The 228233-nt window shown below is 71.8% G+C and carries 202 protein-coding genes and 3 pseudogenes (2 of these 205 cut by a window edge); 86 read left to right on the forward strand and 119 right to left on the reverse strand.

Annotated elements, in window-relative coordinates:
* A protein-coding gene (locus tag L3i22_RS43810) for an adenosine deaminase (RefSeq protein WP_221323329.1) crosses the window boundary here: on the reverse strand, positions 1–476 show its 5' end (the start). Its footprint begins 538 nt before the window's first position; the window shows 476 of its 1014 coding nt (coding positions 1–476); it begins with the start codon at positions 474–476; its stop codon lies beyond the left edge, outside the window.
* Between the two features lie 10 nt (positions 477–486).
* Complete coding sequence (locus L3i22_RS43815) at positions 487–1224, reverse strand: methyltransferase domain-containing protein (RefSeq protein ID WP_221323330.1); 738 nt, start codon at positions 1222–1224, stop codon at positions 487–489.
* Positions 1225–1290: 66 nt separating this feature from the next.
* On the opposite strand from L3i22_RS43815, the gene L3i22_RS43820 reads away from it, so the two are divergent.
* A complete protein-coding gene (locus L3i22_RS43820) occupies positions 1291–2268 on the forward strand; it encodes an aldo/keto reductase (protein ID WP_221323331.1) in 978 nt (325 codons plus the stop codon).
* Complete coding sequence (locus L3i22_RS43825) at positions 2262–2510, forward strand: hypothetical protein (protein WP_221323332.1); 249 nt, start codon at positions 2262–2264, stop codon at positions 2508–2510. The genes L3i22_RS43820 and L3i22_RS43825 overlap by 7 nt, the downstream gene beginning before the upstream one ends.
* A gap of 99 nt (positions 2511–2609) precedes the next feature.
* On the opposite strand, the gene L3i22_RS43830 is transcribed toward L3i22_RS43825, so the two are convergent.
* The 7 genes from L3i22_RS43830 to L3i22_RS43860 form a co-directional block, all read right to left on the reverse strand.
* Positions 2610–2813 (reverse strand): cold-shock protein, encoded by a 204-nt coding sequence (locus L3i22_RS43830; RefSeq protein WP_011905669.1) that lies wholly within the window; start codon positions 2811–2813, stop codon positions 2610–2612.
* Between the two features lie 356 nt (positions 2814–3169).
* Positions 3170–3442 carry a DUF4235 domain-containing protein gene (locus L3i22_RS43835; RefSeq protein ID WP_221323333.1) on the reverse strand — a complete coding sequence of 91 codons (273 nt, stop codon included), beginning with the start codon at positions 3440–3442 and terminating at the stop codon, positions 3170–3172.
* Positions 3442–3786, reverse strand: coding sequence for a DUF3618 domain-containing protein (locus L3i22_RS43840; protein WP_255657605.1), 345 nt, complete (start codon positions 3784–3786; stop codon positions 3442–3444). The genes L3i22_RS43835 and L3i22_RS43840 overlap by 1 nt, the downstream gene beginning before the upstream one ends.
* 98 nt (positions 3787–3884) lie before the next feature.
* Positions 3885–4316, reverse strand: a complete 432-nt coding sequence (locus L3i22_RS43845) for a phage holin family protein (protein WP_221323335.1) — start codon at positions 4314–4316, stop codon at positions 3885–3887.
* Positions 4317–4382: 66 nt separating this feature from the next.
* Positions 4383–5567, reverse strand: coding sequence for a mechanosensitive ion channel family protein (locus L3i22_RS43850; protein WP_255657606.1), 1185 nt, complete (start codon positions 5565–5567; stop codon positions 4383–4385).
* A gap of 175 nt (positions 5568–5742) precedes the next feature.
* Positions 5743–6567 carry a DUF1206 domain-containing protein gene (locus L3i22_RS43855; protein ID WP_221323336.1) on the reverse strand — a complete coding sequence of 275 codons (825 nt, stop codon included), beginning with the start codon at positions 6565–6567 and terminating at the stop codon, positions 5743–5745.
* Positions 6568–6611: 44 nt separating this feature from the next.
* On the reverse strand, positions 6612–6938 hold the full coding sequence (locus L3i22_RS43860; RefSeq protein ID WP_221323337.1) for a hypothetical protein: 327 nt from the start codon (positions 6936–6938) through the stop codon (positions 6612–6614).
* 63 nt (positions 6939–7001) lie between these two features.
* On the opposite strand from L3i22_RS43860, the gene L3i22_RS43865 reads away from it, so the two are divergent.
* Entirely contained in the window at positions 7002–7289 is a 288-nt protein-coding gene (locus L3i22_RS43865) for a GNAT family N-acetyltransferase (RefSeq protein ID WP_221323338.1), read from the forward strand.
* Positions 7290–7983: 694 nt separating this feature from the next.
* On the opposite strand, the gene L3i22_RS43870 is transcribed toward L3i22_RS43865, so the two are convergent.
* On the reverse strand, positions 7984–9516 hold the full coding sequence (locus tag L3i22_RS43870) for a glycoside hydrolase family 3 protein (protein ID WP_370644569.1): 1533 nt from the start codon (positions 9514–9516) through the stop codon (positions 7984–7986).
* Positions 9517–9654: 138 nt separating this feature from the next.
* Between L3i22_RS43870 and L3i22_RS54130 the strand changes: the two genes are divergently transcribed.
* Both L3i22_RS54130 and L3i22_RS43875 read left to right on the forward strand, forming a co-directional pair.
* Positions 9655–9783: a hypothetical protein gene (locus L3i22_RS54130; RefSeq protein ID WP_255657607.1), complete on the forward strand. Its 129-nt coding sequence runs from the start codon at positions 9655–9657 to the stop codon at positions 9781–9783.
* Positions 9784–9801: 18 nt separating this feature from the next.
* A complete protein-coding gene (locus L3i22_RS43875) occupies positions 9802–11469 on the forward strand; it encodes an ATP-dependent DNA helicase RecQ (RefSeq protein WP_221323340.1) in 1668 nt (555 codons plus the stop codon).
* On the opposite strand, the gene L3i22_RS54750 is transcribed toward L3i22_RS43875, so the two are convergent.
* From L3i22_RS54750 to L3i22_RS54760, 3 genes and pseudogenes are all read right to left on the reverse strand, one after another.
* Positions 11451–12014, reverse strand: a complete 564-nt coding sequence (locus L3i22_RS54750) for a trans-aconitate 2-methyltransferase (protein ID WP_370644571.1) — start codon at positions 12012–12014, stop codon at positions 11451–11453. The two genes, L3i22_RS43875 and L3i22_RS54750, sit on opposite strands and share 19 nt — an antisense overlap.
* On the reverse strand, positions 11942–12217 hold the full coding sequence (locus L3i22_RS54755; RefSeq protein WP_370644572.1) for a DUF2300 domain-containing protein: 276 nt from the start codon (positions 12215–12217) through the stop codon (positions 11942–11944). The genes L3i22_RS54750 and L3i22_RS54755 overlap by 73 nt, the downstream gene beginning before the upstream one ends.
* Before the next feature lie 19 nt (positions 12218–12236).
* Positions 12237–12500 (reverse strand): annotated as a pseudogene (locus tag L3i22_RS54760) (SAM-dependent methyltransferase); the annotation flags it as partial.
* A gap of 96 nt (positions 12501–12596) precedes the next feature.
* Here L3i22_RS54760 and L3i22_RS54495 point away from each other — a divergent pair.
* The 3 genes from L3i22_RS54495 to L3i22_RS43895 all read left to right on the forward strand — a co-directional run bounded on the left by L3i22_RS54495 (position 12597) and on the right by L3i22_RS43895 (position 16801).
* Complete coding sequence (locus L3i22_RS54495; protein ID WP_221323342.1) at positions 12597–15215, forward strand: AAA family ATPase; 2619 nt, start codon at positions 12597–12599, stop codon at positions 15213–15215.
* Between the two features lie 190 nt (positions 15216–15405).
* A complete protein-coding gene (locus L3i22_RS43890) occupies positions 15406–16071 on the forward strand; it encodes an MBL fold metallo-hydrolase (RefSeq protein WP_255657608.1) in 666 nt (221 codons plus the stop codon).
* A 226-nt stretch (positions 16072–16297) separates the two neighbouring features.
* On the forward strand, positions 16298–16801 hold the full coding sequence (locus L3i22_RS43895) for a hypothetical protein (RefSeq protein ID WP_221323344.1): 504 nt from the start codon (positions 16298–16300) through the stop codon (positions 16799–16801).
* 501 nt (positions 16802–17302) lie between these two features.
* On the opposite strand, the gene L3i22_RS43900 is transcribed toward L3i22_RS43895, so the two are convergent.
* The 7 genes from L3i22_RS43900 to L3i22_RS43930 all read right to left on the reverse strand — a co-directional run bounded on the left by L3i22_RS43900 (position 17303) and on the right by L3i22_RS43930 (position 23573).
* Positions 17303–17716: a VOC family protein gene (locus tag L3i22_RS43900; RefSeq protein ID WP_255657609.1), complete on the reverse strand. Its 414-nt coding sequence runs from the start codon at positions 17714–17716 to the stop codon at positions 17303–17305.
* Positions 17709–18566, reverse strand: coding sequence for a helix-turn-helix domain-containing protein (locus tag L3i22_RS43905; protein WP_221323346.1), 858 nt, complete (start codon positions 18564–18566; stop codon positions 17709–17711). Before L3i22_RS43905 ends, L3i22_RS43900 begins: the two co-directional genes overlap by 8 nt.
* 112 nt (positions 18567–18678) lie before the next feature.
* Positions 18679–19311, reverse strand: coding sequence for a response regulator transcription factor (locus L3i22_RS43910; protein WP_221323347.1), 633 nt, complete (start codon positions 19309–19311; stop codon positions 18679–18681).
* A 46-nt stretch (positions 19312–19357) separates the two neighbouring features.
* Complete coding sequence (locus L3i22_RS43915) at positions 19358–20605, reverse strand: sensor histidine kinase (protein ID WP_221323348.1); 1248 nt, start codon at positions 20603–20605, stop codon at positions 19358–19360.
* A 40-nt stretch (positions 20606–20645) separates the two neighbouring features.
* The gene (locus L3i22_RS43920) at positions 20646–21386 is read right to left on the reverse strand and encodes an ABC transporter permease (protein ID WP_221323349.1); all 741 of its coding nucleotides are present in this window, start codon (positions 21384–21386) and stop codon (positions 20646–20648) included.
* On the reverse strand, positions 21383–22300 hold the full coding sequence (locus L3i22_RS43925) for an ABC transporter ATP-binding protein (RefSeq protein ID WP_221323350.1): 918 nt from the start codon (positions 22298–22300) through the stop codon (positions 21383–21385). Before L3i22_RS43925 ends, L3i22_RS43920 begins: the two co-directional genes overlap by 4 nt.
* 85 nt (positions 22301–22385) lie before the next feature.
* Positions 22386–23573: a glycosyltransferase gene (locus L3i22_RS43930; protein ID WP_221323351.1), complete on the reverse strand. Its 1188-nt coding sequence runs from the start codon at positions 23571–23573 to the stop codon at positions 22386–22388.
* Positions 23574–23692: 119 nt separating this feature from the next.
* Between L3i22_RS43930 and L3i22_RS43935 the strand changes: the two genes are divergently transcribed.
* The gene (locus tag L3i22_RS43935) at positions 23693–24130 is read left to right on the forward strand and encodes an SRPBCC family protein (RefSeq protein ID WP_221323352.1); all 438 of its coding nucleotides are present in this window, start codon (positions 23693–23695) and stop codon (positions 24128–24130) included.
* Here L3i22_RS43935 and L3i22_RS43940 read toward each other — a convergent pair.
* Positions 24121–25710, reverse strand: a complete 1590-nt coding sequence (locus L3i22_RS43940; RefSeq protein WP_221323353.1) for an NAD(P)/FAD-dependent oxidoreductase — start codon at positions 25708–25710, stop codon at positions 24121–24123. The two genes, L3i22_RS43935 and L3i22_RS43940, sit on opposite strands and share 10 nt — an antisense overlap.
* A 175-nt stretch (positions 25711–25885) precedes the next feature.
* Between L3i22_RS43940 and L3i22_RS43945 the strand changes: the two genes are divergently transcribed.
* Positions 25886–26350, forward strand: coding sequence for an SRPBCC family protein (locus tag L3i22_RS43945; RefSeq protein WP_221323354.1), 465 nt, complete (start codon positions 25886–25888; stop codon positions 26348–26350).
* Positions 26351–26571: 221 nt separating this feature from the next.
* Here L3i22_RS43945 and L3i22_RS43950 read toward each other — a convergent pair whose 3' ends face one another.
* The gene (locus L3i22_RS43950) at positions 26572–27246 is read right to left on the reverse strand and encodes a hypothetical protein (protein WP_255657610.1); all 675 of its coding nucleotides are present in this window, start codon (positions 27244–27246) and stop codon (positions 26572–26574) included.
* Between the two features lie 43 nt (positions 27247–27289).
* Here L3i22_RS43950 and L3i22_RS43955 point away from each other — a divergent pair, with 43 nt between their 5' ends.
* Together L3i22_RS43955 and L3i22_RS43960 are read left to right on the forward strand one after the other, a co-directional pair.
* A complete protein-coding gene (locus L3i22_RS43955; RefSeq protein ID WP_255657611.1) occupies positions 27290–27607 on the forward strand; it encodes a hypothetical protein in 318 nt (105 codons plus the stop codon).
* A 493-nt stretch (positions 27608–28100) separates the two neighbouring features.
* A complete protein-coding gene (locus L3i22_RS43960) occupies positions 28101–28457 on the forward strand; it encodes a DUF6401 family natural product biosynthesis protein (protein WP_221323355.1) in 357 nt (118 codons plus the stop codon).
* A 1547-nt stretch (positions 28458–30004) separates the two neighbouring features.
* Here L3i22_RS43960 and L3i22_RS54765 read toward each other — a convergent pair.
* Both L3i22_RS54765 and L3i22_RS43970 read right to left on the reverse strand, forming a co-directional pair.
* A pseudogene (locus L3i22_RS54765) lies at positions 30005–30862 on the reverse strand (hypothetical protein); the annotation flags it as partial.
* 210 nt (positions 30863–31072) lie between these two features.
* Positions 31073–32011, reverse strand: coding sequence for a cellulose binding domain-containing protein (locus tag L3i22_RS43970; protein WP_221323356.1), 939 nt, complete (start codon positions 32009–32011; stop codon positions 31073–31075).
* A gap of 155 nt (positions 32012–32166) precedes the next feature.
* On the opposite strand from L3i22_RS43970, the gene L3i22_RS43975 reads away from it, so the two are divergent.
* Together L3i22_RS43975 and L3i22_RS43980 are read left to right on the forward strand one after the other, a co-directional pair.
* Positions 32167–34290 carry an ATP-binding SpoIIE family protein phosphatase gene (locus tag L3i22_RS43975; RefSeq protein WP_221323357.1) on the forward strand — a complete coding sequence of 708 codons (2124 nt, stop codon included), beginning with the start codon at positions 32167–32169 and terminating at the stop codon, positions 34288–34290.
* 219 nt (positions 34291–34509) lie between these two features.
* Positions 34510–35280, forward strand: a complete 771-nt coding sequence (locus L3i22_RS43980; protein ID WP_255657612.1) for a VOC family protein — start codon at positions 34510–34512, stop codon at positions 35278–35280.
* 256 nt (positions 35281–35536) lie between these two features.
* On the opposite strand, the gene L3i22_RS43985 is transcribed toward L3i22_RS43980, so the two are convergent.
* Together L3i22_RS43985 and L3i22_RS43990 are read right to left on the reverse strand one after the other, a co-directional pair.
* Positions 35537–36487: a pirin family protein gene (locus L3i22_RS43985; RefSeq protein ID WP_221323359.1), complete on the reverse strand. Its 951-nt coding sequence runs from the start codon at positions 36485–36487 to the stop codon at positions 35537–35539.
* Positions 36488–36776: 289 nt separating this feature from the next.
* Entirely contained in the window at positions 36777–37217 is a 441-nt protein-coding gene (locus L3i22_RS43990) for a MarR family winged helix-turn-helix transcriptional regulator (protein WP_221323360.1), read from the reverse strand.
* Positions 37218–37380: 163 nt separating this feature from the next.
* Between L3i22_RS43990 and L3i22_RS43995 the strand changes: the two genes are divergently transcribed.
* Positions 37381–37845 carry a GNAT family N-acetyltransferase gene (locus L3i22_RS43995; protein ID WP_221323361.1) on the forward strand — a complete coding sequence of 155 codons (465 nt, stop codon included), beginning with the start codon at positions 37381–37383 and terminating at the stop codon, positions 37843–37845.
* Here the strand turns inward: L3i22_RS43995 and L3i22_RS44000 are convergent.
* Positions 37838–38452, reverse strand: a complete 615-nt coding sequence (locus L3i22_RS44000) for a Clp protease N-terminal domain-containing protein (RefSeq protein WP_221323362.1) — start codon at positions 38450–38452, stop codon at positions 37838–37840. The two genes, L3i22_RS43995 and L3i22_RS44000, sit on opposite strands and share 8 nt — an antisense overlap.
* A 1-nt stretch (position 38453) precedes the next feature.
* Positions 38454–38690, reverse strand: a complete 237-nt coding sequence (locus L3i22_RS44005) for a helix-turn-helix domain-containing protein (protein WP_221323363.1) — start codon at positions 38688–38690, stop codon at positions 38454–38456.
* Positions 38691–38762: 72 nt separating this feature from the next.
* Between L3i22_RS44005 and L3i22_RS44010 the strand changes: the two genes are divergently transcribed.
* Positions 38763–39962 carry an aminopeptidase gene (locus L3i22_RS44010; RefSeq protein WP_221323364.1) on the forward strand — a complete coding sequence of 400 codons (1200 nt, stop codon included), beginning with the start codon at positions 38763–38765 and terminating at the stop codon, positions 39960–39962.
* A 30-nt stretch (positions 39963–39992) separates the two neighbouring features.
* Here the strand turns inward: L3i22_RS44010 and L3i22_RS54150 are convergent, their stop codons facing one another.
* The gene (locus tag L3i22_RS54150; RefSeq protein ID WP_255657613.1) at positions 39993–40118 is read right to left on the reverse strand and encodes a hypothetical protein; all 126 of its coding nucleotides are present in this window, start codon (positions 40116–40118) and stop codon (positions 39993–39995) included.
* A gap of 156 nt (positions 40119–40274) precedes the next feature.
* On the opposite strand from L3i22_RS54150, the gene L3i22_RS44015 reads away from it, so the two are divergent.
* The 3 genes from L3i22_RS44015 (at position 40275) to L3i22_RS44025 (ending at position 43856) form a co-directional block, all read left to right on the forward strand.
* Positions 40275–41858, forward strand: coding sequence for a phospholipase D-like domain-containing protein (locus L3i22_RS44015; protein ID WP_221323365.1), 1584 nt, complete (start codon positions 40275–40277; stop codon positions 41856–41858).
* A 76-nt stretch (positions 41859–41934) separates the two neighbouring features.
* Positions 41935–43212: a sensor domain-containing protein gene (locus L3i22_RS44020; protein ID WP_255657614.1), complete on the forward strand. Its 1278-nt coding sequence runs from the start codon at positions 41935–41937 to the stop codon at positions 43210–43212.
* Complete coding sequence (locus tag L3i22_RS44025; RefSeq protein ID WP_221323367.1) at positions 43209–43856, forward strand: response regulator transcription factor; 648 nt, start codon at positions 43209–43211, stop codon at positions 43854–43856. Before L3i22_RS44020 ends, L3i22_RS44025 begins: the two co-directional genes overlap by 4 nt.
* Here the strand turns inward: L3i22_RS44025 and L3i22_RS44030 are convergent.
* From L3i22_RS44030 to allB, 4 genes are read right to left on the reverse strand one after another with little or no spacing between them, the layout of a single operon-like run.
* On the reverse strand, positions 43835–44938 hold the full coding sequence (locus L3i22_RS44030) for a protein-L-isoaspartate O-methyltransferase (RefSeq protein WP_221323368.1): 1104 nt from the start codon (positions 44936–44938) through the stop codon (positions 43835–43837). The genes L3i22_RS44025 and L3i22_RS44030 overlap by 22 nt on opposite strands.
* Positions 44905–46413, reverse strand: coding sequence for a phosphotransferase family protein (locus L3i22_RS54505; protein WP_304523442.1), 1509 nt, complete (start codon positions 46411–46413; stop codon positions 44905–44907). Before L3i22_RS54505 ends, L3i22_RS44030 begins: the two co-directional genes overlap by 34 nt.
* Positions 46398–47384 (reverse strand): allantoicase, encoded by a 987-nt coding sequence (gene alc / locus L3i22_RS44040; protein ID WP_221323369.1) that lies wholly within the window; start codon positions 47382–47384, stop codon positions 46398–46400. Before alc ends, L3i22_RS54505 begins: the two co-directional genes overlap by 16 nt.
* Positions 47384–48703 carry an allantoinase AllB gene (gene allB, locus L3i22_RS44045; RefSeq protein WP_221323370.1) on the reverse strand — a complete coding sequence of 440 codons (1320 nt, stop codon included), beginning with the start codon at positions 48701–48703 and terminating at the stop codon, positions 47384–47386. The genes alc and allB overlap by 1 nt, the downstream gene beginning before the upstream one ends.
* Before the next feature lie 79 nt (positions 48704–48782).
* Here allB and L3i22_RS44050 point away from each other — a divergent pair, with 79 nt between their 5' ends.
* The gene (locus L3i22_RS44050) at positions 48783–49205 is read left to right on the forward strand and encodes a glutaredoxin domain-containing protein (protein ID WP_221323371.1); all 423 of its coding nucleotides are present in this window, start codon (positions 48783–48785) and stop codon (positions 49203–49205) included.
* Here L3i22_RS44050 and L3i22_RS44055 read toward each other — a convergent pair.
* Positions 49180–49635, reverse strand: a complete 456-nt coding sequence (locus tag L3i22_RS44055) for a hypothetical protein (protein WP_221323372.1) — start codon at positions 49633–49635, stop codon at positions 49180–49182. The genes L3i22_RS44050 and L3i22_RS44055 overlap by 26 nt on opposite strands.
* A gap of 93 nt (positions 49636–49728) precedes the next feature.
* Here L3i22_RS44055 and L3i22_RS44060 point away from each other — a divergent pair, with 93 nt between their 5' ends.
* Positions 49729–50259 carry a hypothetical protein gene (locus tag L3i22_RS44060; protein WP_221323373.1) on the forward strand — a complete coding sequence of 177 codons (531 nt, stop codon included), beginning with the start codon at positions 49729–49731 and terminating at the stop codon, positions 50257–50259.
* Here L3i22_RS44060 and L3i22_RS44065 read toward each other — a convergent pair.
* The 6 genes from L3i22_RS44065 to uraD form a co-directional block, all read right to left on the reverse strand.
* Positions 50256–51392, reverse strand: coding sequence for an aldolase/citrate lyase family protein (locus tag L3i22_RS44065; protein WP_221323374.1), 1137 nt, complete (start codon positions 51390–51392; stop codon positions 50256–50258). The two genes, L3i22_RS44060 and L3i22_RS44065, sit on opposite strands and share 4 nt — an antisense overlap.
* 12 nt (positions 51393–51404) lie before the next feature.
* Entirely contained in the window at positions 51405–52940 is a 1536-nt protein-coding gene (gene aceB / locus L3i22_RS44070) for a malate synthase A (RefSeq protein WP_221323375.1), read from the reverse strand.
* Between the two features lie 86 nt (positions 52941–53026).
* Complete coding sequence (locus L3i22_RS44075; RefSeq protein WP_221323376.1) at positions 53027–54382, reverse strand: 8-oxoguanine deaminase; 1356 nt, start codon at positions 54380–54382, stop codon at positions 53027–53029.
* The gene (gene pucL / locus L3i22_RS44080) at positions 54379–55230 is read right to left on the reverse strand and encodes a factor-independent urate hydroxylase (protein WP_255658772.1); all 852 of its coding nucleotides are present in this window, start codon (positions 55228–55230) and stop codon (positions 54379–54381) included. The genes L3i22_RS44075 and pucL overlap by 4 nt, the downstream gene beginning before the upstream one ends.
* 15 nt (positions 55231–55245) lie before the next feature.
* Complete coding sequence (gene uraH / locus L3i22_RS44085) at positions 55246–55605, reverse strand: hydroxyisourate hydrolase (protein ID WP_221323378.1); 360 nt, start codon at positions 55603–55605, stop codon at positions 55246–55248.
* A complete protein-coding gene (gene uraD, locus L3i22_RS44090) occupies positions 55595–56101 on the reverse strand; it encodes a 2-oxo-4-hydroxy-4-carboxy-5-ureidoimidazoline decarboxylase (RefSeq protein ID WP_221323379.1) in 507 nt (168 codons plus the stop codon). The genes uraH and uraD overlap by 11 nt, the downstream gene beginning before the upstream one ends.
* 191 nt (positions 56102–56292) lie before the next feature.
* On the opposite strand from uraD, the gene L3i22_RS44095 reads away from it, so the two are divergent.
* Positions 56293–59223 (forward strand): ATP-dependent RNA helicase, encoded by a 2931-nt coding sequence (locus L3i22_RS44095; RefSeq protein WP_255658773.1) that lies wholly within the window; start codon positions 56293–56295, stop codon positions 59221–59223.
* A gap of 412 nt (positions 59224–59635) precedes the next feature.
* Here L3i22_RS44095 and L3i22_RS44100 read toward each other — a convergent pair whose 3' ends face one another.
* The 8 genes from L3i22_RS44100 to glgX form a co-directional block, all read right to left on the reverse strand.
* Positions 59636–62368, reverse strand: coding sequence for a bifunctional diguanylate cyclase/phosphodiesterase (locus L3i22_RS44100; protein ID WP_255657615.1), 2733 nt, complete (start codon positions 62366–62368; stop codon positions 59636–59638).
* 69 nt (positions 62369–62437) lie between these two features.
* Positions 62438–63160 carry a PP2C family serine/threonine-protein phosphatase gene (locus L3i22_RS44105; RefSeq protein ID WP_221323381.1) on the reverse strand — a complete coding sequence of 241 codons (723 nt, stop codon included), beginning with the start codon at positions 63158–63160 and terminating at the stop codon, positions 62438–62440.
* A gap of 81 nt (positions 63161–63241) precedes the next feature.
* Positions 63242–64270, reverse strand: coding sequence for a hypothetical protein (locus L3i22_RS44110; RefSeq protein WP_221323382.1), 1029 nt, complete (start codon positions 64268–64270; stop codon positions 63242–63244).
* Positions 64267–65478 carry a transporter substrate-binding domain-containing protein gene (locus L3i22_RS44115; RefSeq protein WP_221323383.1) on the reverse strand — a complete coding sequence of 404 codons (1212 nt, stop codon included), beginning with the start codon at positions 65476–65478 and terminating at the stop codon, positions 64267–64269. Before L3i22_RS44115 ends, L3i22_RS44110 begins: the two co-directional genes overlap by 4 nt.
* Before the next feature lie 45 nt (positions 65479–65523).
* Entirely contained in the window at positions 65524–65772 is a 249-nt protein-coding gene (gene yidD / locus L3i22_RS54770; RefSeq protein ID WP_370644573.1) for a membrane protein insertion efficiency factor YidD, read from the reverse strand.
* Positions 65773–66163: 391 nt separating this feature from the next.
* The gene (treZ, locus tag L3i22_RS44125; protein ID WP_221323384.1) at positions 66164–67897 is read right to left on the reverse strand and encodes a malto-oligosyltrehalose trehalohydrolase; all 1734 of its coding nucleotides are present in this window, start codon (positions 67895–67897) and stop codon (positions 66164–66166) included.
* Entirely contained in the window at positions 67894–70161 is a 2268-nt protein-coding gene (gene treY, locus L3i22_RS44130) for a malto-oligosyltrehalose synthase (protein WP_221323385.1), read from the reverse strand. Before treY ends, treZ begins: the two co-directional genes overlap by 4 nt.
* Positions 70161–72272, reverse strand: coding sequence for a glycogen debranching protein GlgX (glgX, locus tag L3i22_RS44135; protein WP_221323386.1), 2112 nt, complete (start codon positions 72270–72272; stop codon positions 70161–70163). The genes treY and glgX overlap by 1 nt, the downstream gene beginning before the upstream one ends.
* A gap of 203 nt (positions 72273–72475) precedes the next feature.
* On the opposite strand from glgX, the gene L3i22_RS44140 reads away from it, so the two are divergent.
* Positions 72476–74281, forward strand: a complete 1806-nt coding sequence (locus L3i22_RS44140; protein ID WP_370644297.1) for a glycogen debranching enzyme N-terminal domain-containing protein — start codon at positions 72476–72478, stop codon at positions 74279–74281.
* Complete coding sequence (locus L3i22_RS44145; protein ID WP_221323387.1) at positions 74278–75516, forward strand: glycosyltransferase family 4 protein; 1239 nt, start codon at positions 74278–74280, stop codon at positions 75514–75516. Before L3i22_RS44140 ends, L3i22_RS44145 begins: the two co-directional genes overlap by 4 nt.
* 81 nt (positions 75517–75597) lie before the next feature.
* Here L3i22_RS44145 and L3i22_RS44150 read toward each other — a convergent pair whose 3' ends face one another.
* The 5 genes from L3i22_RS44150 to L3i22_RS44170 are packed head-to-tail and all read right to left on the reverse strand — an operon-like array spanning position 75598 to position 79639.
* The gene (locus L3i22_RS44150) at positions 75598–76509 is read right to left on the reverse strand and encodes a ketopantoate reductase family protein (protein ID WP_221323388.1); all 912 of its coding nucleotides are present in this window, start codon (positions 76507–76509) and stop codon (positions 75598–75600) included.
* Positions 76506–76769, reverse strand: a complete 264-nt coding sequence (locus L3i22_RS44155) for a UBP-type zinc finger domain-containing protein (protein WP_221323389.1) — start codon at positions 76767–76769, stop codon at positions 76506–76508. The genes L3i22_RS44150 and L3i22_RS44155 overlap by 4 nt, the downstream gene beginning before the upstream one ends.
* A complete protein-coding gene (locus L3i22_RS44160) occupies positions 76766–78340 on the reverse strand; it encodes a Na+/H+ antiporter (RefSeq protein WP_221323390.1) in 1575 nt (524 codons plus the stop codon). The genes L3i22_RS44155 and L3i22_RS44160 overlap by 4 nt, the downstream gene beginning before the upstream one ends.
* 16 nt (positions 78341–78356) lie before the next feature.
* Positions 78357–78947: a fibronectin type III domain-containing protein gene (locus tag L3i22_RS44165; protein WP_221323391.1), complete on the reverse strand. Its 591-nt coding sequence runs from the start codon at positions 78945–78947 to the stop codon at positions 78357–78359.
* Between the two features lie 32 nt (positions 78948–78979).
* The gene (locus tag L3i22_RS44170; protein ID WP_255657617.1) at positions 78980–79639 is read right to left on the reverse strand and encodes an EcsC family protein; all 660 of its coding nucleotides are present in this window, start codon (positions 79637–79639) and stop codon (positions 78980–78982) included.
* Positions 79640–79799: 160 nt separating this feature from the next.
* Here L3i22_RS44170 and L3i22_RS44175 point away from each other — a divergent pair, with 160 nt between their 5' ends.
* Positions 79800–80702, forward strand: a complete 903-nt coding sequence (locus L3i22_RS44175) for a proteasome assembly chaperone family protein (RefSeq protein WP_221323393.1) — start codon at positions 79800–79802, stop codon at positions 80700–80702.
* A 30-nt stretch (positions 80703–80732) separates the two neighbouring features.
* Here L3i22_RS44175 and L3i22_RS44180 read toward each other — a convergent pair whose 3' ends face one another.
* The gene (locus L3i22_RS44180; RefSeq protein WP_221323394.1) at positions 80733–81488 is read right to left on the reverse strand and encodes an alpha/beta hydrolase family protein; all 756 of its coding nucleotides are present in this window, start codon (positions 81486–81488) and stop codon (positions 80733–80735) included.
* Positions 81489–81776: 288 nt separating this feature from the next.
* Between L3i22_RS44180 and L3i22_RS44185 the strand changes: the two genes are divergently transcribed.
* Positions 81777–82382 (forward strand): hypothetical protein, encoded by a 606-nt coding sequence (locus L3i22_RS44185; protein WP_221330443.1) that lies wholly within the window; start codon positions 81777–81779, stop codon positions 82380–82382.
* Positions 82383–82890: 508 nt separating this feature from the next.
* Positions 82891–83853 (forward strand): DMT family transporter, encoded by a 963-nt coding sequence (locus L3i22_RS44190; protein ID WP_221323395.1) that lies wholly within the window; start codon positions 82891–82893, stop codon positions 83851–83853.
* Positions 83854–84359: 506 nt separating this feature from the next.
* Here L3i22_RS44190 and L3i22_RS44195 read toward each other — a convergent pair.
* From L3i22_RS44195 to L3i22_RS44215, 5 genes are all read right to left on the reverse strand, one after another.
* Positions 84360–86549 (reverse strand): ATP-binding protein, encoded by a 2190-nt coding sequence (locus L3i22_RS44195; RefSeq protein ID WP_221323396.1) that lies wholly within the window; start codon positions 86547–86549, stop codon positions 84360–84362.
* A gap of 280 nt (positions 86550–86829) precedes the next feature.
* Positions 86830–87507, reverse strand: coding sequence for a tRNA (guanosine(46)-N7)-methyltransferase TrmB (gene trmB, locus L3i22_RS44200; protein ID WP_221323397.1), 678 nt, complete (start codon positions 87505–87507; stop codon positions 86830–86832).
* 65 nt (positions 87508–87572) lie between these two features.
* Complete coding sequence (locus L3i22_RS44205; RefSeq protein WP_221323398.1) at positions 87573–88061, reverse strand: hypothetical protein; 489 nt, start codon at positions 88059–88061, stop codon at positions 87573–87575.
* A gap of 1006 nt (positions 88062–89067) precedes the next feature.
* Positions 89068–90852 carry a gamma-glutamyltransferase family protein gene (locus tag L3i22_RS44210; RefSeq protein WP_221323399.1) on the reverse strand — a complete coding sequence of 595 codons (1785 nt, stop codon included), beginning with the start codon at positions 90850–90852 and terminating at the stop codon, positions 89068–89070.
* A 78-nt stretch (positions 90853–90930) separates the two neighbouring features.
* Positions 90931–92385: an alpha/beta hydrolase gene (locus L3i22_RS44215; RefSeq protein WP_221323400.1), complete on the reverse strand. Its 1455-nt coding sequence runs from the start codon at positions 92383–92385 to the stop codon at positions 90931–90933.
* Positions 92386–92526: 141 nt separating this feature from the next.
* On the opposite strand from L3i22_RS44215, the gene L3i22_RS44220 reads away from it, so the two are divergent.
* Complete coding sequence (locus L3i22_RS44220; protein WP_221323401.1) at positions 92527–93624, forward strand: sorbosone dehydrogenase family protein; 1098 nt, start codon at positions 92527–92529, stop codon at positions 93622–93624.
* A 4-nt stretch (positions 93625–93628) separates the two neighbouring features.
* On the opposite strand, the gene L3i22_RS44225 is transcribed toward L3i22_RS44220, so the two are convergent.
* From L3i22_RS44225 to L3i22_RS44240, 4 genes are all read right to left on the reverse strand, one after another.
* On the reverse strand, positions 93629–93883 hold the full coding sequence (locus L3i22_RS44225; protein ID WP_221323402.1) for a hypothetical protein: 255 nt from the start codon (positions 93881–93883) through the stop codon (positions 93629–93631).
* An 89-nt stretch (positions 93884–93972) separates the two neighbouring features.
* Complete coding sequence (locus L3i22_RS44230) at positions 93973–94215, reverse strand: hypothetical protein (protein WP_221323403.1); 243 nt, start codon at positions 94213–94215, stop codon at positions 93973–93975.
* A gap of 7 nt (positions 94216–94222) precedes the next feature.
* A complete protein-coding gene (locus L3i22_RS44235) occupies positions 94223–95878 on the reverse strand; it encodes a sodium:solute symporter family protein (protein ID WP_255657618.1) in 1656 nt (551 codons plus the stop codon).
* Positions 95879–95926: 48 nt separating this feature from the next.
* Positions 95927–96571, reverse strand: coding sequence for a TetR/AcrR family transcriptional regulator (locus tag L3i22_RS44240; RefSeq protein WP_221323404.1), 645 nt, complete (start codon positions 96569–96571; stop codon positions 95927–95929).
* Positions 96572–96654: 83 nt separating this feature from the next.
* Here L3i22_RS44240 and L3i22_RS44245 point away from each other — a divergent pair, with 83 nt between their 5' ends.
* Both L3i22_RS44245 and L3i22_RS44250 read left to right on the forward strand, forming a co-directional pair.
* Positions 96655–97821 (forward strand): FAD-dependent monooxygenase, encoded by a 1167-nt coding sequence (locus tag L3i22_RS44245; protein ID WP_221323405.1) that lies wholly within the window; start codon positions 96655–96657, stop codon positions 97819–97821.
* 142 nt (positions 97822–97963) lie between these two features.
* On the forward strand, positions 97964–98992 hold the full coding sequence (locus L3i22_RS44250) for a class E sortase (RefSeq protein WP_221323406.1): 1029 nt from the start codon (positions 97964–97966) through the stop codon (positions 98990–98992).
* A gap of 64 nt (positions 98993–99056) precedes the next feature.
* Here L3i22_RS44250 and L3i22_RS44255 read toward each other — a convergent pair whose 3' ends face one another.
* From L3i22_RS44255 to L3i22_RS44270, 4 genes are read right to left on the reverse strand one after another with little or no spacing between them, the layout of a single operon-like run.
* Positions 99057–99377 (reverse strand): hypothetical protein, encoded by a 321-nt coding sequence (locus tag L3i22_RS44255; RefSeq protein ID WP_221323407.1) that lies wholly within the window; start codon positions 99375–99377, stop codon positions 99057–99059.
* The gene (locus L3i22_RS44260) at positions 99374–99649 is read right to left on the reverse strand and encodes a hypothetical protein (protein WP_221323408.1); all 276 of its coding nucleotides are present in this window, start codon (positions 99647–99649) and stop codon (positions 99374–99376) included. The genes L3i22_RS44255 and L3i22_RS44260 overlap by 4 nt, the downstream gene beginning before the upstream one ends.
* 53 nt (positions 99650–99702) lie before the next feature.
* Complete coding sequence (locus L3i22_RS44265; RefSeq protein ID WP_221323409.1) at positions 99703–100359, reverse strand: HAD family phosphatase; 657 nt, start codon at positions 100357–100359, stop codon at positions 99703–99705.
* Positions 100356–101222, reverse strand: a complete 867-nt coding sequence (locus tag L3i22_RS44270; RefSeq protein WP_221323410.1) for an LLM class F420-dependent oxidoreductase — start codon at positions 101220–101222, stop codon at positions 100356–100358. The genes L3i22_RS44265 and L3i22_RS44270 overlap by 4 nt, the downstream gene beginning before the upstream one ends.
* Before the next feature lie 200 nt (positions 101223–101422).
* Between L3i22_RS44270 and L3i22_RS44275 the strand changes: the two genes are divergently transcribed.
* On the forward strand, positions 101423–102556 hold the full coding sequence (locus L3i22_RS44275; RefSeq protein ID WP_221323411.1) for a glycosyltransferase: 1134 nt from the start codon (positions 101423–101425) through the stop codon (positions 102554–102556).
* A gap of 42 nt (positions 102557–102598) precedes the next feature.
* Here the strand turns inward: L3i22_RS44275 and fgd are convergent, their stop codons facing one another.
* Both fgd and L3i22_RS44285 read right to left on the reverse strand, forming a co-directional pair.
* On the reverse strand, positions 102599–103597 hold the full coding sequence (fgd, locus tag L3i22_RS44280; protein ID WP_221323412.1) for a glucose-6-phosphate dehydrogenase (coenzyme-F420): 999 nt from the start codon (positions 103595–103597) through the stop codon (positions 102599–102601).
* 10 nt (positions 103598–103607) lie between these two features.
* Positions 103608–105422, reverse strand: a complete 1815-nt coding sequence (locus L3i22_RS44285) for a sigma-70 family RNA polymerase sigma factor (RefSeq protein ID WP_221323413.1) — start codon at positions 105420–105422, stop codon at positions 103608–103610.
* 131 nt (positions 105423–105553) lie between these two features.
* Here L3i22_RS44285 and L3i22_RS44290 point away from each other — a divergent pair, with 131 nt between their 5' ends.
* The 4 genes from L3i22_RS44290 (at position 105554) to L3i22_RS44305 (ending at position 108697) form a co-directional block, all read left to right on the forward strand.
* Positions 105554–105946, forward strand: a complete 393-nt coding sequence (locus L3i22_RS44290; protein WP_221323414.1) for an ATP-binding protein — start codon at positions 105554–105556, stop codon at positions 105944–105946.
* A gap of 92 nt (positions 105947–106038) precedes the next feature.
* Positions 106039–107181, forward strand: a complete 1143-nt coding sequence (locus L3i22_RS44295; protein WP_221323415.1) for a PP2C family protein-serine/threonine phosphatase — start codon at positions 106039–106041, stop codon at positions 107179–107181.
* 76 nt (positions 107182–107257) lie between these two features.
* Positions 107258–107728 carry a MarR family transcriptional regulator gene (locus L3i22_RS44300; RefSeq protein ID WP_221330445.1) on the forward strand — a complete coding sequence of 157 codons (471 nt, stop codon included), beginning with the start codon at positions 107258–107260 and terminating at the stop codon, positions 107726–107728.
* 87 nt (positions 107729–107815) lie between these two features.
* A complete protein-coding gene (locus L3i22_RS44305; RefSeq protein ID WP_221323416.1) occupies positions 107816–108697 on the forward strand; it encodes an LLM class flavin-dependent oxidoreductase in 882 nt (293 codons plus the stop codon).
* Positions 108698–108740: 43 nt separating this feature from the next.
* Here the strand turns inward: L3i22_RS44305 and L3i22_RS44310 are convergent, their stop codons facing one another.
* Positions 108741–109091 carry an Lsr2 family protein gene (locus L3i22_RS44310; RefSeq protein ID WP_221323417.1) on the reverse strand — a complete coding sequence of 117 codons (351 nt, stop codon included), beginning with the start codon at positions 109089–109091 and terminating at the stop codon, positions 108741–108743.
* A gap of 198 nt (positions 109092–109289) precedes the next feature.
* On the opposite strand from L3i22_RS44310, the gene L3i22_RS44315 reads away from it, so the two are divergent.
* Positions 109290–109721: a hypothetical protein gene (locus tag L3i22_RS44315; protein WP_221323418.1), complete on the forward strand. Its 432-nt coding sequence runs from the start codon at positions 109290–109292 to the stop codon at positions 109719–109721.
* A gap of 32 nt (positions 109722–109753) precedes the next feature.
* Positions 109754–111025 carry a D-alanyl-D-alanine carboxypeptidase family protein gene (locus L3i22_RS44320; RefSeq protein ID WP_370644574.1) on the forward strand — a complete coding sequence of 424 codons (1272 nt, stop codon included), beginning with the start codon at positions 109754–109756 and terminating at the stop codon, positions 111023–111025.
* A gap of 159 nt (positions 111026–111184) precedes the next feature.
* Here L3i22_RS44320 and L3i22_RS44325 read toward each other — a convergent pair whose 3' ends face one another.
* A complete protein-coding gene (locus L3i22_RS44325) occupies positions 111185–111685 on the reverse strand; it encodes a DUF456 domain-containing protein (RefSeq protein ID WP_221323419.1) in 501 nt (166 codons plus the stop codon).
* Positions 111686–111888: 203 nt separating this feature from the next.
* On the opposite strand from L3i22_RS44325, the gene L3i22_RS44330 reads away from it, so the two are divergent.
* The gene (locus tag L3i22_RS44330; protein ID WP_221323420.1) at positions 111889–112815 is read left to right on the forward strand and encodes a sigma-70 family RNA polymerase sigma factor; all 927 of its coding nucleotides are present in this window, start codon (positions 111889–111891) and stop codon (positions 112813–112815) included.
* 135 nt (positions 112816–112950) lie between these two features.
* Entirely contained in the window at positions 112951–113670 is a 720-nt protein-coding gene (locus tag L3i22_RS44335) for a methyltransferase domain-containing protein (RefSeq protein ID WP_221323421.1), read from the forward strand.
* An 18-nt stretch (positions 113671–113688) separates the two neighbouring features.
* On the opposite strand, the gene L3i22_RS44340 is transcribed toward L3i22_RS44335, so the two are convergent.
* Entirely contained in the window at positions 113689–115989 is a 2301-nt protein-coding gene (locus L3i22_RS44340; RefSeq protein WP_221323422.1) for an ATP-binding domain-containing protein, read from the reverse strand.
* 165 nt (positions 115990–116154) lie between these two features.
* Between L3i22_RS44340 and L3i22_RS44345 the strand changes: the two genes are divergently transcribed.
* Entirely contained in the window at positions 116155–116673 is a 519-nt protein-coding gene (locus tag L3i22_RS44345) for a hypothetical protein (RefSeq protein ID WP_221323423.1), read from the forward strand.
* 95 nt (positions 116674–116768) lie between these two features.
* On the opposite strand, the gene L3i22_RS44350 is transcribed toward L3i22_RS44345, so the two are convergent.
* Positions 116769–117620 (reverse strand): sigma-70 family RNA polymerase sigma factor, encoded by an 852-nt coding sequence (locus L3i22_RS44350; protein WP_221323424.1) that lies wholly within the window; start codon positions 117618–117620, stop codon positions 116769–116771.
* 157 nt (positions 117621–117777) lie between these two features.
* Here L3i22_RS44350 and L3i22_RS44355 point away from each other — a divergent pair, with 157 nt between their 5' ends.
* Complete coding sequence (locus L3i22_RS44355; protein ID WP_221323425.1) at positions 117778–119319, forward strand: DEAD/DEAH box helicase; 1542 nt, start codon at positions 117778–117780, stop codon at positions 119317–119319.
* Positions 119320–119498: 179 nt separating this feature from the next.
* Here the strand turns inward: L3i22_RS44355 and L3i22_RS44360 are convergent, their stop codons facing one another.
* A complete protein-coding gene (locus tag L3i22_RS44360) occupies positions 119499–120170 on the reverse strand; it encodes a hypothetical protein (RefSeq protein WP_221323426.1) in 672 nt (223 codons plus the stop codon).
* An 18-nt stretch (positions 120171–120188) separates the two neighbouring features.
* Between L3i22_RS44360 and L3i22_RS44365 the strand changes: the two genes are divergently transcribed.
* Complete coding sequence (locus L3i22_RS44365; RefSeq protein WP_221323427.1) at positions 120189–120359, forward strand: hypothetical protein; 171 nt, start codon at positions 120189–120191, stop codon at positions 120357–120359.
* A gap of 4 nt (positions 120360–120363) precedes the next feature.
* On the opposite strand, the gene L3i22_RS44370 is transcribed toward L3i22_RS44365, so the two are convergent.
* From L3i22_RS44370 to L3i22_RS44380, 3 genes are all read right to left on the reverse strand, one after another.
* A complete protein-coding gene (locus L3i22_RS44370; protein WP_221323428.1) occupies positions 120364–121413 on the reverse strand; it encodes an App1 family protein in 1050 nt (349 codons plus the stop codon).
* Positions 121414–121511: 98 nt separating this feature from the next.
* Positions 121512–122216 (reverse strand): hypothetical protein, encoded by a 705-nt coding sequence (locus L3i22_RS44375; RefSeq protein WP_221323429.1) that lies wholly within the window; start codon positions 122214–122216, stop codon positions 121512–121514.
* A gap of 63 nt (positions 122217–122279) precedes the next feature.
* The gene (locus tag L3i22_RS44380; protein ID WP_221323430.1) at positions 122280–122600 is read right to left on the reverse strand and encodes a hypothetical protein; all 321 of its coding nucleotides are present in this window, start codon (positions 122598–122600) and stop codon (positions 122280–122282) included.
* Between the two features lie 96 nt (positions 122601–122696).
* Between L3i22_RS44380 and L3i22_RS44385 the strand changes: the two genes are divergently transcribed.
* The 9 genes from L3i22_RS44385 to L3i22_RS44425 all read left to right on the forward strand — a co-directional run bounded on the left by L3i22_RS44385 (position 122697) and on the right by L3i22_RS44425 (position 132960).
* The gene (locus L3i22_RS44385) at positions 122697–123560 is read left to right on the forward strand and encodes an NAD-dependent protein deacetylase (protein ID WP_221323431.1); all 864 of its coding nucleotides are present in this window, start codon (positions 122697–122699) and stop codon (positions 123558–123560) included.
* 157 nt (positions 123561–123717) lie between these two features.
* Positions 123718–124725 (forward strand): LacI family DNA-binding transcriptional regulator, encoded by a 1008-nt coding sequence (locus tag L3i22_RS44390; protein ID WP_221323432.1) that lies wholly within the window; start codon positions 123718–123720, stop codon positions 124723–124725.
* Between the two features lie 156 nt (positions 124726–124881).
* Positions 124882–126567 (forward strand): ABC transporter substrate-binding protein, encoded by a 1686-nt coding sequence (locus tag L3i22_RS44395; protein WP_221323433.1) that lies wholly within the window; start codon positions 124882–124884, stop codon positions 126565–126567.
* Between the two features lie 75 nt (positions 126568–126642).
* Complete coding sequence (locus L3i22_RS44400; RefSeq protein ID WP_221323434.1) at positions 126643–127698, forward strand: ABC transporter ATP-binding protein; 1056 nt, start codon at positions 126643–126645, stop codon at positions 127696–127698.
* Positions 127695–128675 (forward strand): ABC transporter permease, encoded by a 981-nt coding sequence (locus tag L3i22_RS44405; protein ID WP_221323435.1) that lies wholly within the window; start codon positions 127695–127697, stop codon positions 128673–128675. The genes L3i22_RS44400 and L3i22_RS44405 overlap by 4 nt, the downstream gene beginning before the upstream one ends.
* A gap of 3 nt (positions 128676–128678) precedes the next feature.
* Complete coding sequence (locus L3i22_RS44410) at positions 128679–129752, forward strand: ABC transporter permease (RefSeq protein WP_221323436.1); 1074 nt, start codon at positions 128679–128681, stop codon at positions 129750–129752.
* Positions 129749–130756: an ABC transporter ATP-binding protein gene (locus tag L3i22_RS44415; RefSeq protein WP_221323437.1), complete on the forward strand. Its 1008-nt coding sequence runs from the start codon at positions 129749–129751 to the stop codon at positions 130754–130756. The genes L3i22_RS44410 and L3i22_RS44415 overlap by 4 nt, the downstream gene beginning before the upstream one ends.
* Before the next feature lie 66 nt (positions 130757–130822).
* The gene (locus L3i22_RS44420; RefSeq protein WP_221323438.1) at positions 130823–132139 is read left to right on the forward strand and encodes a GH1 family beta-glucosidase; all 1317 of its coding nucleotides are present in this window, start codon (positions 130823–130825) and stop codon (positions 132137–132139) included.
* Complete coding sequence (locus L3i22_RS44425; RefSeq protein ID WP_221323439.1) at positions 132136–132960, forward strand: bifunctional 2-polyprenyl-6-hydroxyphenol methylase/3-demethylubiquinol 3-O-methyltransferase UbiG; 825 nt, start codon at positions 132136–132138, stop codon at positions 132958–132960. The genes L3i22_RS44420 and L3i22_RS44425 overlap by 4 nt, the downstream gene beginning before the upstream one ends.
* Positions 132961–133039: 79 nt before the next feature.
* Here L3i22_RS44425 and L3i22_RS44430 read toward each other — a convergent pair whose 3' ends face one another.
* Positions 133040–134521: a diguanylate cyclase gene (locus L3i22_RS44430; protein WP_221323440.1), complete on the reverse strand. Its 1482-nt coding sequence runs from the start codon at positions 134519–134521 to the stop codon at positions 133040–133042.
* A 98-nt stretch (positions 134522–134619) separates the two neighbouring features.
* On the opposite strand from L3i22_RS44430, the gene L3i22_RS44435 reads away from it, so the two are divergent.
* Together L3i22_RS44435 and L3i22_RS44440 are read left to right on the forward strand one after the other, a co-directional pair.
* A complete protein-coding gene (locus L3i22_RS44435) occupies positions 134620–134820 on the forward strand; it encodes a hypothetical protein (RefSeq protein ID WP_221323441.1) in 201 nt (66 codons plus the stop codon).
* A gap of 186 nt (positions 134821–135006) precedes the next feature.
* Positions 135007–135954 carry an aldo/keto reductase gene (locus tag L3i22_RS44440; protein WP_221323442.1) on the forward strand — a complete coding sequence of 316 codons (948 nt, stop codon included), beginning with the start codon at positions 135007–135009 and terminating at the stop codon, positions 135952–135954.
* A 91-nt stretch (positions 135955–136045) separates the two neighbouring features.
* Here L3i22_RS44440 and L3i22_RS44445 read toward each other — a convergent pair whose 3' ends face one another.
* On the reverse strand, positions 136046–136420 hold the full coding sequence (locus tag L3i22_RS44445; protein ID WP_221323443.1) for a cupin domain-containing protein: 375 nt from the start codon (positions 136418–136420) through the stop codon (positions 136046–136048).
* 74 nt (positions 136421–136494) lie between these two features.
* On the opposite strand from L3i22_RS44445, the gene L3i22_RS44450 reads away from it, so the two are divergent.
* The gene (locus L3i22_RS44450; protein ID WP_255657619.1) at positions 136495–136938 is read left to right on the forward strand and encodes a MarR family winged helix-turn-helix transcriptional regulator; all 444 of its coding nucleotides are present in this window, start codon (positions 136495–136497) and stop codon (positions 136936–136938) included.
* Between the two features lie 442 nt (positions 136939–137380).
* Here L3i22_RS44450 and L3i22_RS44455 read toward each other — a convergent pair whose 3' ends face one another.
* From L3i22_RS44455 to L3i22_RS44465, 3 genes are all read right to left on the reverse strand, one after another.
* Entirely contained in the window at positions 137381–139903 is a 2523-nt protein-coding gene (locus L3i22_RS44455; protein ID WP_221323444.1) for a DNA topoisomerase (ATP-hydrolyzing) subunit A, read from the reverse strand.
* A gap of 14 nt (positions 139904–139917) precedes the next feature.
* Positions 139918–141996 (reverse strand): type IIA DNA topoisomerase subunit B, encoded by a 2079-nt coding sequence (locus L3i22_RS44460; RefSeq protein ID WP_221323445.1) that lies wholly within the window; start codon positions 141994–141996, stop codon positions 139918–139920.
* A 111-nt stretch (positions 141997–142107) separates the two neighbouring features.
* Positions 142108–142719: an adenylate/guanylate cyclase domain-containing protein gene (locus L3i22_RS44465; RefSeq protein WP_221323446.1), complete on the reverse strand. Its 612-nt coding sequence runs from the start codon at positions 142717–142719 to the stop codon at positions 142108–142110.
* Positions 142720–142895: 176 nt separating this feature from the next.
* On the opposite strand from L3i22_RS44465, the gene L3i22_RS44470 reads away from it, so the two are divergent.
* Complete coding sequence (locus L3i22_RS44470) at positions 142896–145703, forward strand: AAA family ATPase (protein WP_221323447.1); 2808 nt, start codon at positions 142896–142898, stop codon at positions 145701–145703.
* Between the two features lie 173 nt (positions 145704–145876).
* Positions 145877–146647 carry a DUF5995 family protein gene (locus L3i22_RS44475; protein WP_221323448.1) on the forward strand — a complete coding sequence of 257 codons (771 nt, stop codon included), beginning with the start codon at positions 145877–145879 and terminating at the stop codon, positions 146645–146647.
* On the opposite strand, the gene L3i22_RS44480 is transcribed toward L3i22_RS44475, so the two are convergent.
* The 5 genes from L3i22_RS44480 to L3i22_RS44500 all read right to left on the reverse strand — a co-directional run bounded on the left by L3i22_RS44480 (position 146648) and on the right by L3i22_RS44500 (position 151872).
* Positions 146648–147151 carry a hypothetical protein gene (locus tag L3i22_RS44480; protein ID WP_221323449.1) on the reverse strand — a complete coding sequence of 168 codons (504 nt, stop codon included), beginning with the start codon at positions 147149–147151 and terminating at the stop codon, positions 146648–146650.
* 74 nt (positions 147152–147225) lie between these two features.
* Positions 147226–148572, reverse strand: coding sequence for a sensor histidine kinase KdpD (locus L3i22_RS44485; protein ID WP_221323450.1), 1347 nt, complete (start codon positions 148570–148572; stop codon positions 147226–147228).
* On the reverse strand, positions 148565–149251 hold the full coding sequence (locus tag L3i22_RS44490; protein ID WP_221323451.1) for a response regulator transcription factor: 687 nt from the start codon (positions 149249–149251) through the stop codon (positions 148565–148567). The genes L3i22_RS44485 and L3i22_RS44490 overlap by 8 nt, the downstream gene beginning before the upstream one ends.
* 700 nt (positions 149252–149951) lie before the next feature.
* Complete coding sequence (locus L3i22_RS44495; RefSeq protein ID WP_221323452.1) at positions 149952–151169, reverse strand: exonuclease domain-containing protein; 1218 nt, start codon at positions 151167–151169, stop codon at positions 149952–149954.
* Between the two features lie 49 nt (positions 151170–151218).
* A complete protein-coding gene (locus tag L3i22_RS44500) occupies positions 151219–151872 on the reverse strand; it encodes a TMEM175 family protein (RefSeq protein WP_221323453.1) in 654 nt (217 codons plus the stop codon).
* Between the two features lie 38 nt (positions 151873–151910).
* Here L3i22_RS44500 and L3i22_RS44505 point away from each other — a divergent pair, with 38 nt between their 5' ends.
* A complete protein-coding gene (locus L3i22_RS44505; RefSeq protein ID WP_370644298.1) occupies positions 151911–152873 on the forward strand; it encodes a glutathione S-transferase family protein in 963 nt (320 codons plus the stop codon).
* Positions 152874–153080: 207 nt separating this feature from the next.
* Here the strand turns inward: L3i22_RS44505 and L3i22_RS44510 are convergent, their stop codons facing one another.
* Both L3i22_RS44510 and L3i22_RS44515 read right to left on the reverse strand, forming a co-directional pair.
* Positions 153081–154427 carry an ATP/GTP-binding protein gene (locus L3i22_RS44510; RefSeq protein WP_221323455.1) on the reverse strand — a complete coding sequence of 449 codons (1347 nt, stop codon included), beginning with the start codon at positions 154425–154427 and terminating at the stop codon, positions 153081–153083.
* 47 nt (positions 154428–154474) lie between these two features.
* Positions 154475–155110, reverse strand: a complete 636-nt coding sequence (locus L3i22_RS44515) for a MarR family winged helix-turn-helix transcriptional regulator (protein ID WP_255657620.1) — start codon at positions 155108–155110, stop codon at positions 154475–154477.
* 74 nt (positions 155111–155184) lie between these two features.
* Between L3i22_RS44515 and L3i22_RS44520 the strand changes: the two genes are divergently transcribed.
* Positions 155185–156228 (forward strand): EamA family transporter, encoded by a 1044-nt coding sequence (locus L3i22_RS44520; RefSeq protein WP_255657621.1) that lies wholly within the window; start codon positions 155185–155187, stop codon positions 156226–156228.
* Here the strand turns inward: L3i22_RS44520 and L3i22_RS44525 are convergent.
* A complete protein-coding gene (locus L3i22_RS44525) occupies positions 156206–156850 on the reverse strand; it encodes an NAD-dependent epimerase/dehydratase family protein (RefSeq protein ID WP_221323456.1) in 645 nt (214 codons plus the stop codon). The genes L3i22_RS44520 and L3i22_RS44525 overlap by 23 nt on opposite strands.
* A gap of 129 nt (positions 156851–156979) precedes the next feature.
* Between L3i22_RS44525 and L3i22_RS44530 the strand changes: the two genes are divergently transcribed.
* The 4 genes from L3i22_RS44530 to L3i22_RS44545 all read left to right on the forward strand — a co-directional run bounded on the left by L3i22_RS44530 (position 156980) and on the right by L3i22_RS44545 (position 165014).
* On the forward strand, positions 156980–159871 hold the full coding sequence (locus L3i22_RS44530; protein ID WP_221323457.1) for an SWIM zinc finger family protein: 2892 nt from the start codon (positions 156980–156982) through the stop codon (positions 159869–159871).
* A gap of 51 nt (positions 159872–159922) precedes the next feature.
* Positions 159923–160984 (forward strand): AAA family ATPase, encoded by a 1062-nt coding sequence (locus tag L3i22_RS44535; RefSeq protein ID WP_221323458.1) that lies wholly within the window; start codon positions 159923–159925, stop codon positions 160982–160984.
* Positions 160977–163496 carry a DUF5682 family protein gene (locus L3i22_RS44540; RefSeq protein WP_221323459.1) on the forward strand — a complete coding sequence of 840 codons (2520 nt, stop codon included), beginning with the start codon at positions 160977–160979 and terminating at the stop codon, positions 163494–163496. Before L3i22_RS44535 ends, L3i22_RS44540 begins: the two co-directional genes overlap by 8 nt.
* 333 nt (positions 163497–163829) lie before the next feature.
* Positions 163830–165014: a VWA domain-containing protein gene (locus L3i22_RS44545; RefSeq protein WP_221323460.1), complete on the forward strand. Its 1185-nt coding sequence runs from the start codon at positions 163830–163832 to the stop codon at positions 165012–165014.
* A 91-nt stretch (positions 165015–165105) separates the two neighbouring features.
* Here L3i22_RS44545 and L3i22_RS44550 read toward each other — a convergent pair whose 3' ends face one another.
* Entirely contained in the window at positions 165106–165336 is a 231-nt protein-coding gene (locus tag L3i22_RS44550; RefSeq protein ID WP_221323461.1) for a TM2 domain-containing protein, read from the reverse strand.
* 212 nt (positions 165337–165548) lie between these two features.
* Between L3i22_RS44550 and L3i22_RS44555 the strand changes: the two genes are divergently transcribed.
* Positions 165549–166307 (forward strand): trans-aconitate 2-methyltransferase, encoded by a 759-nt coding sequence (locus tag L3i22_RS44555; protein WP_221323462.1) that lies wholly within the window; start codon positions 165549–165551, stop codon positions 166305–166307.
* Positions 166308–166482: 175 nt separating this feature from the next.
* On the opposite strand, the gene L3i22_RS44560 is transcribed toward L3i22_RS44555, so the two are convergent.
* Both L3i22_RS44560 and L3i22_RS44565 read right to left on the reverse strand, forming a co-directional pair.
* Positions 166483–167031 carry a DUF4142 domain-containing protein gene (locus L3i22_RS44560; protein ID WP_221323463.1) on the reverse strand — a complete coding sequence of 183 codons (549 nt, stop codon included), beginning with the start codon at positions 167029–167031 and terminating at the stop codon, positions 166483–166485.
* 61 nt (positions 167032–167092) lie between these two features.
* On the reverse strand, positions 167093–167314 hold the full coding sequence (locus L3i22_RS44565) for a hypothetical protein (RefSeq protein WP_221323464.1): 222 nt from the start codon (positions 167312–167314) through the stop codon (positions 167093–167095).
* 239 nt (positions 167315–167553) lie between these two features.
* Between L3i22_RS44565 and L3i22_RS44570 the strand changes: the two genes are divergently transcribed.
* Positions 167554–168279: a hypothetical protein gene (locus L3i22_RS44570; protein WP_221323465.1), complete on the forward strand. Its 726-nt coding sequence runs from the start codon at positions 167554–167556 to the stop codon at positions 168277–168279.
* A gap of 28 nt (positions 168280–168307) precedes the next feature.
* Here L3i22_RS44570 and L3i22_RS44575 read toward each other — a convergent pair whose 3' ends face one another.
* Together L3i22_RS44575 and L3i22_RS44580 are read right to left on the reverse strand one after the other, a co-directional pair.
* Positions 168308–170230, reverse strand: a complete 1923-nt coding sequence (locus L3i22_RS44575; protein ID WP_221323466.1) for a S8 family serine peptidase — start codon at positions 170228–170230, stop codon at positions 168308–168310.
* A 115-nt stretch (positions 170231–170345) separates the two neighbouring features.
* The gene (locus L3i22_RS44580; RefSeq protein WP_221323467.1) at positions 170346–171569 is read right to left on the reverse strand and encodes an IPT/TIG domain-containing protein; all 1224 of its coding nucleotides are present in this window, start codon (positions 171567–171569) and stop codon (positions 170346–170348) included.
* Positions 171570–171793: 224 nt separating this feature from the next.
* On the opposite strand from L3i22_RS44580, the gene L3i22_RS44585 reads away from it, so the two are divergent.
* The 3 genes from L3i22_RS44585 to L3i22_RS44595 all read left to right on the forward strand — a co-directional run bounded on the left by L3i22_RS44585 (position 171794) and on the right by L3i22_RS44595 (position 174870).
* The gene (locus tag L3i22_RS44585; protein ID WP_221323468.1) at positions 171794–172465 is read left to right on the forward strand and encodes a hypothetical protein; all 672 of its coding nucleotides are present in this window, start codon (positions 171794–171796) and stop codon (positions 172463–172465) included.
* Between the two features lie 258 nt (positions 172466–172723).
* Positions 172724–173929 carry an IPT/TIG domain-containing protein gene (locus L3i22_RS44590; protein WP_221323469.1) on the forward strand — a complete coding sequence of 402 codons (1206 nt, stop codon included), beginning with the start codon at positions 172724–172726 and terminating at the stop codon, positions 173927–173929.
* 215 nt (positions 173930–174144) lie between these two features.
* Positions 174145–174870 (forward strand): hypothetical protein, encoded by a 726-nt coding sequence (locus L3i22_RS44595; RefSeq protein WP_221323470.1) that lies wholly within the window; start codon positions 174145–174147, stop codon positions 174868–174870.
* A gap of 119 nt (positions 174871–174989) precedes the next feature.
* Here the strand turns inward: L3i22_RS44595 and L3i22_RS44600 are convergent, their stop codons facing one another.
* Both L3i22_RS44600 and L3i22_RS44605 read right to left on the reverse strand, forming a co-directional pair.
* Entirely contained in the window at positions 174990–177278 is a 2289-nt protein-coding gene (locus tag L3i22_RS44600; RefSeq protein ID WP_221323471.1) for an IPT/TIG domain-containing protein, read from the reverse strand.
* A 250-nt stretch (positions 177279–177528) separates the two neighbouring features.
* Complete coding sequence (locus L3i22_RS44605; RefSeq protein ID WP_221323472.1) at positions 177529–179823, reverse strand: IPT/TIG domain-containing protein; 2295 nt, start codon at positions 179821–179823, stop codon at positions 177529–177531.
* 414 nt (positions 179824–180237) lie between these two features.
* Between L3i22_RS44605 and L3i22_RS44610 the strand changes: the two genes are divergently transcribed.
* From L3i22_RS44610 to L3i22_RS44640, 7 genes are all read left to right on the forward strand, one after another.
* Positions 180238–180525, forward strand: a complete 288-nt coding sequence (locus L3i22_RS44610; RefSeq protein WP_221323473.1) for a DUF1540 domain-containing protein — start codon at positions 180238–180240, stop codon at positions 180523–180525.
* Between the two features lie 146 nt (positions 180526–180671).
* Entirely contained in the window at positions 180672–181421 is a 750-nt protein-coding gene (locus L3i22_RS44615) for an NUDIX domain-containing protein (protein WP_221323474.1), read from the forward strand.
* On the forward strand, positions 181418–182449 hold the full coding sequence (locus tag L3i22_RS44620) for a molecular chaperone DnaJ (RefSeq protein WP_221323475.1): 1032 nt from the start codon (positions 181418–181420) through the stop codon (positions 182447–182449). Before L3i22_RS44615 ends, L3i22_RS44620 begins: the two co-directional genes overlap by 4 nt.
* 43 nt (positions 182450–182492) lie before the next feature.
* Positions 182493–183413 (forward strand): hypothetical protein, encoded by a 921-nt coding sequence (locus L3i22_RS44625; RefSeq protein ID WP_221323476.1) that lies wholly within the window; start codon positions 182493–182495, stop codon positions 183411–183413.
* On the forward strand, positions 183413–184645 hold the full coding sequence (locus tag L3i22_RS44630; protein ID WP_221323477.1) for an adenylosuccinate synthetase: 1233 nt from the start codon (positions 183413–183415) through the stop codon (positions 184643–184645). The genes L3i22_RS44625 and L3i22_RS44630 overlap by 1 nt, the downstream gene beginning before the upstream one ends.
* A gap of 47 nt (positions 184646–184692) precedes the next feature.
* Positions 184693–185112: a DUF6220 domain-containing protein gene (locus L3i22_RS44635; RefSeq protein ID WP_221323478.1), complete on the forward strand. Its 420-nt coding sequence runs from the start codon at positions 184693–184695 to the stop codon at positions 185110–185112.
* On the forward strand, positions 185112–186494 hold the full coding sequence (locus tag L3i22_RS44640) for a multicopper oxidase family protein (protein WP_221323479.1): 1383 nt from the start codon (positions 185112–185114) through the stop codon (positions 186492–186494). Before L3i22_RS44635 ends, L3i22_RS44640 begins: the two co-directional genes overlap by 1 nt.
* Before the next feature lie 13 nt (positions 186495–186507).
* Here L3i22_RS44640 and L3i22_RS44645 read toward each other — a convergent pair whose 3' ends face one another.
* The 4 genes from L3i22_RS44645 to L3i22_RS44660 form a co-directional block, all read right to left on the reverse strand.
* On the reverse strand, positions 186508–187665 hold the full coding sequence (locus L3i22_RS44645; protein WP_221323480.1) for a hypothetical protein: 1158 nt from the start codon (positions 187663–187665) through the stop codon (positions 186508–186510).
* A gap of 4 nt (positions 187666–187669) precedes the next feature.
* Complete coding sequence (locus L3i22_RS44650) at positions 187670–188167, reverse strand: SigE family RNA polymerase sigma factor (RefSeq protein ID WP_221323481.1); 498 nt, start codon at positions 188165–188167, stop codon at positions 187670–187672.
* Between the two features lie 67 nt (positions 188168–188234).
* The gene (locus L3i22_RS44655; RefSeq protein ID WP_221323482.1) at positions 188235–189383 is read right to left on the reverse strand and encodes a DUF5925 domain-containing protein; all 1149 of its coding nucleotides are present in this window, start codon (positions 189381–189383) and stop codon (positions 188235–188237) included.
* A 158-nt stretch (positions 189384–189541) separates the two neighbouring features.
* Entirely contained in the window at positions 189542–189976 is a 435-nt protein-coding gene (locus tag L3i22_RS44660; RefSeq protein ID WP_221323483.1) for a nitroreductase family deazaflavin-dependent oxidoreductase, read from the reverse strand.
* Positions 189977–190094: 118 nt separating this feature from the next.
* On the opposite strand from L3i22_RS44660, the gene L3i22_RS44665 reads away from it, so the two are divergent.
* The 6 genes from L3i22_RS44665 (at position 190095) to L3i22_RS44690 (ending at position 195235) form a co-directional block, all read left to right on the forward strand.
* Positions 190095–191978 carry a S8 family peptidase gene (locus tag L3i22_RS44665; RefSeq protein ID WP_221323484.1) on the forward strand — a complete coding sequence of 628 codons (1884 nt, stop codon included), beginning with the start codon at positions 190095–190097 and terminating at the stop codon, positions 191976–191978.
* 26 nt (positions 191979–192004) lie between these two features.
* Positions 192005–192604 carry a sulfite oxidase-like oxidoreductase gene (locus L3i22_RS44670; RefSeq protein ID WP_221323485.1) on the forward strand — a complete coding sequence of 200 codons (600 nt, stop codon included), beginning with the start codon at positions 192005–192007 and terminating at the stop codon, positions 192602–192604.
* The gene (locus L3i22_RS44675; RefSeq protein ID WP_255657622.1) at positions 192574–193308 is read left to right on the forward strand and encodes a ferredoxin reductase; all 735 of its coding nucleotides are present in this window, start codon (positions 192574–192576) and stop codon (positions 193306–193308) included. Before L3i22_RS44670 ends, L3i22_RS44675 begins: the two co-directional genes overlap by 31 nt.
* Complete coding sequence (locus L3i22_RS44680) at positions 193305–193559, forward strand: DUF6510 family protein (protein ID WP_255657623.1); 255 nt, start codon at positions 193305–193307, stop codon at positions 193557–193559. The genes L3i22_RS44675 and L3i22_RS44680 overlap by 4 nt, the downstream gene beginning before the upstream one ends.
* Positions 193560–193569: 10 nt before the next feature.
* Positions 193570–194025 (forward strand): DUF1772 domain-containing protein, encoded by a 456-nt coding sequence (locus tag L3i22_RS44685; RefSeq protein ID WP_255657624.1) that lies wholly within the window; start codon positions 193570–193572, stop codon positions 194023–194025.
* Between the two features lie 616 nt (positions 194026–194641).
* Positions 194642–195235 (forward strand): suppressor of fused domain protein, encoded by a 594-nt coding sequence (locus L3i22_RS44690; protein ID WP_221323486.1) that lies wholly within the window; start codon positions 194642–194644, stop codon positions 195233–195235.
* Between the two features lie 7 nt (positions 195236–195242).
* Here the strand turns inward: L3i22_RS44690 and L3i22_RS44695 are convergent, their stop codons facing one another.
* From L3i22_RS44695 to L3i22_RS44720, 6 genes are all read right to left on the reverse strand, one after another.
* Entirely contained in the window at positions 195243–197840 is a 2598-nt protein-coding gene (locus tag L3i22_RS44695; RefSeq protein ID WP_221323487.1) for a S8 family serine peptidase, read from the reverse strand.
* A gap of 73 nt (positions 197841–197913) precedes the next feature.
* On the reverse strand, positions 197914–199974 hold the full coding sequence (locus L3i22_RS44700; protein ID WP_221323488.1) for an alpha-galactosidase: 2061 nt from the start codon (positions 199972–199974) through the stop codon (positions 197914–197916).
* Positions 199971–201302, reverse strand: a complete 1332-nt coding sequence (locus tag L3i22_RS44705) for an ABC transporter substrate-binding protein (protein ID WP_255657625.1) — start codon at positions 201300–201302, stop codon at positions 199971–199973. Before L3i22_RS44705 ends, L3i22_RS44700 begins: the two co-directional genes overlap by 4 nt.
* A 43-nt stretch (positions 201303–201345) precedes the next feature.
* Complete coding sequence (locus L3i22_RS44710; protein WP_255657626.1) at positions 201346–202173, reverse strand: carbohydrate ABC transporter permease; 828 nt, start codon at positions 202171–202173, stop codon at positions 201346–201348.
* Entirely contained in the window at positions 202170–203039 is an 870-nt protein-coding gene (locus L3i22_RS44715; protein WP_221323489.1) for a carbohydrate ABC transporter permease, read from the reverse strand. Before L3i22_RS44715 ends, L3i22_RS44710 begins: the two co-directional genes overlap by 4 nt.
* A complete protein-coding gene (locus L3i22_RS44720; RefSeq protein ID WP_221323490.1) occupies positions 203036–205015 on the reverse strand; it encodes a beta-galactosidase in 1980 nt (659 codons plus the stop codon). Before L3i22_RS44720 ends, L3i22_RS44715 begins: the two co-directional genes overlap by 4 nt.
* 138 nt (positions 205016–205153) lie before the next feature.
* On the opposite strand from L3i22_RS44720, the gene L3i22_RS44725 reads away from it, so the two are divergent.
* Positions 205154–206173: a LacI family DNA-binding transcriptional regulator gene (locus tag L3i22_RS44725; RefSeq protein ID WP_221323491.1), complete on the forward strand. Its 1020-nt coding sequence runs from the start codon at positions 205154–205156 to the stop codon at positions 206171–206173.
* A 401-nt stretch (positions 206174–206574) separates the two neighbouring features.
* Here L3i22_RS44725 and L3i22_RS44730 read toward each other — a convergent pair whose 3' ends face one another.
* Entirely contained in the window at positions 206575–206952 is a 378-nt protein-coding gene (locus tag L3i22_RS44730) for a hypothetical protein (RefSeq protein ID WP_221323492.1), read from the reverse strand.
* A 242-nt stretch (positions 206953–207194) separates the two neighbouring features.
* On the opposite strand from L3i22_RS44730, the gene L3i22_RS44735 reads away from it, so the two are divergent.
* Entirely contained in the window at positions 207195–207980 is a 786-nt protein-coding gene (locus L3i22_RS44735) for an SGNH/GDSL hydrolase family protein (RefSeq protein WP_221323493.1), read from the forward strand.
* A gap of 384 nt (positions 207981–208364) precedes the next feature.
* Positions 208365–208667 (forward strand): PLDc N-terminal domain-containing protein, encoded by a 303-nt coding sequence (locus tag L3i22_RS44740; RefSeq protein ID WP_221323494.1) that lies wholly within the window; start codon positions 208365–208367, stop codon positions 208665–208667.
* Positions 208668–208768: 101 nt separating this feature from the next.
* Here the strand turns inward: L3i22_RS44740 and L3i22_RS44745 are convergent, their stop codons facing one another.
* From L3i22_RS44745 to L3i22_RS44760, 4 genes are all read right to left on the reverse strand, one after another.
* Entirely contained in the window at positions 208769–209431 is a 663-nt protein-coding gene (locus L3i22_RS44745; RefSeq protein WP_221323495.1) for a hypothetical protein, read from the reverse strand.
* A gap of 46 nt (positions 209432–209477) precedes the next feature.
* The gene (locus L3i22_RS44750; protein ID WP_221323496.1) at positions 209478–211136 is read right to left on the reverse strand and encodes a serine/threonine-protein kinase; all 1659 of its coding nucleotides are present in this window, start codon (positions 211134–211136) and stop codon (positions 209478–209480) included.
* Positions 211137–211276: 140 nt separating this feature from the next.
* Complete coding sequence (locus L3i22_RS44755; RefSeq protein ID WP_255657627.1) at positions 211277–213292, reverse strand: response regulator; 2016 nt, start codon at positions 213290–213292, stop codon at positions 211277–211279.
* Between the two features lie 101 nt (positions 213293–213393).
* Positions 213394–214332 (reverse strand): ribose-phosphate pyrophosphokinase, encoded by a 939-nt coding sequence (locus tag L3i22_RS44760; protein ID WP_221323498.1) that lies wholly within the window; start codon positions 214330–214332, stop codon positions 213394–213396.
* 65 nt (positions 214333–214397) lie between these two features.
* Here L3i22_RS44760 and L3i22_RS44765 point away from each other — a divergent pair, with 65 nt between their 5' ends.
* Positions 214398–215246 (forward strand): ABC transporter ATP-binding protein, encoded by an 849-nt coding sequence (locus L3i22_RS44765; protein WP_221323499.1) that lies wholly within the window; start codon positions 214398–214400, stop codon positions 215244–215246.
* Between the two features lie 108 nt (positions 215247–215354).
* On the opposite strand, the gene L3i22_RS44770 is transcribed toward L3i22_RS44765, so the two are convergent.
* From L3i22_RS44770 to L3i22_RS44790, 5 genes are all read right to left on the reverse strand, one after another.
* On the reverse strand, positions 215355–216185 hold the full coding sequence (locus tag L3i22_RS44770) for a DUF4142 domain-containing protein (RefSeq protein WP_370644301.1): 831 nt from the start codon (positions 216183–216185) through the stop codon (positions 215355–215357).
* Between the two features lie 329 nt (positions 216186–216514).
* Positions 216515–219448: an FtsX-like permease family protein gene (locus L3i22_RS44775; RefSeq protein ID WP_221323500.1), complete on the reverse strand. Its 2934-nt coding sequence runs from the start codon at positions 219446–219448 to the stop codon at positions 216515–216517.
* On the reverse strand, positions 219445–222438 hold the full coding sequence (locus L3i22_RS44780; protein WP_221323501.1) for an FtsX-like permease family protein: 2994 nt from the start codon (positions 222436–222438) through the stop codon (positions 219445–219447). The genes L3i22_RS44775 and L3i22_RS44780 overlap by 4 nt, the downstream gene beginning before the upstream one ends.
* A gap of 102 nt (positions 222439–222540) precedes the next feature.
* On the reverse strand, positions 222541–223185 hold the full coding sequence (locus tag L3i22_RS44785) for an ABC transporter ATP-binding protein (protein WP_221323502.1): 645 nt from the start codon (positions 223183–223185) through the stop codon (positions 222541–222543).
* A 33-nt stretch (positions 223186–223218) separates the two neighbouring features.
* The gene (locus L3i22_RS44790; protein ID WP_221323503.1) at positions 223219–224214 is read right to left on the reverse strand and encodes a magnesium transporter CorA family protein; all 996 of its coding nucleotides are present in this window, start codon (positions 224212–224214) and stop codon (positions 223219–223221) included.
* A 58-nt stretch (positions 224215–224272) separates the two neighbouring features.
* Here L3i22_RS44790 and L3i22_RS44795 point away from each other — a divergent pair, with 58 nt between their 5' ends.
* The gene (locus L3i22_RS44795; RefSeq protein WP_255657628.1) at positions 224273–224989 is read left to right on the forward strand and encodes a nicotinamide mononucleotide transporter family protein; all 717 of its coding nucleotides are present in this window, start codon (positions 224273–224275) and stop codon (positions 224987–224989) included.
* A gap of 27 nt (positions 224990–225016) precedes the next feature.
* Here the strand turns inward: L3i22_RS44795 and L3i22_RS44800 are convergent.
* Together L3i22_RS44800 and L3i22_RS44805 are read right to left on the reverse strand one after the other, a co-directional pair.
* A pseudogene (locus tag L3i22_RS44800) lies at positions 225017–226087 on the reverse strand (benzoate/H(+) symporter BenE family transporter); the annotation flags it as partial.
* Between the two features lie 44 nt (positions 226088–226131).
* On the reverse strand, positions 226132–227562 hold the full coding sequence (locus L3i22_RS44805) for an MFS transporter (RefSeq protein ID WP_221323505.1): 1431 nt from the start codon (positions 227560–227562) through the stop codon (positions 226132–226134).
* Positions 227563–227650: 88 nt separating this feature from the next.
* Here L3i22_RS44805 and L3i22_RS44810 point away from each other — a divergent pair, with 88 nt between their 5' ends.
* On the forward strand, positions 227651–228233 hold the 5' portion of the coding sequence (locus L3i22_RS44810; protein WP_255657629.1) for a TetR family transcriptional regulator. The gene runs 83 nt beyond the window's last position; the window shows 583 of its 666 coding nt (coding positions 1–583); it begins with the start codon at positions 227651–227653; the stop codon falls past the right edge of the window.

Raw genomic sequence — 228233 nt, forward strand, 5'->3', positions numbered from 1 at the left:
TCGAGGGCGATCCGCAGCGTCTCCTCGGCCGCCGGCAGTCCGGCCTCGCCGGGGATGTCGAAGCACCACGCCAGGTCGACGCCGAAGTCCCGCCGCGCGCCGGCCCGGGCGTCCTCGATCGCCTCGCAGAACGCCGGCGCCGGGATGCCGCGGCGGACGCTGGAGTACGGCGTGACGGTCAGCTCCGCGTACCGCACCTGCTGGCGGCTCAGCTCCCGCCCGATCTCGTAGGTCAGCAGCCGCACGTCGGAGGCGTCCCGCACCAGGTCCACCACGCTCAGGTAGATCTCGATGAAGTGCGCGAAGTCGCGGAACTCGAAGTACTCCGCGAGCGCCGCCGGGTCGGCCGGCACCGGCGAGCTGCCCTCGTGCCGGGCGGCGAGCTCGGCGACGATCCGCGGCGAGGCCGAGCCGACGTGGTGCACGTGCAGTTCGGCCTTGGGCAGGCCGGCGATGAACGAGGTCAGGTCGCTCAAGAGGATCCCCCTAGATAGAAGCCACCACGAAGATACGGCGGAACGGAAACGCCACGTGGCCGTGTCCGGCGGGATACGCCTCGGCGAGCCGGCCGCCCAGCTCGGCCCGGAAGTCCGCCCAGGCCGCCGGGTCCAGCGCGGCCCGGACCGGCCGCAACGCGGTGCCCTCCATCCAGCGCAGCACCGGGTGGTCGGCGCCGTCCACCGGGAGCAGGTGCAGGTAGGTGGTCTCCCAGGCGTCCACCCTCGTGCCGGCGAGCAGCGCGGCGTAGTCGGCCGGGTCGTCCACCGGCGCCTCGCGCGCCACGTGACCGACGCCGAACTCGCCGGCCACCTCGCGCAGCAGCCGGTGCGACGGCGCCGCGAAGTTGCCCGGCACCTGCATGGCCAGCCACCCGCCCGGCGGCAGCGCGTCGGCCCAGCTCCGGAGCATCCGCTGGTGGCCCGGCACCCACTGCAGCGCCGCGTTGGTGATCACCACGTCGGTGTCCGGCCCGGGCTGCCAGTCGGCGATGTCGCCGACCCGGAAGTCCCCGGCACCGGCTTTGGCGATCATCTCGGGCGAGGAGTCGATGCCGCTCACCCGGGCCCGCGGCCAGCGCTCGGCGAGGGTGCCGGTCAGCTCGCCGGAGCCGCAGCCCAGGTCCACCACGGCGCGCGGCGACTCGGCGCCGACCCGCGCGACCAGGTCGAAGAACGGACGGGAGCGCTCGTTGCCGTAGCGCCGGTACACCGCCGGATCCCACATGACGTTGCCTCCAAACCGTACGTACGTTTTGCAAGCAAGGTATCAGCTGGGCGGTAGGGTCTCCACGTGGAAAAACGAAGCTTTCGCCGGATGGGCCGCGACGCGTCGGTGATCGGCCTGGGCGCCTGGCAGCTCGGCGCCGACTGGGGCGACGTCAGCGAGGCCGACGCGCACGCCACCCTGCAGGCCGCGGTCGACGCCGGGGTCACCTTCATCGACACCGCCGACGTCTACGGCGACGGCCGCAGCGAGCAGATCGTCGGCTCGTTCGTGAAGGACAAGCCCGGCCTGACGGTCGCCACCAAGATGGGCCGGCGCCTCCCCCAGACGCCGGAGAACTACTCGATCGACAACTTCCGCGCCTGGACCGACCGGTCGCGCGCCAACCTCGGGGTGGACACCCTCGACCTGGTCCAGCTGCACTGCCCGCCGACCCCGGTCTTCCACAGCGACCAGGTCTTCGAGGCGCTCGACACGCTGATTCAGGAAAACCGCATTTCGGCGTACGGCGTGAGCGTCGAGAAGGTCGACGAGGCGCTCGCCGCGATCGCCCGGCCCGGCGTGGCCAGCGTCCAGATCATCCTGAACGCGTTCCGGCTCAAGCCGCTGGAGCGGGTGCTGCCGGCCGCCGCCGAGGCCGGGGTCGGCATCATCGCGCGGGTCCCGCTCGCCAGTGGTCTGCTCTCCGGCCGCTATGACGAGAAGACCGAGTTCGCCGCGGACGACCACCGGAACTACAACCGTCACGGCGAGTCGTTCGACGTCGGGGAAACGTTCTCCGGAGTCGACTTCTCTACCGGATTGGAAGCAGTTCGCCGGTTGCGTTCACTCGTTCCGGATGACGCCACGATGGCGCAATTCGCACTACGCTGGATCGCCGATCAGCCGGCCGTCACCGTGGTGATCCCGGGTGCGCGTAATCCCGAGCAAGCGCGCGCAAACGCGCACGCCGCCGATCTGGCGCCGCTTTCGCCGGAAACTCTGGAAAAGATCACCGCGGTCTACGATGAGCTGATTCGCCCCCAGGTGCACGACAAATGGTGAACAATGAAACCACCACTCCCGCGGACGCGCCCCGGTTGCGCGGCTGGCTGAGCATGTCGCTCGGGCTGCTCGGCATCGTGCTGGGCGCGGTGTGGACTCTGCAGGGGCTCAACGTCTTCGAGCACGAGCTGATGAGCGACAAGCCGGTCTGGGCCGTGGTCGGCGGCGGGGTGGCCGGGGTCGGTCTGGCGCTCGTGGTGGTCGGCATGCGGCGCCGGAGCAACGCCAAGGCGCGGGCCTGACAAAAGAGGCCCCGCAACCTCGGCGAGGATGCGGGGCCACGGTCAGGCCGGCCTCCGCCAGGCGGCCGGCATGCCGGCCTCGCGGCCGGCGGATTGGTCTCAGAGCGGGCGAACCTGCTCCGCCTGCGGGCCCTTCTGGCCCTGGGCGATCTCGAACTCGACCCGCTGGTTCTCCTCCAGAGTGCGGTAGCCGCTCGTCTGGATGGCCGAGAAGTGGACGAACACGTCAGCACCCCCGCCGTCGACGGTGATGAAGCCGAAGCCCTTGTCTGCGTTGAACCACTTCACGGTTCCTTGCGCCATGCTGAACTCTCCTTCTGAAAATGCCGGCCCGCCCTACGCGGCAGCGGAGCGCGGGGCCGATGACCGTTTTCGAGCAGCGGCGCCGCGAGGCGGCCCTTTCAGAGGACGTCCCCTCCGTTCGGCTTTGCGGCACCGGTGACCCTCCCGGGATCGGGTCGGTGTCGCGCCGCCTGGCGGAAGCAGCGAACCACATACGCAAAAACTGGCCACACTGTACCCGAAAAACGGCCCGCAAAGCTGCCCCTCGAAGGAATCCAATAAAGCGTGGCAGATATGGAAAAGGCTCCCCACTTCGCGGTTACGAAGTGGGGAGCCGTCAAGACTCCTGTCTATACCGAAGATGATCTTCCAAGCGCCTAGTCCGGCCAGTGCCCGGTGACCCGTTTGGTCCCGATCGCGCCACCACGCTGCACGGCCGCTTTCACCACCGCGAAGATCGCGCCCTGCAGCGCCGCGGCGGCGAGCACCTCGCCCCAGCCGCGTTCCTCGTCACCGGCGTCCGGCGCGTCGTCCTCGCCGGCCGCCAGTTTCCAGACCTGTTTGAAGAGCATGCCGGCGACCGCACCGGCCGCGATGCCGAGCACCACGTTCACCGGTTTGAGCGCGACCTTCTCCACCAGCCGGGCCATCAGCGCCTCCCCCGGACGATCAGGATCACGCCGACCACCGCGGCCAGACCGGCCGCGATCAGGACCACCGGGAGCTGATTGCTCCGCACCCGGACGGCCGCGTCGTGCGCGACGTCGCCGGAGACCGCGGCGGTCTGGCCGGCCGCGTCCTTGACGTTCGCCGACGCGTGGCCGGCCACCTCGCGGAGCCGGCCGGTGGCGGAGGCGGCCTGGTCGAGCAGCCGCTGCTTGGTCTGGGTGACCTGCTCGCGGGCGCGGGCCTTGACATCCGCGCGCGCGGCCAGGGCCTGCACGGTCTCGCCCAGGTCGGAACGGGTCTGCTTGATCTCGGCCCGCAGCGCCACCAGATCCGGCTTCCCGGCAGTTCCGTTATTGCCACTATTACCGTTACTACCGCTATTGCCGTTACTACCGCTATTGGCGTTACTACCGTTATTCACGCTCATGCCCGGCCTCGTTCCTTGACCGCCTGCTTGACCTCGTCGACATCGGCTTTCAAGCCCTCGATCGCGGCCTTCGGCTCAGCGGGCATGGCGCGGCGGAGTTGCGACCGGCCGATCAGCACCAGCACACCGGCCACCAGGAAGATCGCCACGGTGACCACCAGGCTCGCCAGCCAGAGCGGCCAGACCAGGCTCAACGCGATGATCGCGGTCGCGATCGAGGCACCGACACCGTACATCGCCAGCACACCGGCGCCGCTGAACAGACCGACGCCGATCCCGGCGTGTTTGCCCTTCTCGGCCAGTTCGGCCTTGGCCAGAGTCAGTTCGTCCCGAACCAGCTTGCTCAGTTGCTCACTGGCGCGCTGGACGAGTTCCGCGGTGGATTGGTCGGATAACGGTCGGGCCCTGCCGTCGAGCACATCGGCCATCGTGTCCCCCTTTCGCTTGTCCGGGTGTATGCCCTGATCACATCTGCCTCAATCCTTCCGGACGGATCAGCGCCCGGCCGGTACCGCCTCGCCCGTGGCCGCGACGTTTCCGTCCACGCCGCCGAACGCCGCACCGCGCGCCTCGCCGTCGTCACCACCGCTGAACACCCGGGCGTCCGACGGCGCGTCCGCCTTACGAGCCTGGCGCACCGGCGCCACCCCGTCGTCGGACTCGTCCAACTGGGTCCGCATCCGGGGCAGGGCGCCGCGCTGGTTGTCCCACATCCAGGTGACCATCCGCTCCCGGACCAGGCAACGCAGATCCCACAGGGCGCCCGCGTCGGCGGCGCTGACCAGGGCCCGCAGCCGGATCATCCCGCCGGTCGCCTCGGTCACCTGGAGCACGCAGACCCGCTGGTCCCAGAGCTCCGAGCCCTCGCAGACCCGGCGCACCTCGGCCCGCAGCGGCTCGATCGGCGTCGACCAGTCCACGTCGATCTCCGCGGTGCCGAGCACCGCCGAGCTGCTCCGGGTCCAGTTCTGGAACGGCTTGGTGCTGAAGTACGAGGTGGGCAGGATCAGGCGCCGGTCGTCCCAGATCTGCACCGCCACATAGGTCAGGGTGATCTCCTCGATCCGGCCCCACTCGCCCTCGACGACGACCACGTCGTCGACCCGGATCGCGTCGCTGAACGCGAGCTGCAGCCCGGCGAAGACGTTGCCGAGCGTGCTCTGCGCGGCCAGCGCGGCGATCACCGAGATCAGGCCGGCCGAGGCGAGCACGCTGGCGCCCAGCGCGCGGATCCCCGGGAAGGTCATCAGCACCACGCCGATGGTCAGGATCACGATCCCCGCGACGGTCACCCGGCGCAGCATCACCACCTGGGTCTTCATCCGGCGGCGGCGCAGATTGTCCGGGACGTCGGTGGTCCACCGCGCCAGGGCCATGTCCTCGCAGACCAGCAGCAGGGCGGCCACCAGCCAGGCGAACGCCGCGATGGTGGCGATGACGAGCGTGTGCACCACGCCGCCACGGCCGGGGAAGTCCCCGGCGTAGACCCGGAGCGACTGCTGGATCGCGAACAGCGTCAGCGTCACCAGGAACGGATAGTGCATGGTCTTCGCCAGGTCGGCGGCGAATGCGGATCGGCGGCCGATCCGGGTCATCGCCCAGTGCGTCGCCTCGACAACCACGATGGCCGCTCCCGCGGCCCCCGTGACACCGAGCACGGCAGTCAAAACGCTGGACACGAACTTTCCTCTCCACGTCGAGTGCTGTGCCAGCGCTCCAACTTGCCCGCTCCGACCGCCGGCACACACCCCAATGGCGGATGTCGGATACACCTCACACCCGTGTCCCCCGGCGTGTCAGTCAGATCTTGCTGACGCCGTACGGGCAAATCGGGGTCTTGATCTTGAAGTTGATCTAGATCTTGCGGTACTTGGCCTGGGCGAAGCAGTAGACGCCGAACGCCGCGATGCCGACCGCGATCAGCGCGAGCAGCCAGACGCCCCACGGGTGCCCGGCCAGCGTCTTCAGCGCGCCGTCGAGGCCCCGCGCCTTGTCCGCGTCATAGGTGACCGCGGCGGTGACGAACAGGATGCCGGCGATGCTGTAGGCGACGCCCTTGGCCATGTAACCGGCCATCCCCAGCCGGGTGATCGGCTGCCGGGTGGCGGCCGGCATCTGACCGGTGTTGAGGTGCTTGGTGAACTTCTTCGACAGGCCGTAGACGAAGATCCCGATGCCGACGCCGAGCACCACCAGGCCGGCGAAACCGACCAGCCAGCGTCCCCCGGTCGAGTGCATCAGCCCGGCCGACGTGCTCTCCGAGTTGTCGCCCATCGACGCCTTCGCGCCCTGGACCACCTTGATCGCGACCCAGCCGAGGTAGACGTAGAGGCCGGCGCGGATGCCGGAGATGACGCGCTCGGCGACCGCGCCCTTGGTCTGCTCGCCGCTCTCCCCGACGATCGCCTCGAAGAGCTGCCACAGCGCCATCGCGAACAGGCCGATCACGATGATCACCAGCAGCGTCTTGCCGAACGGCTTGCTCGCCAGCTCGGTCAGGGCGCCGGACTGGTCGCTCTCCTTGCGCGAGCCGCCGAAGGCGACCTGCAGGGCGATCCAGGCGAAAAGCAGATGAATGATGCCGTACCCGACGAAGCCGCCCCGGGCCAGGAACTCCAGAGGCTTGCTGTCCGCCGCACGTGAAGCGTGGTGTTTGACGTTCGAGGCAGTGGAGGACATGCCCCTCAATGTGACCGAGCGCGCCGTTCGTCAAACTCCGGGTGTCATCGGGACACCTGCACCTGGATCGCGCTCTGGGTCACGCTGTCCAGCGACAGCTGCAGGCCACCGACCTGAACCGCCTGCTGGCCCTTGGTCAGCGTCACCTGCTGGCCGGCCACCTGAAGAGTGACCGAGTTGTCATCCGCGCTGACGAACTGGGCCTCCACCCCGAGCACCTCGACGCTGGCGTTGGTCTCCCGCGCGATGGTCACCGTGCACTGGTCGACACCGCAGTTCACCCCGTCACTGCTGCAACCGGTGAGCAGGGCGGCACCGAAGGCCGCGGAGAAGAGCAGGGCGGCGACACGAGGAGCTTTTGAGATCAACACCCTTATCAAGGTACGAGGTGGGAGCCACCCTAAGCTGTGGATCGATCCCCTAGGAGGCGGCTAGTGAGCGACCATCTGGTCCACGACAACGTGGCGGCACACCGGTTCGAGCTGCAGGTCGACGGGGCGGTCGGGGCCCTGGCGACGTATCGGATGCGCGGGGAGGACGTGGTCGTGGTGCTGCACACCGAGACCGACCCGGAGATGCGGGGGCGGGGGCTGGCCGGGGAGCTCGCCAAGCAGACGCTGGAGCAGCTGCGGGGGCGGGGGCAGCGGATTGTGCCGGCTTGTCCGTTCTTCGCCCACTACATCAGCGAACACCCGGAATACGCGGACATCGTCGCCCACTAATGGCAGCTGGACAGTCCCCGCCCACCACGGGGGCCTGCCCAATCACATTGTCGCGGCCCGGGCCATGATCACGCAGGCGGCCTGTGGACAACCGGCCAGTGTGGATAACCCTCACTGCGCCCGCCGAGCCCTCCACCCCTGGTCAAGGCCCGTTTTACTCGAACCGCCGGCGTTGATCACGGCTGCGGCCCACCCGCGATTGGCTTGCCAAGCGCCCGCCGCCCGCCGGTTGGTCACGGTTGCGGCCTGCTCGCTGTTTGCTTGCCAGGCACCGCCCGCTGTTGATCACTGCTGCGGCCGCCACTTGCGGGAGTTGCCGCTTGCGGTGGCTTCGGAGGTACGCCGTGGGCGCGCTCCGCCGACGCCGCAAGCCCCCGGCTGGCATTCAGGGGTGTCTCAGCACAGTCGAGTCATCCCTCATCACCAGCCGAAGCCTGCGAGCTGGCACCCAGACCTGTCCCAGCGCGGTTGAACAGCCCTCACTGCCAGCCGCGGTGGCGCGGCTAGTGGTCAGGGTCGTTTCAGGGCGACTGAACAGCCCTCACCGCCAGCCGGGGCGGCGCGGCTGGCGCCCAGGGTCGTCACAGCGCGACTGAACAACCCGCACCGCCAGCCGCGGCGGCACGGCTGGTGGTCAGGGTCGTTTCAGGGCGGTTGGACAGCCACGGCCGGCGGCCGGCGTGGGTGGTGGGTCTCAGGCGGGGACCGGCTGGGGGACGTTCGCGCCGGCGATCAGCTCGGCGGCGGCCTGGCCGCAGGCGCGGGTGGCGCCGAACGTGGCCACGTGGACGCCGCCGAGGACCTTGACCGGGATGCCCATCTCGACCACGATCGCGTCCGGCCGGACCTCGAGCACGCCGGCCAGGGTGTCCGCGATCCAGCGGTGCCGGTGCACGTCGCGGACCACCAGGACCAGCGGGCGGTCGGCCGCGCCGGCCAGGACCAGGCTCGCCGGGTCGGCCAGGTTCGCCAGGTCCTCCGCGGTCAGGCGGACCGACGTGGTGCCGGGGAGCAGGCCGGCGAGCGGCGCGCCGATCCCCCACGGGGTCTCCTCGCCGATCGCGATGTTCCGCGGCGGGGCGAACTCGACGACGTGCGGGACGCCGTTGATCGGCAGCTCCGGGCCGCCTTCGGCGCGGGTGACCCGGATCGCGCGGCGGGCGGCGTTGAAGCCGATCCCGGACTCCGGTTGCGGTCCGCGGACCACTCCGGCTTCTTTTTGCGTACGGGTGGTCCAGGTCCCCAGTGCCCGGACCCGCGCCACCGCGTCGCGCAGCCGCGCCTCGGGCAGCTCGCCGGTGAGCACCGCGGCCACGATCGCGTCCCGCAACCGGGTCGCGGTCTCCTCGTCGGCGTGGTCGCCGCCCACGCAGATCGCGTCGACGCCGGCGGCCAGCGCGCGGACGGTCGCACCTTCCAGGCCGTAGCGGCGGCGCACGCCCTGCATCTCGATGCCGTCGGTGACGATCAGCCCGTCGAAGCCGAGCTCCTCGCGCAGCAGTCCGGTGAGGATCCGGCGGCTGAGGGTGGCCGGCAGCTCCGCGTCGTAGGCGGGGACGAGCAGGTGGCCGGTCATCACGACCTTGGCGCCGGCGGCGATCGCCGCGCGGAACGGGACCAGCTCGTTGGCGGCCAGCTCCTCGGCAGTGCGGTCGATCAGCGGTACGTCGTGGTGCGAGTCCACCGCGGTGTCGCCGTGTCCGGGGAAGTGCTTGGCGCAGGCGGCCACGCCGTACGTCTGCAGTCCCCGCACGAAAGCGGCCGTGTGCCGCGCCACCAGCAGGGGTTCGGCGCCGAACGCGCGTACGCCGATGACCGGGTTGTCGGGGTTGTTGTTGACGTCCGCGTCCGGCGCGTAGTCGAGCGTGATGCCCGCCGCGGCCAGTTCGCAGCCGAGATCGCGGGCGACCGCCTCGGTCAGCAGCGGGTCGTCGATCGCGCCGAGCGCCAGGTTGCCGGGGCGGGAGCTGCCGAGCCGCGACTCGAAGCGGGTGACGTCCCCGGCCTCCTCGTCGATGGCCACGATCACGTCGGGGTTCTCGGCGCGCAGCTGGGCGGTCAGCGCCGCGACCTGGGCGGCCGACTCGACGTTGCGGGCGAAGAGCGCCACGCCGCCGAGGCCGTCGCCGAGCCAGCGCCGGATCCAGTCGGGAGCGGAGGTGCCGACGAAGCCCGGCTGGAGAACCGCGGCGGCAAGTTGCGGCAAATCGCCGTGCTTGGACATGATCCCCCGTACCTCCGAATGAATACACGAACGTCTATGTGAACGTTCTCTCCCGTTCGGGGACCTATGGTCACACCACGCACGGTCATTAGTCAACAAACCTTTCTATTAGCGGTGGCCGATACTCGGTAGAATGTCGGCGTGCCGCCTACCCCCCTCGCGGAAGCCACCGTCGACTGGTCCGAGGTCCATGCCGTCCGCCTGCTCGGCGTGGCGCTCGCCGTGCTCTTCCTGCTCTGGGCGATCCGCCGCATGTTCCGTGGGAAATAGGGGTACACAGGCGCCCCGATGAGACTCCCGATCTACGGCCCCCGCCTGCGTAAGGTGGCTCGCACCCACTTCGGCTGGCCGTCCCTGCGTCCTGGTCAGTTCAAACCGATGCGCGCCGTGCTGCGCCGCAAGGACGCGCTCGTCGTGCTCCCGACCGGCGCCGGCAAGTCGGCCATCTATCAGATCCCGGCGGTGCTGCTGCCCGGCCCGACCGTGGTCATCTCCCCGCTGCTGGCCCTGCAACAGGACCAGATCGCCGCGCTCAACGAGCGGAACGACCCGAAGATCCGCGCGGTCCGGGTCAGCTCCGCCGAGACCCCGCGCGAGCAGCAGGCGGCGATCGAGGAGCTGCGCACCGGCCGGGCCGAGTTCCTCTTCATCACCCCCGAGCAGCTCGCCAACCCGGAGCGGCTGGCCGAGGTCAAGGCGCTCAAGCCCGGGCTGGTCGCGATCGACGAGGCGCACTGCATCTCGGCGTGGGGCCCGGACTTCCGGCCGGACTTCCTGGCGCTCGGCGACATGATCAGGGAGCTGGGCCGGCCGCCGGTGCTGGCGCTGACCGCGACCGCGTCGCCGCCGGTCCGCGAGGACATCATCAACCGGCTGCAGCTGCGCAAGCCGGAGATCCACGTGTCCGGGCTGGACCGGAAGAACCTGTTCCTCGAGGTGGCGTACTGCCCGGACGAGGCGTACCGGTGGCGCCACCTGACGTCGATGCTCGACGAGGGGCAGCGGCCCGGCATCGTCTACGTCGCGACCCGGCGCGCCGCCGAGGAGCTCGCCGAGAAGCTCACCCAGGCGGGCTACTCCGCGGAGTACTACCACGGCGGGATGGCCGGCGGCCTGCGCGAGCAGCGGCACGAGGACTTCACCGACGACAAGGTCGACATCATGGTGGCGACCTCGGCGTTCGGCATGGGCATCGACAAGCCGAACATCCGCTGGGTCGCGCACATGGCGCTGCCCGACTCGCCGGACAGCTACTTCCAGGAGATCGGGCGGGCCGGCCGGGACGGCGAGCCCGGGCGCGTGCTGCTGCTCTGGCGGGCCGAGGACGAGGCGATCCAGCGCTTCTTCAACGGCGGCGGGCCGGACGAGGACGAGCTGCGGGAGCTGGCCGGCGCCCTTCACAAGGGGCCGACCACGAAGACCGCGCTGCAGAAGGACACTGGGCTCGGCCCGCGCCGCATCGCGCAGTACCTGGCGCTGCTGGAGCAGGCCGGCGCGGTCCGGACGGGCAAGGGCAACAAGCTCGAGGTCCCGCCCGGCGGACCGCTGCCGGTCCAGGCCGCCAAGGCCGCCGTCGCCGAGTTCGAGCGGCAACAGGCCGTGATCAACTCCCGGACCGACATGATGCGGGCCTTCGCGGAGAGCCGGCAGTGCCGTACCGAGACGCTGCTCGCCTACTTCGGCGAGGAGATCCGGCGGAACTGCGGGCACTGCGACAACTGCGCCGACGGCAGCGCCGAAGAGGTCAACGCGGTCGAGGAGGACGGCCCCTTCCCGGTCCACGCCCAGGTCCGCCACGGCGAGTGGGGCACCGGGATGGTGATGGGCTACGAGGAGGAGAAGATGACCGTCCTCTTCGACACGGTCGGCTACAAGACGCTCTCGGTGCCGGTGGTGGTCAACCAGAAGCTGCTGACCGCGGTCGGTAAGAAGAAGGCTCAGGGACGCGCCTCGTAGACGATGTTGAACGGGGTCTCGGCCGCCCGGCGGAAGCGGGTGAAGCCGGCATCCGCCGTCAGCCGGCGGATCGGCTCCTCGCCCGCCTGGGCGCCCAGGGAGTAACCACCCTCCTGGGACAGCGCGTTCGGCACGCACAGGAACGCGGAGAACGAGTAGTAGACCCGGCCGACCGGGTTCAGGTTCGCCGACACCGAGTCGCCGGCGGCCGGCTCGACGATCATCCAGGTGCCGTCCGGGGTGAGCTGCGAGCGCACGTGCCGGGCGGCGCCGAGCGGGTCGCCCATGTCGTGCAGCGCGTCGAACGTGGTGACCAGCTCGTACGGCCCGCCGCTGAAGCCCTGCGCCCCGGCCGCCTCGAACCGGACCCGGGAGTCCAGCCCGGCGTCGGCGACCCGCTTGCGGGCCTGGTCGATCGAGTCCGCGTGCAGGTCCGAGCCGGTGAAGACGGATTCCGGGTACGCCTTCGCCATCAGCACCGTGGACGCGCCGTGACCGCAGCCGATGTCGGCCACCCGTACGCCGCGGCGCAGTTTCTCCTCCACCCCGTCCAGCGCCGGCAGCCACGCCGCGACCAGGTTCGCGCTGTAACCGGGCCGGAAGAACCGCTCGACCCCGGCGAAGACGTCCTGGTCGTGCTCGGGCCAGGCCAGTCCCTCGCCGGAGCGGAACGCCGCCTCGATCCGCGGCCGGGCCTGCAGCGCGCCGAGCGCCAGCTGGAACGCCCCGGGCGCGAAGATCGGCCCATCCGGGTCGGTCAGCGCGAACGCCTGCTCCTCGGTGAGCGAGTACCGCCCGCTCGCCGGGTCGTAGGTGACATAACCACCGGCGGCCTGCCCGCGCAGCCACTCCTCGACGTACCGCGGGGCGGTCGAGGTCCGCTCGGCCAGTTCCTCCGGCAGCGATGGCCCGGCGGTCAGGCCCTTGTAGAGACCGAGCCGGTCCCCGATCACCACGCCACCGGCGCCGATCGTGGCACCCAGGTCGCCGACGAACTTGAAGACGAACTCCATCAACTTGTTCTCATCCATGCACCTGTTTCTACGGATCCGCCGACCGGGCCGAATCCGTGTCGGCTACCTAGCTCGGCGCCCGGCGCTACCCAATTTTGGTCCTAGACTCCGCGCATGGCGCTGCTGGAGCGCGACCACGAGCTGGCCGAACTGGCCACCGCCGCCCGGGCGGCGCGGGCCGGGCACGGCTGCGTCGTGCTGGTCACCGGCGAGGCCGGGATCGGCAAGTCGAGTGTGGTCGACGCGGCCCGGGCGATCCTGCCGGCCGAGGGGCGGCTGCTCACCGGCTGGTGCGACGACCTGGCCACGCCCCGGGTGCTCGGCCCGCTGCGCGACCTGACCGGCCGGGTCGGCACGGCGCTGACCGAGGCGCTCGCGTCCGGGGACCGCGGGCGGGTGCTGGAGACGTTCCGGGCCGAGCTGGAGTGGCCCGGGCATCCGACCGTGCTGGTCGTCGAGGACGTGCACTGGGCCGACGAGGCGACCCTGGACGTGCTGCTCTTCCTGGTCCGGCGGATCGCGGCGCTGCCGGTGGTGCTGGTCCTGACGTACCGGGACGACGAGGTCGCCGCCGGCCACCCGCTGCACCAGGTCCTCGCGCGGGCCACGCCGGTGCGCCGGCTGCCGCTGTCCCGGCTCTCCGCGGACGCGGTCCGGACCCTGGTCGGGGTCGGCGGCCTCGATCCCGAACGGGTCTTCTCGGTCACCGACGGTAACCCGTTCTTCGTCACCGAGGTGCTCGGCGCGGGCGACGCCGAAGGGGTGCCGGCCACCGTCACCGAGGCGGTGCACGCCCGCCTGCAAGCGCTGGACCAGCCAAGTCGGGCGGCGCTCGGGACGCTGGCCGTGGTGCCGCACGCGGTAGAGCGCTGGCTGGTCGAGGCGGTGGTGCCGGGCGGGCTGGCCACGCTGGCCGAGGCCGAGCGGCGAGGGATACTCAGCGTGACGCCCGCGCGGGTGTCGTTCCGGCATGAGCTGACCCGCCGGGCGGTCGGGGCGACGCTCACGGCGTACGAGCAGATCGTGGCGAACCAGAAGGTCGTCGCCGCCCTCCTGGACCGAGGCGGGGTTGATCTTTCCCGGCTGGTGCACCACGCGGCCGAGGCCGGCGACGACGAGCTGATCATCCGGTGGGCGCCGGCGGCGGCTGCCGAGGCCACCCGCGCCGGGGCGCATCGCGAGGCCGCGGCCCACTTCCGGCTCGCCCTCGACCGGGCGGAGGCATTCGCGCCTGCGGCGCGGGCAGACCTATTTGAGGGGTACGCCGAGGAGCTGTACCTCCTCGCGGATGCCGCCCAGGCGGTGTCCGCGCAGCGTGCGGCGCTCGCCCTGCGCCGGTGCCTGGGCGATCCGGCGCGTCTCGGGCTGGCGTTGCGGCGGTTGTCGCGGCTGCACTGGTGGGCCGGGGAGCGGCCGGACGCCGAGCGATGCGCGACCGAGGCGGTGGCCGTGCTGGCCGGAGCCGGGGATCCGGGGGCGCTCGCCTTCGGACTGAGCAACCAGGCTCAGCTGTACGTGCTCGACGGGCAGGCCCGGGAAGCGATCGAGGTCGGGGAGCGGGCGATCGCGCTGGCCCGGTCCTCGTCGGCGTTCGACGTGCTGTCGCACGCGCTGAACAACGTGGGGTTCGCGCGGTGGGAGGCGGGTGAGCCGGCGGCCGGGCGGGCTCTGCTGGCGGAGAGTCTGCGGGTGGCGCTGGCCGCCGGGGAGACCGATCACGCCTGCCGGGCGTACACGAATCTCTGCTGGTTGATGCTCGACTACCTGTGCCTCGACGAGGCCGACGCGATGCTGGACGAGGCGATCGAGTTCGCGGAGCGCAGTGAGGTGATCGGGTTCCTGCGGTACCTGCATGTCGCACGTGGACGGGTGCATCTCGCCCGTGGGGAATGGGCGGAGGCCGAGCGGGAGGCCGGGTGGGCGCTCGGGGCGCCGCCCAACATGCGGTGTCCGGCGCTGGTGGTTCAGGGGCTTTCCCGGGTGCGGTCCGGGCGTTCGGGTGGGGAGGTACTGATCGGGGAGGCTTGGGAGATCGCGCTGGGGATCGGGGAGGCGCAGCGGATCGGGCCGGCCGGGGCGGCGATGGCCGAGGTGATGTGGCTCGGGGCTTCTTCACCTTCGCCCGGCTCGGCTCTGTCCGGCTCGGCTCTGTCCGGCTCGGCTCTGTCCGGCTCGGCTCTGTCCGGCTCGGCTGGTGTTCGGGGGCTGCGGGCGGCTTATCGGCCGGTGTTTCGGGAAGAGGGCTTCGGCTATTGGTTGCGGCGGCTGGGTGAGCCGGTTGACCTGCCGGAAAAATCCCACTTTTACGGTGTTCAGCTGGATGGATCGGCGCGGGAGGCGGCACAAGGGTGGGCGAGCGCCGGCTTCCGCTACGAGGCGGCGCTCGCCCTCAGCCACAGTACTGACGCTGTCGACCTCCTCACCGCGATCACCGATCTGGACGCGATCGGCGCCGGTCCGCTGGCTCGCCGGCTCCGTCAGCAGCTTCGTGACCAGGGCGTCACCCGGATTCCGCGCGGGCCACGCCCGGCCACCCGCGACAATCCGGGCGGGCTGACCGGGCGACAGTTGGAGGTGCTGCGGCTGCTCGCGGCCGGCCGGAGCAACGCGGAGATCGCCGCCGAGCTGGTCGTCTCGGTCCGGACCGTGGACGCGCACGTCGGGGCGGTGCTGTCCAAACTCGGCGTCCACACCCGCAAGGACGCCGCCGTCCGCTACCTCGACCAGCCCTGACCCCAGCCAGCCCTGACCTCAGCCAGCCCTGCCCCTCGACCAGCCCTGCCCCTCGACCAGCCCCGGCTCGATCAGCCTGGTCCAACTGCCTGGTCCAACTGCCTGGTCCGAACGGCCTGGTCCGAACGGCCCGGCTCGGACGGGCCCCTCGATCGGGCGTGGCTCGGTCGGTGCTGAGAGAATGCGCGGCGTGCGGGAAGTGGTCGACGGAGTCTTCGAGCTCCGCCTCGGATACGTCAACGTCCACCTGGTCGTCACCGACGACGGGGTGGTCCTGGTCGACACCGGCCTGCCCGGGCAGGCCTCGGTGATCGAGCGGGCGCTGCGGCCGCTCGGCACCTTGCACGCGATCCTGCTCACCCACCACCACCCGGACCACGCCGGGAACGCGGCCGCCCTCCGGGAACGGACCGGCGCGCGGCTGATCGCGCACGCCGCCGAGGCGCCGTTCCTGACCGGGCACTTCCAGGCCGCCGAGCCGGAGGGCCGGCTGCGGAAGTTCCTCTTCCGGCGGATCGCCAAGGTCGAACCCACCAAGATCGACCAGTTGGCGGGCGACGGCGCGGAACCGCTCCCCGGGTTCATCGCGGTGCACACGCCCGGGCACACCCGGGGTCACCTGTCGTTCCAGCTCGACCGGGCCGGCGGCGTGCTGTTCGCCGGGGACGCTGTGACCAGCAAGGACGGCAAGGTCACCGGGCTCGACCCGCGGGTGGTCGCCGATCCTGAGCGGGCCGCCGAGAGCCTGGCCCGGCTGGCCGAGCGCGACTTCGAGCACGCCGTGTTCGGACACGGGCCGGCAATCTCGGGCGCGGCCGCGGATCGCTTCCGCATCGTCGGCAAAGACGGCGACTGACCGCCTTCACAAGCCGGCGGGCTCCTAACCACCCACCTCGACCGCCGCAGCCACCCACCCTCCATGCATCCACGGACACCGATCCCCTGGTCGGCAACACCTCCGTAACACGGAGGATGGGGTGAGGAAAGACATGATCGGGTAGTGGGGTGGTGAGGACGGCCCCGGCTCGGCGGTGCGTAAGAATGCGCTGTCGGCCGCCGACGGAAGCGAAAGGACACCCCGAGTGACGGACGAACCGCTCTACGCCCGGTTGGGCTTCACCGACGCCGAATGGGGGCTGCTGGTCGGCCTGCCGCACGCGGTGCTCACGGCAGCGAGTGCCGCCACCCATGACAGCGCCCGCAAGACCCGCGCCGAGAGCGCGGCCGGACTGGGCCGCATCTCGGACGCCCGCGCCTCGGCCAGCACCCTGGTCACCGCGGTGGCCACGGCCGCCGTGGCCGAGGCCGGCGACCCGGAACTCGGCGAGGAGCCGCCGGTGATCGAACCGGCCGACCCCGCCGCCTACGCCACGGACGTCCTGGGCCGCGCGGCCGAGGCCGCCACCCTGCTCGCGTCGAAGGCTTCGATCGCCGACGCCGAGACCTACCGCCACTGGCTGCTGGAGGTCGCGGACGCCGTGGTCGGCGCCGCCTCCACCGGCGGCCTCCTCGGCATCGGTGGCGACACCGTCACCGAGGACGAACGCACGTTCCGCGACCACCTGGCCAGTTCCCTGGCCGCGTAGCCGCCCGGCCCGGGGCGCCAGCCCCGGGCCACCCAATCCCCAGCCCAGCCCGGCGCCCCAGCCCGGCCCAGCCAGCCGGGCGGCCCAGCCAACCCCGCGGCCCAGCCCGGCCCGGCGGCCCAAGCGGCCCGGCGGCCCAGCCAACCCGGCGGCTCAAGCGGCCCAGCCCGGCCCAGCGCCCGGCACCGCAGCCAGATCAGCGACGCGATCGGCCCGCCGTTGAAGGCTCGGCCAGCGTCAAAACCCAGCCCGGCGTCACGGCCCCAGCCTGCGGCTCACGGCCGGCCCGCCGGCTCATCGCCCGCGAAGCGCAGCTCGCCGGGCGCGCCGGCGAAGTGCGACTCGCGCGGGCGAGCTGGCGAAATCCACCGAAGCGCGGGCGAGTCGGCGAAATCAGCCGAAGCGCAGGTGAGCCGGCGAAGTCCGGCAAAGCGCAGGTGAGCCGGCGAAATCCGGCAAAGCGCAGGTGAGCCGGCGAAGTGCGGGTGAGGTGCCGGACGATCAGCGTGGGGCGCCGCGGTAGGTGCCGAAGGCCCAGAGGTTGCCCTCCGGATCCCGAACGGTGAAGTCCCGCGAGCCGTAGTCCGTGTCGAACGGCTCCCTGACGATCACCGCCCCGCCGGCCCGCGCCCGCTCGAACAGCTTGTCCGGCTCGTCGGTAACGACATAAGCCCCGAACGTGCCCGGCTGCAGCGCCCACGGATCGTCCGCCGCCCGGCCGCGCGCCGACCCGAGCATGATCCCGCCGCCCGCCGGCCAGTCCAGCTGGGCATGATCGACCCGCTCGCCCTCGCCGTGGACCGCCGTCTCCTCGAACCCGAACGCCTCCACCAGGAAGCGGATCAGCGCCCGAGCATCGTTCGCCCGCAGCGTCGGCCACACCTGCGGGGCTGGTGGTGTCTTCTGATCAGTCATAGGCATCATCGTCGCCGCCGGCAGCCGCGGCCGCTTGGACGAAACCGAACTCGTCGGCCAGCCACCGGGACGGGGCACACCCGGCGAACGCCTGGAAGTCCCGCACCAGGTGGGACTGGTCGGCGTAGCCATGGTCGGCGGCGAGATCGGCGAGCCGGACGCCGGGCCGCAACGCCCGGCGGGCCCGGTCGAACCGGGCGATCCGGGCGGCCTCCTTCGGCCGGAGCCCCAGCTCGGCACGGAACCGGTCGGTGAGGTGCCGCCCGCTCCAGCCGACCTCGCCGGCCAGGCCGTTGATCGACCTGCTGCCGTGGCGCAGGCTCTCCCACACGTAGGCCACCCGCTCCGCCCCCGCCGCCGCCCGCGACGCCCCGGCCCCGGACGACAGGAGTGGGGCCAGCGCCGCGTCCAGGACCGCGAAGCGGGCCGCCCAGGACGGCGCCGCGCACAACCGCTCCCGGATCTCGTCGACGAACCGCGCGCCCAGCACGGCGGCCGGATCCACGTCGAGATCGGCCAGCGCACCGGCGGGCAGGCCGAGGAGCGCCCGGCACCCCAGCGGATGCAGCGCCACCTGCACCCCCGACTGGCGCCCGTCGTGCGTGATCATCGCCGGCTGCCGGTGCAGGCCGCCGAGCAGCGCGGCATAGGCCCCCGGCGCCTGCCCCGGATCGGGATGCGCGGTGATCGTCAGCGGCTCGTCCATCGTGAAGATCAGCGTCAGGTAGGGCGACGGCAACCCTCGGTGCACGCCGGGCGGCACCCCACGCTGCCGATAACCCGAGTAGAACGCCACGTGCCCGCGCAGCACCGGGGCCGGACGGGCCTGCTCGTACTCATCCACCACCATGCCGGCCGCCTCCTTCCACCCCGCGTGCGAACGAGTCAACCCGCCCGGCACGACCGGGGCAAGGCCGAGGGGCGGTAGGCGTCCCCAGATGTGCCGACAGCTGAAAACCAGGCTATTCGCGGCCCAGCAGGCCTCTCTCGAATGCCGCGGCGACGGCTGCGGCGCGGTCGCGGACCCCCAATTTGGCGTACGCATGGAGCAGGTGCGTCTTCACCGTCGCCTCACTGATGAACAGCTTCCCCGCGGTCTCCCGATTGCTGCAGCCGCGCGCGATCAGCGTCAGCACCTCGAGCTCCCGCTGGCTGAGCGGCTCCTTGTCGGTCGCCGGGGCCCGCAGCCGGCCCATCAACCGGCCGGCCACCGACGGCGACAGCACCGACTCGCCCCGGTGCGCGGAGACCACCGCGCGGAACAGCTCCTCCCGCGGCGCGTCCTTCAGCAGGTATCCGGTGGCCCCGGCCTTGATCGCCGGGAGCACGTCGCCGTCGGTGTCATAGGTGGTCAGGACCAGCACCCGGGCCGCCGATCCGCTCTCCTTGAGCGACCGGATCGTGCTCACCCCGTCCATCACCGGCATCCGCAGGTCCATCAGGATCACGTCCGGGTGGACCGCGGCGGCGACCGCGAGGGCCTCCCGCCCGTCCCCGGCCTCGCCGAGCACGGTGAACCGGTCGTCCCCGGCGAACATGCCGCGCAGCCCGTCCCGCACCACCGGATGATCATCAACGATCAGCAACCCGATCACGCGGCACCGCCGGGAAAACGATCACGCGGCATCCCGGGCAGCCCGATCATGCGGCACCGCCGAGCACGATTGCCGGGACGCAGGCCGACAGCGCGGTCCCGCCGCCCGGCTCGGACTCGACGGCCAGCGTCCCGGCGATGCGGGCCAGCCGCTCGCGCATCGCGCTGAGACCGAAGCCGCCGGTCGCGGTCACCTCACGGGGCCGGTCCGGCTCGAAGCCGTCGCCGTCGTCACGCACGTCCAGGGTCACCATGTCCTCCATGTAGGAGAGGGTCAGTCCGACCCGTCCCGCGTTGGCGTGCCGGGCCACGTTGGCGAGCGCCTCCTGCGCCGTACGCAGCAAGGTCGCCTCGATCTCGGGCAGCAGACGCCGCGCCGTACCGGTAAGAATGAGGTCTGCTCTGACCCCGTGCAGGCCCGCCCAGGTCTCCACCACCTCGTCCAGCGCGGCCGGCAGGCCCGCGCTGTCGAGTTGCTGCGGGCGCAGCGCCTGCACCGACCGGCGCGCCTCGGCGAGGCTCTCGCGGGCCAGGCGCTTCGCCGCGGACAGGTGCCGTTCGTGCTCACGGGGGTGCGCCTCGGCGGCTTCGAGCTGGGTGACGATGCCGGTCAGACCCTGCGCGAGCACGTCGTGGATCTCGCCGGCCATCCGCTGCCGTTCGTCGAGCACGCCGGCCTCGTGGGCCTGGACGAGGAGCTGCGCGTGCAGGCCGGCGTTCTCCTTGAGAGCCGCTTCGAGCTTCTGGTTCGCCTGGGCCAGCTCGTCGATCATCTCGATCCGTTTCTCGGTGGTCCGCATCTTGCCGATCTCGAGCCAGGTCATGGTGGTCGAGATGCCCGCGTTGACCAGGAACAGGACGGCGAAGAGGAGCTGCCCGCCGCCGGTCTGCAGGATCGCCCACCCGCCGGACTGGGAGCCCGCGGTGACCACGGCGACCAGCCCGGCGCCGACCACCCGCCACCGGCCGGGCAGGGCGTAGACGGTGAAGAGGTAGCCGGTCCAGACGAAGAAGCCGTAGAGCGGGCTGCACCAGACCAGCGCCACGCTGAGCAGGATCAGGAGCGCGAAGAGCACTTCCGACGGCCACCGCTGGTAGTACCTGGTCGGCAGGAGCCGGAAGGCCAGGATCCAGAGGCTGGTGATCGCGACCACGATCATGGTGTTCCGCACCGATTCCTGGTTCAGCCCGGAGTTCTGGGCGAGCCAGGCCATCAGGGTGGCGGCGAGCAGCAGGGCGAACGCGACTCCGGTCAGTTTCCGAGTGGTCCACTCGGCCCGGATGCTCTCCTCCATCGATGCTCGCCTCCCCGAAGAAATCGACGCGGCCAGTCTGTCAGGTCCAGCGGAACAGGCGCGCGGCGCCGAATCCGAAGACCACCAGGTAGCCGAGCAGGACCACCGACGAGAGCCCGTTCGGCCAGCCCCCGGTCATCGCGTCCTGCAGCGCCCGCTGGCCGGCCCCGAGCGGGGTGTAGTCGCCGACGGCCTGCACCCAGCCCGGCATGAACTCGCGCGGCGTCCACAGCCCGGCGAAGAACATCGACGGGAAGAACAGCAGCGTGCCGACGGCGTTGCCGGCCTTGCCGGTCGGCACCAGCGCGGCGACCAGCAGCCCGATCGCGAACACGCCGGCCGCGCAGAGCAGGAACGCCAGCACGAACCCGGCGAAGTTCTCGGCGAGCGGCACGTCGAAGACGAAGTACCCGACCGCGATGCTGAGCGCGGAGGAGAAGAGCGCCATCACCACCGCCGCGGTCATCTGCGCGCCGAGCAGGGTGATCGGCCGGACCGGGGTGGTCGCGATCCGGCGCAGCACACCCCGCTCGCGGTAGGTGGCCAGCACCATCGGCAGCACCTGGAGACCGACCATGGCCAGGGTCAGCGCGACCGCGATGCCGACGTAGACGTCGATCGTGCGCAGCCCGCCGAGCTCCGGGGACGGCTCGCGGAACACCGGGATGCTGCCCAGGATGACGACCAGGATCGTCGGGAACAGCAAGGCGAAGAACGCCCCGACCGGCTCGCGGAGGTGCAGCTTGAGTTCGGTGGCGGTGAGTTTGGCGAAGACGTTCACGACTGGCCCCCAGCGGGATCGGCGGTGTGGTCGGTCAGGCGGACGAAGGCGTCGTCGAGACTGGCCTGCTCGACGCGCAGGTCGTTGGCGACGATCTGCTGGACGGCGAGCACCGAGCTGACCGCGTACAGCAGGTTGCCGGTGCCGATCACCTCGACCAGGTCACCGCGGCGCTTCACCCGGTTCACCTCGGGCAGCGCGGTGAGCAGCGCGTCGTCCAGCGGCTTCGAGGGGCGGAAGCGGATGGTCTGCTCGGCGGCGGCGCGCGACACCAGCCCGGCCGGCGTGTCCAGCGCGACCACCGCGCCCTTGTCGATCACGGCGAGCCGGTCGCAGAGCCGCTCGGCCTCTTCCATGAAGTGGGTGACCAGCACGACCGTGACGCCGCGGTCGCGAACCGACTCGATCAGGTCCCAGGTGTCGCGGCGGGCGGCCGGGTCCAGTCCGGTGGTGAGCTCGTCCAGGATGGCGATCCGGGGGTTGCCGATCAGGGCCAGAGCGATCGAGAGACGCTGCTTCTGACCACCGGAGAGCTTTCCGTACGGCGTACGCAACTTGTCGTCGAGACCGAGTTCCCCGGCGAGCACCCGCCAGTCGGCCGGCTCGGAGTAGAAGGCGCTGTACAGGTCGAGTGCTTCCCGTACCGTCAATTTCTCCTGAAGCTGGGACTCCTGGAGCTGAACGCCGACCTCGGCCCGCAGCGAGGGGTCGCGCGGAGCGCGCCCGAGCACCGTGATCTCGCCGGAGTCCGGCGTCCGGAGCCCGGCGACGCACTCGACCGTGGTGGTCTTGCCGGCTCCGTTCGGGCCCAGGATCCCGAAGATCTCGCCGGCCTCGACAGCGAGCGACACGTCGCGCACCGCGACCGTGTCCCCGTACCGCTTGCTGAGGTTGCTGACCTCGATGACTGTCATACATCCAGCGTCACGGATCGACCCGGGTGCCCGAATCGACCAGCGAGCGCTCTCCTCCATCCACCAACCGGTGGATGGAGGTGTACTACGCGACCGCTTCCGGCTCCGCCTCGGCCGGCCGGCGCAGCCCGGTCACCACCGAGTAGACCGAGCCGACCTGCGCGGCGACCCGCTTCCAGGAGTACGCCTGGCGGGCCCGGTCGAGCGCGGCCGTCGCGTACGTGAACCGCCGCACCTTGTCGTTGATCAGCCGGCGCACCGCGCTGCCGAGCGCCCGCGGATCGCGCGCCGGCACCAGGTCGCCGGTCAGGCCGTCGACCACGGTCTCGGTCAGGCCGCCCACCGCGGTGCCGATCACCGGCACGCCGCAGGCCATCGCCTCCAGCGTGGACCGCTCGAACTGCTCCTGCCAGGGCGCGGCGACGAGCAGGTCGGCGGAGCGGTACCAGCTCGGCATGTCCCGGTGCGGGACCGAGCCGATCAGCCGGAACCGGTCGGCGACCTGGAACTTCTCGGCGAGCGCGCGCAGCGACTTGGCGCCCGGGTCGGCCCGGAGCTGGTCGGCCGGCGGGCCGCCGACGACGACCACCTCGGCGCCGGGCACGTACCGCATCGCCTCGATGACGTCGCCGTAGCCCTTGTGCTCGACCAGCCGGCCGACCGACAGGATCCGGGGACGGTCCAGGTCACGCGGGGCGACCGGACCCTCCGGGGTGAACCGCTCGCTGTCCACGCCGGCCGGGACGACGGTCAGCTGGGCCCGGGGGACACCGATCCGGACCAGGCCGAGCGCCTCGTCCTGGCTCTGTGCGACGACCCGGTCCACGGCGCGGCCGAGGGCACGTTCGTAACCGGTCCGGGAGGGGCCGCTCACGGCCGGCCCGAGCGCGCCGATCTCGTGGAACGACTGCACGACCGGGACGTTGATCTGCTTGGCGGCGGTGACCGCGGCCAGGCCGCTGGTCCAGAAGTGGGCGTGCACCACGTCCGGCGTCCAGCCCTGCCAGTGTTCGCCGAGCAGGCGGGCGAACTCCGCCATGTGCGGCAGGAGCTCCTCGTCGGGCAGCGACCGGGCCGGGCCGGCCAGCAGGTGGATGACGCGCACGCCGTCGGCGACCGGGACGACCTCGGCCTGTCCCGGGCTGGTCCGGCGGGTGTAGACCCGAACCTCGTGCCCCACCTCGGCGAGTGCCTTGGACAGGTCGGCGACGTGGGCGTGCTGATCGCCCATGCCGAGCGGACTGGCGTGCTCGGAGATCATCGCAATCCGCACGGGCTCTCCTCAGGGCGGCGAAACAACGGGTGACAACGGCAGGCTTCGTTGCCCGTCGGCCTTCAGCGTAAACATCGGGACACCCGTTACGAGGCAGGTACGCAGGGTAAAACGACCTCGTGGCCACCGTGACTCGCACCGTTCAGGCTTCACCCGCCCGCGTCTTCGCCGTCCTCGCCGACGGGTGGACCTACAGCGACTGGGTGGTCGGCACCTCGCACATCCGGGACGTCGAGGAGAGCTGGCCGGCGCCCGGGTCGAAACTGCATCACAAGGCCGGGCCGTGGCCGCTCTCGCTGCACGACTCGTCGACCGTGCTGGCGTGCGTGCCCGGCCGGGAGCTCAAGATCAGGGCGGGCCTGTGGCCGCTGGGCGAGGCGGTGGTGGACATCGTGCTGGAGCCGGAGTTCGACGGCGGCACCCGGGTGGTGATGCGGGAGGACTTCGAGGCCGGGCCGCTGCGCTGGGTCCGCAACAAGATCAACGATCTGGCGCTGCACCAGCGCAACGTCGAGGCCCTGCGCCGCCTCGCGGACATCGTCGAGGGTCACGCGTAGATCTGCTTCTGCAACCCCTCGATCGCCGCCCGGTAGACGTCGCCGACCAGCCCACGATCACGGGCCAGCGCCGCCCGCGCCGCGTTCGCCCCCGGCGCCCCGTGCACCCCGCCCCCGGGATGCGCCGACGAGCTGCCCAGGTACAACCGGTCCACCGGCGTGTCCGGCCGGCCCAGGCCCGGGATCGGCCGGAAGAACAGCTGCTGGAACGCCGCCGAGGTGCCACCCCCGAGCGCGCCGCCGACCAGCGACGGGTTCGCCTGCTCCAGGTCCCCGGGCGCGAACACGTGCCGCCCCACGATCAGGTCCCGGAACCCGGGCGCCTGCGCCTCGACGACCGCCTCGATCCGCTCCACGTGCGCCGCGATCACGTCCGCCGGCCAGTCCGCCCGGTGTGGGAGATGGGTGTACGCCCAGGCGCTCTCCGTCCCCTCCGGTGACCGGGACCGATCAGCCGTGGTCATCTGCCCGAAGAGCAGGAACGGGTCCGCCGGCACTGCCCCGGTGGCGAGTTCCCCGGAGTACCGCGTCAGCCCGTCCAGGTCCGCGCCGAGATGCACCGTCCCGGATCCCGAGACCTCCGCGTTCTTCCACGGGATCCGGCCGCGCAGCGCCCAGTCCACCTTCACCGTCGCGCCGTCCCACCGGAAGTGCGCCAGGTCCTCCACCATCCGCGACGGCAACCAGCGTTCACCGACGAGATTCAAGAACAACGACGGCGCCGGTACGTCGGCGACCACCGCCCGCCGAGCCCGCCAATCCCGCCCGTCCGCGGTCCGGACCCCCATCGCCCGCCCCCGCGCCACCAGCACCCGGGTCACCGGCGCCCGGTACTCGATCGCCCCGCCCCGCGCCCGCAACCGCGCCACCAGCGCGGCCGTCAGCTGACCGGCCCCGCCGACCGGCACCGGCCAGCCCACCTGCTGCCCGAGCATGGTCAGCAGCCAGCCGTAGACCCCGCCGCCCGCCTCCTCCGGCGACAGGTCGGTGTGCAGCGCGCACCCGGCCAGCAGCGCCCTGGCCCCCTCGCCGCGGAACAGCTCGGAGCCGAGCTCCCGCGCGGACAGCACCAGCCGGCGCCCCAGCCGCAGCGTGTCGCCCGGGCCCAGCTGCCGGACCAGCCCCAGGCCGGCCCGGACCGGCGGGAACGGCCGGGTGATCACGTCCAGCATGCGGGCGGACAGGGCGGCCCAGTCGTCGTACGCGTGCCGCCAGCGCTCCCCGTCCCCGGCCGCGAACGCCTCCACCGACGCCATCGTCCTCGGCAGGTCGCGGTGGACCGTCGCGGCCCGCCCGTCGGGCAGCAGGTGACTGAAAACGTTCGGCGCGTGCGTCCACCCGAGGCCGTGCTCGCCGAGTTCGAGGTCCCGCATCACCGGCGAGGCGTACCCGAGCGGGTAGAACGCGCTGAACAGGTCGGACAGGTACCCCGACGCGGTGATCTCGCCGGACCGCACCGCCCCGCCCGGATCGCCGGTGGCCTCCAGCACGCGCACCGTCCAGCCCGCGTCGGCGAGCAGATTCGCCGCCACCAATCCGTTGTGCCCCGCCCCGACGATCACCGCGTCAACCGTGTCCACGTTCGCACGTTAGCGGCGTTTAGCCCCGATCGGCGAGGGCACCCGTGAATCATGGAACGGGTGGGCCGGACGCTCGGCGCGGACGGTGACCGCCCCCGAGACCACGTGATGCGGCGGCTCGCGTCCGCGACGTTCGAGCACGCCGGCAAGGCAGGACGAGTGAAGGAGGAACCGCGTGAGCACGGTCACCGAGTTCGTTGACGTGAACGTCCCGGTCCGCACCTGCTACGACCAGTGGACGCAGTTCGAGGAGTTCCCGCGCTTCATGGAGGGCGTCGAGGAGATCCAGCAGCTGGACGACACCCACACCCATTGGAAGACCAGGATCGCCGGGATCGAGCGCGAGTTCGACGCGAAGATCACCGAGCAGCTGCCCGACGAGCGCGTCGCCTGGACCGCCACCGAGGGCGAGAAGCAGGCCGGCGTCGTCACCTTCCACCGCCTGGACGAGACGCACACCCGGGTCACCGTCCAGATCGACTTCGATCCGCAGGGCCTCGTGGAGATCGCCGGCGACAAGCTCGGCGTCGTCGACCGCCGGGTCAAGGGCGATCTGCACCGGTTCAAGGAGTTCATCGAGAGCCGCGGCGGCATCACCACCGGCGGGTGGCGCGGGCAGGTCGACCGGCCCGGCGCCTGACCTCGGTCTTTCCGGAACGGCCGCCCTTCGGGGCGGCCGCTCCGCTGTCCGCTTCTTTCTCGCGCTCCGCTGCGGTCCTTGTCACTGCTGCTTCGGTACGGCGTCAGCCCCGCGCCCGTACCCAAATCCGATTTTTCGGTTTTTGGGGTGGGGTCCGGTCGTTTCGTGGGGCGGGCAGCGGGTACGCGAACGTCATGACCGAGCAGACCGGACCGCGATGATCAGCGCGTTCGGGGCCGGGCCGGCCCGTTCCGGCGCAGGAGCACACTGCCCATCCCGGCCGCCGCGCGGACCTCGTACCGATCGGCGGCCCGGCGCCAGCCGCCCTCCTGGAGGACCGCGCCCGCAGGCGTCCCGTTGTTCACCACCCACGGTGTGACCACCGCCCCCGCGCCGCGATCCAGGCGGATCCGGAACGGCGCGGTCGTGCCCGCGGTCACCACCGCGGTGCCCACCCCACCCGCGAAGGTCACCGGAACCGTGCCGTCCGGCGCCGGCAACCACACCTCGGCCAGCCCGGACGCGCCCAGCTCGACCCGGCTCACCCGGCCGCCGCGCAGGTTCACCTGCTGCTCCCCGGCCCCGGCCGGCAGCCGGATGTCCCAGCGGACGTCCCGGTTGAGCACGATGACCACCTCGTCCAGCCCGTCACCGTCGGTAGCCCGCAGGCGCACGGCGACCCGGCCCCCACGCCGGGTCACGACCGGGGCGACCCCCGAGTCCGGCCCGGCACTCACCCGGTAGAGCAGGCCCGGCAGGCTCGCGGTCCGGACCCGGACCCGGCTGGCCGCGTCCCCCACGGTGAGCCAGGCGCCGGTCCGGTCCAGCAGTGGACCGGCCTGAACCTGATCGGTCACCACCGGTACCGGCACGGTCACCGGAGCGGAATCCCGCACCGACCCCACCAAAGCCGCTCCCACCAGCGCAGACACGCCGATCATGGCAGCTGTTGAGCGACTCGGACGCAATCCTGAGGGCACGATCGGACAACGGAGAATCGGCCGAACGGGTGACGGCGATCCGGACTTATCGCGCCAGAATTTCCGGGTGCGATCTGCCGGATTCCTGTCTGAACGTCAGCGCCGCCTCGCCTGGGTCGGGTTCTTCCTGGCCGCTTTCCAGGCGCCGCTGGCCGCGAAGCTCATCGATGACGCGTCATGGTTCTTCGCCGTGGTCGTCGCTCTCGTCGTCGCGACGGTCATCATCGCCGACGACGCCCAGCGTCGCCGCCCACAAACTGCCGACTACCCGGAGTAATCTGCCGGCGGTTTCACGCTCGGCCACCGCGGCCCGCAGCCGGTGGCCGAGCCGCTGGTTCACCAGGCCCCGCCTGGTGCCCCTCAGCCGTGCCCGCTCCGGCTCGTCCCCGCCGGCCGCACCCTGCGCGGCCCACCGCTTGCCTCACCCGGCTCGCCGCTCGCCCTGCCTGGCGCGCCCCGTTTGATGCGCCTCGCGCTCGCCCGCCCGGTGCTCCGCGTCGTCGCGCGGGCCGTGCGTCGCGGCAGCCGCTCGCCGCCCTGCGCCAGCCGCTCGCCGCGCCGCGTGGGCCGCCGGCCTCCGCGCTGTTCGGGCCGCCGCGCCCCGGCCGTCGCGCCCCTTCTCCTCGGGCTCGCTGTCCTACCCGCTTCCCGCTGCCGGACACCCCAATTCACCCGGCCGAGCGGAAAGCGAGCCGACGCCCGGCGGGTTCAACCGTCCTGCACCAGTACGGAGAACCGTTCGTCACCCTGGCGTCTCTAACTTTTCCCTCATGAATGGTCTGTTCAGCAACTCCGCCGCCCGCGCCGCCCTCCGCTCCGCGCACGCCTCGCTCGCCGACCTCACCGCGTCCGTCGGGGTCAGCGGCCTGGCCGCCGCCCAGTCGTCCCCCGGCCTGATGTCGGTCGTCGACCAGCACGCCGCCGGCGTCCGGGACAGCCTGAACGCCGACACCCGCCCGCTCACCCCGATCCTGCTGGCGGCCTACGCCGAGGGTGTCCGGGACGCCGCCTTCCAGCACGGCTGGGCCGCCCCGGACGGCGAGATCGACTGGTCCGAGAACGACTGGGTACTCCGCCGCCTGCTCGCCGTCTGCATGCTGGCCCGCACCCTCCCCGCCGCACGCTGACCCCGGACCGCCACCAGACCGTTCATCAGCCCGGCCGGGGCACCCTGGGCACCACACCCGCCGGGGCACCCCGGGCACCACACCCGCCGGGGCACCCCGGGCACCACGCCCGCCGGGGCACCCCCAGCACCACCCAGCCAGCCGACAGGGCCGGCGCCGCACCCGCGGCGCCGGCCCTGCGCATCTACCGCCAGGCCGTCAGCAGCGAACCGGAATCACTTACCTGAGTCGGACGGCTTGCTCGCCGGCCGCTCCGAGCCAGAGCCACCGTCCCGGGAACCCTCGCCGCCGCCCTCGCCACCGGAACCCTCGTCGCGCGAGCCCTCCCCGCCGGCGTCCTCGCCCACGGAGTCCCCACCCGCGGAGCCCTCGCCGCGCGAGCCCTCCCCCGCGGAGTCCCCGCTCGCGGAGCCCTCGCCGCGGGAGTTCTGCCCGCCCGTGTCCTCCCCGTCGGAGCTCTCGCCCGCGGAGTCGTCGCCTGCGGAGTCCTCGTCGCGGGAGTCGTCGGTGGGGAGCCGCACGACCTGGGTCCGATCGCCGTCCTGAGCGTCGATCACCAGGCTTTCCTCGGACTCGGGCGCCCGGATCACGGTCGTGGTCTCGTCCTCCGAGCCACGCGTGATCACCGTCGTCACCTCCTCCGGTTCACGGGTGATCACCGTCGTCTTCTCCTCGTCGTCGGCCGCATCACCCGCGCCCCGAGCTTCGGCCCCACCAACACCCGATTCTCCGGATTTATCCCGTGAAAGCTCGTTGGGCACCGTGGTCTCACTGTCACCCTCGACCTCAGCCACATCCGCAGTCGAGGTCGCATCCGCAGTCGAGGCCACATCCGACTTCGCAGTCGAGGCCACATCAGAGGTCGTATCAGCCGGAGCCGGCTCGTCGAACACGGTCGTGTCGTAGTCCGAGGAACCACCCCGAATCAGCGACCGCCCACCCCGCCCGGGCCCACTCAACTCAGTCGCATCGTGGATGATCACCGACTCGTCCGCAGGCGGGTCATCCTCAGCCGAAGCCCCACCCGAAGGCCGCACCCCGGGAGTAAGCACCGTGGTCTCCCCCGACCCGGAACCCGACCCGGAACCCGACCCGGACCCGGACCCGGACCGCATCCCCGGATCGGTCGGCTCGTCGTCGTGCCCCGAGGCACCACCATCCCGCCCGGCCCCGGGAACACCAGCTTCGCGCCCGGGAACAGCGCCATCCCGCCCGAACCCCGGAATGAAGTGCAGCGAGTCATCCTCCGGCGCGGCGATCACCTGAGTCTCGTCCGCTTCCGGCTCCGAAGCGCGCCGCCCCGAAGCCCCATGCTGGTTCGAAGCAGCCCACCGCTCCGCCGTAGCCCGGCGCTCCTGCTCGGCCCGGGCGCTCCGCTCCACCTCAGCCCGGCGTGCCTCGTCCGTCCGCCGAGCCTCCTCAGCCCGGCGCACCTCTTCCGCACGCCGCAGCTCGTCGACCCGTCGCGCCTCCGCCAGCCGCCGAGCCTCCTCGGCCTTCCGCGCCTCCTCGGCCTTGCGGCGCTCCTCGGCCTGCCGTTCCTCCGCTTGCCGGGCCTCCTCGGCGCGACGAGCCGCGGCCTGGCGTTCCGCTTCGGCCTTCCGCGCCTCCTCGGCCAGGCGCGCCTCTTCGGCGCGACGTTCCTCGTCGGCCCGGCGGGTCTCCTCCGCGAGGCGTTCCGCCTCGGCGCGAGCGGCCGCCTGCCGGGTCCGTTCCTCGGTGAACGCCCGGGCCTGTTCCCGGATCGTCGCCGACTCGACGGCCGCGCGGTCCAGCCAGCCGTCCCAGCGCTGCTGCATGGGCCGGATCAGCCCGCCGCCGACGCCCACGATGATCACCCCGGCGACGGTGACCAGCACCGTGATCAGCAGGGGCCGGGTGACCGAGGTGGCGATGCCGACCTGGTCCAGCCCGGCGATCACGCCGAGCGTCACGATCACCGCCGCGACCACCTTGGCGATCACCCGGGCGTAGCCGAGGTCGCCGAGCGCGTTCCGGATCAGATCGTGGGCGGCGCCCGCCACGGCCACCGCGACCACCACGATCACGATCGCGATGAACGCCTGGGGCAGCCAGGAGATGAGCGCGTTGAGCAGGGTGCTCACCTGGTTCGGCCCCCAGAGGCCGAACGCCAGTTGCAGGGCGATCAGCAGCACCGCCCAGTACGCCAGCCGGGCCAGCAGCGCGACCGGATCGGTGCCCCGCAGCAGGCGGCCGGCGAGGCCCCGCTCGACGGCCCGGTCCAGCCCGACGCGGCGCAACGCTTTCGCCGTGATCGTCCGGACCAGCCGGGCCAGCAGCCAGCCGATCAGCAGCACGGCCAGGAACGCCAGCGCCACTGGCACCTGGAGCACCAGGGACCGCCACATGTCGCTGAGTCCACGGCTCAACCCGTCACCGGTCATCCGCCATCCTCCGGTCTCGTCCCGTCAACGAAGGCCGCGTCGCGCCGAGCGGAGGTCGTCTCCCGCGAAGGCCACGCCGCTTCCCACGAACCTTAGGGCTCGGGTGTACCACCCGCCTCCGACAAAACATCCCGACGACGAACCCGGGACGACGAACCAGAGATCCACAACAAAGATCGACAACCAAGATCAAAAGCCGGCCGACGTACGTCAGGAACAGGCCACCCCGTCGATCGCGCACCCACCCGGCGGCGAGGTCGGCGCCCCGGCCAGCGAGAACCCGAAGCTCACCGATCCCCCGGCGGCCACCGCTCCCCCGGTCGGCCGGAACCGCACGGACGCCCCGGACTGGAACAGCTCCACCGCCCCCGACACCAGCGAGACCTTCTCCCCGCCGGGCACGCTGAGCGTCACGGTCCACTTCGCCGCCACCCCGTCCCCGCCGTTCACCACCTGCACCGACCCTTCGTTCCGGGCGTCGTCGTAGTGGTAGACCGCCGACAGCGCCGGCGCGGGCGAGTCGCCGCCGGTGTGCTCGTCGCCCGGCGTCGCGGTGTGCGGCCGGGTCCCGTGCCCGACCGTCAGCAGCGGAACGGCGGTGGCCGATGCCGACGACCTGGCCGACGGGCTGGGCGTCGGCGACGTCGGGACCTCGGTGGTGGCGGCGGTGGTCGGGTCGGCGTTCTTCACCGGGCGCTCGTCCGGCGCGGTGGTCACGGCCGTGGACAGCGCGGCCGGCGTGGTCGCGGCCGGCCCGCGGTCATCCTTTCCGGTCAGGGCGAACGCGCCACCGGCGAGCAGGAGCACGGCGAGGCCGGCCCCGGCGAGCAGGGCGGCACGGCGACGTACCGGACGGAGTGCCGACGTACCCGAAAGGTCGGAATGCTCTGGGGAAGCGGATGACGGCGAGTCGGAAACGACCCCGGAGGCCGCCACCACCAACCGGCGCTCGGGCACCGCCGGATAGAACTCGGCGGCCGGCACCGGATCGGCGGGCAGCGGCGGCATCATGATGGTCTCCGCCGATTTCGACCAGCCGTCCAGTTCCGCGTAGCGGCGCTGGGCGAGCACGTCCTCGACGGGAGCTTCCGCGCCGGGGCCGGGAACCCGGACGGGAAGCGGTTCTGCGTCTTGTGGCCGATCACTCACGGCCGCGACTATAAATGATCAATAAATACGCAGGTAGCAGCGCATGCTTACACACTGTCACGCAGTGTGGGGGCGGTACTTCGCACACCGTCAAGAATCGGACGGTCGGCCAGTGCGGCATCGTACAAACGGCCCACTCGGGATAGGCTTTCCGCATGGTCGGCTCGGGAGGTGCACGCCCGCCAGCGGTCTCCACGCTGCCCGTGCAGTCCGCGGGCGCGACGGGATGCGTTGCCCTGGTCCACGCCTTCGCATGGTCGGCCACGTCACTGGGCCCGATCGATGGGTGGGACGGGGCGGTGCGCGCCGCCGTCGATCTCCTGCTGGAGTCGCCGGTCCCGATGATGCTGCTCGCCGGCCCCGAGTTCGTGCTGATCTACAACGATGCCTATGCCGAGGTGCTGGGCGGCCGGCACCCGGCCGCGCTGGGCCGGCCCGCCGCGCAGGCGTTCGGCGAGGCCTGGGACCAGCCCGGGATGAGCGACGTGATCAGCCGGGTGTTCCGCACCGGCCGGCCGGTGCTGGAGCCGGAGAGCCAGGTCACGCTGCGGCCGGGCGAGGCAGACCCGGCCTTCTACACGCACGGGCACTCGGTGGTGCGCGACTCGCGGGGCGACATCGCCGGGGTGCTGACGGTGGCCGCCGAGACCACCCAGGTGGTGCACCGGCTGCAGAGTCTCGGTGAGCTGACCGCGCGGCTGGCCGGGGCGCTGACCATCGACGATGTCACGCGCGTCGTCCTGACGTACGCGATGGCGTCTTTTGATCTTGATCATTGTGTGCTCGCGGTCGACGACGGCAACTCCTACCGGTTCGTCCGCCGGATCCGCGGCGAGATGCTCGACGAGGCGGACGAACGCCTGCCCCCGGTCTGGCGGCGGGTCGGCCCCGATCCCAGCGCGCCCCTGGTCGCGGCGGCGGAGACCGGCCGGGCGACGTTCGTGGCCGACGGCGAGCCGCTGCGCGCGGTCGCGCAGGACCGGCACGAGAAACGGGTCCGTTCGCTGGCCGCCCTGCCGCTGCGCACCGCGTCCGTGCGGGGCGCCCTGACCATGGGCTTCCGCCGGGCGCACGTCTGGCTGCCGGCCGAGCGGGCGCTGCTGCGCGCCGCCGCCGAGCTGGTCGCGCAGGCCGCGGAGCGGGCCCGCCGGTTCGAGGCGCAGCACGGCACCGCCCAGTTGCTGCAGCGCAGCATGCTTCCGGAGCATCTGCCGGAACTGGACACGTTCCGCATCGCCGCGCGCTACGACGTGGGTGTCGACGGGAACGCGGCCGGCGGCGACTTCTACGACGCGTTCCGGCTCTCCGACGGGCGACTGGCCATGGTGCTCGGCGACGTGGCCGGGCACGACGTGCGGGCCGCCGCGGTGATGGGCCAGGTCCGGGCGGCGCTGCGGGCGCTCGCGCTGACCGATCCGGCCCCGCCGAGCGTGCTCGCCGGGCTGGACCGGCTGGTCGGCTCGCTGGGCGCCGAGTCGCGGAACGAGGAGATCTTCGTGACCGTGGTCTACGGCGTGCTCGACCCGACGGACGGGTCGATCACCCTGGCCAGCGCCGGTCATCCGCCGCCGGTGCTGCGCCGCGCCGGGCTGAACGGCGGTCCGGCCAGCGCCGAGCTGGTGAAGGTGCCGCCGGGCGCGCCGCTCGGGCTGGGCGGGCGCTGGCAGACCGGTTCGCTGGTGCTGGAGCCGGGCGACACGATCCTGATGTACAGCGACGGCGTGGTGGAGCGGCGCGGTCACCCGCTGAACGCGGGGCTGGACGCGCTGGTCGCCGCCGCGGCCGCGTCGGCCAGCGGCGATCCGCGGAACATGTGCTCGCTGGCCACCTCGGCCGTCGCCGGCACCACCGACGACGACGTGGCGGTGCTCGCGGTCGAGCACGCGTTCGCGATGAGCCGCTCCGCGACCATGCACGTGGCGGCCGAGCCGACCGGCCCGAGCCGGGTCCGGCAGTGGATGGGCGCCCGCCTGCGCGAGTGGCTGGTCCCCGAGCCGGTGATCGGCGCGGCGATCCTGTGCACCAGCGAGCTGACGACGAACGCGCTGCTGCACGCCGGCACCCCGGCGCAGGTGCACATCGACCTGAACGCGGAACGCCTGCTGGTCTCGGTCGCCGACACCGGCACCCGGGGCAGCGTGATCCGGGCGCGGGCCGAGACGCTCGCCAGCCGGGGCCGCGGCCTGGGTCTGATCGAGGAGCTGAGCGACTCGTGGGGCACCGACCCCACGGTCCGTGGCTCCACTGTCTGGTTCGAAATGCTGCTCAACAGAGAGTGACGATGCGCCTTCTCGAAGCGAGCCGGGAGCGCACCCAACATGAACGATCTTTCACATCTGCGCATATCGTCGCCCGAGGATCACGTGAGTCACTTGTCTACTCACTCTTAGTAATTTAATTCTGCTCTAAACCGGACAATGAACCGTGCGGTGGTGACGAAGCGTTATCAGTGCCGTAGAGTGCTCAAGCAACTGGGGACGTCCATACTGGAGCGGCACATGCGGATCAGAGGCTATGCACCACTGACACCCAACTGGGTGGAGCTGGCGAGCGCGGACCCTGCGCGAGCGGCTCAGTTCTACGGAGAGTTGTTCGGCTGGGAGTCAGCCGGTGATCGTTTCAAGCTGAACGGGCGGGCCGTGGCGGGGCTCACCCGCAGCCAGGCGGACCGGCCCGACGGGTGGCTGACCCACCTCAGCACGCCCGACCTCGACGAGACCCTGGAGCAGGTGGCGCTGGCCGGCGGCAGCTGCCTGAGCCACCCGGCCGAGGCGCACGGCGGGCGCCGCGCGATCATCACCGACCCGGCCGGGGCGGTGCTGGGTCTGTGGGAGCCGGCCGACTTCGCGGGGGCGCAGGCGGGCGGCGAGCCGGGCACCATGTCGTGGCCGGAACTGGTCACCGACGACCCGAACGCGGCCGCGCTGTTCTACGGCTCCGCGTTCGGCTGGCTGCTGCGTCACGACTTCGGCGTCGGCGAGTGGCTCAACCAGGCGCACGACGCGATGGCCGGGCTGACCCCGGGTTTCCGCGGCGCGTGGTGGCGGACGGCGTTCCAGGTCGAGGACATCACCGAGACCGCGGATCGCTGCGAGCGCATGGGCGGTGCGCTGATCTCCGAGCCGGCCGAGGCCGGCCTGACCGAATTCGCCGAGCTGCGCGACCCGTTCGGCGCCCGCTTCACGGTCGCCGCGCCGGTGCACCACCCGGTCGAGCTGACGGTGTCGCTGGGATCGCTGCCGGCTTTCGAGCGGTTCGGGTCCTTCTGAGGCCGTAGCCACAAAGGCCGATATCTGCGAAAAGGCCGGCCCTTCGGGGCCGGCCTTTCGCGTGCGGTCAGGTTCCGGCCGCGGGTGGTCCTTCTTCACCGATTGCTCGGGTACGGCGTCAGCCCACACCCCTGACATTGATCCTTTTGTCGGCCTTGACCCATGCCCCTGAGCGCCGCGCTTCAGCGGCCCGGAGCGGCCGCCCACCTCGCGACCGCCGTGCCAGGGACCGTGCCCACGCCCGTACCAAAGGGAATTAATCGGTGTGCGGAAGCCGGGTCGCCGGGACCGTCCCGAGACGCCCCTTCTGGAAGTCCTCGAAGGCCTGCTTCAGCTCGGCCTGCGTGTTCATCACGAACGGACCGTAGTGCGCCACCGGCTCGCGGATCGGCTGCCCGCCCATGATGAACAGATCCAGCTCGGTCTTGGCCTCGACCCGGATCGCGTCGCCCGCCCCGAACGTCGCCAGCTGACCGAGTTGGATCGGCCGCATGTCGGTGCCGACCGAGCCCTCGCCGGAGAGCGCGTAGACGAGCGCGTTGTACGACGGCTGCCACGGCAGGTCCAGCCGCGCCCCCGCCTGCATGGTCACGTGCGCCAGGTTGATCGGCGTGAACGTCGACCCCGGCCCCGAGAACCCGGCCACCTCACCGGCGATGATGCGGATCAGCGCACCCCCGTCCGGCGTCGTGAGCAGCGCGGACTCCTTGCCCCGGATGTCCTGGTACTTCGGGTCGATCATCTTGGCGGCGCGCGGCAGGTTCACCCAGAGCTGCAGGCCGTGGAACAGGCCACCGCTGGTGACCAGGTGCTCCGGCGGCGCCTCGATGTGCAGAATGCCGGAACCGGCGGTCATCCACTGGGTGTCGCTGTTGGTGATCGAGCCACCGCCACCGAGCGAGTCCTGGTGGTCCATGATCCCGTCGATCATGTAGGTGACCGTTTCGAATCCCCGGTGCGGGTGCCACGGGGTGCCCTTCGGCTCACCCGGCGCGTAGTCGATCTCACCCATCTGGTCCAGGTGGATGAAGGGATCAAGCTCGGACAGCGGCACCCCGGCGAAGGCCCGGCGGACCGGGAACCCCTCCCCCTCGAACCCCTTCGGCGCGGTCGTCAGACGGCGAACCGGCCGGAACTCCGTCGCGACCGGGTCCAGCTTCGGCAGGCGGGGCAGAACAAGGACGTCATCAACGGTGATCGCAGGCATCTCGAGCCCTCCAGACTTCGATGACACGAGCTTAGCTCTTTCAAATCTGAAACACCAGCACTTCTCTTCAAATCTGAAGAACCGTGACCGGCGTCATCCGGGGAACCACCGGCTCGCACGCACGGCCGAACCCGAGCCCGACAACAGCAGACTGGCACCCGCGACCGGACCCGGCAGCCCGAACAGCCCTCAGCGCCGGCGGGCGACCCGGCGCGACGGCGGACGGGTGGCGCGGCAGCGGGCGGTGGCCCGGCGGCGCGAGCGGGCGGGTCGGGCTTGCGGCGGTGGGTCAGTTCTTGCGGATTTTGGCGAAGGCCCGGCCGATGACGGCGAGCTCCTCCTCGTCGAGGTGGTTGATGAAACGCTCCCGCACCGTCGCCAAGTGCGCCGGAGCGGCCGCCCGCAGGGCTTCCAGGCCCGCCTCGGTGAGGACGGCCTCGAACCCGCGCTTGTCGTCCGGGCAGGTTTCCTTGGAGACCAGGCCGCGTTTGATCATCGAGGTGATCTGGTAGGTGATCCGGCTCGGGGAGAACACCAGCCGGTTGGCCAGCTCGCCCATCCGGATCCGGCGGCCGGGCGCGTCGGCGAGAGCGACCAGCACGTGGTAGTCGTTCATGCTCAGCCCGGTCGCGGCGCGCAGCTCGTCCTCGAGCGTGGTGTGCAGCGCCCACGAGCTCTCGATGAAGGTGCGCCAGTGCTGCAACTGGGTGTCGCTGAGCGGTTCGGCCATACCACGAACAGTACTACTTCAAACTTGAAACTTAAAATCTGAAGAGCTTTGCGATCCCACGGTACGGGGTTGCCACCGTACCCCCGAATCGGGAAGCCGGACCACGGCGGACCCGGCGGAAAATCGCGCGCCCGGCGGGCCGCCGCCCGGTTGGTTTTTCCGGATGCCGACACGCCGGGCGGTCCCCGCGGACGCCGCCGAACTCGTCCGCCTCCGCGAGGTCATGCTGCGCAGTCTCACGAAGGCGGACTGGAACGACGACTGGCGCGAGCCGGCCCGCGCAGCCCTGTCCGAGCTGCTCGCAGCGCCGGAGCCGAGCATCGCGGCCTTCGTCGTCGAACGATCCGGAGGCGGGCTCGCGGCCTGCGCGGTCGGCACCATCGATCAACGGCTGGGGAGTCCCCACAACCCGCAGGGCCGGGTCGGGTACGTCTACAACGTCGTCACCGACCCGGACATGCGGCGGCGTGGATACTCCCGGGCCTGCATGACCGCCCTGCTCGCCTGGTTCGGCGAGCGCGGCGTGCCGGCGGTCGACCTGCGAGCGTCGGCCGAGGGCGAGCCGCTCTACGCCTCCCTGGGGTTCCGGCGCAGTGCCGAGCCCGGCATGCGGCTGCGACTCACATGACCGCGCCGGCCGCCAGCGACCGGGTCAGCTCGCTCCGCAGGCGGTCGAAGTCGACGCCCTGATCGGCGAGGATCCGCATGGCCAGCCCCTCCCCCTCGCGGATCATGCCGAGCACGATGTGCTCCGGCGCGATGAACTTGTGCTTCAGCCGCAGCGCCTCCCGCAGCGCCAGCTCCAGCACCTTCTTGTTCCGCCGGGAGAACGGGATGTGCCCGCTGCCCGGCGCCGCGTAGAACTTGCCGAAGATCTCCCGCTTCTTCGGCGCGGGCCGCGGCAGCCGGAGCGCGCCGGCCCCGAAGTTCTCCTCGATCGCGGCGCGCACCGCGTCCAGGTCGATGCCGATGGACTTGAGGGCGGCGGCGTCCTCGGCATCCGGGTCCGGCGCGGTCGACGCCTCGTCGTGGGGCCCGGCGTAGCGCACGATCGCGTCGCGCACCGGCTCCCCTTCGACGCCGGCCTCGTGCAGCACCACCGCCGCGCCGTTCTCCCGGGTCAGCACGGCGAGCAGCACGTGCTCCGTGCCGATCACGGAATGGCCCAGGTCACGGGCCTCCTGCTGGGCGCCGGTCACGACGGCGCGGGCACCCTGGGTGAACCTCTCGAACATCTCAACCCTCCCGCGGGTCGGTCATCGGCATCAGATGAGCATGCTTCTTGTGTACGCCCTGGCGGGTCACGCCGAGCGCGTCGGCGATCTCCTGCCAGGACCAGCCCTTCTTACGGGCATTCGCCACCTGGAGGTGCTCGAGGCCCTCCAGCAGGCGGCGCAGCGCCACCACCGCGCGGAGGCCGACCCGTGGGTCGGCGCTGCTCGCGGCGGCGGCGAGGTCGGTTGCCTCGGTCATGTCGTCAACCTACGTTGACACCATCCACATGTCAACCCCGGTTGACGGAGGGGAAGGCCTAGGCTCATCGGTATGGATTGGATCGAGCGCTTCGCGGACGTCGTCGTCCGAGCCGGAGTCAACGTGCAGCCCGGGCAGGGTGTCGTGCTGAACACCGACACCGCCCACCTGGAGATCGCCCGCGCGGTCGTCGAGGCGGCCTATGCCGCCGGCGCCGCCTGGGTCGAGCCGATCTGGTCGGACGGCCCGATGCGCCGCTCCGAGGTCGACCACGCGACCCTCGACCAGCTGCGGTCGAGCCGGCCGTGGGCGCTGGCGCGCACCCGCGAGTGGGCCGAGCAGGGCGTCGCCTGGATCAGCCTGGTCGGCGACGCCGATCCGCACGTGCTGGACGGTGCCGACCCGGCCAAGGCCGCCGCGCGGCGGGCCGAGGAGTCGGCGGTCCGGCGCGACGCGGTGATCGGCAAGCTGCGCTGGACGGTGATCGGCGCGCCCAACCCCGGCTGGGCCCAGCAGATCTTCGGCGAGCCCGACGTGGACCGGCTCTGGCACGCGGTCGGCACCGCGATGCGGCTCGACCAGGACGATCCGGTGGAGGCCTGGCGGCAGCGCGCCGCGACGCTGGCCGCGCGCGGCGCCGCGCTCGACGCGCTGGAGCTGACCGAGGTCCGCTATCACGGCGACGGCACCGACCTGACCGTCGGCCTGATCCCGGGCTGCGTCTGGACCGGCGGCGGCATGATCGACGAGACCGGCGTGGCGTACATGCCGAACATCCCCACCGAAGAGGTGTTCACCAGCCCGGATCGGCGCCGCGCCGACGGCGTGCTGCGGGTCACCAAGCCGCTCGCGATGGCCGGTCGCCTGGTCACCGGGCTGCGGCTGACGTTCGAGGGCGGGCGGATCACCTCGGTCGCCGCCGACGAGGGCGCCGACATCGTCGAGGCGCAGCTGGCCACCGACGAGGGCGCGCGCTACCTGGGCGAGGTGTCGCTGGTCGACCGGGACAGCCGGATCGCGCAGGCCGGCATCGTCTTCCACAACACGCTCTTCGACGAGAACGCGGGCTGTCACGTGGCGTGGGGGCAGAGCTTCCCGTTCGCGGTCCCGGGCGGGGTCGCGATGAGCCACCAGGAGCGCAGCGCGCTCGGGCTGAACACGTCCGGCGTGCACACCGACATCGTGGTGGGCGGCGAGGGGATCACGGTGACCGGCACCGGTCCGAAGGGGACGGTCGACATCATCCGCGACGACGAGTGGGTGCTCGGCTGAGCGTGCCCAGCCGAGCCGGCGACCTCCCGGTCAGGACATCAACAGCAGCGCGGTGGTGCCCATCAGCACCAGCAACAGCACCGCGACGAGCAGGCCCGTCTCGGCTGATTCGGTGGTCTCCGGAACGGCTGTGGTGGTCATCGGCTCACTGCTCATGACGGTGTTCCTCCGCAGGTTGACGCACGACGATCGGGGGTAAACGCGACGATCGGCAGGGGTGGGCGCAACGATCGAGGGGTGATCGCGTTGGAAGTGCGCGGAGCGGTCAGTGGACATACGGTTGAGGGCGTCGTCGACCTCGGAGGGTTGCCCGTGCCATCGGAGGACTGGCTGCTGACCGCCGCCGAACGCGGCAACCCACACACTGATTTACCCGTCTGGTGTGCAGGAAACACAGTTGAATCACTTATTCACGGAAAAACGTACTTCTCCCGACTTACCACGGAAGTGGAGAAGCTCGACGCCGGTGATCATCTGTTCTTCACCGACTGGCGGGGCGATCCGGACGAGCTGACCACCGACGACGGGCCGACGATCGGCGAGCTGTTCGCGGCGGCGGCCCGGCGCGGGGTGATCGTCAAGGGCCTGCTCTGGCGCTCCCATCTGGACAAGATGGCGTACAGCGAGGAGGAGAACCGCAACCTCGGCGACCAGATCCGCGAGGCCGGCGGCGAGGTGCTGCTCGACCAGCGGGTCCGGCGCGGCGGCTCGCACCACCAGAAACTCGTGGTGCTGCGGCATCCCGGGCACCCCGAGCGGGACATCGCGTTCGCCGGCGGCATCGACCTGTGCCACAGCCGCCGGGACGACGCCGACCATCACGGCGATCCGCAAGCGGTGCGGATGGCGAAGGCGTACGGCCCCACCCCGCCCTGGCACGACATCCAGCTGGCGCTGCGCGGGCCGGTGGTCGGCGCGCTCGACCTGTCGTTCCGGGAGCGCTGGTGCGACCCGGCGCCGCTCGACCAGCACGGCCCGATCTCCACGCTCGCCGACAAGTTCAAGCACGCCGACCTGCACGCGGACCGGCTGCCCGAGCAGCCGCCGGACCCGCCGGAGTGCGGTCCGATGGCCGTGCAGGTGCTGCGGACATATCCGGCGATGCGCCCGAAATACTCGTTCGCCCCGCTCGGCGAGCAGACCGTGGCCCGCGGCTACACCAAGGCGATCAAGCGCGCCCGCCGGCTGATCTACCTGGAGGATCAGTACCTCTGGTCGGCCGAGGTGGCCGAGCTGTTCGCCCAGGCGCTGCGCGACAACCCCGAGCTGCACCTGATCGCGGTCGTGCCACGCCACCCGGACGTGGACGGCCGGTTCGCGCTGCCGCCCAACCAGGTCGGCCGGGAACAGGCCATCGACCTGTGCAAACATGCCGCGTCCGATCGAGTGCACGTCTTCGACCTGGAGAACCACGAGGGCACGCCGATCTACGTACACGCGAAGGTCTGTGTGATCGACGACGTGTGGTGCAGCGTGGGCAGCGACAACTTCAACCGTCGTTCGTGGACGCACGACAGCGAGCTGTCCAACGCGATCCTGGACGCGACGCGCGACGAACGGGAGCCGGTCGACCCGGCCGGGCTCGGCGACGGCGCCCGGCACTTCCCACGGGAGCTGCGGCTCGCGCTGACCCGCGAACACCTGGACCGCCAGGACGGCGACAATCAAGATCTTTTAGACCCGATTGCGATGGTACGAACGTTGGACGCCGCCGCCGAGGCCCTCCGCGACTGGCGCGACGGCGGCCGCCGTGGGCCACGCCCGCCGGGCCGGCTGATCCCGCACGAGACCGAGCGGCTGCCCTGGTTCCAGCGGCTCTGGGCGACCCCGGTCTACCGCCTGATGTATGACCCGGACGGCCGCCCGTGGCGCGATCGCCGGGCCGGCCGATGGTGACAGGTGTAGCTAGGCATACCCCGATTCGGCGGCCAACCGGATGGGCCGGAACCGCCCCGCTGCATACGGTGAACCGGTGTCCACCACCAGTTTGACCGCGTCCCTGCGGGACCGCCGCTACGTGCTCACGGCCTGGCCGTGGCGCTCGGTGACGTTCCTCGCCACCACGGCGGTCATCGTCGCGCCCCTGTCCTTCGGCCTCGCCGTGCTGCTGCTGCCGCTGCTGGTCTCGGCCCGGCGGCTGGTCCACGGCAACCTGCCCAGCCCGGCCATCCTGTTCCTGCTCGTGGTCTCCGCGGCGCTGCTGTTCGTCGGTTCCCCGCTGGTCGCGGTGCCGGTCGCCGCGCTGGAGCGCCGCCGCCTGCGCCTGGTCGACCCGCGCCCGCTGCGCGCCGGCCGCCGGCCCGGCGACCTCGGTGGCCTCTACCGGGACGAGGCGACCTGGCGGGCGGTGCTCTACACGGTGCTGCTGGCCGTGTTCGCCCCGCCGGTCTTCCTCGCCGCGTTCATCGCGCTGCTCGCCGACGCGCTGATGATCGCCAGCCCGTTCGGCCTCGGCACCTGGCAGTTCGGCGCCTACACCGTCGACGGCGGCCCGCGCAGCATCCCGCTCGCCCTGGTCGGGCTGGCGGTCGCGCCGGCCCTGCTCTACCTGGCCGGGGCGCTGGCCGCCGGGCACGCGATGCTGGCCCGCCGGCTGCTCGGCGGCGGCGATCCGCTGCGCGACCAGCTCGGCGAGGTGTCCCAGTCCCGGGCCCGGCTGGCCGACGCGTTCGACGCCGAGCGCCGCCGGATCGAACGGGACCTGCACGACGGTGCCCAGCACCGGCTCACCAGCCTCACCCTGCACCTGGGCATGGCCCGGCTCGACCTGCCGCCGGACTCCCCCGCCGCCGAGCCGCTCGGCCTCGCGCACACCCAGGCGAAGGAGCTGATGGTGGTGCTGCGCGACCTGGTACACGGCATCCGCCCGCAGGTGCTGACCGACCTCGGGCTGCCGGCCGCGCTGCGCGAGCTGGCGGCGAGCTCGCCGGTCCCGGTCGTCGTCGAGGCCACGATCACCACCCGGCCGCCGGAGAGCATCGAGACCACGGCGTACTTCGTGGCCGCCGAGGCGCTGACCAACATCGCCAAGCACGCCCGGGCCACCGCGGCCAGCGTGCGGGTCACCGGCGACGGCACCCGGGTCGACCTGGAGATCCAGGACAACGGCCGGGGCGGCGCGGATCCGCGGATGGGCACCGGGCTGACCGGCCTCGCCGACCGGGTGGCCGCCGCCGGGGGCCGGTTGCTGCTGGCCAGCCCGGCCGGCGGGCCGACGCTGATGCGGGTCGAGCTGCCGTGCCCGCGATGACCACGCGCGTGGTCCTGGCCGAGGACGGGGTGCTGCTGCGCGAGGGGCTGATCGGGGTGCTGGGACGGTTCGGCTTCACCGTGGTGGACGCGGTGGGCGACGCCGAGCACCTGATCGCCGCGGTCGGCGTGCACCAGCCGGACCTGGTGATCACCGACATCAAGATGCCGCCGGACTTCCGGGACGAGGGGCTGCGGGCCGCGGTGCGGTTGCGCGAGGAGCGACCCGGGCTGCCGGTGGTGGTGCTGAGCCAGTACGTGCAGGAGGAGTACGCGTCCGACCTGATCGGCACCGGCGACGGGGTCGGCTACCTGCTGAAGGACCGGGTCGCCGACATCGAGGACTTCGTGGCCGCGCTGCGTGACGTGCTGGCCGGCGGCACCGTCATCGACCCGGAGGTGGTGCGGCGGCTGCTGCACCGGCCCCGGGACCCGCTCGCCGGGCTCTCCCCGCGGGAACGGGAGGTGCTCGCGCTGATCGCCGAGGGCCGGTCGAACTCGTCGATCGCCGGCGCCCTGTTCGTCAGCGAGACCGCGGTCGGCAAGCACGTCGGCAACATCCTGGCCAAGCTCGGGCTGCCGCCGACCGACGACGCGAACCGCCGGGTGATGGCGGTGCTGACCTATCTCGGCGCCCGGCCCTGAACGATCTGCCAGGTGTGCGGGACCCAGATCGGGGCGGCCGGGTCACCGTCCAGGGCGAGGCCGACCTGCCACCCGCGCATCTCCGGGCGGCCCAGCTCCAGCCAGCGGTCGATCAGCGTGGTGGCCACGGCGGTGCAGCGGGCCGCCTCGGGGCCACCCGCGTGCACCGAACCGTCCGGCTGGATCGCCGCGCCACCGCTGCCCGCCTCGTCCAGCAGCACCAGCCGGGTCCGGTCCCAGTCGGCCGGCGTGGCCAGGGTGGCGCGCCGGTGCCAGGCGCCGACGGCATACCAGAGGTCGCGGTAGGCGACCGTCGTCAACGGCGGCGACCAGCGCGCCGGAGCGGTCTCGGCCAGCTCCGGAAGAGCACCGGCGGACGACGGATGACTGCCGGCGTGCCGGGCGCCGAGCGGGCCGGCGGCGGCCATGAAACCGGACGAGCAGACCACCGCGGCGGTCGCCGGGTCGCCCGGGCGCACAGACAGGACCGGGTGGTGGCCGGCGTGCTCGACCGGGGCGATCACCAGGCCGTCCGGCGCGAGCTGGGCGAACCAGTGCGGGGACAGGCCGGCGACACCGACGGTGACGATGATCCGGTCGTACCGTGCGTCGGGGTCGCCGAGATAGCCGTCGCCGGCGGTGACCCGCACCCCGGTGATGCCGGCCCGGTCCAGCGCGGCGCGCGCCCGGACGGCCACGTCCTCCTGAACGTCCACACTGGTCACCTCGGCGCCGAGGGTCGCCAGCAGGGCGGCGTTGTAGCCGGTGCCGGCGCCGATCTCGAGCACCCGCATGCCGGGGCGGACGTCCAGCGCCCGCAACATGATCGCCATCAGCGACGGCTGGCTGGACGAGCTGATCGGCACGTCACCGTTCAGCTTGGTGACCAGGACGTCGTTGCGGTACACCGTGGCCAGGAAGTCCGGGTCGGCGGGCGCCACCCAGCCACCGTCGCGGCGGCGGAAGCCGGTCGGCACGAACAGCTCGCGGGGCACCGTCGCGAACGCGGCGGCCAGCTCCGGCGTCAGGTGCACGCCGTCCTGCCGGATCAGGTCGAGGTAGTGCCGCCGAGTGTCCGCCATGCTGCCACCGTACGCACTTCGGCGGCGGTCGCGGCCGCTGTGGTCAGACAGTCCGGCACGTCGCCGGCGTGATAGGGCCATTCGGATTGCTCGATGTGGGCCAGGAATCCGGCGTACGTCGCCGCGGACACCAGCGGGGCGACCGGCCGGAGCAGCTCGACCGCGCGTTCCGGCGCGCAGCCCGGCACGGTCTCCCGCCAGCGCCGCGACCACGCCGCGACCAGGGGCTCGGGTGACTCCAGACCCTCGATCAGCCGCAACAGGTCGAACGCCGGATGGCCGATCGCGGAGTCACCCCAGTCGATGATCACCGGGGCGCCGGCGCCGTCGGTGCGCACGTTGCCCGGGTGCAGGTCGCCGTGCAGCAGCGTGTCGGGCAGCCCGCACGCGGCGACCTCGGCCAGCCGCGCCGGCAGGCCGTCGATCAGCTCGGCCAGGCCGGGGATGTCGTCCCGGTAGGGCGCGGCAACCGCGGCGAGGCGGCCCGCGTCGAGCCGCTTGTCCGGCACCCCGCCCGGCCCGCCTGCACCAGCACGCCCGGCCCCGGGCCCGCCACCACGCCCAGCCCCGGGCCCGCCACCAAGCCCAGCCCCGGGCTCGCCACCACGCCCAGCCGCGAGCTCGCCACCACGCCAAGCCCCGAGCTCGCCACCACGCCCAGCCGCGGAATCGCCGCCACGCCCGGCCCCGGGATCGCCGGGGCGCGCGGCCGCCTCAAGCCCGCCGGGCTCGCCAGGGCGCGCGGTCCGCTCAAAGCCGTCGGGCTCAGCGAGAGCGCGGTCGAAGTCGAAGTCGAAGCGGCCGGGCACAGCGGCATCGGGGCGGCCCGTGAACCGGCCCGCGAAATGGGCCTGGACCGGGTGGAATGCCTCAGCCACCGCCGCGCACAGCTCCGGCCCGGCGCCGTACCGGTCGTCGCCGGGCACGTGCGCCAGCAGCATCCGGCCGGCGGCCCCGGCGGCCAGGACATAGGGCACCAGCGTCGGCGCGATCGCGGCGACCCGGCTGATCACGACCGGCTCGTGCGCGAAGAAGCCGGGCACCTGCTTGAGCCAGGCGACCGGCCCGTCCGGCCCGTCCATCCGCCAGATCGCCGACAGGTTCCAGGTCCGCTGCTGCCGCGGTGTCACCCGGTCGATGCCGAGCCGGTCCAGCGCGCCGGCGGCCCAGGCCAGGGTGGCGGCCGGACCGCCCGGCTCGGCCCACGGCGCGCGCAGCGCGTGCGGCACCAGGTCCGCGCCGAGCGGGATCAGGCCGTCCGGCCGCTCCCGGGTCTCGGCCAGGTAGGTGACGTGCCCGCCGGGCGGCGCCACCCGGTCCGCGTGCAGCAGCCGCAGCACGGTGACCTCGACGCCGGCCCGCGCGACGATCTCGGCGACCTCCTGCCACCAGGGGGTCTCGACCGGGAACGGCGGCAGCGCGCCGAGCAGTTCGCCGGCCGGATCGACGAGCACGAGGGTCACGGTTCGAGACACTGCCCCATTCTCGCCCACAGGTGCTCCCGATCGGCGCGGCCCAGCAGACGCAGCCGGGCCATCCCGCCGTCGGGGTAGATGTCCAGCCGCGCGTGGGTCACCTCCGGGCCGCTGAGCAGCGGGAATCGGTGCGGGGTGTCGGGGCGCAGCGCGGTCTTCGGCAGCAGCTCGACCTGGTCGCCGTCGGCGGTGATGCCGGTCAGGCGGGCCCAGCCGGGGGCGTTGCCCTTGAAGTGGCTGGTGTCCAGGTCGGCGAAGCGCAGCCGGGCCGGGGCGGCGAGCTGGACCAGCACCCAGTCGTTGGCGTCGTCGCGGCGGCGGGACGTCTCCCAGCCGTCGCCCATGTTCTGCGCGAGGCCGGGCATCAGCATCCGCTGCGGGTGGCCGTAGAACATGTTGCTGCAGTCCACGACCCGGCCGCCGTGCTCGGCGGCCGCCACGTCGAACACCTTGGGCAGCAGCGCCGGGTCCGGCACGACCTCGCCGTGCACGCGCAGCCGGGCGACCCCGCCGTCCGGATAGATGGTGAGCCGCACGTGGGTGAACCGGCGCCCGTCGGTGATCGGGAACAGGTTGCTGCTGTCGCCCTTGAGCTCCTCGCGGGGCAGGATCTCCACCCACTCGGCGGCGGCGAGCTCCTCCGGGCCGGGGTAACCGGGCAGCGTGACGGCGTCGACCGAGGCGAACGGCGGATAGTTGCCGGTGAAGAACGCGGTGTCGATGTCGACGCCGTGGATCACGCCGGGCGCGCCCAGCCGGACGACCGCGAAGTCCTGCCCGGGACTGCGGCGACGGCGGGTCTCCCAGCCGTCGTACACCTGGCCCTTGTGATCGAAGGTCTTCGGCGCGTGCCCGGGGGCGGACGGCAGCACGAGGTGGTCGGCGGCGGCGAAGAACTCGTCGTTGGCGTGCACCACGCCCCCGCCGAAGGCCCGCGAGGCCAGGTCGGGCAGTGCGGTGAAGTCCTCCATCAGTTCTCCCTCGTCTCTCTCGCCAGGAACCGGCCGGCCGGTGCCGTGCCGGTCACCTCGGCGCCGCGCAACCAGGTGGTGCGCACGACGCCGCGCAGGGCCTTCCCGGCATACGGCGTCACCGGGTTCTTGTGGTGCAACGCGTGCGCGTCGACCGTGAACTCGGCGTCCGGGTCGAAAGCGACCAGGTCCGCGTCGGCGCCGACCGCGATCCGCCCCTTGCCGGACAGGCCCACCAGGTCGGCCGGGCGGGTCGCCATCCAGCTCACCACATCGGCGAGCGTGTGACCACGGGCTTGCGCCGCGGTCCAGATCACCGGCAGGCCGAGCTGCACCGACGCGATGCCGCCCCAGGCCGCGGCGAAGTCACCGGTGTCCTGCCGCTTCAGCTCGGGCGTGCACGGCGAGTGGTCGCTGACCACGCAGGTGATCAGCCCGTCGGCCAGCGCCTGCCAGAGCTGGTCGGCGTTGGCCGCGTCGCGGATCGGCGGGCAGCACTTGAACTCGGTGGCGCCGTCCGGCACCTCGGCGGCGTCGAGCGTCAGGTAGTGCGGGCAGGTCTCCGCGGTGACCCGCACGCCGTCGGCTTTCGCCCGCGCGATCAGCGGCAGGGCGGAGGCGGCCGACAGGTGCAGGATGTGGACGCGCCGGCCGGCCGCGCGGGCGACCTCGATCGCGGTGGCGACGGCGGCGTGCTCGGCGTCGGCGGGGCGGGAGGAGAGGAAGTCCGCATACGCCGCGGAGCTGGCCGCGTCCCGCAGGTGGTCGGGGTCCTCGGCGTGGACGACGAACAGCGCGTCGGCGGCGTCCATCGCGGTGGCGAGCTGGGCCCGGTCGACCGGCGGGAACTCCGGGACGCCGGAGTCGGCCAGGAACGCCTTGAAGCCGAAGACCCCGGCGGCGTGCAGGCCGGGCAGGTCGGCGGCGTTGCCCGGGATGGCCCCACCCCAGAAGCCGACGTCGACATGGCACTGGCCGGTGGCGGCGGCCTGCTTGGTCGCCAGCGCCGCGGTGTCGACCGTGGGTGGGAGGCTGTTGAGCGGCATGTCGATGATCGTGGTGACGCCGCCGGCGGCAGCGGCTCTGGTGGCGGAGGCGAAGCCTTCCCATTCGGTGCGACCCGGTTCGTTGACATGCACATGAGTGTCCACGAGACCCGGTGACAGCACGGTGTCAACGAGATCGACGTCTGTCGCTGCTTCCACCGCGGCGTCGTACGGCTGGATCGCGACGATCCGCCCGGCGTCGACGACGACCGCGGCCGGAATCTCACCGTCCGGCGTGATGACCCGGCGGGACCGCACCACAAGATCAAACATGGTCAGACCCTAACCGGGGTTTGTTTCCGGGGATGCCCTTCCGCGCGGAAGCACATTTCACCGGCGTAGCCTGCTGGCCATGATGCGACGGTGGGGGCTCGCCCTTCTCAGCGCGCTCTGCGGCGTCCTCGTCGCGGGGCTCAAACTGTCCCAGGGCTCGCCCGGCGGCGCCGCGGTCCTGCTGGCGTTGTTCCTGGTCCTGGCCGTGATCACGTCGCCGTTGGTGTTCCCGCGCGGGGTGCGCGCCGCCGAGGCCGTCGCGGCGGGGCGCCCGGTGGTCTACTGGCGCCCCGGTTGTCCGTACTGTCTCCGCCTGCGCGCCCGCCTCGGCCCGGAAGCGGCCCGCCTGGAGTGGGTCGACATCTGGAAGGACCCGGAGGCCGCCGCCATCGTCCGCGGTTTCGCCGACGGCAACGAGACCGTGCCCACGGTGGTCATCCGCGGCGAGGGCTTCGTCAACCCCGACCCGCAATGGGTCAAAGAGCAACTGCAAACCGCTTAGGGGTACGGGTTTCCGGCCCCACCACAGCCGGTTCACGCCCGGGGCGCGGGCCCGACGGGCGGGCGTGGATCCAGCGCAGGAACCGGTCGCACATCTCGTTCGGCGACCGTTTCGGCAGGTCGTCGACGGCCCGTTCGAGGTGGCCGGACATGTAGAGGGCGAGCGACACCCGGTCCGACTCGGCGGCCAGGATGACCCGCGCCGGTTCACAGGGCCAGGGGCTCGCACAGGAGCGGCACTCCCAGGACGGGCGCTCCCACATGTGCTCGGCCGTGCCGTGCTCGTCCACCTCGTCGTCGCCCAGGTGCAGGCTCCGGAGAACCGCGGGCGGCGGGATCGTCGCCGCGTCCGGGCACGGGTACCAGGCGCACCCGCACGAGCATCGTTTCTTCCATGGCTGATACCAGGTCCGTACCGGTTCGTGTCGCACCGTAATCGCCTCCCGGCTATGCCGAGTTGTACGTATCCGGCGCGCCACAGTTCGAGGTCATCAGCAATTCGACGAACGCTAATGTGTCACCTTATGAACGGGGACCCCGAAGTCGAGGCCAAGCACGACCGAGAACACCAGCCCGAGCCGGGACCCGATCCCGGCGCCGAAGCCGAACCGGAACTCGGCGGCGAGGCCAACGAAGCCGAGGAAGCCGAGGATCGTCCGCGGGTGAGCGGCCCGGCCGTCGCCCTGGGCGTCCTGGTCGGCCTGGTGCTGGGCGTGGTCGCGCTGGTCGGGCTGCTGGTGCTGAGCCCGGCGTCGTTCGTCAGCCTGGTGCCGGACTGGTTCACCAGCGGAGGCCACAGCGGGTCGGTGACCTGGACCGCCCTGTTCCTGGTGGTGGCCGGGCTCGTCTACCTGGTCGTCCGGCGCGGCCAGGGGCGCACGCTGGCCAAGGCGGTGCTCCTGGTCGCGGTGGTGATCCTCGCGCTGCGCGGGCTGGTCGCCCTGGCCGAGCAGCGCAACGAGCCGAAGCCGGACCGGGGCTGCGTGGTCTTCGTCGGCGGCTCGGAGGGCTGCGACGCGAACCATCCGCCGCCCGCCCCACGCCCCGGCGGCTAGATCAGCGCCGTCAACTGCTCGCGGGGGAAACCGGCGTCGGTCAGGGCGCCGCAGTCCAGCCCCCGCAGCAGGTAGCCGGCGAGCGCGCGGGCGGTGGCCGGCTCGTCCATGATGCCGCTGTCCTGCCGGTCCAGGTACCGGTGCAGGCGGGTGACCGCGGCGTCCCGGCCGTCCCGGAAGAACGCGTAGGTCGCCGCGTACCGGCTCGGCAGCTGGGCCGGATGCAGGTCCCAGCCCTGGTAGTAGCCGCGTTCCAGGGATCGCCGGACCAGTCGGTGATGCAACTGCCAGGCCGCGTGCACGTCCTCCCGGTCACCCACCGGGAGGATGTTGGTGGAGCCGTCGGAGAGGCGCACGCCGGTCTGGGCGGCCGCCGCCTGCATGACCGCCTTGGCGTAATCGGCCACCGGGTGCTCCATCGACTGGTAGGCGGCGGCCACCCCGGCGGCCGCGCTGTAGTCGTAGGTGCCGTAGTGCAGGCCGGTGCACCGGCCGTCGGCGGCCGTGATCAGCGGGGCGACGGTGGCGGTGCCGTCCGCGGCGAGCACCGCCGAGGGCAGCTCGATCTGGATCTCGAAGGTCAGCGTGCCGGTGCTCAAGCCGTACCCAAGCTCAAGTTTTTCGCAGACCGCGACCATCGCCGCAACCTGGACCGGACCGCTCACCTTGGGCAGGGTGATGGTGAAAAGGTCCTGGTAGGCGTCGAGGAAGAGGTCGAGGGTGCGCAGCGCGCGGTGGCGGGTCGCGGCCTCGAAGGACTTGATCCGCAGGCCGAGGAACGGCGGGCGCGGGCCGTCGCGCAGGATCGCGGCGGCCTTGCGGACCGCGGCGTCCTCCTGGGCGTCGTCGCGGATGCCGTAGCCGTCCTCGAAGTCGACCCGCAGGTCCTCGATCGGCTCGCGGGCCAGCTTGGCGCGGACCGCCGGGTCCGGCCACGGGAAGTCGTGCTGATCCATCGTGGACAGCGCGATCGTGCCCCAGTCCCGGAAGCCGTCCAGTTTGTCGGCCGGCACGTAGACCGTGTGCACGGGTTGCCGCCCGGCGCGCTCCCCCGGGTACCGAGCCCGGAGGAGAGCGTCGTGGGCGGCCAGGCGCCCGTCGATCTCGGTGTAGTCATGATCGGACAGGCGCATCGGGCTCCTCGGTCAGTCGATCGCGTCGTAGGCCGCGGTGGTGAGGAAGTCGGCGAAGTCGTCGGCGAGGGCGACCCGCTCGAACAGCTTGCGGGCGTCGTCGAAGCGACCGCCCTCGCCGGCCGTCTCCCGGATCTTCACGAGTTCCTCGTCCTCGATCCGGGTGACCAGCTCGGCGGTGATCGGGGTGCCGTCCGGCAGCTTGACGCCGTTGTGGATCCACTGCCAGATCTGCGAGCGGGAGATCTCCGCGGTGGCGGCGTCCTCCATCAGGTTGTGGATCGCGACCGCGCCGTTGCCGCGCAGCCACGCCTCCAGGTACTGCAGGGCGACGTTGACGTTGTTGCGCAGGCCGGCCTCGGTGACCCGGGCGCCGAGCGAGGCGACGTCGAGCAGGTCACGGGCGTCGACCGAGACGTCCGGGCGCAGCCGGCCGAGCTGGTTCGGCTTGTCGCCGAGCACCCGGTCGAAGATCGCCTGGCAGACCGGCACCAGGTCGGGGTGGGCCACCCAGGAACCGTCGAAGCCGTCGCCGGCCTCGCGCTCCTTGTCCTCGTTGACCTTGGCCAGGGCCACCTCGTTGACCTGCGGGTCACGCCGGCTCGGGATGAACGCGGCCATCCCGCCCATCGCGAACGCGCCGCGCTTGTGGCAGGTGGAGACGAGCAGCTCGGAGTAGGCGCGCATGAACGGCGCGGTCATCGTCACGGCGGCGCGGTCCGGCAGGATCATCCGCGGGTTGTCGCGGAAGTACTTGATGATGCTGAACAGGTAGTCCCAACGGCCGGCGTTGAGGCCGGAGATGTGCGGGCGCAGCGCGTGGAGGATCTCCTCCATCTCGAACGCGGCCGGGATGGTCTCGATCAGCACGGTGGCGCGGATCGTGCCGACCGGGATGCCGAGCTGCTCCTGGGCGTAGGTGAAGACGTCGTTCCACAGGGCGGCTTCCTTGTGGGACTCCATCTTCGGCAGGTAGAAGTACGGCCCGGAACCGCGTTCCAGCAGCTCCTTGGCGTTGTGGAAGAAGTAGAGCCCGAAGTCGACCAGGGCGCCGACGGCCGGCTCGCCGTCGACCGGCAGGTGGCGCTCGTCCAGGTGCCAGCCGCGGGGGCGCATCACGATGGTCGGGTACGGCCCGCCGTTCAGCTCGTACGTCTTCTTCTCGGTCTCCAGCGTGATCGTGCGCCGGATCGCGTCGAAGAGGTTCTGCTGCCCGTCGACCACATTGGACCAGTGCGGGGTGTTGGCGTCCTCGAGGTCGGCCAGCCACACCTTGGCGCCCGAGTTCAGCGCGTTGATCGTCATCTTGCGCTCGGTCGGCCCGGTGATCTCGACACGCCGGTCCCGCAGGTCGGCGGGGGCCGGCGGGGCGGACCACTCGGCGGCCCGGATGTCGGCGGTCTCGGCCAGGAAGCCGAGGCTGGCGCCCGCGGCGATCTCGGCCCGCCGGGCGGCACGCGCCTGGAGGAGCTCGTTGCGGCGCGGCCGGAACCGGCGATTAAGGTCGGCGATGAACGCCACGGCCTCGTCGGACAGGATCTCAGTCATCGTTGACGGCTCCTTTCGGTGTTGTTACTCCCGCGTAGCGTAATAGTGACGCCGTCCCGCGCAAGCGCTCGAGAGAGCCAAGAACATCACACTGCTTTTCCGGCGGCGTTCAACAGGCGACGGTGCGCTCGCTGGGCCTCCCTGGTCAGAGTCTCCTCGTCGGCGTTGACCAATTCGCCCCGTTCCACCACCCGGCGGCCGCCGACCAGCGCCAGCTCGACCGGGGCCGGCGGGCCGAAGACCAGCGCCGCGACCTTGTCGTCGATCCCCTCGTGGCCGAGCCCGTCGAGCTTCCACATCACCAGGTCACCGAGCTTGCCGACCTCCAGCGAGCCGAGATGCTCCTGCCGGCCCAGGCAGCGTGCGCCGCCCATGGTGCCGAGCCGCAGCGCCTCCCGCGCGTCCATCGCCGTCGGCCCGCCGCGCTGCCGCGCGGTGTAGAGCGCCTGCCGCAGCTCGGCGCCCAGGTGCGAGACCTCCTGCGAGGCCGCGCCGTCCACCCCGAGACCGACCGGTACGCCGCTGTCGACCAGCTCCCGCACCCGGGCCATGCCCGCGCCGAGCCGGGCGTTGGAGCTCGGGCAGTGCGCCACCCCGGTCCCGGTCGCGCCCAGCTTGGCGATCGCCGAGTCGTCCAGGTGCACGCCGTGCGCCAGCCAGACGTCGTCGCCGAGCCAGCCGACCCGCTCCGCGTACTCCACCGGGGTGCAGCCGAACTGCTTGCGGCAGAACTCCTCCTCGTCGTCGGTCTCGGCGAGGTGCGTGTGCAGCCGGACGCCGCGGCGGCGGGCCAGGACCGCGGCCTCCTCCATCAGCCGGGTGGTGACCGAGAACGGCGAGCAGGGGGCGACCGCGATCTGCAGCATCGCGTCCGCCGACGGGTCGTGCCAGCGGTCGATCGCCGCCTCGGTCGCGGCCAGCGCCTCGTCGGTGTCCTCGACGACGTGGTCCGGCGGGAGGCCGCCGTCCTTCTGGCTGAGGTCCATCGAGCCGCGGGTCGGGTGGAAGCGCAGCCCGATCCGCTGCGCCGCCCGGATCTCCGCCTCCAGCACGTCGCCGCCGTCGCGCGGGAAGACGTAGTGGTGGTCCATGCTGGTGGTGCAGCCGGACAGCGCCAGCCAGCCCAGCCCGGCGCCGGCCGCCGCGCCGACGATCTCCGCGTCCAGCCGGCCCCAGATCGGGTAGAGCGTGGTCAGCCAGCCGAACAGGGTCTCGTCGAGCGCGAGTCCCCGGGTCGCCCACTGGTAGAGGTGGTGATGGGTGTTGACCAGCCCGGGCGTGACCAGGTTCCCCCGCGCGTCGATCCGCTCGCCGGACAGCTCCGATCGGCCGGAGCCGACCGCGGCGATCCGGCCGTCGTCCCCGATCACCACGTGACCGTCGGTGAACTCGGTCCCGGCGTCGTCGACCGTGGCGATCGTGGCGTTCTCGATGACGATCACAGGTACCACTCCGTCGTCGCCGGCGGCACGTCGTCGCGGGTCACGGTGCCCTCGATCAGCCCGTAGGGCCGGTCGCCGGCGATGAACACCTCGTTCTCGTTCGTCAGGTTGAAGACCGAGAGATCGACCAGGTAGTGATGCTTGTTCGGCAGGGTCAGGCGGATCTCGGCGAGCTCCGGCCGGCCGGCGAGCACCATGGTGCCCATCGACATCAGCGTCTGCTGCAGCGACATGCTGTACGTGTTCACGAACGCGCTGGTCATCGCGTCCAACGCACCCTGGAACGACTTACCCCAGTCGGCGTCGTCGCTGAGGTGGCGCCACTTCGCGTCGACCGCGGTGGCCAGGATCCGGTCGGTGGTCTCCGGCAGCGTGGTGTACCGGTCCTTCAGGAAGCCGTGGAACTCCGACGCGGTCGTGTTCATCAGCACCAGGCCGGAGACGCCGGAGACGACCTGGACCGACTCCCGGGTCACGGTGACCACGGTGGTCCGGGTGTGGTCGCCGCGGCGCCGGAACGAGTGCGGGCCGAGCCGATCCCACGCGAACGACTCGATGCTCACCCGCGCCGCGTCGACCTGGCCCTGCGTCTTCACGAAGTGCCGGGCCAGGAGCAGCGCGAACGCCTCCGGCTCACCGACGTCGTGCTGCTTGGCGAACGCGTACACGGTGTTCTTCATCGTGTCGGTCGGCAGCACGCCCGAGTTGTCGCCGGTCAGGTGGGTCGCCGTCAGGTCGCCGGAGAGCGCGACGCTGACGTTGAAATCCACCAGGCCGTGCGTGTCACCGTCCCGGTGCACGCGGACCAGACGGGTCTCCGCCTTGCCGTAACGGTTCGGTCCGAGCACGATCGCCAACGGGGTTCAGCTCCCTCGATAGGTGGTGTAGCCGTACCGGCTGAGCAGCAGCGGCACGTGATAGTTGCGTTCCGGGTCGTGGACGTGGAAGGCGATGGTGATCTCCGGGAAGAAGCACTCCTTGCCCAGATACGGCTCCACGTAGAAGAGCAGCCGGTAACCGCCGGCCTGCCAGTCGCGCATCGGCACGGAGAAGCGCAGCCGGCCGTCGTCGTCGGTGCGGCCCTCGCCGACGGTCAGCCAGCCGTCCGAGTCGCGGCGCTCCAGCCGGACGTAGACGTCCCGCGCCGGATCACCGGTGCCGGTGTCCAGGATGTGGGTCGAGATCCGGGCGTGGAACTCGGCGACGGTGCCGTCAGAGGGCATCGAGCACCCGCTCCAGCCGCAGCCCGGCGATCTTGCGAAGCTCCTCCGCCACGATCGCCCGCTCGGTGACCTCGTCATTGCCCAGCCGCTCGCGGGCCGCGGCCAGGATCTCCGCCTGGCTCCGCCCACTCGCGAAGATCAAGAACACATGACCAAACCTTTCCTCGTACGCCCGGTTCGCCGCGATCAGGGCAGCCTTCGTCCCGTCGTCGGCGGATCGGGCCGCGGCCGACTGCTCGGCCCGGGACCAGGCCGCCTCGGTCGAGTCACCGGCCGCGCGCTCGCCGATGCGCGGGTGCGCGGACAGGCCCTGGAGGATGTCGTCCCAGCTCAGCACGCGGGCCACCCGATCGGCGGCCGCGACGATGCCGGCCCGGTCGGCGAACGGCCGCTCGGCGGCGATCGTGGCGCCCCAGGCCGGCGCGGCCAGGCAGGCCAGCAGCTGCTCCCGCAGGCGCTCGGCCGGCAGCGCATTGAACGTCTCCACCGCGCTCATCGCCTCACCCCCTCGTCAGTGTTGATCAGTGAAGCAGGACCGCTCCGCCGCGTGCACCGGCGGAGCGAAGAATTAACACGGCCACCCTGCCACGATCCTCGAACCGAAACACGGGCCTGTGGATAAACCCGCGGCTGTCCACAGGGCGTACCGAGGATGTCGGTGGGATGGGCAAGACTTGGCGCGTGCTGATCCCCGTCGACGCCCTGCCCGACCTTCCGGTTCGCGACCTGCTGCCGGCGGTCACCGCCACGCTGTCCGAGGCCGGTGCGGCCGTCCTGGTCGCGCCGCCCGGCACCGGCAAGACCACGCTGGTCCCGCTCGCCCTCGCGGGCGCGGGCGAGGGGAAGGTGCTGGTCGCCGAGCCGCGCCGGGTCGCCGCCCGGGCCGCCGCCCGGCGGATGGCCGCGCTGCTCGGCGAGCCGGTCGGCGAGCGGGTGGGCTATGCGGTGCGCGGCGACCGGCGCGTCTCCCGGCGCACCGTGGTCGAGGTGGTCACCACCGGCCTGCTGGTCCGCCGGCTGCAGCGCGATCCGGAGCTGGCCGGCACCACCGTGGTGATCCTCGACGAGTGCCACGAGCGGCACCTCGACTCCGACCTCGCGCTGGCCTTCCTGGTCGACGTGCGCGGCGTGCTCCGGCCCGAGTTGCGGCTGCTGGCGACGTCCGCGACGGCCGACGCCGACCGGCTGGCCCAGGTCCTCGGCGAGCCCGATCGCGCCGCGCCGGTGCTCACCGCGCACACCCGCGCCTTCCCGGTGGACGTGCTCTGGTCGCCGCCGCCCGGCCCGATCGCCCCGCCGCTCGGCCTGCGCGTCGATCCCAAACTGCTCGACCACGTCGCCGCCACCACCCGCCGCGCGCTCGCCGAGGGCGACGGTGACGTGCTGGTCTTCCTCCCCGGCGCCCGGGAGATCGAGACCGTCGCCGGCCGGCTGCGCGGCGTCGACGCCGAGGTCCTGCCGCTGCACGGCCGCCAGTCCGGCGCGGCGCAGGATGCCGCGTTGCGTCCCGGGCCGGGCCGCCGGGTGGTGCTGGCCACCGCGGTCGCGGAGAGCAGCCTGACCGTGCCCGGGGTGCGCTCGGTGGTCGACTGCGGCCTCAGCCGGGTGCCGCGGATGGATCACGCACGCGGCCTGGGCGCCCTGGTCACCGTCCCGGTGTCGCGGTCCTCCGCGGTCCAGCGGGCCGGCCGGGCCGGGCGGGAGGCCCCCGGCCGGGCCTATCGGTGCTGGTCCGAGGCGCAGCACGACCGGTTGCCGGCCCAGCCCGAGCCGGAGATCGCGGCGGCCGACCTGACCGGTTTCGCGCTCGACCTGGCGCTCTGGGGTGACCCGTCGGGGAGCGGTCTGGCGTTGCCCGATCAGCCGCCGGCCGGGGCGCTGCGGGCGGCGACGTCGACGCTGCACGATCTCGGGGCGATCGACGACGCCGGGCGGGTGACGCCACGCGGGCGCGCGCTGTCCGGCGCGGGCCTGCATCCCCGGCTGGCCCGCGCGCTGCTCGACGGGGCCGAGTTGGTCGGGGCGCGGCGGGCCGCGGAGATCATCGCTACTCTCGACGACTCCGGATCCGCGACCGGCGACCTGGTCGCGGCCGTCCGGCGGGCCCGGGCCGCTGGTGGTTCCGCTTTCCATGCCGAGGTACGTCGCCTGACCGCGGCCACCACCCCGGAAACCCCCGCCACCACCCCGGAAACCCCCGCCGGCACCGCCCCCGCCGTTCCCGACGTCACCTCGGGCACACCCGCCGGCCCGGCCCCTCACCCCGCCGACGCGACCCCCGACTCCGCCGGCCCGGCCCCTCACGCCGCCGGCCCGGCCCCTGACGCCGCGGGCGCCTCCGCCGACACCGCTCACGGCGCTCGCCGGGCAACTCCGGGCGCACCCGCCGCAACGCGCTCAGGCGCGAGCAGCCCCGGCGCGAGCAGCCCCGATTCGGCTGGGTCCGGCGCTGGCGGCTCCGGCGCGCGCGGGTCCCGCACGGGCGTGGGCGGCGCAGGCATGGGCGGCGCGGGCATGGGCGGCGCGGGCATGGGCGGCGCGGGCATGGGCGGCGCAGGCGGTGGCGGTGGCGGCGCGGGCGGTGGCGGTGGACGGCGTTTTGGGGCGGGTGGCGAGCGGTCCGGGGCGGGGGCGGCCCGGATCCCCGATGATCTGGCGACCGGGCTGGTGATCGGGCTGGCCTACCCCGAGCGGGTGGCGCTCGCCCGCGAAATGGGTGGCCGGGCCTACCTGATGGCCGGCGGCACCGCGGCCGACCTGCCGCCGGAGAGCTCGCTGGCCGGCACACCCTGGCTCGCGGTCGCCGCCGCGGACCGGACCGCCGGGGCGCGGACGGCGCGGATCCGCAGCGCGGCACCCCTCGACGAGGCCACCGCGCGCGAGGTAGCGGCAGCCCTGTTCACCGAGGAGACCGAGGTCGGCTGGATCGACGGGGACGTGGTGGCCCGCCGGGTCCGGCGGCTCGGCGCGATCACGCTCACCAGCGTCCGGCTGACCGATCCCGATCCGGCGGCGCTGCGCGAGGCCCTGTGGACCGGCCTCCGCACCACCGGTCTGTCCCTGCTGACCTGGAGCCGGACGGCCGAGGAGCTACGCGCCCGGCTGGCGTTCGCGCACGCCGCGCTCGGCGACCCCTGGCCGGACGTCTCCGACGCCGCCCTGCTGGAGCACGTCGAGGACTGGCTCCCCCTCGGCTCCGCCCGGCGCCGCTCCGACCTGGCCAAACTCGACGTGGCATCGGCGCTCCGCCGGATGATGCCGTGGTCGGTCGCGGGCCGGCTCGACGAGGTCGCCCCGGAGCGGCTGCCGGTGCCGAGCGGCTCGCAGGTCCGGGTCGACTACACCGATCCGGCCGCGCCGGTGCTCGCGGTGAAGGTGCAGGAGGCGTTCGGCTGGCGGGACGCGCCGCGCCTGGCCGACGGCCGGATCCCGGTCCTGCTGCACCTGCTCTCCCCGGCGGGGCGGCCGGTCGCGGTCACCCGGGATCTGGCGTCGTTCTGGGTCCAGGGCTATCCGCAGGTCCGGGCCGAGATGCGCGGCCGCTACCCACGTCACCCCTGGCCGGAGGACCCGTTGACCGCACCCCCGACCCGCCGCACCAACCCACGTTCCCGATGACCCGCACCGCACCGATCCCCCACCGCCCCTGACCGAGCGAGCCGGTCAGCCGTGCACCGCCGAGCCGCGGCCGAGTCCCGGGTCGGCGGGCCGCGCCGGGTTGCGGTCTGGCGGGCCGGGTCACGGGTCGGCGGGGTCGGCGGGCCGGGTCACGGGTCGGCGGGGTCGGCGGGCCGGGTCACGGGTCGGCGGGGTCGGCGGGCCGGGTCACGGGTCGGCGAGCCGTGGGTCAGCGGGCCGTGCCCGGGTCGCGGGGTCGGGCGGGTCACGCCGGGTCACGGGTCGGCGAGTCGCGACCGGTCGCGCCGGGTCGATGGGGCGTGGAGGGGCGGTGAGTCGCGGAGGGGCGGTGTGGGCTGAAGGCGGGGGTGTGGGCTGAAGGCGGGCTCGTGGACGCTGACGGGCGGGGCGGTCAGGCTGCCGGGTGGCCCAGGTCGGAGAGGCGGGCCGGGGGGCCGAACAGATAACCCTGGCCCAGCGGGCAGCCGAGGCCGGACAACGCCGCCGCGCGTTCGCCGGTCTCGATGCCCTCGGCCACCACCGTGATGCCCAGGTCCGCGCAGATCGCGAGGACCGAGCGGCAGAGCGCCCCGGCCCGGTCGGGGGCGGTGTCGACGTCGGTCAGCGTGGAGTCCAGCTTCACCGTGTCGACCGGCATGCCGTGCAACTGGGCGAGCGCGTTGTAGCCGCTGCCGAAGTCGTCCAGGGCCACCCGGACGCCACGGGCGCGGAGGCGTTCGACCATGGCGGCGGCCCGGGGCAGGTCCGGGATCCGGAGCGTCTCGGTGATCTCGACGACCAGGCGGGACGGCGGCATCGCGTGCCGGGCCAGGGCCGCGTCGACGGCGTCCTCCAGGCCCTGCTGGCCGAGGCGACCGGCGGAGACGTTGACGTGGACGTCGATCGGGCGGCCGTAGCGGTCGGCGAGGGCCTGCGCGTCGGCGCAGGCCTGGTTCAGCACGAAGTCGTCGATGGCGGAGACCAGGCCGGTGCGTTCGGCCATGGTGACGAAGACGTCGGGGTGGACCGGGCCGGCGATCGGGTCGGTCCAGCGCGCGAGCGCCTCGACGGCCACCGTCGCGTGGTCGCTGAGGCGGACGATCGGCTGGTAGAAGACCTCGAAGCCGGCCGCGGCGGGGCTGCCGCCGCTGAGGGCGCCGGCCAGTAGTTGCGGCAGGTCGGCGTTCGGGCCGTGGACCGGGCCGGTGTAGCGGATCAGGGCGCCCTTGCCGCGGCGCTTGACGGCGTACATCGCGGCGTCGGCGCGGCGCAGCAGCAGGTCGGCGGAGAGGCGGTCGCCGGGTTCGGCCACCACCAGGCCGATGCTGGCGCCGACGCTGACCGCGCGGCCGTCGATCAGGTACGGCTCGCGCAGGGCGGCCAGCACCCGCTCCCCGATTCCTTCCGCCTCCTCCACCCAGGCCCGATCGTCCGACTCCGAAGCCGCGGATCCCGACGGGACGGCGGAGACGGAGGCGGAGGATCCGGCGCTGTAGGGCGGCGGCGGGGAGACCAGGGACGCGGGACCAGGGGCGATCCGCGGCGAAGGCACCGCCGCGGAAGCCGAATGCCCGTTGAGCCCAACACCCTCGGGCGCGACCCCGTTGGGCGCGACCCCGTTGGGCGCGACCCCGTTGAGCACGGCGCCATTGGGCACCGGGGCGGCCAGATCGGCAGCGCCGGGCACGACACCGTTGGGCACGGAGGCGTTGGGCGCGGAGGCGACCGGATCGGCGGCGGTCAGGAAGTCGGTGCGGCGGCGGGCCGGTGCGCGGCCCGGACGCGGGTCGCCGGACACCCGGATCCCGGCCGCCGACAACACGTACCGTCGCTGCCGTCCCACCACGCGCCGAAGCCGGGAGGCCGGCGGCAGCGCGGCAGCGACCGGCGCCGGGGCGAGATCGCTCTGGTCGAGGACCACCGCGAACTCGTCCCCACCCAGCCGCGCCACCAGGTCCTGCGGCCGGACCGAGGCCCGCAGCCGTTCCCCGATCGCGTGCAGCACCCGGTCCCCGAGCGCGTGCCCGAACGTGTCGTTGATCAGCTTGAAGTCGTCGAGGTCCGCGAAGAGCACCGCCACCGGCGTCCCGTGGTGCTGGTTGGCGTCGAGCGCCAGCACCAGCCGTTCGCGGAAGAGCGCGCGGTTGGCGAGCCCGGTGAGCGGATCGTGGTACGCCTGATGGTGCAGCCGCCGCTGGGTCTCGGCGACCCGGTCGAGCAGCACGGTGTTGTCCAGGATCGTGATCATCTGCCGGGTCACCACGAGGCCGAGCCCGAGCCACCCGAGGTAGGCCTGGAACGACGTCAGCGGCGCCCCGCCCGCCGTCCGGACGAGCAGCACCACCCCGGTGACCAGCACCGGCACGTAGGGCAGCAGCAGGTGGAACCAGTCCCGCTGCAACGCCGCCAGGTCGGGCAGGACCGGCACCGGCCGGACCGGGCTGAGCGCGGCGAGCGCGATGAACGCCGGGCCGAGCAGGTGCCCGGCGGCCTGCAGCCAGAACGGGCCGATCCCGAGCAGCCGGACGCTGTCCGCGACGCCGAAGGCCAGCAGGCCCGCCCCGATCAGGGTCAGCGGGCGCCGGCCGGCCGGCGAGTCGGGCCGGGTGGTCAGCAGCAGCACCACCATGGTGAACAGCACCAGGTCGGCGATCGGGTAGGCGGCGACCCACCAGGCGAGCGACGCCCAGTCGGCGACCGCGCTCAGGCAGGACGACGACCAGCACAGCGCGAGCACCGAGCCGGTGATCAGCACGCTGTCGATGACCAGCGCGATCTGGTCGCGCCGGGCCGAGGTCGGCACCGGGCGCGGCCTGGTCCGGACCACCCCGAGCAGGCCGAGCAGCATGCAGACGGGCAGCACCACGAAGCCGATGTCGAAGACCGTCGGGTCGTCGAGCCGGTCGCGTCCGGCCAGGTCCTGGATCACCCACCACAGCCGGACCGCCGACCAGGCGAGCAGCCCGCCGGCGGCGAGGAACCGCCAGTTGCGGGGGATGCCGATCCGGCGGCGGGCCGCCGTCAGGCAGGCCCAGGCCGCGATCGTGCCCGCGGCGAGTTGCGCGGTGTCGGTGTAGAGCCGGGGCGCACCCACGAGCTCACCGACCGCGACCACCGCGAGGGCGAGCGCCACAGTCCCGATCAAGCGAGCCGTCGTGATCACCACCAGGGTCCGGGCCGTGGCAATGATCCACGGCCGGATGAAAATACCGGCTCAGTCGCCGTCGGTCACGTCGGCGATGACCACCGTGACATTGTCCGGTCCCCCGCCGCGCAGTGCGAGATCGACAAGTCGCTCCGCGCACGCCTTGGGGTCGGCAACGATCCGCATCTCTTCTTCGATGGTCTCATCGTTCACGACGCCCGTCAGGCCGTCACTGCAGAGCAGCCACCGGTCGCCGGACTGCGGTTCGACGATCACGTAGGCCGGGCTCACCGGCTCGCCCTGCAGCACCCGGGTGACCACCGCGCGGCGTGGGTGCCCGGCGGCCTCCTCCGGCTTGATCAGGCCCTGGTCGACCAGCATCTGGACGTACGTGTCGTCCTTGGTCAGCTGGTTCAACCGGCCGTCGCGCAGCAGGTACGCCCGGGAGTCGCCGACGTGCGCCATGGCCGCCCGCTCACCGTTGAAGAGCACCGCCGTCAGCGTCGTGCCCATCCCCTGCAGCGACGGGTCGGCCGCGACCGTCTCGGCGATCCGCCGGTTGGCCAGCTCGAGCCCTTTGTGCAGCGCGTCCATCTGGTGTTCGGTGTCGATCGGCGCGTCGAGCGAGACCATGGACTCCACGGTGAGCCGGCTGGCCAGATCGCCGGCCGCCATGCCGCCCATGCCGTCAGCGACGAGGAGGAGCCGGTCACCGGCGTAGTGACCGTCCTCGTTGTTGCTCCGGACGTGTCCTTGGTCGGTGACGGCCGCCCACCGCAGGTGCAAGGTCATGGCGTGCAGCCTGCCAGGTCGATGGCTGGCTGTCTGCACGTGGTCGGCGGCATGTCGCTCATGTCGTCGTCGAAAATACACTCAGGCCGGGTCACGGGGCCGCCCGAGGCACCTAGGATCGATTTCGGTCACCTTCCGTATCGGTGCGATCCACTCCAGTACGGTTTCCTCCACCGGCCAGCCGCGGACCGCCACGGCGCTCTCCGGCGGACGCACCGGCTCGGGGCAGAGAGTCTTCGACCGTACCTCTCCGTTGGGGACGAAGGTAACCTCCCCGGTCGCCTGAAGCATGGTCGTCGACGTGTCGTCGACCGCGATCATCTGTCCCACGATCACCTCCTGGACGGGCCCGGTCGGCGGGCCGACCTCGATGGCGGTGCCGGGCAGCACCGGCGCGCGCAGGAAGACCACGCCGACCACGATCGGCAGGGCCAGCGCGGCCGCGGTCGCCGGCCAGTGCGTGACCAGCCGCGCCCAGCTCACCGGGACCGGCCCGGTGAGCAGCGGCCCGAGCAGCGGCGGCACGGCGAGCAGGATCGCCGTGCTGTACTCCCCGCCGTGGACCGCGGCGACCACGCCCGGCCAGACGAAGATCCAGGTGAGCGCGCCGATCAGGGTCGGCACCCACAGCGTGATCCAGTTCATCACCCACGGGCCGGCGCGCAGCCGCTGCACGGCGGTGAGGCCGAGCACCGCGACGACCAGCATCTGCAGGGTCGGCAGCAGACGCAGCTGCCAGGTGAAGCCGGCGATCAGGATGGCGATCAGCACCACCCAGTCCGGCATCCGCAGCGCGGCGACCGCGATCGGCGAGCGCCCGGCGTCGCCCGGCTTGCTCACCAGCAGGATGCCGCCGAGCACCCGCAGGGTGAGGATCACCGCCGGGATCGCCCAGCTCAGGGTGATGAAGAGCGCGCTGATCATGCCGAGCGGGTTGATGTACTGGACCAGCAGCAGCATGGTCGGCAGGTCCTGCCGGCTCAGATACCACAGTCGCAGCACGAGCAGCATCAGCGGGAACGCCGGCAGGACGGTGAACAGCCAGTTCAGCTGCGCGCGCCGGCGCCGCGGCGCGATCACCGGCCCCTTCGAGAAGATGTCGCTGCTCATGGCAACTGGTCCTCCCACGGCAGCTCACGCACGTCCGGCCGGGTCGCCCGGGGCTGTTCGGCGACCGCTATCGGGGTGTTCCCGTTCTCCGCCGCCTCGACCTGCAGGTTCGCCTCGTAGGCCTTTTCCCAGCGGTCGTCGCGCGGGTCGGCATAGGACCGATACAGAGTGAGGTCGACCAATTTCTGCAAAGCCGGATTGTCGCCGACATTGACGCCCCACGCCTCGGTCGCATCCAGGCCGAGGTCCCAGTGGTCATATTTTTTCGGGAATTTCGCCTTCCATCCCGCCAGAATCGCCGCGTCGGTGGAGACCGCGTCGACGTCACCGTCGTCGAGAAGCGCGAAGCACTCGCGGACCCGGTTCTTCGAGACCACGATCGCGCCCGCCTCCTTGGGCGCGGTGAGACTGGTCGCGGTGGAGAGGCTGCAGACCTTCTGACCCGCGAAGTCGTCGAGGGAGGCGACCGGCTTGTGCCCGGCGAGCGTCATCACCGACTGCTCGGTGTAGAGGTAGGGCTGGGAGAAGTGCACGCCCTCGGCGATGCGTTTCGGCGTGATGCTGTAGCTGGCTATCACCATCTTGACCGGCACCCGTTTGCCGTCCGGATCGGTCGCCTGCATCCGCGCCCGGTCCTCCGACTCCATCCCGTAGAACCGCACCTGATCCCGCCGGAACCCGAGATCCTCCGCGATCATGTACGCGATGTCGATGTCGAACCCGGCCCAGATCTTCGTCTTCGGGTCGTAGTACGCCGTCCCGTACTGATCGTCCTTCACCCCGACGTCCAGCACCGGCCACCCGTCCACCCCGGCCTGCGCGCGCAGGTCGGCGATCGACGGCGGCCCACCCACCAGCAGCCGCACCAGGGTCAGCCCGATCGCCAGCACCAGCGCCAGCCCGAGCCCGGCCAGCCGCAGCGCCGCCAGGTTGAACCGGTCCGGCCGGTCCGGCAGCACCTCCGGCCCGGGCAGCGTCTCCGGCTCGGCGGGCAGCGGCAGCCGCCCCTCGTCCACCGCCTCCTGCACGGCGATGTCCCGCGCGGCGATGTCCTCCAGGGTCCGCTTGCGCAGCTTCCACACCCGGCGCAGCTGCGGCGGGATCCCGGCGGTGAAGTCGCCCTTCAGCCCCCGCGGAGCGGCCGGCGGAGAAGGGGGCGGCGCAGGAGAAACCGGCCCGGCAGCGGTTCCGTCCACAGGCTCACTCATCGGCCCTCCCCAGTGTTCCGATCGGGCCATCGTGCACCATCCCGGTCACGGCACGGGATCCCCGGTCCCGAGCGGCACCCGCGGACCACACCGGACGAGACGCCCCGCGGTCAGCCGCAGCCCCTTGCCGAGCCCGTACCGGTTGATCGCCTCCAGCGCGTAAGCGCTGCATGTCGGCCGGTAGCGGCACCGCGTCGGCAGCCGGGGCGAGACCTTGCGGTACCCCCGGATCGCCGCGGTCACCGCCCGTTTCGCGGGTCGCTCGGTCGAGCGATGCCCGAGCAGCGCGACCACGGTCAGCAGCGAGCTCAACCGGAACAGATCGCATCCGGGAACATCGCAGTCACACAGATCACAATCCGGCAGATCACAGCCCGGATTGCAATCGCAGTTGTTGTACCAGGGCTCCTTCTTCTGCTCCGGATCCTCCGGCACCTGCTCGAACAAATCCCCCGGCACATCGGTCACCGGCACATAGTGCCGGACCAGCTCAACCCGGGCTCTCCCCCGAAAAGATCAAATCCCCGAACAGATCACATTCAAAGGATTCATTGCCTATGCTGCGGCCGATAACTGATCGTCGCTCCCGCGGGGACCCTTCCGGGCCTCGCAGGGCGCGGGGCGCCCAGAACGCGAGGCCCTCCAGGGCGACGTCCGCGGGTGGTTGCGGTCAGAACAAAACCCCTCAGCGGGAGGTCCGCACCACGACCGCGCTCTCCGGCGGCAGCAGCACCCGGTCCCGTTCGAGCACGACGCCCTCCGCCGTGGCCAGCAGCACCGCCGACGGCACCGCCCGCAGGCTCACCGTCTGCGGCGTCCCGGCCAGGTTGGCGGCGACCGCGTGCCGCCCCCGCCGGATGACCACGAACTGGTCGCCGTGCCAGACCTCGACCTGGGACAGCCACGGATCGGTCAGGTCGGGCACCTCGCGGCGCAGCCGGATCAGCTTCCGGTACAGCGCGAACATCTCCGCGTGCCCCGGCTTGCCCAGCTCCGACCAGTCCAGCTTGGAGCGCTCGAAGGTGGCCGGGTCCTGCGGGTCGGGCACGTCGGCCTCGGCCCAGCCGTGCCGGGAGAACTCGCGCCGGCGGCCGGTCTGCACCGCCGCGGCCAGCTCCGGCTCGGGGTGGCTGGTGAAGAACTGCCACGGGCTGGTGGCCGCCCACTCCTCGCCCATGAACAGCATCGGCGTGAACGGCGAGGTGAGCAGCAGCGTCGCGCCGACCCGGAGCAGGCCGGGCGACAGGCTGGCGGTGAGCCGGTCGCCGACCGCCCGGTTGCCGATCTGGTCATGGTTCTGCAGGAACGCGACGAACCGGTGGCCGGCGGTGCGCTGCCGGTCGACCGGCCGGCCGTGCCGGCGCCCGCGGAACGACGACCAGGTGCCGGCGTGGAAGAACGCGCCCTCCAGCACCGTCCGCAGCACGTCGAGCGAGCCGAAGTCCTCGTAGTAGCCCTGCCGCTCCCCGGTGAGCAGCGTGTGCAGGGCGTGGTGCACGTCGTCGTCCCACTGGGCGTGCAGGCCGTAGCCACCGCCCTCGCGCGGGGTGATCAGCTTCGGATCGTTCAGGTCCGACTCGGCGATCAGCGACAGCGGCCGCCGCAGCGCGGTGGAGAGCGACTCGACCTCGACCGCGAGCTGTTCCAGCAGGTGCACCGCGCCCTCGTCGTGCAGCGCGTGCACGGCGTCCAGCCGGAGCCCGTCGACGTGGTAGTCGCGCAGCCACATCAGCACGCTGTCGGCGATGTAGCGGCGCACCTCGCCGGACTCGGGACCGTCCAGGTTGAGCGAGCTACCCCAGGTGTTGGCGCCGGCGCTCAGGTAGGGGGCGAACATCGGCGCGTACGCCCCGGACGGGCCGAAGTGGTTGTAGACCACGTCCAGCACCACGCCGAGGCCCTTGGCGTGGGCCGCGTCGACGAAGCGCTTGAGGCCGTCGGGCCCCCCGTACGCCTCGTGCGGGGCGAACCAGCAGACCCCGTCGTAACCCCAGTTGTAGACGCCGTTGAACGCGTTGACCGGCAGCAGCTCGACCAGGTCGACACCGAGGTCGACGAGGTGGTCGAGGCGCTCGATCGCGGCGTCGAACGTGCCGGCCGGGGTGAACGTCCCGATGTGCAGCTCGTAGAGCACCGAGCCGGGCACCTGCCGCCCACTCCACGCCTGATCGGTCCAGGCGAACGCGGCCTGGTCGTAGACCCGGCTGGGCCCGTGCACGCCCTGCGGCTGCCAGGCCGACCGGGGATCCGGCACCGGGTTGTCGACGTCCGCCAGCACATAGGCGTAGTCGGTGCCGGGGCCGGCGGAGGGCACGTCGAGGTGCCACCAGCCGCCATCACCCGGCTCCATCTCGTGCTCCCGGTCCCCCAGGCGCAACGTGGGCGACTTCTCCGGCGCCCAGACTTCGAAAGTGGTCATTCCCTCACCAAGAGAGCGACGGGATAGGTCTGCAGCAGGTCGGCGACGGCCAGACGATTTCCACCGTAGCTCGCGTTCGTGAACACTTCCGTCCAACTATGACCGTCGAGTGACAGCGTCGTGTCGTGCCATCCGCCGTGGCGTGACAATCCGACCGGGAGCCGGGTGGCGACCGCCACCACGCCGCCCCGGTCGAACGCCAGCACGTGTTCGCCGACGCGACCCTCGGCGAAGACCGGACGGTACGACGTGAACAGCTCGGGCCGCTGGCGCAGCAGCCGCAGCACCCGGCTGACCACCAGCAGCTTGGCCGCGCCGGTGTCGTCGACCGGCGGCTGCCAGCCGTCGTCGAGGCGGGCCAGCAGCTCGCGGCGGGCGGCGAAGTCGACCGGCCGCCGGTTGTCCGGGTCGACCAGCGACCAGTCCCACAGCTCGGTGCCCTGGTAGACGTCCGGCACACCGGGCATGGCCAGCTGGACCAGCTTCTGGCCGAGCGAGTTGGACCAGCCGGGCGGCGCGATCGAGGCGGCGAAATCGGACACCTCGCGGTGCAGTGCCGGGTCGTCGTAGAGCCGGTCGACCATCGTGCGCAGGGCGTCCTCGAAGGACCCGTCCGGGTGCTGCCAGGTGGTGGCGACACCGGCCTCACGGGCGGCCTTCACCGCGTACGCAAGCAGCCTTTCTCTTTCGATCGGCCACGCACCCACCGCGACCTGCCAGATCAGATGGGCCAGGGCGGGGTCCGGGAGCGGAGCGGCCCGGACCCAGCGGCGGACCACCTCGGTCCAGTCGCCGGGCACCTCGGCCAGCACCGCCAGACGGGCCCGGACGTCCTCGCCGCGCTTGGTGTCGTGGGTGCTCAGCGACGTCATACTCGCCGGCCAGTCCTGCTGGCGGGTCTGCGCGCACTCGTGGAACTCGTCCGGGCTGACGCCGAACCTGGTCGGGTCGTTGCCGACCTCGTTGCGGGCCGCGAACCGGGTCCAGCGGTAGAACGCGGTGTCCTCGACGCCCTTGGCCATCACCGCGCCGGTGAACTGCTGGAAGCGGATCGCCAGCTCGTCGGCGGGGTTGCGCAGCCGGCCCAGCAGCTGGTCGAAGACGCTGATCAGTTGCGGACGGCGGCGACCGGCCTCGGAGCGGGCCTGGGCCAGGTGGCGACCGCCGGCCGGCAGGTAGGAGCGGTAGACCGGGAAGCAGGCGGCGAGCTCGGCCAGGGCCCGCGGCGCGGCCTCGATCTCCGGGACCAGGCGGGCCAGCCGGCCCAGCTCGGCGGCGAGCATCCGGGTGGCGACGTCGTGCTTGGTGTCGTGGACCAGGTTCTGGTACGACGTCGTGCCGCCGGTCAGGTAGTGGTCGAGGGTGTCGAAGAACGGCTCCGTGCCGGGGTCCACGAACACCCCGTTGACCTCGGCCATCGCGTCGTACCCGGTGGTGCCGTCGACCGGCCAGCGCGGCAGGTGCTCGCCCGGCTCCAGGATCTTCTCGATCACCAGCCAGCTGTCCGGCGCCGCGTCCCGCAGCCGCTGCAGGTAACCCGCCGGGTCGCGGAGCCCGTCCGGGTGGTCGACCCGGATGCCGTCGGCCAGGCCCTCCCGGACCCAGCGCAGGATCTCGGCGTGCGTGGCGTCGAAGACCTCCGGGTCCTCGACCCGCAGCCCGGCCAGCTCGGTGATCGCGAAGAACCGGCGATAGTTGATCTCCGAGTCGCCGCGGGTCCAGTTGACCAGCTCGTAGTGCTGCCGGTCGTGCACCTCGCGGGCACTCCCGGAACCGGTGCCGTCGGCGATCGGGTAGCGCTTGTCGAAGTAGACCAGCTCGTCGCCCTCGACGGTCAGCTGGTCGAGCGCGTCCGGCTCGTCGGCCAGCACCGGGAGCAGCAGCCGCCCGCGGCTCCAGTCGATGTCATAGAACTTGGCGAAGTTCGACTTGTTGCCATTTTTCAGGACGTCCCACCACGTCGGGTTCGCCTTCGGCACCGCGACCCCGGCGTGGTTGGGCACGATGTCGACGATCAGCCCGAGCCCGGCGTTCTTCAGCGCGTCACTGAGCGCGCGCAGCGCCTCCGGCCCGCCCAGCGCCGGGCTGACCTGGGTGTGGTCGACGACGTCGTACCCGTGTTGCGAGCCGGGCGCCGCGGTGAGCAGCGGTGCCGAGTAGAGGTGGCTGACGCCGAGATCGGCCAGATAGTCGGCGAGCTCAGCGGTGGCCTTGAGAGGGAAGTCTGGGCGGACCTGGACTCGATACGTACTGCTCGGGCGCATCACACCGTCCTGTCGAGCACGATGAGGGAACGGTCCGGCACCCAGAGCTTGTGGCCGGCCTCCACGACCGACGGGCGCTCCGGGGACGGCTCGGCGGTTTCGATGACCTTCTCCCACTTCTCCCCGTACTCCGCGGGAGGCGTGGCGAACTCGATGGGCGCGTCGTGCGCGTTGAAGAAGAGCAGGAACGAGCTGTCCACGTGGCGCTGGCCGTACTGCCCGCGCTCGCGGATGCCCTCGCCGTTGACGAACAGCGCGACCGCCCGGCCGAAGTCGTTGCCCCAGTCGTCGCCGGCCATCTGCCGGCCGTCCGGGGTGAACCACTCCAGGTCGGGCAGCGGGTCGCCGCCGCCGCGCGCGGTCACCGGCAGCCCGGTGAAGAACCGGCGGCGCTGGAACACCTGGTGCCGGTGCCGGAACGCGGTCAGCTTGCGGGTGAAGTCGAGCAGCTGCTCGTCGGCGTTCTCCCAGTCGATCCAGCTGATCTCGTCGTCCTGGCAGTACGCGTTGTTGTTGCCCTGCTGGGTGCGGCCCAGCTCGTCGCCGTGCGAGATCATCGGCACGCCCTGGCTGAGCAGCAGCGTGGCCAGGAAGTTGCGGCGCTGCTTGGCCCGCAGCTCGAGCACCTTCGGGTCCTCGGTGGGGCCCTCGATGCCGCAGTTCCAGGACCGGTTGTGGCTCTCGCCGTCCCGGTTCTCCTCACCGTTCGCGTCGTTGTGCTTGTCGTTGTAGCTGACCAGGTCGTTGAGCGTGAACCCGTCGTGCGCGGTGACGAAGTTGATCGAGTGGAACGGCTTGCGGCCGTCGTCCTGGTAGAGGTCGGCGGAGCCGGTGATCCGGCTGGCGAACTCGGCCAGGGTGGCCGGCTCGCCGCGCCAGAAGTCCCGGACGATGTCCCGGTACTTCCCGTTCCACTCGGTCCAGTTCGGCGGGAAGTTGCCGACCTGGTAGCCGCCGGGGCCGACGTCCCACGGCTCGGCGATCAGCTTCACCTGGCCGACGACCGGGTCCTGCTGGACCACCTCGAAGAACGTGGAGAGCCGGTCGACGTCGTAGAACTCGCGGGCCAGCGTCGACGCGAGGTCGAAGCGGAAGCCGTCCACGTGCATCTCGGTCACCCAGTACCGCAGCGAGTCCATGATCAGCTGCAGGCTCTGCGGGCTGCGGACGTTCAGGCTGTTCCCGGTGCCGGTGTAGTCCATGTAGAACTGCGGCTGGTCGTCGACGAGCCGGTAGTACGTCCGGTTGTCGATGCCCTTCAGCGACAGCGTCGGCCCGAGGTGGTTGCCCTCCGCGGTGTGGTTGTAGACCACGTCCAGGATGACCTCCATCCCGGCCGCGTGCAGCGCCTTGACCATGCCCCGGAACTCCTGGGTCTGCTGGCCGAGCGTGCCGGTCGAGGAATACCCGTGGTACGGCGCGAAGAAGCCCAGCGTGTTGTAGCCCCAGTAGTTGCGCAGCCCCAGGTCGTGCAGCCGGTTGTCGTGCACGAACTGGTGCACCGGCATCAGCTCGACCGCGGTCACGCCGAGGCTCTTCAGGTGCTCGATGGTCGCCGGGTGCCCGATCGCCGAGTACGTCCCGCGCATGTCCCGGGGGATGTCCGGGTGCCGCTGGGTGAGCCCCTTCACGTGCGTCTCGTAGATCACCGAGTGGTGGTACGGAATGTCCGGCCGCCGGTCGTTGCCCCAGTCGAAGTACGGGTTCACCACCACGCCCTTGGGCATGTACGGCGCCGAGTCCAGGTCCGACATCTGGTCCGGGTTGTCGAAGTCGTACGCGTACATCGAGGGGTGCCAGTCGATGTCCGAGTCGATCGCCCGCGCGTACGGGTCGAGCAGCAGCTTGTGCGGGTTGCAGCGGAGTCCACGATGTGGCTCGTACGGCCCGTAGACCCGGTAGCCGTAGCGCTGTCCCGGCTCCACCCCGGGCAGGTACGCGTGCCAGACGAAAGCGTCCTGCTCGTGCAGCAGCACCTTCCGCTCGTTGCCGGAAGCGTCGAAGAGGCAGAGCTCCACCGCCTCGGCCACCTCGGCGAAGATCGCGAAGTTGGTGCCGGTGCCGTCGTAGGTGGCTCCGAGCGGATACCGGTGACCAGGCCAGACCTGCATTTTGTGTTGCGCTCCCCTCGGCCTTCGGTCCTCACGACCGGCCCGCGGTTCATGCCCTTGGGCGGGTTGGGTTAATCCTGTCCGGCCGCGTCTTCAGCCATTCTCCCGGGAGGGGCTGATACCGTCGGCCCGACTGTCCGATTAGGCGCTGATTTATCCCCCTTCGGGGGTTTAGCGCGTCCGAAACCGAGCATAGGGGGGACGTGCCGCCGATCGACCCCCTGATTTTCGGGCCGCAGGTGTGCGGCGTCCCCGAACGGGACGCCGGCGCGGGCCGGGAATGGCTGGTCACCGATGGTCTGGGCGGCTGGGCCGCGGGCACCGTGAGCGGCCTGCGGACCCGGCCCGAGCACGCCCTGCTGACCGTCGCCGGACCGGGACGAACACCACATGTGGCGCTGGCCGCACTCGACCTGACCGTGACGCTCCCCACAGGCACGAAGGTGCCGCTGTACACCCATGCGTGGCGGTCCGGGACCCTCGCGCCGGCCGGGCACCGGCTCCTGGAGACGTTCACCCTCGCCAACGGACTGCCGCGCTGGCGCTGGCGGATCGGCGACGTGGTGATCGAGCGCGAGCTGGCGTTCGTCCTCCGCGGCCCGTCCCTCGCGGTCCGGCACCGGGTGATCAGCGCCCCCGGCCCGGTCGGGCTGGCCGTCGCCGCGATGTGCACCTGGCGCGAGGCCGCCGGCAGCCGGCACGCCGACGGGCCGGGCCTGCGGATCGAGCGGGTCGCCGACGGCGTGCTGGTCGAGGGGGCGTACCGGCTGGCCGGCCCCGGCTGGCAGCCCGCCGGCCAGTGGCACCTGGGCGCCCGGATCGGCGCGCGGACCGAGGACCTCTGGCACGCCGGCAGCTTCAGCGCGCAGACCCGGCCCGGTGAGACGCTCGAGATCTCGGCCTGGGCCGGCAATCTCGCGGAACGGCCGCCGGCGCCGCCGGTGGTCCTGGCCGCCGCGCGCGAGCGCGCTCATCGCCTGGTCACCGCCGCCAAGGCCGAGGGGTACGCGGCGAGCCTCGCGCTGGCCGCGGACGCGTTCGTGATCCAGGCCGCGGACGGGCCCTCGCTCGCCGACGGCTACCCGTGGTCCGGACGGCCGGCGTCCCTCGCCGCCTACGAGGGCCTGTTCCTCGACACCGGGCGCGCCGACGAGGGCCGTGACCTGCTGCGCGCCCTGGTCGACCGCCCGTGGGACGACGCGGATCTCCCACTCTGGCTGGTGCACGCGGTCGACCGGCACGTCACCCGCACCGGGGACAGCGACCTGGCCCGCCTGCTCGCCGTCCCGCTCGGCCGGCTGCTGCGCCAGGCCCTGAACAACGGCGGCCCGCTGACCATGGACCCGGCCGACGGCCTGCTCACGGTCACGGCTGGTCCGCAGGCGCGGGCCGGCAAACTCGTCGAGGTCAACGCGCTGTGGGTGAACGCGCTCGCCGGGCTCGCCGACCTGCTCGCCGACGGCGGACGGGACGACGCCGAGCCACGGGCGCGGCACGCCCGGGCGCGGGAATCGTTCCTGCGGCGGTTCCCGGCGCCCGAGGGCTGGCTGCACGACGTGGTCGAAGGACCGGCGGCGCCGTACCCGCTCGGCGCCGGCACCCAGCACGACGATCCGACGCTGCGGCCGTACCAACTGCTCGGCTGGTCGCTGCCGCACGGCCCGATGCGCGGCGACGCCGGGACCGGGGTCCAGGCCTGCGGCGAGGCGCTGCTCACCCCGCTCGGGCTGCGGACCCTCGCCCCCGACGAGTACGGCTACGACGGCGCCCACCCGGAGCAGGGCCTGGTCCGGCCGTGGCTGATCGGACCGTACGCGGATGCTTGCACCGCCACCGGCCACCCGGTCGACGGCCTGCTCGACGGCCTCGCCGCGCACCTCGCCGAATGGGGCGTCGGCTCGATCGGCGAAGCCGCCCACGGCGACGCCCCGCACCCCGCGCTCGGCCGCCCCTTCGACGCCCTCGCCGTCGCCGAAACCCTCCGCGTCCAGACGAGGTACCAGCCATGACCCGGATCCTGATGCTCTCCTGGGAATACCCGCCGCTGCTGGTCGGCGGACTGGGGCGGCACGTGCACGCGCTCGCCGGCGCCCTGGCGCGGGCCGGGCATGAGGTGACCGTGGTGACCCGGCACGCTCCCGGGGCACTCTTCGAAGAACACTGCGAGGGGGTACGGGTGATCCGCGCACCGGAGGACCCGCCCGCCTTCACCGCCACCGGCGGCGACCTGCTCCCCTGGACCACCGCGTTCAACCACTCGCTGACCAGGGCCGCCCTGCGCGCCACCCGGGGCCGCCGGTACGACCTGGTGCACGCCCACGACTGGCTCGTCGCACACGCCGCGATGACCGTCCGCGACCACCTGGACGTCCCGCTCGTCGCCACCATCCACGCCACCGAGTCCGGCCGGCACCAGGGCTGGCTGCCGGCCGCCCACAACCGCACCATCGACGACGTCGAACGCTGGCTGTGCGCCGAGGCGACCCGCGTGATCGTCTGCTCGGAGTACATGCGCCACGAGGTCACCCGCCTGTTCGGGGTACCCGCCGACCGCACCGAGGTGGTCCGCAACGGGGTCGACGCGCTGCGCTGGCGGGCCCGGCCCCGGGCGGTCGCGGCCGCCCGCGCCCGATACGCCGGACCGGACGGGCCGCTGGTCAGCTTCGCCGGGCGGCTCGTCTACGAGAAGGGCGTCCAGCACCTGCTCGAAGCCGCGCCCGACCTGCGGAGCCGCTTCCCGGGACTGCGCCTGGTGGTGGCGGGCGACGGCCCGTACCGAAAAGAATTGGAACTTGTCGCCGAGCCCTGGGTGACCTTCCCCGGATTCCTGACCGGCCACGACCTGACCGCGCTGATGGCGGCCTCGGACTGCTACGTGGTGCCGAGCATCTACGAGCCGTTCGGCATGGTCGCCCTGGAAGCCGCGGCGGCCGGCACCCCGGTCGCGGTCGCGGCGACCGGCGGCCTCGCCGAGATCGTCGAACCCGGGGTGACCGGCGTGCACTTCCCACCCGGCTCCCCGGCCGCCCTGGCCGACGCGGTCGCCGGGGTGCTGAGCGACCGCGAGCGGGCCCGAGGGTTGGCGCTGCGGGCCCGCCTGCGGGTGATCGACGACTACAACTGGCCATCGATCGCCGACCAGACCGCCGCCGTCTACTCCGCCGCGGCCCCCACCCCGGCCACCAGCCCCGCCACACCCCAGCCAAAGCCCGTCATCGCGTCCCCACGCGTCCCGGTAGGTTGATCTCCCCCACCAGCAGCCCCCACGGGAGTTGCCGATTGCGATGGCTTCGGAGGTACGACTCCACGCACTGCCGTGGAAACCTCAGGCAGGGCGGCTGCTCGTGTATACCGCGAGAGCCGTGTAGGCGGCGGTGAGCAGCGGAACCGGGACGGCGTGCCGGCCCGCCTCGGTGACCAGGTCGCCGACGATGGCGTCGGCCTCGACCGGGAGGCCGGCGATCAGGTCGCGGTACATCGACGACGTGGTCGGCTCGGTGCTGGTGATCGTCGCGGTCAGGACGTCGCGGGCCTGGGGCCGGGGTGGATGGCCGGCCGCGGTGGCGACCGCGATCACCTCGTCGGCCAGGGCGCGCAGGAACTCCGGGCCGCCGGGGGCCGTGTTGATCGCGCCGATCGAGCCGCGCATCAGGGTCGTCGCCGCGCCCAGTGTGGCGAGCAGGACCCATTTCTCCCACATCTCCGCGACGATGTGCCGGGACGCGCGGGCGTCGAACCCGGCGCCGGTGAGTGTCTCGGTGACCGCGGCCAGGCGGGGGTCCGGGCCGTCGTCGAGGGGGCCGAACGCCAGGCGGGACAGGCCGGTCATCTGGACCACGTCGCCGTGCTCGTCCAGGGTTCCGTGGATCATGCAGAGGCCGCCCCAGACGTGCCCACGTCCGAATGCGCTGGTCAGCGCTTCCACGTGACGCATGCCGTTGAGCAGCGGGACGATCACGGTGTGCTCGCCGATTGCGCCGGCCAGGGTGGCGAGCACGCTGTCCAGCGCATGGCTCTTCACGGCGACGAGCACCACGTCGTACGTCTCAGTCGTGGTTTTGATCGTCCGCGGCGTCAGCCGCGTCTCGCCACCCGGCGCCTTGATCCGGAGGCCGCGTTCCGCGAGGGTCGCCGCCCGGGCCTCGCGGACCAGGAACGTCACGTCCCGGCCGGCCTGGGCCAGCCGGCCGCCGAAGTAACCGCCGGTCGCGCCGGCCCCGACGACGAGGATTCTCACCCGAGGCGCTCGTCCTCGAAACACCAGCGCCAGGTCTCGCCCGGCTCCAGCGACCGCATCACCGGGTGGCCGGACTCGGCGTGATGCGCCGACATGTGCCGCCGCGGCGACGAGTCGCAGCAGGCGACCAGGCCGCAGGTGAGGCAGAGCCGCAGGTGGACCCAGTCGTCGAAGCCTCCGGCCACGCACTGCGGGCAGCCGCCCTGGTAGGCGGTCTGCGGTGCCGGCTCGCCGGCCTCCTTGAGATGCTGGCAGATCACTCTTCACTCCGTCGCAGCTGGGACTCTTCCAGGTCGAGCTCGCGCTGGGCCCGGACCAGCACCTCTTCGGGGATCCGCCCCTCGTTGCGGGCGATCTTGAAGACGTGCCGTTCGGCTCTGATCATCTCGCGTCGCAACCGGCCGTACGCCGCCGAGGGGGTTTCCTGCCGCTGGCTGCCCAAACGTTCCCACGCGTTGTTGGACCGGCTCTCGACCAGGCCGCGCAGCCGGTCGACGACCGAGGCGGGCGCGCCGTCGGCGTTCTCGTCCAATGCTTCCAGGGCGGCGCGGCTGGCCGCGTGCTGGATCCCGGCCTCGGCCAGCGCGTCCTGCGTGCTGGTGTCCTCCCGCACGCCGAGCCGCCGGGCCAGCGCGGGCAGGGTGGTGCCCTGGACCAGCAGGGTGAGCACGATGATCGCGAAGGCGATGAAGACGAACAGCTCGCGCGGATAGTCCGGCACGCCGTCCTCGCCGGGGATCGGCAGGGTCTGCGCGGCGGCCAGGGTGACCACGCCGCGCATGCCGGCCCAGGCGATCACGGTCGGCACGGCGATCGGCGGGCGCTCCTCCCGGTTGCGCACCCGCGGGATCAGCCGGGCCAGGTAGGTCGCCGGGTACATCCAGAGGAACCGGACCGCCAGCAGCAGGCCGAAGACCAGCGAGGTGACGCTGATCGTGGTCGCCATGCTGGTCTCGATGCTGTCCACCACCATCCGCAGCTGGAGGCCGACCAGCAGGAACACCACGCCTTCCAGGAGGAACGTGGTGAGCCGCCAGACCGCGTCCATCTGCAGGCGGGAGGTGGCCGAGAGCAGGTACGGAATCCGGTGCCCCAGGTACAGCCCGGTGATCACCACGGCCACCACGCTGGACGCGCCCAGCTCCTCGGCGACGATCACCACGACGAACGGGGTGAGTAGCGACACAGCGTCGTCGAGAAGCGAGTCCTCGATCCATTTGTGCAGTTTCGCGGCGCCCACCGCGGCGATCATGCCGATCACGATGCCGCCGCCGGCCTTCAGCGCCACCTCGCCGGCGATCTCCCAGAACCCGACCGCGGCCCCGGCCAGCGCGCCCACCGACACCCGCACCAGCACCAGCGCGGTCGCGTCGTTGAGCAGGCTCTCGCCCTCCAGGATGGTGACCACCCGGCGGGGCAGGCCGATCTGACGGGCGATCGCGGTCGCCGAGACCGCGTCCGGCGGGGCGACGATCGCGCCGAGCGCGACGCAGGCCGCGAGCGGCGCCTGCGGGATCATCCAGTGCACGGCGAAGCCGATCACGAACGCGCTGAGCAGCACCAATCCGACCGCGAGCAGCAGGATCGGCCGCAGCGCGTGCCGGAACGCGGGCACCGAGGTCTGCAGCGCGGCCACGTAGAGCAGCGGCGGCAGGATGCCGATCAGCACCAGTTCCGGCTCGAGGTGCGCCTCCGGGAAACCCGGCACGTACGACAGCCCGAGACCGGCCACCAGCAGGACCAACGGCGCGACGAACCCGAGCCGGCGGGCGAGGGCCGCGCCGACAACCGAGATCGCCACGAGCACGACCGTGTCGACGATGCTCTCCATGGCCGGAAAGCTTATGTCAGGTCGTGCTCACCACGCCGGAGCGAGCCACGGTACGGGTGTAGGTGCCGTCGACGCCCTCGCGTAACCACTGTCCGTCGACCGAGAAGACGTACGGGGTCCCCGGCGTGAGACCGGTCACGGTCCCGGTCATCCAGCCGCAGCCGGTCGGCGTGACGGTGACCCAGCCCGGCACCTCGGGCTGCGCGCCGTTCACGAGCTTCTGACTCATCGCCAGGATGTGGTAGCTGACCAGCTCGGGAACGCCCGGGTTGAACCACTTCACCACGGCGCTGGTGCTGCCCGCGGTGACGTCCGCCCCGTTGATCTGGCCGCCCCGGAAGCCGGAGGTCCCGCAGTCGCTGCTGCTCGGCCGCGGGGTCGGCGACGTGGACTTGGTCGGCGACAGCGTGGCCGCGGCCAGCGGGGCGCGCGCCGAGAAGCTCGCCGAGGGCGACGGCGCGACGCTGCCGGTCGCCATCATCAGCCAGTTCGTCCCGGTCGGCGTCGGGGTGGCGGTCACGGACTTGGAGGAGGCGCAGGCGGCCAGCAACAGCGACCCGGCGAGCACGGGCAGAACGACGGCGGTAGCTTTCCGAATCCCCAGCACGTCCTTCAGGTTCGGGTCGACCCGCCGGGGGCTTAGTCCTGGTGGAAATGTTCCTGCGAGCGGCGGGCCAGATCCTTGGTGGCCGCCGAGTTGACCCAGGTGCCGAGGATCACGCCGGCGCCCGGGACCAGCTTGGCGAACATCTTCCGGGCGGCCCGCACCCCGGCCATCTGGGCGAGCTTCAGACTGAGTTTGATCAGCGTGCCGCCCTCGTGACCGGCGAACAGCCGGCTGGCGCGCTCCCGGCCGGCCGCGACCCCGAGCGCGGTCCGGGCGGTCTCCGCCACCTTGTGCACCTTCTGCAGCACGAGCAGGTCGATGGCGCGTTCCGGCGCGGCCGGGTCGGCGCCGTAGGCGGCGGCGATGTGCAGCACCATCCGGGCCTGGGTCCAGGCCAGGACGCCGACGTCGACGACCGCGCCGGGCAGGCCGGTGACGCCGGAGAGCGCGCCGGAGAGCCGGGCGAGCGTGGTGAAGTGCTTGACGGCCAGCCCGGCGAGCTCGTCCGGGGTCAGCTCCGCCCGGGTCCGGGCGGCCCACTCGGCGGCTTCCGGGCCGAGCCGGCGGACGGCTTCCAGGGCGAGGTGCTCGGGGGCGTACTGCGGGTCGGCCTTCATCCGCGCCCAGAGCGTGCCGGGCGGGACGGTGGCGTCTTCGGCGGACGGAGGGACCGGGACCGGATGTTGATTCAAGATCACTCCCAGGGGTTCTACCCACATAGTGGCGCGGGCGCGCACATCGGTTGCCCGGGTGTGTGAGATTTTCGTGTTGACTGTCACCGGCGGGCCGGAATGAACTCCCCGGACTCGCTGTTACCGCCGAAAAGCCCTTGTCATCGAGGAGGACTGCAGCGTGCTCGACCCACACGGGCTCTACGAAGTGGCCGGGGAACTGCCGGCCCTGGACGGCCCGGTGCTCATCCAGGCGCTCACCGGGTTCGTCGACGCGGGCAGCGCGATTCAGCTCGCCCGGGAGAACCTCCTGGAGAACCTGGACAGCGAGGTCGTCGCCACCTTCGACCTGGACCAGCTCCTCGACTACCGGTCCCGGCGCCCTCCGATGATCTTCGTGGCCGACCACTTCGAGAGCTACGAGGACCCGGTCCTCGCCCTGCACCTGGTCCGCGACCAGCTGGGCACCCCGTTCCTGCTGCTCACCGGCCCGGAGCCGGACCTGCAGTGGGAGCGGTTCATCGCGGCGATCACCGAGCTCATCGAGCGACTGGGCGTCAAGGTCACGATCGGCCTGAACGCGATCCCGATGGCCGTCCCGCACACCCGCCCGGCCGGCCTCACCGCGCACGCCACCGACAAGAGCCTGCTCGGCGAGCACGAGTCGTGGCTCCAGCGGGTGCAGGTGCCGGCCAGCGTCGGGAACCTGCTCGAGTTCCGGCTCGGGCAGAACGGGCACGACGCGCTGGGGTACGCCGCGCACGTCCCGCACTACCTGGCCCAGACCGGCTACCCGGCCGCCTCCGAGCTGCTGCTCGACTCCGTCTCCGGGAACACCGGGCTGGCGCTGCCGACCGGCAAGCTGCGCGAGTCGGCGAAGCTGGTCCGCGAAGAGGTGGACAAGCAGATCGCCGAGGACGAGCAGGCCGCGCGGCTGGTGACCTCGCTGGAGGCGCAGTACGACGCGTTCCTGCGGGGCCGGGCGAACAGTCTGCTGGCGGACTCGGACTCGGCGCTGCCCACGGCGGAGGAGCTCGGCGCGGAGCTGGAGCGCTTCCTCGCCGAGCAGACCCGCGACGATTAAGCCCGTACCTTAATCGATGATTTTCGGTCTTTAATCGACCTTGCTCTTCTGGAGCAGGAAGTCGATCACGGCGGGGAGCTGGGCGTCCCAGTAGGACCAGGCGTGCTCGCCTGGGCTGAACGTGCTGTCCAGCTCCACCCCGGTGGCCTTGCAGGCGGCGACGAACCGCCGGTTCTGGGTCAGCAGGTGGTCCTCGGTGCCGCAGCGCAGCATCAGCCGCGGTAGCCGCCGCCGGTCGGCGTTGCGCAGCAGATGCAGCAGGTCCTCGTCGCCTCCGGCGACGACCCGATCGGCGAAGACCCGGCCCACCAGGGCGCGCATGTGCGGCCGCAGATCATGTTCCTGGATGTACGCGAGGTCGAGCGCCCCGGAGAGCGTGGCCGCGGCAGCGAACCGCTCCGGCTCGCGCAGGGCCCACTTCATCGCGCCGTAACCACCCATGGACAAGCCTGCGACGTACGTGTCCTCGCGCCGCCCGGAGACCCGGAAGAACTGCTTGACCTTCTCCGGCAGCTCGGCCGAGAGAAAATCCCAGAAGCGCATCCCGTACGCCTCGTTGGCGTAGAAGCTGCGGTGCACCTGCGGCATGATCACCGCCAGCCCGTGCTCGGTGGCGTACCGCTCCACCGAGGTGAACCTGCTCCACGCGCTGTGGTCGTCGGTCAGCCCGTGCAGGAGATAGAGCACCGGCGGCGGGCCTTCACCGTCCCGGTCGGGGAGTATCACGGTCATCGAGGTGCGTAGTTCCAGCGCCTCGGAGTCGAAATCACACCGGATCAGGGCCACCCCGTCATTCTGTGCCCTCCCCCGGTCCCCGGCACTCCTCCCGTCCCGCCTCGTGGGAGTCCTTTATCGATCAGCTTCGTGCTTCCCCGGGCCCCCGGAGCGGTTGGGAATGTCGTACCCGTCGATTAGAATGTGTGTACGAAAGAGGGGCCCTGAGCTGCTGATCTTCGGAGGCTTTAGAACGCCTGTTCGACGGTTTGCGGCGCGAGTGAGGAGACCGACGTGACCACGTCCACCCTGTCCACGATCTCGACCAACCCCGTGCCCGTGATCCCGCCGTATGCCACGATGCTCGGCTTCACCCGCTACGTCTCCCGCACCGGCCCCGCGAAGGCCACGTTCGTCGGCGGGCTGCGCAAGCAGCGCGAGCGGCGCAGCGGGTTCAACCCGCACGGCCAGCTGGTCAAGGCACTGAAGGCGGACATCGCGTTCCGCACCGGCGGCAGCTACCTGACCGGCGTCGTCGATCTGGTGAAGGACCGATGGAAGCCGCTGTACGAGTCGCTGCGCGCCGGCGCCCGGACCTACCTGGCGTCGCTCGGCGACCCCGAGAAGATCACTCTCATCCAGACGCGCGACGCGCTGGCCAGCGTCGGGCCGCTCGCCGTGAAGATCAATCCGCACTTCGGGCTGCGCTTCGAGGACGGGCATCGCGAGGCGGTCCGGATCCACTTCGACGAGGAGCCGCCGGGCGCGGAGCTGGTCACGGCCATGCTGCATCTGATGGCCCGGCACATGGATCAGATCCTGCCGGACGCGGATCCGGTTCTGGTCGATCTCCGGCGTGGGGTGACGCATCGACTTAACCCGGCTACTCGGGTGGGGGATGTGGAGAGTTGGTTGTCGGGGGAGGCGGCGGCTTTTACCGCGATGTGGTCGGCTACGGCCGCCTGACGCGGGTTTCCGCCTTCGGCTCGGCCGGTCCGTCTCGGGCCGGCCGGGTTGGGCCGGGTTTGGTTGGGCCGGATTGGGCTGGGCCGTCTCGGGCCGGCCGGGTTGAGCTGGGCTGGGCTGGGTTTGGGCTGGGCTGGGTGCGGCTCTGCTTTTGACATGTGACCGGTCACGATTGGCCCTCGCACTGAGCCCGTTCCCCGGCGTGCTGCCCTGCGTCGGGGAACGGCCCTTTTCGCGCACGCCGCTGCCGGCTGCGGCTGCGGCTGCGGCTGCGGCTGCGGCTGCGGCTGCGGCTGCGGCTGCGGGAGAACCGGCTGGTCGGGTGGGTGGGTTCGCGGAGGTGGTCGGTTAGGGTGGGCGCGTGAGTCCGTTTCCCGGCGTTCTGCCGCCGCCCCGCGACTGAGCGGGGCGTGCGCCTCGCCGCCTGAGCGCTGCTCGGGCGGCGTCGTCGTGCTGCGTTCCGCTTGCCGATCCCGCCAGGACCGACTCACTCTCACGCGGAGCGTGCATGTTGTCGTTCTTCTCACCCAGCGCCCCGGCCGGGGCGCGGCTGAGCCTTCTCCAACTGTCCGTCGCCGGGGTGCTCTGGGGCACCGCCGGCGTTGTCGTCCAGGTCGTCGCGGGCCGTACCGGGCTCGGTGCCGTGGCGATCGGGTTCTACCGGCTGCTGTTCGCGGCCGGGACCATGCTGATCCTCGGGCTGCCCGCCCGCCGGCAGATCTGGGCCGCCGTCCGGTCCGCCCCGGCCGCGGTCATCGCCGCCGGGGTCGGGCTCGCGGCTTATCAGGCGTTGTACTTCATCGCCGTACGGCTCACCGGGGTCAGCATCGCGACCGTGGTCAGCCTCGGCCTCGCGCCGGTGCTGCTGAGCGTCTGGGAGACGATCCGTACCCGGCAGCGACCCGGGAACGCCGAGCTCGCCGCGTCGGCCGCCGCCGTGGTCGGCCTGGTGCTGATCTCCACGGTGACCGGCGAAGCAGCCACCGGCGGGGCCGGGGCGACGGCGACCGGGCTGGGGCTGCTCGCGGCGGTCGCGTCCGGCACGGTCTACGCCGCGTCGACGGCGTTGAGCCGGCGGACGACCCAGGGCGTACCCCCGCTGATCCTGACGACGCTCTCCTGCACGATCGGTGCGATCACGCTGGCGCCGATCGCCGTGTTCCAGGGCGTGGCGTTCACGCCGAGTCTCACCCCGATCGCGCTGCTCGCCTACCTGGGCGCGATCACTACGGCGCTGGCGTACGCCTGCTTCTACACCGGGTTGCGACACACCACCGGCAGTGTCGCCGTGGTGGTCACGCTCTTGGAGCCGTTGACCGCCGCGGTGCTCGCGGTCGTGCTCATCGGCGAGCCGCTCGCCCTGCCGACGATCGTCGGCGGGCTGCTCCTGATGGGTGCGGTGACCACGTTGTACCTGGGTGCCGGCCGCCCCGCCGGGAAACCGCAGGAGGAGCCCGCCGCCCGGACGTGACGCCCCGCCCGCCGCCCGGACGTGACGCCCCGCCCGCCGCGCGGAGGTGACGCCCCGCCCGCCGCGCGGAGGTGACGCCTCCGTGCGGTGGGCGAACGGCCGCGCCGGCGCGGGCATCCGGTGCGGGCACAGAGTCCCCGGCAGCATCGCAGAAAGCCGGAAGATCAGGTGCCTGCCCTGTGGACGAAGCGCCACTGTGGATAACTCCGGAGGGCCTCGAAATCCCGCTACGCTGATGGCCGTGAGCAGCGCATTCACCGTTTCCACCGAGCTCGCGGCGGCCGTCCGGGACGCCGTCGGCATCCGGCTGCGCGGTCGCGCCGATTCGGTCGGCGCGACCGAAGCAGCCGGGCGAACACCCCGGCGACCGGCTGGCGACCGACGAACAAAGCCGTTCCCTGATGGCCGACAGGTAGAGCACGGCGCTGCCGGCCGACAGGTAGAGCAGGGCGCTGCCGGACGACAAGTGGAGCAGCGCGCTGCCGGCCCACGAACAGAGCAGAAGATCAGCGGACGTCGAGAGGCAGCCGCACCAGGACCGTTGTCCCGTTGTCGTCACCGGTGAGGGAGATGCTGCCGTGATGCCGTTCCACCACCGCGCGGCTCAGCGTGAGCCCGAGCCCGCTCCCCGGCAACGTCCGATCATGCCCACGACTGGTCCGGTACCGGCCGGTGAAGAGCTTCTCCCGCTCGTCCCGGGGCACGTCCGCGGCCGCGTCCCAGACCGCCAGTTCCGCGGCGCGGCCGTCGCGGCGCAGGCTGACCTCGACGTGACCGCCGTCCGGGCTGTAGCGGATGGCGCTGCCGATCAGGTTCTCCACGATCTGCCGCAGCCGGTCCCGGTCGCCGGGCACGATCAGCTCGCCGGGCAGATCGGTGTCGATCACGACCGGGGCGGCGCCGATCGCGTCCCGGGTCCGGTCGACCACGTCGCGGACGACTTCGGCCAGGTCCATCGGGGTGCGCCGGACGTCGGCGTGCCCGGCGTCGAGCGCGGAGAGTTCCAGCAGCTCGTTGATGATCTCGCGGAGTTGCAGGGCGTTGCGCTCGACCACGGCGATCAGTCGCGGACCCTCCCGGACCAGGGTGGCCTCGTCCGCCTCGCGGAGCAGTTCGGTGTACGCGCTGATCGACGTGAGCGGTGTGCGCAGCTCATGCCCGATCAGCGCCAGGTACTCGTTCTTGCTCCGCACCAGCTGGCGTCGCAGATCCTCGACCCGGCGCCGCTCGACGAACTGTCCCAGGTGCGCGGCTATCCCGGACATCAGCGCGACCAGCTCGTCCTCGGGGTCCTCGACCGCGTCGGCGAAGACGGTCAGCACGCCGATCGTCCCGGTCCCGTCGTGCACCGGGATGGCGAGCGCGGTGTGCAGGCGTTCCCGCGTGGTGTCCGGGGAGATCAGGCTCTGCGGCCGGCCCACGTCCCGGATCCACAGCGGCTTGTCGACCTGCCAGGCCCGGCCGGCCAGCCCCTGGCCGTAGGTCAGCTGATCCGGCACCGGGATCCCGGTCGGCCAGCCCGGCGTGCTCCAGCGCGCCGCGGCCCGGATCGCCCCGGCGGCCGCGTCGACCATCCACAGCTCGGCGTGCACCCAGTCGAGGGTGGCGACGACGGCTTCGAGGACGCGTGGCCCGGCCGCCTCGATGCTGGGCGTCTCGGCGAGCGCGGTGGTCACCGCGAGCTCGCACGAGCGGAACCGTTCGGCCCGGCGCTGGCGGGTCACGTTCTGCATGGCCTGGACGGCGCCGACGACGCGCCCGTCCGGCCCGAGGATCGGCTGCGCGTCCATCAGGTAGTGCCGGGTCCGTTTGGTCCGCCCGGCCCGGACGACCGGCTCGTCCCGGAGACGTTCGCCGCCGAGCGCCCGGAACAGGCCGGGCTCGTCGGTGCCGGCCGGGTCGTCGGCCCAGAGCCGCCGCATCCGCTCGTTGGCGAAGACCACGTTCCCGGCGTCGTCGCAGGCGGTCACCCCGTCGTGCAGGCTCTCCAGCACCGCGTCCAGGAACCGATGCTGCTGTTCCAGCTCGTGCCGGGCGAGTTGCTCGCCGATCAGCAGCGTCGCCACCTCGGCGGCCTCCGCGACCGCGGACATCTGCTCCGGCGTCCACTCCCGGGGCCGCAGGTCGTAGGCGCAGCACACCCCGAGCACCTGCCCGAGCCGGTCGTGCACCGGATAGCCGAGGTAGGCGCCGCCGTGCTTGCGGACCACCCCGGGCGGCACGCGCTCGTCGGCGGTGGCGTCGTCGACGATCACCCCTCCGCCGCCGCGGACCACGAGCCCGCCGAGCGACCCGTCGAGGGCGGTGTCGGCGATCGCGTCCCAGTCGGCGGAGACCCCCCAGCTGCCGTAAAGCCGGAGCCGGTCCCCCTCGACGAACTGGATGCAGGCGCTGGGTGTCTGCGCGCCGCGGGCGGTCAGGGCGGCGAGCTGATCCGCGGTTCCGCTGGTCAGCACGCCCCGGTGCAGGTCCGGGTGGGCGCCGAGCACGTCCCGCAACGACGGGGGCCGCCGTTCCCCGCCGGACTGCGGCGGGGCGCCGATCGACCGCGGTTCGGTGGCGGCCGTCGCCGAGACAGGATGCTCGTCGACGGCCGTCCCCCCGTAAAGCTCGGCCGGGCGTGCGAGTGCCGCGGCTTCCGCCGCCCGGGTCCGTCCGGACCGCCCGGCGCCGGGGCCGGAGTCTTCTCGCCGCATGGCCGACCTCCACGTTCAGCCTAGAGGCGCGAAAACCCTAAAACCGGCAAATCCCTCGGCCAGGCGAGCTTTCTTCCCACGCTCCGCCGCACTCGTTCTTCACCCATTTGCCGGTACGACCGAAGCCCCGCCCACGGGACGAAAGGAGGCATTTCACGCAGAACGCCGACGGAAAGTCACGCTGCGAGGCGACGAGTGGGAAGGCGGCACTCCACGCATGGCGCGCCGCGGGGCACCGCATTCCTCGGGGGTGACCTTTGGGGGCGTACCCAGGGAGGTTTTAGATTTTGGCGAAGCGTAGGTCGGTGATGGGGCGGCCGGCCTCGGTGCCTCGGCGTTCGAACTTCGTCTCGGGGCGGGGGTGCGGCCCCGCCGGGAGGGGGGTCAGGAACGGGTCGGCGGTGAGGGTCTCGGTCATCGCCTCGGCGTACTCCGGCCAGTCGGTGGCGCAGTGCAGGATGCCGCCGGGGTGCAGGCGGTCGCGGAGCAGGGCTACGTTCGCGGGCTGGATCAGGCGGCGTTTGTGGTGGCGGGCCTTGGGCCACGGGTCCGGGAAGTAGACGTGCACGGCGGCCAGGGACTCCGGGGCCAGGCGGTGGACCAGCTGCATGGCGTCGCCCTCGGCGGCCCGGACATTCGTCAGGCCCAGCTCGCCGACCAGGGCCAGCAGGTTTCCGATGCCGGGGGTGTGCACCTCGATGCCGAGGTAGTTCCGGTCCGGGTCGGCGGCGGCCATCGCGGCGGTCGCGTCGCCCATGCCGAAGCCGATCTCGAGGACCGTGGGGGCGTCGCGGCCGAAGAGTTCCGGCAGGTCCAGCGGGGTGCGGTCGCCGTCGAGGACGGTCAGGCCGTAGCGGGGCCAGAGGGCGGCGTGGGCGTCGGCGTGCCGGAGGCTCATCCGCCCGCGGCGGGGGTGGAAGGTCCGGATTGGGCGGGCGGCGGCGGCGGAGTCAGTCATGGCGGCCACCACGATACGTCGTCACCGGAGCAGCCCCCAGGCAGCGGCGGGGTCGGGGCGGGGTGTCAGCGGAGTTGGGGTGTGGGCTGGGAGCCGGGGTGGAGGGGGGTGCGGGTGCCGGTTCGCAGGTCGATCAGGGTGACGCAGGAGCCGGACTTGGACTGGGCGGTGAGCAGGGCGCGGTTCGTGTCCAGGTAGGTCAGTTCGCGGTCCATCGGGGTGCCGATCGTGCGTTTCTTGCCGGTCCGTAGGTCCAGTTCGACGACGTGGATCGGCTCGTTGCCGGCTTTGGTCTCGCCCTCCTGGTAGGCGGTGTAGGCGAGTCGGGTGCCGTCCGGGCGCCAGGACGGGACTACGGCGAAGCCTCGGTTCTGGAGACTGCCGCCGCCGTAGGCCGCGATCATGCGTTCGGCGCCGGAGCCTACGGTTCCGATGGTCAGGCAGGCGTCGTAGACGGCGTCGCACTCGCCGCCGCGGAAGGCGATCTGTTTGCCGTCCGGGGACCAGGCGACCGCGTCGTCGACACGGAGGCGGTCGGCCAGGGTGCCGGTCACCGGTTCCGGAGTCGATTCGTCCGGAAGGTCCTCGCCCCGGCAGTCCCGCGGAAACAACACCTCGGGCTGCGCTGGGGCCGAAGAAGGCGAGACGGCGGAAGGCGAGGCCGCCGAACCCGAGGCCGCGGAAGGCGAGGCCGCGGAAGGCGAGGCCGCGGAAGGCGAGGCCGCGGAAGGCGAGGCCGCCGACACCGGGGCCGCGGCGGGGGGAACCGGGGCGGCCGGGGCTTTCGGGGCCGGGGAAACGGAGGCTGGGATCCGGTAGACGCCTGGGCCGCCCGTGCAGGACAAGGAGGAAAAAGCCAGCCACTTGCCGTCCGGGGACCAGGAGGGGCCGGATGCTGGGCGGGTGGTGAGGCGACGCAAGGCGGTGCCGTCGGGCTTCATGGTCCACAACTGACCTTTTCGGATCACGGCCAGCTGTTTGCCGTCGGGGGCGAACCGGGGGCGGGCGAACCCGCCCCCGGTGGTGAGGCGCTTCTCGGTCGGGCCGCTGCTGAGGTAGATGTCGCCGCTGCGGACGTACGCAATCGGGGTGGTTGGGGTTGTCGCATCAGCGGACCTTGCCGGAACAGCGGACGCCGAGGCCGGCGCCGGAGTGAGAACGAGACCGGCCAGAACCGCCGCCGCGCCCGCTGCCGTCTTGATCATGCTGACCTTCCCCCGCCTGCGTTTACGTCCTGCACCATCGTCGCAACCGACCCGCACCATTAGCGGTTTCCGCCGCGCGGATGGACCACGACCACCGATCCGTGTCTCAGCGGCGCGAATGGATCACCCGCACCGCCCCGCGCTTCAGCCGCCCGAGCCGCGTGGCCGGGCCGCCGCCGCGTGGCCGGGCCGCCGCCGCCGACCCGGACCTCAGCCACGCGGATTGGGCCGCCGCTGAGCCGGGCCTCAGCCAACGCGGATTGGGCCGCCGCCGACCCGGACCTCAGCCGCGCGGATTGGGCCGCCGCTGAGCCGGGCCTCAGCCACGCGGATTGGGCCGCCGCCGACCCGGGCCTCAGTCGCGTGGATGGACCACCGCCGCTGAGCCGCTGCCGCGGCGGACCGGCTCGGCGACTGCCAGCTGGCCGCCGTGGGCGGTGAACTCGATCGCTGTCGCGGCGCCGATCTCCGGAGCGTCCGCCCCGAAGACGTGACCGAGAGCGGTCAGCGCCGGCCCATACGTCGTGTGGAACGCCGGCTCCGCCTGGATCCCGGCCGTGTTGCGCTGTGCCGCCCGCGGCGCGGCGAGGGCCTGCGGCAGCGTGAGCCCCAGGTCGGTCCGCCCGTAGATGATCTGCAGGACGGTCGTGATGATCGTCGAACCGCCGGGCGCGCCGACCGCGAGGAACGGCTTGCCGTCCTTGAGCACGATCGTCGGCGACATCGAGCTGCGCGGCCGCTTGCCGGGGCCGGGCAGGTTCGGGTCGTCGAAGGTGCCCTGCGTGCCGGTGAAGTTGAAGTCGGTCAGCTCGTTGTTGAGCATGAAGCCGCGCCCGGGCACGACCATCCCGTTGCCGCCGAACTGCTCGAGGGTCAGCGTGTACTCGACGACGTTGCCCCATTTGTCGGCGACGGTGAGGTTGGTGGTGCTCATCCCGTTGTCCAGCGCCGCGGTGGCGGGGGCCGGCGTGCACCCGGAGGCGCCGAGGATGCCCGGCCCGACCGGCTTGGCCAGCGCCTTGTCCGGGGAGATCTGGCAGGCCCGCTGCCCGGCCCAGCGGTCCGAGAGCAGGGTCCGGAGCGTGGACTGCGGGGTGTACGCGCCCACGTACCGCCCCCGGTCGGCGAACGCCAGCGCGGACGCCTCGAGGTAGTAGTGCAGCTTCTCCACGGTCGTCGCGGAGTCGAGCGGCGACGCCTCCAGGATGTTCAGCGCCTCCCCCACGGTGCTGCCGCCACTGGACGGGGTGGACATGCCGTACACGGACAGGCCCTTGTAGTCGGCCTTGGTCGGTCCGGGGTGCCGGACCTGGTACTTGGCCAGATCGGCGGCGGTCAGCACACCGGGCCGGATCGGGTAGGCCCACGGCGACGACGGGGTGGCCGAGACGGCCGGGTGCGCCACCGTCTTCAGCAGGTCCGCGCCGACCGCGCCGCGGTAGAACGCACCGGTCCCCTGCCGGGCGATCAGCCGGTAGGTCGCGGCCAGGTCCGGGTTGCGGATCGTCGTCCCGACCGCGGGCGGCGCGCCGTCCGGCAGGTACAGCGCCTTGGTCGCGTCGAACTGCCCGAACGCGGCGGCGTTCTCGGTGACCTGCCGGCGGAACTCGCCGTCCACGGTGTACCCGCGGTCGGCGACCTTCGCGGCGTCGGTGAGGGCGCCGCTCAGCGACCGGGTCCCCCACTGCTTCGCCGCCGACTCCCAGGTGGCCAGGGTGCCGGGCACGCCGACCGAGAGGCCGCTGACCCGGGCCTCGTCGAAGGCGTACGGCTGCCCGGTCGCCGGGTTCACGAAGTAGGCCGGGGTCATCGTCGCCGGGCCGGCCTCCCGGCCGTCGATGGTGAAGACCTGCCGCTTGCGGGCGTCGTAGTAGACGAAGAACCCGCCGCCGCCGATCCCGGAGGCGAACGGCTCGGTCACGCCGAGGGTGGCGGCCGCCGCGACCGCCGCGTCGACCGCGTTGCCGCCGCGCCGCAGGACCTCGAGCCCGGCGGCGGTCGCGGTGGCGTCCACGGTCGCGATGGCTCCGCCGTACCCCTGGGCAGTTGGGGTTTTCTCGAAAGCTTCGGAAGCGGAGGCCGGCGTCGCCAGCCCCAGCGTAGTGAGCGAAAGCGCAGCCAGCGCCGTAAGGAACCGCATCGGCCCTCCAGACAGGACAGTGTCGGTTGTCAATCCCTGCCTACCGCTGATCACAGCCCGGCACAACCTTTGCAACGACTAACCGATACCGAACGGCTCGGGTTCGACTGCCGGGCACGTGGCGCCGGGGACCGGGAGCGTGAGGTCGATCAGGTAGCGCTCGACCGCCGTCTTGACGCAGGGGCTGTGCGAATACGCGACGTGCCCCCAGCCCTGATAGGTCAGCAGGCGCGCGGACGGCCCGAGCTGCGCGGCCACCTGCTGCGCCCAGGCGTGCCCGGTCGCCGGGTCGTGCAGCGCGTTGACCAGCAGCATCGGCATCTTCGCCGGGGCCAGCCGGCGCTGCGGCGTGGCCGGCGGGCTCGGCCAGCCGACGCAGCCCGCGGCCGCCGACAGGGCGATCGGCGAGGCGCGGACCTGCGGCGCGATCTTCGCGAGGGCATCAATTCTTTTTCGGTACGCGGTGAAATCGCCGACCGGAAGTGACCAGTCCCCGCAGAACACCGCCGGGAAGCTGTTCGGGGTGATGTCGATCGGCGGCACCGCGGCGCGCCCGGACGCCTTCCCCGGATAGGCGGCGTCCTCCAGGTAGTGGGCGAAGGAGAACCACTGCGGGTCGTAGAACGCGCTGAACGCGGCCGAGATCAGCTCCCACTCACCGAGCTTGGCCGGCGGGTCGTACGGATCCTCGAGCGTCCCGGCCCGCGCCCGCACCATCAGGTTCGCCCAGAGCTGCGGGATGTTCCGGCCGCGCAGCACGCACCGGGCGTCCCGCGCGCACCAGGTCACGAACTCGTTGAAGGAGTCCTGCACGGACGCGGTCTCCTGGGTGAGGAACGTGTCCACGTCGACGCTGTGGTCCATCACGCTGTCCAGCACCACGGCCCGGGTGGTGCCCGGGTACGTGTCGCCGTAGAGCTCGCCGATCAGCGAGCCGTAGGACGCCCCGAAGATGCTGACCTTCGGCTCGCCGAGCGAGGTCCGCAGCGCCTCGACGTCCCGGACCACGCTGCCGGTGTCGGCGTGCCGGACGACCGGCCCGCTGCGTGCGGTGCAGTCGGCGGCCAGCCGGCGGTTGTAGTCGGCGAGGGCGGCGAACCCGGCCGCGCTGCCGACCAGCGGCGACGGTTTCGCGTCGACCAGGGTCTGCGAGCAGAGCACCGGCGCGCTGCGGCCCACCCCGCGCGGGTCGAGCCCGATGATGTCGAACCGTTTCCGCACCTCGGGGCTGAAGAAGTCGCCGTCCAGCGCCATGTTGACGGCCGAGCCGCCGGGGCCGCCGGGGTTGACGACCAGGACGCCGATCCGGCGGGCCGGGTCGGTCGCCTTCCGCCGGGCCATCTGCAGCTCGATCGACGACCCGTAGGGATCCTTCCAGTCGGCGGGCACCCGCATCTTCCCGCACTCGACCTGGGCGTCCTCGGGACAGACCGCCCAGGTCACCACGGGGGTGGCCAGCGCCGGCCGGGCGAACCCGGACAGGCCGGCAAGGGTGAGGATCGCGACCGTGGCCGGCCACCGCAAAGCTCGCAAAACCCGACTCTCCGCCCTGCGCGGCGGGTGTCGGCCGCGCGGCACTCATCTTGGGCCGCGGTTGCGCAACGATTCCGAAGAATGCCCGATTGTGCATCATATGGGGCATTCCTGCGTCGATGGGCGTGGCATCGTTTAACGATGCCGACCGTCACACGCCTGGCTCTCGCCGCCGCCGGCGCCGCGATGCTGACCGCCTGCTCCACCGACCAGCCCACCGCCGCCCCCACCGTCGATCCGGTGCCGTCGGCCGCGGCCGTCTCCACCGCGCCGAGCGCGGGCGCGGCGGCCCGGAAACCGGATCTGAGCGCCACCCCGGAGACGATCGCCACCGGCATCCAGGTGCCGTGGGGTCTGGCGTTCCTGCCGGACGGCAGCGCGCTGGTCGCCGAGCGGCAGACCGGCGACATCTACCAGGTCCGGCCGGGCGCCGAGAAGAAGAAGGTCTACACCGTCGCCGGGGTGCGGCCCGGCGGCGAGGGTGGCCTGCTCGGGCTCGCGGTCCGGGACGACTGGGTGTTCGCGTATTTCACCGGGGAGAACGACAACCGGATCGTCCGCTTCCGGCTGACCGGGAACGACGATCCTCAGGTGATCTTCAAGGGGCTGGACCGCGGCGGCCGGCACAACGGCGGGCGGCTCGCGATCGGGCCGGACGGGATGCTCTACGTCGGCACCGGGGACGCCGGCGACGAGTCGCAGTCGCAGAACCGCGACGATCCGAACGGCAAGATCCTCCGGCTGACCGCGGAGGGTAAGCCGGCGCCGGGGAACCCGTGGCCGGGCTCACCGGTCTGGAGCCTGGGCCACCGCAACGTGCAGGGCCTGGCCTGGGACGCGCAGGGCCGGATGTACGGGATCGAGTTCGGCCAGGACACCTGGGACGAGGTGAACATCATCCAGCCGGGGAAGAACTACGGCTGGCCGGAGGTCGAGGGCAAGGCCGGTGACGCGCGGTTCACCGACCCGATCGTGCAGTGGCGCACCGACGACGCGTCCCCGAGCGGGGCCGCCGTCTCCGGCGACACGCTCTACGTGGCAGGCCTCAAGGGCGAACGGTTGTGGACCGTCCCGCTGGGTGGCGGGACGGCCAAGGCGGAACTGAGCGGTAGGTACGGACGGCTGCGCACGGTCGCCGTGGCCGCCGATGGTTCGCTGTGGCTGACCACCTCGAACACCGACGGCCGCGGCGACCCGCGCGACGGCGATGACCGGATCCTTCGATTCCCGGCCCGATGACGCCTCAGCGATTGCTGTTCGGCGGGATCTGTGGGAGGGACGCGATGGCCTGCGCGTAAATCGCCATCTGTTTCGCGTTGGGGACCACGCCGTAGACCCGGAGCTGGTCCTGCAGGGCCTGCTTGACCTGGTCCTCGGCTTGACCCCGATGGGTCTGGGAGACACGGTTGACGACGTAGTCGACACGGAGCTGCACCTGCCAGCCAGCGGTGCGCTGGCCGCCCGAGGCGAGGCTGCTGATAGAGGCGAGGGGTTCCATGCCCGGGTAATCGGACGCACAGGTACCTGTCTTGAAGATATGAGGACCCTGTGCAACGAGACCGCACCCGGGGCACACCCCGTCGCATATCAGGGCTGCGAAACGTCCTCCTCGTCCACCGTTTCCACCGGCTTGGGCGGATTGAGCCGCAGCCAGAGCAGCATGAACAGGCCGAGCGCGAGCATCGCCAGCCCCATCCACAGGTTGATCCGGACCCCCTGGGCCTTGTCGATCTCGGCGGGGGTGTCGAAGACGCCGATCAGGGTGACGATCACGCCGTACAGGGTGAACATCCCGCCGATGATCGCGCGCAGATCAAAGAGTCGATTCATAGCAACCTCACCAGAACGGGATGTACAGAACGATGGCCAGGCCCACGGCGATGCCACCGAGCAGCACCGGGTTACGCCACCAGACCTTGTCGCCGGCGACGATCGTCTCGGCCGAGGTGCTCGAGCCGGCCAGGCCGTAGACCAGGCCGCGCAGCTCCTCGTCCGGCTTGCTCGGGGTGAACAGGGTGACGATGAACGCCACCACGACCGCGGTGACGAACGCGGCGCCGGCCCCCCAGAAGCTCTCCTCCAGGTCGGAGTTGAACGCGAAGACGTCGCCGAGGTATCCGAGGTAGAGCGTCAAGGAGGCGAGGAACCCGAGCAACAGGGACCAGAAGCCGGCCCAGGGAGACATCCGCTTCCAGAACATGCCGACGATGAACGTCGCGAACAGTGGCGCGTTGAACAGCGAGAACAGCGCCTGGATGTAGTTCATGATGTTGTTGAAGTCGGCCGCGATGAACGCGGTGCCGATCCCGATCACGACGCCGACGATCGTGGCGATCCGGCCGACCCGCAGGTAGTAGCCGTCGGGGCGGTCCTTGCGGATGTAGGACTGCCAGATGTCGTACGTGAAGACGGTGTTGAATCCGCTCACGTTGGCCGCCATCCCGGCCATGAACGACGCCACCAGACCGGTCACCGCCACCCCGAGCACGCCGTTGGGCAGCAGGTCGCGCATCAGCAGCGGGATCGCGTAGTCGTACTTCAACGCCCCCTCGTCCGCGCCCAGGCCCTGCACGGTGACCAGGGCGATCAGGCCGGGGATCACGGTGACCACGGGAATCAGCAGCTTGGGGAACGCGCCGATGATCGGGGTGCGCCGGGCGGCGTTCATGTCCTTGGCGCTGAGCGCCCGCTGCACCTCGGCGAAGTTCGTGGTCCAGTACCCGAACGAGAGCACGAAGCCGAGCCCGAAGATGATCCCGATCCAGCTGGCGCCGAGCGGGTTGTCGGTGCTCGCGGTGTTGCTGAAGGTGTGCAGCGCGGCGTCACCGAGCTTGCTGGACTGCACCTTCTCCACCAGGCCGTGCCAGCCGCCGACCTTGACCAGGCCGATGATCGTGATCGGGATCAGCCCGGCCAGGATCACGAAGAACTGCAGCACCTCGTTGTAGATCGCCGAGGACAGGCCGCCGAGCGTGATGTAGGACAACACGATCGCCGCGCCGATCACGATGGACAGCCAGAGCGGCCAGCCGAGCAGCGCCTGCAGGATGAGCGCGAGGGCGTAGAGGTTGACGCCGGCGATCAGCACCTGGGCCACCGCGAAGCTGATCGCGTTGAACAGGTGGGTGGGCCGGTTGAACCGCCGCCGCAGGAACTCGGGGACGCTGCGGACCTTGGATCCGTAGTAGAACGGCATCATCACGATGCCGAGGAAGACCATCGCCGGGACCGCGCCGACCCAGTAGTAGTGCAGGGTCATCATGCCGTACTGCGCGCCGTTGGCGGCCATGCCGATGATCTCGAGGGCGCCGAGGTTGGCCGACACGAAGGCCAGGCCGGTCACCCAGGCCGGCATCGACCGGCCGGAGAGGAAGAAGTCGGAGCTGTTCCTGATGGCCTGCCGGGCCATGAAGCCGACTCCGAGAACAGTGATGAAATAGATCGCGAGGATCAGATAATCGACGAAGTGCACGTCGAGCCGGAGACCACTCACGGGCCCACCTCCCAGGTTCGGCCCGCACCTACCCGGAATGCAGATGTTTCACACGCGTTGCGTGATCAACGCCTCCAGGCCGTCGAGAATGCGCTCCAATCCGAAGTGGAACGCCTGGTCGTGGCCACCGTGGACGGCGATGTCGGCGATCGCGGCGGAGATCGCCGGGAAGCGCGCGGCGTGCTCGGTGATCGCGGTGAGCAGGCCGCTCTCGGAGGGCTGGACGACCAGGGCGCGGACCTGACCGGCGATCACCGCGACGGCGTCCATCCGCTCGGCGCCGCTCAGCCCCTCGGGGAGAACCGCCAGGGCGGCCTCCATCCAGGTCAGCTCGTTCGGACCGATCGGGCGGTTGCCGGCGGAGGCCTCGATCGCCCACGGGTGAGCGACAAAAACGGAGATAAGCGATTCGCTCCAGCGAGTGAGCGCGGCGCGCCAGTCCCCGGCGGACATTTCGGGCGGCACACCCATCCCGCGCTCCAACATCACGGCCACCAGCTCCGATTTGCCGGGCAAATACCGATATAGCGCCATCTTGGTGAAGCCAACCTCGGCTGCCACCCGCTGCATCGAGACGGCGGCCAGCCCCTCGGCGTCGGCGATCACGATCGCCGCGTCCGCGATCGCATCCAAGCTCAGCGCCTTCTTCGGCCCCCGCCGGCCGCCCGCGCTCTCCTGCCACAGGAAATCCATGTTGCCCTCCACTGAAACTGCGTCTACCGTACACAGAAATAACTGAGTCCGACGGACACAGTTTCCTGACCGGAGGAGCAGACATGGACGTCCTGATCTCGGGCGCGAGCATCGCCGGCCCCGCCCTCGCCTACTGGCTGGGCCGCTACGGCCACCGCCCGACGATCGTCGAGATCGCCCCGCACCTGCGGACCGGCGGCCAGGCCGTCGACTTCCGCGGCCCGCTGCACCTGGGCCTGCTGGCCAAGATGGGTGTGCTGGACGAGCTGCGGGCGGTGCAGACGAACGGCATCGCGTTCCGGTTCATCGACGAGCACGGCGCCAAGCTGATGGAGTGGCCGGCCGGGCTGACCGGCGGCGACCTCGAGGTGAAACGCGGCGACCTGGCCCGCGTCCTGTGCGAGGCGGGCCAGGGGACCGAGTTCCTCTTCGGCGACCGGATCGCCGCGCTGGACGAGACGCCCGACGGGGTGGACGTCACCTTCGCCTCCGGCAAGCAGCGCACGTTCGACCTGGTCATCGGGGCCGACGGGGTGCACTCCGGGGTGCGGCGGCTGACCTTCGGCCCGGAGGAGCAGTTCGTCAAGCACCTCGGCTACTACGTCGCCACCTGGCCGATCGCCAACGAGTTCGGCTTCGACCAGACAGCGCTGATGCACAACGCGCCCGGCCTGATGATCAGTGCCGCCGCCGATCACCAGGACCCGTCCCGGGCCGGGGTGTTCGCCGCGTTCTCCGCCCCCGAGGCGCTGCGCTACAACCGGCACGACCCCGACGAGCAGAAGGCGATCCTGCGCGACCGGTTCGGTGGCATGGGCTGGCTCGCGCCGCAGCTGCTGGCCGCGCTGGACCAGGTCGACGATCTCTACTTCGACCCGATCTGCCGGGTCGAGGCGCCGGAGTGGACCCGCGGCCGGGTCGCGCTGGTCGGCGACGCGGCCTGCGGCGCCACCATCGGCGGCCAGGGCACCGGCACCGCGATCGTCGCCGCCTACGTCCTGGCCGGCGAGCTGGCCGCGGCCGGCGGCGATCACCGGGTCGCGTTCCCGAGCTACGCGCGGCGGATCGCGAAGTTCGCCCGCGGCACCCAGAAGGGCGGGGACACCACCGGCCGGTTCCTGGCGCCGCGCACCGACCGGGGCCTCCGGATCCGCAACTACTTGAACAGCAAGCAGTGGTTCCTGGACTTCACTTTCAAGATCGCCGGGGACCGCAGCACCAATCTCCGGCTTCCGGCCTACCCCCTTTGATTCGGTACGTCGTGAGCCGCCCGCCCGCGCCGCTCTCCGCGATCGGACCCCGGCGCCAGGTCCGAGGCGCGCGTCCCGCCCCCGGGCCGAAAGATCGCGCCGGGCGGTGCACAGAACGGGCCCGGCGCGCGTCTTAGCAGCCATGGATCAGCGTGCACAGGATGACTCCGATGGTCTCGAACCGACGGGGGTCGGGACCGGACGGCACCGCTCGCGGGACGCCCTCACCGGCGAGACGGTTGTCATCCGTACGTCGCAAGCTCCCACCGGGATATTCGCGGCCCGGAAGCCGGGGCCGCCGCGGCAACCCACCGCCCGCCCGCCGGCACTTCCCGATCTTGCGGCGCAAGCCGCGAAAGCCGGCACCGAACCGATCACCGCCCTCGAAACGGAAGAGGAGGACAGCCCCAAACGGGGCGAACGGGTCGTCAAGCTGCGGCCCGAGCAGACCGGCGAGGGGTATCGCAGCGTCTACTCCGAGCTGACCCGGCCCACCCTGACCTCGCGGATCCGCGGCGGCGTCCGGGTCTCCGGGGAGCTGGCCATGACGCTGGGGCTGGTCGTGATGCTGTTCGCGGCCTACGAGATCTGGGGCAACGGCGCCGAGGTGCAGGCCCACCAGGACACCCTCTCCAGCGAGCTGGACCAGCAGTGGGACAACCCGGTGCTCGGCCCGACCGGCCCGAAGGGACCGGCCGCGCCCGGCGGCAGCCTGATCGGCCGGCTCTACATCCCGAAACTCGACAAGGAGTGGGTGGTCGTCGACGGCGTCCGGGACATCGACATCAAGTTCGGCCCCGGGCACTACCCGGGCACCGCGATGCCGGGTCAGATCGGGAACTTCTCGGTCGCCGGGCACCGCATCCCGAAGACGTTCTGGCGGATCGACGAGCTCGGGACCGGTGACGTGATCGGCGTCGAGACCCAGGATTTCTGGTACGTCTACCGGGTCTACGGCGACGAGACCGTCAAGCCCAGCGCCGTCGAGGTCGTCGCCCCGGTCCCCGACCGGCCCGGCGTCAAGCCCACCAAGGCGCTGCTCACGCTGACCACGTGCACGCCCAAGGGCAGCCACGCCAAGCGCCTGATCCTGCACGCCGAACTCGCCGCGAAGACCCCCCGCGACGAGTCCCGGCCTGACGCGGGCCGGCCGGCGGCGCTGCGGTTCTAGGCCGCGGGCCGATCCTCGGCGCCGCTGCCTTTCCGGGCGGCGTCGAGGGCCGGCGCCGCTGCCGCTACGCGGCGTCCGGGTGGGCGTCGGGTAGGGCGGCGACCACCCGGAGCAGGTCGGCGACCGAGATCGTGCGGTCCCCACCGGCGCCGGCCAGCCCGGCCAGCACCCAGTCGCGCATCAGCGCGGTCGGCTTCAGCCCGCGCTCTCCTGCCACCTGGCGGAGCTGCTGGTACGCCTCCACCGGGAGCCGGAACGAGCAGACCACCTTGGGCTCGGTGTCCGGGGCGGGCGGCAGCGCGGCCGGGCCGTCCCCAAAGTTGATCTCACCGTTGGCGACGGCGTCCGCGGCCGCGGCCAGATCCCTGTCGGCGAAGGTGTTCATGACTGTCCGCCCTCCCACTGCTCGAACTGACCGAGCTGCTTCTCGTCCATCTCGCGGGCTCCGATGATCATGTAATCGAAGTCCCCGACCTGGCGAACGACCACGATCAGGGGCCGGCCGATGACGGTCCGGCCCCAGACGGTGATCACCGGCAGCCCGGCGGCCTCGGCCGGCACCGGGCGACGCCGCCTGGCACCGAGCACCTGGTTCACCTCCGCGGGAGAGATGCCCCGCAGCGCCTGAAGGGCCACCGCGAGCCACTCGTATCCCACGACCCCAGCGTATTACGCGCGTAATACGCCGGGGAAGCCTCCGGACGTGCCGCTTATCGCAGGCCCGCGACGACCTCGGGCGTGACCTCGGTGACCGCCTTGACCACCAGCGACGCCAGGGCCAGCGCATCCTCGGCCGGCGGGTAGACGCCGTGCGGGACGGCGATCACGGCCAGCCCGGCGGCGCCGGCCGAGCGCAGGCCGTTGCTGGAGTCCTCGATCGCGGCGCAGACCGCCGGGGTGAGACCGAGCTTCCGCACCGCGGTCAGGTAGACGTCCGGCGCCGGTTTGCCGCGGGGCACCTCCTCGGTCGACAGGGTGACCTCGAACTCGTCGGTCAGCCCGGCCGTCGCCAGCACCTTGTCGATCAGGATCCGGGCGGACGAGCTGGCCAGCGCCAGCCGGTACCGCTGCCCGAGGAGGCGGACGGCGTCGACCGCGCCCGGGATGAGCGGCAGCGACTCCGCGTACCGCTTCGCCATCCGATCGAGCACCTCCGCCGCGACCCGCGGGGCCGGCACCGGGACGCCCACCTCGTCGGCCAGGTGCGCGGACCACTCGGCGGTGCTCATGCCCATCATCCGGTCCTGGGTGTCCGGCAGGAACTCGCGGCCGTGCTCGGCCACGTAGCCCCGGCGGACCTCCTCCCAGACCTCCTCGGAGTCGATGATCACGCCGTCCAGGTCGAAGACGATCGCCTCGATGGTCACAGGGCCTCCGCCGCGGGAATGATCTCGTCGCGGAAGATCTCGAACCGCTTGGTGTCCCACGCGTCCCGGATCCCGCCGTGGGTGACCGTGATGCCCATCCCGGCGAACCCGCGCATCGCGTCGACGATCTCGCCGACCCGCTCGCCCCGCTCCCCCGGATCGATGTTGAACATCACCGTCTTCTCGATCTCGTCGTAGTCCCGGCCGACCGTGTCGCAGTGCGCCCTCAGCACGTCCAGCTTGTGCTGCAGCTCCGGACCGGCGAACAGGTTGCAGGCATCCGCGTACTTCGCGACCAGGAGCAGCGTCTTCTTCTCGCCGCCGCCCCCGATCAGGATCGGCGGGCGGGCCAGCGGCAACGGGGAGTTGAGCGGGCGGGTGAGGCGATAGTGCGTACCGTCGAAGGGGGTTTCGTCGCCGTCGAACATCTGCCGGCAGATCTTCAGCGCCTCCTCGAGACGCTCGAACCGTTCCTTCGTCGGTGGGAAGAGCAGGCCCAGGCCGGCCGACTCGTCCGCGTTCCACGCCGCGCCGATGCCCAGGATCGCCCGGCCCCCGGAGAGCACGTCGAGCGTGGTCACCGCCTTGGCCAGCAGCCCCGGCTCGCGGTAGACCACGCCGGTGACCAGGGTCAGCAGCTTCGCGCGGCGGGTGTGGGCGGCGAGGAAACCCAGAGTTGTATACGCCTCGAGCATCTCGTGCTCGGGTGGACCGATCACCCCGATCTGCCAGAGGTGATCCATCACGCTGATCCGCTCGAAACCCGCCTCGTCGGCCGCCGAGGCGATCTCGGCGAGCGTCGGCGCGAGCTTGGCGGGGCCTTCCGGCCAGGTGAAGTTCGAGATGTGGAGCCCCAGCTTCATCACAGGACAAACCCTACCGCTTTCGTACGGACGGTGACCGCACCCGGCGACCCGACCCGAGCCGTCCCGATGATCACGATCCACCGTTCCGATGAGTTGCCAGCAGGTTGCGAGCCGGTAGCTTCGTGCCGAAGCACCGCACCCGACCTGGGGAGCCGCCACCCATGCCCGTCCCACCACTACGTCCCTCGTCACCGTCCGTGAGCGTTGTCATCCCGGCCGGGACGGCGGCTCTGCCCGTCCTGCTCGCCGCCCTGCCCGCGGTCCACGAGGTGATCGTGGTGGTCGGCCGCGACGACGACACCACCATCGCGGTGCCCCGGGCCGCCCGGGTGATCCGGCAGACCCGGACCGGGGTCGGCAACGCCCTCGCCTGCGGGGTCGCGGCCGGCACCGGCGACATCGTGGTCACGCTGCCCGGCGACGGCACGGGTGACCCGGCCGAGTTGCCGGGCTACCTGCGGGCGCTGCGGGCCGGCGCGGACGTGGCGCAGGGCACCCGGTTCCCCGGCGGTGCGGCGCCCCGGTTCGGCGAGCGGATGGTGCTCTGGCTGATGGCGGTGCTCTTCGGGGTGCGGCGCAGCGACCCCGGATTCGGGATCCGGGCGTTCTGGCGGGACTCGGCCGGGGCGATCGGATTCCCCCGGGTGTCCGGGCTCGAACCGGTCCGCGGGGACGGGGTGGAGATCGAGCCGCTGCTGACCGTGCGCGCCGGGGTGAACGGGCTGCTCGTGACCGAGGTGCCCGCGGGGGCCGCAGGGTCCTCGGGGGCCGCGCCGGGCGCGGGGGCCGGGCTCGTCGAGGCCGGGTCGGCGCTGATCGGCGAGTACTTCGCGCGGCGGTCGGCGCGGGCCGGGGAGACCGACAGCATCGTGGTGATGACCGGGCGGGAGCCGGCGGCGCAGGACGGGGTGCTCCGGCGGACCGGGACCGATCATCACCTGATCAATCCGGTGGCGCGGGCCCGGGCGGCGGCGCCACGGGCCGCCGACGGGGACATCGGGCCCGGTCTCGGGCGGCGCGGGTTCTCGCCGGCGTCGCCGTTCCTCAACGCCTCGGCCGGTGGCGGCGCCTCGTCGAGCGGCGGGGACGCCGAGCGGCGGCTCGGGGGGCGCGGGGCCGGGGGTGGCGCGGGGCGGACGCTGGGCGAGGTGACGACCGTGCGGCGGCAGTGGCGCGACAGCGCCGGGGGTGACGTCGGGGGTGGGCGGCGGCGGATGCCGGGGCGGCCCAACCTGCGGGTGATCAACGGCGAGGGGGATGGGGGCGGCGCTTCGTCTCGTACCGGAAAATTGCGGTCCGTGCCGCCGCAGAACCTGGACAACCAAGGCTGATCGCCGCCCGGTCTTCCAGCCGGGCGGCGATTGCGGACGGCGTCAGGTGCGGTTGCGGAGGCGGGGCAGGATCTCCGTCGAGTACAGGCGGAGGAAGCGCTCCTGGTCCGGGCCCGGCGCGTGGAACACCAGGTGCTTGAAGCCCATGTCCAGATACTCCGTCACCTTCGCCGCGTGCTCCTCCGGGTCGGACGAGACGATCCAGCGGGTCGCGGTGCGCTCGACCGGCAGGGCGTCGGCGAGGCGCTGCATCTCGACCGGGTCCTCGACGCCGGTCTTCTCCTCCGGGGAGAGGGCCAGCGCGCCCCAGTAATGGGTGTCGTCGCGCGCCCGGTCCAGGTCGTCGTCGAAGGAGACCTTGACCTCGATCAGCAGGTCCAGGTCGTCGATCTTGCGACCGGCCTTCTCGGCGCCCTCGGTGACCGCGGGCAGCAGCGTGTCGGTGTAGAGCGCGTGGCCCTTGCCGCTGGTGGTGATGAACCCGTCGGCGATCCGGCCGGCCAGCCGGGTCGCGGCCGGCCCGGAGGCGCCGATGTAGATCGGCACCGTCGTCTCCGGCTTGTCGTAGATGGTGGCGTTCTCGGTCTTGTAGAACTGCCCCTCGTACGTCACCCGGTCCTCGGCCCACAGCTTCTGGATCAGCAGGACCGCCTCCTTGAGCCGGGCGAACCGCTCCTTGCCGTCCGGCCACGCGGTGCCGAGCGGCACCTCGTTGAGCGACTCGCCGGAGCCGACGCCGAGGATCGCGCGGCCCGGCGCGAGGCAGCCCAGGGTGGCGAACGCCTGCGCGACCACGGCCGGGTGGTAGCGGAACGTCGGGGTCAGCACGCTCGTGCCGACCAGGACCCGCTCGGTCCGTGCGGCCAGCGCGCCGAGCCACGGCAGGGCCGCCGGGGCGTGGCCGCCGTCGTGCCGCCACGGCTGCAGGTGGTCGCTGACGAAGACCGAGTCGAAGCCCAGCTCCTCGGCGAGGATGCCGTACTTGAGCAGTTCAGCCGGCGCGAACTGCTCCGCCGACGCCTTGTACCCGAACCGAATCATGAAATTGAGCCTAACCCGCCGCGCGGTACGCCTTACCCGCCTCGGTCGGGCTGTCCCCGTCCTTGTACAGGCCGAAGTCCACGCTGTCCCCCACGGCCGGGAGCCCGAACCAGGCGTAGCGCTCGACGAACGAGCGTTTCTCCAGGCCGGCGGTGGTGCCCTTGATGAACGTGACCTTCTGCGCGTCGGTCGGGTACTTCGGCGATCCGGAGAAGTTCATCAGGCCGAACTCGGTGATCCAGATCGGCTTGTTGTACCGCTTGTGCACGGCGTCGACGTAGCCGAGGAACTGGTTGACCGAGGCGGCGCTGAAGTCCGAGCCGTACCAGTGCAGCGCGATCGCGTCGACCCGGTAGCCCTTGTCCTTCGCGCCGGTCATGAAGCGGTCCAGCCAGCCGCCGGCGGTGTCCCCGCCGTACGCGACCGCCGGGCTGACCAGGCGCATCCCGGTCGCCTCCAGCTGTGGCCAGGCGGCCAGCGCGTCCTCGACGCTCATGTTCGCCTGCCCGCCCATGTCCGGCTCGTTGAAGCCGAGCAGCACCTTGCCCTCGGACTTGGCCTGCTTCAGGGTGGCGCTGGTGAGGTTCTGCTTGCCCCAGATCATCGGGACGAACTCGACGTCGGCCGGGCCGGGCACGTCGTTGTTCTGCGACGCCCAGTCGTAGTACCAGCCGGCCCCGACGTCCTGCAGGGCCGCCTTCGACCCGGTGAACTTCCAGACGCCGACCCCCTTCTTGGCCGAGGTGGCGGCGGCCGGCACGGCCGCTTTCGGGGATGCGGAGGTACGGCGCGGGGTCGGCGACGCGCTGGACGGCGCCACCGACGGGGCCGTCGAGATGATCGTCGACGGGGACGGCGCGACGACCACCTGCGCGGCCGGGGCGGCCGGGGTGTTCTGCGCGCTCAGCGCGTAGACCGCCGCGCCACCGCCGCCGACCACGCTCACCGCGAGCGCGGTGACCAGTGCCTTCTGTGCGGCGCCGGCCCCGGCCTTGACGGCGAGCTTGCCGACGACCGCCTTGCCTCCGCTGTACGACGCGGTGCCGGCCGAGCCGGTCAGGCCGGCGGTGAGCGCGGACGGCGGCACGATCAGGGCCAGGCCGGCCAGCAGCCGCTCGGCGGCGACCAGGTCCTGCCAGGCCGGGGCGCAGAGCCGGCATTCCCGGGTGTGCCGGGCGATCCGCTTGCGCCACAGCGCGTTGGGCCGGTGGTCCCACGGCTCGATCAGCACCGCGAGCTCGCCACAGATCGGCTGGCGGTGCAGCGCCCGGACGACCGCGCGGGCCGTCTCGAGCTGGCCCTTCATCCGCTGGATCCGGACCGCGGCGTGCTGGCGGCCCAGGCCGGTGCCGTCGACGATCTCGTCGCGGGTCAGCTCGCCGGAGGCCTCCAGCCACCAGAGCGAGAGCAGCTCCCGGTTCTCCTCGTCCAGCCAGCGGGTCGCCTCGGCGGTCTCCCGGCGCTGGCCGGACAGCTCGAGGCGGGTGATCGCCAGGTCGGTGAAGTCGGCGCCCGGGTCGCGCAGGTCCGGGTCGAGCGGGGTGTCCGGGGCCGCGCCGCGGATCCGGAACCGGTCGCGGACCTGGCGCACCGTGATCGCGACCAGCCAGGAGCGGAACGCCTCGGGCTCGCGGAGCTCACCGAGGTTCCGCAGGACCCGGATCATGGTCTCCTGCACGACGTCGTCGACGTCGGCGTGCCCCTCCAGCGCCCGGCCCACGATGGTGTAGACGAGCGGGAGATAACCGGCCACGAGCCGGTCCACCGCGGCCGGGTCGCCGGCTCGTGCGGCCACCACCGTGGCGGTGTCGGGTTGGTTCGCCATCTTCAGCCCTTTCCTCCGGCGCCCGGGGCGCCAGGTAGGGAGACGGGCGCGAGGAACATGGATAACACGAATCGGGGACGCGGTGTCCCTCCACACGGTTAGCCCTGGTACCGATCGGGCACAGAAATGGCATGCGTATGTCGGTTCGGCTCAACCTTCCCCGCGAGGTCGACAGCGTTCCCGCGGTGCGCCGGCTGCTGCGCTGCGCGCTGAGCATCCTGCGGGCCGACGAGCAGGCCGGCTCGGATCTCGAGATCGCGCTGACCGAGGCGTGCGCGAACGTGGTCAAGCACGCCGACGGCGCCCAGGGCTACGAGGTCCACCTGGAGGTCGGCGAGAACCACTGCTCGATCGACGTCGTCGACGACGGCAGCGGTTTCGAGCCGGCGGCCGAGCTGGCCCAGTCCGCGACGAACGAGCACGGCCGCGGCCTGTTCCTGATCCGGGCGCTGGCCGAGAACGTCCGGATGCAGTCGAGCCCGCGCACCGGATCACTGATCCACTTCGAGAAGTCCTTCGCCTGACGGATCACGCCGCCGGGCGCGCGGCCGTGGCGGTGTTCCCGCTTGTCGATTATTTGCCGTATAACAAATATTGTCCCCGGAGAGGAGTTCAGGTGTCCGACCGACCGGTCTCTGTCGGCGTGCTGCTGCGCGCCACGGCGCCCGACCACCTGCCGGAGGTGACCGCGGAGCACCTGCGCCGCCACTTCGCGGCCGGCCGCGTCGAGGTGCTGGTCCCCGATCTGACCCTGCGAAGACTCGCGCCGCTGCTCGGCCCGCCCGGGCCGGACAGCGACCCGGGCGCGCTGCGCTGCCTGGGCAGCCAGCGACCGGGTACCGAGACCGACATGAGCGGCCGGGCCCGGCTGCACCTGCCGCTGACCTGCTGGGGCGAGCGGCTCGGGGTGCTGCGGATGGAGCTGCCCGGCCGGCCCGAGCCGGAGCAGGCCGACCAGCTGCGGCTGGTCGCCGACGAGCTGGCGGTGGCGCTGCGCGCGGCCGACCGGATGACCGACCGATATCGCCGGGCCCAGTGCCTGGAGCGGCCCACCATGGCCGCCGAGCTGCAGTGGGACCTGCTGCCCGGGCGATCGCTCGGCGACGAGCGGTTCCAGCTGGCCGGGCTGCTGGAACCGGCGTACGACGTGCGCGGCGACCACTTCGACTGGGCGCTCGGCGGCGATCGGCTCACCATCACCGTGCTCAACGGCGCCGGCGAGGGTCTGGACGCGGCTCTGCTGACCTCGGTCGCGGTGAACGCGATGCGCAACGCCCGGCGCTGCGGTTCGGACCTCGTCGAGCAGGCCGAGCTGGCGTCCGACGCGCTGCACGCCCGCTACGGCGGCGGCCTGCACGCGGCCACCCTGCTGCTGGAGGTCGACCTGGTCAGCGGGTGGGTGGACGCGGTCGACGCCGGGTCCCCGCACTGCCTGATCGGCCGGGGCGGCGAGATCGAGCAGGTCCGGCTGGAGCAGCAGCTGCCGCTCGGGATGTTCGGCGAGGCGCGCTACGAGATCGAGCGGTTCCGGCTCGAACCCGGCGACCGGGTGCTCGTGGTGAGTGACGGAGTACACGCGGCGGCACCCGGCGGCGGTCCCACCTTCGGGGAATCTGCCCTGCTCACGGCGTTGCGAAGGACTAGGTTGCAACCGGCCGGCGAGGCGGTCGGTACGGTGATGCGGAGCCTGCGCGAATTTCACAAGGGCTCCGAGCCGGAGGATGACGCCGTCACGGTCTGCCTGGATTGGCGCCGCTGACAGGTTTGGCGGAGCCACCGGCAGGGTATGAAGTAGTTCTTTGTACGAGATCCGTGACCTCGCGACGGGGAACGCCATGGAGCACGCCACCGATGTCGCCGCGGCAATCGAGTCGTCGGTGGAGTCGCTGGCCGCTGTCCTGGAACGGGCCCGGCTCGCCCAGACTCCGGTCCTTCCGCCCGCCCAGCTGCGGGTGCTGACCATCGTCGCGGAGAACCGGCACACCAACATGAGCCGGCTCGCCGAGGCGCTGGACGTGGTGCCGTCGTCGGCCAGCCGGCTCTGCGACCGGCTGGAGGCGACCGGCCTGCTGCGCCGGGTCGCCGATCCACGGGACCGGCGCGAGGTGCGGCTGCTGCTCACCACCGCGTCCCGGCGGCTGCTGGCCGACCTGCGGGAGCGCCGGCGCGCCGCGCTCACCGACGTGCTGGAGCGGATGCCGGTCAGCGCGCGGCAGGACCTGGTCCGGGCGCTGCGCGCCTTCGAGGCGGCCGCCACCGATCCGGTGGACAACACCGCCGCCGACGACGACCTGCGGACCGCCTAGACCGTCGAAGCGAGTCGACGGGGCTTCGGCCGTACTCCGATCGCGGGCGACCGCGAGCACCGCGGAGCGTGAGCCTAGGCTGGGACGATGCGTTTTGGCATCGTCATTCTTCCTGATCAGCGCTGGTCCGAGTCGGCCAAGCGGTGGCAACTGGCCGAGGAGTACGGCTTCGACCACGCCTGGACCTACGACCACCTGGGCTGGCGCGATCTGATCGACGGCCCGTGGTTCGACGCGGTGCCGACCCTGACCGCGGCCGCGATGGTCACCAACCAGATCCGGCTGGGCACCTACGTCGCCACGCCGAACTTCCGGCACCCGGTGCACTTCGCCCGGGAGGCGACCGCACTCGACGACATCTCCGGCGGCCGGCTCGTGCTCGGGCTGGGCGCGGGCGGGATCGGCTTCGACTCGGCGGTGCTCGGCGGGACCGAACTGACCCCGCGCGCCCGGGTCGACCGGTTCACCGAGTTCCTGGAATTGCTCGACACGATCCTCGGGCAGCCGTCGACGACGTGGTCCGGCGACTATTTCTCGGCCGTCGACGCCCGCAGCATCCCGGGACCGGTCCAGCAGCCACGGCCGCCGTTCGTGATCGCCGCGAACGGGCCACGCGCGCTGCGGCTCGCGGCCCGGCTCGGGGACGGGTGGGTCACCACCGGCCCGCAGTCGGAGACCGCCGAGGAATGGTGGCGGGCGGTCGCGGAGAGCCGTGACCGTTTCGAAGCCGCCCTCGCCGCCGCCGGGCGGGCCCCGGAAACGGTCGACCGATACCTCAATCTCGACTCGTCACCGGTGTTCTCGATGAGCAGTCTGGACGCGTTCCAGGAAGCCGCCGGACGAGCGGCCGCACTGGGATTCACCGACGTGATCACGCACTGGCCGCGGCAGTCCAGTTGGTATGCGGGCGACGAGAAGGTACTGGAAGCCGTGGCCGCCGAGCTGCCGCGCCTGCGCACGACTATTTGAAACCATCCAATTCGGACTCCCCGTGCAATTCCACTGACCGGGGTCAGCGGGCGTGGGCGGCCCGATAGGCGTTGCTGACCTCCTGCGGAATGCGGCCCCGCTCGGAGATTTTGTGTCCGTTGCCGATAGCCCACTCGCGGATCAGCCGGTTCTCGTCCCGGGAGCCGGCGGTGCGGGCCGGGGTGGCGCCGCGCGCGGCGACGCGCCCGGCGGAGCTCCGGCCCAGACGCGTTCCCGCGTTGATGTACGGATCCAGCGCCTTGCGCAGCTTTCCGGCATTGGCCTCGGAAAGGTCGATCGTGTAGCTGACTCCGTCGAGACTGAACTCGACGGTGCGATCCGCCTTCTTGCCGTCCAGATCGTCGATCAGGGTGGTGATTACCTGCCGCGCCATAACGACTCCCGAGAGAATTTAATCGCCCGCCGACAGTCTGGCCCCCGAACCGGTTCCCGCGCAACTCCCCGGCGCGATCCGGCAATTATTCGGTCCCGTTGCCGGGTCCCTTATCAGAATGTGCACGGGGTATTCGCGCCGAATCGAAGAGAAAACCCGGTTGGCCTCCGGCCGGGGACTCACGTTAGGGTCGGCGCCATGCAGGACGAGCACGCCGCCTGGCTGGCGCACCACCGGCAGGCCGTGGCCGGCCGCGCCGCCGCACTGGAGGCCGGGCGCACCGCCGAGGCCCGGCACGCCGCCGCGCTGCTCGAGGATTTCGTCCGCCGGGCCGGTGAGCACGGGCTCGCCCCGCACCCGCTGATCGCGACCACGTACGACGGCCGGTGGACCTACAAGACCCGGGTCCGCGGGTGGTACCTGAAGTCGAACCGCTCGGTCGCCGTCGGCGAGGACGGGGAGTTCTACGTGCTCACCGTGCCGGCGTCGCTGCGCGCCCGGTTCACCGGCGCCGAGCTGTCGCCGAGCATGCCCCGGCTGATCGTCGGAGCCGGCGGCGGGGACGGCGAGACCATGCCGCTGGAACATCTGCTGGAACATCGCCTGGACGCCGGAGACCGCTGGCCGTGAGCCGCCTGCTGACGATCACCCTGACCGCCTTCCTGGCCGTTCCGGGCCTGCCCGCGGCCGCCGCGCCGAAAGCCGTTCCCGGCCTGCCCGCGGCCGCCGCGCTCAAAGCCCAGGCCGCCGCGCCACAGGCTCAGCGGGCCGAGGTGGGCTCGGCCGCCGCGAAGGCCGAGACGCCCTGCCCGCATCCGAAGATCGCCAAGCCGAGCGCCCCGCCGCGCCCGGTCCCGCCGGCCGACAATCCGGCGGACATGGTGGTCGGCGGCGACGACCTGGCCACCCACGGGCTGATCGTGCCGGCCGGGGCGAAGCAGCCGCCGGCGGTCACCGCGACCACCTGGATCGTGGCCGACCTGGACACCGGCGAGGTGCTCGGCGCCTGCGGGCCGCACGTCTACCAGACCCCGGCCAGCGTGCAGAAGACGCTGCTGGCGGCCACCGCGATCGACAAGCTCGACCCGAACCAGAAGGTCAAGGTCGTGCCGAGCGACCTGGACATCGAGGTGAACAGTTCGGCGGTCGGGATCGTGGTCGGCGGGGTCTACCCGGTCTCCACGCTCTGGCTCGGGCTGCTGCTGAACTCCGGCAACGACGCGGCCAACGCGCTCGCCCGGATGGCCGGCGGCGGCAAGTCCGACGGGGTGGCGAACACGGTCGCCGCGATGAACGCCAAGGCGCAGGAGCTGGGCGCGTTCCAGACGCACGCGGTCACGCCGTCCGGACTGGACGGCAAGGGGCAGTTCACCAGTGCGTACGATCTCGCGCTGATCGCCCGGGTGGATTTCGCCAACGCGGACTTCCGGAAATACGTGCTCACCAAGACCGCGCAGATGCCCGCGCAGAAGGCCCGCAAGGTCGGCGGCTTCCAGTTCCAGAACGAGAACAAGCTGATCTACAACTACCCGGGCGCGATGGGTGGCAAGACCGGGTTCACCACGGTCGCCCGGCACAGCTACGTGGGCGCGGCCCAGCGCGACGGGCGGCGGCTGGTGGTCACGCTGCTCGGGGCGGAGGCGCACCCGATTCGCGGGTGGCAGCAGGGTGCGGCGCTGCTGGACTGGGGCTTCGCGCAGCCGGCCGGGTCGTCGGTGGGGCATCTCGTGACACCGGCCGAGGTCGCGGCGTCGGCGCAGAGCGCGACCGCGGAGAAGGCGACCGCGGGTTCGTCCGGGGTCGCCGCGAGCCCGGTGACCAAGTCGGGCGGGCTGTCCGTGCTCGCCGCCGGGGCGGTCGCCGTGGTGCTCACCGCGATCCCGCTGCTGCTCCTGCTCACCCAGCGCCGGCGCCGCCGGATGGCGCGCGGCTAGATCCGGGGTTTGCGGTTTCTACCGCAACCACCCTCGGACGTCGCCCTGGAGGGTCTCGCGTTCTGGGCGCCCCGCGCCCTGCGAGGCCCGGAAGGGTCCCCGCGGGAGCGACGATCAGTTATCGGCCGCAGCCGAGGCAATGCATAATTTGATCTTGAATTAGGCGGCGATCAGGCCGAAGACCCAGATCACCGCGATGGCCAGGGCGGCGGCGAACTCGACCAGCAGGGAGAGGCCGACCGCGGCGACCGCGCGGCGGGTCGAGGGCCAGGCCTGGTCGACGCCGAGGCGCAGCGCCTCCATGGCGTAGATGCCGAGCAGGAAGCCGAGCAGCAGGCCGACGACCGGGATCAGGAAGAAGCCGGCCAGGCCGAGCACCCCGCCGACCAGCAGGCTCGGCAGCGGCACGCCGGAGTCCTTGAGCTTGCGGCCCGGCCACAGGAACTTGACCACCATCCCGGTGCCGGCGATCACCGTGGCCACCGCCAGGACCAGCCACTTCACCGTGCTGCCGGCGTCTGACAGCAGCGCCCAGAGCAGCACTCCGGCCCAGCTCAGCAGCAGGCCCGGGATGATCGGCAGGACCACCCCGATCACGCCGGCGACGATCAGCACCCCGGCGATGACGGTGACGCTGGTGCCGCTGTCGCTCAGTTCCATGCGGCCACCCTGCCCTACCGGTGCAAAAAAGTCTCAAGCGGCCGGTGCCGCCGCCGATCGGCACGGGCAGCACGGAGCGGTTTTCATGCAACCGGAGGGCAACGGTGCGTGACCTTCCCTCGCACCCGGACGCCTTCAAAGTTTCTTCCTGTCAGCCGGTGCCCACCCAGCCAGGGGCGCCGACAACAACCGGGGGAAACGACATGACCAGCACCGTGATGACCGCTGCCGACCTTGCCGCCGACACCGCTCCCGCGACGCCGGTTCGCACTGCCCGCGAGCAGGAAGAGCTGATCCGCACGCACATGCCGCTCGTCGGTCACCTGGTGCGGGACATGCTCAGCCGGATCCCGAACCACATCCACCGGGACGACCTGACCAGCGCCGGCCTGCACGCCCTGGTCACCGCGGCCCGCGGCTGGGACCCGGAGCGTGGTGTGCCGTTCCACCGCTTCGCCGGCACCCGGATCCGCGGCGGCCTGCTCGACGAGCTGCGCTCGCTGGACTGGGCGACCCGCTCGGTGCGGTCCAAGGCCCGCAACACCGAGACCACCCGGCAGAACCTGGCCACCAGCCTGGGCCGGACGCCCACGCCGGAGGAGCTGGCGCAGGCGCTCGGCACCACCACGTCCGAGCTGAGCCAGACCGACACCGACGTGCAGCGCGCCACCGTGCTGTCGCTGCAGGGCTTCACCACCAGCAGCGCCGACGACCTGGTCACCGAGCGCACCCCGGGCCCGGAGGAGATGCTGCTGCGCCGGGAGCAGATCGGCTACCTGCACCACGCGATCAGCTCGCTGCCGGACCGGCTGCAGACCGTCGTCACCGAGTACTTCCTGAACGAGCGCCCGATGGCGGACATCGCCAAGGACCTCGGCGTCACCGAGTCGCGCGTCTCGCAGCTGCGGGCCGAGGCGCTGTCGCTGCTGCGCGACGGCCTGAACACGCACCTCGACCCGGAGATGGCCCCGGTCCCGGAGAACCCGGACAGCATCATCGCCCGGCGCCGCGCGTCCTACTACGCCAACATCGCCAGCAACACCACCATGCACAGCCGCCTGGCGATGACGAACGCCAACGGGCACACCGCGCTCGGCCGCGGCTCGCGCACCGCGGCGCACGCCGCCTGACCGGAAACAACCATGCGACAGGGCTCGGCGTCTCCGGACGCCGGGCCCTTTCGCGGGCCGTCGCACCCTGACCTATTTGTCGGACGTGCGGTTTATTCGGTGGCGAACCGGGACCGGGTTGCATAGTTTCCGCTCATGCCGGATGCCCTGTTCGCGGACACGCGGCTCGCGCCGCTCTACGACGCCTTCGACAGCGACCGGGGTGATCTTCCGGCCTACCTGGCGATCGTCGCGGCGCTGGCGCCGGAGCGGATCGTCGACGTCGGCTGCGGCACCGGGACCTTCGCGGCGCTGCTCGCCGGGCTCGGGCACACGGTGTCCGGGGCGGATCCGGCGGCGGCGTCACTGGCGATCGCGCGGGCCAAGTCGGACGCGGTCACCTGGCTGCCCGCCGGGGCCGCCGACCTGCCGGCGCTCGGCGCGGACCTGGCGCTGATGACCGGCAACGTGGCGCAGGTGTTCGTCACCGACGAGGAGTGGGCGGCCGCGCTGCGCGGGGTCCACCGGGCGCTGCGGGCCGGCGGGCACTTCGTCTTCGAGGCCCGGCGGCCGGAGTTCCGCGGCTGGGAGGAGTGGGCCGGCCACAACTCGGGAACCCTGGACATCCCGGGCGCCGGCGTGGTCGAGCGGCGGTTCACGCTCGGTGCGGTGGAGCTGCCGCTGGTGTCGTTCCGCTACGAGTACCGGTTCCACGCCGACGGGACGGTGCTGACGTCCGACTCCACGCTGCGGTTCCGGTCGCGGGAAGAGATCGAGGCATCCTTGCGTACGGCGAACTTCGACGTCCTCGAGGTCCGGGAGGCGCCGGACCGCCCCGGCCGGGAGAACGTCTTCATCACGAAGGCCGTCGCCTGACCGGGGCGGACCGCAGCGTCAGCCCAGCGAGGCCAGCACCTCCGGGAGCGGCGCGGTGTGCAGGACGCCCAGCCGCTGGGTCGCCCGGGTCACCGCGACGTAGAGGTCGGAGAGCCCGCGCGGGCTCTCCGCGACGATCTCGTCCGGGCAGACCACCAGGACCGAGTCGAACTCCAGCCCCTTCGCCTGCCGGACGGTCATCAGCACCACGTGGTTGAGCAGGTCGGGCTGCTCCCCCACGGCCGCGCCCGGGATCGCCTCGACCAGCGCGGCGCCGAGCACCGGCTCCAGCCGGGCCGGGACCAGGACGCCGACCCGGCCGGACTCGACCGCGGCGGACTCCTTGCGGACGTCCGCGATCAGCTCCTCGGCGAGCGCCTCGGCCGGCACCGGCCGCGCCCACGGGTTCACCCCGGACGAGCGGACCGAGCGCGGCGGCTTCAGACCCGGGCCGACCTCGGCCAGCACGTCCGCGGCGACCGCCATCACCTCGGCCGGGGTCCGGTAGTTGACGCTCAGCTCGACCAGGCGCCAGCGCTGCCCGACGTACGGCTCGAAGACCTGCTCCCAGCTCGTGCTGCCGGCCGGCTCGGAGGTCTGCGCGACGTCGCCGACCACGGTCATCGACCGGCTCGGGCAGCGCCGCATCAGCAGCCGCCAGGCCATCGGCGACAGCTCCTGCGCCTCGTCCACGATCACGTGCCCGAACATCCAGGTGCGGTCGGCCGCCGCGCGCTCGGCCGCGGTCCGGGTGTCGATCACCTCGTGCCGTTCGACGAACGCGCTCGCGTCGACCACGTCGATCGCCGAGAGGATCTCCTCCTCTTGGTCCTCGAAGTCGAGCGAGCGGGAGCCCTCGACGATCTCCAGGACGCCCTCGGCGTAGTCGATCGCGGCCTCCCGTTCCCGGGCCGCCTCCCGCTTCTTCAGGGTGTCGTCGATGCCGAGCAGCTCGGCGAGCTCGTCCAGCAGCGGCACGTCGGCCGGGGTCCAGCGGGCGTCCGCGGCGCGCAGCAGCGCCGGCGGCAGGCCGGCCGACTCCAGCCGGTCGGCGTCGGTGAGCAGGTCCCGCAGCACCTGGCGGGGCGTCAGCACCGGCCAGAAATCGAAGAGCACCTGCTGTACGTCGATGTCCTCGCGCAGCTCACGGCGGGTCTCCGCGAGGTCGGCGTCGGAGAGCAGGTTCTCCCCGCCGAGCGGGTCCGCCCCGATCCGCTCGGCGATCTGCAGCGACAGCGCGTGGATCGCCTCGGTCACGAAGACCGCCCGGGCCACGTTGTGCGGCCGGCCGGACCGACGGGCCACCGCCCGGGCGTCCTCGACCAGCGACCGCTCGATGCGCAGCGGATAGCCGTCGTGGTCGACCTCGGCGAACGTCGCCGGCACGGTCTGCCGGTCGGCGACCGCGTTCTCCAGGGCCGGGAGCATCAGCCGCAGGTCGCCCTTGACCGCCGCGACGTCGTCCGGCTCGTGGCCGCGGGCGCGCACCCCGGGGAACATGTCGCCGAGGGTGGCGAGCAGCACACCGGTCTCCGCGAGCGACGGCAGGACCTGGGAGATGTAGCGCAGGAACGTCAGGTTCGGCCCGAGGATCAGCACGCCGGAGCGGGTCAGTTGCTGCCGGTACGTGTACAGCAGGTACGCCGCGCGGTGCAGCGCGACCGCGGTCTTGCCGGTGCCCGGCCCGCCCTGCACGACCAGCGCGCCGGCCAGGCCGGAGCGGATCACCTCGTCCTGCTCGGCCTGGATGGTCTCGACGATGTCGCGCATCCGGCCGGTCCGGTTCGCGGTCAGCGCGGACAGCAGCGCGGCCTCGCCGGTCACGTCCTCCCGGCCGGTGCCGTCGCCGGCCGTCAGGTCCAGCACCTCGTCGTCGAGGCCGGTGAGCGTCCGCCCCCGGGTGCGCAGATGGCGCCGCCGGGTGACCCCCTCCGGATTGACCGCGGTGGCGAGGTAGAACGGCCGGGCCGCCGCGGCGCGCCAGTCGACCAGAAGTGGATCCTGATCGCGGTCCTCGGCGAAGAGCCCGATCCGGCCGATGTATTGATTCTTGCGGTCGGTGAAGTCGAGACGGCCGAAACAGAGGCCGTTCTCCACGGAATTCATCTGGGCGAGTTGCTCCGCGTAGTGGGCGCGGGTGGCCTCGCGCTGGGTGCGGCCCTGCGGGGTGCCGCCGGCCTCCAGCAGGATCGCCTTGAGCCGGCTGTCGGCCTGCTCACGCAGCTGATCCAGCCGCTGGTAGAGCGCGGTCAAGTACGCCTGCTCGGAATCGACGTCGGCGTTCGAGCTTGACAAAATCGCCCCTTTTCGTGCTATCATTCCGGCCGCTGGCAACCAATATTCTTTGGTTGCCTTTTCTGTTTACGGCAAACGACCAGAATAGCCGACCGGGCTGAGGGTTACGGGCCCGGCGGGCACTGTCAGGAAGCCGTCACGACACGCCGGAGCCGTTACGCGTGACCGGGTGCCGGGCTTAACCAGGCCATGGACATCAACACCCCGTACCGACGTCTCGCCGTCCTCGCTCTCGCCGCCGTCGCCACCCTCGGAACCATCTCCGCCTGCTCGTCCGACGACGACGCCCCGGCCGGCAACGCCGCCGCGGCGGCCGCCGGCGGGCCGGAGCCGAAGACCATCGACGGCGCGAAGACCGCCGCGCAGACCGTGTTCGACCGGTTCAGCGGCGGCGACTTCGCCGGCGCATGGGACATGTACACCTCGGCCGGCAAGCAGGCGATCAGCAAGGACGACTACGTCAAGCTGAACCAGGTGTGCTCGCGCAAGGGGCTGGCGATCCAGCTGACCAGCGCCCGGATGGAGGGCACCGACAAGGCGATCGTGATCGCCAAGCAGCTGGTCGCGGCGCAGTCGTACACGATGGCGTACGAGAAGGACGCGTGGAAGCTGGAGCCGGCGGCCGAGGGGCTCGCGCTCTACAAGCTGGGGGCCGTGAAGGCGATCGCCGTCCAGAAGAAGGCCGGGACCTGCGCGAACAACCAGTAGGCGGGGCCGGGCCGACGCCGTACCCGAATCAGGTCTCTGCATGGTTTTTGGGCCCGCCGCGAACCGCGACGGGCCCAGCAAACCGGCGAAGTCTGTCAGGCGGCGACCGGCAGGCCGTCCGGGCCGGTGAGGGCCAGGCGGGTGCGCAGCGTGCCACGGCTGGCGATCCGGTCGTAGTAGGCCGCGCGGCGCCGGGCCACACAGCCCTCCTTCGGCGGATTCTCGGCGGCCATCGCCGGATCCAGGTGGACGTTCATCCCGTCCCGGAGCAGCACCAGCGCCTCGGCGCGCAGCTGCGACACCCGGGACTCGCTGACGCCCAGCTCGGCGGCGATCTCGGCCATCGGGCGCTCGTCGAAGAAGTAGCCCTGGACGACCGCGTGCAGCCGCTCCGGCAGCGCGTCGACCGCGTGCCGCAGGTAGCCGAGCCGCTCCCGGCGGATCAGCAGCTCCTCCGGCCCGGCGCCCGGCTCGGTGACGATGTCGTCGGCCGTCGCCGTGGCGAAGCCCTGCAGGCTGAACACCGTGGCGCGGTGCACGTCGTCCTCGGCGTGCTCGAGGTCCTCGACCGTGCAGCCGAGCCGTTCGGCGATCTCCGTCACGGTCGGGGTGCGACCGAGCTCGGCGGTCAGCTCCTCGCGGGCCGAATCGGTCCGCCGGGCACGCTGGCGCACCGAGCGACTCGCCCAGTCCAGCCCGCGCAATTCGTCCAGCAGGGCGCCGCGCACCCGGGCGGCGGCGAACCGCGGGAACGGGACACCCCGCTCCGCGTCGAAACCGCGAGCGGCGGCGACCAGGGCGGCATAGCCGGCGGACAGCAGGTCGTCGCGGTTGACGTGCGCGGGGACCCGGGCCAGCATCTCGCGGACCAGGTGCCCGACGAGCGGCATGTTCGCTCGCACGATGTCCTCGCGACGCCGATCGACGGCAGGCGCTTCACCGTTCATCAGGGGTCTCCTCAGTACCGGCCGGAGTGGGGGCGTCCGGCGCTGAGGAAAAAGATCTGCGAGGCTGAGTGCACCCTGGTTCGATCCCGGGTGCAGAGTGGTTGCCATGGGTAACCAGTAGGATGATCAGTAACTGACCTACGGAGAGTTACCCCCTTTGACTTCGTTCATCGAGCTAGGCGTCCCGGCCGTCCTGAACGGCACACTCGCCGATCTCGGCATCACCACACCGTTCCCGATCCAGGCGGCGACGCTGCCGGACTCGCTCGCCGGGCGTGATCTGCTCGGCCGTGGCCGGACCGGATCCGGGAAGACCTACGCGTTCGTGCTGCCCCTCGTGGCCCGTCTGGCCGCGAAGAAGGCTCCACGACGCCCCGGCCGGCCGCGTGCGCTGATCCTGGCGCCGACGCGGGAGCTGGCCACCCAGATCGAGGCCGCACTGCGCCCGCTCGCCGAAGCGATGGGCCTCAACACCCTCACCGTCTTCGGCGGCGTCGGTGCGAACCCGCAGATCACCGCCCTGCGCAAGGGTGTCGACGTACTGGTCGCGTGCCCGGGCCGGCTCGACGACCACATCCGCAACGGGCACGCGTCGCTGGACGCTGTCGAGATCACCGTGCTCGACGAGGCCGACCACATGGCCGACCTGGGCTTCCTGCCGGTCGTCAAGCGGCTCCTCTCGCAGACCCCGGTCGGCGGCCAGCGGCTGCTGTTCTCGGCGACCCTGGACAACGGCATCGACGTGCTGGTCCGGCAGTTCCTGCGCAAGCCGGTCACGCACCACGTGGACTCGGCGGCCCAGGCGCCGATCGAGATGGACCACCACGTGTTGCATGTCACACACGACGATCGGTTCCCGGTGCTCGTCGACCTGCTCGCCGCGCCCGGCCGATCGGTGGTCTTCACCCGCACCAAACGGCGGGCCAAGGTGCTCACCCGGCAGCTCATCCAGGCCGGGGTGCCGGCCGTCGAGCTGCACGGCAACCTGGCCCAGAACGCTCGTAACCGGAACCTGTCCGCGTTCTCCGACGGGACGGCGGAGACCCTGGTCGCCACCGACATCGCCGCGCGCGGCATCCACGTCGACGACGTGACCCTGGTCGTGCACGCGGACCCGCCGGTCGAGCACAAGGCGTACCTGCACCGCTCCGGCCGGACCGCCCGGGCCGGTGCCCGGGGCACGGTCGTCACGCTGATGACCGACGACCAGCAGGCCGACGTCCGGGACCTGACCCGCAAGGCGGGCATCCGGCCGATGACCCGCCGGGCCCGTCCCGGGGATGCGCTGCTGGCCGAGCTGGCGCCGGGCGAGCGGAAGTTCGTCACCCCCGCGCCGGAACCGGTCGCGGCTCGCAACACCACGCCGTCGGCCACCGACGCACCGTCCTCGCGACGGCGCCGGGGTGCCGCCGGTGGCGGCGGAGGCGGCGGCCGGACCCGCGGTGCCGCCCCGGACGGCGGAACCTCGCCGGATCGCGCGGCGTCTCCCGGTCGCCGGCGGCCCGCCGCCGACGGCGGCTCCGGTTCGCCGGCTCCGCGCAACGGTGGGGGCGGTGGGCGGTCCGGTTCCGGCACGCCTCGGTCCGGGCAGGGCAAGTCAACTGCCCGTTCCGGTACGCCGCAGCCCCGTCCCGCCGCCGGTGGGGGCGGCGCGGCCGCGTTCTCGTCGCGGGCGGGTGGGCGGCGCTCCGGGCGCTGAGCATCCGATGATCGAAATCACCGCACTGGCCGGGGCGACCCGGGCAGTGCGGTGATGTTTTTGCGGGGCGTCGGTTCAGGGCGTCCAGGACGGCCTGGATGACCCGGACCCGGGCTCGCCCTGACCGGGAGCGCCCCAGGCCCGCAGGAGCGATCTGAGTCCACTCGCCGGGCGGATCCTCACCTGGCCGGGCGGGCCGAATCGGTCTCCGGGACGCTGACCGAGATCTCGTCGCCCAGCAGGAAGCCCGCGTTGAGCTCCAGCTCGTCGCCCGACCAGAAGCGGCCCGGGTCGTACCAGTTCGCCTTCCGGTTGCGCGGCAGCAGCCCCATGTCCTCGTAGGTGACCGCGACCACCTCGGCGCAGTACGCCTTCTCCAGCGTCGCGTTGGACGCCTCGGACGGCTTCCACGGCGGGGTGATCAACGGCACCCGGCCGCGGACCCAGCGCGCGGCGAGCTGCGACGTGGACGGGAACGGCGTGCCGTCCAGCCGGGCGACCGTCTTGAGCGCCTTGTCCTCCATCGCCCGGGTGGCGCCCGGCTCCAGCTGGCGCAGCCAGCCGCGCTGGCCGTAGCGCCGGGCCCAGACGGTGACCGCGTCCCGCAGGTCGTGCAGCTGGACGCCGCGCTGGAACGTGCCGGACCACAGGTCGGGCAGCGACCGGCCCAGCTCGGCGTGCCACATCAGCGGCGGCATGTCCTCGATCACCAGGGACATCCCGACGTGGTTCACCGGGCTGTTGGTGAGTGTCTGGATGGCCCGGTCGGGCCCGGAACGGCCACGAAAGATCCAGATGTCACCCGTACGGGTCAGTTCGATGGCCTCGTCGAGGCTGATGTCGGCGTCCACGGTGCCTATTCTCAGCTGATGCGATGGTGGAAGGTAGCGGGACTGGCGGGGCTGGCGGGAGTCGCGGCGACCGGGGTGGTGATCGCGCGGGCCGAACGGAAGCGCCGGGCGTACACCCCCGACGAGATCCGCGACCGGTTGCACAACCGGGTCGCCGAGGCGGCCTCGGTCGAGAAGGACGTCGAGTAGGCCATCATTCGGCCAGGTCGGTGTCGCGGAGCACGGACCAGAGACCGGCGCCGTCCGGGGCGGCGAACCACGTCTTGCCCCCGGACGGCACGGCCTCGGCCGCCTCGGTCGGGCCGGGCACGGCGCCGGCCAGCACCGCCTGGGTCGGCGAGAGCCGGCGGATCGCCACGGCGGCCACGTTCCTCGGGTGCTCGCGGGCGAACTCGGAGTAGATCTCCTGGTCGTGCTGGCCGTCGTCGCCGACCAGCAGCCACTTGACCTCCGGGAACTCCTCGGCGAGCCGGCGCAGCGAGTTGCGCTTGTGCTCCTGGCCGCTGCGGAACCAGCGGTCCGGCGTCGGGCCCCAGTCGGTGAGCAGGATCGGGCCGGCCGGGTAGAGGTGCCGGCTCAGGAAGCGGGTCAGGGTGGGCGCGACGTTCCACGCCCCGGTGGAGAGATAGATCACCGGGGTGCCCGGGTTCGCGTTGATCAGCCGCTCGTAGAGCACCGCCATGCCGGGCACCGCCATCCTCGCGTGCTCGTCGAGGACGAACGTGTTCCACGCGGCGAGCAGCGGGCGGGGCAGCGCGGTGACCATCACGGTGTCGTCGATGTCGGAGATCAGGCCGAACTTCACCGCCGGGTCGATCACCCGGATCGGCGCGTCGACCGGGGCGGCGCCCTCGCAGTGCAGCCGGACGCTGGCCCAGCCGGGCTCGAGGTCACCCTTGACCCGGCAGTCCACGTAGCCGCTGCGGTCGGTGCGGGTCTCGGTGACGCTGCCGCCGACCTCGATGCGCACCACGGCGTTGCTGACCGGGGTGGTGGTGAAGCTGCGCCAGCCGCGCAGCTTCTCCCGCTTGCGGCGGACCAGCCGGGGCCGGGAGAGCAGCACCCGGGCCATCACCCGGGCCCAGCCGGGCGCGCCGTAACCGGTGTAGGCCGTGATGTACGGTTTCCAGCCCCGGTTGCGCAGCCCGCGCTCGATGACCTGATGCACGGCGTCCTCGACCAAGGCCGCCCGGTGTATTCGGGCCACTGCCTTGGACGTCTCCGCCGGTGTCACCGCCACCATCTCCTCCTCGCCGTTCCGGTCCCGCCGCCCGCCGGGGCAACGTTACCGGGCCGGTACGACAGGCCGCTCGCGAACGTGAGCCTGGTCCAGGTTGGACATCAGGCCGCTGCCGGGAATTCGGCGGTCGTCCATTGCTCGGCCCACCACTGCTGGTCGGCCCGCTCCGGCGCGTCGACCCGCAGCGGCGCGGTCATCGCCTCGGCGCGCAGGCCGGCCAGGGTCTCGGCGGCCGCCTCGATGCTCCGCCAGGCGGAGCGCTCCCGCTCGACGGCGTCGTACCAGGCGGCCAGCCGGTGCGCCCGGGCCGCCTGGGCGAGGACCGCCTCCTGGTGGACCGGGTGCAGCCGCGGGTTCCAGCCCCGGTGCGCGAAGACGTCGTTGAGCTGGTCGATGGAGAGATCCTGGACCCGGCACAGCTCGCTGGCCGCGCGGTGCAGGTAGCGCTGGCGGTCGACGTTCTCGCCGGGCTTGCGGCGGCGGCTCATCAGCGGGTACGCGCCGGCCGAGGCGATCCGCAGGCAGGCGCGGTCGGCCTTCTCGTACGCCGTCCAGGCCTCGTCGACCGCCTCCTGGGCGGCCTCCCACTCGGCGCGGCGCCGCTTCGTGGTGGCGGCCGCGTTCCCGGCGGCGACCGCGACCTCGTCGGCGTACTTCTGCCGCTCGGTGGCGACCGGGGTGGGTTCGGTCAGCATGCGGGGAATCGAGACGATCGAGACGACCGCCGCGGCGACGGCGAGGAGCAGCACGATGATCAGCCAGATCGCGACGGCTTGCGGGATGGAACTCAGGAAGGCGGAATCCACGGAACACCCCCAGGGCAGCGAAAATGCAACGACGAACCGGCGTACGGAGGAAAGCGCGGGGCGTCAGCGGGTGGGGGGTGCCCGGGAGTCGCCGGTCGGCGGGACGGTGCCGGCGAGGACCGCCGGGACCGGGGCGAGCGGGGCGGCCGGCGCCTCGGCCGGCGGCGGCTCGGGTGCGGCCTCGGGTGCGGCAGCCTGGTCCTCGGGTGCGGACTCGACCACGGCGACCGCGACCGGGCCGGCGACCGGCTCGGCGCTGGGCGGCGGGGTGGCCGCGGGCAGGTTCAGCGTCACCGCCAGGGCCAGCATCGCCAGGCCGGTGAGGAACCGCAGCAGGCGGCGACCGTCCCACGGACGGTTCACCTCACGCGCCTCAGCGGTCACACCCGTCAACCTACCGGGGCGCAGGTCAACGTGCACCCGTGGTCCGGGTTACGGCCCTCGGACGGAGGTCACCCGCGGTCACCCGGACGAGGGACCATGGGTGTCATGGACTTCGGCGTGGTGGAGCAGGTGGCCCGGCTGGACGGCTGGCTGGGCGAGGGCGGCGTGGTGGTGCTCAGCGGTGCGGGGCTCTCCACGGACTCCGGCATCCCGGACTATCGGGGCCCGTCCGGCTCGGCCCGGCGCAACACCCCGATGACCTATCAGGCGTTCACCGGCGATCCGGTGGCCCGGCAGCGCTACTGGGCGCGCAGCCACCTCGGCTGGCGCACGATCGGCCGCGCCGCGCCGAACGACGGGCACCGGGCGGTGGCCCGCTGGCAGGAGCTCGGCCTGCTGCACGGGGTGATCACCCAGAATGTGGACGGGCTGCACCAGGCGGCCGGCGCGCGCGACGTGGTGGAGCTGCACGGCAACCTGGCCCGGATCACCTGCCTGGGCTGCGGCACGCTCAGCCCCCGGCAGGAGCTGGAGGCCCGGCTGACCGCGGCGAACCCGGACTTCACCGCGGTCGCCTCGGCGGTGAACGCGGACGGGGACGTCGAGCTGGACGACGCCGCGCTGGACGGGTTCCGGCCGGTGGACTGCCTCGCCTGCGGCGGGCTGCTCAAGCCGGACGTGGTCTATTTCGGCGAGACGGTGCCGGCCGGCCGGGTGACCCGGGCGTTCGACCTGGTCGCCGGGGCTCGCACGCTGCTGGTCCTGGGGTCCTCGCTGACCGTGATGTCCGGCCGGCGGTTCGTGCTGCGGGCCGTCAAGCAGGGCGTCCGGGTAGCGATCGTGAACCGTGGCGTGACCCGCGGGGAGCCGTACGCGGAGCTGTTCATCGATGCGCCGCTCGGGGTGATCCTTCCCAATCTGGCCCTGGCGACCGAAACGCACCGTTTGTTGCGTCAGTAAACGAACCCGGCTTCCCCTGGTTACCGGAATGAAACCTAAATAGATCTCACGACCATTGACGTGACCGCGCTCACTGGGGTTGACTGCCGGAACCGGTACCGAAACCGGTTCCGAACCTCCGGCGCAACCAACCGGAAACAATAATCTCGGAGGAGCTGTGCCGATCACCATCGCCGACGTGGCGGCCCGGGCGAAGGTCAGCAAGACGACCGTGTCCCGGGTTCTCAACGGCAAGGGTGAGCTGGACGAGTCGACCGCCGCCCGGGTCCGGGCCGTGATCGACGAACTCGGCTACGTCCCCAGTGCCCGCGCGGTGAACCTGGCCCGCGGCCGCACGCGGGTGATCGGCATGCTGGTGCCCTCGCTCACCTGGCCCTGGATGGGCGAGGTGCTGCAGGGCGCGGTCGACGTGCTGGAGGCCGAGGAGTACGGCCTGCTGCTGTTCACCTTCAACCGGGGCGACGACTCGATGCGCCAGTTCGCCGCGCAGGTCGCCGCCAAGTCGTTCGACGGCCTGCTGGCGATCGAGCCGGAGGGCACCCTCGGGTACCTGACCACCCTGCACAGCCGGGGCCTGCCGATGGTCCTGATCGACGACCGTGACCAGATCCCCGGCGGCCAGATCCCGACCGTCGGCACGACCAATCACGCCGGTGCGGCCGACGCGGCCCGGCACCTGCTGGAGATCGGGCGCCACAAGCCGCTCGTGATCACCGGCCCGTCCCGGTTCGGCTGCACGGTGCAGCGCACCGACGGCTTCTCCTCGGCGTTCGCCGAGGCCGGCCATCCGATCCCGGACACCTACGTGCTGCCCGGCGACTTCACCGTCGCGTGCGGCTCGGACGGGGTCAAGCAGGCGATCGCCGGCGGGCTCGACTTCGACGCCGTCTTCTGCCACAACGACCTGTCCGCCTTCGGCGCCGTGCAGGCCATCCAGGACGCCGGCCGGCGCGTGCCGGAGGACGTCGCGGTGGTCGGGTTCGACGACATCCCGATGGCCGCTCACCACCAGCCGCCCCTGTCCACCGTGCATCAGCCGATGCGCGAGATGGGCGAGGCCGCGGCCCGCACCCTGCTCGCCCACTTCGAGGGCACCGTGCTCCCGAACCGGCCCACGGTGATCCCCGCGACGTTCACCGCGCGGTCCTCGACCCAGCAGCCCTAAGCAGCAACAGCCACATAGGACTTTCCCGTTCGACCGGCCACCCGGCCGGTCGTGCGACCCCGCGCGCCTCGGGGCCGGCACCTGCCGGTCACGCGATGCCGCACGCCCTCCGGGCACCCCTCTCACCCGAAATCGCTAATCCGAGGAGATTCTCCGATGCAGAGAAGGAAGCTGTTCGCGGTCGCCGTGGCCGGCGTGCTCGCCACGAGCGGCCTGGCGGCGTGCGGTGACTCACCGAACGCCAACAAGGACGCCGCGAAGGGTACCGCCGCCGACTTCCTGTCGATCGGCATGCCGAACGGCACGGTCACCGAGAACAACAACCCGTTCGTCGGTACGTCCGCGGGCGCCTCGCTCGGCTACCGCTGGACCATCTACGAGCCCCTCGGCATGTGGAACAACGTCAAGCCGGCCGACCCAGCCAAGCCGTGGCTGGCCAGCGACATCAAGTGGGCCGCCGACTACAAGGCCCTCGACGTGACCATCCGGGACAACGCCACCTGGTCGGACGGCCAGAAGCTGACCGCGGACGACGTCGCGTACACGTTCAACCTGATCAAGTCGAACGAGGCGCTGAACATCTTCGCGCTCCCGATCGACCAGGTCACCGTGACCGGCAGCAAGGTGAACATCACCTTCAAGTCGTCGCAGTTCACCACGTGGCACAAGATCATCTCGCAGATCCCGATCGTCCCGAAGCACATCTGGGAGAAGATCGCGGACCCGGCGAAGGACCCGATCAAGGAGCCGATCGGCTCGGGCCCGTACACCCTCAAGACGTTCAGCCAGCAGGGCATCGTGCTTGAGCGCCGAGAGAGCGGTTACTGGCAGGACAAGCCGGCCATCAAGGAACTTCGGTACACGTCGTACACCGACAACAACGCGCAGACCACCGCGCTGGCCACCGGCCAGGCCGAGTGGAGCTTCGTGTTCATCCCGAACTACCAGCAGACCTTCGTCGCCAAGGACCCGCAGCACTTCAAGGTCTGGGCGCCGGGCGTGCTGGGCATCCACGGCCTCTACATCAACACCACCAAGGCGCCGTTCGACGACCCGATCCTGCGTCAGGCGATGAACAAGGTCATCAACCGGGCCGACATCTTCAACCAGGCCGAGGCCGGCTACTTCCACCCGGAGCTGAAGAGCGTCACGGGTCTGCCGGAGGGCGCTGGTGACGCGTTCATCACCGACGCCTACAAGGGACAGACGCTGGCGGTCGACGTCGAGGGCGCCAAGACGCTGCTCACCGGCGCCGGCTACAAGCTGGACGGCACCACGCTGAAGGACAAGGCCGGCAAGCCGGTCACGATCAAGCTCAGCGACCCCGCGCCGTGGTCGGACTACCAGACCACGCTCGAGATCATCAAGAGCAACCTGGCCGAGATCGGCATCGCCGCCACGGTCGAGAAGCCGAACCAGAACGTCTGGGACGCCAACGTCCAGAAGGGCGACTTCGGCGCCGTCATGCGCTGGACCAACGGTGGCTCGACGCCGTTCGACATCTACCAGACGGTGATGGACGGCGACCTGCTCAAGCCGATCGGCACCGCCGCTCAGCAGGGCAACTTCGGCCGCTTCAAGAGCCCGGAGGCGACCGCCGCGCTCAAGGCCTACGCGAACGCCACCAGCGACGCGGACCGCACCACCGCACTGGCCACGATCCAGAAGATCTTCGTGGAGCAGGCTCCGATGCTGCCGGTCGGCTCGGACAACGTCGGTGGCGCGTACAGCACCAAGAACTGGATCGGCTGGCCCTCGGAGACCGACCAGTACGCCCCGATGCAGCCCACCCAGTCCGGCGCGCTCGACGTGATCATGCACCTCAAGCCCGCCAACTCCTGATCGCCTGACCGCGGGCGTCCCGGTTCGCCGGGGCGCCCGCACCCCCCTGCTCGCCCGCTTTGTAAGGAACCCGGCATGACGTCGATTCCCGACGCGAAAGCGCCGGCCGGCGAGGTGGTGCTTGAGGCGATCGGCCTGACCAAGCACTTCCCCGTCCGCCGGAAGCTGCGCGACCTGTTCTCGAACCGCAAGGACGCGGTGCACGCCGTCGACGACGTGAATCTCACGCTACGGCGCGGCAAAGTGGTCGCCCTGGTCGGCGAGTCCGGCTCGGGCAAGTCCACCATCGCCCGGCTGCTCGCCCAGCTCTACCCCCGCACCGGCGGGGACATCCAGCTGCACGGCGAGACGACCAAGGTCCGAGGGGGCGCGGCGTTCCGCCGGTACTGCTCCCAGGTCCAGATGATCTTCCAGGACCCGTTCGCGTCGCTGAACCCGACGCACACGATCCGGTACCACCTGACCCGGTCGTTGAAGATCCACGACAACGCCGGGTCGAGCGCCGCGGACCTCGACGAGGCCCTGAACGGCCTGCTCGAGCGGGTGCAGCTGACCCCGCCGGAGCGTTACCTGGACAAGTTCCCGCACGAGCTCTCCGGCGGCCAGCGGCAGCGCGTGGCGATCGCCCGGGCGCTCGGCGCCGAGCCCGAGGCACTGCTCGCCGACGAGCCGGTGTCCATGCTGGACGTCTCGATCCGGCTGGGCGTGCTGAACCTGCTGCGCGACCTGCGGGACCGGCTCAACCTGGCGATCCTGTACATCACCCACGACATCGCGTCGGCCCGCTACTTCGCCGACGAGACGATGGTGATGTACGCCGGCCGGATGGTCGAGGGCGGTGACAGCGAGACCGTGACGCAGTCGCCGGCTCACCCGTACACCAAATTGCTCATCGAATCCGCGCCGGACCCGGACCGTCTCGCCGGCACGTCCGAAGCCGAAGGCAAGGACGCCGGCAACGGCGAGCCGCCGAGCCTGATCACCCCGCCGTCCGGCTGCCGGTTCCACCCGCGCTGCCCGGTCGCGATGGACCGCTGCAAGACCGACCTTCCGGTGCCGCTGGAGATCGGCGACGCGCCCGGACACTGGGCGGCCTGCTGGCTGTACGACACCGAAGAGGTGGCCAAGTGAAGTATCTGCTGCAGCGCATCGCGTTCTACCTGTTCACCGCGTGGGCCGCGATCACGCTGAACTTCTTCATCCCGCGGCTGGTCCCCGGTGACCCGGTGCAGTCGCTGATCACCAAGTACCAGGGCCAGCTCAGCAGCCAGGCGATCGACTCGCTCTACGTCCTGTTCGGACTGGACAAGGACAAGAGCCTCTGGCAGGAGTACCTGGACTACTGGGGCCAGCTGTTCCACGGCGACCTGGGCCTGTCGTTCACGTTCTTCCCGACCCCGGTCTCGGAGATCATCTCCAGCAGCCTGCCCTGGACGCTGCTGCTGGTCGGCATCACCACGGTGATCAGCTTCTTCCTCGGCACCGGCCTGGGCGTGCTGGCCGGCTGGCGGCGCGGCTCGTGGGCGGACGGCCTGCTGCCGGTGACCACGTTCCTCTCCTCGGTGCCGTACTTCTGGCTCGGCATCATCGCGATCTACCTGTTCACCGGGCCGGACAGCTTCTTCCCGTCGTCCGGCGGGTTCGACAACGGCCTGGTGCCGGCGTTCGACCAGTACTTCATCCCGAGCGCGATCAAGCACAGCATGCTCCCGGCGCTGACCATCCTGGTCTCCTCGGTCAGCGGCTGGATCCTCAGCATGCGGAACATGATGGTGACGGTGGCCAGCGAGGACTACATCACCGTCGCGCACGCCAAGGGGCTCTCCGACCGCCGGGTCGCGCTCAGCTACGCGGCCCGCAACGCGTTGCTGCCGAACGTCTCCGGCTTCGCGCTGTCGCTCGGCTTCATCGTCGGCGGCACGCTGCTGGTGGAGATCGTCTTCTCCTACCCCGGCATCGGCTTCCAGCTCTTCCAGGCGCTGGGCGCCCAGGACTACCCGCTCATGCAGGGCATCTTCCTGATCATCACGATCTCGGTGCTGGTCGCGAACCTGATCGCGGACGTGGCGTACCTGCTCCTCGACCCGCGCACCCGCAAGGAGGGCTGAGTAGTGACGATCCCTACCTCCAGCATCGAGCAGGTCATTCCGGGCCAGGGCTCGATGGCGCAGCCGGAGACCGGCCGGAAGCCCAAGCGCCAGCGGTTCCGCTTCGTCAGCAACAAGAAGGCGGCGACCGGCCTGGTCGTGCTCGGCATCTACGTGCTGTTCGCGATCATCGGGCCGTGGGTCGCCCCGTACGACCCGGACGCGCGGAGCAACGACCTGATCCAGCCGCCGTCCGGCGCGCACTGGCTCGGCACCACCCACCTCGGCCAGGACGTGTTCAGCCAGCTGCTGGAGGGCACCCGCGCGGTGATGTTCGTCGGCTTCCTGGCCGGCACCATCGCGACCGTGCTGTCCGTGCTGATCGGGGTGACCGCCGGCTACCTGGGCGGCAAGACCGACGAGGGCCTGTCCGCGCTCTCCAACGTCTTCCTGGTCATCCCGGCGCTGCCGCTGATCATCATCATCACGTCCACCCTGCAGAACGCCGAGGACTGGCTGGTCGCCCTGGTGATCGGCTTCACCTCGTGGTCCTGGAACGCCCGGGTGCTGCGCGCGCAGACGCTCTCGCTGCGCCGGCGCGACTTCGTCGACGCGGCCCGGGCCACCGGCGAGAAGACCTGGCGGGTGGTCGTCTTCGAGCTGATGCCGAACCTGACCGCGGTGATCGCCTCCGGCTTCGTCGGCACGGTCATCTTCGCGGTGCTCTCCGAGATCACCCTGGCGTTCATCGGCGTCGCCTCGGCCAACACCTGGAACTGGGGCACCATCCTGTTCTGGGCGCAGGGCCAGCAGGCGCTCGCCCAGGAGGCCTGGTGGTGGTTCATCCCGGCCGGCCTGGCGATCGCGATCCTCGGCACCTCGCTCTCGCTGATCAACTTCGGCATCGACGAGTTCGTCAGCCCGCGGTTGCGCAGTGTCGGCAAAACCAAGATCAAAACCGTTGACGGACGTACGGTCCGGATGCGCATCGGTTTCACGCCGGTGCTCAGCAACTCCGCCGACCCGCACACGCACGCGAAGCCGATGGTCAACCTCAACGGGGCGACCCCTGTCATCAAGAAGGAGGTGTCCCAGTGAGCGAGCCCGTTCTGGAGATCAAGAACCTGAACGTCGAGTACGGCCTGGGCGACCAGGCGGTCCGCGCGGTCCGCGACGTCAACCTGACCCTGCACCGCGGCGAGGTGCTCGGCCTGGCCGGCGAGAGCGGCTCCGGCAAGTCGACCCTGGCCTACGGCATGACCCGGCTGCTCGCCCCGCCCGGCGTGATCACCGGCGGCCAGGTGATCTACCACCCGGAGAAGGGCGAGGCGTACGACGTCCTCGGCCTCTCCGACCACGAGCTGCGCGGCTTCCGCTGGGCCGAGACCGCGATCGTGTTCCAGGGCGCGATGAACTCGCTGAACCCGGTGCACAAGATCTCCACCCAGCTGACCGACGTGCTCCGGGCCCACCAGCCGGAGCTGTCCGAGGCGGCCCGCAACGCCCGGGCGCGGGAGATGCTCAAGCTGGTCGGGATCGCCGCCGACCGGATGGAGGCGTACCCGCACCAGCTCTCCGGCGGCATGCGCCAGCGCGTGATGATCGGCATGGCGCTGATCCTGCAGCCGCAGGTCGTGATCATGGACGAGCCGACCACCGCGCTCGACGTGGTCATGCAGCGGCAGATCCTCGGCCAGCTGATCGAGCTGCGCGAGCGGCTGGGCTTCTCGGTCATCTTCATCACGCACGACCTGTCGCTGCTGGTCGAGTTCTCCAACAAGATCGCGATCATGTACGGCGGCCGGATCGTCGAGGAGGCGCCGGCCGCGGCGATCTACAAGGACTCGCTGCACCCGTACTCGAAGGGTCTGCTCGGGTCCTTCCCGGCCCTGCGCGGGCCGCGCCGTGAGCTGACCGGCATCCCCGGCTCCCCGCCGGACCTGAAGGGGATGCCGACCGGGTGCTCGTTCCACCCGCGCTGCCCGAAGGCGTTCGAGCCCTGCTCCGGGCACATCCCGGTGCTGGGCCGGCCGGGCACGCCGGACGGGTCGACCCGATCCGTGGCGTGCTGGCTGCACCCGACCGAGCAGCCGGTCGGCTAGGACAGGCGGCCGGCCCCCTGCCGTCGGGGCCGGCCGCCATTTTTCTTTCAGCATGGGGGATATTTCGTGACATTCACCTGGGGCGTCGCCACCTCCGCCTACCAGATCGAGGGCGCCGCCGCCGAGGACGGCCGCACGCCGTCCATCTGGGACACCTTCGCGCACACCGTCGTCGGCGAGCACGGCGACGTGGCCTGCGACCACTACCACCGGATGCCGGACGACGTGCGGCTGATCAAGAGTCTGGGCGTGGACGCGTACCGGTTCTCGGTCTCCTGGACGCGGGTCCAGCCGAACGGGCGGGGGCCGGGCAACGAGCGTGGTCTGGACTTCTACGACCGGCTCGTGGACGAGTTGCTCGGCAACGGGATCACGCCGTGGTTGACGCTGTACCACTGGGATCTGCCGCAGGAGCTGGAGGACGCCGGGGGCTGGCCGGTCCGGGACACCGCCTACCGATTTGCCGATTTCTCCGGCATAGTGGCCGATCGACTGCGGGATCGCGTCAAGAACTGGCAGACGCTGAACGAGCCTTGGTGTGCCGCCTACCTGGGCTATCAGCACGGGGTGCACGCGCCCGGGCGCCGCTCGTATGACGACGCGCTGAAGGCCACGCACCACCTGCTGCTCGCGCACGGGCTTGCCGCCTCTGTCGTGAAAAAGCCGGATAACTCGGTCGGGATCGCGCTGAACATCGGCACGGCGACACCCCACACCGACGACCCGCTGGACATCGCCGCCGCCCGGCGCGCGGACGGCAACGTGACCCGGATCTTCCTCGACCCGCTGGTGCACGGCCACTACCCGGCAGACGTCCTGGAAGACCTGGCCGCCCAGGGCCACACGCTGCCGATCCAGGACGGCGACCTGGCGATCATCAACCAGCGCCCGGACGTCCTCGGCGTCAACTTCTACTTCGGACAGGACTTCGCCGGCCGCGACGAGCAGGGCAACACCCACGACGCGAACGGGCTGCCGATCGTCCGGGAGATCCGGCCCGACGTGCCGCAGACCGCGATGGGCTGGGCGATCACCCCGGACCGGTTCACCACGCTGCTGCTGCGCCTGCACCACGACTACGGCGTGCCGCTCGCGGTGACCGAGAACGGCGCGGTCTACGACGACGTCGCCGACGAGACCGGCTTCGTGGCTGATCAGGAACGGACGGCGTACCTGCGCGACCACGTCGAGGCCACCCTTGCGGCCCGGGCGCAGGGCGCCGACGTACGCGGATATTTCGCCTGGTCCCTGATGGACAACTTCGAGTGGGCCGAGGGTTATCAGCGGCGGTTCGGGCTGGTGGCGGTCGATTACGAGACCCAGCGGCGGACGCCGAAACAGAGTGCGCTGTGGTTCCGGGACCGCATACGCTCCGGCATGTGACCGACTATCTGACCGTCAACCGCGCCAACTGGGACGAGCGTGCCCCGGCGCACGCCGCGTCGGCCGACTACGGCTTCGACCGCTTCGCGAACGACCCGTCGCACCTCAGCGACGTGGTCAGATTCGACCTACCGAGGCTCGGCGACATCGCCGGGCAGCGGGCCGTGCACCTGCAGTGCCACATCGGCACCGACACGGTCTCGCTGTCCCGGCTCGGCGCCGAGCTGACCGGTCTGGACTTCTCCGGCGAGTCCCTCAAGCAGGCCCGCGCCCTGTCCGAGCGGGCCGGCGCGGACATCCCGTTCGTGCAGAGCGACGTCTACGCCGCGCGGGACGTGCTCGACGGCGAGTTCGACCTGGTCTACACCGGGATCGGCGCGCTGGGCTGGCTGCCGAGCATCAAGCGCTGGGCGGAAACGGTCGCGTCGCTGCTCGCGCCCGGCGGGCGGCTGTTCCTCCGGGAGGGGCATCCGGTGCTCTGGGCGTGTGAGTACGAGCGGACCGACGGGATCATCGCGCTCCACGAGCCGTACTTCGAGCAGGCCGCACCGCAGATCTACGACGAGCCCGGCACCTATGTGGACACCGACCACCAGTTCCAGCACACCGTCACGCACGAGTGGAACCACGCGCTCAGCGAGATCGTCACCGCGGTCCTCGACTCCGGCCTCACCCTCACCGGGCTGGTCGAGCACCAGAGCGTGCCGTGGAACGCGCTCCCCGGCCGGATGACCAAGCGCCCCGACGGCGAGTGGCAGCTCACCGACCGGCCCGAGCGCCTGCCGCACACCTACACCCTGCAAGCCCGAAAACCGATTTAGCCGTACGCGGTCAGCCCACGCCCGCCCGAGCCCGGCCCGAGCCGGCGGGCGTGTGCTCACGGCGTACCAAATTGTGGTTCTAAAGGGTCTTGACCTGGTTCCGACCGGCCCGCTTCGCGGCGTAGAGCAGGTCGTCGGCGCGCAGCAGCGCGTCCTTGCGGTCCTCCCCCGGCCGGATCTCGGTCACCCCGATGCTGGTGGTGACCGCGAGACCGGCCGCGACCTCGCCCCACGCGTGCCCCTCGACCGCGGCCCGCAGCGCCGCGCAGTGCTCGGCCGCCTCCGCCGCGCCGGCCTGGAACACCATCAGGAACTCCTCGCCGCCGTGCCGCCCGGCGAAGCCCGGCGCCGCGGCGAGCAGACCCGCCACCCGGCGCAGCACCTCGTCCCCGGTGGTGTGCGAGAACGTGTCGTTGACCTGCTTGAAGTGGTCCAGGTCGAGCAGCGCCACGGAGACCGGACCGCCGGTCGCGAGCGCGGCGGTCAGCTCGACCTCGCAGCGGCGGCGGTTGCCGAGACCGGTCAGCGGATCCCGCTCGGCCACGTCCCAGGCCTGCTCGAGCGCGAACTGCGCGTGCGCGAACCGGGCCGCCACCGCGCTCTGCTGGGTGCGCATCACCTCCCACCGCTCGTGGAACTCGCACATGGTCCGGTAGGCCGACTCGAAGTCCCCGATGTCGGCGTAGCAGCCGGCCAGCGCGCGCAACGCCTCCGCGTCGGCGTCCTGCCGGTTGTGCTCGGCCGCCAGCTCGCGGCAGCGCAGCAGGGTCCGCACCGCGCCGGCGTGGTCGCCCTGCCGGCGCTCGATCTCGGCCAGGGTGAGCAGCGCGGCCGGCACCGCGTCAGAGTCGGTGGCCGGCGCGTTGGTGATCGCCTCCTGGATCACCTCGCCGGCCTCCTCCGGGCGGCCGGTCTCCAGCAGGACCCGGGCGACCGTGTCCGCGCACGACGAGTTCAGCTGCTGCCCGGTCGTCTCCGCCCGCGCCCGCATCCGCTCGACCATCGCCGCGGCCGTCTCCAGGTCGCCACCCTGGTAGGAGTACCAGGCCCAGTTGTTCAGATTCGCGATCTCCAGCGCCGGCTGCCCGGATGCCTCGGCGTCGCGCTGGGCGGCGGCGAACTCGGCCGTCTCGAAGTCGTCCAGGCCCTGATCGTTGATCAGCACGGCCAGGATGATCGCGTGGTCGGCGCGGATCGTGATCGGGTCCTCCGGCTGGAGCATCCGCACCGAACGCAGCGAGTGCCGCACCGCGGTGGCGCTGTCCCCGATCCGCCACACCCCACCGGCGATGATCGCGTGCGCCTTCGCCCGCACCAGCCGGTCGTCGCTCGTGCCGAGCATCGTCCGGGCCGTCTCGACCGCCTCCGGCACCCGGCCGTTCCGGTTGTCCAGCTCGGCGGCGATCAGCCGGGCCAGGTCGGCGCTGCGCCGATCCCCCGCCGCCTCGGCCGCCATGATCAGCGCCGCGGTCCGCTCGGCCAGGCCGTCGTGGGACGTGTAGCAGTCCACGACGAGCTGCTCGACCTCGGCGAGCAGGCTTCCCAGCGATGTTGGCGGCACGTCGCTCTCATCGCCATGCCCAGGTCGCAGTTTAGAGATCGGACCGATCCGGGTACCTGCGGCGCATCCCCGGTTCCCCCCGGCTATGGAGGCTCTCGATGCGCATTGGTTCGGTCATCATCGTCATCTGGTTGCTGCTCGGGCTCGTCGCGGCGTACCAGCGCGGCTATTTCAAGGACACCGGCGACGCGAGCTGCGCGGAAGCCGGCACCGTGATCGTCACTACGTTGGCCGGGCCGCTGAACTGGCTCGGCGTCAACCCGAAGATCAAGTGCGAGGTTCCGCCGCCGTCGAAGTGATGGTGGTGGTTCGCGTGTGGGCTTTCGGGTCTGGGCCGGGTCTTCGTCGCCCCTGAAGTTGTGGGGGGTGTCGGGGCCCGGCTTTCGGCTTCCGTTTTCGCTTTTCGGGGGCGTGCTTCGCTTTTCGGGCTGGGCTTTCGTTTCGGGCTTGAGCTGGAGCGCGCTCCAGGTCCTAGCGTCCTGGTCATGGAACTGCGGAACTTCGGGAGACTCGGGCAGATCAGCGCACTCACCCTGGGCGGCGGCGGCATCGGCGGCGTCTGGGGCACGACCGATCGGCGCGAGGCGGTGGCCACCGTGCACGCCGCCCTCGACGCCGGCATCACGATGCTGGACCTGGCGCCGGCCTACGGCACCGACTTCGAGGCGGAACGGGTGGCCGGCGAGGCCCTGCGCGGCTCCGCGACGGACGTCCTGATCACGTCCAAGGTCGGGCTGCCGGACGACACGTCCCGGGACTTCGCGGCCCGCATCCGGAGCGGCCTCACCGCCAGCCTGGCCCGGATCGGCCGCGACCACCTCGACCTCTTCCTGCTGCACACCCAGATCCGCGCGGCGGCCGCGGTGCCCGAGACCATCGGGTGGGACGAATATCACGAGGCCGCCGCCGAGTTCGAGCGGCTACGCGACGAGGGCCTGATCCGGGCCTGGGGCATCACCGCGGTCGGCCATCCGGACCGGGTGATCGACGCGCTCGGCGACGCGCCCCGGCCGGACGCGGCGCAGGTGATCGTGAACGCGCTCGACCTCAACGGCTGGTGGTACTTCGACGGCGTCCGGCCGAGGAGCGACGACATCGTCCGCTCCGCGAACGAGAACGGGGTCCAGGTCATGGGCATCCGCGCGGTCGCGGCCGGGGCACTGACCTCGGGCATTGACCGTACGACCGAGGCCACCGACCCGGTCGCCCACGACTTCGCGCGGGCCGGATCGTTCCGGAAGCTGGCCGCGGAGTGGGGCACGTCGCCGGCCACGCTGGCGCATCGGTTCGCGCTGTCGGCGCCGGGCGTGTCGACCGTCGTCCTCGGCGTGAAGAACCGTGCCGAGTTGGACGAGTGCCTGGCGGCGGAGGCGGCGGGGCCGCTGTCGCCGTCCGAGATGGACGCCCTGTGGGCGTTGCGAACCGCCCGCTGACGCGTTCTCGCTTTGGGGCTCTGCTTTTTGTGGTGCCGGGCGCGTTGCTTGATCGGCAGCGCGCCCGGCGCTCTTTTCCAGGGCTGTTTTCTCAGCGCACCCAGGGCGGGCTGATCTTCGTGCCGTCGGGCATGGCCGCCTCCAAGCCCACGCTGGTGGTCACCCACGCCGCGGCCGGCTCGGCGCTCTCGTTGTCGATCCCGAACTCCGCACCGACCGGCACCCGCAGCACGTCCCCCGGCCCCAAGTCCTCGGCCACGCCGTCGAGATGAACCCGGACCTGCCCGCTGAGCACCAGGAACACTTCCTCCCGGCTGACCCGGTGCCGGACGCCCCCGGTCCCACCGGCGATCTCCAGCCGCCAGGCGCAGAGCTCCGCACTCCCGATGGACGGCGCAACGTACGAGTGAAAGGCCGAACCGTGCAGACGATGCACCACCGCATCGTCCCGACGACGAATCCCCATCGTTCCCCCTCAGTTTTAGTCAAGCTGCTTGACCAAATAGTCAACCAGCTTGACCGTCATGTCAAACTCATTCCGTGCGACGTGATCTTCTAGACCTGCCGGTGCTGCTGCTCGGCGCCGCATCCGCCCTGGTCGACGGCATCCACGAGGGCGTCCGGGCCCGCGGCTTCACCGACCTGCGCCCGGCCCACGGCTTCGCCTTCGTCCGCCTCGCCCCGGACGGCGCCACCATCGTCGACCTGGCCGACCACCTGGGCGTCACCAAGCAGGCCGCCAGCCAGATGGCCGACGAGCTGGTCCGCAAGGGCTACGTCGAGCGCCGCCCACACCCGGCCGACGCGCGGGCCCGCCTGCTCACCCTCACCGACCGGGGCTGGGCCTGCACCCGCGCCGCCGACGAGGCCGCCACCGCCGTCCTGCAGCCGTGGGCCGACGCCCTCGGCCCGGCCCAGCTGTCAACGGTCCGCGCCGCCCTCACCCGCCTGACCATCCCCGGCCGAATCCGCCCGACATGGTGACCTCCCCCACTCCCGCCGCTCTTTCCCCCACCCCCGCCGCCGGCCCCGCGCTCTCCCCAGACCCTGGCTGGCCGGATCCGGCCGGCCAGGGTTCCGTCCGTCCCGCTCTCGGCTGGCGCTGAGGGCTGCTTCAGCCCGGCGGGACAACCCTCAGGACCAGCCGAGAGCGCGACCCGCGCCGCCGGCCGGACCCCACGCCCGCTCGCGGGCTGCGGCGCCACGCACACTCGCAGGCTGCGGCGCCACGCACACTCGCGGGCTGCGGCGGCACGCACACTCGCAGGCTGCGGCGGCACGCACACTCGCGGGCTGCGGCGGCACACACGCACGCGGGCTGCGGCGGGCACGCGGGCTCGCGCTCGGCCTCGGTCCCGCCGTGAACGGCGGTGCAACGCGAACCGCCCGCCGGGAGGACCCGGCGGGCGGTGGTGAAGCGAGTGCGTCAGTCGCGTTCGATGTGGTGGCCGATCAGCTGCGGCCCCATGATGACCGCCGCCCCGGAGCCGTCCCGCCGGGCGTCCAGCTCGGGAAGCTCGACCGGGTCGCCGGTGCTGGTGGCGCCGGCCGGGCGCGGGCCGACCCAGGCGACGACCAGCTCGGTCTCGCCCTTCAGGAAGCGCTGGACCCGGACCCCGCCGGTGGCCCGGCCCTTCGCCGGGTACGACGCGAACGGCGACACCTTCACCTGGGTGCCGGTCGACGTGACGACCATCGGCTCGCCGTGCGACGCGTCCGCCGTGTCGACCACGTTGAACGAGATGACCGACGAGTCCACGGTCAGGTTGATGCCGGCCATGCCGCCGCCCTTGAGCCCCTGCGGCCGCACCAGCTTGGCCGGGAAGCGCAGCAGGCTCGCGTCGGACGTGACGAAGACCAGCGACTCGGCGCCGTCCCGCAGCCAGGTGGCCTGGAGGACCTCGTCACCCTCCTTGAGGGTGATCACCTCGAACTCGTCGGACCGGACCGGCCATTCCGGGGCGCACACCTTGACCACGCCGTACTTCGTGCCCAGCGCGAGCCCGGGCGAGTCGCCGCCGGTCAGCGGCGCCAGGCCGACGACCTTCTCGCCCTTCTCCAGCGGCACCAGCTCGGAGGCGGACATGCCGCCGCGCAGCGACACCGTGCCGGACTGCTCGGGCAGCACCGGCAGCGGCAGCACGTCGGTCTTGAACGCGCGGCCCCGGTTGGTGACCAACAGGATCCGGCCGCGGGCGGTGGAGTGGATGATCGCGCGGACCGCGTCGTGCTTGACCCGGCCGCTGCGTTTGCGGCCGCCCTCGGCGGACTCCTCGCTCTCCGCGGCGGTCCGGGCGATCAGCCCGGTGGCGGAGAGGATCACCTGACAGGGGTCGTCGGCGACCTCGAGCGGCCCGGCCGGCGCGGACGCGGCGAGCACCTCCTTGAGGTCACCGTCGATCAGCGTGGTCTGCCGGGGGCGGGCGAACTCACTGGTCACCTCGGCCAGCTCGTCGGAGACGACCTGCTTGAGCACGTCCTCGTTGTCGAGGATCCGGCTCAGCTCGGCGATCTCACCGCGCAGTTTCTCCTGCTCGGTCTCCAGCTCGATCCGGTCGAAGCGGGTCAGCCGGCGCAGCGGCGTGTCCAGGATGTACGTCGCCTGGATGTCACTGAGCCCGAACTCGCTCATCAGGGACGCCTTGGCCGCCGCCGCGTCGTCGCTGGCCCGGATGATCGCGACCACCCGGTCGATGTCGATCAGGGCGATGAGCAGGCCGTCGACCAGGTGCAGGCGGTCCTGACGCTTGGTGCGCCGGAATTCGGTACGGCGGGTGACCACCTCGTACCGATGCTGGACGAAGACCTCGAGCAGCGCCTTGAGCCCGAGGGTCTGCGGCTGCCCCTCGACGAGCACCAGGTTGTTGATGCCGAACGAGCTCTCCAGCGGGGTCAGCCGGTACAGGTCGGCGAGCAGCGCCTGCGGGTTGACGCCGACCTTGCACTCGATGACCAGCCGGGTGCCGTGTTCCCGGTCGGTGAGGTCCTTCACGTCGGCGATGCCCTGCAGCCGGGGGGCCTGCCGCTGCCCCCGGCGCGGGCCGGAGGTGAGCAGCTTGCCCTTCACCTCGTCGGTGATCGCCTCGATGATCTTCTCGGTGCCGATTCCGTACGGCAGTTCGGTCACCGTGATCGCCTGCCGCCCGCGGCCACCCTCGAGCAGGCCGGTCTGCGCGCGGGCCCGGATGCGGACGACGCCACGACCGGTCTCGTACGCCCGGCGCACCTCGTCGAGGCCGAGCAGCTGACCGCCGGTGGGCAGGTCGGGCCCGGGCACGAAGCGCATCAGCTCGTCGAGGTCGGCCTCCGGGTGGGTGATCAGGTGCTGGGCGGCCGCGACCACCTCGCCCAGGTTGTGCGGGATCATGTTGGTGGCCATCCCGACCGCGATCCCGGACGTGCCGTTGACCAGCAGGTTCGGGAACGCGGCGGGCAGCACCTTGGGCTCGAGGTCGGAGCCGTCGTAGGTGGGCTTGAAGTCGACCGTGCCCTCGCCGAGCTCGCCGACCAGCAGCATCGCCTCGCGCGACATCCGGGCCTCGGTGTACCGCGAGGCGGCCGGGCCGTCGTCCGGCGAGCCGAAGTTGCCGTGCCCGTCGATCAGCGGCGTGTTCAGCGAGAAGTCCTGGGCGAGCCGGACCAGGGCGTCGTAGATCGCCACGTCGCCGTGCGGGTGATATTTACCCATCACGTCGCCGACCACGCGGGCCGACTTCACGTAGGCCCGGTCCGGGCGGTGGCCCTGCTCGGACATCGACCAGAGGATGCGCCGGTGGACGGGCTTGAGCCCGTCACGCGCGTCCGGCAGCGCCCGGGAGTGGATGACCGAGTAGGCGTACTCCAGGTAGGAGTCCTCCACCTCGGTGGTGAGCGGATTGTCGATGACCCGGGCGCCGGCCTGGTCGAATGCGGACAGGTCGACGCGGTTCTCGGTCTTGCGGCGTGCCACTTCTCAACAACCCCTCAGGCGTCGATCGTCTCTTGGTCGATCCGGCCGGCGGCCTCGATCAACCAGTTCTTCCGGGGTTCGACCCGCTCGCCCATCAGCAGCTCGAGCGTCGCCTCGGCGCGCTCGGCGTCGTCCAGTGTGATCCGCCGGACGGTCCGGGTGGCGGGGTTCATCGTGGTGTCCCACAGCTCGTCGGCGTCCATCTCGCCGAGACCCTTGAACCGGCTCACCGGGGCCAGCGACTTGCCGGCCCGCTGCAGCTTGCCGAGGGTCGCCTCCATCTCCTGCTGGGTGTAGGTGAAGAAGGTCTCCGGGTTGCGGCCCTTGGTGGTCATCTTGTGCAGCGGCGGCATCGCGGCGAACAGCCGGCCGTCCTCGATCACCGGGCGCATGTACTTGGCGAACAGGGTGATCAGCAGGGTCCGGATGTGCGAGCCGTCGACGTCCGCGTCGGCCATCAGCATGACCCGGCCGTACCGCATCGAGCCGATGTCGAAGGTGCGGCCGGAGCCGGCCCCGAGCACCTGGACGATCGCCGAGCACTCGGCGTTGTCCAGGACCTGCTGCATGCTGGCCTTCTGCACGTTCAGGATCTTGCCGCGGATCGGCAGCAGCGCCTGGTATTCCGAGGAGCGGGCCATCCGGGCGGTGCCGAGCGCGCTGTCCCCCTCGACGATGTAGATCTCGCTGCGGGCGATGCCGGTGGTGCGGCAGTCGACCAGCTTGGGCGGCATCGAGGCGCCCTCGAGGGCGGTCTTGCGGCGGGCCGCGTCCTTCTGCTGCTTCTGGGTCAGCCGGACGCGGGCCGCGTCCACCACCTTCTGCAGGACGGTGCGGGCCTCGGTCTTGGTCCGCCGATCGTCGATCCAGCCCTTCACGTACGCCTCGACCAGGGCCTGCATGACCCGGGTGACGCCGGCCGTGGAGAGCTCGTCCTTGGTCTGCGAGGTGAACTGCGGCTCCGGCACCCGCACGTGGATGACCGCGGTCATGCCCTCCAGGAGGTCGTCCAGGACGGGCGGCTCCTCCTTCGGCTTGAGCAGGCCACGGGCGTTGCGGATGGCCTCGGTGAGGGACCGCACCAGGGCCCGCTCGAAGCCCTTGCGGTGGGTGCCGCCGTGCACGTTGCGAATGGTGTTGGTGAAGCACTCCACGGTGCGCTCGTAGCCGGTGCCCCAGCGGAAGGCGATCTCCACCTGGGCCTCGCGGACCACGTTGGACTGCATCACGCCGTTCGCGTCGGCGGCGTTCTCCTTGTACGTCCCCTCGCCGTTGATCAGCAGGATCCCGGAGACCGGCTTCTCCGCGGCCGGGGTCAGGAACTCCACCATGTCGGTGAGCCCGTTCGGGAAGTGGAACGTCTCGGTGGCCGGCTCCTCCGCGGTCGCGTCGAAGAGCGTGAACTGCACGCCGGCGACGAGGAACCCGGTGTTGCGCAGCTTGGTCCGGACCGCGTCGACGTCCAGCCGGGCGCCGGTCTCGAAGTAGCGGGCGTCGTACCAGTACCGCGTGGAGGTGCCGCTGGGCTCGCCGCGCTTCATCCGGCGGGCGATGCGCAGGCCGGCCTGCGGGGTGAACGGCGCGGTCGGCCCGGGGCCGTCGAACACGCCGGGCACGCCGCGCTGGAAGGAGATCTCGTGCACCTTGCCGTCGCGCTTGACGGTGACGTCGTAGCGCAGCGAGAGCGCGTTCACCGCGGAGGCGCCGACGCCGTGCAGACCGCCGGAGGCCTTGTAGCCCGAGCCGCCGAACTTGCCGCCGGCGTGCAGCCGGGTGAGCACCAGCTCGACGCCGCTGAGGCCGGACTTGGCGTGCACGTCGGTCGGGATGCCCCGGCCGTCGTCGTCGACCTGCACCGAGCCGTCGCTGTGCAGGGTCACCGCGATGCGGGTGGCGTGGCCGCCGACCCCCTCGTCGGTGCAGTTGTCGATGATCTCGTTGGCGAGGTGGTTGATGCCCCGGCTGTCGGTCGACCCGATGTACATGCCTGGGCGTTTCCGGACAGCGTCCAGCCCTTCCAGGTGCGTGAGGTCGTCAGCCCCGTACAAGGTCTCTGGCTGTGCGGTCACAGGCTGGCTCTCCCGGTCGCCCATCGGTGGTCAGAACGGCGCGAGCCTACCCGGCCCCTCCGACACTTCTGCCCCAGGCGAGCCAGGTCATGACCTGTCAGGCCGAAAATTCGGGAAAAAGGTTACAAAAAATGGCTAGCGAACCCCAACGAGGCGGGAAGACTGGGGGTGTAGCGCACGCCACAGATCCAACGGGTACGACTTGCCCGGCACCGAGACCGGAGGCATCTCCTGATAGGCGATGAGCTCGTCGGTGACCTCCCGGGTCGCCGAGCAGACCACCACCGTGTCGTGCGGGGCGTAGGCCTGCAGCCGCGCCGCGGTGGCCACCACGCTGCCGCTGATCATCCCGTAACCGCCGTCGAAGGTCATCAGCGGATCCACGATCACCTCACCGGTGGCCAGCCCGACCCGGGTCCGCACACGGTGCCTGCCGGCCAGGAGACGCCCCCTCAACGCCCCCTGGACCGACAGGCCCGCGCGCACGGCCGAGGCGGCCGCCTCCGGCTCGAAGCCGTCCTCGCCGGCGCCGAAAACCGCCATCACCGCGTCGCCGACGTACTTCTCGACGATGCCGCCACACTCCCGGACCACTCCGGCCACCGCCGAGAAGTAGTCCCGCTGCAGGGCCCGGACCTCCGCGCAGTCCAGCCGGTCCACCAGGGCGGTGAAGCCGACGATGTCGACGAACAGCACGGTCACGGTTTGCCGCCGCTCCTGAATGGTGTCGATGGTGATGGTGGTCATGTCTCACGCTCCCCCCAGAGCACTGCGTTGACCGGGAGAACGGTGCCAGCCGGGCCGGGCGCGCGGATCCGCAGAACGACGTATCTCTGACAGCATCAACGCTCGTCATTTTTGTGACGCAGAACAGTCCGAACCGACGACAACGTGGTAGGTCCTTTCGCATTAGGCTGCCGGACATGGCCAGCCAGGGGGACGACGGGCCGCTTGTCGGGCGCACCGGCACGCTGGCCGACCTTCAGTCCAACCTGCGCAACGTCGGTCCTGGTGGGACAGCCGCGGTCTTCCTGACCGGGGAGAGCGGCGTCGGCAAGAGCCGGCTGCTGCGGGAGACCGCCGACGCGTTGCGCGGTGGGGGTTTCGCGGTGCTCTTCGGCACCTGCCTGGACATCGGCGACGCGTCGCCGCTGCACCCGGTGCTGCAGGCGCTGCGCCGGCACGACAGCGCGCCGGCCACCGCGGCCGGCGACGCCGGCGCCCTGCTCGAGCGGGTGTCCCGGGACCTGCGCGCGATCGCCGGCGACCAGCGGCTGCTGCTCGTCCTCGACGATCTGCAGTGGGCCGACCGGAGCACCCGCCAGCTGCTGCTCTACCTGCTCGCCGGGCTGGGCGACGTGCGCGTGTCGGTGCTCGCCGCGATCCGCGCCGAGGCCCTGCACGGCACCCATCCGCTGCGCCGGGTGCTGGCCGAGCTGCGCCGGCTGCGCTCGGTGCGGGTGGTCGACCTGGCCCCGCTGAACCAGGACCAGACCCGGGAGCTGGTCAGCGCGATCGTCGGCCGCGCGGTCGCCGGGGAGGACGCCGACCGGGTCTACAAGCGCAGCGGCGGCAACCCGTTCGTCGTCGAGGAGCTGGCCCGGGATCTGCGGGACGGCCGGGTGGAGCTCTCCGACACGCTCCGGGAGATCTTCCTGGCCCGCATCGACGAGCTCCCACCGAACGCGCACGCCGTGGTGAACGCGCTGGCCGCGGGCGTCGAGCCGGTCGAGCACGCGGTGCTGGCCCGGGTGGTCCGGCTGCCGGAGGACGAGCTGCTGGAGGCGATCCGCTCCGCGGTGGCCTACCGGTTCGTGGTCGGCGACGGCGAGGGCTACCGGTTGCGGCACCGCCTGGTCGCCGAGGTGCTGGAGCAGGAGGTGCTGCCCGCCGAGGCGATCGCCCTGCACCGGCGGTACGCGGAGGCGCTGGAGTCGTGCCCGGGTGAGGCGGATCACGCCCGGCTGGCCCACCACTGGCAGCGGGCCGGGCTGCCGGCCCGCGCGCTGCCGTCGGTGATCGCCGCGGCCCGCTCCGCCGAGGGCCTGTACGGCTTCGCCGAGGCGCATCGCCACTGGACCCTCGCGTTGCGACTGACCGGGGAGGACTCGGCCGACCGCACCGAGCTGCTGGGCCACGCCGCCGAGTCGGCGCACCAGTGCGGCGAGCACCTGCTCGCGCTCTCCCGCCTGGCCGAGCTGGCCGGCCGCAAGGACGCGCCGACCGAGTGCGAGCTGCACCTGCGCCGCGCGCGCTACCTCGCGGCGGCCGGCCGTTCGGAGACCGCCGAGCAGGAGTACGAACTGGCCCTGAGCTCGCCGGACTGCACGCCCCGGCTGCGCGCCACCGCCGCCGCCTACCTGGCCGAGCTGCTGCTGCACCTGGGGCGCTACGCCGACGCGAACCAGCACGCCCGGGACGCGCTGGAGCTGGCGGCGATCAACGGCTCGACCGCCGACCTGGTCCGGGCCAGCGCCGCGCTGGGCTTCAGCGCCGCGTTCCGGGAGGACCCGGACGCCGGCCTGGCGGTGATCCGGCACGCCGTGGAGATCGCCGAGCGCTCCGGCCACCCGGACGACCTGGGCGTCGCCTACCTGCACCTGGCCGAGTTGCTCACCGGCCCGCTGAACAGCATCGAGGAGGGTGTCCTGGTGGCCCGCCGGGGCGCCGAGCGGCTGGCGTCGCGCGGCGTCGGCCGCAGCTACCAGACCCGGCTGCTGGCGATCGCCGGCAACGGCCTGTTCCGGATCGGTCAGTGGGCCGAGGCGGACTCGGTGCTGGAGGAGGCGATGCGGCACCGCCCGTCCGGCGCGGACGCGGTGGAGGTGCTGCTCGCCCGGAGCCGGCTCTGGGTCGGGTTCGGCGAGGTCGACAACGCCCGCCGGGACCTGGACGCGGCGGCCACCCTGCTGGCCGGCGGCGGGGCGCGGCACGTGCTGCCGATGCTCACGCTGCGCTCCGGCCTGGCGATGTGGCAGAAGGAGCACGCCGCCGCGCGCGCCGCGGTGCAGCGGGGTCTGACCGAGACCCGCTCCGACGACCTGGTGCTGCTCGGCGTGCTGGCCTGGCACGGGCTGCGCGCCGAGGCCGAGGCGCACGTGGACGGCGCGCCGGTCGACCCGCTCGCGCTGCGCCGGCTGCGGACCGTGGTCGGCCGGATCGAGGCCGGGGCGAACGCCGCGCCCGAGGTCCGCGCGGTGCTCGACGGCTACCTGGCGCTCTGCACGGCCGAGCTGAGCCGGGTCGAGGACCGGCAGGACCCGGAGCAGTGGGCCCGGGCCGCCGCGATCTGGGACCGGCGGGAGCAGCCCTACCCGGCGGCGTATTCGCGGTTGCGGCATGCCGAGGTAGCGCTGGGCCGCCGGGCCCGGCGGACGGCCGCGGTCACCGGGCTGCGCCAGGCGTTCGCGACCGCGGTCGCGATGGGCGCCCGCCCGCTGGCGAACGAGATCAAGGGCGTCGCGCAGCGGTTCCGGGTCTCCCTGGTGGAGGACGCGGACACCGTCGCGATGCTGCCGCCGGAGCCGGATCAGGGTGATGAGCTGGCAGTTCTCACCGGCCGGGAACGTGAGGTGCTGGCCGCGGTCGCGGAGGGCCTGACGAACCGGGAGATCGGCGAGTTGCTGTTCATCAGCGAGCGCACGGTCGGCGTGCACCTCGGGCACATCTTCGACAAACTTCAGGTACGTACCCGCGTACAGGCGAGCCGGGTTTATCTAACCGCGGCGTGACCAGGCAATCGTTATGCGCCCGTGACATACGTACGCGGAATACGTCGTTCTACCGATCCCCTCGTCCGTCGTCGGTGAAAGGCTGGGCGCACGGGGGAGCACCGCCCGGTGGTCTGGGACCGCCGGGCGGTGCTGGGGGCCCCTCCGCACATCTGCAAGTCGTGGAGGATCCGATGACCCAGCCCATCTGGGGACCAGTGCAAGCCGAGATGTCCGTGATCCTGCGGGAGCATCCGGACGACGTGCCCGCCGTCGTCGCCCAGCTCGGCGCGCTGCAGGACGTCCTCTGCCAGGTGCCACCGCTGTTGAACGGCAACCCGCTGGCCGATTTCAACAAGCTCTACCTGGCGATCACCGAGAACGTGCTGGACCGGCTCTACGCGGGCCGGTTCAAGGATCCGGCGTTCCTGTCCCGGCTGGACGTGGAGTTCGCCGCGCGGTATTTCGACGCCCTGCGCTACTGGACCGAGGGCAGCCCGGCCTGTCCCGGCGTGTGGGCCGGCCTGTTCCACCGGATTCCCGGGCCGGATCCGCGCCCGCTGCCGTCCGCGGTCGCCGGCGTCAACGCGCACATCAACTTCGATCTGCCGTTCGCGCTGGTCACCACGTTCGACCACCTGGGCTCCGACCCGATCGACGGCAGCGACCAGCACCACGACTACCTGCAGGTCAACGACATCTTCGCGGAGGAGATCCCGGGCCTGCGCCGCGGCTATCTGGACCGCTGGCAGCTGCTCATCGACACGATGAACGGCGAGCTCGACGACTGGTGGCAGGGCGAGATGGTGGACTACACCCGCAACGTCGCCTGGCGCAACGCCCAGAAGATCTGGGCGATCCGGCACGACCTGATCGCGCTCGACACCGAGCGCCGCCGGCTCGACCGGACCGCCACCGGCCTGGGCAAACTGCTGCTCTCGCCGTTCGCCGACTTCCTGCAGTGACTACGGCTTCTTGAGCACGATCAGCCGGGCCGCGGTCGCCGAGCCGTTCTGCACGCCACCGATGCCGACCTCGACGCCGGACTTCAGCGCGGCCCGGTCCACGGCCTTGCGCTGCTGCACGACGCGCAGCGGGTCGCCGTAACTCCAGGTGAGCTTGAAGCCGTCGGTCGACTCCACGGTCAGGCTCTTGTCGTCAACCGCGGTGATCTTCCCGCGCTGCACGACGATCGTCTTCGTCTCGTCCTTGACCTGCACGGTCACCTCGCCGTGCAGGGCGTTGCGGCGCAGGAGCTGACGGACCACCCGCGGGCGGACGCCGTCCTTCGACTTCACGCTCGGTGACGGATCGGTGTCCGCGTCGGTGGTGAAGCCGACGGTCTGCAGGGCGACGGCCTCGGAGGCCACGTCGCCCATCGCCGGGGTCTCCGTCGCGGCTGCGCCGCATCCGGCCAGGGCGAGGGTCACGGTCGCGGCGAGGATCAGGGCTTTCCCGCTTCGATTCATGGGTACGACGATGGACCCGCCCCGATCGGCGAAAGTCAGCCGATTGTTCGAGCCCGGTAAAGAAGCGCCACGACTCACGGCGCCCGGTAGGGAAGCTCCACCGTGAACATCGCCCCGCCCTCCGGGGCGTGCCCGGCCGCGATCCGCCCGCCCAGCCGCCCGACCAGGCGCGCCGCCAGCGCCAGCCCGAGCCCGCTGCCGACCTTGCGGATGCCCCGGTAGCGACGGTTCAGCGCGCCCCGCTCGAACGCGACGGCCAGGTCGTCGTCGGTGAAGCCGGGCCCGCCGTCCCGCACCTCGACCACCCCGCCGGACTCCCCCGCCCGCACCGCCAGGACCAGCGGCGCGCCGGCCGGGACCACGCGCAGCGCGTTCTCGCACAGCCCGTCGAGCACCTGCCGGATCCGGCCCGGGTCGGTCGCCACCGTGACCGGGGTGTCCGGCAGCTCCACCGAGAGGCTCGGCCCGTCCGGCGCACAGCGCGCCGACCAGGCCGTCCCGGCGTCCCGGACCAGCTCGGTCAGGTCCACCGAGACCACGTCCAGCGGCAGGTCGGCGGCCTCCAGGCGGGACAGCACGAGCAGGTCGGAGATGAGCCGGTCGAGCCGGTCGGCCTCGGCCATCATGGTCGCCCCGGCCTGCGGCGCGCCGTCCGCCCCGACCACCCCGTCGGCGAGCGCCTCGGCGTAGCCCCGGATGGTGGCCAGCGGCGTACGCAGCTCGTGGGAGACCGACAGCAGGAAGTCGCGTTCCCGGCCCTCGCTCGTCTGCAGGGCCGCGGCCAGCTGATTCACCGCCTCGGCGAGGTGGACCGCCTCGGCCGGCCCGTGCCGGGCGATCCGTACCGACCGGTCGCCGGCGGCGAGCCGTCCGGCGGCGGCCGCGGCCAGCTCGATCGGCTTGGTGACGAACCGGGCCAGCAGCGCGCCGGCCAGGACCCCGCCGAGCAGGCCGGCCAGCAACGCCCACCAGACGCTGCCGAGCACCTGCAGGCCCAGGCCGAACGAGGCCGGCCGGGTCAGCACCACACCGGCGTCCACCCCGGGCAGCGGCCGGCCGGCGATGAACGAGGCCCGCTCGCCGACCAGGCCACGCATGTCGACCAGGTTGCCGGCGGTCACCTGGGCGACCACCCGCGGCGGCAGGCCCTGATGATCCGGGATCCCCCGCCGGATCAGGTAGATCTCGATCTGGTCCCGGCGCAGCCGCTGGGCGATCCGCTCCCGGGCGGCCGGGCGCTCGTCGTTCAGCAGCTCCACGGTGATCGCCGACTTCTCCATCAGCTCCGCGCGGACCTGGGTGTTCACCGAGCGGACCGCGACCGGGATGGCGACCAGCGCGGTGATGATCACCGAGACGACCGCGGTGGCGGCGGTGACCAGGACGGCGCGGCCGGTCAGCGTGCGGAAGAAGTCACGCATCGGCGGTGTATCCGACGCCCCGGACGGTCCGGATCAGGCCGGCCGCGTCGCCGAGCTTCGCGCGGACCTGGGCGACGTGCACGTCGACCGTGCGGGTGCCGGCGTGCGAGGCGTAGCCCCAGACCGCGGCGAGCAGCTCCTCCCGGGTGAAGACCCGGCCGGGCCGGCCGAGCAGGTGCGCCAACAGATCAAATTCGGTCGCGGTCAAGATCAAAGGCCGATTTTGTACGGCCGCGGCACGCCGCCCCTGATCGAGCGTGAGCGGGCCCAGCGTGCGGACCCGATCGGTTTCCGGCGGACCGGCCGCGCGCCGCAGCAGGGCCTTGACCCGGGTGACCAGCTCGCGCGGGCTGAACGGTTTCGTCACGTAGTCGTCGCCGCCGAGCTCCAGGCCGAGGATCCGGTCCACCTCGTCGTCCCGCGCGGTCAGGAAGATCACCGGGGTCCAGTCGCCGTCGGCGCGCAGCCGGCGGCAGATCTCGGTGCCGTCCAGGCCGGGCAGCGCGATGTCCAGGATGCACGCCACCGGCCGCAGCCGCCGCGCCGAGGCCAGCCCGGCCACGCCGTCGTGCTCGACCTGCACGCCGAAGCCCTCCCGGCTCAGGTAGAGCCGGACCAGGTCGGCGATCGGCCGCTCGTCCTCGACGACCAGGACGAGCCCCTTCGACGTATCGGTCACGGCTCACATCATGCCGCCGGGGCAGGGCGGCGAACGTTCGGGCAACGTAAGGGATGTCGCTGGGACGGGTGAACTCCGGAATTCACCCGGAGGCCCTCCGGGTCACGGTCAGCGCCCTGGGCGCGCTCCCAGGCACCTCCGCTGTTACGGAAAGCGCTCTCCTGACGTGCTATAAAGGCGCAGGTCCAACAGCGGGCCCCTGCCGTGTTTTCCGCCCGGTTCGCTGTGCCGTGCCCGGAATGCCCGGCCCCTTGAGCCGGGCGAGGCGTCGCACACGGGGGGATGCCTCGCCCACCCAGCTTGTCCCGATGGCCGCCCGCCCCGCGGGCGGCCATCGCTGTCACGCGCCCGGCGCGCCCACTCTTCGCCCAGCCGCGCTGCGCTCCCAGCGCTGCGGCACTTTCACTTCCGCGACGCGAGGCGAGGCGCCCACTCTTCACCGCACGCCCAGCGCTGCGGCAACGCCCGCTCCCGCCGCACGCTCGACGCTGCGGCACGCCCAGCCGCGCTGCGCTCCCAGCGCTGCGGCACTTTCACCTCCGCGACTCGGAGCGACGCGAGGCGAGGCGACGCGGGGCGGGGCGGGGCGGCGCGAGGCGGGGCGGCGCGAGGCGGGGCGGCGCGAGGCGGGGCGGGGCGGGGCGACGGGCGGGGGCTCACGCCGTACCCAAATCGGATTTTGATCTTGGGTTTCGGGGGTTTAGCGAGGGGCGTTGAGGAGGGCTTCGAGCATGGTTTTGTAGGCGATCGCGGTGACGATCGGGATGCCGTACTGGCGGGCGAGTTTGGCCACGCCGGAGAGGGAGTCGGGGTCGGCGGCGACCAGCAGGCGGGTCTGCTTGGTGACCTTGCGGGCGGTGCGCAGGCCGTGCGTCAGCGCGTCCACCTCGAGATGCTCGCGGGGCGGCCGCAGGGTGCCGGTGAAGACGATCTGGTCGCCCGGGCTCAGCTGCCACTGCGCGGGCTGCCGGGCCGGCCGGGCCGCGGCGGTGGCCAGCGCCCGGTCGACGTCCGCGCTGGTCAGGCCGAGCAGCTCGGCCACGCCGTCCAGGTCGAGGCGCTCGGCCGGGGTCAGGATCTGGTCGGCCAGGGCGACCGTGGCCAGGCCGGACAGGTATCGGTGGTGCAGGAACTCGGCGTCGGCGCGGGACAGACCGATCTTGCCCGCGGTGGTGACCAGCTGGTCGGCCTCGCTGGCCGAGATGTGCCGGTCCAACATGACGCCGTCGAGCAGCGCGAGGTAGGCGTCGGCCTTCGGGTCGAGCTGGCGGGGCAACCGGTCGACGAGCCGGGTGAGGAAGTGCGGCTCGCGCTCCTCCGGGCGGCGGCGCGGCACCGCGGCGACCGAGGTCACCGGGAGCGCCGGCCACTTCGCGTGCCGGGCCTCGTCGAGCAGCTCGGCCCAGGGCGGCGGATCGCCGGCCCGGCCCAGGTAGTACCCGAGCAGCTCACCGGCCGCGCGGGCACCGTGCAGCGCGGAGTACTCCCGGTGCGGGCCCAGACCGGCGGCGGCCCGGCAGGCCTTCAGGCTCCGGGACGCGGTCGGCAGGAAGTGCCCGGCCAGGCGCATGGTGCACAGCCCCCGATCGTCCTCGACCGGCACGGACACGCCGAGCTTGCCGAACTCGGCGGTCAGGAAACCCGCGTCGAACAGCAGGTTGTGCGCGACCACGAGCTGCCCGGCCAGTCGTTCGGCGACCTGGCCGGCCAGCTCGGCGAAGACCGGCGCGCGGCGGGCCTCGGCGCCGGTGATGCCGTGCAGCGCCTGCGGCCCCAGGTCCCGGTCCGGGTTGACCAGGGTGCACCATTCGTCCAGGATCCGGCCGCTTCCGTCGAGACGGACGATCGCGATCTCCACGATCCGGTCGTGCCAGCTGGTCTTGGTGCCGGTGGTCTGCAGGTCGACGACGGCATACATGAGAAAGAAAACTAGGCGACCGGCCGCGTGCCGCGCCAGCCGGTCCGGATCAGGCGGCCGGCCGGGTCGGTGCGGCGACCGGCTGTTTGCCGCGCCAGCGGGTCCGGAACAGGCGGTGGGCCGGGCCGGTGAGGAACATCAGGAACAGCGCCCAGAAGTTGACCCGCGGGAACAACGAGCCGATCACCAGGGCGAGCAGCAGCGCCACGACCACCGCCAGCGTGCTGATCACCTCCTCGCGCGGGAGCGGCGTGCGCCCGGCGCTCAGCTCCGGATGCCGGTAGACGTAGATCGACAGCACCGCCAGCGACCCGCTGGCCAGGACCAGGTTTCCGCAGTACAGCGCGACGGTGCCACTGGACGCCTCGAAGTGCGTGATCAACGCGGTCTGGATCGGCAGCATCACGATCGCCAGCGTCCAGAGGCCGCTCAGGTACACCACCGTCGGGCGCAGCCGGGACACGTGCCCGAACACCCGGTGGTGCCCCCACCAGAACCGGAAGATCACCGCGAAGCCCAGCAGGAACGCGGCCAGCCCGGGCAGGTTCTCGCGCAGCAGCTCGGGCAGTGTCACCCCCTCGTCGATGTCCGCGAGCGTCTCCAGGAGCGGCAGGACGAGCAGGGTGATCGCGATCGCGGCCACCGCGTCGGTGAAGAGGACGAGGCGCTCCGGGGAGCTGGCCGGTTCTTCCGGTTCGGTCATCGCGACATTATGAAGTTCCCCGATGCACGATGGTCGGTATGACGAGCTCCGGCGAGTACACCCGTGACCAGCGTTACATCGCCACGCGCATCACCGCCGACGGACGCGACGGCTATCCGGTCGAGCCCGGCCGCTACCGCCTGGTGGTCAGCCGCGCCTGCCCCTGGGCCAACCGGTCGATCATCGTGCGGCGCCTGCTCGGCCTCGAGGACGTGCTCTCGATGGGCGTCGCCGGGCCCACGCACGACGAGCGGAGCTGGACCTTCGACCTCGACCCGGGCGGGCGCGACCCGGTCCTCGGGATCGAGCGGTTGCAGGAGGCGTTCTTCACCAGATTTCCCGGGTACGAGAAAGGCATCACCGTGCCCGCGATCGTGGATGTGCCGAGCGGGGCGGTGGTCACCAACGACTTCGCGCAGATCACCATCGACCTGTCGCTGGAATGGGCGGCGTACCACCGGCCGGGCGCGCCCCAGTTGTACCCGGCCGACCTGCGCGCGGAGATCGACGCGGTCAACGACGTGGTGTTCCGGGACGTGAACAACGGCGTGTACCGGGCCGGGTTCGCGACCTCACAGGGGGCCTACGACAAGGCGTACCGGCAATTGTTCGATCGTCTGGATTGGCTTTCCGAGCGTCTGAAAGGCCAGCGGTTCCTCGTCGGAGAGGCGATAACCGAGGCCGACGTACGGCTGTTCACCACGCTGGCCCGCTTCGACGCGGTCTATCACGGGCATTTCAAGTGCAATCGGTCGAAGCTGAGCGAGATGCCGGTGCTGTGGGCCTATGCGCGGGACCTGTTCCAGACGCCGGGCTTCGGCGACACGATCGACTTCGACCAGATCAAGGAGCACTACTACGTGGTGCACCGCACGATCAACCCGACCGGCATCATCCCGGCCGGCCCGGACGTCACCGGCTGGCTGACCCCACACGGCCGCGAATCCCTGGGCGGCCACCCCTTCGGCACCGGCACTCCCCCGGTTCGAGTGGCGGGATAGCGGACCGTCAAACGCCGCGGATGCGGTTCACCAGCGGCCAGATACCGGAACTCGGATTCGCGCCCGGCGGCGAACCGTCACCCGCGTGCTTCGCGTCCAGTCGAACGGCCCGCTGAACGGCGGCGTCGTGACGGGCCGCCAGCAAGACCAGGATCTCGGGCCGCTGAGCCGACGAGGTCACCCGCCGGGTCGGCGGGCCGCTGCGGCTCACTCGACACCCGGGGTCAGGTCGCCGATAGCCGCGACGAACTGGCCGTGGGAAAGGATCGGGACGGCTCCGTACCGGCCGGCCAGGTAGCGTTTCCCGACCGCCTCGTCCTTGCGCGGGGCAAGATCGGACAGCGGGTACAACCGTGACGCGCCACCGGACTTCTCGGTGAACCACACCTGATCGCGCCCGAGCGCGGATTCCTCACCGGTGTCACCGAGAAGCGCGGCGTCATGCGAATTGAAGATCAGTTGAGCCCGCCGGGGGTTGCTGCGCTGATCCTGGAAAAGGCGAACCAATTGCGCCACCAAGGCTGGATGCAGGCTCGAGTCCAATTCGTCGGCGAGCATCACAGCGCCGGTGGCAAGCGCGCTGACGACCGGGCCGACCAGTCCGAACCACACCAGGGTGCCGAGCGACTCGTCCTCCGCGTCCATGTCGACCTCGGCATCCGCTCCGCGGTGCGTCAACGCGACACCGAAGGAGGAGATATCCGTTCCGTCGGCCAAGCCGTCCGGCTCCTCCTCCCGGCCGAGAATGATGCGTAAGGCGCGCTGCATCCGCTCCCGGGTCACCGGGTCGGGCTCGATCTGACGCGCGCCGGTGATCCCCAAGTCGGCTGCCCGGAGCAGGTCGAGCACGCGATTGCGCATCGTCGCGTCGTCCAGCAACTGCGCGGTGACCGCCTGCCGGAACGGGCGGCTGCCGGCTTCCGCCAGCAAGAGGTTCCGCTCGAACCAGGCGTAGAGCGGGAGCAGCCCGCCATGGTTGGCCGACGCGGCGGTGGAGAGAAACAAGGCGTTGGGCCGGAGCAACTCGAGGACGGCGCGCCCCTTCGCCCGATCGGCGGACCCGAGGTCCACACCCTCGGGGCGGCGATGGAACAGCAGCGCGGGACGCCCTCGTGGGTAGTGGTAGGCCCACTCCTCGAGGACTTTCGCATCGTCGAGAACGAACCCGTACTCATGCCGGACCCCGTGCAACACCAGGTCGATCTCGAAGCGGGAGGGCGCCGAGCGATATGCGGGCTCCAGCGAGTACGGCCGCCGGAGGATCCCACCGGTCGGACTGCTCGACCGGAAGGAGTGCAACACATGCAGCCGCATGTCGTTCATGGCACGCAGGACGTTGCTCTTGCCCGACGCGTTCGCCCCGAAGATCCCGGCCACCGGCAGAACACCGAGCGGCCGCCCGCCCTGCCGCCAGGTCACCTGGCGCACGCCCTCCTTCTTGGCCATCGTGGTGGCGAGCAGGCTCAACTCGAACGGCTCAGCGAAAGAGCGCACGTTGCCGGCCCGGAACGCCAACAGCACGGACGCCTCAGGGAATGCCGATTCATCGACCACAGGCTGATTTTTGCAGGATTTCCGCGATTACTCCAATGAAACAGCGTTCAGAAGCCACCGAGGAGACGGCGGAGCAGTTCGGAGAGCTGGGTCTGCTGGGCCGGGGTCAGGTGGGCGAGCAGGCGCTGCTGCTCGGCGAGGCCGGCGGTCACCGCCCGGTCGGCGACGGCGAAGCCCCGGTCGGTGAGGCGGACCAGGATGGCGCGGCGGTCGGACGGGTCGGGTGAGCGGGCGACCAGGCCGGCCTTCTCCAGGCGGTCGAGGCGGGCCGTGGTGCCGCCGGTGCTGAGCATCATCGACGCCGCCAGGGCGCCCGGGGAGAGCTGGTAGGGCGGGCCGGAGCGGCGCAGGGTGGCGAGCACGTCGAACTCGGGGCGGCCGATGCCGAAGGTCGCGTAGGCGCGCTCCTGGGTGTCGCCGGCGATCCGGGCGACGCGCTGCAGGCGGCCGAAGACGCCCATCGCGGTGGTGTCCAGGTCGGGGCGCTCGGTCGCCCACTGGGCCAGGATCCGGTCGACGTCGTCGCCGCCGGCCCTGTTGCTCCTGCGCTCGCTGTTGCCCTCGCCGCCCTTGCCACCTGGGGCCGGCTCGCTGTTGTCCTCGCTGCCCTTGCCGGCCGGGGCCGGGCGGGGGTTCGTGGCCGGGTCCGGCTCGCGCTCGATCATGCCGTCATTGTCACGCACTCGAGTTTCTTGATGACGGACTTCTCGATGTGAGTTATCTTGATGTCGAGATACTTTGCGGCGAGGGAGTTGAGATGCGCGTCCTACTGGTCACGGCCCTTACCCCGGCTGTCTGGGGCACCACCTACGCGATCACCACCGAGCTTCTGCCGCCCGGGAGGCCGCTGCTCAGCGGGGTGTTGCGGGCGCTGCCGGCCGGGCTGCTGCTGCTCGCCATGACGCGGAAACTTCCGCGTGGGGCGTGGTGGTGGAAGTCCGCGGTGCTCGGGGCGCTCAACATCGGGTTCTTCTTCGCGCTGCTGTTCGCCAGCGCCTACCGGCTGCCGGGCGGGATGGCGGCGGTGCTCGGGGCAGTGCAGCCGCTGCTGGTGGCCGGGCTGTCCGCGCTGCTGCTGGCCGAGCGGGTCGCCCTCCGTACCGTGATCGCGGGTTTGCTCGGCGCCGTCGGCGTCGCCCTCGCGGTCCTGACCGCGGCCGCCCGCCTCGACCCGATCGGGATCGTCGCCGGGCTGGCCGGGGCCGCGTCGATGGCCGTCGGCCTGGTGCTGACCAAGCGGTGGGGCCGACCCGGCGTCTCGCTGCTCACCGCGACCGGATGGCAGCTCACCGCGGGTGGCCTGGCGCTGATCCCGATCATGCTGATCGGCGAGGGCCTGCCAGCCTCGCTCACCGGCAAAAACCTGCTGGGGTACGGATATCTGTCGCTGATCGGCACCGCACTCGCCTACACGTTGTGGTTCCGTGGGCTGGACCGGCTGCCGGCCGCGCGGGTGTCGCTGCTGAGCCTCCTCTCGCCGGTGACGGCGACCGTGATCGGGTGGGCCGCGCTCGGGCAATCGCTGACCCCGGTGCAGGTCAGCGGCACGATCGTCGCCTTCGGCGCGGTTCTTCTCGGGCAGTCGTCGAGCGTGCGGGCGCTGTGGGGCCGGCCCGTCCGAGCCCACGCCCGGTCATCCCGGACCGTTGCCGGGCCGTCGCATGCCGGCGCTGTTCACGCCGGCGCTGTTCACGCCGGCGCTGTTCACGCCGGCGCTTCTCTCGCCGGGGCCGGGTCGCCGACTGCCGGGGCGGGGCCGGCTCGGGCTGAGGACGCGGTCATTTCATGTCCCCGCTCGTGACGATGCGGCGGGGGAAGCCGGTGCGGACCGCGCGGAGCATCGCCCGGCCGATCGCGTCGGTGCTGGTGAACTGCTCCGGCGCAACGCGGCTGAGCAGCGGCAACAGCGGAGCGGTGACGGTGTAGACGGCGTTGTACCACCCGGTTTTCGACCGGGCGCCGTGCGTGGGCTGGATGAACCCGGGGCGGAACGCGTACCCGTTACGGAACAGCGCCAGCACCTCGTCCTCGGTCCGGGCCTTGACCCGGGCCCACATCAGGCGGCTGCCCGCGTCGGTGCCGGCGCCGGAGACGTAGATGAACGTCATCTCCGGGCTCAGCGCGGCGAGCGTGCGGGCGGCAGCGGCCGGGAAGTCGTAGGACACCCGCGAATACGCAGCCTCGTCCAGGCCGACCGACGAGACGCCGAGACAGTAGAAACAGGCGTCGTAGCCGGTCAGCTCGTCCTTGACCGGGCTGAGGTCGGTGAAGTCGGTGACGGTCAGCTCGCGGAGCTTCGGATGCCGGACCCCGGTCGCCGACCGGGTCACCACCAGCACCTCTGTCACATCGGGCGCGAGCAGGCACTCCCGCAGCACACCCTGCCCGACCATCCCGGTCGCCCCGAACACGATCACCCGCATGCGCGCACCTCCTGCCCGACAGTCTGCCTCGCCGGTCCGACAGAACGCCGGTTATCCACAGCAGCCGGTTGTCCACAGGCGATCCGGGGCGACGGCAAAACGTCGTACCTCCGGCCTAGGGTCTTTCTCGTGTCCGCAGAACGATGGTCCATCGCCCAGGCCGAGTCGCTGGCCCCCGACGCCGCCGCGCTCAAGCGTGCCCGTGGCGTGGCCGGGCAGTTCGGTTCCACCGGGCTGCTCGACGACATTCTCTGGGGACTCTGCCGGGGCTATCAGGTCGCGGCCGACCTGGCCGGGCCCGCGTTCAAGTGCTCCTGCCCCAGCTTCCAGGCGCCCTGCAAGCACGCGGTCGGCCTGCTGCTGCACTGGGCCGAGGCCGGCGTGGGCGACGAGCCGGCGCCCGAATGGGTCACCAAGTGGCAGGCCATGCGGGCCGCGCGGGCGAAGCCGAAGGAGGCCTCGACGCCCGATCCGGTGGCCGCCGCGAAACGCGCCCGGGAGCGTGCCGAGCGGGTCGCCGGCGGCATGATCGAGCTGCGCCGCTGGCTCGACGACCAGGTCGAGCAGGGCCTGGCCGGGCTCGGGAAGCATGGTCACCAGGTGTTCGATCCGGTCGCCGCGCGCCTGGTCGACGCCCAGGCGCCGGGCGTGGCGGGGGTGGTCCGCCGGCTCGGCGACATCGCCGGCATCGGCCCGCAGTGGGCCGACCGGCTGCTCGGCGAGCTGGCCATGCTGCATCTCCTGATCGCCGGTCACGATCGGCTCGGCGCTCTCGACCCGGCCACCGCCGCCACCGTCCGGTCCCGGATCGGCTTCCCCACCTCGGCCGAGGAGGTGCTGGCCGGGCCCCGGGTCAGCGACCGATGGCAGGTGCTCGGGCAGCACGACACCGACGACGGCACGCTGACCACCCGGCGGACGTGGCTGCACGGCTCCTCGACGTCCCGGTTCGCGCTGGTGCTGTCGTTCGCCGCGCCCGGGCAAGCCCTCACCGCCGACCTCGTGCCCGGCACCGAGTTCCGCGGTGACCTCTGTTTCTATCCGGGTTCGGCGCCCTTGCGGGCGCTGGTCGCCACCCGCGACAGCGCCGCCGAGCCGTTCGGCTCGCCGGACGGCGCCGGGTCGGTCCGGGCGGCTCTCTCCCGGTGGTCCGTGCTCCTGGCCGCTGAGCCGTTTCGGTACGACGGAGCGATGCTGCTCGGCGGTGTCACGCCGACCGCCGACGGCTTCCTGGTGGACTCCGCCGGCGACGCGTTGCCGCTGGCCGCGGGGTTTCGGGAGCCCTGGTGGCTGCTCGCGGCCGCGGGTGGCCGGCCGGCCGCGGTGGCGGCGGAGTGGTCGCCCGGCGGGTTGCGCCCGCTGGCCGCGTGGGTGACCGGCGAGTTCGTGCCGGCCGGGCCGGCGATGCCGGATCCGGGGGCGCCGCGGGCGGCGGAGTTGCCGCCCGAGGTGCTGGCGGCGGCGCTGGTCGGGACGGCCCGGCGGCCGTGGCCGGGGCACCCGGTCCGGGTCGGGGCGGTCCGGGTCGACCTGGACCGGGCCGGGCCCGCCGAGTCGGATGCGGCGGCGCGGCCGTCGCCGGCGGTGGCCCTGCTGGACGCGGCGGCGGTGGCTCTGGCGACGCGGCGGGCCGGGTTCCGGCCGGTGCCGGCGAAGGTGCCGGTCGTGGCCGCGCCGGTGGAGACCGCCCCCGCGCTGCCGGTCGCCGCCGGGGTGCGGCTGGGGCGGATTCTGCGCGGCGGCGCTCCCGGTGGCGCCCATCTGGAGCAGGAGTTGCTGGCGCAGTGGCTCGCCGCGGCGGCGGAGCGGGGCGGGGTCGTGCCGCCGATGATGCTGCCGGCGCTGCTGGACGCGGCCCGGCGGAACACCACGGTCCGGGCCGATGTGGCCCGGGTCGCCGGACGGCGCGGCGGCTGGCTGGCCGGGCAGCGCGCCGACTGGCGCTGGCTGCTCGACGAGGCCGCGCCGGTCACGGTGGCCAACTGGTCCACCGCGACCGGCTCGGAGCGTCTGGGCCACCTGATCACGCTGCGCCGCGCCGATCCCGGCCGGGCCCGTGAGCTGGTGGCGAGCACCTGGGCGAGCGACTCCTCGGACGATCGCGCCCGGTTCCTGAACACGTTCGCCGACGGGCTCGCCCGCGACGACGAGGAGCTGCTGGAACGGGCGCTGGACGACCGCCGCAAGGAGGTTCGGCAGACCGCCGTCGAGCTGCTGCGCCGGCTGCCCGGGGCGGCGCTCGGCGGGCGGATGCGGCAGCGGGCGCACACCGCGGTGCGGCTGGTGCTCAGCGATCCGGCCCGGCTGGCCGTCCAGCCACCCGAGGAGCTGGACGCGGCGCTGCGCCGGGACGGGGTGGGCGCCACTCCCGCGCACGGCACCGGCGCCGGGGCGTGGCTGCTGGAAGAGGTGGTCGCGGGCGCGCCGCTGGACTCGTGGACCGAGCTGGAGCCGAGTGGCTACCTGGCGCTGGCCAGGGGAAACGACTGGGCGACGCCGCTGCTGCACGGGTGGGCCAAGGCCGCCATCACGCAGGGCGACGCGCGCTGGGCGGCGACACTGCTGGCCGCCGACGCGGGCGTGCTGCGCGAGGCGGTGCGGTGGGACCTGCACCTGGTGCTGCCGCCGGGCGTGCTGGCCCGGCTGGCCGCCGAGGCGCTGCGCACCGAGGACGGGACGGCGCACCGGCTGCTCGCGCTGCACCCCGGGCCGTGGCCGGAGCCGCTCAGCGTGACCGTGCTGGAGACGATCGCGCACCGGGCGCGGACCGATCGGCACACCTGGCAGCTCGGCGAGCTGTGCCGGACGGCCGCGCTGGCGATGCCGCCGGACTATGCCGATCTCACCGGCCGGCTGGCCGCCCAGCTGGAGCCGGAACTCGACCCGAGCCGGGTCCGCCCGGTCGCCGATCTGGCCCGCACGCTGGTGTTCCGCGAGGAGATGCGGCGTGAGCTGACCGATCCGGACGCCCCGCCACGAACGGGCGGTCCGGCGCCCGAAAATGTCACACCCCGGCGGTAGTTTGCTGTTCGTACCACCCGATGGGCAGGCCCCGGAGATGCAGGAGTTCACGTGACCGCGCTGCGACCGCACGCCGAGGATCAGTACGCCGACGAGCTCGCTCAGCTGGCCGCCACCGACGAGCGGCCCCGGCCGCCCGGGTGGCGGCTGTCGCCGCAGGCCGTGGTGACCTATCTGCTCGGCGACGGCGCGAAGATCACCCCGAAGTATGTGGGGCCGCGCCGCCTGATCGAGGTGGCCGTCTCCACCCTGGCCACCGATCGGGCGCTGCTGCTGCTCGGCGTGCCCGGCACCGCCAAGACCTGGGTCTCCGAGCACCTGGCGGCGGCCGTCTCCGGCGACTCGACGCTGCTGGTGCAGGGCACCGCCGGCACGGCCGAGGAGGCTATCCGGTACGGGTGGAACTACGCCCGCCTGCTCGCCGACGGCCCGACCGACGCCGCGCTGGTGCCGAGCCCGATCATGCGGGCCATGCGGACCGGGTCGATCGCCCGGCTGGAGGAGCTCACCCGGGTGCCGTCCGACGTGCAGGACGCGTTGATCACCATCCTGTCCGAGAAGACCCTGCCGATCCCGGAGCTGAACACCGAGACCCAGGCGCAGCGCGGCTTCAACCTGATCGCCACCGCGAACGACCGCGACCGCGGGGTGAACGAGCTGTCCAGCGCGCTGCGGCGGCGGTTCAACACGGTCGTGCTGCCGATGCCGGCCAGCGCCGACGACGAGGTGGAGATCGTGGCCCGGCGGGTGGCGCAGCTCGGCCGGTCGCTGGAGCTGCCCGAGGTGCCGGCCGCGCTGGCGGAGATCCGCCGGGTCGTGACGGTCTTCCGCGAGCTGCGGAGCGGGCTGACCGAGGACGGGCGCACCAAGCTGAAATCGCCGACCGCCACGCTGTCCACGGCGGAGGCGATCTCGGTGATCACCAACGGGCTGGCGCTGGCCGCCCACTTCGGCGACGGCACGCTGCACCCGGCTGACGTGGCGTCCGGCATCGTCGGCGCGGTGATCAAGGACCCGGTGTCCGACGCCGTCGTCTGGCGGGAGTATCTGGAGACCGTGGTCCGGGAGCGGCCGGACTGGCTGGATTTCTACCGGGCCGCGCGCGATGCCTGAGAAGTTCTACGGGGTCCGGCATCACGGGCCCGGGTCGGCCCGGGCGGTGGTGCGGGAGTTGATCGCCCAGCAACCGGAGATCCTCCTGGTGGAGGGGCCGCCGGAGGCTGACGCGCTGGTCCGCTGGGTGGCCTCGGAGGGGCTGGAGCCGCCGGTCGCGCTGCTGGGCTATGCGGCGGAGGATCCGGGGCGGGCGGCGTTCTGGCCGTTCGCGGTGTTCTCGCCGGAGTGGCAGGCCATCCGGTGGGCGGTGAGCAACGGGGTGCCGGTCCGCTTCTTCGACCTGCCCTACGCGTATCGGGTGGGCGCGTCCGACCCCGGTGGGCCGGCGGGTCCACCGGACGGGGACGGGTCGGACGACCCGGGCGCGGCTGGCGAGGCGTCCGTGGAAGCCGGGTCCGACCAGCCGAGCCTGCCCGGCGGGATGGACGCGGCGGCCGGCGGGGACGCGGCGGCCGCGAGCGCAGCTGGCGGGGACGCGGCAGGCGATGACGCGGCCGGCGGGGACGCCGCGGGCGATGGCGCGGCCGGCGATGGCGCGGCTGGCGATGGCGCCGCGGGCGGCGGGACGGGTGGGGGCGGGGATTCCGCCGTACCCGGGGAAATGGTGGAAAGGGTGAGTGGGGAGCCTGCCGGGACCACCGCTGATCACGACGAGGTCGGGCGGGTCAGGCCGGTGGATCCGATCGGGGAGCTGGCCACCGCGGCCGGTTATGACGATCCCGAGCGCTGGTGGGAGGACGTCGTCGAGCACCGGGGTGTGCCGGTGTTCGAGGCGATCGCGGAGGCGATGGCGGCGATCCGGGAAGGGGCACCGGAGGATCCGGACGACCTGCTGCGGGAGGCCTACATGCGGACCGTGCTGCGCGAGGTCCGGCGCAAGCACGAGAACATCGCCGTGGTCTGCGGGGCGTGGCACGTGCCGGCGCTGACCCGGAAGGTGCCGATCAAGGACGACACCGCGCTGCTCAAGGGGCGCCGCAAGGGCAAGGTCGCGTTCACCTGGGTGCCCTGGACGTACGGGCGGCTGGCCTCGTGGTCGGGCTATGGCGCCGGGGTGACGTCGCCGGGGTGGTATCACCATCTGTTCGCGAGCGCGGACTCGGTCGTGCCGCGGTGGCTGGTGGCGGCGGCGGGCGTGCTGCGGGCCGAGGGCGTGCCGACCTCGTCGGCGCACGTGATCGAGGCGACGCGGCTGGCCGAGGCGCTGGCGACGCTGCGGGGGCGGCCGCTGGCCGGGCTGGCCGAGGTGACCGAGGCCGCCGAGGCGGTGATGTGCGACGGGGAGCCGCTGCGCACCGCGCTGATCAACCGGCGACTGGTGGTCGGCGAGCGGCTCGGCGGGGTGCCGGACGAGATGCCGGCCGTCCCGCTCGCCCGGGATCTGACCGCGCAGCAGCGCACCCTGCGGCTGAAGCCGGAGGCCACCGAGCGGGAGCTGAAGCTCGACCTGCGCAGGGACATCGACCTGCGGCGCAGCCGGCTGCTGCACCGGTTGCGGACGCTGGCGGTGCCGTGGGGTGAGCCGGCCGCCCAGCGGCGCGGGACCGGGACGTTCCGCGAGGAGTGGGTGCTGCGATGGCAGCCGGAGTTCGCGGTGCGGCTGGTCGAGGGCAGCATGTGGGGCACCACGGTGGCGGCCGCGGCGACCGCGCGGGTGATCCGGCGGGCCCGGACGGCGCGGACCCTCGCCGACGTGACCGCGCTGCTGGAGACGTGCCTGCTCGCCGACCTCGGGGAGGCGTATCCGGAGGTGCTGGCCGCGCTGGACACCCGGGCGGCGCTGGACGCGGACATCCACCACCTGATGGCGGCGCTGCCCGCGCTGGCCCGGACGTTGCGGTACGGCGATGTCCGGCGCACCGACGTGGCCGGGCTCGCCACCGTGACGGCGAGCCTGCTGAAGCGGATCTGCGCCGGGTTGCCGTCGGCGGCCGGGTCGCTCTCCGACGACGCGGCCAAGCAGCTGCGCGACGGCATGGACGGCGTGCACCAGGCGGTCAGCCTGCTCGCCGACGACGACCTGCGAGAGTTGTGGCTGGCCACGGTAGAGTCAGTGGCGCGACGGCCGGATCTGCACGGGCTGCCCGCCGGGCGATTGACCCGGCTGCTGCTGGACGCGGGCCGGCTGGACGCCGTCGAGGTACGCCGCAGGTTGCGGCTGCCGCTGACCGTGGGCACCCCGCCGGCGCACGCGGCCGCCTGGGTGGAGGGCTTCCTGGCCGGTGGCGGGCTGCTGCTGGTGCACGACGACGCGCTGCTCGGGCTGGTGGACGAGTGGCTGGCGGACGTGCCGCCCGAAGCGTTCGAGGATGTGCTTCCGCTGCTGCGGCGCACGTTCGGGACGTTCGAGTCGGGTGAGCGGCGGGCCATCGGCGACCGGGTGGCCGGTCCACGAGCCGGTGCCGCCCAGGCCGGAAGCACGGCGATCGACGAGGAACGGGCGGTTTCGGTGCTGCCCATGTTGAGTGCCCTGCTGGGGCGCGACATCCAGGTCCGGGAGGACATATGAGCGATTCGGCACTCTTTTCACACTCTTCCGAAGAGCCGGAGTCGAACGCGAACACGGCCGAGCCGGCGGAGTTGCAGTTCTCGCATCCGACGCCGGACAAGGCGGACGGGCCGCGTCCCGGGCCGGCGACGCCCCCGGATCGGATCTTCTCGCATCCGGGCGCGGTGGGCGATTCGACGGAGACGACCGACAGCGCGGGCCGGCCTCGCCCCGGACGGGCGGACGGCCAGGGCGTGCGAAGGACCGGGGGTGGTCGGATTGGCCGGACGGATAACGCTGGTCAGGGCACGGAAATTCGTCGCCGGGGTCCGGGCGGGCGCCCGGGGAGAGCCGATGGCTGAGGCCGACGACGCGGGCCGGGAGCGGCTGCGGCGGTGGCGGCTCGTGCTCGGCGGGGCCGCCGAGGAGTCGCTGGGCCGGGCCGAGGGGCGCGACGGGGCGATGGACGGCGCGCTCGCCGCGCTGTACGACGCGGGTGGGGACGGGGACGGCCCGCCGGCGAAACGATCGGCCGGGCTGGGCGGGTCGGCGCCGAAGGTGGCGCGCTGGCTCGGCGACATCCGGGAGTACTTTCCGAGCACCGTCGTCCAGGTGATGCAGGCCGACGCGATCGAGCGCCTCGACCTGACCCGGCTGCTGCTGGAGCCCGAGATGCTCGCCGCGGTCGAGCCGGACGTGCACCTGGTCGGCACGCTGCTCTCGCTGAACCGGGTGATGCCGGACGCCACCAAGGACGCCGCCCGGCAGGTGGTCCGCACGGTGGTCGAGCAGCTTCAGCGCCGGATCACGCAGCAGACCCGGGCCGCGGTGTCCGGGGCGCTGAACCGGGCCGCCCGGATCAACCGGCCGCGGCACGCCGACATCGACTGGGACAAGACGATCCGGGCGAATCTCAAGCACTACCAGGTGGCACACCGGACGGTGATCCCCGAGCGGCTGGTCGGGTACGGGCGGCGGACCACCGCCGTACAGCGGGATGTGGTCCTCTGTGTTGATCAGTCCGGCTCGATGGCCGCGTCGGTGGTGTTCTCCGGGGTGTTCGCGGCGGTGCTGGCGTCGCTGCGGTCGCTGCGGACGTCGCTGGTCGTCTTCGACACCGCGGTGGTGGACCTGACCGAGCAGCTCAGTGACCCGGTCGAGGTGCTGTTCGGCACGCAGCTCGGCGGTGGGACGGACATCAACCGGGCGATCGGGTACAGCCAGCAGTTGATCACCCGGCCGCGGGACAGCATCTTCGTGCTGATCAGCGATCTGTACGAGGGTGGCGTGCGGGACGAGATGCTGCGCCGGGTGGCCGAGATGACGGCCGCCGGGGTGCAGGTGGTGGCGTTGCTGGCGCTCTCCGACGAGGGTGCGCCGGCCTACGACCACGAGAACGCCGCGGCGCTGGCCGCGCTCGGGGTGCCGGCGTTCGCGTGTACCCCGGACGCGTTTCCCGAGCTGATGGCGGCGGCGATCGAGCGGCGGGACCTGATGGCGTTCGCCGAGCGCTTCGCCGCGCAGAACGCCGCGGGCTGAGACCTGGCCGGCTGCTCAGGCCCTTGACGAGGCCGGGACGCAGCCGGGCGCGAGACCGGTCGGTCCCGCGCCCGGGTCACACCGCCGGGGTTCAGACGGCGGCGACGCCGTTCTTGGCGTTGACCTCGCGCACCTGGCTGGGCAGGGTGAAGAGGTCGATCAGGCAGCCGATGCCGAGGATGCCGAGGGTGAACAGGTAGAGCAGGCCACGGCCGGTCTTCCCCAGGTAGAACTGGTGGACGCCGATGGCGCCGAAGAAGAACCAGAGCACGTAGGCGAGGCCTACCTGCTTCGGGCTGCTGGTGGCGACGGCCTGGGTCATGCGTTATCTCCTCGGGAGCGTTATTCCAGGGAAAACGTCGAAGTTGATCATCGACGTGAAGGGACGAGGATACGGGACTCGTCAATGGCGCGGAAGATCGCGCAGATGGACTCCCGGTTACGGCTGCCTGCCCGTCCGGTTGAGCCACCGATCCGGCTCGCATCGATGGACGGGGGTGGCGAAGCGGCCGGGATGTAACTACCGTGAGGCTCATGACTGCTTACCTGAACAACGCCGAGATCTGGCAGGAGTCATGGGATCGGCAACAGGAAGGGTTCCTGCCCGATCGCGAACACCGGTTCGACGCGATGCTGACCGCCGTCGCCGCGGTGGCCGAGGGGCCGGCGCCGAAGGTGCTCGACCTGGCCGGCGGCACCGGGTCGATCTCGCTGCGGGCGCTGGCCCGCTTCCCCGGGGCCCGGGTGACCGTGCTCGACCAGGACCCGGTGCTGCTCACGATCGCGGCGGCCTCGCTGGACGGGCGGGCAACCGTGGTCGACGCCGACCTCGGCGACCCCGGCTGGCGCGGGAAGCTGCCGCACGAGGGATTCGACGCGGTGCTGACCGCGACCGCGCTGCACTGGCTGCCGGCGGACCGGATCGGGGCGCTCTACGCGGAGATCCGTGACGTGCTGCGGCCGGGCGGGATCTTCGTCAACGCCGATCACATGCCGGACGAGGGGCTGACGGACTTCAACGTACGGCTGCGGGAGCACGCCCGGGCGACGCGGAACGCGCGGTACGCGTCCGGCGCGGTCACCTCGTGGGCGGACTGGTGGGCACGGGCCGCGGCGGACGAGCAGCTCGGGCCGAAGGTGGTGGAGCGGCAGCAGATCTATCCGGGCGGGCACGCCCAGGAGTGGAACCCGTCGGCCGGGTGGCATCTGGACGCGCTCCGGGCCGCGGGGTTCGGGGAGAGCGGCGTGGTGTGGCGTGGTGGCACCGACGCGGCGGTCATCGGGGTGCGGTGAAGCGCCGGCCCGGTGAGGTCTCGGCGGCCTTAGCACAGCGAGATCTCACCGGGCGCGTTTTCCACACTGATGGGTTGTCCACAGCCCGCCAACGTGATCATGGCCGATCCCGGGACAATGTGATTGGGCAGGCCCCCGTGGTGGGTGGGGACTACCTACCTGCCGGCGGGTGGCCTCAGCCCTGGCGGCCGCCGGCGTCCACGTACCCGGCAAGCCCTTCCGCCCTGGCCGCGTCCCGCAGCATCGTCTGGTGGCGGGCGATGATCGGCTCGGCCTTGGCCGCGAGCTCCTTCACCGTCTCCTCGGAACCGTTCGCGGCCCGTTCGGCGGTCATCTTCAGCGCCGCCCGGTGCGCGGCCAGCTGGGTCGTGATGAAGTATTCGTCGAACGTGTCCGCCCCGGCCGCCTGGTACCGCTTGGCCAGTGCCTGCTGCTCCGGTGTGGGCGCGGCCGGCAGGTAGACCCGCAGCTGGCGCGCGGTCTGGTAGAGGTCCGCGTCCAGGTGGATGTGGTCCCGCATGAGGGCGGCGGCCAGGGTTTTCACCGTCGGGTCGGAGCTGGTCGTCCAGGCGATCCGGCCCATGGTGATCTCGGCGAGGTTCACCTGGTGCGCCGCTTTCAGGTAGTCGGCGTCCGGCTGGGACGGCTCGGCCTGCGCTGGTGCGGCCGGTAGGGCCAGGAGGCCGGCGACGCCGACGGCCGCGGATATTCGCCGTAAAAGCATAGTCATCTCCTCGAATAGGGCATCTTCACCCTAATTCGCTTTCGATGACCTCGGGACCGGTTCACTGGGTCCAGCGCAGGAACCGGTCGAACAGCTCGGACGCCGCGGCCTGGGGCATGTCCTTCGCGGCTTCCTCGAGGTAGTTCCACATCAGCACGGCCAGGTCCATCCGGCCGTGCGAGGCGGACAGTGCGCCCTGCGCCGGCGGGCACGGCCACGGCCGGCCGCAGACCCGGCAGTCCCACGACGGCCGCGCGGGGAGGTGCTCCGCTTCCTCGGCCACGTGACCTCCCTCCGATTTCCGGGCACGGCGGGAGGGCCCCGGATCCGCCCGCCAACGGCCCCGTCCACCACACGATGCGCGTGCCGGTTATCGCGGTCAACCGCCGGAGGGCCGCCGCCCCCTCTGCGGGTGACCCCAGCGACCAATAGCCGACAGACCGCGCCGACCGGAAGCGCCGAGAGCGAACAGGGAGGCCGAAGAGACGGAAGAAAGCCCGGTTCGTCCTGATCTTTGGAAACATGAGATCGAGACGCGACACGGGGGACGGTGAGATGACCGACGACGACCACTACGACTACCTGGCCAAGGGCAGCGTGTACGCCTCCGCGGCGGCCACCGCACCCCGCCGCAGCCTGCGCCGCAAGCAGGCCGTCGCCGGCGTGACCGGCGCGCTCGCCCTGCTGGCCGGCACGTACTTCCTGACCACGAAACTGATGGAGACGAGTCAGGACACGCTTCCCGAGCCGGCCGCGCTGGCGCCGCTGACCACGGCGGCGACGCCGGGGATCGACGGGACGGGGATCTCCGCCGTACCGGGAAATCTGGAAGCGCCACGCACGACGCACCCGGCGCAAGCCGCCAAGCGCGCCCCCTCGCCCACCCCGTCGGATCTGACGCCGCAGGCGGAAATGCCGTCGGAGACGGCGGCGGGATTGGTCACCCGCCGGGTCGAGACGATCAAAAACGGCACGGTACGGATTTCCAGCGCCCGCTTCGACCTCACCGGTCAGAGCGACCTGCTGTACGCCGCGGACCAGGGTGACGCCGCGGGCGACGGGGTGTACTGCACGAATCGGGTCCGGTTCGGCGCGGACGAGCCGGTCGCGGAGAAGGCCGGCCTGCTGCTCTGCTGGCGGACGTCGGACCTGCGCAGCGTGGTCACGATGGCGGTCGCCGTGCAGGGCACGCCCGATCCGCGGGACTGCGTCGGCATCATCGAACAGGAATGGGCGGCGCTCGAGTGAGCGCCGCCCATGATCCTTACCGCTGAGCTCAGCCGATCACGATGCCGCTGGTCGCGCCGGCGATCGTGCCGCCGGCCGGAACCACCACGCGGTACTGCTGACCGGTGGCCAGCCCGTTGATCGTCACGTTCGTGGTGCTGCCGCTGCTGGTGAACTGCAGCGCCTTGCGCCAGGTCCCGGCGATCAGCTGCTGCACCTCGACGTTCAGGCCGGCCGGCGAGGCGATGCTGACCGTCATGACGCGGCTGCCGGTCCGGGTCGCGGTGGCGGTGCTGCGCACGGTGTAGGTCGCGGTGCCGGTGGCCGCCTCGGTGCCGTCGGTCCCGGCGATCCGCAGCTGGAGCTGGTAGCCGCCGGTGGCGACCCGGTTCGCGGTGACCACGCCGGAGGCCGAGGTGATCACGTCGACGCACTGGAAGCTCTTGCCGGTCTCGGCGACGCAGAGCTGCGCGTTCTTCCGGACCCAGGGCTGGCCGGCGGCGGTGACGGTGAAGCTGGTGACCGTGGTGCTGTTGTAGGCGACGTCGGCCGTGGCGACGTTGGGGGTGATGACCGGCTTGGCCTTGGTCACCGGGGTGGTGGAGACCGACGGGCTCGGCGAGACCGAGGTCGGCGCGGTGGTCGGGGCGGTCGTCGGGGCCTTGCTGGTCGGGGCGGTCGTCGGCGCGGTCGTCGGGGCGCTGGTCGGGGCGGTGGTCGGGGCGGTGGTCGGGGCCTTGGTGGTCGGGGCGGTCGTCGGGGCGCTGGTCGTCACGGCCGCGAGGGCGGCGACGGCGTCGACCCGGCCGTACCCGAAGTCGTTGTCCTTGCCGGCCGTGCCGAGGTCGACGGCGGACTTCTCCATCGCCTGCTCGATCTGGTCCGGGGTCAGGCTCGGCTGGGCCGCCTTGAGCAGCGCGGCGAGGGCGGCCACGTGCGGCGACGCCATCGAGGTGCCGCTCATCGTGGCGTAGCTCTTGCCCAGCGCCGACGGGTACGTGCTCAGGATCGCCGAACCCGGCGCGGCCACGTCCACGTAGCTGCCCGCGTTCGAGTAGGAGGCCACCTTGTCCGACGAGTCGGTGGCGGCGACCGCGATCACGCCGGCGTCGGCGGCCGGGTAGCTGATCGGGCTGCCGCTGCCGCGCTCGTTGCCGGCCGCGGCGACCACGGTGACGCCCTTGCTGCGGGCGTACGCGACGGCGTTGCTGACCGCGGTCAGCTTCGAACTCGACCCGAGCGACATGTTGATCACCTGGGCACCGTTGTCGGCGGCCCAGACGATCCCCTCGGCGGCGTCCGACATGTAGCCGCTGCCGTTCGCGCCGAGCACCCGCACCGGCAGGATCTTGGTGTCCGGGGCGACCGACGAGACGCCGACGGTGTTGCCGGTGACCGCGCCGATCGTGCCGGCCACGTGCGTGCCGTGCCCGTTCGGGTCGATGTTGCCGCCGGCCTTGTCGGTCGTCGCGTCCCAGCCGGTCAGCACCTTGCCGGCCAGGTCGACGTTGGTCGCGTCCACCCCGGTGTCGATCACCGCGACGGTCACGCCGGCGCCGGTCGACTTCTGCCAGGCGTCGGTGGCGCGCATCGCGGCCAGATCCCACTGCTGCCCGCGGTACAGGTCGGTGCCGCTCGGCGCGTCCAGCGCCACGGCCTTCGCGTCGACCTCGACGCCGACCGCGTTCTCCGCCTTCTGAGCCTGCTCGACCAGCTCGGTGGCGCTCTTCTTGTCGGTCGCCGTCCGGACCGTGACGACCGGCTTGCCGTGCTTGTCGATCGTGGTGGAGACGACCCGGGCCGGCTCCTCCGGGGTGACCGTGGCCGGGAGCAGCTGGTCGGCGCTCTCGGTCAGGCCGTAGGTGACCGGGTTCCAGTCAGCGGTGCCGGTGGGCAGGGCGAACGCGGCGACCCCGGCCAGCGCAACGGTGGCAACGGCTCCTACGGCGTACCGGCGCAGAACAACCTTCATCGACCACAACCTCCAGCTCGAAGACGTGGACTACGTTCTTCGGCGGAGGTTGTGAGTCAAGGATTCGGCCGGGTGCGAGCCGGGTGCAGCAACGGCAACTGCCTTCTTCGGTACGTCAGTAGGGTCCCACCACAAACGCGGAGCCGCTGTTGATGTTCGTCGGGTTCGCGCCGACCCCGAGGCTCCCGTCGGTGACCAGGGTCAGGATGTACGCCCCGTCGGCGATCGGCGTGCTCGGAACAAGCGCGCTGTTCACCGGGCTCAGCTGGTTCCCCGACAGATCGAGCGTGCAGACCAGCTCGGTGTCCGTCACCACGCCCACCCGCACGCATTCGGCCACGCCTCGGTTGTTGGACGAGTTGTACGCGCCGACCACCAGGAACAGGTGCGCGTTGCCACTCGTCGGGGTACCGGACCCGGCGTCGAAATGCAGCTGGGAGAAGCCCACCCCGGTGACGTCCACGGCCACCGCCGTGCCCACGGCACCAGTGTTCGGCGAGATCGTGATCCCGTTGCTGTAGGTAAACGGGATCGCGTCGGTGGGATCGCCGTCGCCGTTCGGGTCGAGGCTGCCGACCGTGCCGCCGGGGGTGGTCACCGTCAGTTCCAGACCCGTCTCGGCTACGCGGGCCCCGGTGGTGCCGGTGATGCTGGTCCCGGTCGGGGACACCTTGACGTCGGTCAGCGCGACCCCGCCGACCGATGCGGTGATCGGATTTCCGACCGGGATGAAGCCCGTGCCGTTGATCGTGATCGACTTTCCACCGCTGGCCGGGCTGCTGGCCGGCGTGATCGAGGTGATGGTGGGTTCGGGCACCACGGTGTACGTCGCGGCGGCCAGCAGCATGCTGTTCGTGGTGGAGTCGCTGTCATAGACGCAGACATTCCACTTGGCGCTGGTCTGGCTACCGGCGAGCACCAGGCCGGCCCCGTTGATCGTCGAATCCGGATATCCGGTGGTGGGCACCACGAACGCGATCTTCGTGCTGGACAGGCGCTTCACGCTGAACGGATCGGCCTGGAGCACGCCGGCGGTCAGGGTGATCCCGGTGACGTCGATCTGCACGGTGTCGCTCGCCTTGGCGGTGCAGGCGGCGTACTGGAACTGGACCACCGGGACGGCGCCCGCCGGAAACGGATTCGGATTGGCCGCCGATCCGGCGACCACCCCGATGATCGTGTTGCCACCGCCGCTCGGGCCGGCGGTGGCGGTCAGGGCCATGTCGGGCGCGGCGGCGTCCGCCGGAGTGGTGCCTCCGGCCAGGATCAGGGCGCTCGAGGCGACCGCAGCCACCCCGGCTCGGCCGGCACGGCGAACCGCATGCTGCCACGTGCTCATCGAAGCTCTCCCTTGGAGTCGGCACCTCTGACGGAGCGTAACGAGATGACCACTCCGCCCAGGCCGAGAAGGCGAAACCCGGCTGTCGGCTCGTCTTCAGCCAACGCACAGGCGCGATCAGCCCGTTCACGCCCGCCCGGCCGGGCGGCTTGGCACGATGAGATCACGGGCCGCGACCAGCACGGCAAGAAAGGAGCGGCCGAGCGACACGGTAAGGATGCGAAATGTCAGCGCAGGACGAGCAGGACCCCGCCACCCAGCGCCCGAGGCGCCGCCGCACGGTCATGATCGCGGCGACCGGAGCGATCGCCCTTCTCGGCGCCACCGCCTACCTCACCGGACACGGGTCATCGGAGCAGGACAGCGGCTTGCCGCAGCCGGCCGTACTGGCCCCGGCGGAGCCCACGACCGCGGCCACCGCCGCATCCTCGGCCGCACCGACCGGCGTCGCCTCGTCGGCCTCGTCAGCGCCGGCCGCGGAACCCGCGGAGTCGGAGACGACAGCCCGGTCACACACCGGCCGAGCCGAGGCGAAGACCGAACACCGGAAGTCCGGGAAGGCGGAGAACGCCGAGACCGACCGGCCGGTGCGGACCACCCAGGAGAAGGTCGGCACGTCCGACGTCAGCGTGGTGGCGGCCGACTACGACCTGACCGGCCTCGGACAGCTCCGCTGGGCCGGCGACCGCGGGGGTAACACCGGCAACGCCCTGTGCACCCAGAAGTTCAAGTTCGATCCGGCCAAGGCCGCGGAGACGAAGAGCGACATGGTGATGTGCTGGCGCACGTCCAGCAAGAAGAGCGTGGTCGCGCTCGCCTTCGGACAGCACGGGAGCCATCCCTCGGCGGAGCTGATCGCCGGCGTGGTCGACGATCACTGGAGCACGAAGAAATAACGGCCGGCGTCTCATCGACCACAATTTCACAGCGCGAAACTTCCGGCCCTTACTGCCACAGTAAGGGCCTTTAAAATTGGGCAGAAAACGACCTGTCCGCACGATTTCCACTACACTGCGGGCTTTCTGAAAAGCCAAACATCAACGAATTGCTATTTCCGGAAACGCCGCTTCAGCCGGTGTTAGTTTGAGTCCGAAACCGAGGCAAGTGCGGCACCTTAGGTTGGCCGTACAGCTCCCGAGAGGACCACTGCTCAAATGTCTCACGTCCAACCCGGGCGACGCTCCCGCATCGTCGCCACCGTCGGCGCCAGCGCGCTGGCCGCCTCCTTACTTTCGGTGGTAACACCGACCATCGCCTACGCCGGCACCCTGCCCGGCACGCTCACGGTGACCACGCCCAGCAATGGGAAGCTGGCCGCCGGAACGGCCAAGCAGGTCATCGTTCTGACGATCTCCGGAACGGGTGCCACGGCACTCACCGAAGACAATGTGAGCGGCGTAAAGCTGGGCTCTGACGCCAACTGCGCGAACATCAGCAGCTATGTGGTCACCAGCGCTACCACGCTCACGGTGAAAACACCCACCAACGGCTGCATTGTGAGCCCCAGTGGCGCCGAAGACGTCTCCATTCTCTTCAATGCCGGCGCCGACACGATCACCAAGACCGCCGGCCTCACCTTCGTGAGCCCGCCGAAGATCGTGGCGTACGCCGCCAACACCACCCGGCCGGTGCTCACCGACAACAGCGCCGACCAGCTGTATGCCAACCAGTCCGGCCGCTTCGTGGCGACCGGTGGCCAGGTCGGCCGGGTCAAGGCGGCGTCCGACTTCGCGTTCGACCCGCGCTCCGCGTCCGGCCTGAAGGTCAGCGTTGCCGGCAAGGACGCCACGGACGTCAAGGTCTACGCCGCCGGCGTGACCGGTGGACAGACCGCCGGAACCGCGATGACCAGCGCCAACACCACGGCCGGCATGGTCGAGGGAGCCACCCCGACCGAGGCCGGTAACTACCTCACCTTCAAGACCGCGTCCGGCATGGACGCCAGCAACGACACCGTGATCATCACCCAGAACGGTGTGTCGAAGTCGTTCCTCGCCTCCGGGTACGGCAACAGCTTCGACATCGTGAGCGGCCCGACGGTCACCTCGCTCAGCCCGACCTTCGGCAAGTCCACCGGCGGCACGTCCGTCACGGTCACCGCCACCGGCCTGACCAAGACCTGGGTCCTCGGGACCGACTACGACGTGTACTTCTGCGAGAAGGCCGCCACCGTGGGTGCGGTCAACGCGGCCGGTACCGCCATCGTCGTCACGGCGCCGAGCGTCTCGGTCGACGCCACCGGCCTCGGCGCGACCGCCACCGCCGGCGCCTGCCCGGTCACCGTCCGGACTCCGGGTGGCACCGCGACCTACGCCAGCCCGGTCACTTCGGCGAGCATCTTCACCGAGCTCAACGAATAAGCGAGCAGCACCTCGTTAGACATCTCGCTACAGCAGAGGCCCGCCCCGACAGGGACGGGCCTCCGCTGTTTCTCCGTGTCTCGGCGGCGCTCGCTCAACGAACTCACAGCAGCCGCTTGCGGGTTTTGGCCCGATATGCCGGACACGTTGGAACGATGAGGTCAAGGGCCTGGCACAGGGGCAGGCCACCGTCGAGACACCAGAGGGACAGCAAGATGACCAAGCACGACGACCACCTACCCGGCAGCGAGGCACCGGCAGCGGAGACCGCCACAAGCCGACCGAAACGGCGGCGTGCGCGGGCGATAGCTGGGGCGGCCGGCCTGGCCGCGGTCCTCGGCTCCGGCGCCTACCTGACCACCAATCGGCTGATGGCGCCCGAAGCATCGACCGGAGCGGGCACCGTCATCGCGGCCGCACCGGCCACCGCCACCTCCTCCGCGGCGGCCACGCCGGCGGAATCCGGCACCGACCGGCAGGTCAAGTCGGCCGACGACCACGAGGACGAGCCGAAATCGCCGGCCGAACGGGTCGCCGCCGCCCGGAAGGCCGCCGCCAAGGACGGCGTGAAGATCACCCACCCGCTGCCCGCCCAGGATGATCCGGCCCGGATCGCCGCGGCGGGCGAGGCGAAGGAGGTGACCGTCGGCTCGGCGAAGCAGGGCGCGACCATGCGGATCGTCACCGCGCACGGCGACCTGACCGGCCAGCACGAGCTGGCCTGGGTGGCCGGCGGCGTGCGGAAGCACGGCGCGGTGGAGTGCTCGAACAAGTTCAAGTTCTACAACGAGGCGGAGCCCAAGACCCGGGACAACCTGCTGGTCTGCTGGCGCACCAGCGTCAAGCGCAGCGTGATCACGGTAGACACGAAGATCGGCGGCCGGCCGGCGGTCGCCCGGAGCCTCTCCGTCATCGACCGCGAGTGGCGCAAGCTCGGCTGACCACACTCACCATCGAACAACGCCGGCCGCGGGATCCGCGGCCGGCGTTCTCGTCGGGACGAAAGGGCGGTGGCCCGGAGCTCGCGCTCCGGGCCACCGCATGTTCGTGCTGTTCGCTGTCAGTAGGCCGAGACGGTGAAGGTGGCGTTGCTGGAGACCTGGCTCTGCACGTACGTGCCGTCGGTGTGCACCGAGTTGAGCGCGGCGTTGCTCACGTACTGCAGGTTGTAGGCACCCTCCGGCACCGGGACGTACTGGCTGTAGATGATGCTCGCGACCCCCGATCCGGCCGTGGCGGCATTGGCCGCAAGGGTGGCGTTCGTAGCGTCGGTCACAGACAGGACAGTCGTTCCCGCCGTGATGTTCGCGTTGACCGGGTAGCTGCCGACGTCAGCCTGGGTGAAGGTGCTCGCAGCCCCACCGAGCGCGGCGCTGCTGTTGGTGCCGGTGGTGGTGAGCGTGGCATTCCGGTAGGTGGGCGATGCGATGGTGATCGTCGCGTTGCTGGACAGCGTGGCGGAAGCGGGATTGTTCATGATCGCCGTTGTGCCGCTGACGACGTTCGTGATCACAGTCCCGGCCGCAAGTGCGACGCCGGCCGGGTCGACGACTGCCTTGCCGATGTCCGAGGAATCGAACGTGTTCGCAGCCGCGGTGACCACCCGGCTACCGGTGGTGACGCTGCCGGTGACGCCGTACTTGGGCGCCGCGGAAAGGATCGCGGTGCCGGTCAGGTCGAGCCGCTTGGTCAGGTCCAGCCGGCAGACCAGTTCGTTGTCGCTGAGCACCAGCACGTTCTTGCAGTCGGCGACCGGCGGGTTCGCGCGGTTGCCGCTGACCGTGGCGTTGCTGTAGCTGCCGCGGGACAGGAAGATGTGTGCCCCGGTGCCCAGGTTGGCGCTCCACGACGCGCCCTGGAAGCCGACACCGTTGACGACCACGTCGAGGCTACGGGTGTTCGGCGCGGTCTTCGGGTTCACCACCAGCGTGCTGGTGTAGGCGAACTGACCGTTCAGGGTCGCCGAGCCGGCAGGCGTGGTGACCACCAGCGTGTTGCTGTTGGCGGGCGCGTGCATCGGCGTCCGGGCGGTGAACGCGGTGCTGCTCAGCGGCGTGATGTCGGTCAGCGGCACACCGCCCAGCATCCCGGAGATCTGGGAGGCGTCGGTGGGGAACGCGGTGCCGACCACCGTGATCAGGCTGCCGCCCAGCGCCGGTCCGGCGTTGGGCGTGATCCGGGTCAGGGTCTGCACCGTGGTCACCTTGTACGCGTTGGACGCGACCAGGTTGCCCTGCGCGGTGGCGGCGTCGTAGATGCAGACCTGCCACGGAACACTGGTCGCGCCGGCGGGCTGAAGGCCCAGCGCGGTGGCGTATGTGCCCTGGCTGTAGAACGCCGGCGCCGTGACGGCGACCCGGGAGTTCGTCACCTTCCGGATCTTGTTCGCGGCGAGCGGTTCGTTCGTTCCCACGGACTGCGCCACGGTGTAGGTGGACGTGCAGGTGTCACCCAGAGTGAATTCCACACCCGGGTTGTCGATGCCGGCCAGGAACGGGTTCGGCGAGTTGATGTCGATATTGTTCAGGCCGCCGTACGGGCCGATGGTCTGGCTCAGGGAGAGCTGTCCGACGTTGTACGGCACTACCGAGATCAGCGCCGAGTTGATGCCGCTGCCGTTGTAGAGGCAGGCGAAGTACGGCGTGGGACTCGCGGCGGTTGAGGTGACGCCCGACGGCACGGTCAGACTGGCGACCGAGTCGGAAGTCTTGGTCACCATTGCCGACGTGCCCGCGGCCGGCGTCCCGTAGGCCGACGGACAGTCCGCGAGCTGGGTGGCGAACTGCGCCCCGATCGTCGTGATACCGGTGAAGATCGGCCCGCCGGTTCCCGCGGTGATGGTCAGCTGCTCGCCCCCACCGGTGGTGCCCGCGGCCGGCGACACGGTCGCCGCCGTGCCGACGTAGACCGGGTATCCGTTCGTCGCACCCTTACGGGCGCTGGAGCCGGCCGAGTTGCTGGCGTAGACACACGCGACGTACTTCTTGACCTGCCCGCTGGTACCCGCAGTCGCCGTGTTCGGCATTACGAAGACCACCTGGCCGGTGGTGCTGGAGGTGGTCGACGCCGCGGCCAGGATGGACGCGGTGGGCGTGGTGTAGGTCGCCGGGCAGGCGGTCCCGGCCGTTGTCAGCAACTCCACCCGGTCGGTACCGGAACCGATGAACGGCGGCGTGCCCGCGCCGTCGTCGTTGATGGTGACCGTGCCGCCCACCGGCGTCACGGCCGGCAACACGGCGGAGGCGGCTAGTGCCGCCTCGGGGTAGACGAGCAGAGCGGCACCGACCACCCCGGTCGTCAGACCAACACGCGCCCACCGGGGACGCGCGGCATTTCTGGACTTACGCATGCGAGGTCCTCCTACGGGTCCCAATGGACCACGTCGCTGGATTGCTGGGCCCAGGCGTCCGGATGAACCGTCGCGGGCCGTCTCGCCGGAAGCGTAACTATTCGCGGCGTTTCGATTCTCCAAAGCAGGAAACATACATATATGTCAGACAACTCCATGACAGTTCCGATGTCGAACACCCCGAATTACGGACGCAAAAGCGGTGGCCCGGAGCTACGCGCTCCGGGCCACCGCTCGGTGGCCTTTACCGTCAGAAGGCAGCGACGGTGAAGGTAGAGGTGCTGGAGACCTGGCTCTGCACGAAGCTGGGGTCGGTCGCCACCGCGTTGACCGCGGCGTTGCTCACGTACTGCAGGTTGTAGGCGCCCTCCGGGACCGGAATCGTGGTGCCGGCGACAATCACGGTGTGCCCAGCATTGACCACCACACTGGTCCCCGAGTTCAGGGTCGTCGCGGAGGCGAGCGTCCTACCGAGCGGGATACCCGCGCCGATGACGTACTTCCCGACGTCACCGCCGCTGGCGACTGCCGCTGCGTTGAGAGCCGGCGCGACATTCGTCAGGGTCGGTGAGCCAACCGCCTGCGTGATGTAGACCGCCTGCGTAAGCGGAGACGCCAGCGTTACATCGGCGGCAACCGCGACCCCGGTGGCCGCGTTCGACATGACCGCGGTCACGCCGTCGGCCAGCACATCGGTGATCACCGTCCCGACCGGGATGACCGGTGCGTCGTTGGCCTCGATGACAGCCTTGCCGATGTCGTCGGAGGAGAACGCGGTACCGGTGATCTTCCGGCTACCGGCCACCGTGACGACGGCGTTGCCCGCTGTCGGTGTCGCGGCCTGTACGGCCGCGCCGGTCTTGTCCAACCGGTTGGTCAGGTCGAGCTTGCAGATGAGTTCGGTGTCGCTGAGCACCAGCACGTTGTTGCAGTCGGCAACCGGTGGATTGGCCCGGACCGTGCCACCGATGTCGGTGGAGCTGTAGTTGCCCTTGACCAGGAAGACGTGCGCACCGCTGGTCAGGGTGTTGTCCCAGCCCGCGCTCTGGAAGCCGACACCGTCGACGACCACCTGGACGATCCGGTTGTTGGACGCCGTGTTCGGTGCCACCACCAGCGCGCTGGTGTACGAGAAAGCGTTGTTCAGCTTGTGCGAGCCGCTGGCCGTGGTGACCACCAGCGCGACGTTGCTGGCCGGCGCGTGCCGGGCCGTCCTTGCGGTGAAGGCGGTGCTGCTCAGCGGCGTGATGTCGGTCAGCGGCACACCGCCCAGCGTCGCCGAGATGAGGGACGGGTCGGTCGGGAACGCCGTGCCGGTGACGGTGATCAGGCTACCGCCGAGAGCCGGGCCGGCTTTCGGCGAGACGCCGGTAGAGGTCTGGATGGTGGTCACCTTGTACGGGTTGGCAACCACCAGGTTGGACTGCCCGTCCGAGGAACCGTCGTAGATACAGGCGTTCCACCCGATCGTCCCACTGCCGGCAAGCGTGAACGCGGCAGTGGCAGCGGTCGGGTCGGCATAGAAGGCGGGCGCGGTGGTGGCCAGCCGGGTGTTCGACAGCTTCCGGACACTGTTCACCGGGTCAACCGGAATGTTGGTGGCCGAAGGGGTCTGGGTGTAGGTGAGCGGGCATGCCGTGCTGGTGAAGACCACGCCCGGGTTGTCGATACCGGCCAGGAACTGGTTCGGCGACGTGATGTTGAGGCCGTTGAGCCCCTGCCATGGACCGGTGGTCTGGCTCAGCTGCAGTTGCCCGGCGGTGTACGGCACCGCCGAGACCAACGCCGCGGCCGAGGTGTTGCCGCTGTACAGGCAGATGTTGTACGTGGTCGGGTTCGCGCTGGTCGACGTGACGCCCGCCGGCACGGTCAGACTGGCCATCGTGTCCGAACCCCGGGTCACCGCGGCCGTCAGGTTCGCCGTCGGCGTGCCGTAGGTCTGCGAGCAGTCCGAAGTGTTGGGGGTGAACACCGCCCCGATCGTCGGGACACCGGTGAAGATCGGCCCGCCGGATCCCGCGGTGACGGTGACCGAGTTGCCACCACCGGTGAGACCGGCCGCCGGCGACGCCGTCGCGGGCGTCCCGACATAGAACGGATAGCCGGTCGACGCGCCCTCCCGCGCGCTGGAGCCCGCTGAGGTCCCGGCATACACGCAGGCCATGTACCGCTTGCCCTGGCCGTTGGTGCCCGGCGTCACGCCGGTGGGGACCGTGAAGGTCACCGTTCCGGGCGCACCACCCGCCTGCGCGACGCCCACCGTGACGTTCGCCGACACGATCGCCACGGTCGGCGTCGTGTAGGTGCCCGGGCAGGTGCCGGTCGAGATGACTTGGACCCGGGTGACCGAGTTGGTCGCCGTGAAGTTCGGGGACGGGTTGGTGTCGGAGATGGTGACGCTGCCACCCACCGGCGCAACGGGCGGCATTACCGAGGATGCGGCTAGTGCCGCCTCGGGGTAGACGAGCAGAGCGGCACCGACCACCCCGGTCGTCAGACCAACACGCGCCCACCGGGGACGCGCGGCATTTCTGGACTTACGCATGCGAGGTCCTCCTACGGGTCCCAATGGACCACGTCGCTGGATTGCTGGGCCCAGGCGTCCGGATGAACCGTCGCGGGCCGTCTCGCCGGAAGCGTAACTATTCGTGGGGGTTCCGTAGCGTAGAGTAAGAAAGATCCCAATATGTCAGACCAAAAACGCTAGAGTTCAGGGTTCATCAATAAACGCCGGGACTCGGCCGGACCCCCCATCGACCCCGGCCGTCGCGCACAGATCTCGCCGCACGGATCGGAATATCTGATTTTGAATTATTAGGCACGCCTTACCTGATTAGCCCGGGAACGGCGTGCCCAAATTATTCGTGTTTCCCGGAATTTGCCACGCAAGGCGCGTATATCACTCAAACAAATGGTTTCCTTCAAGCGAAGGGACCGGAAGCCGAGGAAGGGACGCGCGATGACTCAGATGATGAACATGCCGATGGTCCAGACCTGCACGGTGACGGACTGCGGCTACAACCACGACGGATGCACGGCGTTCGCGATCACGATCGGGGACCTGAACGCGGAGTGTGACACCTTCGTCGGGTCGGGGCTCAGCGGCGGCATGGGCGTGGCGACCGCTCAGGTGGGCGCCTGCAAGCGGGCCGACTGCAAGTACAACCACAATCTGGAATGTCAGGCCCCGGCGATCACCGTGGGCGCCTCCTCGGACCGGGCGGACTGCCTGACGTACGAGAAGTAGGACAGCAGCAGGGCATGAAGAGCCCGCCACCCGCGAGGTGGCGGGTTTTTTGCTGCCCGGACCCGACACCGGCGTTGACACCGCACGATCGAGCGCGCTAGGTTCATCTCACATCGAGTAGTACTCACACTGAGAAGGACGCGATCATGGACGAGGCGAGTTTCCTGGCCGGCTACAACCCCCGGGACTACCCCGCCATCGCCGTGACCGTCGACGTCGTGGCGCTGACGATCCGGGACGGCAAGCTCTGCGTCCTGCTTGTCGAGCGCGGCGAGCAGCCCTTCGCCGGGCACCGGGCGCTCCCCGGCGGCTTCGTCCGGGAGGAGACGCTGCAGGACGCCGCGCTCCGCGAGCTCGCCGAGGAGACGAACGTCCGCCCCGACGAGGGCGATCTCGACCGGGTCCACGTCGAGCAGCTCGGGACGTACGGAAATCCTGGTCGTGATCCCCGGATGCGGGTCGTCTCGGTCGCCCACCTCGCGTTCGCGCCCCGGCTTCCGGAGCCGACCGCCGGGACCGACGCCGCCCGCGCCTACTGGGTGCCGGTCGAGGAGGCGAAGGATCTCGCCTTCGACCACGATCAGATCCTGGCCGACGGGCTGGAGCGGGCCCGCGACAAGCTCGAGTACACGCCGCTCGCGACCGCGTTCGTCGGCACCGAGTTCACCATCTCCGAGCTGCGCCAGGTCTACGCCGCGGTGTGGGGCGAGGAGCTGCACGCCGGGAATTTCCACCGCAAGGTGCTGTCGGTGCCCGGCTTCGTGGAGAGCACCGGGGAGACCGCGTCCCGCGGCGGTGAGCGCGGCGGACCGAAGGCGCGGCTCTACCGGGCGGGCGACGCGAAGCTGCTGCACCCGGCGCTGCTGCGGCCGACACGGGAGGACAGAGTGCGATGAATCCAGGTTATGCGACTTCGATCCCACCGACTCAGACCCACTTCCGGATCTCTTTTGACGAGGCGGTCGCGCGGATCGCGGCGGCCGGCACGTTCGCCGAGCTGATCGACACGACCGGGGTCGGCATCGAGCGGCGGACGGTGACCGGCGCGGCCTTCGTGAGCGCCCGCCACGCCTACCGGATCCTTGCCAAGATCGTGCACCCGGACGTGGCCGACGCGGCCCGGCGGGCGGTGGCCAACGAGGCGTTCGCCAAGCTCAACGCCCTCTACCTGGACCGCAACGTGGCCGGCGCGGTCTTCCCGGGGCGGCGCACCAACCACGGGCGGCACCCGAGCGCCCCGGAGACCAGGCCGTACGCGGTGGGCGACCTGGCCGACCTGTTCGAGGACGCCGACACGCTGGTCAAGGTCGTCCGCGACCCGGCCAACAACGACCTGATGGCCGCCGAGGCCACGGCGCTGCGCCGGCTGCGCACGCACGGCCGGCCGAACTATCGCGCCTACGCCCCGGAGCTGAAGGACTCGTTCGGCTACTACGGCCGTACCGTCAATGTCCTGGCTCGTCAGCGGGGTTTCAGCAACCTCGCGGAGATGCCGGGGATGGAACCGGCCGATCTGGTCTGGGTGTGGCGGCGGCTGCTGGCCGGCCTGGGGTGGGCGCACCGCGCCGGCGTCGTGCACGCGGCGGTGTTCGAGGAACACGTCCTGATCGACCCGCGGGTGCGCGGGGTGGTCCTGGTCGACTGGTGCTACTCCACCGCGATCGGCGGGCGACCGAAAGCGCTCATCGCCAAGCACGAGCTGAAGTACCCGCCGGAGGTCCCGGCCGCGCGGCCGGTCACCGCGGCCACCGACATCCACCTGGCGACCAGCCTGATGAAACGGCTGTTCGGAGCGGACATGCCGGCTCCCCTGCGGCGGTTCGCCGACGGCTGCCTGTACGACGCGCCCCGGATGCGCCCGCAGAACGCGTGGCAGCTCCTGACCGAGCTCGACGAGTTGATCCCCCCGCAGTACCGGAACTGATCGATGGTTCCCGGCCCCCAAACACATCAGCAGGAGGAACACCATGGGTAGCGGACGCTGGTCCACCGACGTCTACACCGCCGCCGAGAACTTCCGCGCGGCGACCGGGCGGAGCGCCTTCGCCTACAGCGACGGCGGCGCCCGCACGGCACACCCGGACCTCGACCCGAAGGGCGTGTTCATGCGGGAGAGCCGGGACAGCGACGAGCACCCGGTGAGCACGCCGATCGTGGTGATGTTCGACGTCACCGGCTCGATGGGCAACGTGCCGCGGGTGCTGCAGACCAAGCTGCCGCAGCTGCTCGGCCTGCTGACCCGCAAGGGCTACGCGACCGACCCGCAGATCATGTTCGGCGCGATCGGGGACGCCACCTGCGACCGGGTGCCGCTGCAGGTGGGCCAGTTCGAGTCGGACAACCGGATGGACGAGCACCTGTCCCGGATCGTGCTGGAGGGCGGCGGGGGCGGGCAGAAGCGGGAGTCGTACGAGCTCGCGATGTACTTCCTGGCCCGGCACGTGGTGGCGGACTCGCTGGTCCAGCGGCAACGGAAGGGCTACCTGTTCCTGATCGGGGACGAGCTGCCCTACCGCAAGGTCAAGCCGAAGGAGGTCAAGCAGGTGATCGGCGACGACCTGGCCGAGGCGATCCCGGTCGAGTCGATCGTGGCCGAGCTGCAGCGCAAGTTCGAGGTGTTCTTCATCCTGCCGACCGCGGCCGGCTACGGCGGGGACCGCGAGGTGCTCGACACCTGGCGCGGATTGCTCGGGCAGAACGTGCTGGAGCTGGACGACCTGGACGCGGTCTGCGAGACGATCGCGCTGACGGTCGGGCTCGGCGAGGACAACGTCGACCTGGACGAGGGCCTGGACGACTTAGCGGCGTACGGGTCGGCCGCCGCGGGCTCGGTCGCCGGGGCGCTGGCGCCGCTCGCGGACCGGTCACCGCAGATCCGGAGATTGTGATGCGGGAGCACGTCGCGGTCGTCGACCTGGGCTACGGCGACGCCGGCAAGGGCACCGTGGTGGACGCGCTCTGCGGGAACCAGCGGGTGCGGGCGGTGCTGCGCTTCAACGGGGGTGCGCAGGCCGCCCACAACGTGGTCGCGGACGGCCGGCACCACACGTTCAGCCAGTTCGGGGCCGGGACGCTGCGCGGGGTGCCGACCCATCTGACCCGGTTCATGGTGGTGGACCCGCTCGCCCTGTCGGCCGAGGCGGCCGCGCTCGGGAATCCGTACCACCTGCTCACGGTCGACGGGGACGCACTGCTCGCCACTCCGTGGCATCGCGCCGCGAACCGGCGCAAGGAGCGCTCGAACCGGCACGGTTCGTGCGGCATGGGCATCGGCGAGACGATGGCGTACGCGTTGACGCACGCCGACGCCCCGCGGGTCGCCGACGTGCTGTCCCCGGCGCGGTTGCGGCGCCGGCTGGAGCGGGTGCAGGAGGCGTACGGCTTCACCGACGCCCCGGTCGACGACGTGGTGGAGGCGTTCGTCGCGTTCGGCCGGGCCGTCCGGATCGTCCACGAGAGCCACACCATGCGGCTGCTGGCCGAGGGCCCGTGCGTCTTCGAGGGCGCGCAGGGGGTCCTGCTCGACGAGTGGCGCGGCTGGCACCCGCACACCACCTGGTCCACCACGACGTTCGACAACGTGGCCGAGCTCTGCCCGTCGTTCCGGCGGCTGGGCGTGGTCCGCACGTACACCACCCGGCACGGCGCCGGCCCGTTCGTCACCGAGAACCCCCTGCTCGACCTGCCCGAGACGCACAACGGGCACGGCGAGTGGCAGGGCGCGTTCCGGACCGGACACTTCGACGCGGTCGCCCATCGGTACGCGGTGGAGGTGGCCGGCGGTGTCGACGAGCTCGCGGTCACCCACCTGGACGCGCCGGTCCGCGAGACGGGGCTGAAGATCTGCACCTCCTACCGGGTGGACGGCGAGATCCACGACCGGATCGTCCCCGGCCCGCACCGGGACCTGGCCCATCAGGAGCGCCTGACCGCGTGGCTGGACCGGGCCCGGCCCGCCGAGCTGCACCGGCCGGCGGACTGGGCGACCGAGATCGGCGGTCTGCTCGGCGCCCCGGTAACCCTGGAGTCGTACGGCCCGCGTGCCATCGACAAGCGTTTCGTCCCCGCGGGAGTACACCGTCCCGCCGGGATACGCCTACCGACGTATTGCCTGGTCTGACTGCTCGGACCAGGCTGGGGGCATCGGTTTTGAAGGGGGAAAGCCCGATGCGTTCCGTCTATCGTGCCCTGTCCGGTCTGATCACTCTCGGCGTCGTCGTCCAGTTGGCCGCGATCGCCGCCGCATGGTTCCTGGTGCTCAACGACGTCGACAACGGTGGCGTCTTCGACAACAACACGCAGAACTGGGGACACGTCCTGCACAGCGTGGTCGGCATGATGGTGATCCCGTTGCTGGCCGTCGCGCTGCTGGTGGTCTCGTTCTTCGCCCGGATCCCGGGCGGGGTGAAGTGGGCCGCGTTCACGTTCGGCGCGGTCGTCCTGCAGATCGTCCTGGCCTTCGCCAGTTACAGCGTGCCGGGTCTGGGCGCGCTGCACGGGCTCAACGCCCTCACGGTCGCCGGCCTGGCCCAGCACGCCGCCCGGCGGGCGTCCCAGCCCGAGGCGCGACCCGTCGCCGTCGCCTGATGCGCACCTCGTTCCGGGCCGCCACCGCGGTGGTGGCGGCCCTCGCCGTGCTCGGGCCGGTCGGCTATTTCTGGTACGACAGCCTGGTCCCGGGCACCTACGACATGGCCGCGATGGGCTATCCCGACAACGGGGGCGGCTCGCCGGTCGAGCACGACCACACGGTGGGCATGTCGGTCGCCGACCTGAAGGGGCCGAGCGGGACACCGGACGTGGCGGTGACGCTGACCGCCCGCAAGGACGGCGCCCGCTACACGCTGAACGGCGCCACGCCCGGGCCCGAGATCCGCGCCGAGCAGGGACAACTCATCCAGGTGACGCTGGTCAACGAGTCGGTGCCGGACGGCGTGACCCTGCACTGGCACGGCGTGGACGTGCCGAACGGGGAGGACGGGGTCGCCGGGATCACGCAGGACGCGGTCCTCCGGGGGCAGAGCTTCGTCTACCGGTTCGTGGCGAAGGACGCCGGGACCTACTGGTACCACTCGCACCAGGTCTCCCACGAGCAGGTCAAGAACGGCCTGTTCGGAGCACTGGTGATCACGCCACGCGGGCAGCGGATCCCGGACCAGGTCGCGCTGGTCCACACCTACGACGGCAAGCGCACGATCAACGGCAAACCGGGGATCGCCGATCTGTCGGCGACGACCCTGCGCGTGATCAACACGGACGCCGGGCCGATCCGGATCTGGGTCAGCGGCACCGCCTTCCGGGTCACCGCGATCGACGGTCACGACGTCAACCAGCCGGACCAGGTCACCGACCGGGCGGTGCCGGTCACCGCGGGCGGGCGGGTCGACCTGCGGCTGAGCACGCCGGGCCGGGTGGACGTGGGCGGGGGCGCGGCACTCGCGGCCGCCGGCACGCAACCGGTCGCGCTGCCACGCGACACGATCGACTTCCTTTCGTACGGGAAATCGGGTCCTCTCGGTTTTGATCCTGGAAAAGCGAACCGCGCGTTCCGGTACGACATCGGGCGGCGCTTCGGCTTCCTCGACGGCAAGCCCGGCATGTGGTGGACCGTCAACGGTCACCTCTTCCCGGACGTGCCGATGTTCATGGTGAAGACCGGCGACATCGTCCGGATGACCCTGCACAACGGCAGCGGCGAGGTGCACCCGATGCACCTGCACGGCCATCACGTGGTGGTGCTCAGCCGCAACGGCGTGGCCGCGACCGGCAGCCCATGGTGGACCGACTCGCTGGACGTGGGGGACGGCGACAGCTACGAGATCGCGTTCGTCGCCGACAACCCGGGCATCTGGGCCGACCACTGCCACAACCTGGAGCACGTCCCGGAGGGCCTGGTCGTGCACCTCGCCTACGCCGGCGTCCGCAGCTCCTTCCAGGTCGGCGGCCCGGCCGGCAACACCCCCGAGTGACCGGCCGGGCCGGTCAGCACTGCCAGGCGGTCGCCCCGGCCACCCGATCGCCGTTCGTCTCGGTGACCACGCCGACCACCAGGCCGCTGTCGCTGACGGCACTGGCCCGGGCCGCGCGGCCGGCGCCACCGGCGGGCAGTTCGGTGACCCGGCCGTCCCGGATCAGCCGCCCCTCCGAGTCGATCATCAGACCGGCGGCGTTGACCGCGATGCCGGGATCGCTGTCCGCGGCGAGATCGGCGGCCACCGCCCCGGTCCGCCGGTCCCACAGCACGGTGTCGCCCGACTCCCAGATCCCGCCGGTGACCCAGTCCCCGCTCACCGCGAGCGCGGACGATTGCTTCCCCTTCGGGGTGCTCAGTCGGTGGCCCTTGCCGGTCCGGTCCCAGACCCAGGCGCTGTCGACGACCCCGTCGCGGACGATCCCGCCCACCACGCTGCCGTCGTCGGCCAGGTCGTGCCCGCTGGCGCCCTTGGGCAGCGGCAGTTTCGTCGGCGTGGTCGAGCCGGCCGGCCAGAGGAGCACGATGGTTCCCGCACCGCCGCTGTTGCCGGCCGGCTCCGCGTTGATCAGCACGTCACCGGCCTCGTTGATCCTCGGCTCCGGGTACGGATGCCAGTTGCCGGAGGGCATCTTCAGCATGGTGTATCTGCCGCCGGCATACCGGAAGACCCGGTCCTCGGCGCCGTCGCCGCCGGCCAGGCCGACCACGACGCCGGCCGAGTTCACGTCGGTCAGCTGCACCGACCTGGTCGGCATGGACAGCCGCGCGGCCACCCCGTCGGTCCACAGCACCGGGTGAAAATCCTGCCCCGCGTCGTCGGTGTGTCCCAGGATGTATCGCCCGGTGGGATCGACCCCGGCGCCGGCGACCCCGGTCGCCCCGGAGGGCAGCGGCAGCGCGACCACCGTGCAGACCGGCTCGCGGGTGGCGGTCGGGGTGGCCGCGGGCAACGCCGGGCCGGGCGCCGGGCCACCGCCCAGCACCAGTTTCGGCACCGCGACCAGCGCGCCGACGGCCAGCGCGGTGCCCACCCCGGCCAGCGCGGCGGCGCGGCGCCGGCGCCGGGCACGTCGCCGGGCCGCCGGCAACGCCCAGTCGATGGTGATCACGCTCGGCGGGGCGCCCAGCCCGGCCAGACGGTCCCGCAGAATCTGTTCCTGGTCCACGCCGCTACCTCGTTTCCTGGAAGGTGCCGAGCACAGCGCGTAACGCGGTCAGCCCCCGCGAGCTCTGGCTCTTGACGTTGCCCACCGAACAGCCGAGCGCCTCGGCGGTCGCCTCGATCGAGAGGTCGCTGAAGAAGCGCAGCACCAGCACCGCACGCTGTCCTTTCGGCAGCGCGCGCAGGGCGGCCATCAGCTCGTCGCGCTCCTCGACGTCGTTCCCGGCCGGCGCGGCCCGCTCCGGCAGGTGGCCGCCGAGCAGCACCCGCGCCCACCGGCGGCGACGTTCGTCGAGGTATCGCCGGACCAGGATGCGGTGCACGAAGCCGTCCAGGTTGTCGGCCCGGACGGCCCGTTTCCAGTTGAGGTAGAGCGACGTCACCGTCGCCTGGACGATGTCGTCCGCCTGGTGCGGATCCGCACACAACAGGTAAGCCGCCCGATGCAGCCGGGACAACCGCCCGGCCACATAGGCGACGTACTCCTGTTCGAGATCAGAACGCATCCGGCTCCCCTGTCAGTGGCTCGTCACCCTTTCTGTCGTGGGTGGACGCGCCGGGGGTTGCACGGTTCTACAGATACATTCCGGTCGACGGGAGCTGGCGGGGGACGGTGACCGGGTGGGCGCCGGTCTTCAGGGCGTAGAGCTCGGCCAGCGTCGCCCCGTCCGGGCCGATCCCGGTCGACGTGCCCATCCAGGCGACCGCCTCCTGGTACGGCAACCGGCCCACCTCGATGCTGGCCAGGCAGCGCCCGGGCCGGACCACGGCCGGGTGCAGCGAGGACAGGTCCTCGTTGGTGGTGATCGCGATCAGCGCGTTGCGGCCCTGCCCGAGCAGCCCGTCGGTCAGGTTGAGCAGCCGGGACAGCGACTGGCCGGCGCTGGCCTTGGCGTCCCCGCTGATCAGCTCGTCGCAGTCCTCCAGCATCAGCAGCCGCCACTTCGGCTCGTCCTCGTCGCCGCTGCCCAGGGCCACGCTCATCAGGTAGGCGGGGTCGCCGAACAGCCGTTCCGGGTCGAGCACGCAGTCCACCTGGCACCAGGTGCGCCACTGCTGGGCGAGGGCCCGCAGCGCGGTGGTCTTGCCGGTGCCCGGCTCGCCGTGCAGCAGCAGGAGGCGGCCGGTGACGCCGTCGGCGTCGATCGCCATCAGCTTCTCGAGGGTGTCGCCGACCGGGCCGGCGTAGTTCCGCTTGATCGTCTCCCACGGCGCGGCGCCGATCTCCCGCTGGGTGCGGCGCGGGCCGTGCGGCCCGTAGTGCCAGAAGCCGACCGGCACGCTGTCGTCGGCCGGGGCCGGCTCCTCCACCGCGCCGGCGGTCACCGTGGACAGGATCGTCTCGGCCAGCTCGCCGGTGACCGCGGTCACCGTGACCCGGGCCCGCCGGCTCTGCTTCCAGCGCATCACGTGCAGGGTCCAGCCGTCGCCGACGCTGAGCCGGCCGTGGCCGTCGTCCTCCACCGCGTCCCGCACCACGCGGGCGTCGGGCAGGGTGAGCGGGGCGTCGGCGCGCAGGTTCTCCAGCCAGGTGGTGCGGCCGAACGGCTCACGCCCGGTGACGAACGGGTCGAGCGCGATCAGATCGACCAGGTCCACCAGCCGGTCGCCGTCGTCGATGGAGCCGGACATCGGCATGGACGCAGGAGCATTCGCCGGGGTGCGGGCGGCCGGGACGGCCGACCCGTTGGCTCGGTCGAGGGGCTGGTGGGGGGTCCGCATAACCCCATGATCGCGGCCGATTGGCCTGGTGGCATCCCCTTTTTCCGCGCCATCCGCGCCCGGCGGGTGGGTTGCGTCCCCGGTCCGGACCGGTTCGGTCCGGGGTCCGGGCCGGCGGTCCGCGTCGCGGCCGCCGATTTTTCGTGCGTACGGCGTCGTCAGCGCCGGGTCAGCAGGAAGACCGGAATCAGTCGTTCGGTCTTCGTCTGGTAGACCGCGTAGTTCGGGAACGCCTCGACCGCCCTCGCCCACCAGACCTCCCGCTCGGCGCCGGAGAGCTCCCGGGCCGTGTAGTCGTGCCGCTCCGCGCGGTCCTGCAACTCGACGTGCGGGTCCTTGCGCAGGTTGTGGACCCACACCGGGTTCCTCGGGGCACCGCCGAGGGAGCCGACCGCGAGGTATTCACCCTCGTGCTCGACCCGCATCAGCGGGGTCTTCCGCAACTTTCCGCTCCGCGCGCCGACGGAGGTCACCAGGACGATCGGGAGCCCCTGGATGTCGTTGCTCTCGGCGCCGTCGCTCGCGTCGTACTTCTCCGCCTGCTCTCGCGCCCAGGCGGACGTGCTGGGTTCGTATTCACCGGTCAGCGGCATACGCCCGAGTCTACGGCGGATCAACGACACCTCAACCGCACCCCGCGGCCGACCTGTTCGCACTCCATCGGACGGACCGTTCCTGGTGACGGCCGAGACGACACGGAAGTGGGACCGGATGAGGGTGACTCTGCGGGGTAGGGCGTTCGCGGCGGCGCTGACCGCGGCGGCGATCGCCGGGCTGGGCGCGCTGGTGCTCCCGCACGGGTCGACCGGTCTGGAGCCGGTCTCCTACGCACTGGCCGCGACCCCGGCGCCGGCCGCCACATCAACGACAAAGAACATCAAAACCGCTTCGCTGACGTACGCCGTGGCCCGCGCCACCCTCGCCGCCGACCCCGCGGAGATCCTGCCGGCCGAGGTCACCGCCGCCCGGCCGGCCCGGGTCGTCGGCACCGCCCTGGACGCCGGCGGCCGCCCGGTGATCACCGTGCGTGAGGCGCGCGACCGGGCGACCGCGACCCGGCTGGTCCGGCAGGCGCAGCGGGCCGCGAACGCGCTCGGCGTCGAGGTGGACGGCGTCGTCCGGGCGCTGGACGCGCCGACCGGCACCGACACCTACCGCGCCCGGCAGTGGGACCTCACCACGATGAACGTGCCCGCGGCGTGGCAGACGTCCACCGGCGCCGGGGTGACCGTCGCGGTGATCGACACCGGGGTGGACGCGAGCCACCCGGACCTGGCCGGGCAGGTGCTCAGCGGGTTCGACGCGATCACCGACACGGCCGGCGGCGGCACCGACCCGAACGGGCACGGCACCCACGTGGCCGGCACCGTCGCCGCGCTGACCGGCAACGGGATCGGCATCGCGGCGATCGCCCCGGACGTCAAGATCCTGCCGATCCGGGCGCTCGGCAAGGACGGCAGCGGCAACATGTCGGACACCGCCCAGGGCATCGTCTGGGCCGCCGACCACGGCGCCGACGTGATCAACATGTCGCTCGGCAGCTCCGGGCAGTCCAGCGCGGTGACCAGCGCGATCACGTACGCCCGGGGTAAGGGTGTGGTGGTCGTCGCCGCGGCCGGGAACGAGCGGGCCGGCGGCAGCCCGGTCAGCTACCCGGGCGCCGACCCGGGGGTGATCGCGGTGGCGGCGACCGACTCCGGGGACGCCGTGGCGTCGTACTCGAACGCCGGCACCTACGTCGACGTGGCCGCGCCCGGCAGCGGCATCCTCAGCACCTATCCGACCGCGCTCGCGGCCAGCGGCTACGCCACCATGAACGGCACCTCGATGGCCTCGCCGCACGTGGCGGCGGCCGCGGCGCTGCTGCTCGGCGCGCGGCCGGACCTGACGCCGGACCAGGTGGAGTCGGCGCTGGAGACCTCCGCGGTCGACCTGGGCACAGCAGGAAAGGACAACGACTACGGGTACGGCCGGATCGACGCGACCGCGGCCCTCGCCACGATCGCCGGCACCCCGTCGGCCACCCCGACCCCGACCCCGACGCCGACGCCCAGCGCCACCACCCCGGTGGTCGCCAAGATCGCCATCACGTCCAGCGTGACCAGCCGTTCCGTCACCTACGGCACCAGGACCAGCACCGTCTTCACGGTCACCGCGGGCGGCAAGCCGTGGATCGCCCAGCCGGTCTCGATCTGTGTCTCGGTGGCCGGCGGCAGTTGGTCGTGCACCTCGGCGAAGACCGGCTCGACCGGCACCTACACGTACACGCGGGCCGCGACCGCGTCGTTCCGCGCCCGTCTGACCGTCGCGGCGAGCGCGACCAATTCGGCGGCGACGGTGCTCACGACGTACACAGTCAAGCCTGTCGTGGTTGTCAAAAGTGCGAAGAAGCGCCTCACCGTGCGGGTGACCGGTGTCGCCGGTCAGAAGCTGACCGTTCAGCGCTATGTGAACCGGCGCTGGAGCGCGGTGAAGACCTATCCCGCCACCAGCAGCCGCACGATCACCGGCCTGGTCAGCGGCGGCAGCTACCGGGTGGTGCTGGAATCGACCGCGAAGGTGCTCGGCGTCACCAGCAAGACCGTGAAAGCCTGACCGGAGATGCGGTTTACTCATAGCCCATGGGCATCATTTCCCGGGGCTTCGGCGGGCGGCGGCGTGACTCCGCGCCGAATCTGCCGCCCGGCCAGTATCTGACACATGACTTCCCGGTGCTCTCCGCCGGTCCGACGCCGCGCATCCCGCTGGACCGGTGGAGCTTCACCATCAGCACCGAGGTGGGCCAGAAGCACACGTGGAACTGGGCGGAGTTCACCGCCCTGCCGTCCGAGGAGTTCACCAAGGACATCCACTGCGTCACCAAGTGGTCCAAGCTCGGCACCACGTGGAAGGGCGTCTCGCTGGACACGCTCTTCGAGGACGTGGAGACCGCGGCGGACTACGTGATGGCGCACAGCAAGGGCGGCTACACGACGAACATCCCGCTCGAGGACCTGCTGGACGGCAAGGCCTGGATCGCGTACGAGTTCGACGGCGAGCCCCTCGACCCGGAGCACGGCGGCCCGGCCCGCCTGCTGATCCCGCATCTGTACTTCTGGAAGTCGGCCAAGTGGGTCAACGGCCTGGAGATGATGCACGAGGACGAGCCCGGCTTCTGGGAAGCGGCCGGCTACCACATGTACGGAGACCCGTGGTCCGAACAGCGCTACCAGGGCGACTGACCTGGCAGGCCGCGACGGTCACCGCGGTTCGCGCGGAGACCCCGTCGGCCCGCACGCTCGTCCTGGACATTCCGGACTGGCCCGGCCACCTGCCCGGCCAGCACCTCGACCTGCGCCTGACCGCGGAGGACGGCTACTCCGCGCAGCGCAGCTACTCGATCGCGTCCGACTGGCCCGGGTCCGGCCCGGTCGAGATCACCGTGCAGCGGCTGGCGGACGGCGAGGTCTCGTCGTACCTGACCGACGTCGTCCAGGTCGGTGACCGGATCGAGCTGCGCGGCCCGATCGGCGGCTGGTTCGTCTGGCGCTCGGCCCAGCCGGCCCCGGTCCTGCTGGTCGCCGGCGGCTCCGGCGTGGTCCCGCTGATGTCGATGATCCGCGACCGGGGGCGGGTCCGCGGCCGTCAGCCGTTCCGCCTGATCTACTCGGTCCGCACGCCGGAGGACGCGTGCTACGCCGACGAGCTGAAACGCCGCGTCCGGGACGACCCGGGGCTGGACGTCCACTTCGTCCACACCCGCAAGGGGCCCGATCCGAAGCGGATCGACGTGGCGACGGTCAACACGTACGGCTGGCCGCCGGACTTCGCGCCGGACGTCTTCGTCTGCGGCCCCACCGGCTTCGTCGAGACGGTCGCGGACATCCTGGTCGCCCTCGGCCACGACCCGAAGAAGATCCGCACCGAGCGTTTCGGCGGTAAATGATGGAGCTCGACGGCAACGCGCTCGCCGGCGACCTGGCCGAGGTCTTCACGGTCGAGATGACCTCGGCCCGCTTCACCTGTGCCGGCTGCCGGCACGCGGACGAGGTCGCCACCCTGCGCGTCTACACCCCGGTGCCGGGCGCGGTCGCCCGCTGCCCGAACTGCGGCGACGTCGTGCTGACCCTGGTCCGCACGCCGACCCGGGTCCTCCTCACGCTCACCGGGACGGCCCGGCTGGACTTTCCCGTCTAGGCTCCGGGGTGTGTCGAGCGTCCTGATCGCCGCCACCGTCCTCACCGGCCTGGCCGCCGGCGTCTTCGCGCTGTACTCCCACACGGTCATGCCGGGCCTGGCGAAGGTCGACGACCGCACGTTCGTCGCGGCCTTCCAGGCCACCGATCGCGCGATCGTCAATCCGTGGTTCATGACCACGTTCTTCGGCGCGCTGCTGCTCATCGGGGCGGCCGGCATCGTGGCGCCGACCGTGCCGGTCTGGGTCGCCTTCGCGCTCTACCTGGCTGTCGTCGCCGTCACGGTCGCGGTGCACCTGCCGCTGAACGACGCGCTCAAGGCCGCCGGCGATCCCGCGGGCATCGACGTCGCCGCGGCTCGGGCCGCGTTCCGGGAGCCACGCTGGCGGCGCTGGAACCACTTCCGCACGGCCGCTTCGCTCATCGCATTCGTTCTGCTCACGGTCGATTTAACAACAAAAACCTAATTTCGCCCGTACGGCGGTGAGCCGCCCGCCCCCACTCACCGCCCGCCCCACTCGCCGCCCACCCCACTCGCCGCCCGACCCACTCGCCGCCCGACCCACTCGCCGCCCGACCCACTCGCCGCCGGCCCCTTCGCCGCCCGGCGAGCGAGCTCAATGCGCGTTCCGCCCGAGCGGCCCAGCCTCCGCCCCGGCCGAGCGAGCGACGCGACGCAGTCCCGGCCCCAGGCCCAGCCGCGCCCCACGGCCTCGGCTGGTGCTGAGGGTTGCCTCGCGGTCCGTGAGACAACCCTGAGCACCAGCCGACAAGCCCGAGCCGCGCCACGGGCCGGGCCCACAGCGCGCATCGCGCTCGCGCCCCGGCCGGCAGCGCGCGGCGCCGGCACGGCCGGGCACGGGCCGCGCGGGTCCAGGCCGGCCGGGCACGGGCCGCGCGCGTCCAGGCCCGCCGGACGCGGGCCGCGCGCGTCCAAGCCGGCCGGACGCGGGCCGCGCGGGTCCAAGCCGGCCGGGCACGGGCCGCGCGGGTCCAGACCGGCCGGGCGCGCGGGCCGCGCGGGTCCAGGCCGGCCGGGCGCGCGGGCGGCGTGCATAGGAAGATCGCATAGAGTCGACGGCTGTGGCGGCACCAGCGGTTCTGAGGGACGTCTTTCTCGCGCACCAGCAGCACTGGGGTCAGGAGGACGGCGGCTACCTCTTCGAGGATCCGGCCGGCCCGCTCCCCCGGATCGACGTGCTGGTCTACCGCCCGACCGCGAAGATCGGGCTGACCATGTTCTCCACCATCGGGATGTCCGCCCGCCCGATGCCCGCCACGCCCGGCCAGACCGGCCAGAGCGGCGGCAGCAGCCGCTCGGAGCTGCAGTTCTCCCGGCGCGGGTCGCTGAGCGAGCGCGCCGAGAACAGCATCGCCCGCCAGCTCGCGAACCTCGCGGTCCACCCGTTCCGGGCCGGCACCCAGCTCGACTGGGGTCACCTGATCGGCCTGGGCCAGGAGTTCCCGACGTTCCCCGGCTGCCACTCGGTCTTCCTCTCCGGCCCGCTCGCCGAGAACGCCCGCGACTACTGGCAGACCTGCGAGGGCCCGGTCCGCATCCTCAACGTCATCCCGATCACCGACCGCGAGCGCGACCTGGGCCGGGCACTCGCCCCGCTCCAGTTCGCCCAGACCCTCCTGGAACGCGTCGACATCCTCGCCGAACGCCCCGCCTGACGGCCGGTCAGCGCAGCCGGGTGACGGTCGGGGTGAGCGGGCCGGGGACGTAGCCCGGGACCGGGGACGCGTCGGTGGTGGCGGAAGCCAGGTAGGCGCCGTTGCCGGACAGGGCCGCGTTGTCGGTGACCCGGCGGGTGCCGGTGTAGTCCAGGGGCAGCGGGGTGTACCACGGCCCGACCCGGCGGGACGCGCCCGTCGCGACGGTCACCGCGAGCAGGCTGACCGCGTCCGCCGACGGGTCGACGGGGTCGCTGTGGCTGACCGTGACCGCCGCCTGGGTGCCGTCGCCGGAGAGCCGGCCGCCGAGCACCCGGTCGGCGGTGAACGCCGCGCCCGGGTCCCGGGAGGCGACCCGGGTGGTCCCGGCGGTGAGGTCCCGCCAGTACGCCTGGGTGTAGATCGCGCCGACCTCCCCGGCGAGCTGGTCCATCGAGGTGAGCAGCACGTACCGGCCGTCGGCGGACAGGTCGAGCAGCTCGCCCCAGGTGTCCGCGGTCCCGTCGGCGCGGGCCGACACCAGCCGGGTCGTGCCGAGGGTCAGGTCCCGCCGGTACGCGTGGTCCGCGTAGTTCCCGGCCGGCGTGGCGCCGCTCAGTCCGGCCGCCGCGGAGGTGAAGGCCACGTACCGGCCGTCGCCGGAGAGCACCGGGCCGGTGCTGGACGAGGCGCCGGGCGCCCCGGCCGTGGTCACGCTGGCCACCGTCTGCGCACCGGTGGCGACCGTGGCGACCAGTACCTGGTCGGTGATCGCCGGGTCGGTGCCGCCCCACAGGACGGGTTCGGCCGAGCTGTACGCCACCTTCGTCCCGTCCGCGCTGACCGACGGCGTGTGACTGCGCCCGGCGGCCGGCTTCCCGGCGGGCCGGCTGATCAGCCGGAGCGCGCCGGTCGTCCGGTCGGCGAGGTAGACGTCGGTGGTGTCGTTGGCGTCGTCGGCGGTGAGCCGGTCCGGTGAGGTGAACGCGATCCAGCGCCCGTCCGCGGAGAGGTCCGGCTCCCAGCCGGCGCCGATCCGGGTGGTGGTCGCGGTGGCCAGGTCGGTGACGAACACGTCGGCGGCCCCGTTGGTGTCCCCGGTGACCAGGTCGCCGGCCGCGGAGACGAACGCGGCGTACCGGCCGTCGGCGCTCAGCGACACCGACCCGGCGTCGCCGGACGGCTGCCCGCCGCCGCTCGCCCGGACGACCGGCAGGAACTCGCCGACGGCCGGCAGTCCCGGCGCCCGGACGGCGAGGGTGACCGCCGACGTCACGCTGGCCCCGGCGCTGTCCCGGACCCGGACGGTCACCGGCGCCGCCGCCGACGCGGTCGTGGGCGTCCCGCCGATCCGCCCGGCCGCGCTCAGGGCCAGCCCGGCCGGCAGCGTCCCGGCGGCGACGGTCCAGGTGTACGGCCCGACGCCGCCGGTCGCCCGCAGATCCGCCGCGTACGCCCGGCCGGTCAGCGGATCCGGCAGCCGCCGGGTGGCCGGCGTGCCCAGCGGCAGCGGCGTGGTAAGCGTGCTGACCAGCAGATTCGGGGTGTCCCCGGGCACCCCGTGGACCGCGCCGGGGGTGGCCGACGAGCCGAGCCGGGCGGCGACCACCGCCGGGGTGAGGGTCGGCTCCCGCCCGAGCATCAGCGCGGCCGCGCCGGCGACGTGCGGGGTGGCCATCGACGTGCCGGACATCGTGGTGCCGGCCGTGGTGGACCAGGTGGTGGCGGAGAGGATGCCGTCGCCGGGGGCGAGCAGGTCGACGCACGGCCCGCGGTTGGAGAACCCGGCGAGCGTGTCGTCCTGGCTGGTCGCGCCGACGGTGACGGCCGCGGGCACCCGGGCCGGGCTGTGCTGACAGGCGTCGCCGCTGTCGTTGCCGGCCGCCGCGACCACGGTGATCCCGTCCGCGATGGTGGCGGTCACCGCCTGTTCGAGCGCGGGTGACGGGTCGCCGCCGAGGCTCAGGTTGACCACGGCCGGGCCGCTGACGTGGTTGGTGATCACCCAGTCCAGCCCGGCGGCGACCGACTCGTCGGTGCCCTCGCCGTAGCAGTCGAGGACCCGGACGCCGATCACCCGGGCCTTCTTGGCGACGCCGTAGGTGGCCCCGGCGACGGTGCCGGCCACGTGCGTGCCGTGCCCGTTGCAGTCGGTGGTGCCGAACGCGTCGCCGACCGTGCTGATCGGCGCGGTGGCCCGGCCCTGGAACTCGGCGTGGGTGGCCATCACCCCGGTGTCGACCACGTAGACGGTGACGCCGGCGCCGCCGCCGGTCCAGGTGTACTTCCCGTCGAGCGGCAGGGCGCGCTGATCGGTGCGGTCCAGGCCCCAGCCGGCGCCGGTCTGGGTGTCGTTGATCCGCATCCGGCGGACCGGGTCGACGGCGGCGACGGCCGGGTCGCGACGCAGCCGGGCCGCCGCGGCCGGGGTCAGGTCGGCGCTGAAGCCACGCCAGGCGCCGGCGAACCGCCGGTGCACCTTGCCGCCGACAGCGCCCGGGGCGGCATTACCGGCCTTCAGCCGCACCAGGTACCGCGCACCGGGCTCGGCGGCCCGGGCGGGCCCGCCGAGCGCGGTGGTGGCGAGCAGTCCTGCCAGCGCAAACGTGATCCAGCGTCGAGCCATGCCGATGCCTCCCCGGTCGACCACAGTGGAGTGTCATCGTCACGCACGGTGTCAACCAGGAGGAGAAACGGTGTCAACCAGGACTGTCCAGCGTGAAGAGGGCGGCCTGCTCCGGGACCAGCAGCGGCGCGGGGAGCCCGGCCTCGGCCAGCATCCGGCCGGTCAGCTCGACCCCGTCCGCCAGCCACGGCGGCGGCGCGTCCTGGACCACCCGGGGCGGGTGTCCCAGGGTCCGGACCCGATAGGTGCGGTCCGGATCCAGCCCCGGGAAGCGGATCGGCGGCGGCAGGGCAGCGGCCGGCGAACCGATCGTGACCAGGGCGAACACCGCCGACGAGCGGTCCTGGGCGACCACCCCGTGGAGCAGCACCGCGGGGTCGGGCGAGTCCGCGCGCACGACCACACCGGAGTGCAGGAGACCGCGCAGGCGCTTGTACTCGCCGGTCCAGGCCGCGATCAGGGCGCGGTCAGTAGGCGAGGCCCGGGACACGTCCCACTCGATGCCCGCGTGCCCGAACAGGGCGGTGGCAAGACGGAAACCCAGGGCCGACGTACGGCCGGTGACGTGCGCCGTCCCCGCCCCGAGGTGCCCGCCGAGGAACTCCGGCGGGATCAGCACGCTCGTCCAGCGCTGGATGTGCTGCCGGTCCAGCGGGTCGTTGGTGTCCGAGGTCCAGAACCGGTCCACGTGCGGCAGGATGCCCAGGTCGATCCGGGCGCCGCCGGACGCGCAGCTCTCGATCTCCACGTCCGGGAACGCCGTCCGCAGCGCCGCCAGCAGCCGGTAGAGCGCGGTCGTCTGCCGGTGCGCGGTCCCGGGTTCGAGCAGGTCCCGGTTGTGGTCCCACTTGAGGAACGCGATCGGGTACTCGGTGAGCAGATCGGTCAGCCGCCCGAGGACGTAGTCGTAGGCCGCCGGGTTCGCCAGGTCGAGCACCCGCTGGAAGCGCCAGGTCAGCGCGTCGCGCGGGCCGAGGACCCAGGACGGGTGCTCCCGGGCCAGCGCCGAGTCCAGGCTGACCATCTCCGGTTCCACCCAGAGGCCGAAGTCCAGGCCGGCCGCGTGCACCCGGGAGACGAGCGGGTGCAGACCGTCCGGCCACACCTCCGGGTCGACGAACCAGTCGCCCAGCGCGCGCCGGTCGTCGCGGCGGCCGGTGAACCATCCGTCGTCCAGCACGAACCGTTCGGCGCCCACCTCGGCGGCGGCCCCGACCAGATCGCCCAGCCGGTCCAGCGAATGGTCGAAATAGACCGCCTCCCAGGTGTTCAGCACGACCGGGCGCGGTTTCGGCTCGGCCCGCGCGGAACGGATCCACGGGTGCAGCCGATCGGACAATCCGTCGATCCCGGAATCGGAGAAGACCGCGATCGCCCACGGCGTGGCATACGACTCCCCGGGCGCCAGCCGGATCTCCCCCGGGCCGAGCAGTTCGCCGGCGCCGATCGCGGAATACCCGAGCGCGGACCGTTCCGCCCAGATCCGTTTGTCGCCACTCCACGCCAGGTGCAGCGCCCAGATCCGGCCGCCCCGGAAACCGAATCCGGGTTCGCCGGTCATCAACAGGAACGCGTCGTCGTGCCCGGGGCGGCCGTGCCGGCTCTCCCGGCTCCACACGCCGTCCCGGAGCGGCGCGCGCTGCGGTCGCCGCTCGTGCGCCCACAGCCCGCTGAAGTCGAGCAGCTCGGCCGCCTCGGACGGGATCGGCAGCTGCACGTCCAGCGACGACAGGGTGAAGTCGCCCGGGGCGTGATTGGTCAGGACGTGCCGGATCCGGAGCACGCCCTGCGGGGTCAGCTCGATCTCGGTGACGTTCGCCAGATCACGGCCGGCGCTTTCGGCCCGTACCGTAATCGTGTTTTCGGAAAGCTCGACCGCGGCGACCGGAAGCGTTCCGGACGGTTTTCCGTCGTGATGGCCCGCCAGGGCCGGCCGACCGCTCCAACCGGCACCCAGCGCCGGCAGCAAAGACCATTCCAGGGGTACGTCGATGGAGCTCGGCGGAATCGCGGGAATGCGGCTCGCCTCGAAGGCCGGCGGCAATTCGCCGAGATCGGCGCCCCAGTGCAGAACGGCACCGCGGGCGTTCAGCACGAAGCTGACGCCCGCGGCCCGCAGGTGGTACAGGGTCACTCGGCGACCGGGATGCTCTGCGACTTGAGGTTCTCGATCGTCGACGACTGCGCCTTCTTCAGCGCGTCGCCGAGCGTGCCGTTGCCCGAGACGGCGGCCTTGAAGCCGTCCGACGCGGTGGCGTACGTCGAGGTCATCGTCGGTCCCCAGGTGAAGTCGGGGGTGACCTCGGTGGCGGCGTCGGCGAAGATGTCGTAGATCTTCTGGCCGCCGTAGAAGTCGACGCCCTTGCTCAGTGCGGCCAGCGAACCACCGGTCTTGGTCGCCGGGTAGAGGTTGGCCTTCTCGTTGAGCAGCGTAAGCGCCTCCTCCGAGGTGTTCAGCCAGATCGCGAACTGCGACGCCTCGTACGGGTGCTTCGAGCCCTTGAAGATCGCGGTCGAGGAGCCGCCCCAGTTACCGGCGGTCTTGGCGCCCGCGGTCCACTGCGGCATCGGGGCGACCGCCCACTTGCCCGAGGTGTCCGGCGCGCCGGAGGAGATCGAGTTGGCGCCCCAGACCGCGGACACCCAGGTCCAGGCCTGGCCCTTGTTGTACGCGCTGTCCCACTCGGTGGTCCACGGCGGCACCGCCGAGACCAGCTTCTTGGTGATCAGGTCCTGCCAGTAGTCGGCCACCTTGGTGGTCGCCTCGTCCTGGAAGTTCACGGTCCACTTGCTGCCGTCGTTGGCGAACCAGCGGCCACCGGCCTGCCAGGCCAGCCCGGCGAACTGGTTGATGTCGCTCTGCGAGAAGTTGGTGATGTAACCGCCGGCCGCCTTCACCTTGACGGCGTCCGCGGCGTACTCCTCCCAGGTGGTCGGCACCGGGATGCCGGCCTTCTCGAACAGGTCCTTGCGGTAGAAGAGCGCCATCGGGCCGGAGTCCTGCGGCACGCCGTAGGCGGCGTCCTTCTCGCCGAACGACACCTGGTTCCAGGTCCAGTCGATGAACTGGTCCTTGGCGTCGGCCACCGGCTTGCAGGCGGCCACGTTCGTCAGGCCGTCCTGGACGCGGAAGCTGGGGAGCGCGTCGTACTCGATCTGGCCCAGGTCCGGGGCGTTGCCGGCCTTCAGCTGGTTGAAGAAGTTCTGGTAGGTGCCGCCGTTGCCGTTCGGGCCGGTCTGGACCTTGACCTGGATGTTCGGGTTCTTGGCGTTCCAGACCTTGACGACGTCCTCGATCCCCGGGATCCACGACGTGAAGGACAGGGTGACCGGGCCGGAACTCGGCGCGCAGCTCGCCGCGCCGGCGGTGGCCGTGGTGGTGTCGTCGTCGCCGCCCGAGGAGCAGGCGGTCAGGGCCAGGGTGGAGGTCAGCGCGAGGCCGAGAATTGCTTTCATTTTCATGGGAGAACCCATCTCTTCAAGAAATACCGGGAGGGAATTTCGATTACTTGACGGCGCCGGAGCCGAGGCCGCTGCGCCAGAAGCGCTGCAGGAACAGGAACGCCACGACCAGCGGAATGATCGAGACCAGAGCGCCGGTGAGCACCAACATCCGCAACTGCGGAAGCTGGTTCACCTGGGTGTTCCAGGAGTAGAGGCCGAGCGTCACGGGGAACAGCCGCTCGTTGCCGAGCATGATCAGCGGCAGCAGGAAGTTGTTCCAGACCGCGACGAAGTGGAACAGGAAGATGGTCACCAGGGCCGGGAACATCAACTTGGTGGAGACCGTGAAGAACGTGCGCACCTCGCCCGAGCCGTCGAGTCGAGCGGCTTCGAGGAGTTCGTCCGGAACACTCGCGGTGGCGTAGATCCGGGCCAGGTACACCCCGAACGGGTTGACCAGGCTGGGCAGGAACACCGACCAGAAGGTGTTGGTCGCGTTCAGCTGCGAGAAGATCAGGAAGAGCGGGAGCGCCAGCGCGGTGGCCGGCACCAGGACCCCGCCGAGCACGATGTTGAAGATCGCCTCCCGGCCCGGGAAGTTGTACTTGGCCAGGGCGTATCCGCACATCGCGGCCAGCACCGTGCCGAGCAGCGCGGCGCCGCCGGTGTACAGGATGCTGTTGAGCATCCAGCGCAGGAACACGCCGTCGCGGTAGTGGAACAGCTCGCTCAGGTTCGACCCGAGGTTGAAGTGGGCGAACCAGAGCGGGGCGGTGTTGCCGAAGTCCGAGCGGGACTTGGTCGCCCCGACGAACAGCCACCAGATCGGGACCAGGAAGTACAGCGTGCAGATCCCCATGATCGCCATGGCGGCGGATTTGCTTTTCACTTCTCGCCACCCCGCTGCGTGATCTTGAGGAACGTGAACGAGAGCAGGCACGTCGCCAGCGCCAGGACCACGGAGAACGCGGCGGCCAGGTTGAAGTTCGGGATCGACGAGGTGCTGTAGACGGTCAGGTTCGGGGTGTACGTGCTGGACACCGCGGAACTGAAGGTCCGGAACACCTGCGGCTCGGCGAGCAGCTGCAGCGTGCCGATGATCGAGAAGACCGTGGTCAGCACGATCGCCGGCATCACCAGCGGGATCTTGATCGACCAGGCGGTGCGGATCGGGCCGGCGCCGTCGAGCTTGGCCGCCTCGTACACCTCCTGCGGGATGGCCAGCAGGGCGGAGTAGATGATCAGCATGTTGTAGCCGACGTAGACCCAGGTCACGACGTTCGCCATGGCCCACAGGACCAGGTCCGCGGAGAGCAGGTCCCAGGTCTTGGTGACCGCGGTGAACGGCGACAGGTTCGGTGAGTAGAGGAAGCCCCACATGATCGCGGCGACCACACCCGGGACCGCGTACGGCACGAAGAACGCCAGCCGGAAGAACGCCCGCCCCTTGACCAGCCCGGAGTCGAGCAGCAGGGCAAGCACCAGGGCCAGCCCCAGCATCACCGGGACCTGCACCACGCCGAACAGCAGGACCCGGCCGACCGACTCCCAGAACGGCCCGTTCTGGAAGACGCGCCGGTACTGCTCGAAGCCGCCGAAGACCTCGTGTGCCGGCCCGAACGTGCCGGTGCGGGTGACCTTGTAGAGGGACTGCTTGATCGCGTACCCGATCGGGGCCAGATAGAACGCGATGAACAGCAGCCCGAACGGAAGAACGAAGAAGAGAATCGCGCTTACGGGCTTTTTCCTGGTCATGCCGGTGCCTCCTCTCTGACCACGCCGACTCCGCCGCCCTCGACGCGCAGCGTTCCGCCGACCCGCTCATCGGTGATGAGGTTGTGTCCCGTCGCGGGGTATTCGACGGGATTCACGCCGTGGTTCACGACGAAGAGGTAGCTGCGGCCATCACCGGTCCGGCGCACCGCCTCGACATCGCCCCCGTCTTCCTTCAAAAGATCAACTGCCGCATTTTGTACGACATTTCGCGCCATATCCCGCATGCCACGTGCATCCAGCGACGTCGCGAGGTACCACGCCACCCCGTCGCCGAACTCGTTGCGGGTGATCGCCGGGATCCCCGGCAGCGGCCCGTCGAGGTAGCTCGCGACGGTCGACGCCGTGGTGGTCCGCAGCCGCTCGGTCCAGAGCGCCCCGGTCGCACCGTTCGTCAGGGTCACCTCGTGACCCGGCTTGAGCGGCGCGAACTCCTCGGTGCGCACGCCGAGCACGTCCCGGAACGCGCCCGGGTAACCGCCGAGCCGGATCCGGTCCCGCTCGTCGACGATCCCGCTGAAGAACGTGACCAGCAGGTGGCCGCCGGCCGCGACGTACTCGGTGATCCGCTCCGCGGCCACGTCCCCGACCATGTACAGGCACGGCACCACGACCAGCCGGTAGCCGCTCAGGTCCGCGTCCGGCGAGACGATGTCGCAGGTCACGCCGAGCTCGCGCAACGCCCGGTGGGTCGCGTGCACCTGGTCGAGGTACTCCACCGCCTGCGACGGCCGGGCCTCCCCCTCGGCGGCCCACCACGACTCCCAGCTGAAGATCAGCGCGACGTCGGCGTCCACGGTCGTGCCGGCCACCTCGCCGATCGCGTCCAGCGCCGCGGACAGCCGCAGCACCTCGCGCCAGGCCACCGTGTCGGTGCCGGCGTGCGGCAGCATCGCGGAGTGGAACTTCTCGGCGCCCTGCGCGGAGGCCCGCCACTGGAAGAAGCAGATCGAGTCGGCGCCGCGGGCCACGTGGGTGAGCGTGTTGCGGAGCATCTCGCCGGGCGCCTTGGTCAGGTTGTGCGGCTGCCAGTTGACCGCGCCGGCCGCCTGCTCCATCAGGATCCACGGCCGGCCACCGGCCAGGCCGCGGGTGAGGTCGGCGGCGAAGGACAGCTCCGCGACCGGGTCGCCGAGGCGGTGGTCCAGGTAGTGGTCGTTCGCGATCACGTCCATCTCCGGCGCCCAGGACCAGTAGTCCAGGTTGCGGATGTGCGCGGTGACCATGAAATTCGTGGTCACCGGGGCGGACGAGTGCGCTCGCAGGATCGCGGTCTCGCCGCGGTAGTAGTCCAGCAGCTCGTCCGAGCTGAAGCGGTGGAAGTCGACGATCTGCGCCGGGTTGCGGACCGACAGCGCGGCCCGCGGCGGCTGGATCTCGGCCCAGTCGCCGTAGCGCTGGCTCCAGAACGACGTGCCCCAGGCCTCGTTCAGGGTCTCGATCTTGCCGTACCGGCGGCGCAGCCAGGTGCGGAACGCCTCGGCGCTGGTCTCGCAGTAGCAGAGCGCGTTGTGGCAGCCCAGCTCGTTGGAGACGTGCCAGAGGGCCAGCGCCGGGTGCTCGCCGTAGCGCCGGGCGACCTCGCGGACCAAGGCGAACGCGCGGTCCCGGAAGACCGGCGAGCTCGGGCACCAGGCCTGGCGACCGCCCGGGTACCGGGTGGTGCCGTCGGCGGCCGCCGGGAGCACCTCCGGGTGCCGGGTGGTCAGCCACGGGGGCGGGGACGAGGTGCCGGTGCCGAGGTTGACCCGGATGCCGTTGGCGTGCAGCAGCTCGATGATCTCGTCGAGATCGTCGAACGCGTACTGCCCCGGGGCCGGTTCGAGGCTGGACCAGCCGAAGATGTTGATCGCGACCAGGTCGACGCCGGCCTCGCGCATCAGCGCGACGTCCGCACGCCAGACGTCCGGCGTCCACTGCTCCGGGTTGTAGTCGCAACCCAGCCTGATGCTGTTCATAAAACTCCTGGTCACGGGTGTGTGCACGTGCACACATTTCGCAGCGCCTAAATGGGCGTTACGGATGTGTGAACGTGCACACAGTAGGACCGGCCTTGGCGTGCGGTCAATAGCGTCCGCCGGGCTATCGTGAAGCGCATGTCCCAGCCCAGGCCCCCGAAGCGCGCCACGGTGCACGACATCGCGGCCGCCGCGGGCGTGTCCCGGGGCACCGTCAGTCGTGTCCTCAACGGCGGCTATGTCTCCGCCGAGGCGCGCGCCGCCATCGAGGCCGCGATCACCGAGGTCGGCTATGTGCCGAACACCGCGGCCCGCGCCCTCAAGATGCGCCGCTCCGAGGCGGTCGCGTTCGTCGCCCTCGAGCCGCACTCACTGTTCCTCGACGACCCCAACATCGGCGCGATCATGCTGGGCGCCAACGCCGCGCTCTCCCTCGCCGACCACCAGATGGTCAGCCTGGTCGTCGAGTCGACCCGGGACATGGAGCGCGTCTCGCGGTACCTCAGCGGCGGCTTCGTCGACGGGGCGATCGTGGTCTCGGCCCGCTCCCACGACCCGATCATCCAGGTCATCGAGGACCTGCGGCTGCCGGCCGCGTTCGTCGGCCACCCGCCGGACCTGGGCGGCACGATCCCGTTCGTGGGCATCGACAACGCCGGCTCGGCCCGCGACATCACCGCCCGCCTGGTCGCCACCGGCCGCCGGCGGATCGGCATGATCGCCGCCGCGCTGGATCGGGACTCGGGCAGCGACCGGCTGAGCGGCTTCCGCACCGCCACCGGCGAGCTGTTCGACCCGGCCCTGGTCGCCGACGTCCCGCACTACGACTACGGCTCCGGCGTCAAGGGCATGCGCATGCTGCTGGAACGCGACCCCGGCATCGACGGCGTCTTCGCCGCGTCGGACGCGATCGCCGCCGGCGCCCTCGAAGCGCTTCGCGAGGCCGGCCGGGTGGTCCCCACCGACGTCGGGATCGTCGGCTTCGACGACAGCACCTGGGCGGTCCGGACCCAGCCGCAGCTGTCCACGGTCCACCAGCCGGCGAAGCAGATAGGAGCCGTGGCGGCTCAGCTGATCCTGCGACAGCTCCGCGGCGAGCGGATCGAGACCCTCGGCCAGCTCCTGCCCACCCCGGTCATCTGGCGCGACTCCGCCTGACCCGGGCGACCGGCGCACCTCCGCACGCGGCGGCGATCGGCACACCTCCGCCCGCCCGGCGCTCCGGCGCGAACTTCGCCCAACTCATCGCCCAGCCGCGGCCGCCCGGCCATCCGGCGCGACCTCGCCCGACTCATCGCCGGCTGCCCCGCATGCTCGTCGGCGGGCTGGTGGCTGAGGGCAGCCAGACCCCTCAAAACAACCCTCAACCACCAGCCCGCCGCACGGCACCCACCCGGCCGGCACGCACGGCTGCTCCAACCCCTCGGAAGCAAACCTCAGCACCAGCCGGCCCCCGCCGCATGACCCGGCGAGGCTGGGCCGATCAGGCCTGGGGAGCGGTCGCGACGACCGGGCCGACTGACGTCGACGCGGCCCAGACCGTACCCAAGAAGCGGTTTTCAGCCACCGAAGGTGGTGCGCAAACGCTGCGTCAAGCTCTGCGGCGGAGGCGACGGAGTCGGACGGCGCCCGGCGACCGGCGTGGAGCGGCCGATCGGCTGGTCATAGTCCGCCCCGGCGATCGCGCTGACGATCTCGTCGTCGCTGAAGCTCTCGGACCCCGGGATGGACGGGACGAATCCCACCAGAATGCCGTCGCGCATGACCTGCGCCTCGAGCCCGGCGGTGCCGTCGTTGTCCCAGATCGCCTCGCGGCCGTCGGGGAGGACGACGCGAATCCCGTACTGCGTCAGCCCGGCGTGCGGAAGTTTCAGATGGGCGAAGACGTTGCGCCCGCGCAGCCGCTCGACCACCCGCCGAGCCCGGTTCTCTTCCATGTGATCGAACCTAGCCCGGATTTCTGGAGACACGCTGAAGGATCGCTCCGCAGTGGTTGAGAGCCCGTCACGAAGCGCCCATGTAACATCACCCAGGGCCATAACCCCAGGTCACATCGAAGCATGTTACTCCTCTGTAACAAGAAAATCACCGCTTTCCATTTCTCACGACCTTGACTTACTGTGCGGTAACCGAAGCGCTTCGGCCCCAGAGATCCGCATACGGATATCGGAGGCCATCGATGAGTAGGGCTACCGTCCTCGCCTGTCTCGTCACTTCGTCCGCCCTCGCGCTCACCGTCGCCGTCGCATCCCCCGCTCAGGCGGCCGGCGTCGACTACGTCGCCCTCGGCGACTCCTACTCGTCCGGGGTCGGCGCGCCCGGACAGTCCGGCGGCTGCCTGCGGAGCAACTACAGCTACGCGGCGCAGTGGGCGGCCAAGCACAGCCCGGCCACGTTCCAGTTCCTGGCCTGCAGCGGCGCGGTCACCGACGACGTGCTCAACACCCAGGTGCCGGCCATGAAGAGCGGCACCGACCTGGTCAGCATCACCATCGGCGGCAACGACGCCGGCTTCGCGCCGACCGTCATCACGTGCCTGACCAGCAGCGACGCCACCTGCACGGCAAAGGTGAACGCGGGCAAGACCTACGTCGCCACCACGCTCCCGGGCAAGCTCGACGCGACCTACGCCGCGATCAAGGCGAAGGCCCCGGGCGCGCAGGTGGTCGTGCTGTCCTACCCGAACATCTTCGACACCTCGGCCACCATCTGCGAGATGAGCGCGACCAAGCGCAAGGCGCTGAACAGCGGCGCGCAGACCCTCGACGACATGATCAAGTCGCGGGCCGCGGCGGCCGGCTTCACCTACGCGGACGTCCGGGACAACTTCGCGGGCCACGGCGTCTGTGCCGCCAAGCCGTACCTCAACGGCCTGACGATCATCCCGCCGCAGAACTCCTACCACCCGAACACGAACGGCTACACCCTCGGCTACCTACCCGCCCTGACCAGCGCCACCTCCTGACCGACGCCCGGCGGCGGGCTCCGGTGAGCCCGCCGCCAAACCAAGATCAAACCCTTGCTTGGGTACGGCCTGAGCCCCGTCCCGCCCCCACCCACCGCCCGCGACCCGCCCGCGACCCGCCCGGGCCGGGCTGCGGCCGTTCCCGGCCCGGCCACGGGCACTCCTGGCCCGGCCGCGGCCACTCCCGGCCCGGCCGCAGGCACTCCTGGGCCCGGCCGCAGGCACTCCTGGCCCGGCTGCGGCCACTTCCGGCCCCGCCGCGGGCACTCCAGGCCCCGCCGCGGGCACTCCCGGCTCGCCCGCGGGCCGGGGTCGCGGGTGTGCAACGGGGTGGCAACTCGCGGGGAACCGGGTGGCTGCCGGTGGGCGGCAGGATTCCTCGGCATGGCCCGACTGAACCTGCTGCTCTTCCTCGTCACCGTCGCGCTGAGCGTGGTCGCGGTGATCGACTGCCTGACCACCGAGGAGTCCCGGGTACGGCACTTTCCGCGGAAGGCGTGGCTGGTGCTCATCGCGCTCTGCCCGGTGGCCGGGGCGATCGGCTGGTTCCGGGCCGGGCGCGGCGGGGCCGGCACGGCGGCCGAGCAGCTGACGCCGCTGGTGGCGATGCCCCGGGTCGCCCCGATCGGGCCGGACGACGACCCGGAGTTCCTGCGCATGCTGGCCGAGACGATCCGCAACCGCTGACCCTGTCCGACAGCGACCGCCCCCGGCGCCGGGATCGATCAGGGCCGTCCACCCGAAGGCGCCGCGATCGGTCAGGGCGTCCGCCCCGGCGCCTGGGTCGGTCAGGTGTGGAGGGGCTGCCAGGTGTGGCGGCGCTTGTAGGTGTCGGCGCCGGCCAGGAAGTCGGTCAGCAGGCGGGCGGCCTCGGTGAGGTCCGGGGTCTCGGTGCGGTAATGCCGCTCCGGGGCGCCCTCCCGGTACTCCAGGGCGTAGCGGCCGGCCTCCGCCCCCGCCGCCGGCCCGTAGCCGACCTGGACGAACCAGCCGTCGGCGCGCTCCAGGATCAGGAAGTGGTTGTCCGGGCCGAGGCGGCGGATCCGCTGCTCGATCCGTTTCTCGGTGGGGTCGGGGACCTCCGGCCCGGCCGCCGAGGTCAGCGTGAAGGCCGGGATGTGCCCGGCCGCGTTCGGGTTGAGCAGGTGGGACTGCGGCTCGTAGCAGACCAGGCCGTGTTCCCGGGCCAGCGCCACGACGGCCGAGCCCACCTCGCCGGCCCGGGGCCAGGCGACGGTCAGGGCCAGCACGGTGTCGGACTCGGCCGGCCGGCCGCTCCACACCTCGGAGTCCGGCGGAAAGCGGTCGGTCAGGGCGGCGCGGAACGACCGCACGGCGGGATGCGCCCGGAAGATCCCGGGTTCCTCGTCCCGCCAGCGGCGCAGCTTGCTCTCGGCGAGCGCGGGCGTGATCGCCTCCGGCTCGTGCCAGACGTACAGATCAAAGCTCATGACGGAAGCCCCCTCCCGGCGTATCGATGGATCTTAGTGGGCTTCGTCACCAGGTGAAGACGCGCCCCCGGGCGGTGCTGCTCGAGGTGTGCCCGTCACGCTCGTACCGGAAGGCCATGACGACCGTGTAATTGTGCCCGCGCCGGGGTGCGGCGCCGGCCGGACCGCAGGCCCGGGTCATCCGGCCCTGGGTGAAGGTGAGCCCGTCACACGTGGTGGGGCCGGCCACGGTACGGCCGGTCTCGGCGTCCCGCAGGGTCACCTCGATCCGGGCGCGGCCCCCGGCGGGCGCGGTCAGCGACGCCTGGAACTGGACGTCGCGGCCGACCGAGTGGCACGGCTTCGGGGCGAGCGGGCTGCGCGTGGCCAGGTCGATCACGAGGCCGGGGGCGCACTCCCAGGGCCCGCGGCGGTCCCCCTCCGGCAGTGGGGATCGGGTCTTGGTGGCGGGCTTCGTCCGTACCCTAATCGGTTTTTTGGTGGGCGAAGCGGCCTTGGACCGCGGCTTCGGGGTGAGGGCCGGCCGCCTCGCGGCGAGAGAGGCAGCGGCCCGCATCGGATGGGTGGGGAGCGCGCCGGCCGTCGGCGGCGTCGCGGCGCTCTCGCCGGGCGCGAGGCGCCAGAGCGAGGTGACGATGCCGGTCGCCAGCAGGATCCCGGCGAGGACCGCGACGGACGCGCTGGACCGGATCCAGCGGTGGACCGGCGCGGCGTTGCGGGGGCGGCGCTGCGGGGCCACGGCCCGCCGCCCGGAGTCCAGCAGCCGCACGCTCCGGCGCAGCTCGGGCGGGTCGACCGCCATGTCGTCCGGGTCGACGGGCGGCAGGCTCGGCGGCGCGGGCGGCAGCAGCGCCGGCACCTCGGTCAGCTTGCGGGCCAGTTGCCGCAGGTCCCGGACCAGCGCGGGCGCGGCCGGACGCTGCTTGGGCTTGGCCGAGAGGCAGGACCGGATGAGTTTCCACAGGTCGTCGGGGATGCCGGGGCGGCGTTGCGGGCGGCCCTCGGCGTGCATGCGCATCAACTCGGGCACCGAGTCGCTGAGGTACGGCGGCTGCCCCGAGACCAGCTCGTAGAGCAGCACCCCGAGCGCGTAGACGTCGGTCGCCGAGCTCGGCGTCACCCCGTGGAACGCCTCCGGGGCCATGTAGTGCGGCGTGCCGACCACCGCGTTCGGCGTGGTCATGCTGGGGACGTTGAGGATCCGGGCGATGCCGAAGTCGGTCAGCCGGGTCTCCAGCTTCCCGTTCTTCTCCAGCACCAGGATGTTGTCCGGTTTCAGGTCGCGGTGGATGATGCCCAGCTCGTGGGCCTCGGCCAGCGCGTCGGCGACCTGCGCGGCGAGCCGGGCCGCCTCGGCCGGGGCCATGGTCCGCTCACGTTCCAGGTGGTCGCGCAGGCTGCCGCCGGCCACCAGGTCCATCACCAGACCCAGGGTCTCCCCCACGCTGAACAGGTCGCGGACCCGCACCACGTTGCGATGCCGGAGCATCAGCAGGATGGTCCGCTCCTGCACGAAGCGGGTGACCAGCCGGGGCTGGCGCAGCAGGCTCTCGTGCAGCAGCTTGACCGCCACCGGTTTCCCGGTCGCGCTCTCCACACCCTCCCAGACCGTGCCGGTGGCGCCCTGCCCGATCGGCTTCACCAATCGGTACGAGTTACCGACACTGCGTCCGGCAAGTTGCTCGCTGTCCGTGGAATCCTGCATTACTCGGGGATCCTTCCGCCTGACGGCAATGCCCCGAGATATTGCGTTTTGTCCAGATGAACTGGCAAGCCCTGGCGGCCAGATTCGCACGGTCCGGGAGGACTCCCACCCGGACCGTCACGAATCCCCGCGGACCTCGTTCAAGGGTGCGTCGGCTGCGGTCCGCACAGTGAGCGGATCGCGCCGAGCAGCGTCGAGCGGGTGAACGGCTTCTCCAGCAACATGCTGTTCTCGTCCAGGTGCAGCTGCGGGCCGAGCGACGCCGCGGTGTACCCGGACATGTAGAGCACCGGCAGGTCCGGCTGGTGCGTGCGCAGCGCTCCGGCCAGCTCCGGCCCGGTCATCGTCGGCATCACCACGTCGGTGATCAGCAGATCCGGCCGGGCGCCCGAGGCGACCTGGGTGACCGCGGTCAGCGCGTCGGTGGCCACCGCGATCTCGTACCCGGCCGGCGCGATCAGCCGCTGCACGAGCTGGGCCACGTCCGGCTGGTCCTCGACGATCAGCACCCGGCCGATCACCGCGTTCTTGCCACCGCGCTCGCTCGCCGTCTGCGCCCGCTCCTCGGCGGCCGGCAGGTAGATGTGCACGGTCGTGCCGATCCGCGGCCGGGACTCCAGCTCGATGTGCCCGCCCAGGTTCGCCACGATCCCGGCGGTGGTGGCCAGGCCCAGGCCGGCCGCGGTGGGCCGGGTGGTGAAGAACGGCTCGAGGGCCCGCTTGCGGATCTCCTCCTCCATGCCGCTGCCGGTGTCGGTGACCACCAGGTGCACCAGCTTGCCGGTGGGCGCGCCCTCGGCGAGCTGCCCCGGCTCGATCACCTCGTTGGTGGCCGCGACCCGGACCATGCCGCCGTGCAGCATCGCGTCCCGGGCGTTCGCCGCCAGGTTGACCAGCGCCTGCTCCAGCGGGCCGCGCTCGGCCTTCACCGGCCAGACGTCCGGCCCGAAGGCCAGGTCCAGCCCGATGTGCTCGCCGAGCGTCCGGCTGAACAGCGACTGCACGTCGGTGAGCAGGTCCGGGATCGGGATGACCTCCGGCCGGTTCCCCTCGCTGCGCCCGAACGCGAGCAGCTGGTGGGTGAGCGTGCGCCCGGTCGACACCGCGTCCAGGATGTCCTTGGCCAGCTGGTGCTGCGGGGTGCCGTCCTCGACGTGCTCCAGGATCATGTCGGCCGAGCCGGCCACCACGGTCATCAGGTTGTTGAAGTCGTGCGACAGGCCGCCGATCAGCTGGCCCAGGCTGTCCAGCCGGCGCAGGTGGTCGAGCTGGCGCTTGAGGCCGCGGGCGTCGATGTGGTCGGTGGTGTCGGTGATCATGCAGAGCACGCCGCCGAACTCGCCGTGGTCGTCCCGGACCGGCATCATGCTCATCCGCACGCTGCGCCGGGACCCGTCCGCACGCATCAGCCGGGTGGCGCCGACCGTGGACCGGCCGCCCATGCACTCGGTGATCCGCCGGTCCAGCTCCTTCTGCCCCTGGTTGTCCAGGAAGCCGCGCAGCGACACCCCGATCAGCTCGCTGCGGGGCATGCCGAGCACCACGCCGATCGGCTCGTTGGCGTAGGTCGCCACCCCGTCCGGGTCGAGCTGCAGCACACCCTCCGGGATCGTCTCGAGGACCCGGCGGTAGCGCTCCTCGGCGGCCCGCAGCCGTTCCTGCGCCCGCGAGCCGGCCACCGCGAGCGCCAGCTCCCCGGCGATGTCCCGGGCCAGCTCGACCTCGGGTGTCGAGTAGAAGGCGTCCGGCACATGCCGGGTCAAAATCAGATAGCCGGCGTACGTGTTGTCCACGATCACCGGACAGAGCACCGCGGCCGTGATGCCGTGCTCCGGCGTGGCCAGAGCCGCCGCCGACTCACCGGCCAGCACGATCGGGCGGCGACTGGCCGCGAGCGTGGTCGAGTACTCGTCGTCGATCGCCTGGCCGGCCCGGTCCAGCACCCGGACCAGCGGATCGGACCGGTCGTCCTCGACGTGGTGGTAGGCGATGTGTTCGTACTGGCCGTCGTCGCGGAGCAGTTGCACGCCGGCGCCGTCACCGATCATGTCGGCGGCGGCGCGAGCGGCCGTGGAACGGACCTCGGCCGGGTCCGCGGCGGCGCGGCTGAGCGCGAGGGCTAGATCGGCGAGCGCGTACCGGAGGGGGTAAGCCATGACACCCATGTGCACATTTTTCGTGTCCTGGGGCCTGCGTGCGGGGTGTTCGGCGGAATCCGGCCCGGATGTTCATGGCCGGACCGGATTCCGGACGATTGTTACTGGAAAAGCGCGCTGACCGACTCGCCGTTGTGTATACGGCGCATCGCCTCGGCCAGCGCCGGCGCCACCGAGATCACGGTCAGCTTCTCGTGCCGCTTCGCCGCCGGGATCGGCACCGTGTTCGTGCAGACGATCTCCTCGATCTCCTTCTCCGCGGCCAGCCGCTGCACCGCGTCGTTGGTGAGCAGACCGTGCGTACAGGCCACCCGCACGCTGCGGACGTTCCGCTCGCGCAGCCGGGCGAGCAGCTCGAACACCGTGCTGCCCTTGGCGATCTCGTCGTCCAGGACGATCACGTCCCGGTCGCCCACCTCACCGATGATCGAGTTGATCACCACCTTGTCGTCCGCGAAACGCTGCTTGGCGCCCGCCGCGACCTCGATGTTCAGCAGCCGGGCGAACGCCGCGGCCTCCTTCGCGTTGCCCAGGTCCGGGGAGACCACCACGGTGTTGCTCAGGTCGTAGCCGCGGAAGTGGTGGGCCAGCTCACGCAGCGCGTGCAGGTGATCCACCGGGATGCTGAAGAAGCCGTGCACCTGCGGCGAGTGCAGGGTCATGGCCAGCACCCGGTTGGCGCCGGCGGTGGTGAGCAGGTCGGCGACCAGGCGGCCACCGATCGAGATGCGCGGGGCGTCCTTCTTGTCGGAGCGGGCGTAGGCGTAGTGCGGCAGGACCACGGTGATCCGGCCGGCCGACGCGCCACGGGCGGCGTCGAGCATGAAGAGCAGCTCGGCGAGGTGCTCCTGGGTCGGCGGGACGAGCGGCTGGATCAGGAACACGTCCCGTTCCCGGCAGTTCCCTTCCAGCTGCACCTCGATGCAGTCGTTGGCGAACCGGGAGATCCGGGTCGGCAAAAGTGGCACACCGAGGTGCTCGCAGATCTCCGCGGCCAGTTCGGGATGGGCGGATCCGGTGAAAACGGCGATGTCACGCACGGCCACATGCTAGAGGCGACCCGACGGGGTCGTCAGGACGCCTCCACCGACGTTAGCGTGATCTCATGAACGGACTGGCGGTCGCGTGCCGGCGGGTGGTGCACATCTACCGTGCCGAGGCGGGGGACGTGGTCGCCCTGGCCGGGGTCGATCTCTCCATCGCCCCGGGCGAGACGATCGCCCTGGTCGGGCCCTCCGGGTCCGGCAAGTCGACGTTGATCGCGCTGCTGGCGGGCTTGATGCGCCCGTCCGCGGGGCGGATCAACGTCGGTACGTACGACCTCGGCAAGCTGGCCGACGGCGAGATCTCCCGGCTGCGGGGCACCGAGATCGGGGTGGTCCTGCAGGGGGCGGCGCGCAACCTGCTGCCGTACGCGACGCTGCACCGCAATATCTGGCTGGCCCAGCGCCGCGCGGCGCACACCCGGGGGATCAAGCTCGACGATCCCGACCGGATCCTCGACCTGGTCGGGCTCCCTGGTCAGGGCCGTCGCAAGCTGGCCGACCTGACCCCCGGCGGGCGCCAGCGGGCCGCGCTCGCGGTCGGCATCGCGACCGGGCCCGGACTGTTGCTGGTCGATGAGCCGACCAGCCGGCTGGACACCGCCGGGCGCGACGAGGTCCTGGACGCACTCGAAACGGTGAACCAGGAGCGGGAGACCACGATCGTGGTAGTCACCCACGACAACGAGGTCGGCTCGCGGCTCGGCCGGGCGGTCACCATCCGGGACGGCCGGGTCGGGGCGGAGGGGCGCGACGGGCAGGACTTCGCGGTGGTGGCCGGGGACGGGACGGTGCAGTTGCCCCCGGAGGTGCTGGGGTCCTATCCACCCGGGACGCTCTTCACCGTCCAGCACGTGGACGGCGAGGTCACCCTGGTCCCGGGCGGCACCGAAACGGCCCCGCAGGTGTAGTAGCGGCGCGGCCTGCTCGGCACCCACGGCTGTTCACGAGCCCTTCAACAGCCACCAGCACCAGCCGCGGGGTGGCGGCTGGTGCTGGCGGCTGTGCTGCGGGTCTTGTCAGTTGTAGTAGCGGCGGCGCCGGCGCGGGCTGCTCGGCCACATCTTGCGGGTCACCAGGAACGCGACGCCGAACGCCGCGACCACTACCACCGCGACCACCGGGGTGGTCAGCGGCGACGCCGGCTTCTGGCCGGCCGCGGTGTCGTTCGCCGACAGCACGGCGTTGGTGTCGGTCTTGGCCGGCGCCGTCGTCGGCGGCGGGGCGGTCGGCAGCTCGCTGAAGTCGACCAGGTTGCTGCTCTCCAGCAGCGTCAGGTGCGTCGCGACGAACTGGTTGGTCCGCTGGGCGAGCTTGCGGATCGTGTCGTTGCGGGTGCTCGCGCGGATCGTCGCGATCGCCGGGAAGATCTTGCCGTGCGCCGCCCGCAGACGGTCCACGAAGATCTGGTCGAACTCCTTGCCCTGGGCGGCCCGCATCTCGCCGAGCCAGCCCTGCTGGTCGGCGTTCGGCTTGTTCGGCAGCTCGATGTCCAGCTTCTTGGCCGCCGCCCGGACCAGCTGGTCCAGTACCGCGTGCTGGGCGGCGATGTCCTTGCCGATCTGCTGGATCCGCGGGTCGTCGGACTTCTGCTGGGCCATCTGGCCGGCCGGCATCTCCCACAGCCCGGCGAGGCGCACCCGGGACGCGAAGTCCCGGTCCGCCGCGGTGACCTCGCCCTCACCGGTGTCGGTGATCAGCTGGTTCGGCGGCACCGGCACGCCCGGGTCCTCGGCCGCCCGCGCCGCGTGCGGCTGGAGGAGCATCAGCGCCACGACGGCGACAGTGATCCCGGCCACTTGCCGCAGACGTGATCCCAGTTCGATGGCGACCACACGAACCTCCTCCACAGCTCTCGCACAGCTTTTGTCATGTGGGAGAACGGAGAAGAGCCCGTGGTGGATCAACGTCGGCCAGAGTCTTTCGGCCCTGGCGAAAACGCCCCGAATACGCTAGGCCGTCTTGAATCGTGTCAGCCACCCCGGCGACATGCACCCGCGCCCGCCCCGCCCCGCGCCCCGCCTCGGCCGACGGGGCGACATGCAGCCACGCCGCCTCAGCCGACGCGGCGACGTCCGCCCGCGCTGCCTCAGCTGCCTCAGCTGCCCCAGCGGCACGCGCCCGCCCCGCCTCAGCCGACGCGGCCGGCCCACCCCGCCCCGCCCCGCCTCGCCTCGCCTCAGTCGACGCGGCGGCGCAGGTCGCGGCCGCCCAGCACCGCGGCCAGCAGATACGGCGCCAGGATCGCCAGCGCCCACCACACCAGCACACCAGGGCGGGGCTGCCCCGGCAACGGCAGATCCGGCGGGTCGATCCCGGCCAGCGGCAACGCCCACCCGGTCAGCCGCCAGCCCACCACCCCCACTCCCACCCCGGCCAGGACCGCGGCCGTGACCAGCACCGGGTACGTCCAGAAGGTGGCCTGCCCGGCCGGCCCCCGCCGCAGCCCCTGGACCCGCATCGCGACCAGGTCCTCGGTGCGCCGCCCCCGGTCCACCGCCACGGTCAGGATCAGCGCGCCGACCCCGAGCAGCGTCGCCAGCGCCGCGGCCAGCAGGTAGAACCCGAGCGACAGCGCCGGCCCCTGCCGGTCCAGCCGCGCCCGGATCGCCGCCGCCCCGGTGTCGTCGGTGACGGTCAGCCCCTGCGCGCTGAGCCGGTCGACCGCGTCGGCCGGGGCGGTCGCGCCCAGCCAGACCTGCGCGGTCGCGGCCCGTCTGGTCCCGGAGGCGAGCAGGCCGGTGTAGCCCAGGTCCACCAGGAACGCCCGGCGGCCCAGGGACGGGACGGCCGGCACGGTGGCGACCGCGGCGACCGGGACCGGCTTGTCGGCCAGGCCCTCGATCGCGACGGGCGCCTCACCGGCGTACGCGATCGGCAGTGGATCCGGCACCCCGGCGGGCCGCAACCGGACCGCCTCGGCGTATTCCGGCGACACGTCCACGTCGACGGTGATCCCGTCCGCGCCGGCGGCGAGCCGGCCCCGTTCGGACACCAGCCACTTCGTCCCGAGGCCACGGATCACCAGGCGGCCGGTGATCCGGTCCCGCCCGGCGCCGCCGATCTCCAGGCCGTTGATCCGGCAGCCGCCCTGGCACACCTCGAGCCGTACCCGGTACGTCGCCCGCCCCGCCCGCAACGCACCCAGGTCGGCCACCGTCTCCCCGCTCGCCGAGGAGACCTTCGCGCTCAGGCGCAGGCCGGCGACGCTGCTGGTGACGTCGACCGCCAGCTCGGGACCGTCGATCGTGGTCGGCTCGGCCGGCACCGGCCGCAGCCGCCCGGCCACCTGGCCGGCCCCGGTCGCGTCGCCGGGCCAGATCGCGACCGCCGCGAGCGCCCGGCTGTCCACCGCCAGGCCGGGCGTCGCGTGGGCACCGCCGCTGGAGAGCTGGGCGACCGCCATCGCCCAGGTGCCGTCCGGGTCGGCGGCACGCACCGCGGTGAGCAGCTGCCGGCCGGAGACCTGCTCGACGGTGAGCACCCGCTCGGCGCCCGCCTGCAGCCGGGCCTGGGCGTCCCGGCCGCGCACCGCGGTGTCCACCGCGCACCCGGCGAACCCGGCCACCGCCGCGGCCGCCACCAGCAGCGCGAACAGCCGGGACGCGCCGGGCCGCCGGGTCAGCTGCAGCCCGGCCAGGGCCAGGCCGAGCCGGCCGCGGCGCAGCGCCCGGGCGGCGACCCGGCCGATCAGCGGCAGCAGCGCCCGGGACAGCAGCAGCGCCAGCAGGAGCAGCGTGAACGCCGGCGCGAACAGGCCGAGCCCGGTCAGCGAGCCGTGCGACAGGATCAGCTGACCGCCGGCGAGCAGGGCCAGGACCAGCAGCACCGCCTCGCCGAACGGGACCCGCCCGGTGCCCGGGGCGGGGATCCGCCGGAGCAGGCCGGCGACCGGGCGGGTGAGCTGGCGGCGCTGCGCGGCGACCGCGGCGAGCAGCGCGATCAGAGCGGCGACCGGCGCGTACCGCAACGAGGACCAGTCGGCGGCCGGGCCGACCCCGGGGAACCGGACCGCCGCCACCACGTTGCTCAGCAGTTGCCCGGCGAGGCAGCCGAGCAGGGCGCCGGCCAGCACCGCGAGCAGGCTCTCCCCGGTCGCCAGCCACCAGCGCGACCACCACCGGGCGCCGCGCAGGGCGACCACGGCCAGCTCGCTCTGCCGCCCCTCGGCGCCGTAGCCGACGGTCAGGTAGATGCTGAAGCAGGCGAGCAGCACCAGCGGCACGGCCAGCACCGGCACCAGCAGTCGGGCCGACGCCCGGCCCTCGTCGATCCGGTCCAGCAGGCGCGGGATGTCGGTGTCGATCTGCAGCGTCTCGTCCAGCTCGGCGGCGTCCTCGTTCAGGCGCCGCAGCTCGCCGCGCAGGGCGGCGAGCCGGTCGATGTCGAGCGTGCCGGGCGCGGCGATCCCGTCGATCGCCATGCCGGTGGTGGTCCGGTCGGTCGCCGGCAGCGTCATCGAGGTGGTGAAGACCGGCTCGCCGGGGCCGACGTCCGGGCCGCTGACGAAGTAGCCGTGCCGCCCCCAGTACGGCTCCCCGGGCTGGACCACCCGGTAGACGCCCGCCACCACCAGCGTCTTCGGCGCGCCCGAGGGCAGGTAGCGGGCCGCCCCGCCGGAGGTGTCCGGCAGCGCGCCCCGGAGCGTGATGTCGTCCCCCGGGGCCAGGTCGAGCGCGGTCGCGGTCTTCTCGCCGAGCAGCACGTCGCCCTCGCCGAACAGGCAGCGCCCGGCCACGATCCGGACGTGGGCGCAGACGTCCTGCCGGAAGACCAGCAGCGTCGGGTACCGGTCGGTCTTCTCCAGGCCGACCGTGGGGGTCTCGGCGGCGTAGTAGTAGGTGAATCCGGGCAGCGCGATCAGGGTCCCGCCCAGCTCGGCGAAGTCGTCGCCGGCGCCCTCCCGGGTCTGGTTGTTCTGGGTCGCGCGGACGGTCAGGGTCAGCTCGCCGGTGGCGGCGGTGGCGATCTGCCCGGCGGCGACCGCGCGCTCGGCGGCCACCAGGTAGGCCGGGGCGGCCACCGCGGCGGCGACCGCCAGCAGCGCGAGCAGGGCGAGGGTGATCGACTGGCCACGGCGGTGCCAGACCATCGACAGCACGAGCGCGATCATCGGGCGAGCTCCCGGATCAGGCGCCGCAGCGCGAGCCAGCCCACCAGGCCGAGCAGGGCGAGACCACCGAGGGCGGCGAGCGCCAGCACCCCGGGCAGCAGCGGGGAGGGCGCCGGCAGCACCCGCCAGCCGTCCGTGAACGCCGGCACCGGACTGCCGGTCAGCCCCACGCTCACCAGGGTCGCCAGCACTCCGATCAGGACGCCGGCGAGGATCATCGCGGCCGGGCCGGCGAAGCTCACGGTGATCGCGACCCGGGCCGGCAGACCCTGCCGCCGCAGGTCGTGCAGTTGCTCGCCGAGCGAGCGCCGCTCGGCGGTGATCGCGGTCGCCACGGTGGCCGCCGCCAGCAGCAGCGCCGCCGCCCCGGCCAGCAGCGCGAAGCGGACCACCGCGGCCGGCCCCTGGCCGCCGAGCCGCTCCTGCCGGGCCGCGGCGGTGGTGTCGGTGCCGACCGTCAGCCCGGCCGCGACCAGCGCGTCGACGATCCCGGGCGGGGCGCCGGGGGCCAGCCAGACCTGGAGGTCGCCGCCCGGGTCACCGGCGCCGGCCAGCCGGCGGGTGACGTCCAGGTCGATCAGCACGCCGGACCGCCCGACCACCGGGAGCGCGTCGACGGCCCGGGTGACCTGCACCGGGGCGGGCTCCCCGTACGCACCGAGCAGCGCGTCCGAATACCGCCACTCGTCCGGCTCGGCGCCGGCCAGCACCACCGGCAGCGGCCCGCGGGTCCCGGCCGCCCACACCTGCGCCCCGACGTGCGACAGGCCGCTCGCGTTCGCGTCGGTGACCAGCCGCAACGCGCCGTCGGTGGCGGCCACGTCGAGGGCCGCGCCGAGGGTCCCGGGCCGCCACCGGGTGATGTCGCCGAGCGCCGCCCGGTCCAGCACGGCCGGCTCCGGCCCGCTCTGGGTCAGCTCGCGGATCGTCACCGCCGCGCCGTCCGGCGGCGGGCCGGTGTTGCCGTTCCGGTCCGGCGCCGAGGTCAGCGTCCAGCTGACGATCCGGCACCCGGGGGCGCCGGCGCAGCCGCTCACCGGCGCGGTGACGGTGCCCTCCCCCGCCGCGAGCGCGCCGAACCCGACGGTGACCGGCGCACCGGTGGCCTCGTGCCGCAGGGTCAGGGTGAGCGCGACCGGGGCCGGCCCGTCCCGCCGGAAACGCAGGGTGAGCCGGTCGCCGGTGACCGCCGGCAGGTCCGGCAGGCGGGCCGCGGCGGTGGCCGCGGGCAGCGTGCCGACCGGCCCGTAGGCCGGCCGCCAGGCGGCGACCGCGGCGAGCCGGGTGGTGTCCACCTCGAGGATCCGCAGCACGCCGTCCCGGCTGACCACGGCGGCCATCGCGGCCCGCCCGCCCGGGTCGGCCCGGCGGACCGCCTCGACCAGACCGGTACGGTTCGTCCCCGACACGGTCAGCACCCGGACCGCCCCGAGGTCGGCGGTGCCGCGCTCGGCCCGGGCGGCACGCTCGCCCCACTGCGCGCCGGCGGCCGTCACGAACAGCGCGACCCCGACCACGAGCAGCGCGAAGACGCGTTCCGCCCCGGCCGAGCGGGACAGTTGCAGGGCGCTGAGCCCGAGCCGCAGCCGCCCGGCGCGCAGGGCCACCCGGCCGGTCCGGGCCGCGGCCCGCCCGAGCAGCCGGGCGGCGAGCAGCCCGACCGCGAGCGCCACCAGCGCCGGGGCGGCCGCGTCCACGCCCACCACCGGGCTGCCGGACCGGGCCTGGAACAGCGCGGCGGCGGCGATCGCCAGCAGCACCGCGTCGGCGAGGACCGGCCACCACGGATTACCGGGGCCGCCGGCCGGCCGCAGCAGGGCCGCCACCGGCTTGCCGAGCAGGGCCGCCTCGACCGCGGCCAGCACCGCGAGGCCGCCGAGCAGGACCGCGCCGGCCGCGATCGCGGACCAGGTCAGCGCCGCCGACCGGTCACCGGCGGCCGGAACGCCGCCGGCCAGCGCCCGGGCCAGCAGCCAGCCGGCCGGGGCGCCGAGCAGCACGCCGAGCGCGAGCGGCACCAGGTGCTGGCCCCAGGCCAGTCGCAGGGTGCCCGCCCGGCTGACCCCCCGCAGCTTGAGCAGGGCGGCGTCGGAGCGCCGGTCGCGGGAGGTGTAGCGCCCGGCCAGGCCGATCGCGAACCAGGTGAGGATCACCAGCTGCACGCCGGCGGTGAGCACGCCGCGCAGGGCGGTGGACCGGTCCCGCCGGATGGTCTCGAGCAGCGGGCGGGCGCCGGTGGCCAGCCGCACCTCGGTCACGCCGAGCCGGTTGTCGGCGGCGGTCAGCTTCGCGGCCAGGTCCCGGTCGCCGCGGATCAGGTCGTCGGGCAGCACCCCGTCGTAGGCCGCCGTCGCGCCCCACAGCGGCCTCGCGCGGAACGTGTCGACCGGGACGAACACCGGGTCCAGCCCGGTGGTGCCGCGGAACAGCTCGTCGCTCCAATAGGGCCCGTCGGGATCGAGCCGCTGATAGCGGGCGACCACCCGGACCGGGACCGTCCCGGAGACCACCGAGCTCTGCAGGGTCAGCGTGCCGCCGGTGGTGACGCCGAGGCGACGGGCGGCCTCCTCGCTGACCGCGGCCTCGCCGGGCGCGGACGGGCACCGCCCGGTGAGCCGCACGTGGTCGCAGAACCCGTCCCGATAGTCCGTCCGCAGCTGCGGGGCGCCGGCCACCGAACGCGCGCTGAGCAGCGCGGACAGCCCGGTGACCGGATCCTTCAGGGGCAGCCGCAGGGTGTCCGGCACCTGCCGGCCCAGCTCGGCGAGCGCGGCCCGCGGATCGCCCTGGGTGTTCACGTCCCGCACCGCGGAGACGGCCCGCTCGGCCGCCCCGGACGCGGCCAGGTCGACGGTCGCGGCCCGGTCGGCCGCGGCGAACGCGAACCAGGGCCCGGCCACCGCGACCGCGGCCGCCAGCATGGCGAGAACCAGAATCGTCAGCACCTGCGCGGTCCTGGTCCGCACCGCGCCGAGCACGAGCGCGAACATCCGGCCTCCCCGTGGTCATCGGGGAGGTTACGCGCTCAACGCGCTCCGTGGTGACCGGAAGTTTCGGCCTGTGGACAACTCGGGAACGCGCCTTGTGGACAACTAGGAGCGCGCCCAGGTCGCGACGCCGTCGGCCAGGTGCACCTCGCGGTCGCACGCGGCGGCCGCCTCCGGGTCGTGGGTGGCCAGCACGACGGTGGCGCCCCGGGCCGCCTCGGCCCGCAGCAGCTCCAGCACCTTCTGCCGGTTCGCCGCGTCCAGCTCGCTGGTCACCTCGTCGGCCAGCACCACCACGCCCTGCAGCGCCAGCCCGCGGGCGATCGCGGCGCGCTGCTGCTGCCCGCCGGAGAGCTCCTCGATCAGCTGGTTGGCCTGCCCGGCGAGGCCCACGGCGGCCAGCGAGTCGGCGGTCCGGCGGCGGGCGTCGGCCGGCGAGCCGCCGGTGGCGATCACCGCGACGGACACGTTCTCGGCCGCGGTGAGGATCGCGGCCAGCCCGTTCTCCTGCGGGATCAGCACCACGCCGCGCCCGACCGCGGTGTCCCGGTCGCCCAGCGGCGCGCCGTCCACCGTGACGCTGCCGGCGCGCGGGGCCAGCAGCCCAGCCATCGCACTGAGCAGGGTGGTCTTGCCGGCTCCGGAAGTTCCGGTGACGGCCAGCACCTCGCCGGGGCGGGCGGTCACGGTCACGTCGCGGAGCACCGGGTCGCCGTCGCCGTACCCCAGATCAACCGATGTCAGGTTCATGGATTCACTACCCCCGATCAACCCGGGACGCTACTACAGCCAGCCCCGCTTCTTCAGGTAGAAGTAGAGCGTGGTCGCGAGGACCACGATCAGCACCGTGCTCTGCACGAAACCCCAGGGCTGCTGATAGCCGGGATAGGGCAGGTTCTGCCCGAAGTAACCGGTCAGCGCGGTCGGTACGGCGATGATCGCGGCCCAGGCGGCGAGCTTGCGGGTGATGTCGTTGAGGATGTTGCTCTGCTCGTTGAGGTCGGCGTCGAGCAGCTCGGTGATCCGGGTCAGCGAGTGCTCGATCGACTCCAGGGCCCGCTCGGCGTGGTCCTCGACGTCGCGGTAGTACGGCCGCAGGCTGTCGTCGACCAGGTCACCGTCCGGCCGGAGGATCTCGGCGACCACGTCCTCCATCGGGGCGACCGCGCGGCGCAGCTGGGCCAGGGTGCGGCGCAGGGCGAAACCGTGCATCCGCACCGGGCGGGGCGCACCGCCCTCGCCGAGCATGGCGTCCTCGATCGTGTCCATCGCCTCGTCGATCCGCCGCGCGGCGTCGTACTGGCTGTCGACGACCACGTCGAAAAGTCCGTACAGAAGGAAATTGATTCCGCCGGAGGCGGCCAGTTCTGGATCTTGATCCCAGCGATTCGCCAGCTTCTCGACGTCGCCCTCGTCCTTGTGCACGGTGATCAGCACCCGCTTGGTGACGAAGGCGCTGATCTCCACCTTGTGCGGCTTCTCCTCCGCGTGCGGGACCGCGACCGCGTAGACGTTGACGAACAGGTGGTCCGGGTACCGGTCGAGTTTGGGCCGCTCGTGGGCGGCGAGGGCGTCCTCGATGGCCAGCGGGTGCAGGCCGTACTCGGCGCCGACGGTGGCGAGGTCCGCCGCGGTCGGCTCCAGCAGGTCGAGCCAGGCCACCGCGTCCGGATCGTCGCGCAGGTGGGCGGCGAGGTCGCCGTACCCGAAATTCTGCTCGATCACCTGGCCCCCGGAGTAGAGACGGGTCTGCGTGGGACAGGAGAGCGCGGTGGTCACCGCCCCACTATGCCCGGGCGGAAACCGGGCGGAAACCCGGCGCGGCCTACCATGAGCCGTGACTTGGCTCGATCAGCTCCTGACCGCGTTCTACACCGCCAAATGGCAGGTGACGCCGGATCAGGCGATCTACTGGCGGGAGATCGTCGGCAACGCCTTCGGCCTCGGCTCGGCGCTGTTCGGCCTGCGCCGCAGCGCGTGGGCCTGGCCGGTCGGGATCGTCGGCAACGTCCTGCTGTTCACCGTGTTCCTCGGGCAGGCGGTCGGCAACGATCAGGGCACGCCGCTCTACGGCCAGGCCGCGCGCCAGGTGTTCTTCCTGGTCACCAGCGTCTACGGCGCGTGGCGCTGGCGCCGCAACCGGCAGCTCGGCCTCGGCGCCGCGGTGCTCCCGCACTGGGCCGGGCACCGGCAGCGGCTCGTCCTGATCCCGGCCGCGCTGCTCGCGGTGGCCCTCTGCTTCGTCGTGTTCCGCCAGGTCGGCGCGGGTTTCCCGGTCCCCTGGTGGTATTACCTGGCGGACTCCTGGATCTTCGTCGGGTCGATCCTGGCGACGTACGCGATGGCCCGCGGCTGGGTCGAGTTCTGGCTCTGCTGGATCGCCGTCGACCTGGTCGGCGTCCCCGAGCTGCTGCACTTCGGCTACTACCCGTCAGCGGTGCTCTACGCGGTCTACGCCGGCTTCGTGATCTGGGGTTTCCTGGTCTGGCTGCGGATCTCCCGGCTGCCGCGCCCGCCGGTTCAGGACAAGGTGCACGCACACGCCGGCAATTAGGCCCCAGAACGCCGAGCCGACGTGTGCCACGGTCATCCCGGACGCGGTCGCCGCGAGCGTGACCAGGGCGCCCTCCCGGGCCGGCCGGTCGTCGAGCGCGCCGGCCAGACTGGCCAGCAGCGCGCCGAGCAGGGCCACCCCGCAGACCGCCGCGACCAGCGGCTTCGGCAGCGCGGTGAAGAAGCCGACCAGGCCCGTCCCGAGGAAACCGCAGAGCAGGTAGAAGAAGCCACAGGCGACGCCGGCGACGTACCGTAAGCGGGGGTTGGGGTGTGCTTGTTCGCCGGTGCAGATCGCCGCGGTGATCGCGGCGAGGTTGATGCCATGACTGCCGAACGGCGCGAGCAGCACCGAGACGACCCCGGTGCTGCCCAGCAGCAGTCGATCGTCCGGTTGATACCCGCTCACCCGCAGCACGGCCAGGCCCGGCGCGTTCTGCCCGGCCATCGTCACGATCAGCAGCGGCAGACCGACGCTGACCAGCGCGGACCAGTTCAGCGTCGGCACCGTCAGATGCGGCAGGGTCAGCTCCGCGGAGACCCCGCCGAGGTGCAGCTCACGCTGGAGCGCGGCGACCAGCGAGCCGGCGCCCAGCGCCAGCAGCACCGCGTAGTTCGGCAAAAATCGCCGGCCCAGGAAGTACGCCACCAGCACCGACCCGACCACCGCGGGCGCGCCCGGGAGCTGCCGGAACGCGTCCAGCGCGAACGGCAGCAGGATGCCGGCCAGCATCGCCGAGATGATCCCCTGCGGAACCTTCGCGAGGATCCGGCCGAACAGCCCGGAGAAACCTAGGATCGTCATCCCGACCGCGGCGAACAGGAACGCGCCGACGGCGTCCGAGTACTTGTAGGCGCTCAGCGAGCCGACCAGCAGCGCCGCACCCGGCGTCGAGAAGGCGGTGATCACCGGCATCTTCGTGACCAGGCTCAACACAAGTCCGGACAGGCCGCTGCCGATGGCGATGGCCCAGACCCACGAGGTGGTCTGGGCCTCGGTCAGGTGCGCGGCCGACGCGGCGGTGAGGACCACCGCGAACGGGCCGGAGAACGAGACCAGGACGGCGACGAGTCCCGCCACGATTGCGCTTGGTTTCACCTCAGGAGTCGACCACGGGTGGCCGACTCCTGAGGACCCGCCTGTCAGACCATCTCAAGCACAGGGACCACGGTGTCCTGCTCGATCGGCTTCGCCTTGCGCAGCATCCAGAGGCTGAGCGGGACCCCGACCAGGATCAGGATCGCGGCGACCACCATCGCCCACTGGTAACCGACCAGGTAGCGGTGCAGTTCGGTGCCGGTCGAGGCGCCGGCCCGGTTGCTCAGGATCGCGCCCAGCACGGTCACCCCGAGCAGGCCGAAGACCTCGCGGGAGACGTTCAGCATGCCGGAGGCGATGCCGGCCCGCTCGCTCGGCAGCGCGCCGAGCACCACGTTGCTCAGCGGGATCAGCAGACCGCCGCCGACGCCGTAGAGGGCGAACCAGGGCAGCAGGTCGAGGTAGTGGGTGCCCTCGCCGTACTGGGCGATCCCGAGGATCGAGCCGCCCATCACCAGAAGACCGAAAGCGGTCACCCGGGCCACGCCGAAGCGGGCCTCCAGACGCGGGGCCAGGACGGCGCCGACCGCGGTGATCAGTGCGAGCGGCACGAAGCCGGCGCCCGCCTCGGTCGGCGAGAAGCCGAGCACGTTCTGCAGGTAGATCGCCATGTAGAAGTAGATGCCGAAGACCCCGAAGGCCCACAACCCCATGGCCAGCAGACCGCCCGTGAACATGCGCAAGCGGAAGAAGGCCAAATTCACCATCGAGTCCTCGGTACGGCTCTGCTGCACCACAAACGCAGTGGCAGCCACCGCCGCGACCGCGAACGATCCCAGGATCAGTCCGGAGGTCCAGCCCTTGGCGTCGCCCTCGATCAGGGCGTAGGTGAGCGCGAACAGCGCGACCGAGGACGTGACCAGGCCGATCGGGTCCATCTTTTTAAAAACGGATTTTTCGTGATTCTTAGTGATGCCGCGCGGCATGGTGATCATCGCGAGCGCGAACGTCGCCACGCCGATCGGCAGGTTGATCAGGAAGATCCAGCCCCACGAGACGTGCTCGGCGAGCACCCCGCCGGTCAGCGGGCCGACCGCGAGGGCGAGCGCGCCGACCGCGCCCCAGATGCCGATCGCGGTGCCGCGCTCCTTCGGGTCCGGGAAGAGCTCCTGGATCAGCGCGAGCGCCGCGGGGGACAGCAGCGCGGCGCCGATGCCCTGCAGCGCCCGGGCGCCGATCAGCAGCTCCTGGCCGCCGGCCAGACCGGCCGCGAGCGAGGCGACCGTGAAGATCCCCAGCCCGGAGAGGAAGACCACCCGGTGGCCGACCACGTCGCCGAGGCGGCCACCGGCCAGCAGCAGACCGGCGAAGACCAGGATGTACGCGCTGGTGATCCACTCCAGGCCGGAGATGCTCAGGCCCAGCTCCCGCTGAATGCTCGGCAACGCCACGTTCACCACGTTGTTGTCCAGGTACGTCATGAAGGTGCCGAGCGCCACCGCGACCAGCGCCCACCACCGACGGTTCTTCTCCATCGCTCCCCCTACGCCTTCGCTTGTACAGCGTACTTGTACGACGTACATGTACCTCGTACATGAGACCTGTACGTTGTATGGTTGTCAAGTGACTCCAGCGGAACGACTCAGCAAGGCGACCGTCGCCGAGCGCGCCCTGCGCCTCGCCGACGAGGAGGGCCTGGACGCCATCACCATCCGACGCCTGGCCAAGGAGCTGGGCGTCACCCCGATGGCGCTGTACTGGCATTTCAAGAACAAGGACGAGCTGCTGCTCGGGGTCGTCGACTACGTGCTCAGCGACGTCCGGTCGGACCGGACGGCCGGCGATCCGTGGCAGAAACAGCTCCGCGCGATCCTGGAGACTGTGATCGGCGTCATGCGCGCGCACCCGTCGCTGCCGGACCTGCTGCACTCCACCGACAAGACCCAGACGCCCAACTTCACCCGCGCGACCAACGACACGCTGGCCCTGCTCGGCGCCGCGGGGTTCGACGTCGAGGAGTCGTACTGGATCGCGATGTACCTGCTGAACGGCGCGATGGGGCTGGTCGGCGGCCAGCCGGACTGCCCGGCGAGCGTCCCGGCCGACCAGGCCGACGAGTGGCGCCGGCAGAAACGCGTCCAGCTGGAATGCCTGCCGGCCGACCGGTTCCCGATGATGATCGAGTTCGCCAAGACGTACCGGCGGG

This window comes from Actinoplanes sp. L3-i22 (assembly GCF_019704555.1).
Taxonomy (GTDB): domain Bacteria; phylum Actinomycetota; class Actinomycetes; order Mycobacteriales; family Micromonosporaceae; genus Actinoplanes.

Bases quoted from the DNA above. Each gene is read 5' to 3' on its own strand.
- L3i22_RS43815 (WP_221323330.1), bottom strand. From the start codon at position 1,224: ATGTGGGATCCGGCGGTGTACCGGCGCTACGGCAACGAGCGCTCCCGT.
- L3i22_RS43825 (WP_221323332.1), top strand. From the start codon at position 2,262: ATGGTGAACAATGAAACCACCACTCCCGCGGACGCGCCCCGGTTGCGC.
- L3i22_RS43830 (WP_011905669.1), bottom strand. From the start codon at position 2,813: ATGGCGCAAGGAACCGTGAAGTGGTTCAACGCAGACAAGGGCTTCGGC.
- L3i22_RS43835 (WP_221323333.1), bottom strand. From the start codon at position 3,442: ATGGCCCGGCTGGTGGAGAAGGTCGCGCTCAAACCGGTGAACGTGGTG.
- L3i22_RS43845 (WP_221323335.1), bottom strand. From the start codon at position 4,316: ATGGCCGATGTGCTCGACGGCAGGGCCCGACCGTTATCCGACCAATCC.
- L3i22_RS43855 (WP_221323336.1), bottom strand. From the start codon at position 6,567: ATGTCCTCCACTGCCTCGAACGTCAAACACCACGCTTCACGTGCGGCG.
- L3i22_RS43875 (WP_221323340.1), top strand. From the start codon at position 9,802: ATGAGACTCCCGATCTACGGCCCCCGCCTGCGTAAGGTGGCTCGCACC.
- L3i22_RS54755 (WP_370644572.1), bottom strand. From the start codon at position 12,217: ATGGGCCGATCTTCGCGCCCGGGGCGTTCCAGCTGGCGCTCGGCGCGC.
- L3i22_RS54495 (WP_221323342.1), top strand. From the start codon at position 12,597: ATGGCGCTGCTGGAGCGCGACCACGAGCTGGCCGAACTGGCCACCGCC.
- L3i22_RS43900 (WP_255657609.1), bottom strand. From the start codon at position 17,716: ATGACTGATCAGAAGACACCACCAGCCCCGCAGGTGTGGCCGACGCTG.
- L3i22_RS43905 (WP_221323346.1), bottom strand. From the start codon at position 18,566: ATGGTGGTGGATGAGTACGAGCAGGCCCGTCCGGCCCCGGTGCTGCGC.
- L3i22_RS43915 (WP_221323348.1), bottom strand. From the start codon at position 20,605: ATGGAGGAGAGCATCCGGGCCGAGTGGACCACTCGGAAACTGACCGGA.
- L3i22_RS43925 (WP_221323350.1), bottom strand. From the start codon at position 22,300: ATGACAGTCATCGAGGTCAGCAACCTCAGCAAGCGGTACGGGGACACG.
- L3i22_RS43955 (WP_255657611.1), top strand. From the start codon at position 27,290: ATGGCAGCTGTTGAGCGACTCGGACGCAATCCTGAGGGCACGATCGGA.
- L3i22_RS43960 (WP_221323355.1), top strand. From the start codon at position 28,101: ATGAATGGTCTGTTCAGCAACTCCGCCGCCCGCGCCGCCCTCCGCTCC.
- L3i22_RS43975 (WP_221323357.1), top strand. From the start codon at position 32,167: ATGGTCGGCTCGGGAGGTGCACGCCCGCCAGCGGTCTCCACGCTGCCC.
- L3i22_RS43980 (WP_255657612.1), top strand. From the start codon at position 34,510: ATGCGGATCAGAGGCTATGCACCACTGACACCCAACTGGGTGGAGCTG.
- L3i22_RS43985 (WP_221323359.1), bottom strand. From the start codon at position 36,487: ATGCCTGCGATCACCGTTGATGACGTCCTTGTTCTGCCCCGCCTGCCG.
- L3i22_RS43990 (WP_221323360.1), bottom strand. From the start codon at position 37,217: ATGGCCGAACCGCTCAGCGACACCCAGTTGCAGCACTGGCGCACCTTC.
- L3i22_RS43995 (WP_221323361.1), top strand. From the start codon at position 37,381: ATGCCGACACGCCGGGCGGTCCCCGCGGACGCCGCCGAACTCGTCCGC.
- L3i22_RS44000 (WP_221323362.1), bottom strand. From the start codon at position 38,452: ATGTTCGAGAGGTTCACCCAGGGTGCCCGCGCCGTCGTGACCGGCGCC.
- L3i22_RS44005 (WP_221323363.1), bottom strand. From the start codon at position 38,690: ATGACCGAGGCAACCGACCTCGCCGCCGCCGCGAGCAGCGCCGACCCA.
- L3i22_RS44010 (WP_221323364.1), top strand. From the start codon at position 38,763: ATGGATTGGATCGAGCGCTTCGCGGACGTCGTCGTCCGAGCCGGAGTC.
- L3i22_RS54150 (WP_255657613.1), bottom strand. From the start codon at position 40,118: ATGAGCAGTGAGCCGATGACCACCACAGCCGTTCCGGAGACCACCGAA.
- L3i22_RS44025 (WP_221323367.1), top strand. From the start codon at position 43,209: ATGACCACGCGCGTGGTCCTGGCCGAGGACGGGGTGCTGCTGCGCGAG.
- L3i22_RS44030 (WP_221323368.1), bottom strand. From the start codon at position 44,938: ATGGCGGACACTCGGCGGCACTACCTCGACCTGATCCGGCAGGACGGC.
- alc (WP_221323369.1), bottom strand. From the start codon at position 47,384: ATGGAGGACTTCACCGCACTGCCCGACCTGGCCTCGCGGGCCTTCGGC.
- allB (WP_221323370.1), bottom strand. From the start codon at position 48,703: ATGTTTGATCTTGTGGTGCGGTCCCGCCGGGTCATCACGCCGGACGGT.
- L3i22_RS44050 (WP_221323371.1), top strand. From the start codon at position 48,783: ATGATGCGACGGTGGGGGCTCGCCCTTCTCAGCGCGCTCTGCGGCGTC.
- L3i22_RS44060 (WP_221323373.1), top strand. From the start codon at position 49,729: ATGAACGGGGACCCCGAAGTCGAGGCCAAGCACGACCGAGAACACCAG.
- L3i22_RS44065 (WP_221323374.1), bottom strand. From the start codon at position 51,392: ATGCGCCTGTCCGATCATGACTACACCGAGATCGACGGGCGCCTGGCC.
- aceB (WP_221323375.1), bottom strand. From the start codon at position 52,940: ATGACTGAGATCCTGTCCGACGAGGCCGTGGCGTTCATCGCCGACCTT.
- uraH (WP_221323378.1), bottom strand. From the start codon at position 55,605: ATGCCCTCTGACGGCACCGTCGCCGAGTTCCACGCCCGGATCTCGACC.
- uraD (WP_221323379.1), bottom strand. From the start codon at position 56,101: ATGAGCGCGGTGGAGACGTTCAATGCGCTGCCGGCCGAGCGCCTGCGG.
- L3i22_RS44105 (WP_221323381.1), bottom strand. From the start codon at position 63,160: ATGACCTTGCACCTGCGGTGGGCGGCCGTCACCGACCAAGGACACGTC.
- L3i22_RS44110 (WP_221323382.1), bottom strand. From the start codon at position 64,270: ATGAGCAGCGACATCTTCTCGAAGGGGCCGGTGATCGCGCCGCGGCGC.
- L3i22_RS44115 (WP_221323383.1), bottom strand. From the start codon at position 65,478: ATGAGTGAGCCTGTGGACGGAACCGCTGCCGGGCCGGTTTCTCCTGCG.
- treZ (WP_221323384.1), bottom strand. From the start codon at position 67,897: ATGACCACTTTCGAAGTCTGGGCGCCGGAGAAGTCGCCCACGTTGCGC.
- treY (WP_221323385.1), bottom strand. From the start codon at position 70,161: ATGCGCCCGAGCAGTACGTATCGAGTCCAGGTCCGCCCAGACTTCCCT.
- glgX (WP_221323386.1), bottom strand. From the start codon at position 72,272: ATGCAGGTCTGGCCTGGTCACCGGTATCCGCTCGGAGCCACCTACGAC.
- L3i22_RS44145 (WP_221323387.1), top strand. From the start codon at position 74,278: ATGACCCGGATCCTGATGCTCTCCTGGGAATACCCGCCGCTGCTGGTC.
- L3i22_RS44160 (WP_221323390.1), bottom strand. From the start codon at position 78,340: ATGGAGAGCATCGTCGACACGGTCGTGCTCGTGGCGATCTCGGTTGTC.
- L3i22_RS44185 (WP_221330443.1), top strand. From the start codon at position 81,777: ATGCTCGGCTTCACCCGCTACGTCTCCCGCACCGGCCCCGCGAAGGCC.
- L3i22_RS44190 (WP_221323395.1), top strand. From the start codon at position 82,891: ATGTTGTCGTTCTTCTCACCCAGCGCCCCGGCCGGGGCGCGGCTGAGC.
- L3i22_RS44195 (WP_221323396.1), bottom strand. From the start codon at position 86,549: ATGCGGCGAGAAGACTCCGGCCCCGGCGCCGGGCGGTCCGGACGGACC.
- trmB (WP_221323397.1), bottom strand. From the start codon at position 87,507: ATGACTGACTCCGCCGCCGCCGCCCGCCCAATCCGGACCTTCCACCCC.
- L3i22_RS44210 (WP_221323399.1), bottom strand. From the start codon at position 90,852: ATGCGGTTCCTTACGGCGCTGGCTGCGCTTTCGCTCACTACGCTGGGG.
- L3i22_RS44220 (WP_221323401.1), top strand. From the start codon at position 92,527: ATGCCGACCGTCACACGCCTGGCTCTCGCCGCCGCCGGCGCCGCGATG.
- L3i22_RS44225 (WP_221323402.1), bottom strand. From the start codon at position 93,883: ATGGAACCCCTCGCCTCTATCAGCAGCCTCGCCTCGGGCGGCCAGCGC.
- L3i22_RS44230 (WP_221323403.1), bottom strand. From the start codon at position 94,215: ATGAATCGACTCTTTGATCTGCGCGCGATCATCGGCGGGATGTTCACC.
- L3i22_RS44240 (WP_221323404.1), bottom strand. From the start codon at position 96,571: ATGGATTTCCTGTGGCAGGAGAGCGCGGGCGGCCGGCGGGGGCCGAAG.
- L3i22_RS44245 (WP_221323405.1), top strand. From the start codon at position 96,655: ATGGACGTCCTGATCTCGGGCGCGAGCATCGCCGGCCCCGCCCTCGCC.
- L3i22_RS44250 (WP_221323406.1), top strand. From the start codon at position 97,964: ATGGATCAGCGTGCACAGGATGACTCCGATGGTCTCGAACCGACGGGG.
- L3i22_RS44255 (WP_221323407.1), bottom strand. From the start codon at position 99,377: ATGAACACCTTCGCCGACAGGGATCTGGCCGCGGCCGCGGACGCCGTC.
- L3i22_RS44270 (WP_221323410.1), bottom strand. From the start codon at position 101,222: ATGAAGCTGGGGCTCCACATCTCGAACTTCACCTGGCCGGAAGGCCCC.
- fgd (WP_221323412.1), bottom strand. From the start codon at position 103,597: ATGATTCGGTTCGGGTACAAGGCGTCGGCGGAGCAGTTCGCGCCGGCT.
- L3i22_RS44285 (WP_221323413.1), bottom strand. From the start codon at position 105,422: ATGGCGAACCAACCCGACACCGCCACGGTGGTGGCCGCACGAGCCGGC.
- L3i22_RS44290 (WP_221323414.1), top strand. From the start codon at position 105,554: ATGCGTATGTCGGTTCGGCTCAACCTTCCCCGCGAGGTCGACAGCGTT.
- L3i22_RS44300 (WP_221330445.1), top strand. From the start codon at position 107,258: ATGGAGCACGCCACCGATGTCGCCGCGGCAATCGAGTCGTCGGTGGAG.
- L3i22_RS44305 (WP_221323416.1), top strand. From the start codon at position 107,816: ATGCGTTTTGGCATCGTCATTCTTCCTGATCAGCGCTGGTCCGAGTCG.
- L3i22_RS44310 (WP_221323417.1), bottom strand. From the start codon at position 109,091: ATGGCGCGGCAGGTAATCACCACCCTGATCGACGATCTGGACGGCAAG.
- L3i22_RS44315 (WP_221323418.1), top strand. From the start codon at position 109,290: ATGCAGGACGAGCACGCCGCCTGGCTGGCGCACCACCGGCAGGCCGTG.
- L3i22_RS44325 (WP_221323419.1), bottom strand. From the start codon at position 111,685: ATGGAACTGAGCGACAGCGGCACCAGCGTCACCGTCATCGCCGGGGTG.
- L3i22_RS44330 (WP_221323420.1), top strand. From the start codon at position 111,889: ATGACCAGCACCGTGATGACCGCTGCCGACCTTGCCGCCGACACCGCT.
- L3i22_RS44335 (WP_221323421.1), top strand. From the start codon at position 112,951: ATGCCGGATGCCCTGTTCGCGGACACGCGGCTCGCGCCGCTCTACGAC.
- L3i22_RS44340 (WP_221323422.1), bottom strand. From the start codon at position 115,989: ATGATAGCACGAAAAGGGGCGATTTTGTCAAGCTCGAACGCCGACGTC.
- L3i22_RS44345 (WP_221323423.1), top strand. From the start codon at position 116,155: ATGGACATCAACACCCCGTACCGACGTCTCGCCGTCCTCGCTCTCGCC.
- L3i22_RS44350 (WP_221323424.1), bottom strand. From the start codon at position 117,620: ATGAACGGTGAAGCGCCTGCCGTCGATCGGCGTCGCGAGGACATCGTG.
- L3i22_RS44365 (WP_221323427.1), top strand. From the start codon at position 120,189: ATGCGATGGTGGAAGGTAGCGGGACTGGCGGGGCTGGCGGGAGTCGCG.
- L3i22_RS44370 (WP_221323428.1), bottom strand. From the start codon at position 121,413: ATGGTGGCGGTGACACCGGCGGAGACGTCCAAGGCAGTGGCCCGAATA.
- L3i22_RS44385 (WP_221323431.1), top strand. From the start codon at position 122,697: ATGGGTGTCATGGACTTCGGCGTGGTGGAGCAGGTGGCCCGGCTGGAC.
- L3i22_RS44395 (WP_221323433.1), top strand. From the start codon at position 124,882: ATGCAGAGAAGGAAGCTGTTCGCGGTCGCCGTGGCCGGCGTGCTCGCC.
- L3i22_RS44400 (WP_221323434.1), top strand. From the start codon at position 126,643: ATGACGTCGATTCCCGACGCGAAAGCGCCGGCCGGCGAGGTGGTGCTT.
- L3i22_RS44435 (WP_221323441.1), top strand. From the start codon at position 134,620: ATGCGCATTGGTTCGGTCATCATCGTCATCTGGTTGCTGCTCGGGCTC.
- L3i22_RS44440 (WP_221323442.1), top strand. From the start codon at position 135,007: ATGGAACTGCGGAACTTCGGGAGACTCGGGCAGATCAGCGCACTCACC.
- L3i22_RS44445 (WP_221323443.1), bottom strand. From the start codon at position 136,420: ATGGGGATTCGTCGTCGGGACGATGCGGTGGTGCATCGTCTGCACGGT.
- L3i22_RS44460 (WP_221323445.1), bottom strand. From the start codon at position 141,996: ATGGGCGACCGGGAGAGCCAGCCTGTGACCGCACAGCCAGAGACCTTG.
- L3i22_RS44465 (WP_221323446.1), bottom strand. From the start codon at position 142,719: ATGACCACCATCACCATCGACACCATTCAGGAGCGGCGGCAAACCGTG.
- L3i22_RS44470 (WP_221323447.1), top strand. From the start codon at position 142,896: ATGGCCAGCCAGGGGGACGACGGGCCGCTTGTCGGGCGCACCGGCACG.
- L3i22_RS44475 (WP_221323448.1), top strand. From the start codon at position 145,877: ATGACCCAGCCCATCTGGGGACCAGTGCAAGCCGAGATGTCCGTGATC.
- L3i22_RS44480 (WP_221323449.1), bottom strand. From the start codon at position 147,151: ATGAATCGAAGCGGGAAAGCCCTGATCCTCGCCGCGACCGTGACCCTC.
- L3i22_RS44485 (WP_221323450.1), bottom strand. From the start codon at position 148,572: ATGCGTGACTTCTTCCGCACGCTGACCGGCCGCGCCGTCCTGGTCACC.
- L3i22_RS44495 (WP_221323452.1), bottom strand. From the start codon at position 151,169: ATGTATGCCGTCGTCGACCTGCAGACCACCGGCACCAAGACCAGCTGG.
- L3i22_RS44500 (WP_221323453.1), bottom strand. From the start codon at position 151,872: ATGACCGAACCGGAAGAACCGGCCAGCTCCCCGGAGCGCCTCGTCCTC.
- L3i22_RS44505 (WP_370644298.1), top strand. From the start codon at position 151,911: ATGACGAGCTCCGGCGAGTACACCCGTGACCAGCGTTACATCGCCACG.
- L3i22_RS44520 (WP_255657621.1), top strand. From the start codon at position 155,185: ATGCGCGTCCTACTGGTCACGGCCCTTACCCCGGCTGTCTGGGGCACC.
- L3i22_RS44525 (WP_221323456.1), bottom strand. From the start codon at position 156,850: ATGCGGGTGATCGTGTTCGGGGCGACCGGGATGGTCGGGCAGGGTGTG.
- L3i22_RS44540 (WP_221323459.1), top strand. From the start codon at position 160,977: ATGCCTGAGAAGTTCTACGGGGTCCGGCATCACGGGCCCGGGTCGGCC.
- L3i22_RS44545 (WP_221323460.1), top strand. From the start codon at position 163,830: ATGGCTGAGGCCGACGACGCGGGCCGGGAGCGGCTGCGGCGGTGGCGG.
- L3i22_RS44550 (WP_221323461.1), bottom strand. From the start codon at position 165,336: ATGACCCAGGCCGTCGCCACCAGCAGCCCGAAGCAGGTAGGCCTCGCC.
- L3i22_RS44555 (WP_221323462.1), top strand. From the start codon at position 165,549: ATGACTGCTTACCTGAACAACGCCGAGATCTGGCAGGAGTCATGGGAT.
- L3i22_RS44560 (WP_221323463.1), bottom strand. From the start codon at position 167,031: ATGCTTTTACGGCGAATATCCGCGGCCGTCGGCGTCGCCGGCCTCCTG.
- L3i22_RS44570 (WP_221323465.1), top strand. From the start codon at position 167,554: ATGAGATCGAGACGCGACACGGGGGACGGTGAGATGACCGACGACGAC.
- L3i22_RS44575 (WP_221323466.1), bottom strand. From the start codon at position 170,230: ATGAAGGTTGTTCTGCGCCGGTACGCCGTAGGAGCCGTTGCCACCGTT.
- L3i22_RS44580 (WP_221323467.1), bottom strand. From the start codon at position 171,569: ATGAGCACGTGGCAGCATGCGGTTCGCCGTGCCGGCCGAGCCGGGGTG.
- L3i22_RS44585 (WP_221323468.1), top strand. From the start codon at position 171,794: ATGTCAGCGCAGGACGAGCAGGACCCCGCCACCCAGCGCCCGAGGCGC.
- L3i22_RS44590 (WP_221323469.1), top strand. From the start codon at position 172,724: ATGTCTCACGTCCAACCCGGGCGACGCTCCCGCATCGTCGCCACCGTC.
- L3i22_RS44595 (WP_221323470.1), top strand. From the start codon at position 174,145: ATGACCAAGCACGACGACCACCTACCCGGCAGCGAGGCACCGGCAGCG.
- L3i22_RS44600 (WP_221323471.1), bottom strand. From the start codon at position 177,278: ATGCGTAAGTCCAGAAATGCCGCGCGTCCCCGGTGGGCGCGTGTTGGT.
- L3i22_RS44605 (WP_221323472.1), bottom strand. From the start codon at position 179,823: ATGCGTAAGTCCAGAAATGCCGCGCGTCCCCGGTGGGCGCGTGTTGGT.
- L3i22_RS44610 (WP_221323473.1), top strand. From the start codon at position 180,238: ATGACTCAGATGATGAACATGCCGATGGTCCAGACCTGCACGGTGACG.
- L3i22_RS44615 (WP_221323474.1), top strand. From the start codon at position 180,672: ATGGACGAGGCGAGTTTCCTGGCCGGCTACAACCCCCGGGACTACCCC.
- L3i22_RS44620 (WP_221323475.1), top strand. From the start codon at position 181,418: ATGAATCCAGGTTATGCGACTTCGATCCCACCGACTCAGACCCACTTC.
- L3i22_RS44625 (WP_221323476.1), top strand. From the start codon at position 182,493: ATGGGTAGCGGACGCTGGTCCACCGACGTCTACACCGCCGCCGAGAAC.
- L3i22_RS44630 (WP_221323477.1), top strand. From the start codon at position 183,413: ATGCGGGAGCACGTCGCGGTCGTCGACCTGGGCTACGGCGACGCCGGC.
- L3i22_RS44635 (WP_221323478.1), top strand. From the start codon at position 184,693: ATGCGTTCCGTCTATCGTGCCCTGTCCGGTCTGATCACTCTCGGCGTC.
- L3i22_RS44640 (WP_221323479.1), top strand. From the start codon at position 185,112: ATGCGCACCTCGTTCCGGGCCGCCACCGCGGTGGTGGCGGCCCTCGCC.
- L3i22_RS44650 (WP_221323481.1), bottom strand. From the start codon at position 188,167: ATGCGTTCTGATCTCGAACAGGAGTACGTCGCCTATGTGGCCGGGCGG.
- L3i22_RS44655 (WP_221323482.1), bottom strand. From the start codon at position 189,383: ATGCGGACCCCCCACCAGCCCCTCGACCGAGCCAACGGGTCGGCCGTC.
- L3i22_RS44660 (WP_221323483.1), bottom strand. From the start codon at position 189,976: ATGCCGCTGACCGGTGAATACGAACCCAGCACGTCCGCCTGGGCGCGA.
- L3i22_RS44665 (WP_221323484.1), top strand. From the start codon at position 190,095: ATGAGGGTGACTCTGCGGGGTAGGGCGTTCGCGGCGGCGCTGACCGCG.
- L3i22_RS44670 (WP_221323485.1), top strand. From the start codon at position 192,005: ATGGGCATCATTTCCCGGGGCTTCGGCGGGCGGCGGCGTGACTCCGCG.
- L3i22_RS44680 (WP_255657623.1), top strand. From the start codon at position 193,305: ATGATGGAGCTCGACGGCAACGCGCTCGCCGGCGACCTGGCCGAGGTC.
- L3i22_RS44695 (WP_221323487.1), bottom strand. From the start codon at position 197,840: ATGGCTCGACGCTGGATCACGTTTGCGCTGGCAGGACTGCTCGCCACC.
- L3i22_RS44705 (WP_255657625.1), bottom strand. From the start codon at position 201,302: ATGAAAATGAAAGCAATTCTCGGCCTCGCGCTGACCTCCACCCTGGCC.
- L3i22_RS44715 (WP_221323489.1), bottom strand. From the start codon at position 203,039: ATGACCAGGAAAAAGCCCGTAAGCGCGATTCTCTTCTTCGTTCTTCCG.
- L3i22_RS44720 (WP_221323490.1), bottom strand. From the start codon at position 205,015: ATGAACAGCATCAGGCTGGGTTGCGACTACAACCCGGAGCAGTGGACG.
- L3i22_RS44725 (WP_221323491.1), top strand. From the start codon at position 205,154: ATGTCCCAGCCCAGGCCCCCGAAGCGCGCCACGGTGCACGACATCGCG.
- L3i22_RS44730 (WP_221323492.1), bottom strand. From the start codon at position 206,952: ATGGAAGAGAACCGGGCTCGGCGGGTGGTCGAGCGGCTGCGCGGGCGC.
- L3i22_RS44735 (WP_221323493.1), top strand. From the start codon at position 207,195: ATGAGTAGGGCTACCGTCCTCGCCTGTCTCGTCACTTCGTCCGCCCTC.
- L3i22_RS44740 (WP_221323494.1), top strand. From the start codon at position 208,365: ATGGCCCGACTGAACCTGCTGCTCTTCCTCGTCACCGTCGCGCTGAGC.
- L3i22_RS44745 (WP_221323495.1), bottom strand. From the start codon at position 209,431: ATGAGCTTTGATCTGTACGTCTGGCACGAGCCGGAGGCGATCACGCCC.
- L3i22_RS44750 (WP_221323496.1), bottom strand. From the start codon at position 211,136: ATGCAGGATTCCACGGACAGCGAGCAACTTGCCGGACGCAGTGTCGGT.
- L3i22_RS44755 (WP_255657627.1), bottom strand. From the start codon at position 213,292: ATGGCTTACCCCCTCCGGTACGCGCTCGCCGATCTAGCCCTCGCGCTC.
- L3i22_RS44765 (WP_221323499.1), top strand. From the start codon at position 214,398: ATGAACGGACTGGCGGTCGCGTGCCGGCGGGTGGTGCACATCTACCGT.
- L3i22_RS44775 (WP_221323500.1), bottom strand. From the start codon at position 219,448: ATGATCGCGCTCGTGCTGTCGATGGTCTGGCACCGCCGTGGCCAGTCG.
- L3i22_RS44780 (WP_221323501.1), bottom strand. From the start codon at position 222,438: ATGTTCGCGCTCGTGCTCGGCGCGGTGCGGACCAGGACCGCGCAGGTG.
- L3i22_RS44785 (WP_221323502.1), bottom strand. From the start codon at position 223,185: ATGAACCTGACATCGGTTGATCTGGGGTACGGCGACGGCGACCCGGTG.
- L3i22_RS44805 (WP_221323505.1), bottom strand. From the start codon at position 227,562: ATGGAGAAGAACCGTCGGTGGTGGGCGCTGGTCGCGGTGGCGCTCGGC.